125 protein-coding genes and 2 tRNA genes are annotated in these 161544 nt (G+C 38.2%); 61 read left to right on the top strand and 66 right to left on the bottom strand.

Annotated elements, in window-relative coordinates:
* Window positions 1-218 precede the first annotated feature (218 nt).
* The 19 genes from MWU84_RS12105 to MWU84_RS12015 all read right to left on the bottom strand — a co-directional run bounded on the left by MWU84_RS12105 (window position 219) and on the right by MWU84_RS12015 (window position 18856).
* Window positions 219-1136, bottom strand: a complete 918-nt coding sequence (locus MWU84_RS12105; RefSeq protein ID WP_246901743.1) for a helix-turn-helix transcriptional regulator — start codon at window positions 1134-1136, stop codon at window positions 219-221.
* Between the two features lie 15 nt (window positions 1137-1151).
* Window positions 1152-1637 (bottom strand): asparaginase domain-containing protein, encoded by a 486-nt coding sequence (locus tag MWU84_RS12100; RefSeq protein WP_246901742.1) that lies wholly within the window; start codon window positions 1635-1637, stop codon window positions 1152-1154.
* 29 nt (window positions 1638-1666) lie between these two features.
* On the bottom strand, window positions 1667-3439 hold the full coding sequence (locus MWU84_RS12095) for an efflux RND transporter periplasmic adaptor subunit (RefSeq protein WP_246901741.1): 1773 nt from the start codon (window positions 3437-3439) through the stop codon (window positions 1667-1669).
* On the bottom strand, window positions 3436-4152 hold the full coding sequence (locus tag MWU84_RS12090; RefSeq protein WP_246901740.1) for a PepSY domain-containing protein: 717 nt from the start codon (window positions 4150-4152) through the stop codon (window positions 3436-3438). The genes MWU84_RS12095 and MWU84_RS12090 overlap by 4 nt, the downstream gene beginning before the upstream one ends.
* Window positions 4153-4740 carry a DUF2911 domain-containing protein gene (locus tag MWU84_RS12085; protein WP_246901739.1) on the bottom strand — a complete coding sequence of 196 codons (588 nt, stop codon included), beginning with the start codon at window positions 4738-4740 and terminating at the stop codon, window positions 4153-4155.
* A complete protein-coding gene (locus MWU84_RS12080) occupies window positions 4740-6800 on the bottom strand; it encodes a copper-translocating P-type ATPase (RefSeq protein WP_246901738.1) in 2061 nt (686 codons plus the stop codon). The genes MWU84_RS12085 and MWU84_RS12080 overlap by 1 nt, the downstream gene beginning before the upstream one ends.
* Window position 6801: 1 nt before the next feature.
* On the bottom strand, window positions 6802-7353 hold the full coding sequence (locus tag MWU84_RS12075) for an ATP-binding protein (protein WP_246901737.1): 552 nt from the start codon (window positions 7351-7353) through the stop codon (window positions 6802-6804).
* Between the two features lie 6 nt (window positions 7354-7359).
* Complete coding sequence (locus tag MWU84_RS12070; RefSeq protein ID WP_246901736.1) at window positions 7360-8199, bottom strand: ATP cone domain-containing protein; 840 nt, start codon at window positions 8197-8199, stop codon at window positions 7360-7362.
* Between the two features lies 1 nt (window position 8200).
* Window positions 8201-9034 carry a universal stress protein gene (locus tag MWU84_RS12065; RefSeq protein WP_246901735.1) on the bottom strand — a complete coding sequence of 278 codons (834 nt, stop codon included), beginning with the start codon at window positions 9032-9034 and terminating at the stop codon, window positions 8201-8203.
* A 1-nt stretch (window position 9035) separates the two neighbouring features.
* The gene (locus tag MWU84_RS12060; protein ID WP_246901734.1) at window positions 9036-9308 is read right to left on the bottom strand and encodes a DUF5676 family membrane protein; all 273 of its coding nucleotides are present in this window, start codon (window positions 9306-9308) and stop codon (window positions 9036-9038) included.
* Window positions 9305-9499 (bottom strand): hypothetical protein, encoded by a 195-nt coding sequence (locus MWU84_RS12055; RefSeq protein WP_123897393.1) that lies wholly within the window; start codon window positions 9497-9499, stop codon window positions 9305-9307. Before MWU84_RS12055 ends, MWU84_RS12060 begins: the two co-directional genes overlap by 4 nt.
* A 3-nt stretch (window positions 9500-9502) precedes the next feature.
* A complete protein-coding gene (locus MWU84_RS12050) occupies window positions 9503-10237 on the bottom strand; it encodes a MauE/DoxX family redox-associated membrane protein (protein WP_246901733.1) in 735 nt (244 codons plus the stop codon).
* Window positions 10238-10314: 77 nt separating this feature from the next.
* Window positions 10315-10872, bottom strand: coding sequence for an AraC family transcriptional regulator (locus MWU84_RS12045; protein WP_246901732.1), 558 nt, complete (start codon window positions 10870-10872; stop codon window positions 10315-10317).
* 70 nt (window positions 10873-10942) lie between these two features.
* Complete coding sequence (locus MWU84_RS12040) at window positions 10943-11398, bottom strand: heme-binding domain-containing protein (RefSeq protein WP_246901731.1); 456 nt, start codon at window positions 11396-11398, stop codon at window positions 10943-10945.
* The gene (locus MWU84_RS12035; RefSeq protein WP_246901730.1) at window positions 11399-12013 is read right to left on the bottom strand and encodes a DUF3347 domain-containing protein; all 615 of its coding nucleotides are present in this window, start codon (window positions 12011-12013) and stop codon (window positions 11399-11401) included.
* Between the two features lie 28 nt (window positions 12014-12041).
* Window positions 12042-13259 (bottom strand): TolC family protein, encoded by a 1218-nt coding sequence (locus tag MWU84_RS12030; RefSeq protein WP_246901729.1) that lies wholly within the window; start codon window positions 13257-13259, stop codon window positions 12042-12044.
* Window positions 13256-16963, bottom strand: coding sequence for an efflux RND transporter permease subunit (locus tag MWU84_RS12025; protein ID WP_246901728.1), 3708 nt, complete (start codon window positions 16961-16963; stop codon window positions 13256-13258). Before MWU84_RS12025 ends, MWU84_RS12030 begins: the two co-directional genes overlap by 4 nt.
* A 107-nt stretch (window positions 16964-17070) precedes the next feature.
* On the bottom strand, window positions 17071-17448 hold the full coding sequence (locus tag MWU84_RS12020) for a hypothetical protein (RefSeq protein WP_246901745.1): 378 nt from the start codon (window positions 17446-17448) through the stop codon (window positions 17071-17073).
* A 193-nt stretch (window positions 17449-17641) separates the two neighbouring features.
* The gene (locus tag MWU84_RS12015) at window positions 17642-18856 is read right to left on the bottom strand and encodes a site-specific integrase (protein ID WP_246901727.1); all 1215 of its coding nucleotides are present in this window, start codon (window positions 18854-18856) and stop codon (window positions 17642-17644) included.
* A 745-nt stretch (window positions 18857-19601) separates the two neighbouring features.
* Between MWU84_RS12015 and MWU84_RS12010 the strand changes: the two genes are divergently transcribed.
* The 4 genes from MWU84_RS12010 (at window position 19602) to MWU84_RS11995 (ending at window position 25320) form a co-directional block, all read left to right on the top strand.
* Window positions 19602-19880: a hypothetical protein gene (locus MWU84_RS12010; protein WP_246901726.1), complete on the top strand. Its 279-nt coding sequence runs from the start codon at window positions 19602-19604 to the stop codon at window positions 19878-19880.
* A 219-nt stretch (window positions 19881-20099) separates the two neighbouring features.
* Window positions 20100-21440, top strand: coding sequence for a Gfo/Idh/MocA family oxidoreductase (locus MWU84_RS12005; protein ID WP_246901725.1), 1341 nt, complete (start codon window positions 20100-20102; stop codon window positions 21438-21440).
* A gap of 150 nt (window positions 21441-21590) precedes the next feature.
* Complete coding sequence (locus MWU84_RS12000; RefSeq protein ID WP_246901724.1) at window positions 21591-23900, top strand: GH92 family glycosyl hydrolase; 2310 nt, start codon at window positions 21591-21593, stop codon at window positions 23898-23900.
* A gap of 103 nt (window positions 23901-24003) precedes the next feature.
* Complete coding sequence (locus MWU84_RS11995; protein ID WP_246901723.1) at window positions 24004-25320, top strand: alpha-L-fucosidase; 1317 nt, start codon at window positions 24004-24006, stop codon at window positions 25318-25320.
* A 235-nt stretch (window positions 25321-25555) separates the two neighbouring features.
* Here the strand turns inward: MWU84_RS11995 and MWU84_RS11990 are convergent, their stop codons facing one another.
* Complete coding sequence (locus MWU84_RS11990) at window positions 25556-26146, bottom strand: RNA polymerase sigma-70 factor (protein WP_246901722.1); 591 nt, start codon at window positions 26144-26146, stop codon at window positions 25556-25558.
* A gap of 114 nt (window positions 26147-26260) precedes the next feature.
* On the opposite strand from MWU84_RS11990, the gene MWU84_RS11985 reads away from it, so the two are divergent.
* The 20 genes from MWU84_RS11985 (at window position 26261) to MWU84_RS11890 (ending at window position 59762) form a co-directional block, all read left to right on the top strand.
* Window positions 26261-27427, top strand: coding sequence for a FecR family protein (locus tag MWU84_RS11985; protein ID WP_246901721.1), 1167 nt, complete (start codon window positions 26261-26263; stop codon window positions 27425-27427).
* Between the two features lie 88 nt (window positions 27428-27515).
* Entirely contained in the window at window positions 27516-30827 is a 3312-nt protein-coding gene (locus MWU84_RS11980) for a TonB-dependent receptor (RefSeq protein ID WP_246901720.1), read from the top strand.
* A 284-nt stretch (window positions 30828-31111) separates the two neighbouring features.
* Window positions 31112-32503, top strand: a complete 1392-nt coding sequence (locus MWU84_RS11975; protein ID WP_246901719.1) for a RagB/SusD family nutrient uptake outer membrane protein — start codon at window positions 31112-31114, stop codon at window positions 32501-32503.
* Between the two features lie 268 nt (window positions 32504-32771).
* The gene (locus tag MWU84_RS11970) at window positions 32772-34250 is read left to right on the top strand and encodes a glycoside hydrolase family 28 protein (RefSeq protein WP_246901718.1); all 1479 of its coding nucleotides are present in this window, start codon (window positions 32772-32774) and stop codon (window positions 34248-34250) included.
* Between the two features lie 20 nt (window positions 34251-34270).
* A complete protein-coding gene (locus tag MWU84_RS11965; RefSeq protein WP_246901717.1) occupies window positions 34271-36196 on the top strand; it encodes a hypothetical protein in 1926 nt (641 codons plus the stop codon).
* A complete protein-coding gene (locus MWU84_RS11960; RefSeq protein WP_246901716.1) occupies window positions 36193-37518 on the top strand; it encodes an alpha-L-fucosidase in 1326 nt (441 codons plus the stop codon). The genes MWU84_RS11965 and MWU84_RS11960 overlap by 4 nt, the downstream gene beginning before the upstream one ends.
* Before the next feature lie 21 nt (window positions 37519-37539).
* Window positions 37540-39000, top strand: coding sequence for a hypothetical protein (locus MWU84_RS11955; protein ID WP_246901715.1), 1461 nt, complete (start codon window positions 37540-37542; stop codon window positions 38998-39000).
* Window positions 39000-39881, top strand: a complete 882-nt coding sequence (locus MWU84_RS11950; RefSeq protein ID WP_246901714.1) for a sialate O-acetylesterase — start codon at window positions 39000-39002, stop codon at window positions 39879-39881. The genes MWU84_RS11955 and MWU84_RS11950 overlap by 1 nt, the downstream gene beginning before the upstream one ends.
* Before the next feature lie 3 nt (window positions 39882-39884).
* Window positions 39885-41318, top strand: a complete 1434-nt coding sequence (locus MWU84_RS11945) for a sialate O-acetylesterase (protein WP_246901713.1) — start codon at window positions 39885-39887, stop codon at window positions 41316-41318.
* Window positions 41319-41429: 111 nt separating this feature from the next.
* Entirely contained in the window at window positions 41430-43832 is a 2403-nt protein-coding gene (locus MWU84_RS11940; protein ID WP_246901712.1) for a glycoside hydrolase family 95 protein, read from the top strand.
* Window positions 43833-43850: 18 nt separating this feature from the next.
* Window positions 43851-46517, top strand: a complete 2667-nt coding sequence (locus tag MWU84_RS11935) for a glycoside hydrolase family 95-like protein (RefSeq protein ID WP_246901711.1) — start codon at window positions 43851-43853, stop codon at window positions 46515-46517.
* A gap of 61 nt (window positions 46518-46578) precedes the next feature.
* A complete protein-coding gene (locus MWU84_RS11930) occupies window positions 46579-47259 on the top strand; it encodes an SGNH/GDSL hydrolase family protein (protein WP_246901710.1) in 681 nt (226 codons plus the stop codon).
* Window positions 47243-49183, top strand: coding sequence for a glycoside hydrolase family 97 protein (locus MWU84_RS11925; RefSeq protein ID WP_246901709.1), 1941 nt, complete (start codon window positions 47243-47245; stop codon window positions 49181-49183). The genes MWU84_RS11930 and MWU84_RS11925 overlap by 17 nt, the downstream gene beginning before the upstream one ends.
* Before the next feature lie 22 nt (window positions 49184-49205).
* Window positions 49206-51593 (top strand): glycoside hydrolase family 3 N-terminal domain-containing protein, encoded by a 2388-nt coding sequence (locus tag MWU84_RS11920; RefSeq protein WP_246901708.1) that lies wholly within the window; start codon window positions 49206-49208, stop codon window positions 51591-51593.
* A 167-nt stretch (window positions 51594-51760) separates the two neighbouring features.
* Entirely contained in the window at window positions 51761-52183 is a 423-nt protein-coding gene (locus MWU84_RS11915) for a hypothetical protein (protein WP_246901707.1), read from the top strand.
* Between the two features lie 124 nt (window positions 52184-52307).
* The gene (locus tag MWU84_RS11910) at window positions 52308-53711 is read left to right on the top strand and encodes an alkaline phosphatase D family protein (protein WP_246901706.1); all 1404 of its coding nucleotides are present in this window, start codon (window positions 52308-52310) and stop codon (window positions 53709-53711) included.
* Window positions 53712-53793: 82 nt separating this feature from the next.
* Complete coding sequence (locus MWU84_RS11905) at window positions 53794-54507, top strand: sialate O-acetylesterase (RefSeq protein WP_246901705.1); 714 nt, start codon at window positions 53794-53796, stop codon at window positions 54505-54507.
* Window positions 54508-54622: 115 nt separating this feature from the next.
* Window positions 54623-56128 carry an alkaline phosphatase D family protein gene (locus MWU84_RS11900; protein ID WP_246901704.1) on the top strand — a complete coding sequence of 502 codons (1506 nt, stop codon included), beginning with the start codon at window positions 54623-54625 and terminating at the stop codon, window positions 56126-56128.
* A gap of 941 nt (window positions 56129-57069) precedes the next feature.
* On the top strand, window positions 57070-57456 hold the full coding sequence (mobC, locus tag MWU84_RS11895) for a plasmid mobilization relaxosome protein MobC (RefSeq protein ID WP_246901703.1): 387 nt from the start codon (window positions 57070-57072) through the stop codon (window positions 57454-57456).
* Window positions 57453-59762 carry a relaxase/mobilization nuclease domain-containing protein gene (locus tag MWU84_RS11890; protein ID WP_246901702.1) on the top strand — a complete coding sequence of 770 codons (2310 nt, stop codon included), beginning with the start codon at window positions 57453-57455 and terminating at the stop codon, window positions 59760-59762. Before mobC ends, MWU84_RS11890 begins: the two co-directional genes overlap by 4 nt.
* Window positions 59763-59977: 215 nt before the next feature.
* Here MWU84_RS11890 and MWU84_RS11885 read toward each other — a convergent pair whose 3' ends face one another.
* From MWU84_RS11885 to MWU84_RS11865, 5 genes are all read right to left on the bottom strand, one after another.
* Window positions 59978-60835 (bottom strand): hypothetical protein, encoded by an 858-nt coding sequence (locus MWU84_RS11885; RefSeq protein ID WP_246901701.1) that lies wholly within the window; start codon window positions 60833-60835, stop codon window positions 59978-59980.
* A complete protein-coding gene (locus MWU84_RS11880; RefSeq protein ID WP_246901700.1) occupies window positions 60810-61811 on the bottom strand; it encodes a type IV toxin-antitoxin system AbiEi family antitoxin in 1002 nt (333 codons plus the stop codon). The genes MWU84_RS11885 and MWU84_RS11880 overlap by 26 nt, the downstream gene beginning before the upstream one ends.
* A gap of 136 nt (window positions 61812-61947) precedes the next feature.
* Entirely contained in the window at window positions 61948-63171 is a 1224-nt protein-coding gene (locus MWU84_RS11875) for a site-specific integrase (protein ID WP_246901699.1), read from the bottom strand.
* 281 nt (window positions 63172-63452) lie between these two features.
* Window positions 63453-65084, bottom strand: a complete 1632-nt coding sequence (locus tag MWU84_RS11870) for a GIY-YIG nuclease family protein (RefSeq protein WP_246901698.1) — start codon at window positions 65082-65084, stop codon at window positions 63453-63455.
* Window positions 65085-65443: 359 nt separating this feature from the next.
* The gene (locus tag MWU84_RS11865; RefSeq protein WP_246901697.1) at window positions 65444-65866 is read right to left on the bottom strand and encodes a hypothetical protein; all 423 of its coding nucleotides are present in this window, start codon (window positions 65864-65866) and stop codon (window positions 65444-65446) included.
* A 281-nt stretch (window positions 65867-66147) separates the two neighbouring features.
* Here MWU84_RS11865 and MWU84_RS11860 point away from each other — a divergent pair, with 281 nt between their 5' ends.
* From MWU84_RS11860 to MWU84_RS11850, 3 genes are all read left to right on the top strand, one after another.
* The gene (locus tag MWU84_RS11860) at window positions 66148-66558 is read left to right on the top strand and encodes a hypothetical protein (RefSeq protein ID WP_246901696.1); all 411 of its coding nucleotides are present in this window, start codon (window positions 66148-66150) and stop codon (window positions 66556-66558) included.
* A 76-nt stretch (window positions 66559-66634) separates the two neighbouring features.
* Window positions 66635-67132 carry a hypothetical protein gene (locus MWU84_RS11855; protein ID WP_246901695.1) on the top strand — a complete coding sequence of 166 codons (498 nt, stop codon included), beginning with the start codon at window positions 66635-66637 and terminating at the stop codon, window positions 67130-67132.
* A complete protein-coding gene (locus tag MWU84_RS11850) occupies window positions 67125-67661 on the top strand; it encodes a hypothetical protein (RefSeq protein WP_246901694.1) in 537 nt (178 codons plus the stop codon). Before MWU84_RS11855 ends, MWU84_RS11850 begins: the two co-directional genes overlap by 8 nt.
* Before the next feature lie 366 nt (window positions 67662-68027).
* Here the strand turns inward: MWU84_RS11850 and MWU84_RS11845 are convergent, their stop codons facing one another.
* From MWU84_RS11845 to MWU84_RS11785, 13 genes are all read right to left on the bottom strand, one after another.
* Window positions 68028-70880 (bottom strand): type I restriction endonuclease subunit R, encoded by a 2853-nt coding sequence (locus MWU84_RS11845; protein ID WP_246901693.1) that lies wholly within the window; start codon window positions 70878-70880, stop codon window positions 68028-68030.
* Window positions 70881-70885: 5 nt separating this feature from the next.
* Window positions 70886-71854, bottom strand: a complete 969-nt coding sequence (locus tag MWU84_RS11840; protein WP_246901692.1) for a hypothetical protein — start codon at window positions 71852-71854, stop codon at window positions 70886-70888.
* Window positions 71851-73989: an AAA family ATPase gene (locus MWU84_RS11835; RefSeq protein ID WP_246901691.1), complete on the bottom strand. Its 2139-nt coding sequence runs from the start codon at window positions 73987-73989 to the stop codon at window positions 71851-71853. The genes MWU84_RS11840 and MWU84_RS11835 overlap by 4 nt, the downstream gene beginning before the upstream one ends.
* Before the next feature lie 176 nt (window positions 73990-74165).
* Window positions 74166-74672: a hypothetical protein gene (locus MWU84_RS11830; protein ID WP_246901690.1), complete on the bottom strand. Its 507-nt coding sequence runs from the start codon at window positions 74670-74672 to the stop codon at window positions 74166-74168.
* Window positions 74673-74676: 4 nt separating this feature from the next.
* A complete protein-coding gene (locus MWU84_RS11825) occupies window positions 74677-75345 on the bottom strand; it encodes a DUF3800 domain-containing protein (RefSeq protein WP_246901689.1) in 669 nt (222 codons plus the stop codon).
* 10 nt (window positions 75346-75355) lie between these two features.
* Window positions 75356-76567: a restriction endonuclease subunit S gene (locus MWU84_RS11820; RefSeq protein ID WP_246901688.1), complete on the bottom strand. Its 1212-nt coding sequence runs from the start codon at window positions 76565-76567 to the stop codon at window positions 75356-75358.
* A gap of 1 nt (window position 76568) precedes the next feature.
* A complete protein-coding gene (locus MWU84_RS11815; protein ID WP_246901687.1) occupies window positions 76569-78194 on the bottom strand; it encodes a type I restriction-modification system subunit M in 1626 nt (541 codons plus the stop codon).
* 609 nt (window positions 78195-78803) lie between these two features.
* Window positions 78804-78953 (bottom strand): hypothetical protein, encoded by a 150-nt coding sequence (locus MWU84_RS11810; RefSeq protein ID WP_246901686.1) that lies wholly within the window; start codon window positions 78951-78953, stop codon window positions 78804-78806.
* A gap of 1 nt (window position 78954) precedes the next feature.
* Window positions 78955-79662 carry a hypothetical protein gene (locus MWU84_RS11805; RefSeq protein ID WP_246901685.1) on the bottom strand — a complete coding sequence of 236 codons (708 nt, stop codon included), beginning with the start codon at window positions 79660-79662 and terminating at the stop codon, window positions 78955-78957.
* A 350-nt stretch (window positions 79663-80012) separates the two neighbouring features.
* The gene (locus MWU84_RS11800; protein WP_246901684.1) at window positions 80013-81455 is read right to left on the bottom strand and encodes a hypothetical protein; all 1443 of its coding nucleotides are present in this window, start codon (window positions 81453-81455) and stop codon (window positions 80013-80015) included.
* A gap of 8 nt (window positions 81456-81463) precedes the next feature.
* Entirely contained in the window at window positions 81464-81748 is a 285-nt protein-coding gene (locus tag MWU84_RS11795) for a helix-turn-helix domain-containing protein (protein ID WP_246901683.1), read from the bottom strand.
* An 88-nt stretch (window positions 81749-81836) separates the two neighbouring features.
* Window positions 81837-82751, bottom strand: coding sequence for a hypothetical protein (locus MWU84_RS11790; RefSeq protein ID WP_246901682.1), 915 nt, complete (start codon window positions 82749-82751; stop codon window positions 81837-81839).
* A 9-nt stretch (window positions 82752-82760) separates the two neighbouring features.
* Complete coding sequence (locus MWU84_RS11785; protein ID WP_246901681.1) at window positions 82761-84071, bottom strand: phage integrase SAM-like domain-containing protein; 1311 nt, start codon at window positions 84069-84071, stop codon at window positions 82761-82763.
* Window positions 84072-84641: 570 nt separating this feature from the next.
* Here MWU84_RS11785 and MWU84_RS11780 point away from each other — a divergent pair.
* The 6 genes from MWU84_RS11780 (at window position 84642) to MWU84_RS11755 (ending at window position 96522) form a co-directional block, all read left to right on the top strand.
* The gene (locus tag MWU84_RS11780) at window positions 84642-87386 is read left to right on the top strand and encodes a substrate-binding domain-containing protein (protein ID WP_246901680.1); all 2745 of its coding nucleotides are present in this window, start codon (window positions 84642-84644) and stop codon (window positions 87384-87386) included.
* 231 nt (window positions 87387-87617) lie between these two features.
* Entirely contained in the window at window positions 87618-88979 is a 1362-nt protein-coding gene (locus MWU84_RS11775) for a sugar porter family MFS transporter (protein ID WP_246901679.1), read from the top strand.
* A gap of 29 nt (window positions 88980-89008) precedes the next feature.
* Window positions 89009-90634, top strand: a complete 1626-nt coding sequence (locus tag MWU84_RS11770; RefSeq protein WP_246901678.1) for a glycoside hydrolase family 32 protein — start codon at window positions 89009-89011, stop codon at window positions 90632-90634.
* A 13-nt stretch (window positions 90635-90647) separates the two neighbouring features.
* Window positions 90648-93800, top strand: a complete 3153-nt coding sequence (locus MWU84_RS11765) for a TonB-dependent receptor (RefSeq protein WP_246901677.1) — start codon at window positions 90648-90650, stop codon at window positions 93798-93800.
* 12 nt (window positions 93801-93812) lie between these two features.
* On the top strand, window positions 93813-95555 hold the full coding sequence (locus tag MWU84_RS11760) for a RagB/SusD family nutrient uptake outer membrane protein (RefSeq protein ID WP_246901676.1): 1743 nt from the start codon (window positions 93813-93815) through the stop codon (window positions 95553-95555).
* Between the two features lie 79 nt (window positions 95556-95634).
* A complete protein-coding gene (locus MWU84_RS11755) occupies window positions 95635-96522 on the top strand; it encodes a carbohydrate kinase (RefSeq protein ID WP_246901675.1) in 888 nt (295 codons plus the stop codon).
* 176 nt (window positions 96523-96698) lie between these two features.
* Here MWU84_RS11755 and MWU84_RS11750 read toward each other — a convergent pair whose 3' ends face one another.
* The 8 genes from MWU84_RS11750 to MWU84_RS24425 all read right to left on the bottom strand — a co-directional run bounded on the left by MWU84_RS11750 (window position 96699) and on the right by MWU84_RS24425 (window position 105595).
* Complete coding sequence (locus MWU84_RS11750; RefSeq protein WP_246901674.1) at window positions 96699-97295, bottom strand: DUF6134 family protein; 597 nt, start codon at window positions 97293-97295, stop codon at window positions 96699-96701.
* Between the two features lie 101 nt (window positions 97296-97396).
* Entirely contained in the window at window positions 97397-98017 is a 621-nt protein-coding gene (locus MWU84_RS11745) for a CatB-related O-acetyltransferase (protein ID WP_246901673.1), read from the bottom strand.
* Between the two features lie 305 nt (window positions 98018-98322).
* The gene (locus MWU84_RS11740; protein WP_246901672.1) at window positions 98323-99216 is read right to left on the bottom strand and encodes an SDR family oxidoreductase; all 894 of its coding nucleotides are present in this window, start codon (window positions 99214-99216) and stop codon (window positions 98323-98325) included.
* A 128-nt stretch (window positions 99217-99344) separates the two neighbouring features.
* Window positions 99345-100766, bottom strand: coding sequence for an amidohydrolase family protein (locus MWU84_RS11735; protein ID WP_246901671.1), 1422 nt, complete (start codon window positions 100764-100766; stop codon window positions 99345-99347).
* Between the two features lie 21 nt (window positions 100767-100787).
* Window positions 100788-102044: a serine hydrolase domain-containing protein gene (locus tag MWU84_RS11730; RefSeq protein WP_246901670.1), complete on the bottom strand. Its 1257-nt coding sequence runs from the start codon at window positions 102042-102044 to the stop codon at window positions 100788-100790.
* A gap of 93 nt (window positions 102045-102137) precedes the next feature.
* Window positions 102138-102830 (bottom strand): DUF4386 domain-containing protein, encoded by a 693-nt coding sequence (locus tag MWU84_RS11725; protein ID WP_246901669.1) that lies wholly within the window; start codon window positions 102828-102830, stop codon window positions 102138-102140.
* A 59-nt stretch (window positions 102831-102889) separates the two neighbouring features.
* Window positions 102890-103609 (bottom strand): porin family protein, encoded by a 720-nt coding sequence (locus tag MWU84_RS11720; RefSeq protein ID WP_246901668.1) that lies wholly within the window; start codon window positions 103607-103609, stop codon window positions 102890-102892.
* Between the two features lie 192 nt (window positions 103610-103801).
* On the bottom strand, window positions 103802-105595 hold the full coding sequence (locus tag MWU84_RS24425) for a helix-turn-helix domain-containing protein (protein ID WP_246901667.1): 1794 nt from the start codon (window positions 105593-105595) through the stop codon (window positions 103802-103804).
* 233 nt (window positions 105596-105828) lie between these two features.
* Here MWU84_RS24425 and MWU84_RS11710 point away from each other — a divergent pair, with 233 nt between their 5' ends.
* Window positions 105829-106575, top strand: a complete 747-nt coding sequence (locus MWU84_RS11710) for a hypothetical protein (RefSeq protein WP_246901666.1) — start codon at window positions 105829-105831, stop codon at window positions 106573-106575.
* 76 nt (window positions 106576-106651) lie between these two features.
* Here MWU84_RS11710 and MWU84_RS11705 read toward each other — a convergent pair whose 3' ends face one another.
* The gene (locus MWU84_RS11705; protein ID WP_246901665.1) at window positions 106652-107761 is read right to left on the bottom strand and encodes an adenylate/guanylate cyclase domain-containing protein; all 1110 of its coding nucleotides are present in this window, start codon (window positions 107759-107761) and stop codon (window positions 106652-106654) included.
* 136 nt (window positions 107762-107897) lie between these two features.
* On the opposite strand from MWU84_RS11705, the gene MWU84_RS11700 reads away from it, so the two are divergent.
* From MWU84_RS11700 to MWU84_RS11670, 7 genes are all read left to right on the top strand, one after another.
* The gene (locus MWU84_RS11700; protein WP_246901664.1) at window positions 107898-110231 is read left to right on the top strand and encodes a helix-turn-helix domain-containing protein; all 2334 of its coding nucleotides are present in this window, start codon (window positions 107898-107900) and stop codon (window positions 110229-110231) included.
* Between the two features lie 114 nt (window positions 110232-110345).
* The gene (locus tag MWU84_RS11695) at window positions 110346-111272 is read left to right on the top strand and encodes a hypothetical protein (protein WP_246901663.1); all 927 of its coding nucleotides are present in this window, start codon (window positions 110346-110348) and stop codon (window positions 111270-111272) included.
* A gap of 130 nt (window positions 111273-111402) precedes the next feature.
* Window positions 111403-111861, top strand: a complete 459-nt coding sequence (locus MWU84_RS11690) for a GNAT family N-acetyltransferase (RefSeq protein WP_246901662.1) — start codon at window positions 111403-111405, stop codon at window positions 111859-111861.
* 116 nt (window positions 111862-111977) lie between these two features.
* Window positions 111978-112949 carry an NAD(P)-dependent alcohol dehydrogenase gene (locus MWU84_RS11685; RefSeq protein WP_246901661.1) on the top strand — a complete coding sequence of 324 codons (972 nt, stop codon included), beginning with the start codon at window positions 111978-111980 and terminating at the stop codon, window positions 112947-112949.
* Between the two features lie 560 nt (window positions 112950-113509).
* A complete protein-coding gene (locus MWU84_RS11680; RefSeq protein ID WP_246901660.1) occupies window positions 113510-113794 on the top strand; it encodes a hypothetical protein in 285 nt (94 codons plus the stop codon).
* A gap of 270 nt (window positions 113795-114064) precedes the next feature.
* Window positions 114065-116908 carry a DUF1549 domain-containing protein gene (locus MWU84_RS11675; protein ID WP_246901659.1) on the top strand — a complete coding sequence of 948 codons (2844 nt, stop codon included), beginning with the start codon at window positions 114065-114067 and terminating at the stop codon, window positions 116906-116908.
* A 6-nt stretch (window positions 116909-116914) separates the two neighbouring features.
* Complete coding sequence (locus MWU84_RS11670) at window positions 116915-118366, top strand: DUF1501 domain-containing protein (RefSeq protein ID WP_246901658.1); 1452 nt, start codon at window positions 116915-116917, stop codon at window positions 118364-118366.
* A 420-nt stretch (window positions 118367-118786) separates the two neighbouring features.
* Here MWU84_RS11670 and MWU84_RS11665 read toward each other — a convergent pair whose 3' ends face one another.
* From MWU84_RS11665 to MWU84_RS11655, 3 genes are read right to left on the bottom strand one after another with little or no spacing between them, the layout of a single operon-like run.
* Window positions 118787-120136, bottom strand: coding sequence for a sugar porter family MFS transporter (locus MWU84_RS11665; RefSeq protein ID WP_281502549.1), 1350 nt, complete (start codon window positions 120134-120136; stop codon window positions 118787-118789).
* Window positions 120137-120163: 27 nt separating this feature from the next.
* Complete coding sequence (locus tag MWU84_RS11660) at window positions 120164-120424, bottom strand: hypothetical protein (RefSeq protein ID WP_246901656.1); 261 nt, start codon at window positions 120422-120424, stop codon at window positions 120164-120166.
* A gap of 17 nt (window positions 120425-120441) precedes the next feature.
* On the bottom strand, window positions 120442-121677 hold the full coding sequence (locus tag MWU84_RS11655; protein ID WP_246901655.1) for a glycosyltransferase N-terminal domain-containing protein: 1236 nt from the start codon (window positions 121675-121677) through the stop codon (window positions 120442-120444).
* A gap of 115 nt (window positions 121678-121792) precedes the next feature.
* Between MWU84_RS11655 and MWU84_RS11650 the strand changes: the two genes are divergently transcribed.
* The 4 genes from MWU84_RS11650 (at window position 121793) to MWU84_RS11635 (ending at window position 125132) form a co-directional block, all read left to right on the top strand.
* Entirely contained in the window at window positions 121793-122944 is a 1152-nt protein-coding gene (locus MWU84_RS11650; protein WP_246901654.1) for a DegT/DnrJ/EryC1/StrS family aminotransferase, read from the top strand.
* A 63-nt stretch (window positions 122945-123007) separates the two neighbouring features.
* Window positions 123008-124024: a UDP-glucose 4-epimerase GalE gene (gene galE, locus MWU84_RS11645; protein ID WP_246901653.1), complete on the top strand. Its 1017-nt coding sequence runs from the start codon at window positions 123008-123010 to the stop codon at window positions 124022-124024.
* Window positions 124025-124177: 153 nt separating this feature from the next.
* On the top strand, window positions 124178-124606 hold the full coding sequence (locus tag MWU84_RS11640) for a hypothetical protein (protein ID WP_246901652.1): 429 nt from the start codon (window positions 124178-124180) through the stop codon (window positions 124604-124606).
* A 169-nt stretch (window positions 124607-124775) separates the two neighbouring features.
* Window positions 124776-125132, top strand: coding sequence for a hypothetical protein (locus tag MWU84_RS11635; RefSeq protein ID WP_246901651.1), 357 nt, complete (start codon window positions 124776-124778; stop codon window positions 125130-125132).
* A 1-nt stretch (window position 125133) separates the two neighbouring features.
* Here MWU84_RS11635 and MWU84_RS11630 read toward each other — a convergent pair whose 3' ends face one another.
* Window positions 125134-125664 (bottom strand): alpha-ketoglutarate decarboxylase, encoded by a 531-nt coding sequence (locus MWU84_RS11630; RefSeq protein WP_246901650.1) that lies wholly within the window; start codon window positions 125662-125664, stop codon window positions 125134-125136.
* Window positions 125665-125768: 104 nt separating this feature from the next.
* Here MWU84_RS11630 and MWU84_RS11625 point away from each other — a divergent pair, with 104 nt between their 5' ends.
* Together MWU84_RS11625 and odhB are read left to right on the top strand one after the other, a co-directional pair.
* Complete coding sequence (locus MWU84_RS11625) at window positions 125769-128579, top strand: 2-oxoglutarate dehydrogenase E1 component (protein ID WP_246901649.1); 2811 nt, start codon at window positions 125769-125771, stop codon at window positions 128577-128579.
* 115 nt (window positions 128580-128694) lie between these two features.
* Window positions 128695-129918, top strand: coding sequence for a 2-oxoglutarate dehydrogenase complex dihydrolipoyllysine-residue succinyltransferase (gene odhB, locus MWU84_RS11620; RefSeq protein ID WP_246901648.1), 1224 nt, complete (start codon window positions 128695-128697; stop codon window positions 129916-129918).
* Between the two features lie 716 nt (window positions 129919-130634).
* On the opposite strand, the gene MWU84_RS11615 is transcribed toward odhB, so the two are convergent.
* On the bottom strand, window positions 130635-131075 hold the full coding sequence (locus tag MWU84_RS11615; RefSeq protein ID WP_246901647.1) for a retropepsin-like aspartic protease: 441 nt from the start codon (window positions 131073-131075) through the stop codon (window positions 130635-130637).
* 38 nt (window positions 131076-131113) lie between these two features.
* Here MWU84_RS11615 and MWU84_RS11610 point away from each other — a divergent pair, with 38 nt between their 5' ends.
* The 8 genes from MWU84_RS11610 (at window position 131114) to MWU84_RS11575 (ending at window position 136400) form a co-directional block, all read left to right on the top strand.
* Window positions 131114-131881: a TatD family hydrolase gene (locus MWU84_RS11610; protein WP_246901646.1), complete on the top strand. Its 768-nt coding sequence runs from the start codon at window positions 131114-131116 to the stop codon at window positions 131879-131881.
* Between the two features lie 95 nt (window positions 131882-131976).
* Window positions 131977-133023, top strand: coding sequence for an asparaginase (locus MWU84_RS11605; protein WP_281502548.1), 1047 nt, complete (start codon window positions 131977-131979; stop codon window positions 133021-133023).
* 66 nt (window positions 133024-133089) lie between these two features.
* A tRNA-Ser gene (locus tag MWU84_RS11600) sits at window positions 133090-133177 on the top strand.
* Window positions 133178-133256: 79 nt separating this feature from the next.
* On the top strand, window positions 133257-134006 hold the full coding sequence (locus tag MWU84_RS11595; RefSeq protein ID WP_031442360.1) for a MotA/TolQ/ExbB proton channel family protein: 750 nt from the start codon (window positions 133257-133259) through the stop codon (window positions 134004-134006).
* A 26-nt stretch (window positions 134007-134032) separates the two neighbouring features.
* Complete coding sequence (locus tag MWU84_RS11590; RefSeq protein WP_246901645.1) at window positions 134033-134476, top strand: hypothetical protein; 444 nt, start codon at window positions 134033-134035, stop codon at window positions 134474-134476.
* 14 nt (window positions 134477-134490) lie between these two features.
* Window positions 134491-135111 carry a biopolymer transporter ExbD gene (locus MWU84_RS11585; protein ID WP_246901644.1) on the top strand — a complete coding sequence of 207 codons (621 nt, stop codon included), beginning with the start codon at window positions 134491-134493 and terminating at the stop codon, window positions 135109-135111.
* A gap of 25 nt (window positions 135112-135136) precedes the next feature.
* Window positions 135137-135619, top strand: a complete 483-nt coding sequence (locus MWU84_RS11580; RefSeq protein ID WP_246901643.1) for a biopolymer transporter ExbD — start codon at window positions 135137-135139, stop codon at window positions 135617-135619.
* Between the two features lie 88 nt (window positions 135620-135707).
* Entirely contained in the window at window positions 135708-136400 is a 693-nt protein-coding gene (locus MWU84_RS11575; protein WP_246901642.1) for a porin family protein, read from the top strand.
* Here MWU84_RS11575 and MWU84_RS11570 read toward each other — a convergent pair.
* The 6 genes from MWU84_RS11570 to pyrH form a co-directional block, all read right to left on the bottom strand.
* Complete coding sequence (locus tag MWU84_RS11570) at window positions 136395-137000, bottom strand: hypothetical protein (RefSeq protein ID WP_246901641.1); 606 nt, start codon at window positions 136998-137000, stop codon at window positions 136395-136397. The genes MWU84_RS11575 and MWU84_RS11570 overlap by 6 nt on opposite strands.
* Window positions 137000-138457: an RNA polymerase factor sigma-54 gene (gene rpoN / locus MWU84_RS11565; RefSeq protein ID WP_246901640.1), complete on the bottom strand. Its 1458-nt coding sequence runs from the start codon at window positions 138455-138457 to the stop codon at window positions 137000-137002. The genes MWU84_RS11570 and rpoN overlap by 1 nt, the downstream gene beginning before the upstream one ends.
* Before the next feature lie 40 nt (window positions 138458-138497).
* Window positions 138498-139931: an asparagine--tRNA ligase gene (asnS, locus tag MWU84_RS11560; RefSeq protein WP_246901639.1), complete on the bottom strand. Its 1434-nt coding sequence runs from the start codon at window positions 139929-139931 to the stop codon at window positions 138498-138500.
* 105 nt (window positions 139932-140036) lie between these two features.
* On the bottom strand, window positions 140037-142436 hold the full coding sequence (locus MWU84_RS11555; RefSeq protein ID WP_246901638.1) for an MMPL family transporter: 2400 nt from the start codon (window positions 142434-142436) through the stop codon (window positions 140037-140039).
* Between the two features lie 303 nt (window positions 142437-142739).
* Entirely contained in the window at window positions 142740-143294 is a 555-nt protein-coding gene (frr, locus tag MWU84_RS11550) for a ribosome recycling factor (RefSeq protein ID WP_246901637.1), read from the bottom strand.
* Between the two features lie 41 nt (window positions 143295-143335).
* Window positions 143336-144043, bottom strand: a complete 708-nt coding sequence (pyrH, locus tag MWU84_RS11545) for a UMP kinase (RefSeq protein WP_246901636.1) — start codon at window positions 144041-144043, stop codon at window positions 143336-143338.
* Window positions 144044-144284: 241 nt separating this feature from the next.
* On the opposite strand from pyrH, the gene MWU84_RS11540 reads away from it, so the two are divergent.
* A complete protein-coding gene (locus MWU84_RS11540) occupies window positions 144285-146177 on the top strand; it encodes a peptidase M61 (protein WP_246901635.1) in 1893 nt (630 codons plus the stop codon).
* Between the two features lie 199 nt (window positions 146178-146376).
* On the opposite strand, the gene tsf is transcribed toward MWU84_RS11540, so the two are convergent.
* The 4 genes from tsf to rplM form a co-directional block, all read right to left on the bottom strand.
* Window positions 146377-147201, bottom strand: a complete 825-nt coding sequence (gene tsf / locus MWU84_RS11535; protein ID WP_246901634.1) for a translation elongation factor Ts — start codon at window positions 147199-147201, stop codon at window positions 146377-146379.
* 96 nt (window positions 147202-147297) lie between these two features.
* On the bottom strand, window positions 147298-148371 hold the full coding sequence (gene rpsB / locus MWU84_RS11530) for a 30S ribosomal protein S2 (protein ID WP_246901633.1): 1074 nt from the start codon (window positions 148369-148371) through the stop codon (window positions 147298-147300).
* 273 nt (window positions 148372-148644) lie between these two features.
* On the bottom strand, window positions 148645-149031 hold the full coding sequence (gene rpsI, locus MWU84_RS11525; protein WP_031442374.1) for a 30S ribosomal protein S9: 387 nt from the start codon (window positions 149029-149031) through the stop codon (window positions 148645-148647).
* Window positions 149031-149486, bottom strand: a complete 456-nt coding sequence (rplM, locus tag MWU84_RS11520) for a 50S ribosomal protein L13 (RefSeq protein ID WP_246901632.1) — start codon at window positions 149484-149486, stop codon at window positions 149031-149033. The genes rpsI and rplM overlap by 1 nt, the downstream gene beginning before the upstream one ends.
* A gap of 417 nt (window positions 149487-149903) precedes the next feature.
* Between rplM and MWU84_RS11515 the strand changes: the two genes are divergently transcribed.
* Window positions 149904-150383 carry a hypothetical protein gene (locus tag MWU84_RS11515; RefSeq protein WP_246901631.1) on the top strand — a complete coding sequence of 160 codons (480 nt, stop codon included), beginning with the start codon at window positions 149904-149906 and terminating at the stop codon, window positions 150381-150383.
* 82 nt (window positions 150384-150465) lie between these two features.
* On the opposite strand, the gene polA is transcribed toward MWU84_RS11515, so the two are convergent.
* Together polA and MWU84_RS11505 are read right to left on the bottom strand one after the other, a co-directional pair.
* Window positions 150466-153312: a DNA polymerase I gene (gene polA, locus MWU84_RS11510; RefSeq protein WP_246901630.1), complete on the bottom strand. Its 2847-nt coding sequence runs from the start codon at window positions 153310-153312 to the stop codon at window positions 150466-150468.
* A 41-nt stretch (window positions 153313-153353) separates the two neighbouring features.
* Complete coding sequence (locus MWU84_RS11505; RefSeq protein WP_246901629.1) at window positions 153354-154352, bottom strand: N(4)-(beta-N-acetylglucosaminyl)-L-asparaginase; 999 nt, start codon at window positions 154350-154352, stop codon at window positions 153354-153356.
* 42 nt (window positions 154353-154394) lie between these two features.
* Between MWU84_RS11505 and MWU84_RS11500 the strand changes: the two genes are divergently transcribed.
* The 3 genes from MWU84_RS11500 (at window position 154395) to MWU84_RS11490 (ending at window position 156792) form a co-directional block, all read left to right on the top strand.
* Complete coding sequence (locus MWU84_RS11500) at window positions 154395-155123, top strand: copper homeostasis protein CutC (RefSeq protein WP_246901628.1); 729 nt, start codon at window positions 154395-154397, stop codon at window positions 155121-155123.
* Between the two features lie 51 nt (window positions 155124-155174).
* Entirely contained in the window at window positions 155175-156404 is a 1230-nt protein-coding gene (locus MWU84_RS11495; RefSeq protein ID WP_246901627.1) for a metallophosphoesterase, read from the top strand.
* A 91-nt stretch (window positions 156405-156495) separates the two neighbouring features.
* Entirely contained in the window at window positions 156496-156792 is a 297-nt protein-coding gene (locus MWU84_RS11490; RefSeq protein WP_072862855.1) for a thioredoxin family protein, read from the top strand.
* Between the two features lie 56 nt (window positions 156793-156848).
* On the opposite strand, the gene MWU84_RS11485 is transcribed toward MWU84_RS11490, so the two are convergent.
* Window positions 156849-160181 carry a DUF2723 domain-containing protein gene (locus tag MWU84_RS11485; protein WP_246901626.1) on the bottom strand — a complete coding sequence of 1111 codons (3333 nt, stop codon included), beginning with the start codon at window positions 160179-160181 and terminating at the stop codon, window positions 156849-156851.
* 285 nt (window positions 160182-160466) lie between these two features.
* On the opposite strand from MWU84_RS11485, the gene MWU84_RS11480 reads away from it, so the two are divergent.
* Window positions 160467-160538: transfer RNA gene (locus tag MWU84_RS11480), tRNA-Gln, on the top strand.
* A 180-nt stretch (window positions 160539-160718) separates the two neighbouring features.
* Here the strand turns inward: MWU84_RS11480 and MWU84_RS11475 are convergent.
* Window positions 160719-160925, bottom strand: a complete 207-nt coding sequence (locus MWU84_RS11475; protein WP_246901625.1) for a transposase — start codon at window positions 160923-160925, stop codon at window positions 160719-160721.
* Window positions 160926-161544 lie beyond the last annotated feature (619 nt).

The following is a 161544-nucleotide window of genomic DNA, read 5'->3' as shown; positions in this document are numbered from 1 at the left end:
AAAACGCTTAACACATTTTTTTTGTATTATTGAAAGATCTTTCAAAGTGGCACTGTTTGACCGAAACAGGTGGCACCATCACTCCGAAATAGCCAGGGCGGCTAAAGAACTAATGAAATGTAATAACATAATTTTGAAAGAAAGACATTTTATTCCGTAGATATATACGGAATAAGCCGTATATTCCTACGCTAATTGTTGTCAAGCTAGGAATAACGCTATTTAGACTTTTTTCGGTAGCGAGAAATAAATTGTCTTCTATTCTTTGCACCCGTTTTTTTGTAGATGTTAGAGGCGTGTTTGGATACGGTACTTTCTGCAATAAATAAATCCTTGGCGATTTGTTTATAACTAAGGTTACCGAGAATTGACAAGGTAATCTCTATTTCTCTTCTTGTCAAATTTTCATAAATAATTTTCACATCGGCTGAATTGATTGCCTGTTCTTTGCTCATTGCAAATACTTCATACATTTTAGTTTTATTTTCTAAAAAATAAATATGCCTATCTATCTCAATAATAGTAATTGCGTAAAAAGATGCATTCATAACTGTAAAAGTCAACCATTGGTAATCTCCAATAAATGTCAATACAGGTAATAAAGCAATACTGGCCACACTAACCATTGATAATCTGTTACGTCGTAAAATATATTCATTTGGGTTACTCGGATTAGAAATCCTCTCGTAAAACATCCCTAAAAATAAAAAAGCGATTATCGAAATTGGTATGGTAAAAAGCAGTCTTGAAGACTTCAAGGAAGATGTGTAGAAGTATGGAATTAAAAAGAGGATGATAAAACTTACCGAGACTAAAATTGCTAAATTTCGGATAGAAGAATTATACTTTAAAACCACAATATCATATTCCTTGTACAAATAGTAAACGATATAAACACAGAGCGCTATGGCAACACCATATGTTATGACATATTGAAGAATAAAAGGTCCTGGAAAATTTTCAATAGGTAAGAATCCACCTGTTAGATTGTATGTTATAAACAGGATGCCTAGATAAAAAAATCTTTTATATCCGCTAGAATCCTTTCGAGTAGAATAATATAGCGTAAACAATACAATGACAGTATCTAATAAAAGATAGAAAAAAGTTGTCCAATGTATCGAGGTTCCAAACATAGTGCATACCGAACCTTATATGGTTTCAAATCGATTGTTCTGATTATTTTTTTTCACATTATCCCAATTAAAAATTGCTCCGTTCATAGCGATATATACTCCTGGTTCTAGAATCTGAAGCGCAGAAAGAGCAAACCCCAAATTGAAAGGAGCATCGGTATTCTTTTTTGTTCCCAAAATAAATGCGCCAGTGAGTACAATTGTTTTATTGAGGGCAAGCCTACCTAAAAACTGAGCGGTTTCAACCATTGTAATAGTACCGTGAGTCAATAATATTTTGTCTGAGTCATTAGATTTTATTTTTTCGGCTATTAGTTCTCTGTCATCATCATTAATAAACCGACTATCTTTGTTTAGAATTTTTTCAATAGTATATTTTAATGCAACTCGGGCGTTGGAAAGTATATCGTCAATTGCAACTGTAGTCGTTTGTTTTTGATTAAGGTTTTCATAATCAAGACCTTCAATCGTACCGCCTGTTGAAATAATATGAGTTCTCATAATACAATAGTTTTGTGCTAAATGGTTGATTAGTCTATTACTTGTTTTACCTCTCCGCAGGTCAGCATTGCATCACCGAAATATGGATTTAATACTTTTTCTTCTTTGCTCAGCCAATAAGCGCCTTTGTTGTTATCTGCCATTGGGCAAAATTGATTGTATACCTTTTCGTTGACACCAAATAACTGTATCGCACTGCCCAAATGTGATGATAGATGCTTAAAATGATTTCTCTGTTCTTTTATATCCGAGGCTTCTGCAATAGATTTAGTTGAAGATTTTAGTTCTTTTTCCAACTTCATCCAGTGATTATGAGCACTGTTGTCTTTCAATAATTTCATATCAATCTGATTCAATTTATTGAGTAGTTCCTTTGCATCGTCAGCTACTTTCTTTGAATCATCTTTTACCAATGCATCCTTTACACCTAAATAATTATTAAAAAACGTTTTCAATTGATTTTGAAAATCTACAGAGACTTTTATCCTCTCACTCATTTCTGAGTGATTACTATCTTCGCCTGAAGTTGTTTCTTGCATCCCTAAATGTCCTTCGTGTCCGGTCATTACTTTTCCGCCTTCCTTGTTCATCATTGATTTTTTACCCTGCAATTGAGCCGCTGCATCGATAGTAAAAGTTCCATTAGTGACTATCTCATCACCATTCTCCAAACCATTTAATACCTCATAACTATCTCCGATGCTATTACCCAACTTTACTTCTTGCATTTCAAAAATTGGTTCATCAGGACTGCTTTTTACATACACTACTGAACGTTCTCCAGTCCATAAAACTGCCGTTGATGGAATATTTAGTAGCTGCTCTTTGGTTGAAGAAACACCATCAATTTTACCCTCAACAAACATCCCAGGTTTAAATAGGTCATCTTTATTGTTTAATACCACCCTTAATTTTACCGTTCGTGTTCGCGTGTCTAATACTGGGTCAATAAATGATACTTTGCCTTTAAATTCTTTGTTGGGATAGGCATTGGAGGTAATAATTACATTTTGACCTTTTTTGAACAAATCAATCTGATTTTCATAGACATCGAAATTTGCCCAAACAGTGTTTAATTTCGCTATTTTTAATAGCGGCTGGCCTTGCTTTATATAATCACCTTGTTCTACTAATTTTTCTGATACTGTACCAGAAACCGTAGCATATACAGGAAAGTTTTCTAACACCTTACCAGAAGTTTCAATTTTATTTATTTGATTCTCGGATAATTTCCAGAGTTTCAATTTATTTCTGACCGCCTTGTATAGCGCTGGTTGTGATTCTTTTAATGAAGCTGCCGTAATCAACTCTTGTTGTGCTGCATATAATTCAGGCGAGTAAATAGTAGCTAACAATTGCCCTTTACGAATTTCTTCTCCAGTAAAGCTCACGTTCAAACGTTCTATTCTTCCGGAAAAATAGCTCACTTGTACAGCGTTGGATTCTTCATTTTCAACTATTTTTCCTGATAACTTTATGGCGTTATTTTCCACACTACCATTACCTACTATGGATGTCTGCACATTAGCCAAAGCCATAGCATTTTCCGTTAGTTTGAATTGGTCTGCCAACAAACCATCTGCACTACTTTCGGCGGGAATTAAATCCATCCCGCAGATAGGACAATCACCAGGTTCAGGTTGCATAATTTGTGGGTGCATTGAGCAGGTCCACATTTGATTGGCGTCTGCCACTTCATTGTGATTATGTTCTGCTTCTTTGTTTGATGAGTTACCAAAAAATAACCACCCCAACAGTAATCCTATGACTACTAATCCAATGTAAATTGCGTATTTCTTCATTTCTTTGTTTTTTTTCGTTTTAATAATTTTCTAATTGAAGGTGACGATGTGTACCATAATAAGAAGCCACTTAATACTGTAATCAACCCTAAGAGGGAGAAGGCCCTTAAGACCGTAGTATTGAAATTATCCCTACCATCGTAATCCATTGTGTGGGTCATCCATAAAAAGTCAAACCATCGCCAACTGCGATGTCTTACGGTCTGAAATTTTCCATCTTTAATTGATACGTAGGCTTTGAGAGCTTCGTCTGTTTTATATGAAATCACAAAAGCTGGCAAAAGCTTTTCTCTATATTCGTGATGTTTGTCAACCTCATTAATTTGCTCAATAGCATTTACCTCTAGACCGCCTTTCATATTGTTTTTAGCGATATAAAGTGCCTCGTCTTTTGTGATTTTATTTTTTAGACTTCCATCAATAGCATTATAAAGTTGCTTGCCATTTACCCAATAATATGGCACGTTATCAATGTCTCTTAAGGCAATGGTATTAACGCCTTCTGAAACATTAAGCAGTGATGGACTTATAAGATTGTTAAACGCTTTGGGCTGATACTCTAAATTTTTAAAGTGGTCACCGTGTATATCATCGATATTTGTCCAGCTGAAATACATTCCACTAATTGTCCAAAACAGGAATTGAATCCCTAAAAAGAGACCCAAATAGCGGTGTACTTTTCTAATTTTTTGTGCTGTGTGCCTATTTACCATCTATTGTTCTACTTTAAAATTGAAGTCAATTGAAACTTTTTCCCAAGACAAATTTATTTTCCCTTCGGCGTCATCAACTTTATCGACTTTGTATTCTAAATGTTCCTTTATTTCTTCAGAAAAAGTAGGTTTTACTTTAAACCTAATAACATCATCTTTTTCATCATATTCATCTTTACCGTGCTGCTCCCAATTAGAATTAAATATGATTGTCCACTCATCTTTTGAAGGAATTGTAAAGAATCCATACTTACCAGCAGGAAGTGTTTTACCTTTAATTCGTAAGTCCTTATTGGTCTCTATCCAAGTTGCCATATGTGCTCCTGCTTGCCATACTTGGTCGTATGCCAATAAACCGCCGAAAATTATTCTATCTCTAACTCCAGGTGATGAATAGTCTATGTGAATATGTGCATCACCAATCATTGCCATCGTTTCGGTATGAGGACTTAAAGGCTTCTTTTTTGATTGTTCAACTTTTTCAGTTGAAACATTATGATTGTGCTTTTGTTCTTCAGAAGTTGTCTTTTCGTTTTTGCAACTCACTATTAGAAGTGCTATTGCAATTAATAAGGTTAGTTTTTTCATTATGTCGTTTTTGTCTTAAGGTTTCCTTTTAATAATTGTGCATTTATAGCACAGATTATAGTACTGATACTCATTAGTGCAGCTCCAAATGCTGGGCTTATCATAAGTCCAGGAATGAACCCCGTTGCTAAGGGCAAAGCCACAATATTGTAACCTGTTGCCCAAACCAGATTCTGAACCATTTTGCGATAGGTGGCCTTACCAAATAATATCAAGTTGGCAATGTCTTTTGGGTTGCTGTCCACTAGTACTATATCCGCAGTTTCGGCCGCTACATCTGTTCCTGAACCAATGGCAATACCTACATCTGCCTGTGCTAAAGCAGGTGCATCGTTTACACCGTCACCTGTCATTGCCACAAATTCGTCCATTGCTTGCAATTCTATTATTTTGTCTTGTTTCTGGTCTGGTAATACTTCAGCCATATAATCATCAAGTCCTAATTTATCAGCTACATCTTTTGCTACTCTCTCATTATCGCCAGTAAGTAAAGACACTTTTATATTGTTTTTTTGGAGGATTTTGATAGCTTCATAAGAACTCTCCCTGATTTCATCTGCGAAGGTTACAAAGCCTATCACTTCATCATCTACTATGGTAAAGATTTTGGTTTCAATGCCCTCGTATTTATCTTCAGCAACACTCTTGTTCAATTGTTCCATTAGCACATAACCACCTGCCTGTACTTTCTTCCCATTGACCGTTCCACTAACACCAACGCCTGCGTTGTACTTGAAATCGGTTACAGAAGGAATCTTAATATTTTCTTCTTTTGCCTTTCTTCTTAAACCTTTGGAAATATGATGTTCGGAAGGGCTTTCAACAGCCGTCGCATACTTTAAGAGTTCTGTTTTATCGTAGTCTGATGATAATGGAACAATACGTACTACTTCGTGTGAACCCTTGGTAAGTGTTCCAGTTTTGTCGAATACTATGGTCGATATTTTGCGAGATGCTTCAAAAGCTGTTCTATTACGAATCAATAATCCATTTTTTGCCGAAATACTAGTAGATATAGCAGCTACTAGAGGTACAGCCAGACCTAAAGCGTGTGGACAACAGATAACCATAACAGTTACCATACGTTCTAAGGCAAATGATACTGTTTCTCCTAAAGCCAACCACGTAAAGAATGTACCAAAACCTAATACTAATGCAATTACAGTAAGCCATTTTGCAGCTACGTCTGCTAAACGTTGTGTTTTAGACTTTTGCTTTTGAGCCGTCTGAACCATATTTATCACTTTGGATAAATAGGTTTCCTCTCCAATACCTTTTACTTTTACTTTAATGACCCCATTGCCATTAATAGCACCACCAATTACTTCTTCATCAACACTTTTGCTTACAGGCTTACTTTCACCAGTAAGCATACTTTCATTAAGGTCACTTTTTCCGTCTACAATTATTCCATCAGCTGGTACTTTTTCTCCTGGTTTGATAAGGATGATATCTCCTTCGTTTAGTTCGCTTATTTTTACTTTTCGAGTTTGGCTACCATCTACCAAATTAGCTTCATTAGGCATTAATGCTGCCAATGCTTCTAAGGCTTTACTTGCACCCAAAATAGAACGCATTTCTAGCCAATGACCAATTAGCATTACGTCAATAAGTGTTGCTAATTCCCAAAAAAACGTTTTGCCCTCGAACCCAAAAATGACCGCAACACTATAAAAATATGCTGCCGAAATTGCTACGGCAATAAGTGTCATCATTCCTGCTGACTTCTTCTTTAACTCACTCACCAAACCTTTTAAAAATGGCCATCCACCGTAGAAGTAAACAATACTCGATAAAGCGAACAGTACATAATTACTGCCTGTGAAATTCCAGTCCACTCCTAACCAATTCTGTATCATTGGCGATAATAGAAGAATCGGTATCGTCAAAATTGTGGACACCCAAAATCTTCGCTTAAAATCTTCTATCATCATTTTGTGATGGTCGTGACCCATTTCTCCGTGAGCAGGATTATGACCAGAATGGTCCATTTTACTATGGTCCATTTCTACTTTCTCCTTGGAATGGTTTTCGTGGTTATGGTGTTCGTGATGTTCCATTTTAATTGTTTTTAATGCTGTTCAATATAAAATTCACTCGTTTCAATGGTGGTAATACAGGGACGTGTACTACTGGAAACGGTAATGATTCATACACTTCAGTTATAAGATTGTGTATTTGATTTTGGTCGTTTTCACTTTCCAATCGAGCATAGTCGTTGATTAAAGGCAGTTTGTCTAGAACAAAAACCTTTTTGTAATTCACTTTACGCATTGCTTCTTTTAAAATTTCGTCAACTTCTAATTTTAAAAACCGATAGTACGCCAATGCATCAGGGATTGCCCTGTCCAAAAAAACTAAATCTTTAGGGTTTATCGATGCTTCCTGCTCGATTTGCATATCTAAAACACCAAGTTGAAACTCTCGTTTATTGCTTCGCAATTCTTCAACAGTCTGTCCCTTTACACGCATTGTATCTATATAATGCCTTGCGTGTTCAATGGTGGTTTCATATCCTCGTTCGGCAAGCATATTGATAGTGGTAGTTTTGCCAGTACTTGGACCGCCAGTAATAACACACCAATTTGTTTTTATGATTTTATTGCTTTTCATTTTGTTTTAATGGTTACATAATTCATTAGCTTCTTTAAGAATGTTTTTCTTTTTGGATGATGCCATACCCAAATCATCCAATAGTTTTGGATTATCGCAAACCTCTCTACAAAGCACAATGCCTTTGTTTAGTATCTTTTGTTTTTCCTGCTTACTTAAGGAAGGTAAAGCCGTAATCGGGTACAATCTTGAACCATCAATTTTACTTTTAAGGCTGTTTTTTTCGGGATAATCCCAACTTACTAATCCAAGCCCTGAACATTCGCCAAATTGTATAGCATCGGTTGAGAACCTTGTATTGGTATAAACCCAGCCTTTATGAAATTTTAGTGAATGGTCATTTTGCTTTAACCATTGAGTTTCTAAATCCTTAAACCTGGACTGTATGTAAAGAGGTATTTTTACATTGCAATTTCTACCTTGGTCGCTATGGAACTTACATTCCACTAAATAATGTTCGTTAGCTTTCAAAGCAGCTACATCTACTTCGTGGGTTACACAATGACCTTGCATAACGACACCTACATCTGTATTGAAGCCTTCATATTCGAGGATTTTACCAATATATTTCTCAAAAGGATAGCCAGTTGGACCAAATTCCATAATGGCTTTTTTGAGTTTGTATCTAGCAGAACCTGATTTTGATTTGCGTTTCAACATCTTATAAGCTATTTCATAAATCCGTTTGGTTGTCATTCCTTCAGTTAATTGCTCCTGAACTTCTTGGGCGATTTCTTGCACAAGTTTTTCACTTGCTTTGGAATGCCTTAAAGAGCGTTTTAGCTTTTCGATATTGAATGCTTGAACCTCGCCTGAATACTTTATGATATTGATTGCTTTTTCCATTTTAAAGATGTACTGTCATTACAGGTTTTTTTGAATGATTAGTAACACTCTCAGCAATACTCTTTGAAAAGACACTTGCAAATCCTTTTCTACTATGGGTATACATTGCTATTAAATCCACATTATTTGAACCTTCAAATTTTTCAATACCACCTAATACGGTAGATTCATTATAGACGTGCATTGCATAGTTTTCCAATTTTGGGAAGTGCGTTAAAAACTCTTTGATGGGTTGCAATCCATTTTCAACACTATTAAAATCTGATGTGGTGTTAATGTTCAACAAATGGATTTTGGCATTACACTTTTTGGCTATGCTTTTTAACTCAATAAAGGCATTGGATATATCTTCCTTAAAATCAGACACAAATACGATATCCTTAAAAGGAAAGGCTACTGTATCTTCTTTTACAACCAAAATTGGTACTCTTGCTTTCCGAATGATTTTTTGGGCATTGCTTCCTAACAATTTCTTTAAAAACCCATTTTGTATGCCTTTACTTCCGGTAATAATGAAATCGTGATTAAAGTTGTGAGAATGGGCTACAATTGCATCTTCGTCAGTAATAAATTCTAAAAACGTCCTTGACTTTAAACCTTTACCTTCAGCTTCTTTGTCCAAAGCCCTCAATTTACTTTTAGCTATGCCAATTGCTGCAAGGGTATCAGGGTAGTTTTGCTCCTGGGTCTTGGTTAATTTTGTCCAGTTAACTACTGTACTTATTTGATGCAAAAAATGGATTTCTGCATTAAAAAGTGCCGCCATTTCTATAGCCAATTCTGCTGCTTTATTGCAGTTATCTGAAAAATCCGTGGGTACTAATATATTTTTCATCTTATTTCTTTATTTGCCAATTATAAAGCGATGCAATACAGGCACCGATTAACCAACCCAAAATGAACGTTTGAACAATTCCTAGACAAGCTTCCCAAAGTGGAATATCCATCCTAATTACAGTCGATACATCCAGTCCGTGCAGTAGGCTATTGAAGAATTTTACAGACCCTTCACGGCCAACCGTAAACATTACCACCATACAACCCAAATAGAGCAATGCTCCAGTTAGGCCTGTGGCCAATCCTAATTTTTTGATGTTGATTGTTTTCATAATTGTGGTTTATTGTTGTTTTCTTTATCGTGATTATGCTTGTGATGCGGCATTAACAGATGACATCCGAACATTAGAATTATAAAAATGAACAAGGAAACGTTTTCGCCCATTCCTATACTTGGTGCAATAAAAATGAGTAGCAACGGAAGTACACAACCTAATATCATCCAAAGTGTATGTGATTTCATCTTTTATATAATTTGGGTTAACATTACAATCGCCATCACAATCATAATGGCATTTTCTATAAATGTGGCTTCAGTCATTGGCAATTTTAGCGCCGTTCCGAGACAAGCACAACGAATTGATTTTTTATCCAGAAGCGTTTTAGTAACACCAATCGTTGTAATACTTAATATTATAAGTGTGGCTATAAGAGCAATTTCAATTTCAAAACGCATTAAGAACATCAGCCCGAGAACAGTTTCGATGAATGGATATATCCAGCCATATATTGAAACCCGTTTTGCCAATGGGTCATACATTCTGAAGGATTCTGGGAAATTCTTTAAATCGAGCATCTTGAAGAAACTGAACACTATGAAAAACAAACCCATAAAATCCAGCATTACGGCATTACCATCCCAATTCTTATAATGCAACAAAATACTCGCAGTTGCAATGTAAAAAAGGATGAGCAACAAGGGCTGTAATTGTTGCAGTTTTGATTTTTGCTCAGTGGCATCCAAGGATTGGGATGTCATCTGAAAAACGTTTTTGTTATCCTTTTCTGAAAGAGTATATTTTTCAGGTAACGCTTTTTTAAGGGCTTCCGTAGCAACGTGGCTACTCATTGTAACTTCAGCTTCGGCTTTTTCAAGGTTAACAGAAACGTTGGTAACGTTGTCCACATTACCCAAATATTTTTCTACGGATGCTTTACAGCCTCCGCAGGTCATTCCTGTTATGTTATATGTATGTGTCATTGTTCATTTTTTTTAATGATTATTACACAAAATTAATTTCTGCAACGCACCTTCATTTGTACAATTCTGGATAATCCTTACACAATTTGGTCTATGGATTTTCTGTTCCATTTTTGTAGATTTTTAAATGTCGTCATTGACATTCCTGTTACATTTTTAAACTGTCTTGCCAAATGGCTACTATTATTGTAATTCAAGCTGTAGGCTATTTCAGAAAAATTTAATTGCCTCAACTGTATCAGTTCTTTTACCTTTTCAATCTTTAAATTGATTTCATATTTTTCAATCGTTACACCTTCAGTTTTGCTGAACAGTTTGCTTAAAGCCGAATAAGAATTATTAAACCTTTTGGTCAAAAAAGATGAAAGGTTTGCATTGTCCTGATTTTCGATTTTTTTTATGAGCGCAATTTTTATTTCCTCTATCAATATTTCTGTTTCATCCTTTATGATTTCAAAACCGTGTTTGCTCAGCACTTTTTCTAATTCTAATGTTTGGATGCCTGTCTTTTTGTTTAGAACAATTTGTCCAAGCTCAACCGTTTTTATGTCACAACCCAATGCTTCCAACTCCCGTAATACAGTTGATTTGCATCTGTCACATACCATATTCTTTATGTTAAGGGTTTGTTTCATAATACTTTTTATAGTGCCTGAAATGGGAAGGGCTATTAACCAACCAGTATTTCCTTCCCATATCAGGGCTTTATTTTAATTTTTCTTTTAGGTTCTTCATATAATCAATAATCAAGGTCTTTTCAGAATTGGACAACTTAGCATCCTTGTGAATCAAGGTGTAAGATGCTAGTGGCATCTCATCATCTTTAACCTGACTAATTATTGACTTTAGTTTGCTGTTTTTTCTTCGGTTGGAATACGCATCCCATTCATTGAAATTCAATTCTTCCTTTCCTTCATTAATATGGTCTTCTAAAAACCAAGCAACAGGTTGTACCTTATTATACCAAGGGTATTCTGTGTTATTACTATGACAATCATAGCAGGACTCTTGTAATAGTGCGCTTATGCTTTCTTGGGTGTTGTTTACCAACAAGAAGTCAGTTTTTGGCACAGTATCACTTTGATTGAGGTCTGTGGGCACAAACTGAATACCCACAAATCCAGCCAATAAAATCAGTGCTATGATTTTTACAATTTTCATTTAGTTAATTTCTCGCTGTACTTTACCACATTTCAACATCTGGCTTCCATAATATGGGTTGCGTACTTCTTCCTTTGTACTCAACCAAGCTGTACCGCCATCATACATTGGGCAAAATTGTTCGTATATTTTCACTTGTGTTCCCGTGATAGCTATCATATCAGTAACATCCTTGCTCAAAACTTTAAAATGCTCGCGTTGGTGTTTAATATCACTTTCACTGATATGTTTCGCGTGCTCGATAGCATCTTCCATAATGTCCTTTAATTCTGATTGCTGGGCATCCGTATATTTTGAAATGTCAAGCTTTCCTAATGATGTTGCGAGGGTTGCACCCAATTCTTTAGCTTTGGCATTATCATCTGCCACCAAGGCATCCTTTAAGTTGAAATAGTCATTTAATATTGTTTGAGAATTTCCATCTCCGTTCATTGCCATTTCCTTTTTATCCACATCGTGGTGACCATCGGAATTATCGTGGTTCATTTTTGAATGGTCTTCCTCAGTACTCATTTCAGAATTGGTACTGTTTTCTGTTTTCGCATCTTTACAAGACATAGCCGATATGCTTATAAATGCCATTACCATAATTGTTGTTAATCTTACTTTTTTCATTGTTATTAATTTTAAATTATACTTGTTTTTAGTTACTTAAGTAATTGATTATTGTTGTTTGAACATAGAAGGTTTTCACCGATTCTATTTGGTTCATTTGGAACTTTAATTGTAGTTCCTGAATGTCCAGAACATCGTTAAAATCAATTGTTCCAGTTTCATAGCTTTTGATTAAAATTTCTTCAGCATCATTGGCTTGCTCCAAATTCTTCAATTGAGTCTCATTGCTTATTCTTGCTGAGATTCTATCGTTTACGGCTTTATCTAATACAGTTTCCAATTTGTTCAATCGTTCTTGTTTCTGTGCAGTTATTTCCTGCTGTTTAAACTCATTCTGCTTGGTTTGAGATTTGTATTTTTTGTTGAAAATTGGAATTGATACTGATACCATTGGCATTACAATGTCTTTTCCGTTATCACTAAAATTCATATTAGGTCGCTTGTCAACGTTGACATAATCCAAACCAAAACCAATCATAGGAAGGCTTTCTTTTTGATTCAATAATTCTGACTGCTCAACAGATTGGTAGAGTTTGTCATATTTTATCAATTCTGGATGCAGGGATAAGTTTTCTGTATTTATCAAAGTGGTTTCAGAAGGAATGGTTAATTCTTGAACTACATTCACAGCAATATCCTTATCACGGTTCAAAAGTTTATTGAGAGCCGTTTGTTCTGCCAAATATTGTTGAGCTAATACTTCCTTTAATTGTTCCAACTCATTTTGACGCATTTGTAATCGCAATACGTCCACAGCTGAAGCTTTGCCAACTTCTACAGAAGTCAATGCCAAAGTCTCATAGGTTTCGAGCAATTCAATATTTTGCACTAATACCTTTTGCTTTGCTTTGTTCGCATACAAATTGTAGTAGGATTGCGATACGGTAGCGATTAATTTTCTTTTGGCAATAACAATGTCCTCATATTTGGCATCGGCCAATGAGTTCACATAGTTTTCCCTAGCAGTTATCGAACCAAACCAGGGTAACATTTGTTTTGCTGATACTTTAAAGCGTTGAGCCCCTGTTCTTGTCTCCGGTTCACTAACAAAGTATCCAACTCCAAATTCAGTATTTGGAATCGTGTTTACTTCATTTACTTTTTCAGAAACAATACTATATTGCAATTCAAATTTTTGAATTTCGGGACTGTTTTTCAATGCCTCCTCAATGAGAGTTTCCAATTGTTGGGCATTTGAAAAACCAAATGTTAAAAGCCCAATCGCTATTAAAATTATTTTCTTCATTTCGCTATTTTTTTAAGTTGTACTTCTTGTTTCCAACTATATAGAACAGGAACAACAAATAATGTGATTAGAGCGATGACCATACCTCCAAAACTTGGTATTGCCATAGGAATCATAATATCACTTCCTCGACCAGTTGATGTTAAAATTGGCAATAATGCCAATATGGTGGTAGCTGTGGTCATCAGGCAAGGACGAATACGTTTTTCTCCAGCTTCAACAACAGATGCTCTTATTTCCTGTTTTGTTTCAGGTGTATTTCTATCAAAGGTTTGGGTTAAATAGGTTGCCATAACCACACCATCATCTGTTGCTATACCAAATAAGGCGATGAAACCAACCCAAACAGCAACACTTAAATTAATCGTATGCATTTGAAATAGGTCTCGTAAATTCTCTCCGAAAAAATTGAAGTTTAAAAACCAATCTTGTCCATACAACCAAATCATTACAAAACCTCCTGCAAACGCTACGGCAATTCCTGTAAAAACCATTAATGAAGTGGCTACCGAACGGAACTGGAAATATAAAATCAAGAAGATAATGAGTAAGGCTAAAGGTACTACCACGGATAATGTTGCCTCTGCCCGTAATTGATTTTCATACGTACCCGTGAATTGGTAATTAATACCTTTAGGTACAATTAATTCCCCAGAATCTATCTTTTCTTGAATTAGAGCTTGGGCATTTTCAACCACATTAACTTCTGCAAAACCATCTAATTTGTCGAACAGTACGTAGCCCACTAAAAAGGTGTCTTCACTTTTTATGACTTGCGGACCTTGTTCGTATCGAATGGATGCCAATTCGCTCAATGGAACGGGGCTTCCTTTTTCGACAGGTACGTAAATTTGTTTTAAATCGTTCGGGTTGGCTCGCAATTCTCTTGGGTAGCGTACACGAACTCCATATCGTTCACGACCTTCAACCGTTTGCGTTAACACCATTCCGCCTACAGCAACTTTCAGCACATTTTGAACATCATCTATAGATATACCATAACGAGCCAGTTTTTCCCTATGTATATCAATTAATAAATAAGGTTTTCCAACTATCCTGTCTGCAAAAACAGCTTCGACTTTAACGCCTTCAGCTTGCTTTAAAATATCTTCTAATTGAATTCCAAAAGCTTCAATTTGCTTTAAATCTTGCCCTTTTACTTTAATTCCCATAGGAGCACGCATTCCTGTTTGAAGCATTACCAATCGGGTTTCAATCGGTTGCAATTTAGGTGCTGAAGTTACACCTGGTAGCTTGGTTACTTTTACTATTTCTTTCCATATATCGTCAGGAGAATTTATTTCTGGTCGCCAGTTTCGGTAGAATTCGCCATTGCTATCTTCGATTAATTGTGAGCTGTCGAATGTACTGAAAGCAACGTTTTCAGAATTATTAGGATTTGCAATAAATCGTCCGTCCTTCAATTCAAATAATCCATCATCATTTACTTTATAGCGTTGACGATTTCCTTCTTCATTCAATGCATATTCTGGTTTGTACTGAATAACATTTTCATACATTGATAAAGGAGCAGGGTCTAAAGCTGATTCTGTTCTACCTGACTTACCAACAACGGTTTTGATTTCTGGAATACTGGCTACAGCCATATCCAACTGTTGTAAAATTCGTTTGTTTTCTTCAACTCCTGCGTGGGGCATAGAAGTTGGCATCAGTAGGAATGAACCCTCATTTAGTGATGGCATAAATTCTTTTCCTGTATTTTTCATAATGGAAAAACCAGCTACGACGATAAGGGTTGGAATAGATAGGAATAGTAATTTATTAGCTAAAGCCCATCTTAAGATTCGTGTGTAATAGTTTCTAAATACAGTGAATGCTCCTAATAACCCAAAACAAATAAGTCCAACAAAAATGAGATTCCAAAAAATGCTTCTATCTACACCTAGTGGTCGCCAATATTCTGCTAAAAGAAAAACTATTGCTAATGCAGAAACTCCAATATTTAAAAGATTGGCTCGTTTTTCTGTTATTTTATCCTGCATTTTTAGTAGGGTAGTAACTCCAAATGCAATTAGAATTAGTCCTAGCCAATAACCAAAGATTATTGCAACAATACCGAGAGCGACCAAAAGACCATTGATTATATAACCAGATGTCTTTTTTATACTCTTTTTTCTAAATAAGAACGCCGCAAATGGTGGAATTAGAAACAACGCCACAATGATGGATGCCGTTAAAGCAAATGTTTTTGTAAATGCCAACGGTCTAAATAATTTTCCTTCCGCACCAATCATTGTAAATACAGGAATAAAACTAATAATAGTGGTCATTACTGCTGTTACAATTGCTCCAGATACTTCGGCAGTAGCATTATAAACTACTGTGTTTATTGGTGCTTTTTCATTATTTTCATCCAAGTGCCTTATAATATTTTCGGAGAGTATAACACCAACATCTACCATTGTGCCAATTGCTATAGCAATACCTGATAATGCAACAATGTTCGCATCAACTCCAAAGAGTTTCATCGCAATAAATACCATTAGAACTGCTACAGGTAGAAGCCCGGATATTAGAACCGAAGCACGAAGATTAAATACCATAATAATGATTACCAAAATGGTAATTAGTATTTCTAAAGTCAGTGCTTCGTTAAGTGTTCCAAGTGTTTCTTGTATAAGTTCTGTTCTATCATAAAAAGGTACAATGGTTACTTGCGAGGTTCTTCCATCACTCAATACTTTCGACGGTAATCCAGGACTTAATTCATTTATTTTTTCTTTAACATTATTAATGACTTCCATCGGATTTGCACCATATCGAGCTACTACAACTGCTCCTACAACTTCCGCACCTTCTTTGTCTAATATTCCTCTACGAGTTGCTGGACCTAAAGACACTTTACCAATATCTTTTATTTTAATTGCTGTGTAATCTTCTGATGTGACGACGGCATTTTCTATATCAGCAATAGACTTGACATAACCCAAGCCACGTACCAAGTATTCGGCCTTATTTATTTCTAAGGTCTGAGCACCAATATCTTTATTACTTTCTTTTACGGCTTTTACAACGTGATGTAAGCCAATATTATATTGACGCATCAATTCTGGATTAACATCTACTTGGTATTCCTGAACATAACCACCGATAGATGCTACTTCTGACACGCCACTTGCGGACGACAAAGCATATTTTACGTAGTAGTCTTGAATGCTTCTTAATTCGTGTAAATCCCATCCACCAGTAACTTTTCCATTTTCGTCACGACCTTCTAGTGTGTACCAAAATATTTGTCCCAAGCCCGTTGCATCTGGCCCCAAAGCTGGGTTAACTCCCTCTGGAAGTAATCCACTCGGCAATGAATTTAGCTTTTCGAGAATACGGCTACGACTCCAATAGAACTCTATATCCTCTTCAAAGATGATATAGATGCTCGAAAACCCGAACATTGACGAGCTACGGATGGTTTTCACTCCTGGGATACCTAGAAGCGATGTTGTTAATGGGTACGTTATTTGGTCCTCTATATCCTGTGGAGAACGACCATCCCATTTAGTAAAAACGATTTGCTGATTTTCACCAATATCGGGTATGGCATCCACAGCTACAGGATTGGATGGTAAAAAACCAGTATCCCAATTAAAAGGTGCATTTACTATTCCCCATCCTATGAATAGAACGAGTAGTAATACTGCAACAAGTTTGTTTTCTATTAGAAATTTTATGCTTTTGTTTAGCATTAGCTTGATAATTAAACAATTAGACAATGGCGTTAAGAAAACACCGAATACAAAGGATTATCCTAATGGAAAACATCCACTGGATAAAAAAGTCTATTGCTTAAAAATCAAATTAAATATGTCTCGTCTAGCTTGTAGATTTGCCTGACAACGAGAGGAGGCCTATATTCTTCGTAGGAGACAACCTTTTTATCTAAACTTTCAAAAAGGTTGATATAAGTGTAAACAAATGAAGCAACAAATAATTGTTGGTCAAAAGATAGTGTGTCAAAAGATATGTTTAATTCATCTTGACCATCAACTATCAACTGTTCGTCAGAACAACAATCTTTTACCTTAACAGAACATCCTTCAGTTGAAGGGTTTTCCATTTCCATACCGCAACCTTTTGCTTTGTGGAATATGGCAGTTTCAACTAAATTATCTCCACAATAATGCATATCAACAGTAAATGACATTGTAGAAAAAAGCACTACAATAGCCATCAAAAAGGATGATATTTTATGAAAAATTTGCTTCATTGATAATGCAAAGGTATAAAATTTTAACAATTTTTATTGGGATTAACAATATTTTAATTTTGCAAATGAACTTTTGAACGAACCATTAATTATCATTAAACAGGCACTTTAGCTAGGGTTGTCAGCTCAAAAAATATAATTATATAATGGAGTGAAATTAAAAATTGACCACACTATCCAAAGCGTCATCGGCATCTTTGTGAATAAAGTTGGCTTGATAGTTAATGGTAGTTTTTAAATCTGTATGACGATACAACTTTTGAAGCATTAGGGGATGAATATTATCTGCGGCAATATTGCCAAACGAATGACGAGCAATATGCATCGTTACCTTTTTTTGAATGCCGGCTCTTTTCGTAATTTTCTTTAGATGGTCGTTGAACTTTTTATTTGCCACCTTCTTTTTTCTATAAATATCCTTTGCATCGGTTAAATCTGCTTTTTTCATTTCTGGGAACACAAAATCATCATTACTTTTTCTATCCGAAATGTATTCTAATAAGATTTTTTCAACCTTACTTGGTATTTTCAATGATAGCAACTTGGAGTTCTTTCCCATTCTATAATGTAATCTGCCATCATAAATTTGGGACCACCTTGTAAACAAAACGTCAGACACACGCATTCCGGCAAAATAGAAACTAAAAAGCCAAACATTTAGCGAATGTTCTTCCATTTCGGAGAGTTCAGATACATTTTCAAGGGCTTGTATTTCTTTGCCAGTTAGTCCTGTTTTGGTAGTTTCGGGAAACTTGATTTTAAATTTGCCTGTACCGAACGGATAAAGTTCCTTACTTATTACCTTGTCCTTTATTGCCCGATTAAAGAGTAATCGAATCAAAACCATAACATTCATAGCAGTAGTTTCAGTAATTAAACAAGAGCCCTTAAGGTAGATTTTAAACTTTTTGAGGAAGCGTTCATCTATTTCTTGAAAAGTAAGTTGCCTGGCTTTGCAATATTTTTCAATATAACTGAGCCAAGCAGAATCCGTTGAATGACGATTGATTTTATTTTCTGCCACAAGGGCTTCAAGATGTTCGTCTGCAAAATCAAAGAAAGTGAGTTTAGAAGTTGGCTTATAAATTTCTTTTTTAATTTGACGTACCGTAGCATCCTTATTGTTGGTCTGTAAAACGATTAAACCTTTTCTAGCTTCTGAAAGTTTTGAAGTCAATAGATTGTTTAAGCTTTCCGCGTTAGGATGTGATTTCTTTACTTTAAGATTTTTTGTGTCCCAGTCCTCTAATTCAATATAATGACCTATGTGTTTATATGTTGAACGACGGTCTTTAGTTATCCTAATAGCAAGCGGATATAGGCCTTTCGAATTAGGCTTTTTACGAAGAATAATTTTTGCACTTGTTGACATTGAATACCTGTTTTGAGTCCGAAAGTCAAATCAGGTACAACATTTGGTATGAAAACCGTCATAAAGTTACTAATTTATTAGGTAATCTGGGTACAACATAGGTACAACAAATATTGAAATCAACTGATATTAAATGACTTTAAATAAAATGATTGTTAACATAAATCATTGAAAATGAGATGATTTATGTTTTATTGGTGCAATATATACCAGACTTAGGATCTAGTGCCGCAAGGTGTGAGAGTTCGAGTCTCTCCGCCTGTACAAAGGGAAAGCCGACTTTTAGGAGTCGGCTTTTTTATTTTTGGTCAAACAATGGTCAAACAATGTTAAAACAATTGAAGGTTTTGCTCTATTCTGCACAAACCCCCTGATACTGGATACTTCACAACGAATTAATAGGTGGATAGTCGAAATTAAGTAGTCTTCCTGTAGAAAAAGGATAATTTATGCAGAACACTTTTTAAATTAAACTATGCAAGTTGTCTGTTTACAAGAAGAAGCATTCTACGCCTTGTTCGATAAGGTGGTCGGACATGTCGAGGCGAATAGAAAAGAAAGGCCGGACAGATGGATTGATGGCGAGGAAGCATGCGGGAGCTTAGGATAAAATCAACCACTACTTTGCAGAAACTGAGGGATGAAGGGAAAATCAGGTTTTCCCAACCGCAGAAGAAGATAATTTTATATGATCGAAATTCAATTGTGGAATATATAGAGCAGCATGTTCGTGAAACATTTTAAAATGGATGAAGATTTAAAAATTGACGAGAAATTTAAAAGGGCATTCAACTTAGGTTATGAAGTCGCCAAAGAACTGGATTTAAAAACTCCCATGTTTCAAAACGAAAGCTCCGATATTGCCTTTAAAAGTCCGATACAGGCGGGAATGTTTCAATTTGTTCAGGATAAACAAGCCGTTTTAGATAAAACAATAGGTAACTCCAATAAAGTCTTAAAAAAGAGGTCTATAAAAAATACATTTGGCAAAAATAGAAACAAGGGCAAGGGCCTAACACCTTAATTACCTGTGTCCAAAAAATGGTTCGTTTTAGAGTGGTTCGGCATGTAAGACTTTGTCAGGCGATTTATCGTCTTCTATCTGTTAAATGTAAATACTGTCTTTTTCAGACTTGTAAATCTGAGCGCTAGAATAAGTTTAGCACGCCAAGAGTGAGCACGCATAATTTTTTAATGTTCATTTTTAATTTGTTTTTTATGAATACAGAAGTTTTCCTAATTTATGGGAAGGCGAAGAGACTTTATCAAGAAAACAACGGTCGCTGCAATTGGTATGGGACTACCAGGTAGTATCAATGCCATGACAGCCAAGAGTTATAACAATATTATAGGGGCAAATGATAGGATCCATGTTGCCCTTCAAGGTTTGGGAAGGCGATATGGAGCCTATATTCCTTCCATAGCGGCCAAACAGCACAATGTGCGCTTGGAGTATCTATGTGATGTTCGGGGCAGCCAATTGGAAAAAGCGGTGGAGAACGTTTCCAAACAAATAGCCTATAATCCCAAACAAGAAAATGATATCAGAAAAATTCTTGAGGACAAGGACGTGGATGCTATTTTTATGGCCACGCCCGACCATTGGCACACACCGGGAGCTTGTATGGCCATGGAGGCCGGGAAACACGTTTATCTAGAAAAGCCCTGCAGCCATAATCCGCATGAGAATGAAATTGTGGTCGCGTTTCAAAAGAAATATGACAAGGTAGTCCAAATGGGCAATCAGCAACGATCGTCCCCTCAGAGTATCGAAATCATCAACGATATCCATAATGGCATTATTGGCAAGGCCTACAAGGCAATAGCCTTTTATACCAATGGGAGGGGAGAAGTTCCGATTCCCGTACAGACCACACCACCAGAGGACTTGGACTGGGAACTGTTTCAAGGCCCCGCCCCTAGAAAAGCATACGCTCACGATACATGGAATTATAACTGGCATTGGTACGGTTGGGATTATGGCACTGCCGAAATGGGCAATAATGCAACCCACGAACTGGATATAGCCCGATGGGCATTGGATGTAAAATATCCGGAATATGTGAATGTAATCGCTGGAAAAGAGCAATTCGTGGATGACGGATGGGAAATGTACGACACCATGGAGGCGACCTATGTATTTGCTGATGAAAAGGTTATTCAATGGGATGGAAGTAGTAGGAACGGCTATTCCAAATACGGTCGTGGGCGAGGTACCCTTATTTATGGTTCTGAGGGTTCTGTAATGGTAGACCGCGCTGGATATGAACTGTATGACCTTAAAGGAGAATTGATCAAGGAAAATAAATCCAACGGTAACGAAGGAGGAACCGCTCTTGGGGGTGGAGGAGACCTGTCAACTATACATGCAGTGAATTTCTTTAATGCCATCAGGGGGAAAGAGTATTTGACATCACCAATAACGATTGGGGCTATTTCACAAATGTTGACGCACTATGCCAATATATCCTATCGAATCAATAAAGGCTTCAATGTGGATGTAAACACAGGCAGAATATTCGATCGGGATGCTATGGCACTTTGGATGAGAACTTATGAACCAGGCTGGGAACCAAAATTTTAAATTAAAGAATGGACTTGCCGTAAGTTGATATGCATGTATGATACCAGAGTGACTGTTATACAAAGTCAAGCTTGAATTTTGGTTTAAGGAAAGGAAATCCCTTTTTTTGACACTAAAAAAGATAAAATTTTGAATACTAAAAACGATAAAGTGAAAACATTTCTCAATTGGAAATTCTATTCATTAGTGACATGCTGTTTTTTAATACTAAACGTAAGTTGTAAAAGTAGCGATGACAACAAGAAAGATGTAGCTTATGTGGATTATGTATATCCACAGCTGGATTCGGAAAATTCAAGATGGTTTTTCTTCTCTTCGGCTTGTCGTCCTTTTGGGATGGTAAACCTAAGTCCAGATACAGAAATGGATGGTGCCTGGGGTAGTGGTTATCGCCATAAGGTAGATACCATTAAAGGTCTTAGTCATATTCACGCGTGGCAGCTTTCTGGAGTTTCGATTATGCCTGTCGATTTGGAAAAGAATGATGAGAAAAGGGTGGGTGAAGATTATTATTCTTCCTTCGATCACTCTAAAGAAAAGGTTTCACCAGGTTACCACAAACTTTATCTTGACAGATATGATATTGATGTGGAACTGACCAGTACAAAACGAGTTGGATTCCATAGATATAATTATAATTCAGATAACAGTGCAATTCTAGTCAATCTAAGTGGTCCATTGGGGCCATCAAAAATAGTTGATGGATCGTTAACGCAAATTGAACCAAGGGTTTTAGAAGGGGAACTTACGAATGCACCCACCAGGAGAAGACCCAAGCCCACAAAGGTATTTTTTAGAATAGTGTTGGATAGGGATGTCAAGGAAATGTCAAGTTTAACTGAAGATGGAAAATTTTTGATAAAACTTGACAAAGGGGAAGGAGAAGTGAAGATGAAGGTGGCGCTCTCATACACTTCTTTAGAAAATGCAAAATTTAACCTGAATCAGGAGTTACCACATTGGGATTTTGACCAAATTGTTAAAGAATCCCGCTCAGAATGGAATCAACTATTAGGTAGGATAAAAGTGAAAGGAGGTTCACAAGAACAAGCTAAAAGATTTTATACAGACCTTTGGCATGCTTTACAAGGTCGCCGAACCATTAGTGATGCCAACGGCTATTACCCCGACAATACAACCGATACGTTTAAGATTAAACAACTCCCTCTGTCCAAGAATGGAAAGCCATTGTTCGATCATTACAATTCCGATTCTTATTGGGGAGCACAATGGACGATTAATACACTTTGGCAACTGGTTTATCCAGAAATAGCCGAGGACTTTACCAATTCCCTTCTACAATATTATAAGGATGGCGGAATGGTGCCTAGAGGTCCTGCGGGAGGAAATTATACGTATGTGATGACTGGGGCGAGCAGCACCCCATTTATAGTTGGTGCATATCAGAAAGGTATCCGTGGATTTGACTTTGAGATGGCCTATAAAGCAATCAAGAAAAACCATATGCCCGGAGGAATTATGGATAAGGCCGGTTATGAGCATAATACAAATTTGGGAGGTGGGTTGAAGTACTACATCGAGCAAGGTTATGTGCCCTATCCAATTCCAGAAGGTAACTTTGGTTTTCATCAAAATGGACCATCCCTTACTTTGGAGTATGCCTATCAAGACTGGTGCCTTGCACAATTTGCAAAAGCACTGGGGAAACAAGAAGATTATGATTACTTCATGTCTCGGTCTAAAAATTACAAAAATGTATACGACCCAAGTTCAGGTTGGATGCGTCCAAAAAACCAAAAGGGTGAATGGTTTGAGCCTTTCGATCCATACAAGCATGGAGGTGGTTTTACCGAAGCAAACGGTGCACAAAATACTTGGTTTGTGCCTCACGATTTAGAGGGGCTTGCTAAACTTATGGGTGGAAATGACAAAGCAATAGCCAAACTAAACCATCAATTTGAAGAGGCTAAAAAATTAGGGTTTACTATTGGTACTTCTCATGCCCAAGAGCAACATCCGGAGTACTCACGTATACCCATAAACTATGGAAATCAGCCTTCTATACAAACAGCCTTTATTTTTCAACATTTGGGAAGACCTGATTTGACGCAGTATTGGTCAAAGGAAGTTGTTAAGAGCGTATATGAAGGGGTATCAACTAGCCGTGGTTATAATGGAGATGAAGATCAAGGATTGATGGGGTCACTTGCTGTTTTAATGAAAATAGGGTTGTTTCAAATGACGGGAGCGGAATTGAACCCAGTTTATCAAATTACCGGTTCGAGTTTTAATCGCATAGAAATTGAATTGAACAAAGATTATTATGATGGAGAAAAAATTGTTGTTGAAGTTGAAAATAAGGGAGACGAAAACTGTTATATAAATTCAGCAGACTTCAATAATAATGAGATTAAGAGTTACACATTAAACCACGAACAATTGGTAGGAGGTGGTACTCTTAGATTGAAAATGTCGTCAAAACCCCCAATAAAAGAATGAGTACAAGATAAATAGAATACTGCATGGCCATGATAATGATTTAAGTTTAAAATATTTCAAAATCAATATTAATAACGGTAATTTAAAAAAATAATAGAGAACAATGAAAAACTTAAAAAAGCAATTATTACTAGTCCTGTTTGTTTTTGGATTTTTTCTTGTAGAAGCACAAGAAAAACCATTAAACCTCAATAAACCAGAACGTGAGGCGTGGTTTACAGATTTGGGATTTGGCATGTTTATACATTGGAGTTTTGATGTGCAGTTGGGTATGGTGATTAGCCATAGCATGGTCGGGGCTTCGGATGACTATCTAGACCGCTATGTCAATGAGCTTCCAAAAACTTTTGACCCTATTCGATTTGATGCAAAAGAGTGGGCGAAGGCAGCAAAACTTGCAGGAATGAAATATGTGGTATTCACAACCAAACATCATAATGGGTTTTGTATGTATGACACAGGAACAACTGATTTTGGTATCATGAATACACCCTACAGAAAAGATATTACAAAACAGATAGTAGATGCTTTTAGGGAAGAAGGATTGGCAATAGGACTGTATTATTCTCCTGATGATTTTTACTTTTTGTACAAACAGGACACTCTAATTTCAAGGGAAAGACCGGAGGCACTTGCTTCTGGCAATGAGGCATTGAATAGTTATGTTAAGGAGCAGGTAAAGGAGTTGATGTCAAATTATGGAAAGATTGACATCTTATTTTTTGACGGTATGGAACAATATGCAAAGACAGAACTGGCTAAATTGTCTTGGAAGATTGATCCAGATGTCGTAGTGACCAGAGGCGCCATTGAAACCCCCGAACAAGAAACGCCAAATACAGCAATTCCATCTCCGTGGGAGGCATGTTATACATTTGGAGACCAATGGCAATACAGGCCAACGAATGAAAATTACAAATCGGCCAATGATGTGATTCGAAAACTAATAGAGATTAGAGCTAAAGGAGGGAATTTCTTGTTGAATTTTGGACCTGACGAACTAGGAAGGTTTCCGCAGGAACAAAAAGGAAAACTGAATGAAATCTCATTGTGGATGTTTATAAATCAGGAAGCTTTCGAGGATACGGTTCCTTTCAAGGTTACAAATGAGTCAAATATTTGGTTCTTGAAGAAACGAAACGAGAATACCGTTTATGCCTTTCTTATAGAGGATAATTGGGATTTAGGGGAACGTAAGCAATTTAATATAAACGTATTAAAAGCAATCGAAAATATTAAGATTTCCGTTTTAGGACAAAACAGCAAAGTGCTCGAATACAATCCCGATGTAGACCCGAAACCCACAGTGAAGAATACAGGTGATGGGATTGAAATTTCAGTGATGCGGGCACAACGCATTTACAATGACCGCAAATGGCCCAATCCAATTGTAGTGAAGTTAGAAAACGTGGAATTTTAAATGGGACGAGACTTAAAATAGTTCTTAAACTATTCGATGCCAATCTACAAAAGTAGGAATCTTCTTTAATGGAGTTGTGTTATCGGACAGTAAGACATCTCCCTTTAAGTTCATTTAAAATTAGTGTCGACAGGTTGGTCGATTGAGAAATTTTTCGACTAATGGGTATAGATTATTAATCAGCTAACAAAGAAATTAACTGGAAATACTGGACACGGAAAGTAACGTCAATTTCTCATTCATGTAAAATAGCGTCAAACTTTTTTGTGACCAGCAGAAAAAACATTTCAATCTTCTGCTTCAGGTTACTCCTCAATATTTTAAGGGCTTTTACCATTTGTTTTTCAACTGTATTGATGGAAACATTCTGGAATTCTGAAATTTCGGTATAGGTCAACCCTTCAATCTTATTCAGGATAAAAGTTTCTTTGCATCTTGGTGGCAATTTTTCAATTTCTTTCTTCAAAATTTGATATAATCCTTCAACCTCAGGCTCATCCTTTGACTCATAAAATTTTTCAACCCCTTCAATATATTTCTTTTCTAAAACAGTTATTGCAGAATCCTTACGATATTGGTCCACAAACTCATTATATACAGATCGGTATAGGTAGTTTTTTATCGAGATATCGGATTTTAGATTTTTTTGTTTTCGCCACAATTTAATAAGAACATTCTGGACGATGTCCTCAGATTTAATTCTATCCCTACAAAGATTTGTTGCATAATTGCACAGCTCAACATAATACGTTTCAAAGAGATAATCGTAGGCCTTGCTGTTACCTTTTTTAAGTAAATCGACTACTTTTTTATCATTTAATGGCATAACTTTTAGGGGTATATTATTCTCAAATTCACAATAAAACTAAATTTTTTTTTTCAATTTATGGTGGTAACCCCTTTTTCATTTCGTTATATATAAAAATAAACACTAAAAATTTTGAATAACTCAACTCATAAATGGCTCACAAAGTTCCTTAACAAAGAGGCGAACATAGATGATTTAAGATCTTTGGAACTTTGGGTCAACAATCCGGACAATGAGTTTGAGTTCAATGAATTCATTAAAACCAATGCTATTGCAAACGATTTACTGGGGGATTATGATGTTGCGAGGGCCAAGAAAATTTTCCTTGAAAATGTCCGTAGAGAGCGGGTAAGAAACTTTCCGTTCCGCAAAGTTGCAGCTGCGGTAGTAATGGTTGGACTGTCTCTGTCCATGTATTTTGTATATGATAACTTGAATTCACCAACGAATGAAGTTGTGGGCATTGAAAAGTCAAGTTCTATAAAAGACATTGTTCCCGGCAATGATAAAGCTGTTTTGACCCTGGATGATGGATCTAATGTGGCCTTGGAGAACGATTCGGAACTTAACAGTGATAAGTTTACCAGTAATGGTAAAACATTGAAATATAAAAATGATTCTGCACTACGCGGAGCGCAAGAAATTGCATTCCATACCCTTACCGTACCGCGGGGCGGGCAGTTTAAAGTTGAATTGTCCGATGGTTCGATTGTTTGGCTAAATTCGGAAACCCAGATTGTATATCCTGCGGAATTTGTAGAAAATAAACCCCGATCCATTGAACTAAATTATGGAGAGATTTATATTGATGTCAGTTCTGCAGAAAATCATGATGGATTGTCCTTTATAGTTGAAAATCGGTATCAAACCATTGAGGTTTTGGGTACGGAGTTCAATGTGAAGGCCTATAGTGATGGAGAGAACATTAAAACTACCTTGGTTGAAGGAAAGGTAAAGTTGAAGGCTTCGGATAAGGATCATATCCTCTTGCCGAATCAGCAATTTAACATGGATAAGGACAAAGGAGCCTATACTATCACCACCGTGGATGTGTACGATGAAATAGCATGGAAGAATGGGATCTTTTCATTCAAGGATGAATCCTTGGAAGAAATCATTAAGGTCTTATCAAGATGGTACGATTTTGATGTAGAGTACCGTGGGAAAATTGACACCAATGAAATGTTTGTAGGTGTAATGAGAAAAAATCAGGATTTATCAACAATTCTAGAAAACTTTAAAAATCTGGGAATCATTAACTCTTATAAAATTGAAAAAAATGGACTCATCTTAGAATAAAAAAGGAGCGATCAAAACATGTGGCAGTGTCATTTCCGCTCCTTTGTAAGCGCATTAATTAATTAATAACTAATACCAACACAAATTTATGAAATTAAATCTGAAAAGGTTCGCTGGTGCATACTTAAAGCGGACCTTACTAAACGGCATGAAGGTTCTAATTTTTCTTATGAGTACCATGGCATTTTGCCTTTCAACGAACGACACATTTGCTCAAGAAACCATTTATTTGGAAAAAAATCAGGAATTATCAATAGATGAAGTATTTGACATTTTAAAAAAACAGACGGATTATAACTTTGTATATCCGAGAAAGCTGTTTTTAAATTCACCAAAGATCAAAGTAGAAAAAGGTGAAACCAAAGTATCTGACCTTTTGGACAAGATTTTGTCACCGAATGGTCTTGATTTTAAAATTACCAATGGCCATACTGTTTTACTTGTAAAGAACAAAGAGCCTTCCAATAGTGACAAGGCCCAACAAGACTATGAAGTGTCGGGTACGGTATCTGATGAGAATGGACAACTCCTACCGGGTGCTAACGTTTTGGAAAAAAACACCCAGAATGGTACGCAAACGGACTTCGATGGCAATTTCACATTGAGTGTTCAAGATCAAAGCGCAATTTTGGTAGTTTCCTACATCGGTTTTGAAACCCAAGAACTTCCATTGAACGGAAGGTCAGAGGTAACCATAGCCCTTAAGGAAGATGCGGCCAGTTTGGATGAAGTTGTTGTTGTGGGGTATGGTACGGCTACTAAAAAGGATGTTACAGGTGCCATAGCTTCTGTTGATATGGAAGACGCCAATATAGCCGCTAACACCAGTGTTATGCAAGCGGTTCAAGGTAGGGTTCCTGGAATTAACATTGGTGCGGTAAGTGCCGCAGGTCAGACACCCAATCTATCCATTCGTGGGCAAAATTCACTGTCTGCAAGCAATGCTCCCCTTGTGGTAGTTGATGGAATTATTTACCCGGGTTCTTTGAATGATTTCAGTGCAACAGATATTGAAAGTATCGATTTTCTGAAAGACGCTAGTGCAGCTGCTGTTTATGGATCTCGTGCGTCTAATGGGGTAGTACTCATTACTACAAAAACTGGAAAAGGCGAATCAAGTAAACCCAGCATCACTTTCAATACATATACTGGAATACAAGAGGCCGGAAAACTTCTCGACGTAATGAACGGCCAACAGTATATTCAAAAAATCATTGATTTTGGACAAGCTACTGGTCAGGACATCGATCAATCGAATGTAGCTGATTTTCTTCAAGATACCGAAATTGATAATTACAGAAATGGAACGGAGATAGATTGGGCCGATAAGCAATTAAGAGCTGGTGTAATCCAGAATTATGAGTTGGGAATATCAGGAAACACAGGAAAGACAAAATATTACATGTCTGGAACCTATACGGGTCAAAAAGGAATAAGAATAGGAGATGACTTCCAGAGAACAACCGTCAGAGTCAATCTTTCCAATGACATAACTGATTGGTTGACCATAGGAATTAATTCTGCATACACGAACAGTGATTTTTCTGGCCAAGCAGTGTCTTTCAATAATAGTGTGCTTCTAAGCCCATATGGCAGAATCTTTCAAGCAGATAATCCAGAGGAGTATGAGATTTTTCCTCAGACGGATCAATTAATATCAAATCCATTTTTGAATTTGTTGAACGATGACTTAGATAAAAGAGATAATTTGTTTGCCGTATTTAACCTAGATCTTGATCTTCCTGTTAAAGGGCTTACCTACCGATTTGACTACTCCAAAAATTTATTTTTTGATAGAAAAGCCAGATTTCAATCAAGAGATAGAGCTGGAATCGATGGTAACGGAATTGCTACCAAATCCAATAGATTTAGAAGTAACTGGCTTATGAATAATGTGTTAGATTATTCTACTACAATCAATAATGTCCACAGAATAGGGGCAACGGTGGTTTATACACGAGATTTTGAGAAGTTCGATCGAAGCGATATTGAATCAACTGGATTTGATGTCAAGTCCTTGGGTTATAATGCGGTAGAATTAGGGGAGGTTCAGACAGTAGCTTCAGAAGCGTACGATCAGACGAACGAAGGGTTTATGACCAGAATTAACTATGCGTATGATAATAGATATTTGTTTACGGGAACCTTTAGAAGGGATGGTTTTTCCGGTTTTGCGGAAAACAAAAAGTTTGCCAACTTTTTTTCGGCTTCATTGGGCTGGGTATTGTCAGAAGAGTCCTTTATGAGTGGTCTGGATTGGCTGTCATTCCTTAAACTGAGACTATCGTATGGTGAAAATGGTAATCAGGCATTAGGGCGTTACGGTAGCCTATCTCGAATTGAAACCACACAATATGTATTTGGTGACGGAAGCCAAACGTACAATGGTCAGCAGATATCGACCATAGCCAATCCTAATTTGGAATGGGAAACTACAAGGTCAACAAACCTAGGTGTCAATTTCGATCTTTTCAAGGGAAGACTTACGGGAGATCTGGACTTTTATGTTTCGAAAACGGATAACCTGATTGTGGAGAGATCATTATCGTCTTATACCGGATTCAATAATGTCATTACCAATCTAGGTGAAATCAACAATAAGGGTTTGGAAATTTATCTTAATTCTGTAAATATAGAAAAGGGTGATTTTACCTGGGAGACGGGATTTACATTTTCGCTTAACAGAAACGAGATCGTGTCCCTGTATGGAGAGGATTCCGATGGCGATGGGATAGAAGATGATGACATAAGTCAAGGATGGTTCATTGGGGAGTCCATTGATGCTATTTTTGATTACCCATTAGAGGGTGGTGTATATCAAATAGGGGATACTGATATTCCTAATCGCTATCGAGAAGGTGAATTTAGGGTAATTGATACCAATGAAGATGGTGAAATAAACCCGGACGATCGAGTGATCGTTGGAAATGAACTTCCAAATTATCGTTTTGGAATTACCAATACTTTGCGGTACAAAAAATTATCCCTTACTGCTTTTCTCAACTCTGTTCAAGGTGGCAATAATTGGTATCTGGGAGACAATCGGGCACTGAATCCAGATGCATTTTTTCCGGGAAGAATCAATATGGTAGATATTCCATACTGGACTCCCGATAACCCAACCAATGAGTTTCCAAGAATAGATTATAATCCTAGAAGAGATCATCTTTTTCTGCAGGACAGAAGTTTTGTTCGACTTCAGGATGTAACGTTATCGTATGACCTATCGAACAATTCATTCTTAAATAAATTGAATATTACTAAGCTCCGAATCTATGCGAGCGGAAAAAACCTTATTACATGGTCTAATTGGATTGGCTATGATCCCGAGTTGGCCAGTACATTGGGGGACAGCCCTATTATGAGGTCTTACATCATGGGTGTTGAGATTGGATTGTAATTATTGCGTTTAATTAAAAGAATAATAAAATGAACAGATATTATATAGAATTAGTGACGGCTTTGTTTGCCATAGTAATGGTAAGTTGCAGCGATGAGTTTCTGGAAGAAACACCGAGAGATTTTTTTACTGCTGATAATGCTTATTTAGAGCCCGTAGGGTTTGAGTTTGCAGTTGTAAACCTTCATAAAAATGCAAGAGATATATATACGGAGGCTGACGGGACTAACCACCATGTTCTTCTGGGTTTAGGTTCAGATTTTGCTGGATTCGGAGAAAATTTTGTGAGTGGGCCTCGAATGAACTATGAAGCCCTATCATCGAGTGACGGCCTTGCAACTGGTATTTGGAGGCAGATGTATGAGATCATTAAAAATGCCAATGTTATCATTGATCGATCTGAAAATCCTGATATCCAATGGGAAACGGACACTCAAAAAGATGAGTACGTGGCTGAAGCTAAGTTCTTTAGAGCTTATGCCTATCGGATTTTAGTACAACTCTATGGAGGTGTGCCAATTATCAGAAACGAGATAGGCGTAGCTACCAATGATCTTTCACGGGATTCCAAGGAAGAAGTCTATGCATTTATAGAGGAGGATTTGTTGGCTGCCATTGAAGATTTACCAGAGGTGACCGAGGTGTTACCAGGCAGGATAGCCCAAGCAGCAGCGTATCACTTGTTAGCAGAAATATATGTTGCTACAGAGCAATGGCAAAAAGCGATTAATGCCGCATCAGAGGTAATAAACAATCCGAATTACGAATTGATGAAATCCAGGTTTGGTTCCAGGGCAAGTGAAACAGGAGATGTTTACTGGGATCTTTTCCGTATCGGTAATCAAAATAGAACCAGCGGAAACATGGAGACGATATGGGCTATTCAAGCTGAATTCCAAACACCCGGTGGTGGAGACGAAACTGGGGCTAGAGGTTTTACACTTGAGAGAGCTTGGGGATCAAGATACCATTCGCTCAAAGATCCAAATGGGGCCAATGGTTTTGAAGTAGGTGATCAATATGGAAGACCCGTAGGATGGTGTACGCTTACCGATTATCTTGCATACGATATCTGGGATATCGACCAAGACGGTGTTTATGATACTGATATGCGAAACTCTTCGAACAATATTCATCGATACGAACGTGGCGATTTTGTGTATAATAATCCTAATTCTGAATTTTTTGGTCAGGTAGCTGAACTGGAAACGGTTGAGTCTCAAGCACCACGGTACTGGTTTCCTTATTTCATGAAGAATACTACTCCAAACAACCACCCAGGGGGGATAGTTAATACTGGTAGGATATGGAGAGATCAGTATTTAATGAGGTTAGCCGAGACTTATTTGTTAAGAGCAGAGGCTCACCTTGGAAATGGAGATCAGCCGAGTGCAGCAGCAGATATTAACGTGATTCGAGATAGAAGCAATGCTACACCTGTGGCATCCGGGGATGTCGACATCAATTTTATACTTGATGAGAGAGCCCGAGAACTAGCCATGGAAGAGTTCAGAACACTAACCCTACAGCGTCTGGAGCTACAATATGAGCGAACACGTGACCTGAATATATGGGCTGGTCCTACCATAGCACCTCATAATAACCTATGGCCAATTCCACAACGTGAAATCGACCTGAATACTGGAGCAGAATTGACACAGAATCCGGAATATTGAGTTTGTTAGTTGAGTTAGTTTCGAATAGTGCCATCACACAGTTGTTGGGGTGGCATTATTTTGATAATAACCCTTAACTAAGGAAAGAACGGCCTACTGGAATAGAAAACTCGCCAAGCCTTAGTCAATCGATAGACCTTATTCAAACGCTACAAGCTATCTCATATTGAATTTTCAATCAATTTACCCCTTTTTCAATTGTGTACTCAAAGAAAATCAAGGGAAAATCATGTAATTATTTAGTGAAATGAAAACCAAGATTACAACTATGAAACCTAAAAGGAAAATACGAATCAAACTAACACATAAATCCATAGTAATGGGCATTTTGTTCCTAATAATGATGCCTTTACAGGCAAAAGAAAGAGGCTTCACGGATGCTTCGGATTATGGTTTTTCACCAAAAGCTAGTGGGGTAGAAAACGTCAAAGCCTTACAAACAGCCCTGAATCAAGGGGGCAATATCATTGTAAGCGAGCCGGGCACCTACAAAGTGGCGGGCACGTCCTACATCGGCAGCAACACATCGATAGAGTTTGCCAAAGGGGTCATACTCCAGAAAGTGGACGAAGAGGGACCGTTCTCCCATGTGCTCTTGAACAAGGGGGCCCTGACCCGGACGTGGGACGAACACATATCTGTCAAAGGGCTTCACATAAGCGTGAACGGTGTGGTAAAGCGGTACAATGAAGTTTTCGGATTGAGGGGACAGCTTGCGTTCTTCTATGTAAAAGATCTGAAGATTGAAGGCTTCCGATGCTATGATATTGAAGGAGTTCAATTTAGCATTCACGTCTGTACGTTCGAAGATTTACTTATAGACGATACAATTCTGGAAGGTGATAAAGACGGGATCCATCTTGGCCGCGGTAACCGATTCAAAATATCCAACGCCACGTTCAAGACCCTCGACGATGCCTTGGCACTCAATGCCCATGATTATGCCAACTCCAATCCGGAAGTCGGCTGGATAGAAAATGGGGTGATAGAAAATTGTAATGACCTTTCTTTAGAAGGGCAACCTATAGTGGGTTACTTCTGCCGGATATTAGCCGGGGGTTGGATAGATTGGGAAGAGGGACTGGAGCTTCAAAATGCGGATGCAGTCGTTAGCGGAGGACGAATTTACCGTGTAGATGGACTGGGAGACGATGGGAAGCCGATTAAAGGTACCTGGAAAACCAAGACCAGACCTACACATAAAGAAGGTACAGTGGTTCTGGACGGAATCAAATGGGTGATGATGCAAGATGATGTGCAGTATACCGCAGGGGTACGAAACGTGGTTTACCGCGATATATTTCTTGAAAAGCCAAGAAGCAGTTTCTCCATCCATTTCGACAACAGCAGCTGGAGCAGATCTTATTATCCGGGAGCGGACATTCCTCAGCAAGAGCAATTGTTATTCGATAATGTAAAGGTGCTGCACGATGGCGAATTACCTTTTGTGAAAGTGAACACGCCAGTAGATGTATTTACCATTACGAACTGTAGTTTAAGAAATTCCGGAATTCTCTTCCACGGGAAGAAAGGCTACGTACCGGATTATGGTAAGACATTCGTCAATTTCTATGGCAACACTTTATATAGGAAAGGTGAGATGGTGTTGATCGAAAATAGAATTCCCGGGAAGGAAATCGAACTAAGGACCGCCAATAATATTGAAATATATGATGACTTCAAGGCCCTGATTATAGAAGGGGAGGGCAATATCAAAATAGAGTCGGATTTAACCGGGTTGAAATAATTACTGGAGATTTATTCGGAATGCGCCTGAGACTAAAATACATTCTGTTATTCCTATTGATACTGTTCGTATCGGTCGTTATAATCGACTTTATCAGGATATCCAACTATGAGACCATCACCAAACGCGGGGATGGTTTGAAATCTCAACAGGACGAGGTGTATTATGAGTTGGTGAACGGTGCGGATATTATGGACTGGAGCCGTCTGGACGGGGCCGTTGAATATGTAGAAAATGAATATGACTGCTCCGATTTCAGGCTGGTCAACCTGGTCAGGATCCTATATGAGTATGGAGACCGAATCCCTTCGGATTACCTATCGAAGATCGAGAAAGTACTTTTGAACTTTCGCTATTGGTGGGACGAGCCGGGAGAGAATTCGATGTGTTACTGGAGCGAGAACCACCAGATACTTTTTGCATCCGCGGAATACCTGATTGGTCAGAAATATGCTGATGCTTTGTTCCCAAATAGTGGCCTAACAGGAAAAGAGCATCAGGAGAAAGCCAGACAGCGGATCCTGGATTGGCTGGAGATGCGGTGGGACTATGGTTTTACGGAGTTTTATTCGGCGGCCTACTATCCCGAGGATATGGGTGCCCTTATGAACATCATCGACCTTTCAGAAGATAATGAAGTGGTTCGCAAGTCCCGGATCATCTTGGATTTGCTCATGTACGATGTGGCCTCGCAGACCAGTAGCAATACCATGTTCGTGTCGGTAACCGGGAGGGCCTATGAAAGGGGACGTAGGGGAGCACCCTGGGTGAATAGCTTTAGGGAGCTTACCAACTATTATTGGGGAGATGGTAAGGAGATTGAAGCTGACATGATCTATGCCGTCATGAAGTCAAAAAGATATCGACTCCCACCGGTATTCACGGAAATAGCCAAAGACACGTCCGATGTAATAATTCGCCAGTGCAATGGATTAGATATAGCCGACCTAAAAGAGGAGGGATACTATGGTCCGGATGATCGGAGCATGATGATGCAGTGGGGCATGGAGAGTTTTACGAATCCTGAGATCATCAGGAACACGATGGCCCACATAAGAAAGTGCAATATGTTCTCCAACAAGTTTTTGGCCGATGCCAAATATCTGGATTTTACGCTGATCAAAGCTTTACATCTGGAGCCCTTCCTATCCAGGTCATTAAAAATGCAGACCAATGGCGCAGCGATTCAGCAAGGCCACACCTACACCTACAGGACAAAGGATTACTCGTTATATACGGTACAGAAATATCATCCCGGCACATACGGCACCCAACAGCACGTGGCAGGGATGAATATTGGCGATTATTTTAGCATATACCATATGCATCCCGCCAGGATCGGAGGGAATAAAGATGCATCACCGGGATATTGGGTAGGTTATGGGCATTTGCCCCATTCCGTGCAGGATCAAAATGTGAACATCTCTATCTATAATACACCTGAAGAGAAGGCAATTATGGAGTTGGGTTTAATTGATTTTACGCATGCCTATTTCCCCCAGGCCTTATTTGATACCACGCTTGTAGAGAATAACTATGCTTTTGGGAAAAAAGGTGAAACCTACAGTGCTTTTATAGGAGCCAATACCTTTGAGGTAAAAGATGAAAAAGATATAATCCAGCCTGGTAACAAGGTTTTTTGGATCACAGAAGCCGGCTCTAAATCCGAAGATGGAAATTTTCAAAATTTCATTAAAAGGATAAAAAGCAATAAAATAGAGTGGGACAGTGTATCCCTTACACTCTCCTATAAATCTCAAGGAAAGAATTATTACACAAAGTTTGACGGAGATTTCAGGATTGATGATGAGCTGGTCGATTTGAATTATAAGAGGTATGATGCCCCATATGTCCAGTCCGAACTCAGGCCGGAAACCATTGAGATCGCCCACAATGGGAAATCACTTTTTCTGGATTATAAGAACATGAAAAGAGAAATACGATGAAGAAGATGCAACAAATGACAGTACTGCTATTGCTACTAATAGGCAGTCAGGTAATGAGCCAAGATAAAATTCTAAACCTTAACAAACCCGAGCGAGAAGCCTGGTTCAGCGAGCTGGGGTTCGGGATGTTCATCCATTGGAGTATGGACGTGCAGCTTGGCTTGGTCATAAGCCACAGTATGGTGGGGGCATCGGATGACTATTTGGACCGATATGTGAACGAGCTTCCCAAGACCTTCGATCCCGATGAGTTTAATGCAAATGAATGGGCAAGGGCCGCTAAGCTGGCAGGCATGAAATATGTGGTTTTCACCACCAAGCACCACAACGGCTTTTGCATGTTCGATACTAAGACCACGGATTTTGATATCATGAACACTCCTTACGGGAAGGATATTACCAAGCAGATCGTGGATGCTTTCCGAGCCGAAGGGCTGGCCATCGGTTTTTACTATTCACCGGACGACTTTTACTTCTTGTACGAACAGGGTGTGCCTATCTCACGGGATCGACCGGAAGCCCTTGCTTCGGGCAATGAGCCATTGAACAAGTACGTGAAGGAGCAGATGAGGGAACTAATGACCAACTATGGAAAGATCGATATCATTTTTCTGGATGGTAGGGAACAGTACGCCAAGACGGAGCTGGCCAAGGTTTGCTGGCAGATGGATCCAGACGTGGTAGTGACAAGAGGTGCGATGGAAACCCCCGAGCAGTTTACCCCAGACGAGCCGTTACCTGCACCGTGGGAAGCCAACTACACCTTTGGGGACCAGTGGCAGTTCAGACCATCCAATGAAAATTACAAAACAGCTAATGACTGTATCAAAAAGCTCATTGACATCAGGGCCAAAGGAGGAAATTTTCTACTCAACTTCGGTCCGGACGAGAAAGGACGATTTCCCTGGGAGCAGGAAGCAGGATTGAATAAAGTTTCCCTTTGGATGTTCATCAACCGGGAAGCCTTTGTCGATACCGAGCCTTTGGATATTGTCAGAGAAGATAATATCTGGTTCCTGAAAAAGAAAGGAGAACATACTGTCTATGCTTTTCTGGTGGAGGAATCATGGCCGTTCGGAGAGCGAAAAGTGCGTACTATAAAATCACTTGAGGCAGGAAAGAACGCAAAAATTTCGATTCTGGGACAAAATAGTCAGGTGCTCGAATATAATCCTGATGTAGATCCAGCTCCAACTATCAAAAACACCGGTGCGGGACTTGAAATATCCGTCATGCGTTCCCATAGGATCTATAATGACAGAAAGTGGCCCAATCCCATCGTGGTGAAGCTGGAGGATGTGGAATTCAATTCCGACAAGTAGTATATAAATATAATCGAAACAATGAAAATGAAAGTAATGCGAATAAGACCCTTATTAATACTAATGCTTACCGCAATCAAAGTGGGCCATGGCCAGCAATCAGCATTTACTAATGCTGTAGATTTTGGTTTCTCTCCAAAAGCTTCGGGCATTGCAAATGTGAAGGCCCTACAAAAAGCATTAGATCAAGGAGGTACAATTCTTGTAAGCGAGCCTAGTACATATAAGGTAGCTGGGACGAGTTATATAGGGAGTAATACCTCTATCGAATTCGGCAAAGGTGTCATACTCCAGAAAGTTAACGAAGAAGGGCTTTTTTCCCACGTGCTTTTGAATAAGGGTGCCCTTACTCGAACCTATGACGAACACATATCTGTCAAAGGGCTTCACATAAGCGTAAACGGTGTGGTAAAGCGGTACATTGAAGTTTTTGGACTCAGGGGACAGCTCGCATTCTTCTACGTAAAAGATCTGAAAATAGAAGGTTTTCGATGCTATGATATTGAGGGAGTTCAGTTCAGTATCCATGTTTGTACTTTTGAAGATCTACTCATAGATGACACCATTCTAGAAGGTGATAAAGACGGGATACATCTGGGAAGAGGTAATCGTTTCAAAATATCCAATGCTACCTTTAAAACACTTGACGATGCTCTGGCACTCAATGCTCACGATTATGCCAACTCCAATCCAGAAGTTGGTTGGATTGAAAATGGTGTAATAGAAAATTGTAATGACCTTTCTTTAGAAGGGCAACCTGTAGTTGGTTATTTCTGCCGCATTTTAGCCGGGGGATGGATAGACTGGGAAGAAGGATTAGAACTACAAAATGCAGATGCAGTAGTTTCTGACGGAAGAATCTACCGTGTAGATGGAATGGGAGACGATGGAAAGCCAATTAAAGGTACCTGGAAAACCAAAACAAGACCTACTCATACAGAAGGTATAGTGGTTCTGGATGGCATCAAATGGGTGATGATGCAAGACGATGTGGAGTACACCGCAGGAGTAAGAAACGTAGTTTATCGTGATATTTTTCTTGAAAAGCCAAGAAGTAGTTTTTCCATCCATTTTGACAACAGTAGCTGGAGTAGATCTTATTATCCAGGAGCAGACATTCCTCAGCAAGAGCAATTATTATTTGATAATGTAAAGGTGTTACACGATGGGGAATTACCTTTTGTAAAAGTCAACACACCAGTAGATTTATTTACCATTACGAACTGTAGTTTAAGAAATTCTGGAATTCTCTTCCATGGTAAAAAAGGCTACGTACCAGACTATGGAAAAACATTCGTCAATTTCTACGGCAACACGTTGAATAAGAAAGGAGAAATGACGCTTGTAGAAAATCGAGTAGAAGGAAAAGAGATCATTCTGAATATGGACAACAACATTGAGATTTCAGAAGATTTTAAAGCAGTCATCAAAAATGACGGAGGCATCATCTCTATTAACTCTGATCTTACAGGCTTGAAATAATGGCGATAAATAAACTTAGTATTTACGATTTCAGAGTTTGGAAGTGGTTTGAATCTAGCCTAAACCTGTTGCCATTGTATGTGCTCATCTTGATGTTAAGTTCGTGCAATGTTTCAAAAAACAACCTTCAAGGAAATAATGAGCCGCTAGAGAAAAATCCAGAACAAACAGTTTGGGTCTATTTAATGGCAGGCCAATCTAATATGGCGGGTCGTGGTGCTATTGAGGCTCAGGACACCATAAGTAACCCTCGAATTTTGAGTATAGACAGTCAGAACAATTGGGTTTTAGCTAAAGAACCGCTTCATTTTTATGAAAATAGCGGTCTGGACTGTGGGATGAGCTTTGCTCGGGAAATGTTGAAGCATGTTCCTGATTCAGTTACCATAGCTTTAGTTCCTTGTGCTGTTGGCGGAAGTTCTATCTATAAATGGCTAGATGAAGATTCAGAACATCGTGGGGTAAAATTGTTGAGGAACTTTAAACAGAAAGTTGACCTGGCTAAAGCACGAGGTGAGATTAAAGGTATTCTTTGGCACCAGGGCGAAAGCAATGCAAATGAAAAGGATATCCCTGTTTACAATAAAGCAGTCAATAGCTTATTTGAGATTTTTAGAGCTGAAGTAGGTGATGCCGACCTTCCCATCGTGATGGGAGAATTGGGTCGGTTTGCAAAGCCAGAAGAGAAAGCCTTCAAATTTCAGAGAATTAATCAAGTGATTAGATCCGTGGCAGAAAATGATAAGAATACCTATTGGGTCTCTTCAAAAGGATTGGATCACAAAGGTGATAATCTTCAATTCAATTCTGTAGCCCAGCGTAAATTGGGAAAGCGATATGCTGAGGAGATGCTTAAAACAATGACAAATAAAACCAAATAATTTATGACAAAACGATCAACAATAGGACTACATATAGGCTTCGTTTTATGCCTGTTGATATCCTTTCAGATTCAAGCACAAGTGCATTTGCCTTCAATCTTTGGAAGCAATATGGTACTTCAGCGTAATAGCGATGTTTCCATTTGGGGTAGAGGAAAAGCTACAGATGACATAGTTATTACTACTTCCTGGAATGGGAGTACGTATACGACCCAATCAGATAAGGAGGGTAACTGGAAACTCAAGGTTAAGACCCCCGAAGCCGGGGGGCCTTATCAGGTTGATATTTCAGATGGAAAAGAAATCGTAACCCTTGAAAATGTATTGATAGGGGAAGTTTGGGTGTGTTCCGGGCAGTCTAATATGGAGTGGGACCTGGTTAGGACAGGAAGTCCTACCTCTCCAAACCCAAACAATCTGTTGCTTCAAGCAAACCAGCCTACTATTCGATTATTCAATGTAGAACAAGCTAAGAGCTATGAGCCACAAGATGATTTTGTGGCAGACTGGAAGGAGTGTGGTCCTGAATCAGCCGGGGAATTTAGTGCCGTAGGATATTATTTTGGTAAGATGTTATATGAAACGCTTAATGTTCCCATTGGCTTGATTTCGTCTAATTGGGGAGGGACTCGGATTCAAGCATGGATCGATGAAGCTGGTTTAAAATCCTTCGATCCTTCAATCTTAGAAGATCATAGTGAAAAAATCAGTCAAAACAGGTCATCTGCATTATTTAACGCCATGATAAACCCTATGCTCGAGTTTAAAATACAAGGAGTTATTTGGTATCAGGGAGAAAGTAACAGAAAGGAACCTGAAATCTATGATAACCTAATGGAGCTTATGGTCAAGCGTTGGAGGGAGCGTTGGAGTATAGGTGAGTTCCCATTTTATTACTGCCAGGTAGCACCTTTTGATTATAAAGAACCCGAAATAAATTCCGCATTTTTAAGAGAAGCTCAATATAAGGCTTCCAAACAAATACCCAATTCGGGAATGGTATCATTGATGGATACTGGCGAAGAAAAAGACATCCATCCTGCCAACAAGGTTGAGGCCGGTCAACGCCTCGCTTATTATGCTTTAAAAGAGACATATGGTATAAAAGGAATAGTTAGTAGAGGACCGGAACTAGATGAAATGACCATTGACGGTTCTGTGGTACACCTAACTTTTATAAATGATGATGGAGGCATTACCAATTATGGCAAAGGTTTTAATCTTTTTGAAATAGCAGGAGCAAATAAGGAGTTTCATCCCGCCTCTGCCAGGTACGATTGGAAAACAAAAGTAATGTTGCTGTCAAGTCCAGAGGTAAAGAAGCCTGTTGCGGTGCGATATGCATTTAAGGATTTTGTTGTAGGGGATTTGTATAATAGATATGGTATACCCGCTTCTTCATTTAGAACTGATGACTGGGAGGATGATTCAAAATAATTCGCAGCATAATATCCCCTAACAGACATTCATTTTTAATGAGTACAGATTTAAACTAGGTCTGCAATGAGATAGCTTTTAAATTGAGTAATAATATTTTGAACATAAATTATGATGACAAAATACTTTAAACCCGCGATTATTGCATTTTGCTATTTTTTAGCATCATGCTCTAATCAAAAAGAAGACAGTGTAGTTCTTTCTCACTCTCTTTGGTATGATGAACCAGCCACGGAATGGCTTGAAGCGCTTCCTCTGGGTAATGGAAGATTGGGCGCTATGGTTTTTGGTGGAGTAAGGAATGAGAAACTATATCTTAATGAAGAAAGTCTTTGGGCAGGAATGCCTGAAGACCCATATCCTGAAAATGTGGGTTTACACTACCAGAAATTTCAGGAGTTAAACCTTGAGGGACGCTATGATGAAGCTTATGATTATGCTATGAGTAATCTTGCTGTTTCACCTACAGCCTTTAGATCATACGAGCCACTGGGTAAGTTATTTTTGACATTCGGCCATAACGGTACACCAGAATCCTACAAACGGGACCTCAACTTAGAAACCGGAATTTTGACTATCGAGTACGTAGTTGATGGAAAGCGTTTTAAACGGGAATCTTTCATTTCTGCTGATTACGATGTCTTGATTTACCGGTTTGAAAGTCTTGATGGGGAGCCGCTTTCTACACAGATTAATTTTCAGAGAGAAAAGGATGTAACTCTTAGCGTAATTAATAATCAAATCATTGAAGTTACTGGTCAAATATTTGATGACCCCAATGGTTATGAGGACAACAAAGGAGGATCGGGTCAAGGAGGACATCATATGAAATTTTCAAGTCACATCGGGGTGCTTAATCAGAATGGTGAAATCAAGGCTTCAGGTAATAAGCTAAATATTGAAAATAGTACTTCATTCACACTTATTACAAGCGCTGCAACAGACTATAATTTAGAAGAGATGAACTTTGATAGGAGTATTGATGCAAAGCAAAATTCTATCAACAAACTCAAGTCAGCACTAAAGGAACCTTATAATCGAATTAAATCAGACCAAATCACTGAGCACGCTGCTATTTTTAATCGGGTGAAATTGGAGATTGAAGCCAAATCACTAGATAGTCTTTCAACAAAAGATAGATTAGAAAGGCTATCGCAAGGAAAGGAAGATGTGGGGCTTGAGCAACTTTTCTTTCAATACGGTCGTTATTTGATGATGTCTAGCGGCATGCGCCGGGCTGTATTGCCTTCCAGCCTGCAGGGGATATGGAGTGAAAAGATGTGGGCACCCTGGGAGTCTGATTTTCATCTCAATATCAATTTACAAATGAATTATTGGCCAGTTGAGACGTGTAACCTTTCTGAAGCCACAATTCCACTTTCAAATTTTATGCAGGGTATTGCTGAAAGAGGTAAAGTTCCTGCTCAAAAATTTATTGGTTCAGAGGGGTGGATGGCACATCACGCAACAAACCCATTTGGTAGGGTAACACCAAAAGGTTCATTTCAAAAATCACAGGTGGCAAACGGATATTGCTTTCCGCTTGCAGGTGCCTGGATGTCACTTTCACTCTGGAGACATTATGAGTTTACTAAAGATGAAAAATACCTTAGAGAATCTGTTTATCCAATTATTTCAGGATCTTCAAGGTTTATCCTGGATTTTTTAAAGGAAAATGAAAAGGGAGAATTAGTTACAGCGCCTTCATACTCTCCGGAAAATTCCTATATAAATCCAGCTACAGGAGAACCACAGTTGAATACCGTAGCTGCAACGATGGATATGCAAATCATAAGAAGCATTTTTGAAGCATGCCTAGAGTCTGAGAAACAATTGGGAATAAGTGAACTATCTGAACAGGTTCGTGCTGCAATGAAACGATTGCCGCCTACTAAGATTGGGGCAAATGGAACGATACAGGAGTGGTATGAAGATTATGAAGAAGTAGATTCAGGACACCGGCATATTTCACACTTATTAGGGCTGTATCCTTCAGCAGAAATTTCTCCAGAAACACCAGATCTATTTGAAGCAGCCAAGAAAACCATAGAGCGCAGATTATCTGACGGAGGAGGGCAAACCGGCTGGAGTAGAGCCTGGATAGTTAATTTCTACGCACGTCTTGGAAATGGAGAACAGGCTCATGTGCATTTGAAGGATCTCATAGGCGAGCAGTTGGGCCCAAACTTCTTCGACCTACATCCACCGGGAATTTTTCAGATCGATGGGAATTTTGGGGGTACTGCCGGTATGGCTGAGATGCTCATCCAATCTCATGTACCTGGAAAGATATACCTCTTACCCGCCTTGCCCGAGGAATGGAAAAACGGTAAAGTAGAGGGACTGAAAGCCCGAGGTAATTTTGAAGTAGCTATGGAATGGGAAGATGGAATGGTCACCGATGCAAGAATCACTTCACTGGTTGGAGGGGAGGTTGAGGTATTTATGGGTGATAAAAGTGAAATGATAAATTTTCAGCCTGGAGAGACTAAGACCTTGTCTTTTAAAAACTAAATAAAGCAGTCAAACACCATGAATAAAATACTGATACCTTTCTTTATTATCCTATTCAGCTATTCCGAAGTCAATGCGCAAACGCGTTTATGGGATCAAGAGCCAACCTATTGGGAGGCCGCAAAAAATACATCAATCACATTGCCCATTTCAGAAACAGTGAGCAACAGTAGTGGAAATGTTATATGGACACCCGAGCAATTCTCAAATCGTCATGACAGAGGATTCCAGATGAATAACAAGCAATTGAAGGTGGCATTATGGAGAAAAAACAATAAACAAGTATTGTCTTTTATGAAAACGGATGTTTGGGACCGAAGATTTGCCAATACACCTATCCTCACACTAGATCAAGTAGAAGAAACGCTTTTTGACCCTGAAAACACCTATACTCAAGAAAAAACGAAAGCGTTAGATAATGGTGGGAACCCACGTGATGGTGGTTGGATTCGTACCTCAGATGGTAAACTTCACCAAAGCTATGGCTGGAAAGCTTATGATTTTCCAATCCAGAAACCGGTTGGTCAAGCTATATTTAACCTTGATGGTATTCAAATACCAGATGATCTTTTCGGAACCTTAAATTTTGAGGATGGAACTGTTAGCGTCAAAATAGGTGAAGAGTCACAGGCGAGTGCTACGTTGACTTATTTAACAATGATGCCTGAAAATATTGTGGCCGTAAACATTAAAGCTCAGGGTTTAAAAAATCCAGCTTCAGTTCGGCTTTTCAGACATCAGGATGTTACCAAACCAAATAGTAAAGCCACTGTAAAAAAAATAGATGGTAGCAATCAAATCATCTATGAACAAAATGAGGGATGGGACTATGAGGCACACCCTGAGCTTAGTGAGCCAATAACCCCACCTGCGGTGGAGCAAGACGGACGCTACTTCTGGATATCTCAAAAAATGCCGGCGGAACACACTTTCCCTGATGGGTTTGAGTATGTGTTGATGGGAGTTATCAATGGGGCATCTTATAGTATTGAAAAAAAGATGGATAAAACGTCTGAACTGGGTATGATGGATAATATCTATGATGACACACCAGGTTATGCTGTAGATGCCCTATTAGATTCTAAAGATGATACTGAATTTACAATTTTTCTTACTGTAGTAACATCAAATGATGGCGATGATTTAGTAAAAATTGCAAAACAGAATCTTAAAGATGCTCAAGCTAAAAATATGCGGGGTATTATCGCAGAGAATGCTGATTGGTATAAGGATTTTTATAATCAAAGGGAGCAGGGAAGAATATTTGATGGAACACCCGAGAGGGCTCAAAAGCGAATACCTAATCTATATTATAGTTGGGTAGGGATGCATTCCCGTGAGAGTGCCCCTGATCCTGAGAAGTTCGAGGCAGATGCCTGGTACGGAAATCTTGATGTTGATTTTAACAATCTGTGGCACACGCTTTCGTGTTATAACGAAACCTATTTTACGCACTATGCTGTAATGAACAGGCTGGATATGCTAGATTATCAGATTAAGCTTCCAAAGTTTTGGCTGGAAGCAACTAAACAGTATACTGAAGAGGTTTATGGGCTAAATGGAGCTTTCGGTCCGCCACATGGATATCAGGGACCAATTAAGCCTCAAGAAATTATGCGGACTAATACTATATTGGATTTTTGTACCGAGGTACCTGGGCAGTTACTTAAGTGTGCTTGGGATGCCTGGGACTATGGCGGAGATGAAAAGGTGCTTAAAGAGTACCTCTATCCTCCATTGAGAGAGCATGCCATTTTCGTCTCTGAATATATGACTTTGGGAGAAGATGGAAAATATCACGTAATTCCATCGCACAGCGGAGAACATTTTGGTTTTACCTACCAATACAAATACAATAGAGATAATGTAGCGGGTGTAGCCATGTTCAAATGGATCCTAATAAGAGCTGCAGAAGCAGCAGAATACTTGGGCAGGGATTTGGACCTAGCAAAAAAATGGCGTAAAAGGGCAAGTCAAATGGTCGATTTTCACCTGGAAAAAGGACCAAGTGGAGCTGTATTTTCAGATGCTGAAGGAATAAGCTCACTTAGAGTCCCTTATAATAATGCAACAGTTGCCTATCCCACTGCAGTAGCAGATTTTATCAATCTTGATTCTGAACCAAAGGATAAGGAAATAGCGCTTAACACTGCTCGGGATGTGTGGGGTCATCGGGTCAATCGGCAGGTTTTTCATTTACTGGGAGAAGATCCAGACGTTTTACATATTTGGTGGGCCGGAGTATTTACGTATCACATGTCTAAATTTGGACGTAAAGGATGGCCACCAACTATTGATGAAGATATAACGGTTCCTTTAGACAATCTAGATACTAGATGGGATGCTTTCTTTTTTGAGCCTGAAAGACTCATAAACTCAAGAAGCGGACGCATACATCTGTTCCCTACTGTTCCTAAAAATACAACTGTTGCCTTTAAACAAATGCTGGCCAGAGGTGGATTTGAAGTTTCTTCTGAAATGATCGATGGAGATATTACTTATCTAAAAGTACTTTCTAAAAGAGACAATATTTGCCAGCTGATGAATCCATGGCCGGGTCAAAAATTGAAAATTGTTTCTGATAAATCTGGAAAGCAGCTTGATTTTAAAATAGACAGTAGTAACGGAGAATGTATTGTTTTTGAAGCAAAAAAAGGTTTTTCCTATTCTCTAAGCAGAATATAAAATGATGGAAATAAATAAGTTCAAATTATTTTCTCGGACACTCGTACTAATCGTCTTTCTGATGTTGACCGAAAGATGCCCAGCCCAATCCAATAAGGTATCCGACAGTAATGGAGACAAAAAGGAAGGACTTCACACTGATGGAGGAGCGTGGGGTTTTAAGGTTTCAGATCAAACATCAAATGCGGACTCCACCTATATCCTGCTGATTGGTGATTCTATTTTGCATGGTTATGGAGATATGGTAAAGTATAGCCTTGCAAATGATGCTGTAGTGGATTTTTGGATGACGGGAAAGCATTTGAATAGTGAGGGATTGATTGAGGAATTACAGGATTATGTCAGCCGAAGAAACTATGCTGTAATTCACTTCAATATTGGCTTGCATGGTTGGCAACAAGGTAGAATCCCGGAGGGTAAATATGTGCCACTTCTGGAGAGATACGTGCAAACTATTAAGAATTATGCCCCTCAGGCCAAATTGATATGGGCAAGTATAACACCAGTTACAGCTCAGGGAGTAGCAGAGCTAAACAAAGAAATCAACCCGACAATAGTAAAGCGCAATGCACTGGCTGATGAGGTGATGAAGCGAAACAATGTTGTGGTCAATGATCTCTATTCAGTAGTAGTAAATCGTCTTGATCTGGCTCGTTTGGATAGATTCCATTGGAATGCATCAGGCTATCAACTTATGAAGAATCAAATTATAAAGTATATTAAAGATGAAATTAAATACTAATTTGGATAAATGGATTTGGACTATCCGCTCTATTGTGATGTTAATCGGGATCAATTTTTTGATCTCATGTAGTTCAGATTTGGATCATCCCCTTTCAAGTCCGGATAGTCGTCATCAGCTTGCTTTTAAAGAGTCTTCTGGTGGTATTTCATTCAGTTATCAATTAGAAGGGGAAACTGTTTTGACAATAGAGTCCCTTGGACTCATTTTAGGGAATGCAAAATCAATACAAGGAAATGAAAAACTTATAAGTGTTGACAAATCATCTTTCGATGAAACCTGGCACCCTGTCATTGGAAAAAATAAATCCATTCTCAATCGATATAACGAGTATGTCCTGCATTTCAAAAACTCAAAGTCAGATCAGCCTGATTATGATATAGTTTTTAGATGCTATAACGATGGTTTTGCATACCGATATATTCTTGACAATCAACCCGAAAACGAACTAAGGATCTCAGGAGAAAATACCAGATTGCATTTTAATGACAACATTACTTTTTGGTCTTATAATCGTGAAAATGCTAATCTTGGCCCATTGTTAAGTCGTGATACTTCCATTGCCGAAATAAAGATTCCTATGGTAGTAAGGACCAGTAAAGATCTATACCTGGGGATTCATGAAGCAGCCATAGAACGTTACGCCCCACTTACCATAAAGTCTCAGGAAAAAGATCTCTCATTTAATGTAAGCACGACTAGTGATCAGGGTCCAATTACTACTTCTTGGAGAACTTTTATAGTTGGTGATCAGCCAGGCGATTTAGTTTCTTCTAACCTCTTACAGAACCTGAATGAACCTTGCAAGATTGAAGATACTTCCTGGATCAAGCCAGGAAAAACCTTATGGGACTGGAGAGTTTGGGGGTATAAGGCAGAAGATGGTTTTGAATATTTACTTGATACCAAAACGCACAAACGTTTTATTGATTTTGCCTCTAAGAACAATATCCAGTATCTGTTAATTGATGCAGATTGGTATGGTCCCGAATTCAGTTCTGATTCTGACCCCACGGCAGCCACGAGAGAAGGTTTTGATATACAGGAATGTATGTCTTATGCAAAAAGTCATGGTGTAGGTGTCATTCTTTACCTAAACGATGTTGGGGCCAAGAAATTTGGGCTGGAGCGAGTGTTGAAACAATTTGCTGATTGGGGAGCCGTTGGAGTCAAATATGGTTTTATGAAAGGAACCTGGGAAGAAAAAGTTAGGCATACCAGAGAAGTGGTGGAGCTCTGTGCAAAATACAAGCTCATGGTTGACTTTCATGACAATCCTGTTCCTCCAAGTGGTAATGAACGTACATATCCAAATCTTATGGCTATCGAGTTTGGTCATGCGCAAGCAGATGCCAAGCGTTCCTATTTTCCGGAAACAGCTGTCTCATCAGCATTTATCAATATGATTGCGGGTCCTATAGACTATACAAACGGCTGGTTCGATCTTAACAATGCCCATTCAAGAGAGCGGGTTTTTGAAGAAATACCGGGTACGGTTACTGCCGAAGTTGCTAAACTTATCGTCGCTCATACAGGCTGGATGGTTCTGCCTGATGCACCAGAGGAGTATTTGAAAAAGGAAGGTCTGTTCGATTGCATTCGAAAAATGCCTGCCCAGTTTGATAGTTTCAAAGTACTTCAAGGAGATATTGATTCATACATAAGCGTTGTAAGAGGTGCGGGAGATGATTGGTTCATCGGCTCCTTGAATAATAGAGATGCTCGCGAGATTGAAATTGATCTGAGCTTTCTGCCTCAAGGTGAAAATTATCTGGCCACTATTTATAGTGACGATGTGGATACTCATTTCCTAAATCAAAAGGAAACTTATGTCATTACCAAAGAGGAGGTTGATAATACCTCAACCGTGAAGGTCAAGCTTGCCCCCGGAGGAGGAAATGCCATCTATTTAAAAAAGATATAGTTAGATAAATATGAAAAATATAATGATAAAAAAAAGAGTAGTTGTTTTTGGAATATGCTTGCTAGTAAGCTGCTCATCCTTTGCCCAAAAGAAAACAATTTACCAGAAGGGTTGGATCGATTTTAACAAGAACGGTCAAAAAGATATTTTCGAAGACCCTGAAGTTGAAATCGATGACAGAGTCGAGGACTTATTGGGTCAAATGAATGTGGACGAAAAAACAGCTCAATGTGCTACGCTTTATGGCTACAAGCGGGTCTTAAAGGACGAATTACCTACTCCCGGTTGGAAAAACGAGGTGTGGAAAGACGGGATTGCCAACATAGATGAGCAGTTAAATGGTCTCAAACCTACGCAGTATTCGTATCCCTATAGCAAACACGCAGAGGCCATCAATACCATTCAGAAATGGTTTATTGAAGAAACACGTTTGGGAATTCCTGTTGACTTTACCAACGAAGGCATCCACGGGCTCAACCATGAAAAAGCGACCCCGCTTCCATCACCCATAGCCATTGGCAGTACCTGGAATAAGAACCTGGTAAGACAGGCAGGCGAAATAGAGGGGAGAGAAGGAAAGGCGCTGGGTTATACCAACATTTATGCACCCATACTTGATTTGGCCAGAGACCCACGCTGGGGCAGGGTAGTGGAGTGTTATGGTGAAGATCCCTATCTGGTTTCCGAACTCGGCATCCAGATGGTCAAAGGGATTCAGTCGCAAGGGTTAGCTTCTACATTAAAGCACTATGCAGTTTACAGCGTACCGAAAGGTGGTAGAGACGGTAGAGTTAGAACTGATCCCCACGTAGCACCAAGAGAACTGCACCAGATGCATTTGTATCCTTACAAAAGAGTGATTGGCGAAGCCCACCCCAAAGGAGTGATGAGCAGCTACAATGATTACGATGGTATTCCGGTGAGCGGAAGCTATTATTTCCTTACGGAACTGCTCCGTAATGAGTACGGCTTCAACGGGTATGTGGTTTCTGATAGTGAGGCCGTGGAGTTTCTTCATAAAAAACACCGTGTTGCAGAAGATTATAAAGAAGGCGTAAGACAGGTTGCGGAAGCAGGACTGAATGTGCGAACGCATTTTACACCACCCGAGGATTACATTTTACCGTTAAGGGAACTGGTCAACGACGGTGAACTGTCCATGGCAACTCTTGACCGAAATGTGAGAGACGTTCTTCGTGTAAAATTTGAACTGGGACTTTTTGATGAGCCTTACGTAAAAGACACCAAAGCCGCAGATAAGATAGTGGCCAATGATACCGAAGACTTTGTGCTGCAAATGGCCAAAGAGTCGCTGGTACTTCTTAAGAACGAAAACAAAACGTTACCACTTGATATCAATAAGCTCGATAATATTCTGGTCACCGGTCCTCTGGCCGTTGATAAATCTGTCTATGTAAGTCGGTACGGTCCTCAAAATCTAGAAGTAAAAAGTGTACTGGAGGGCATCCAGAATTATGTTGGAGCCAAAACCAATGTTAACTTCTCGTTGGGGTGCGAAGTAGTGGACGAAGCCTGGCCGGAGAGCGAAATTATCCCCATCCCGCTTTCAGATCAGGAGCAGCGGATGATCGATGATGCCGTGGCCAAGGCCAAACAATCCGATGTCATCATTGCCGTAATGGGCGAGGACGAGAAGCGCTGTGGGGAAAGCCGGTCCAGAACAGATTTGGGACTACCGGGCAGACAGTTTCAATTGCTACAGGCCCTTGAAGCCACCGGTAAACCCATAGTACTCGTACTTATAAACGGAAGACCACTGACCATCAATTGGGAGAACCAATACTTACCGGCAATACTGGAAGCGTGGTTTCCAAATATAGAAGGCCCCAATGCGATTGCAGAGACATTATTTGGTGATTATAATCCGGGAGGAAAACTGCCCATTACTTTTCCCAGGTCTGTTGGTCAACTGGAGCTGAACTTTCCGTACAAACCAAGTTCACAGGTCGGTCAGCCCTCATCGGGTCCTAACGGCACCGGTAAAACATCTGTGGTAGGGGAGCTTTACCCATTTGGTTATGGATTAAGTTACACGCAGTTCGAATACAAGAACTTAAAGATCACCCCGGAGACAGGAAAGACACAGCAGCAGATAGAGGTATCCGTTGATGTGACGAACACCGGAAAAGTGAAGGGTGACGAAGTGGTCCAGCTTTACTTCAAGGATCTGGTGAGCAGTGTAATCGTTTATGAACTACAGTTAAGAGGTTTTGAGCGGATCACCTTAGAACCGGGAGAGACCAAAACGGTTCACTTCACTTTAAAACCAGAAGATTTACAACTGCTTGATAGGGATATGAATTGGACAGTAGAGCCGGGAGAGTTTGAAGTAATGGTTGGTTCCAGTTCGCAGGATATTCGAGTAAAGGGAAACTTTAAACTATTGTAATAAAGTATATCTATATCAATTATATATGAATCGAATGGAAACAAAAAGTCGGTAATTTTCCCTTCTATTACTATCAGATAGCACCCTATCAATATGATGATACGGTAAATACGGCCTTTTTAAGGGAAGCCCAATTAAAAGCCTCCAAAGAAATTTCCAATTCTGGAATGGTTTCATTATTGGATGTTGGGGACGAAAGGACTGTTCACCCGGCAAATAAAAGAGTGGCGGGGGAGCGACTTGCCTATTTTGCATTAAAGGAAACTTACGGTATCGAGGGAATTTCGGCAAGGGGTCCTGAATATTTGGATATGAAAATTAAAGGGCCAACCGTGGAGCTCACGTATAATGAAAGCCTGACCTCTTTTGGAAAGGAATTGAAATGGTTCGCATTGTGTAGAAAGGATCATAAATTTTATCCCGCCAAAGCAAGAATAAAAGGAAAAAGGATAATTCTGGTATCCGGGGAAGTAGCAGAACCGGTAGCAGCAAGGTACGGGTTCAAGAATTTTGTCGATGGGGATTTATATAATTTACACGGGTTACCGGCATCCTCATTTAGGACTGATGACTGGGGGGAGAAGCATTAGAAAGTAAAGAATGAACTTATTTACGGGTATTTCCTAATTACCATACTTTTACTCAGCGTACTTGTTGGTCAGGGAACACTTTTCACAAATATCCATTTATTGAGAATTTGAAAGCTAAACAATCATGAAAAAAATTAATTTGAAGTATGCAAGTCTGATAGTACTAGTTATCATAGTTGCATGTGAATCTAAGAAGAAAGATTTCTTTACATCAGGATTTAGAACAATGGAGGTGTCGGATTCGACGGCACTTATCTGGACCAGGCTTTATGGCCAAGCTGCACCTAACCTTGTCGTACATCAAAAAACAGATGAACATCCGAGTTACCCAATTGATTTTGACGAAGAAATGGCACTTGATTCAATGGATGGGGGAGTTCCAGGGGTGGAAGGAGCGGTTAGACTCATCCTAACCGACGGATTGGAAAGTATGGAATCACCATGGGTGAAGGTAACAAAGGAAAATGATTTTACAGCAAGCCACCTATTCAGCGCATTAAAACCGGATACACAATATGAAGTAACCATTGAATCGAAAGCGTCTGGGAACAAGGTCAGTGGAAATTTTAGAACGGCTCCCACAAAAACAGTTGAGAAACCTATTCACTTCACAACTTCTACTTGTCAATATTTCTGGAGCTATGATGATAGTCTGAGGGGGTTCAAAGTTTATGATGCCATGAACAGCATGAACCCCGATTTCTTTGTTCAGACAGGGGATTATGTGTACTACGATCGAAAGGGCCCCGTGGCAAAGGATATTCCAACAGCACGCCACAAGTGGCATGCCATGGACTCATGGTCTTCCTTAGTTGATTTCCATCTTAAAGTACCCATGTATATGATCAAAGATGACCATGACCTTTTACGAGATGACATCAGCGATAAGAATAGAACGTACGGTAAATTAAGTTGGAATGATGGTTTAAAAATATGGAAGGAAAATGTTCCGTTGAGAGGAGAACCTTACCGGACATTTCGATGGGGAAAAGATCTTCAAATCTGGCTGGTGGAAGGACGGGAATTCAGGTCTGAGAACAAAATGGAAGATGGTCCTGATAAAACAATTCTGGGAAGTGAGCAGAAATCGTGGTTGGAGCAGACACTAAAGGAATCGGATGCTACTTTCAAAATCTTATTTTCTGCTACACCCATCATAGGCCCAGATAGGGAAAATAAGAAAGACAACCATGCCAATAAGGGTTTTCAAACCGAAGGGGATTGGATGCGGGGAATGCTTTCACAAATAGACAATGTTTACATAATCAATGGCGATCGTCACTGGCAGTACCATTCGGTTGATTCTGTAACACAGGTCAATGAATTTGGCTCTGGTCCGGTGAGTGATTCGCATTCCCAAGGTTGGGATCAAGAAGATATGAGGCCCCAGCACCGTTTTTTAAGAGTGAATGGTGGTTTTTTGGGCGTGAAAATAACCAGGGAGTCCAGCCAGCCTGAAATTAAATTTATCCATTATGATGTAGATGGAAATGAGGTTTACTCAGCCAAGTTCCAAGCCGAAATGTGAGCGGTGGGTATCATCTTAAAATTGATAAGAGCGATGAATAAGGAATCTATTACAGCATAAATACATAGCAAAAATTAAGAAAATGAAAGCAAAGACAATTGTTTTAGTGAGTTTAATAGCGATTATAGCATCATCTTGTGAACCAAAACAAGAAGGAAAACATTTATTTATCCTTTCAGGACAATCTAATATGGAAGGATTAAGGCCAGAAGAGTCTTTTACTCCTGCAATCAAAGATGAATTTGGAGAAGAAAATGTGATTATTGAAGAATATGCAAAAGGAGGTCAACCCATACGACGTTGGTATCGGGATTGGAAACCACTAGTAGGAGAAGAACCTAAAGCTCAACCTGATCTGTATGATTCCTTGATGACCAAAGTTTATAAAGGTATCGAAAATAAAAAAATCGCAACAGTAACGTTTGTTTGGATGCAGGGAGAACGTGATGCAAAAGAAAAATTAGGAGAAGTATACGAAAGAAGTTTGATAGGTCTTTATAATCAGCTAAGCAATGACTTGAAGCGCAAGGACATAAACTTTATAATTGGGAGATTAAGTGATTTTGATATGTCAAATGAAAAATATCCCCATTGGACTATGGTTAGAGATGTTCAGGTAAAAGTGGCTGAGTCTAAACCTCGCTTTGATTGGATTAATACTGATGACCTTAATGATGGAGTTAATAGAAAAGGAAAAGAAATAAAAAATGATTTACATATGTCGTCAGAAGGGTATGTGATTATGGGTAAGCGCTTTGCCGACAAAGCAATTCAGTTAATTGAGAATACGAAATAAAAAAGCTTAATAATAAATGGATAACAATATAAAAGGCGCTTATTAATTCCGTTGTACTTCCTTTTGGAAAGAGTGCTGCATATAAAGTTTAAATAAATAGAAAATATCAAAAGCCATGAGATTTAAGAGAGCCATATATCTTTTAGTAGGTATTATGTTTACTATGTTAAGCAACAAATGCTTTTGTCAAATTTCTAAAAACGTCTCGCCTCGTTATACTATCACGTTGGACGAAGCTCATATTGGAAGTTTGAAAATAGACAGTATGCTACTTGATAGTTATGGGAAAGCACCATTAAATAGCATGAAATTCTATCTCGATGCACGAAAATTATTTAAGAATAATAAGGCGGATTTTACCGATAGGCAGATTGTTGAGGCTGCGTTAAATAATGATATGAGCTTAATGGGTGGGCCTATGCTGGGCGATATAACAGAAAATGGAGTAAGTATTTGGCTCAGGCCATCCAATAAATTGCCAATTCACATAAAAGTAAATGCTTTAAATAGCAAAGAAGAGAAGGATTACACCTTAAAACCTGGTGTTGCAGGTAAGGAAAAGCGGATTGTATTAAAAGATTTATCTCCTTCTACGAAGTACACCTATGTAGCAAAAACAAAAGGGATTGAAATAGCCGAGGGAACTTTTCGAACATCACCAAAATTAGACGAAAATAATCAGATAAGACTGGCTTTTGGTTCAGGTTTTCATAAAATAGGACTTCATAATCCTAACCTGATAAACACAATATTACAAAGAGAACCAAATGCAATGTTGCTTTTAGGGGACATTGCAGTTGATGATCGGGAAAATAATTTTAGCATGCACAGGTCTGATTATTTACTTCGTGATGTTTCCAATGCATGGAAAAAACTCGCTTCCAATATTCCTGTTTACGCAAGTTGGGATGACCACGATTATCTTAATAACGACCTAAGTGGGGTTCCCAAAAGATTTACGGAAAAAGACAGAGAAGAACTTAGAACATTATGGCGTCAAAACTGGAACAATCCTCAAAATGATGGGGAAGGAATTTATTTCAGTACTCGAATTGGTCAGGTTGAACTAATAATGCTTGATACAAGGTCGTGTCGTACAATTGAAAAACGGGGTCAATATGGTTCCTATTTGGGTACAGAACAATTAAAATGGTTCAAGGATATCTTAAAAAAATCCACGGCACATTTTAAGGTTGTCTCAAGTGGAACTATGTGGAGTGATTATGTTTCAAATGGTAAAGATTCATGGGGTACTTGGGATACAATGGTTCGCGAAGAAATCTTCAATTTTATGGAGACGGAAAATATACCGGGTGTGCTATTAATAAGCGGAGACCGGCATGGTGCACGGGGTTTTACAATTCCCAGAAAATCAGGATTTAAATTTTACGAATTTGAGGCAGCATCTTTAGGTGGAGTGCCCGGGCCGGATGCAATGGCAAAAGAAGCAACGAATCAAATATTCGGTTATGGTGGCAAAGGATTAAAGGCTTTTGGTGAATTTACTTTTAACATGGAAGAAAGTGACCCTCAAGTTGTGTTTAGATTAATTGATGAATTTGGGAATGTTATGGAACAACATACTTTGCTATATGATATGTTGACCCCAAGAAAACAATAAAGTAGTGTGATTAAAATTGTTGAACAATAAGAATTGGTTTCTAACAAAGGATTCTATAAAAGTCCTTTATCAAAAAATGGAAACCTAGTTAAGTCATTAAATCCATTGGAATTAAAAAATATGTGAAAAATAGAAGCTAATGATAATTAAAAAAGATGGGTGATTACAGGGAGAAGGTTTTGCAATTTTATATCTTTATAAAATCAGAAAGTAAAGCATTTTACTTTAAGTTCATTTATAGTGTCATCAACAAATCGGATAACAGTTTGTTTTTAGAATTCATAAATGATTGATATATAATACATTGTGTGGTACGGGTGTAACCCTGCCACGATTCGAACCGTTTAATTCTAATTTGAGACATCAAATTCTTATTACTCCTTACCAATCACTACTGCACTACAAAATCCTCCGACCATCAGTTTTGATACTATATGTCATTAAAGGATAAACACCAAAATGAGGTTTGTCTTAAAGCAAAACAGCAATATAAATCTTTCAACCAGGGCATCGGTTTATTTGACCATGTTCATGCGGAAGTTCAAAAATCTACCACTCCAAGACTTCCCGGGCGAACCGCTACGCTGGTCCGCGTTCGGGGCCTTTCCGTTCCAGATTTTCGAACCCCCTCGGTGCCGCGCAAAAGCACAAGCGGCGGAAAAGCCGCTTGCCCTTTCATCTCCCTACCCACAAAAAATTGAATATTTCCGTATTTCCTTCCATTTTTTCAACACCATATTAGACCGGATAAATTCTCCGTTTGGTCTTAAATGGTCTCTATTGGCCGTATATGGTTTTACGGGTTAAAATATTGATTATAAGTTAGTTATATTCAAAATTGATGTACTATATTTATCCGTGAAACGGATAGCAAGCTGTATTCTAAGTTACTTAGAATTGTCTACTTCTTGCGAAGTGTTCTGTCCTAAAATGCAACGAAAATGGAACAACGTAAAAGAGGCCGGAAACGATTGGGAAAAAAGAAGCGGTACCATAACATAATGCTGCGGTTCAACGAGACGGAATATGAAAGATTGGGGAAGATCTGCGAATCCTATGATCTGGATATCTCGGAAAGGGGTGTGATAAGTCCGCTTCTGAGAAGATTGGTCTTGCAACAAGAGGCCAAGGAAAAAGATAGACTTCCAGATGCCTCGAACCTTGCCTACCATATCAACAAGATAGGGAACAACATCAACCAACTCGTCAAGATCGCACACCACAAGAATTTGAGAAGTCCGAATTCGGACCTCGAACGGGAAATTGAAAGGACCAACGAACTGCTGTACGCACTTATCAAGATAACAATGGAAGAACGAACAGGATGATAGGACAGATCATTTATGGCGAAACCTGTAAAGGGACATTGAACTATGTCTTCGGCAAAGAAGGCATGCTGGTACTCGGTTACGGTAACACGTTTTCGCAAAACATATCGCCAAAGTTCTTCGGTAACGTACTTCATTTTCAGGGACAGCGCAACGCCACCAAGAATCGCTATGTCCATATCAGTCTGAACCTTCCACATGGGGAACACCTTGACGACAAAACTTTCTATAAAATCTCCAAAGAATATATGGATAACATGGGCTATGGGGAACAGCCCTATGTCGTGGTCAGGCACAACGATACCAAACATGAGCATGTCCATATCGTAACGACCAACGTAAAGGAAGATGGAAAAGTACTCGGAATTTTCAACAGCTACCGACGGAATATCGCAACCCATCAATACTTGGAAAGGAAGTACAATCTTTCGCCATCGCCAAAAACAAAACAAGAAAGAGAACTCCCGATATACAGATTGCCCGAACTACAGTTCGGAATGGATGCGGAAAAGGGAACGAAGAATTATCTACAGGATGTATTGAACGGGATTAACCAAAAATACAAGGTGCGGAGTTTCGACGAGCTGGCGAAACTCGTCAAGCCTTATCATATTAAAGTCAAGCAGACGAAAAGCGAACCGGGAAGGATAGGGGTGGCCTACGGACTGAACAACCAAAAAGGGTATCGGACCCGGTTCATAAATGGCTCCGCCGTACACCGAGGACTGAGCGGCCCGAAACTGCAAAAAGTATTCGATGCCCATTCCAAATCTAAACTGTTGCCGATCCATCGGAAACGCCTATTGAAACAGATAGAGACTACCTATGACCTTTTTCAAACTATCCATCCTCATGACCTGGAAGATGTTGTCAAGGAATATCAAGACCTCGACATCAAACTGGACATGAAAGAAGAAACAATCGAGGGATTTACCATCTATGACAATTCAAGATATGTTTTCAAGGCAAAGGAACTTGGTAAGAACATACGATTGGAAAACCGCAAGGAAATTTTCGGGAATGGCAAAGAGCCTACGCAAATCAATACCGAAAGCAAGCAGTTCAAATTGGAAATCCAAAAAGTGATAAAAGAGGCATTGACAACATCCTATCTGAAATCCCCAAGACCGAACGGGCTGTTCTCGGAGCATATCATGACCATGAAATTCGGCGATATCGTTCCGAATTTGATGGCCTCGAAAGAATATGATTTCCTGGAACGTTACATCCCAGGAAATCAAAGGACGGAATTCAGGAAAGCAATGGAAAACGCCTTTCCAATGGTCAGGGAAAGATTGTATGAAATACAAACCAAAAAAGAAAAGGAAATCTTAGAAAGCAAATTCAAACTCATTGGGAAGGTATTGAAAGAAGGTGTTTTCGATGTAGGCACGGAACAGGGCAGCGTCCGCCTTCTGTTCCAATCTCTGGGCGTAAAGTATCATAGCAGTAAATTGTCCTTTACCAATTCGAACAGGCATTCCGTTCCCGTTCCTTTGGGGCACCTGCCCATCCCTGAACATATGGAAAAATATGTATCCTCGGGATTCGTCCGTCAAAACCACTTGATGCTTGAAATGCTATCTGAACATTCTTCCGAAAATAGTCCTAAGCTGACTGCATCTGCCATTTTCCTGCCTATGATATTTCCCAAGCTTTATAAAAAAATGAATCCCATTTATAAACAGAAATATGAAAGTGTCTCATTGGCTTCATACATAGATAACGCGGAACGGATGCACGCCCCATTTGAAAAATCCCCGAAGGACTATATCGCCCTGTTCAATGCCAAGGGGTTCTATTTTGAAAAAGGGAAGGAGGGATTCGAGGTCAAATCCATTTATACGGACAACAAATCAAGTTGCACTTTGCCCAAAAGAACGAGCCAATATTTGAGTTCGATTCCCGATTTGACCGCAACGTTACAGGGACAACAACCCGTCATCAACAACTTTGTTGAAGAGGGCAGGAGCAAGCTGGAAAACCTATGGGCGGGACATCTCATGGAAAGGGGAATGTACGACAAGGCCACCTATATGATAACGGCAGAAAATGTACGGCCGAACCTACATCGGGACATCGTGCAGCACCATATGGGTAACGGGCTTCGCAAAAGTTTGAACGAAGTAGTGGCACGGACAACGAATGTCCAATACAACCGTAAGTTACGGAAAGGTGTTTATGCCATCAGTTCGTTATTGGAAAGTAGTAGTAGCTCGGAGGAGATGTTCAACGGTTTCAAGGACGAATTTACCGATTTCACAAAACTCAAAAGGAAAGGGAAGGATATGGGGCTGTCGTTCTAAAATTTAATAAGGTGCTTTTGGACAGGGAATTTTGCGCCCTGAAGGGCGCTTTTTTGTGGAGAGGGGGAGAAGAAGTATGGTGTGTCGAGCCATGGTCGGTTCGCGCCCTACGAAGTTTCTTCTTAACGCTTACCTGTCGGGACGCTAAAGAAACTCCGCAGGATCCAGGCGCGGGTAAGTCATGGTAAGATTTGGGCTGGACGGTAAATTAATTTTTATTCGCCTCGAAAACCAAGCTGAATTTCAACTAACGGTTTTAGACTTTCGGCAACCGTAGTATTGGCCCAAATTGCCATAATCTTCCCAATTTCGCTTGTATTGACATCCATCGTATTTTTTTCCAATAGATTGGTCAGCCTTTCATAGAGTTTTTCATTCCTGATCGCTATTTTCTTCATCTCCCGACCCATAACCCGCGCGGCAATGAGATTAAGTCCAAAATCATCGTCGCCAAATAAATCTGAATGATGCTCGTAAATTTGGTCGGTGTACATTTCAAAAAAATAAGTCAGTATAGTCAGAATGTCCTTTAGGTCATCCCTTCTGATTTCAGGACGGTCTTCCCAAGCGATGAGTTTTAGAATAACGATTCCGGGCAAAGTGCAGAACTTAAAGCGATGTTCCCCTTCCAATTCTACTTCGGGCAATCCGCTTTCATAAATTTCTTTGAAGCCAGGCATGTTCAAACTGGTAAGCCCAGTACCTTCCAAACTTACCTTGGCATTTTCATCTTCAATGTTTCCGAAAGGAAGAAGGTCAACCTGCATTCTTCCCTGCCAAAATAACACGAAGTTATTCTCTTTGGAAGGTTGAAAGTGTTCTATTTTAATAAGGTGTCGTTTTAGTTTTTCATAGATTCCCTTGTCTTCGATAAAAACGGCAAAATCAATATCCCTTGTAATTCTGCTTGGCGGGATTCCATTAATTGCCGTCATCCATACATCACGGGCGACGGCACCGACCAAATAAAAATCGAGTTGGAATGCTGCAAAACCTCGCTCTAAAGCTGCCAACATTTCTAAAAAGTCGGGTCTTTGGCGGAGTTGTTTAAAATTTATCTTGTAAGTACTCATTATATATTTTTTCTGCAGTTTCGGTACATCGTCTATCCCCTTTCATTATTAGGTCAGCGTAAGCGAGCAAAGGATGAACCGCATCTTTTTCCTCCGTATTGTCTTTCCAGAATTTTTTGTAGATCTTGACATTGCCGCCTTCATCGGGAACAAGTCTATAGTTCTTCATCAGTTCGTTTCTTGGTTCGGTGGTGTATAACGTCAACTCTTCCGGACGTAGGTAATTGGTATAGATATCCCCAGCGGGTTCACCTCCCCAGAACGTTTTCCCTTGTTCTAGTTTAATGTCCTTCCAATTAAAAAAAGTATCGTTATCAACAAAACGGTATGTTCCAATGGCCAGATTAGGTTTCAACTTTTTTTCATAGGCCATAATCCATTTTTCGAGTAACTTCTTATTGCCCTCTAAGATATAGGTATCCTTGGTAAGTGGAATGAGGAAACCATCATCCTTTAGGCCATTGAAGATGTTCGTGATATTGCCGATACCGGTATCCGTTTTATCGGCTATTTCACGGTAGGTCTTATTGACCCAAGTATCGTCCAATAGGAACTGGTAAACGACCTTTAGGCCGGTTTTGGTAAATGCCCTATTTGTGGTCTTTTGCTTTATTTCGATGGGTTCATTGGCATCTATCCAAAGGAAGGTCTCTTTTTCGTTGAGGTAAATATTGCCGTTTGCCTCAAGATAGGCGATATTCCTATTACGAAGCTCTTGTTTTATTTTGGGAAATATGCTTTGTGCAACGATCATAAATGGATGATACTCCTTGGCGAGTGCCTCCAATTTTGGAAGATGGATATTTCTCAGCTCTTTTTTAATTTCTATGCCAAGTTTGATAGTCCTGTCGTTCAGGGTAAGGACTATCGTACCATCCAAGACTTCATTGGGGGCATCATCAAGCCATTGGGCTTCGATTTTACCTGTTTTCTGAAGGTTGGCTAATGCGTATTGTACAATTCCTTGATCGTTCATTGTTCACTTTATATTACAGTTCACGAAAACGTGAACAAATAAATATTGTGAACAAAAGTACATAATTAATTCTAAATGGAACTATTTATCGGGTTGATAACACATTTAAAAAAATCAAGCATAATATGTGAATAAATCAAAAACCAATGACACTATCAAGAGCATCGTCCAAATCTTTGTTTACGAAGTTCTGCTGATAATCAATGGTTGTTTTAATGTCGGAATGATTATAAAGCTTTTGCAAAACTTGTAACGGAATCCGGTCACCAGATATATTCCCAAAGGAATGACGGGAAATATGCATTGTGATTTTTTTAGTTATTCCCGCTCGTTCAGCAATTTGTCTTAAAAATCTATTGAGCCTTTTGTTTCCAGTTTTGGTGTCCCTCAAAATATCTTTGGGATTATTGCTGGTATCTTTTAATTCTGGGAAGATATAATCACTGTTTGAAGTTTTAGTAGGAAAGTACTCATCCAATATTTTTTGAAGTTTACAATGAATTTTGAGCGATAGGTTTTTTTGATTCTTGTTCATGGTATAGTATATCCTGTCTCCCTGCACATTTGCCCACTTCATTTGAAGTACATCGGAAACTCGCATTCCAGCAAGATAGAAACTAAAAAGAAATACATTTCGCGTATGATGCTGCTTTGGATTGTCAGAAAGATCTATTTCTTCTATGATTTTGATTTCTTCTGAAGTAAGACCGATTTTAATAGATTTTGGAATTCTTATTTTAATCTTTCCATCCGTATTCCCAAAAGGATAACTGTCCCTAGAGACAATGCCTTGTTGGGAAGCTCTGTTGTGCAAGGTGCGTATGAAAATCAGCGTGTTTACAATACTTCTTTCCCCAACGGAATCTTTGCTGCTTCTTAAATAAGAGATGAAACCTCTTAGGAAAAGAGGGGTAATGGCCTCGAAGGTCAACGTCTTTGCCCTTGGATACCTTTTAATCCTATTCAATAAGGGTAGTTCACAGTTGATACGAGAGTACTTCTTGTTCTTTTCCAGTTCCTCAAAATAGGCTTCGGCAAATGTGTAAAACGAGTGGCTTTTATGCTTTCCGGAAATGGTTTTTTTTATTTCTGTAACACGAGTTAGTGGTTTGGTCTCAGCCTCAATATCTAGAAGTGATTTGTTTATCTCAGCCAACTTAAATGCAATCAAATTATTTAAGCGCGTGGAGTTTGGATGATTTTTCTTCACTTTTCTCTTGACAGTATCCCAAAATTTTGGATTAATTCGCTGTCCAGTTTGTATGTATGAAGATTTTCTATCTTTGGTAATACGAATGTTGATAGGGCATAGGCCAGCTTTGTTTTTTCTTTTTCGCATGTATGCCTCAATGGTTGCCATAATTAAAGGTACAAATTTTTGGTCAAACAATGGTCAAACAAATGGCGGTTTTATATGGTTTTTTATGGTATTATCTGATTTTATAAATTTCATAACTTACTGAAAATAAGGTATTATAGTGTTTTTTAATACAAATTAGGAAAAACTTAGGATCTAGTGCCGTGAGGTGTGAGAGTTCGAGTCTCTCCGCCTGTACAATTAAAAAGAGTTAAATAGCACATTATCAGCTACTTAGCTCTTTTTTTTATTTTCATAATGTACGGTATTTGTACGGCTACATTTTACTCTAACTCTTTATTAATACTTGTTGTGACTTCTTCCACTACTTTACTAGCCAGCTTCAATTCTATTTTGAAGAATTCTCTATTTGGGTTTACCCTATATTTTTTTAGTATTTCATGTATTTTCTTCTCAGCAATTACACAATCCTTTACATTCCATTCGTTAATAATGTTAAAATTATCAGGTACACTTGTGTTGGATAATTGAGAAGCTCTTTCCTTAGTTGTCTTTCTAGTTAAACCAATTTTAAAAATATTTTTTTCGAAACTCGCATTCCTTAAAATATAAATAGCTCCTGCATTTTTCCCTTTATAGGCTTTTTCCGACCCCTTCTCGATAATTAAATCAGCAGTAACGGGTTTGTAATATGAAATTGTTTGACTAATCCAATTCCTGCCCTTTACGGGTCTTCCTTTTTTGTCCATTCCAATTTTCTCAGGGTCTATAGATTGATAATATCCTTTGTTCTCTATTTTAAAATTATCATCCCTTATAATCATGGAATCTGGAAAGTTTAAGTTTACTGTATCAAGCTTCCATATATGGCGAGTTCGAATTTTGAATTTACTTTTTACATTATTGTATTTTCTACTGTCTAGCGGACTTTTAATTAAGCTATGAAGTTGGGTTTTACATTCCTCTTCAAAAATACTTTCCTCATTTTCATTGAAATACATTGGCAAATATAGTACTGCTTTAGCTAGTTCAAATATTGGATTATAACTTTCAATTTCTTTTACGGATGATATAAAGATTTCTTTGGTACTATCGCTTATCCAAGTCCCATTTCGCATGAAACCAGATACATCATCTGTTGTAATTAAATGCGAATCCCCTCTGTCCTTAGCAACATAGCGAATGTCAATTGTCTCTGTCTCTAAGTCAAATCTGCAAGCAATCAACACTTTCCATAAATTTGGGTCGTTATTTAATTTAACCGCTTCTGCTACTAAATCTTTATCTGGTTTAAGATTTTCCTTTCCTCTAAGTATTTGACCATCAGTAATTGGTGCTAATTTCTTAGTTATTTTTTTTGTATCTGTAATTTCACCAGTAAGAAAAAACATTGAAACCTCATCTCCCCGTCTAACTAGAGAAACACCAGCAATCACGAACTCTTTGTTTTCAGATGTTCTAAATGTGATCTTTTTTAAATCGTCTTCAACATGAAAGTGATATATTAAGTCCTCTTCAAAATTATCAATATGATATTTTAAATTGAATTTAAAATCTTTTGAAGTATAGTAATCAATAAAATCAAATAATGAAATTTCATAATGTTCTTCATCTAGTAAAATCCATGAATTGATTCTTTTTTCTAAATTAAAAAAAGCTTCCATAACATTGAACATCAATGGCATTGACCTATGACCATGATTCCAAGAACGTGAATTAAACTCCCTTAAATAATGTCTTAATTCATATTCTATTCCTTTACCTATTTTATTTGCATCTTGTACTTGTAATGTATTAACTGCCTCCTTGAAATTCAATTTGTTAATCTTTTTAGCATTGGGGTTTTGTAGATTAAACAAATCTATTTTTGCTTTGACCTTTTTGTACTCTTCTGTTCCTTTTTCAGGAATTAAGTCTTTATTGAATTCAATTAACCTTTTTAGATGTTCTTTCATTAGTCATTAACCCTTTTTATATCCCTAATTGTTATAATTATTCTGAATAAAATCTTTAATGCAATTGCCAAAAGTCCAGAAAGCTATAAAAATTAAGACATACCACTTATCAAATTCTTTCATTGTAAGTTATTTATAACAAAGTTTCCTATATACTAACCATGCCATGGAGAATATACAAAAGTGACTTTCCCAAATATTTTATTTCCAGTTTTTATATGCTCTACTCAAAAAAAGCATGCAGAGCATATAATGCCATCTTACCTTCTTTATCAATACAGTGGGCTATAAATTACCCATTTTCCATAGTTCATCCTAATGCTACTTCTCTGAAAGTATTTAATACTTAGATAATCCCATTAAAACTTGGGCTTTGTTATATGTCTTAAAGCTAGGTTAAAAAACTCTTCAGATTTCTCCTTATCCCCGTGTAAATAATCCAGTCTGATACTAAGTCCCACTAGAAAAGTATTTTTCATAATTGTACTATCTTCACTTGCCATATTGCCAGTAACAAAAATTTCTACGTAGTCGCCTACTATAAATTCTTCTCTCCAATCAATAGTACATAAGCCCTCTACTTCATCAAAAATGATGATATCATACTTATCAAATGATGATTGGAAGTAACCATGTTCATCAAAAATAGGTACTCGAATTGTAACTCTTTGATAATAATTTTTACGAATTCCCGAACACTTTATTGGACTTATATCACATAAATATCCTTTTAAAATATAAGGAGGCAACTCTTCCCTCATAGCTTTTAATATTTTATCCATACATAGCATTTTATATATCTAAGGTAAACTTTATCAATAAGCATCCATACTCCATCGCATACAAGCATTAGCTAACTAAATTTAAAAGAATTAACCGTATTAGTTATAATATAAGTTAAGGGCAACAATTAATATTTTCATTGAAAATTTAAAAGTGGTCAAATAAACTCCGATTTTTGATTAACAACTAAAATTTAAATGGCTATATATCATGTATTAGTTGCTTCTTACTTTTACGTACGAAATAGTGTATATTGTAAACTTAATTATAGCGTTTAACAATGTTAAAGAAGAAAAAGAAAAAGAAAATGGAGCTCAGGTTGCAATTATATGCACTTAGTTTTGAGCCTAAGAATGAATATAAAAATAAACACACAACTCGAACAATATTAAATGAAGTTTTTAATTACTTACGTGAACTCAGAAACGATGGAAAGGGTCATTTGATTGATAGGCACGAAAAACAAGATAAAACGGAGCCAAGGGAGCTTTTTATGACTTCGCATAGACCACTTCCAGCAGAACGTAGAATTAGATGTTCGATGGCTTTGCTTAGAAAAGGTAGGCAACCAAAACTTAAGCCCACAGATAAGTTTAAACTAATGTCACTTGACACCATTGATGGAGAAATTGCAGAAGACACGCACTTTTTCATAGATTTTAGTGGGGATAGCTGCATTGTAGCTAGCTGAATACAATTATAACGGACCTCGCGCATCTGATTTAGAATATTATTTGAGAAATATAGCAGGCCCTAACCATTTAAAAATGGTCAAATCAACAGAATTAAAGGCTCTATTTACAAATTCATTAGAAGAGACTTTAGCAAGTTTGGAGAATGTGCTAAAAATGGATATTAAAATGAAACCCTCCAATTTGGCTAGAATGGATTCTGATATTAGGCAAAATTATTATTCATCCATGGAGAACATAGGCAAAGCCTTTAAGCCTCAATTTTTCAGAATCCAGACTTATTTTCAAATCCCAGGCTCTAATTCTCCAGTTGAAATCAATACAGAAGCAAATTCTTGGTTTAGAGAAATGTTAAATGCCTTCAGAGGTAGAAGAAGAAACATTAAATTGTTCGACAAATTCGAAGTTAAGTATAAAGATATACACGGAGAGGAATCCGTATTTAATTTACTGAAAGGTCGTGAAGAAATTAGAGTGATTGTTGATTCTGAAAGGGACTTAAAAAACAAAGAGATGTATGACCTCATTAAAATTGCTTTTGATCAATTTTTAGTTGAATATTATAATGATTGATAAATATTTCACTTACGCTATTCTTGTAGATATTTTCATTGCTAGCTTAATAACTGGCATATGTTGTTGGTTGGTGGCAATTTGTTTATTACCAATCCCAAACAGTGATTTTTTATTTTCAACCACCTCAGATATTGCTAACGTGGCATTTACATCCGCAGGTTTTGTACTTACTTTTTTGACGTTATTTGTAAGCTTTAAAGCAAGTGCTAAACCGATTAAAAAGAAAAAGAAAGAAACTCGTGAATCAGCCTATAAAGTCGTTTCTTTATTTGAACTATTTTTACATTCAGAATTATACTTAGAAACTATCAGACATTTAAAGAATGGAGTTAAGGAATTAATTTTAATTGCTCTTTTGGGCTACTCTTTAAAACTCTTAATTGGAAGTGTATTTATTGATTTTCTATTTTACTATGACATCTTCGGCCTAATAATTATATCCATGACTCTTTGGAGGAGTTTACTGATACTTACTGGTGTTCTCAAAATAGAAAAAAGAGAGAAAGAACAAACAAAATCAATTTAATTAAATTCTAATTTTTTTTAATCTGGAATTAGTCTTAAAATAAGCAATTTGACCTTTAGCAAGGGTTAGAGGCTTTCAAGATTTTATTAGGTATTTTTAGGGAAGCCTATACTTTTATATTCCTAACTTCAAGAAATTTTAGAATAAAAATTTCGGATTTATTAAAATTAGCCCTAGTGAATGTCACACTGCCGTTATATTACCGAATTAACACCTTTTTATTTGCACTTTTAAATTTTATTGTAATAACCTTTGTTTTTATTACACTGATTATCATATCGTTGAAGTTTGTTAAAATTAATCTATCTCAATAAAAAGACTGGTTTAAAATGCGTTTTCTTTCAAGAAGTAAAAAAATGGATTCCTTTAATGATCCATTCCATTAATAAAAGTCTCAACAAAATTTACTACTTTATTTAAGATTCTATCTCCAATTGATTTACGTTTTAACACATTAGGTTTATCGCCTTCAATCAAATCTAATAATTCATCACGTAATGGCTCTCTTTCGGCATAAAGATAATCTTCTATGAGTTTTTGTGTTTTTTCTGATGATAGGTTTTCTTCTTTTACAAATACTTCAAATGCCCTTCGCTGTTCTTTTGACCAGAATTTTTCAAACTCTTGCGGTATATCATCTGAATCCTCTATTTCCGGTAAATTATCCTGTATAAACTTTTCTATTAATTCTCGTTTACTTCTTAAATTAGCTTCACCAGTTAATAAGTCAACTACCTCTTTACGTTTTGTTTCTTGTTCTGTTTTATTCCCTTCTTTTAACGTTGCTAATAATTTTAAAATGTAAGTAACATTGATTTCGTCTCTATGTATTAATTCTAATTCAAAATCTACATCATCAAGAATGGATACTTTTTCTTTAGCTGTATCATCTTTGGTTTTTTGCCATAAATCTAAATACTTACTTCGGAAATCATTGAATAATTGCTCTTGCATTGCTAAATCTTCCCAATCGAAATTAGCAAAGGTTGTCATTGTGTTTTTTAAACGCATTAACTCTCTAAATGCTTTAATGAACTCCAATTCATCTTCTTCACTTACTAAATCATTAACACTATTTACTGTTGGTGTTACTTTTAATAAATTGATAAATGCTTCATTGAATTTCTCTGTGTATTCTTCATAAGGCTTCATTATAATAACATCTATCGCTTCTTTATTGCTAAAGAGTGTGATTGCTTGATCTGTTACTTTTTTAAGATTACGAAACACCACAATATTACCTTGTGATTTCTGCTCGTTTAGAATTCTATTGGTACGAGAGTACGCTTGTATTAAACCGTGATACTTTAAATTTTTATCTACGTATAAGGTATTTAATGATGGGCTATCAAACCCTGTTAGAAACATATTTACTACTAACAGAATATCAATTTTTTGTTCTTTTACTTTCTTTGATATATCGTTGTTATAATTATAAAAAGACTGACTATCCTTAGTTGAAAAATTAGAACCAAACATTTCGTTGTAATGCCCAATATAACTTTCTAACTTATCTCTTTTATGTGGGTTTAAATCATACTCAGCATTAGGTTCAGCAGCGATTGCTACTTCTTCTGGAATATATCCGTTTGCATCCGCATCATCTTCATTAGCTACATAACTAAATATAGTGGCTATTTTTAAATTGTGTTCTCCAGCTTGTTTTTTACGATTTAGAATATCATAATAATCTACTAACATATCAGTACTACCCACACAAAACATTCCTGTAAATTCTTTGTTGTGTGTTTTACGGTTGTGATTTGCTATAATATAATCTGCTATTTTTTCTAAACGCTTTGGCGATTCCATTAACTCTTTACGGTCAATGTCTTCTACTTCAATATCTATTTCTGTAGCTGATTCTTTTTGTTTGTATTTACCAACATATTCTACCGCAAATTTTAATACATTTTCATCTTTAATTGCATCTGTAATTACGTATTTATGTAAGCAATCCCCAAACAATTCCTTGGTAGTACGTTTACCTAATTCGTTTTTAACTGCGTTGTCAGCAAATATTGGCGTTCCTGTAAAACCAAACATTTGAAAGTTATTGAAGAATGCTTTTATGCGGTTATGTGTTTCTCCGAACTGACTACGATGACATTCATCAAAAATAAAGACGATACGCTCATCTTTCATTTTCTCCAACCTCTCTAAATAGTTCTTTTTACTAATTGCTGTATTTAATTTCTGAATGGTGGTTACAATAATTTTTGTATCGTCGCTAAATTGTTTTACTAACGTTTTTGTATTGTCTGTGCCGTCTATACTGCCTTTGGAGAAACTATTAAACTCTTTGGTAGTTTGGTAATCTAAATCTTTTCTATCTACCACGAATACCACCTTTTTAACTTGTGGCATTTTCATAATTATTTGACTTGCTTTAAATGAAGTCAATGTTTTACCAGAACCTGTTGTATGCCATACATAACCGTTATGATTACTATTCTTAACCTTATCAATAATACTTTCTACTGCAAAGTACTGATACGGTCTAAGCACCATTAGTATTTTATGTGTCTCGTTAAGTACTATGTATTTACATATCATTTTAGAGATATGACATGGGTCTAAAAACTCACTTGTAAATCCATTTAAAATATTAGTTAAACGTTTGTTTTCATTATTCGTCCAATAGAATGTTTGCTTGAATGATTGATGCCTATTATTTGCATAGTATTTTGTATTTACCCCGTTACTAATTACAAATATCTGAACGTATTGAAATAAGGCAGATTTAGCACCAAACGAATGTCTTTGATAGCGATTTATTTGATTAAAGGCTTCTTTCATTTCTAAGCCTCTACGCTTTAATTCTATTTGCACTAATGGTAAACCATTAACTAATAAGGTAACGTCAAAACGATTCTTATAACTACCTTCTATTGTTACTTGATTGGTAACTTGATATTGATTTTGGCACCAATGCTCTGTATTTAAAAACTCGAAATATAGATTATCGCCATTATCTCGTACAATGTGCTGTTTTTCTCTTAAAGTTTTGGCTTTCTCGAATACACTACCTTTGCTTAAAATATTTAATACACGCTCAAACTCTTGGGCGGTAAATATAATATTGTTATGCTTTTCTAATTGTGTTCTTAAATTAGTTAATAATGAAGCTTCATCTGGAATACTGACCTTAGTATAGCCTTGATTTGATAGCTGTTCTATTAGCTGATTTTCTAATACTTGTTCTGGTTGTGTACTCATTGATGCTATAAACTAATCATTTCAATATGTTCTAGAATATCTCTTTTAAACTTGGACATCGGTTGTGATTCATCTCCGACTTCTGAGTAAATCGAACCGAATGCATAATAGTAGGCTTCTTCCTTTGTTAGTTTTAACTTTGGATATCTCGCTATTAAATCATCAATATATGTTTCTGTAAAAGCTTCCTTCAGTGCTAATAGTTGGTTTAATTCTTTTGTATGAGTCGAATACTGTTCCTTCAATCTAAAAACTCTAATATTTCCTTTTATTTTTTCAACTTTACGTTTATTATCACTGAAAATAAAGTCCATTTCAGGATTACCCTTGCCTATTAAATCTAGATATGTTTTAGGTTTATGTATCAGTTTGGCATCATTACCAAAACCCTCAATATAAGGATGTATATTTTTTTCTAAAGAGGTTTCTTTTCTACCTTTTGCATTTCTATTACATGTTACACAACTTGGTATTAAATTATAAAAGGAAAGTCTTAAGTAAGGGTATTTGTATTTCGGTAAAAAATGGTCGATGTCAGCTCTAACAAATTTAGCTCTATCATTCCCAATTGTTGTAATATAATTTCTATTACAATAAGGACAAGTATTTATGCCTAAAGCTTCTGTAAAACTATATGCTTCTTTTGCACTAAGACTCTCGTAATCGAAAATCTCATTGATTATAATTTTGAATTTTGAAAACTTTTTAGGCTTATCGTTGATATACTCTTTTTGAAACAGAACTTTAAATTCATATTCATGAGCTGACAAAATAGTGTTCAAATCTGAAGAAATAATTTCTTTTATATTAGCTCTGAGGTATTTAGCTAACTGATGATTTGATGCAGTTTCGAAAGTGTTTAAAAACTTAGAATGTTTATTAATTTTGCTTTTTATGTTCTTTTCAATTCCATAATAGAAATTAGCAGAAATTGCTTTTAAATCTCTGTTTTTATTTAGAGCTAAATTAATCATTGATTTAATTTTTTTAATTCTAATTGAATTTTCGCCATTTGCGATTCTAAAAAAGCTTTTCGAGAAGTAGTATCGTCCTCAAAGCATTGATAATAAATGTCTAAAAGTTTATTTCTTACTATTTTATCACCAATCATATTAATAATCGATAAATATTTATTTTCTGCAAATTTGTTTTTATATACTATAAGCTTTTCTTCATTTTCGCCAGATACTTTTAAGGAGTATATTGAATCCAATTCACTTAAAATTTTATCTATAACTTGTTCGGAGTAACTGCCAATATTAGATTTAAGATAGAATGTATCCTGTAGTAGTTCATAAATATTGGCAGCAAAAGTTTTATTAATAATTGGTATACTATTGCCTTCTTTTAAATGTAATTGATTAATATGGGGAATGTCTGATAGTATAAAAGGTGAATGTGTAATATACACTATGTGTATATTCTCAATGAGTTCCAATTTAATTTGGTCCAATTCTCTTAGAAAATAGCTTATTATATTTCTTTGATATTCGGGGTGAAAATACAACTCTATCTCATCAAAGATTATTAGTACATTTTTATATTTAATACTATTTTTTTCTGTGGAATTCTTATATGATTCTAAGTTGTTTAAATGATAAATACTTGACTGTACAGACTGTACTAATTGCAATTGCCCCGAACTCAAAACGTTTATATCATAAGAGTCCTCAACTTCTTTTTCAGAAACATTTATAGTTATATTAAATAAAGTTGGAGGTAATAACTCAATAATGTTTTCAGAAAAGTCTATAAGCCGATTAGCGAAATCATTAAAAGGTATTTTGTAAACTCTTCCGGTAACATTTGTTTCGAACCAACTAGCATAATTATTGCTGTTAATTTTGTATATCCTTAAAGGATTATATAAAATATAATTTAATGCTTGTTTTAATTTTAAAGTAATATGAGTATCGTCATTACTCAATGCTTTTAAAAAATCTAAAAATTTAGATTTTTTAAAATTTGTTTCAAAAATTGTAGGTTGGGCATTTGCCCCGTAATCTAAATATTTCCAATATTTATTATAGTTAAATGCAATCCTATATAATTTTTTTACCACATATAGTTCTACTTCTTCAAGATACTCTATGTTAGAACTGGGTATAAATTCTTTATTTAAAATATATTGAATTGCTAAGTTTACAATTTCTTTTTTGTTGTCAATAGTTTTAAAATCATCGATCAACTCTTGAATAGATCTTGTTTTTGGAGCCCCTACATTTCCATTCCAAGACTGCGTTTCAATTTCCAGGTAATCAATTTTAGCACTATCAAGTCTGAAAATTAATTCCTTTATTATTATTGAATCTGTTATTTCAATATCCTTTTTTGAAAATTTATATTTCAAAATTGAATTGGATAATAAACGGTACTTAAAAAGATAATTTTCTCTATTTATATTGAAATTACCTTTTTCACGCATTGGGTTTATAACCAATGGAGTTTGATATGAATCATTTTTATGGAATAAGTGATTAATCCAGTTTCCAACTTGCAAAGAATTTAATCCATAAATAGAATAGTTTACTGAAATCGCGTAAAATAGCTTGCTTAATTCTGTTATCCCGAAATCATCTGGCTTATTTTTATACTTAAAAATATTATTCTTTTTTTTGGATTTGAATAAAAGACAGCCTTGAGCACTGTCATCATAATTGAATTTTATTTTATATGATGTCTCCCTGTCAACTAAAAAATATAATTCACATTTCAAATAGTTTTGGGAATGTAAAACTAGATTTTTATCTGAATCATATAAAACCTTTAGTTGTACAGCTAAATTGTGAATTGCTAAATATAAAATTTCAATCAAAGAACTTTTTCCACTACCATTTTTACCAACAATAGCAGAGACTTCAACAGAAACATGTGAATTATTACTTAGCTTGTATAAGTTAGGAATACGATTGTTGACGTCATGAGTTAGAAATTTAGAATCATCGCTAAGTTGATAATCATTAAAAAATAGAAATGTTTTATTTGGTTCTAGATTTCTTAAATAGTCATAATTTTCTTTAGTTATCCAATCCTTCGTACTAACAATACTAGATTCTTCTTTTGTTAAAGCACCACCTGTTTTAATTGCAATTAATTTAAAATCACTCATACATTTTAATCTACTTTAAATTGATTAACTTTTATTTATTAATCCCATGAAATACTAAAAATGTTAAAAACTTGTTTATAAATAGATTAATATCATATATTTGCACCGAGTTCATTTCTCATTTGAGAAAAGGAAATCGAGAAACGCAAGCCATAGATGCTCTGCGTTTTTTGCTTTTATAAGAGTTCTGCCAATCTTCTTTTAAACTTTTTTTCAAATTTATTTCTTTTTGCATCTTTACCTCTTACATGGTAAGCAGACAGCAAATAATATTCATTTCCATTACGTAAAGGTTCTAAAACAATAACATACTTTTCGTCTTTATCATACACATATGTTCTGTTCCCATCTGGCTCTTTAACTGAATACACTAACATATTATTTTTCTTAGTTTCTCTTATATGATATTTTACCCAATGTAACCTTTGAGAACGATGTACATCATACTCTCTGGCTCTCGTTTTTTTATCAATCATAACCGTAGTTAAATGCCTGAATAAGGTATCCATAGTTATTCGACCGTCTAATGGAGTGGGTGTTATTTGTTTTGCTCTGAACTTGAAATTGATATTATTTGTAATATCCCTATCAAAAACACCTTTTAACGAAGTATTTCTATTATGTGGTGACATACCTGTAATATCTAATAAGTCGTTATATCTTTTAAGCTGATTAAATGGCATAAGCTTATCTTAATTCAATAAAAAATAGATTCATCTTTCTTGAGTAGTTTGTCTTACTCAAATCTTCATTACAGTGCTGTTGAATCTTTTTTATAATCTGAACTTTTGCCTTGTTTTGCTGATGCTCGTCATTATGTAAATAAGAGATTGCACCCATTAGAAAATCTGCCATTTGCATTATTATACTTTCGTGAGAGCGTATGTTTTGTACATTTCTAAACACCCCAAACTTAGTATTTAAAATCTCTTTTAACTTATTTACTTTGTATGCACTTAATGTATCTTTTATATCTAAATAAACGTTGTATTTATATAAACTACTAAGGTTGTGGTTCAATAAATAGTAGTACATCTTATAGTAAAAATCGTCATAATCTTGATTAAAGGCATCGTTATTAATCTTAAATTTCTCTACACCAACTGTTCTAAATTGCAAATCTGTAGCAAAAAAATAATCGACTAAATCTAAATAGAAACGTAATTTAGACTTTGATACTTTAGACCATTTGATTTCTGCATAAAAGTTATGCTTCTTTTTAAGGTCGCTAATATTTTCTGTATGCAATTTTACTTGATTGTATGCACTACTTACTGAGCCTAAAAACATAAATTTTTTATGGTCGTTTTCTATATGGCAACTCTCATCGCAGTATATATTAAATGTTTTGTTCATACTAATATTTTTACACAAACATTTGCTGTAAAAGTCCTTTTTTAAAGGATTTTGTCTGTTCTATTTTTTTATTAACTAATGCAATATTTTTGTCTATTGCAGCTAAGAATTTAGCAATTTTGATTTGTTCTTGATTTGAAGGTAAGGGAATTTTTATTTGAGAAAAATTTTCATAAAATAAATACTGCCGAACTCCACCTTCTTGGTATCTTAAAATATCTTTATTGAACCTATCAGTATCGAGATAGGCTAACAAGTAAAGGTCTTCTAACTTAGTATTGGTTTTAAAACACACATAAAGCGAACTAATAATTACTTCGTTCAGATCATAACTATAGCCAATGGAACCTACATTTATTCTTGCAGGATTGTAAGCAAATGTTTTTTCATAAACAATTTTATACATACCAATATCATAACCTCTATCGTTGCTGTCTAAACCTTCAAATTGTTCTGATTGTGGGCGAAATCCTTCCTGATTATTAATTGAATAAATAGGATACTGAATGTTTTCTTTATTCTTCTTGCCAACTTTATATGTTAGGTGACCTAATTTCTTTTTCTCCCACTTAGGAAACGCATTCCCATCATCATCTTTAAACATAATTTCTTGTTTAAAGATTTTTTGCATTGTCCCTTTTTTATATTGTTTTAAAAGTGTTTTCTTTTTTTCTAAGATTTGTATGCGATTATCTATGGCGGTAAGAAAATGGGCTATTTTTTGTTGTTCTGGTATAGTTGGATAAGCAAATTTTGCTGATTTAATATCTTTGGTTGTAAAACCTTTTATTGATGTTCCTTGGCTCAATCTTACAAATCTATATGAACGTGCTTTAAAATAATATGCAGTGAAAAATTCATTTTCATTAGTTATTAAATTAGTAAAATCTTGGCTTGTGCATAAGTCTTCATCTGAAACCGCAAACTTTCCAATACCAACCCTTGAAACCATTAAAACACTTCCTTTGGGAATTATTTTAGTTGCTGAATTTTCAATTGCATATTTAGTAATAAACCTAGTTTTAATAATTTGATGAATTGATTCATCAATGATATCTGAACTGGAAATCCAAGGTATATTGCCATTCCATAAATTTTCATTTGAGCTATCAGGTGTTCCGCCTCCAATATATTTGCCCAAGCTATCTAACTTTTTCGCTCTCCACTCCCCGTCAAACATAGGAAACCGTAACCTTGGCACTAACAATTTGTCTTTCTGCATCTTAAAACGGTGTTTTAATATTTAGCTCTCTACAGAAAGAAGTAATTAATTTTTCGTTTTCTTGTAAGTCATTATCCAACTTTTTTATTTCGGTAGCTACAGTATCAACATCAATTTGTTCTTCTTCTTCAAAAGTATCTACATAACGAGGTATGTTTAAGTTAAAATCGTTTTCTTCTATTTCGCTTAACGGGGCTATATAGCTGTACTTGACTTCAGTGTTACGCTCTCTGTAGATGCTTACTATTTTATCTATATGTGCTTCGCTTAACATATTTTGAGTTTTTACTTTCTCAAAATGTGCACTTGCATCAATAAATAAAATATCATCAGGGTTTTCTCTACATTTCTTAAATACTAAAATACAAGTAGGTATACTTGTTCCATAAAAGATATTGGATGGTAGCCCTATTACTGCATCTAAAAAGTTCTTTTCTTTAATTAAATATTTACGAATATGTGCTTCTGCACCTCCTCTGAATAATGCACCGTGAGGTAAGACCACAGCCATTTGTCCGTTCTCCGCTAAATGATGCACCATATGCTGTACAAAGGCAAAATCTGCTTTACTGCCTGGGGCTAATTTACCATATTGACTAAATCTGTCATCACTCATAAAGAGTTGATTAGCACTCCATTTTGCAGAAAATGGGGGATTGGCTACAATAGCTTCAAAACGATGTTCTATATGTTGTGGGTGTTCTAGGGTGTCTTCTTGCTTAATATCAAACTTACGATAATGCACACCGTGCAATATCATATTCATTCGTGCTAAGTTGTAAGTCGTACGGTTCAATTCTTGCCCGTAAAAATTGTTGACTTCCTCTACTTCTTTAGCCACACGTAATAACAACGAACCACTACCACACGTTGGATCGTAAACAGATTTTAGTTTCTTTTTACCTGTTGTCACCAACTTAGCCAATACCATACTAACCTCTTGCGGTGTATAAAATTCGCCTGCTTTTTTTCCTGCGCCACTTGCAAATTTCCCTATTAGATATTCGTAAGCATCACCCAATACGTCTAACTCGGTATTTTCTAATTTGAAGTCAATTTTATCTAAGTGTGCTAGTACTTTTGAAATAATCTCGTTACGAGCTTCTGGTGACTTCCCTAATTTGGTAGAGTTTAAATCCATATCCTCAAAGAGATCCTCAAAATCTTCTTCACTATCCGTACCCATTGTACTATTTTGGATATTATTTAAGATTTTTTGTAAATCTTCTAATATGAAATTATCTTTTGTATTGTAAGTCTTAGAAGTGTCTTCTGCTACTGCATTGCTTTCTTTTTCATCTTCATTATGATTACCACGTTTAGAAACTGCTGAAAATAATTCTGATGGCTTTAAGAAGTAACCTAATTTCTCTAAAGATTCTTCTTTTATAGCTTCTATATATTCTTTCCCTGTTGCTGTGTTTTCGTCTATTTCAGAAAATAAAAATGTATCGCCACCTTCTTTTAGAATTTTGTTAGCATATATTTCCATTTTCTCAGCTAAGTATTTGTAGAAAATAAAGCCTAATATATAGTCACGAAACTCATCTGCATTCATTTTACCTCTAAGGGTGTTCGCTATATTCCAAAGTTGTTGTTCTAATTGTTTTTTATGGTCTTCTGACATTAAAGGTATTTTTGATTTACAAGTTTGTTGTTGATTCAAATATAGGCTTATTCAGGAAATTGAATCGTTTAAATTATGCTATAAAATGGATTGTAAATGTGTAGGGACTTTATAGCCACTCAAAACCTCAGCAGTAAAGGTGCTTTCCCAGTCTCCAATTTTAGGATTGTTTTACCACTTCCTAAAAACTACCTAGGAGTTTAGGCTTCGGCATTATATTATTTCACTACAGTAAATACTTTTAGTTGCTCCTTTGGCAAGTTTCGTCTAATTTTTTTAGGGCCAACTCTTACAAACTTATTTCTTTTGCTATGTCGTAGCCCTTTTTTTATATGACTATAATTGCTAGAACCTTTTAGTTACTTTGCCACGATTCATTTTTCAGTGCAATATGTTGCGTACTCCGATTTAGGCCTACTGCACATGGATTTGGACCCTGTTACGCTTTTCGTTGCTGCATTTTGTGGATACGGCGCAACAATTACTATGTTTCCCCCATAAAGTCACTGGAAACGAGCTCTTCTGGCTTTTAGAAATAATCCGTAACACAGCTAAAAAGAAAAGGCAGCCCGATGACAACTGACTACCCTTTCAAGCACAAAAAATATATTAAAACTTCCTTTCCATCACTACCACAAAGGAATATGAACCCTTTATAAGATTCCCTCTGATTTTCCATCCTTCTTTTAGATAATGGTTGATTATTTTTTCGAGTTTTGGAGTGTTATCGCTGTCAATTATTTTTATTTCTTTTGTCATTTTATTGAATTGTTAGGATTTTATTGTAATCGAAGTTCACTTCATTCAAATCTTGGCTTAAACCCAACCTGTTAACTCCAGCCCAATTAGAAATTTTATGATCCAAGTACTTTTCAATAGGTTTCAAAACATCTTTGTATTCGATATTTAATTCCTTTGATAGCTGCACGTAGGACTTTACATTTTCCATTATTTTCAACTGCTTATCATTTGTAGAATAGAGGGTAAAAAGCTCCTTAGGAACGCTAATTTGGCAGTTATTGCCTTTTATGGTTAAGAAGTTGAAAACTTTGTAAGATTTTTTCTTTGGAGCATTATTCAAAAAGGATTTAAGGTTGCTATGGTAGCCATACATGGTTTCACAGTAATCATAAAATTGATGATTAAACGAATAAAAAAAGTATTCAGATTTAATTCTGCTTTTATAAGTATTTTCAAGTTTCGCAAGTAGCTCGGAATTATATCCATAAAGCTCCAAAAATTTATCAAATAGCATATTTTTGGTAACTGAACTCTTCAGTTGCTGCTTCTTATGGAAATTGTTGAATGTCTGTACAAATTCCCCATCCTTTAAATCTTCACAGGTATATCCAGCTACCCCTTGATTTTTCAATTCCGTTATAGAGTCTTTTAATAGGTTAAATGCAGACCTAATACCCTCTTCAAAGTTTGCCTGTTTTTGCCTGTCATAAAATAGTAATTGTTTCATAATATAATTTTTAGTGTTTTTGTTTTTTAGTTCTCATGATTAAGTAGAAGTAATTAGGATTTATTCCTTTATATAGAATTTTTTTCCATGCGTTTAAAATAGAATTACATCTACTCGTTCTACAAAGTGTCTTTGGTGTCAATTATGGCGGTAGCTGCCATGAGTAGATTAGTTTTGATGTCAATCTACAATTTGTAGTACAAGATTTTTCCGATTGCATGTAATGACGAAAATGTCTTTTTTTAGGTTCTTCCATAATTGTATGTAATTCGTTTAATTTTAATTTTTAGCGTTTTGATGTAACTTGTTAATTTTTCTATTCTACAATTTTTTTTATCATTTGAGTTGTATCAAACCCCCTTTAAAAAGCATATTTGAACCATTCCGCCACTTTGCCTTTTATCAACTTTATAACCCTTATAAGCGGCATAGGATTCTATCCACTTACCTACAATCTTTCCTTTTGACCTTGGTTCCTGTGTACCTACCTCCAAACATGCAGCTATTTTTTTAAGGCTGGAATACTCATTTAAAACATCATAATCGGATTCCATTAAATCCACAAATTCTTTAGAGGTAAGGTTTATTAATTTTTGTAATTTAAGCTCTGCGCTGTCATATGGCAGCAAACCTTTCTTTAGGAATAGCTGTGCGCATTCAACAATAAAATTGTCGAACCTATACCACTCCCTTGGCTTCCATTCAAACAATAACCTTTTGAAGTAATGTTCAGGCTTGTTGCTGGCACTAAAAAAGTTGTTTAAGGTTACTAAATGCTTCCTATCCTTATAGCTATCGGTATCTTGCGGAATAGTATAGTTCGTTGTTAATGCAACCTTGGGACTATCTTTAAACGGTATGCTTATTTTTGACCGATGTTTGCGCTCAATGCTCATATTGTCGGTTAAAGTGCTGAACAGGCTTTCAAATTGAAATCCCTTGTTTACATCTTGAAGTACAATTAGCGAGGTATTAAGGTTGACATTTTGAAATACAAACTTATCGTTGGTTAAATCCGTAACCTTCCCGTTATACTCGACCACGTTAATAATCTTAGACAAAGCTTTAATTATCAAACCTTTTCCCGAACGACCATAAGCTTCGTTTTTTACTTGGCTAAGGATGTCTGTTATGATTATGGCTTTGGCTACGGATGGGTTTTTGTAGCTAGAGATTAAATAGCCAATTGCCGAGCAGATGCTTTCAAGATGAGCCTTGTCGTTCGTAACGAAACCCAAGAAGCGTTGAAAATCACTTTTGTTGTCGACTGAGGATTTAAATTTTCTATCGATGATTTGTTCTGCAAGAATATATTTATTTAGCTTTTGGAAATCTTTATAGGTTAACTTCTTAGTTCCATCTGCTGCTACTGAAACAGCGACGTTTTCGTAGAACAGGCAAATATTTTCTTTGGTATCCCTATATGGTTCAATATTAATCTTTGGTAGCCCGCCTAAAATGGCTTTTTTTGATAAAAGCAGGGTTTCGCCTTGCTCGATAAAGCAACTTCTTAAATTATCGTCATCTTCCTTTTTAACTACTTCAAGGATGTCATTGTAGACGTCAAGATCTGATTTTAAATAAGCAATATTATCGACTAATTGGAATACTTGAATATCTCCAAAATTTGGTAATTTCCTATAGCCGGAATTTTCTAAATGGTCACTTAGTAAGGCTCTGTCGAATAAATATGTAGGTTGTCCGTTAGATTTAATATGCCTAAGCCAAAACTTTTTTTTCTTACCTTTATTCTTGCCAATAGTTTTAGAGCCATGCAGTTTTTTTTTACTCATGGCTTTATCTATTTTTTCAGCTGTTTTAGGGCTTTCATTATTTCAGAGCGCTTATAATAGCGCCGACTTCCAGAAATACCATAAGCCTTTATAACTCCCCTGTTGGTCCAGGCCCATAAAGTACTTGGGTTAATGGACAGAAGTTCACAGGTTTCTTCCCTAGTTAATAATTCGTCGTTTGCGTTTTCGTGGAGTAGCTCTTTTCGAAGTTGTTGTAATTCTAACCGTACTCCTTCGCTAATAAGATTAGCTAGCTTTTCGGGTGTTGTAGAAATAAATTGAAGTGATTCCATCTCTTTGGTTTAAGTAATTAATACCACAAACATATTTGAGATAGATTAGTACTGTCGTGAAGTACTGTACTGTTTCAGTACTTTGTTTCTAATAGTCTTGTTTTGCCTTTAAATCGTTGAGTTTTTCTTGAAAAAATGAAGTCATTGTGAGGTTGTTCATTGAGCAATGCGTTTCAATTTCCAACATAAGTTTGGTATTATTGAAAATGTTTTTTGCTCCATTTCCATCTTTGGCCATGTAGTTATTAAGGGTACCAGAAATATAAAGTCTATGTTTTGTCCTGTCTAGTCCGATTTTTTCGGCTATATCAGGCGCTTTAAAACCATCTTTTATGCCATTTTTTTTGTCATTTAAGTACATTTCAATATTCTGAGTAGCTAAATGTAATCCAGCTTTTTCTTTGTGATTGGACGGGAATTTATTAGAGGGTTTTTTCTCTATATTATCAATAAGTGCAATTTCCTTATTTATCTTTTCAATAATCTTAAGGTAGTTCGGAAGATATGCTCTGTGGACTTTTGGTTCTAGCTCAAAATCAAAACTTCTTTCGAACTCTGTTTCTTCTTGTGGGTTAATTGCTGAAGTAAGTTCAAAAAGTCTTCTTTCAATCCTATTTTGATAACTCAAGAGTATTTTTATCTCTCCAATAAGCTGATTCAAACGTTTATCTGACAATTGTGTGACTTTGGCAAATTCTTTAGCTTCAGAGATTTCATTCTTAATCGTCCGCCAACCAAATTTTAGTTTATCAATGTCTTCTTCGTGAATCTTAGAAGGGTCAGTCAAGTTATCTCTTTCTAGTTCTTCAGAAAGTATTCCTAAGGCTTTTACTTTGTCCGCTGTATTCCAAACCATGAAATAAGTTGCTGTTGGTTTAAAATTCTTTGTATAATCTGCAATAATTCCTTTTTCTTGCTCTGGAATCGAAATTAAACCCGCTGCTTTTTCATAAGGTATCTTCTCAATTTCTTTTCTGGACAAAGGTTTGTAATTCTCTTCCATACATATTATTTAATTGAAATAATCATAACTCTCTAAAGCTAAGTCTTTATTGCTTTTCTTGATATAATTGAGGAACATTTTTTCTGAAGAATGCCCAGTGATATTGATTAAAAATGTGGTTGGTACTTTGCCATAAAAATTGGTTGCAAAGCTTCGTCTCCCAATATGCGAGCTAATCAGTTCCCACTTCTCAAATTCCCCAACAACGTCCCTGTAATCGCTTTTTGTGGGCTTTGCTCCCTCGGGTGCTATACTTATTCGTTTCTTGCCCTCGCACATCTTATTGATTTTGGCAAGCCTGCAAACATCCTTGATGTAGTCGTTATATTTTTGGTCGGATATTGCTCTTGGAAATTCTCCTTTTCTTTTTGCTAAGACTTTGCGGACTTCCTTGGGGATTGGAATGGTCATTAATTTCTTAGTTTTTACTTGCCTAAATTCCAATAGCTCTTTTCCTTTTTCTGTTCTTATCATGCTGCTATCAAAACGCATAAAGTCGCTAACCCTTTGTCCAATATAGCAACTAATCAAAAGCCAATCCCTAGCATTGTCTAAGTAGTCATGTGCTAGGCTAATTTCTTCAATAGTATTTAGTTCTTCAAATGTCAAGTGAACGTGTTTGGTGTCCTGTCTTGGTAGCTTAACACTATCCAATTGATGATGTGTTTCAATGCCTAAATATCTAGCATAGCGGCAAATGGTTTTTATTAGAGTCAGTTCCCGTTGCTGGGTATTCTTTGCGTATTGATGTTCGTTGCAAAAGTTGGTAAACAAGTCTTTAAATTCCTCGTTTATTTCTCTAATGCCAAACTTACGGTTTAATGAGGATTCTAATTTTTCAAGCTTGTGTTTTGTTACCTTGATATTTTTGATTCGGGCGTTATTCAGTTCGTTCTTCCTTTTATCAATGTAGTAATCAAAGAAGGGAACCAATTTAGAAGGGATGTCTTTATTTGTCTTAGTGGGATTGTAATACTCTTGCAGGCTATTTTTAAGCCAATTTTTATCGCTGATTATATCCTCTACGTCAGCTTCATTGAACGCCTTTAGTATTTTGTTCTTTAAAGTGTTGACATTCAAATTGATTTCTGTCTGCTTATTTTCTAAATCAATATCCTTGACGTTTTTTTTATTGTGAAGCTTTGTCCAATAGTGTTTGGCACTTAGCTTGCCATTATCTATCAGTTCGTCATGCGAGTAGATGTAAAGCTGTGTTTTTGCTCCTTGGGTATAATCTATGTCTCCATGCCGAAAAAGCAGTCTAAGGTTAAGAGGTTCGTTTTCTTTTGTTGAGCGATAAAGGAAGTTTAGAGTTGCCATATTATTAATATATTACCGTACAAATGTATGAAAGTTTGTACGGCTATAAACAATTAACTACAACATTATACAATCTTAACAAATCTATATTACATTTGTGAAGGCTTGTTTTTATTGACTTTATGAGTTTTATAGCTAATTTATAGGGATTGGAAAAGAAGTGATATTGGCGATTAGTGTTGTCTCCGCCTGTACAACAAGGGAAAGCCGACTTTTAGGAGTCGGCTTTTTTTGTTTTAGGTACAACATTTGTTGAAGATCCATTTTAACATGTAATGTGATATTATTTGTGGTCAATTTACTGTTTAATTTGTTCAAATAGAATTGCGTAAGGAAAATTCAGAATTCTCTCTGTAAGGTTGGTTCCAAATTATTTAATCCTTTTTGCTAAACCAAGATTTCCTAATTACAATATTATTCGGATATTTTATATGTTATTTGGATCATAAGAGTTGATTAAATCCTAAATTATAACATTCTCTTTCCCCTGAGCTATTTACTTCAAATTAATCGGAGAATTTATATGATTGTTTCCAATTTCATTAAGTTTACATTTTAACCCAACATTTGATGAAGTTCCAAAGCGTTTTTTTTCTTTTTATCGTGGTTTTTATTTCTATATGCAACTCCTGTTCCTACCGGAATGATGAGGCGGAAATAAGGATTGGGTTTTCCCAAGCCATGATAGCCGACGAATGGAGGCAGTCCATGAACAATGCCATGGAGCTGCAGGCTTCTTTATATCCCAATGTAACTTTAAGTATTTCCAATGCAAACTACAACGTTGAGAATCAAATTAAACAGCTAAAGGAATTTATAGCGGCCGATGTAGATATTATAATAGTCTCCCCAATACAATCTAAGCCAATAACTCCTATTGTGGAAGAAGCAATGAAGGCCGGTATCCCAGTATTGGTAGTGGATAGAAAAACGGATAATCAAAAATATACCGCTTATGTGGGAGCAGATAACATTGAAGTGGGCAGAAATGCAGCAAAGATTATAGTTTCTAATTTACCTGATTCACTAAAAGTTGTTGAAATCAGGGGCTTGGCCGGATCTTCACCTGCAGAGGAAAGGAGTCTGGGATTCCATCAAATTTTGGATAAATTTCCGAGTATAGAATTTATGGGAACCATTCAGGGAGATTGGGAGAAAGAGTCCATTATCGGAGGGTTTAAGGAACTCTTGCAGGAAATTGGACCGGTGGACTATGTTTTTGTCCACAACGATAGAATGGCCATGGGTGCCTGGGAGGTAGCCCGGAATTTGGGTATTGAGGATCAAATTAAAATAATAGGTGTCGATGGTCTAAATGGGCCCAATGGAGGTATTCAGTTGGTGAAGGAGGGAGTGCTGAACGCTACCATTCTATATCCTACTGGAGGCGATGAGGCCATAAAGACAGCCTTGAAAATCTTGAATGAAGAGATCGTACCTGTAAATAATATCCTTAGTACTACAGTAATCGATAGGTTTAATGCAGAAATAATGCAAAACCAGTTGACTAAAATAAATGAGCAGCAAACCCTCTTGGAATCGCAGGTTACCGCAGTAAAAAGACAAAAGGAACTCTATTATTCCCAAAATAATATTTTAAAGATCATACTGGGGTTTTCCTTTATTATTCTTGGTCTTGCTGTTTATAGCATATATTCCAAAATTTCGATTGCCAAGAAAAATAGGCAATTGGAGCTCACCAATAGAAAAATTACGGTCCAAAGAAATCAAATAGAGAAAATCGCCAACGAGGTAAAGGAAAGTAATGAGGCCAGGATGAATTTTTTTACAGGGCTGTCCCATGAGTTTAAGACACCTATTACATTAATTATGAGTTCAATAGAATCCTTAAGGGATTGGCAAAGGCAAAAAGGTTTTAAAACTGGGTTTGAAGTTGAGCTGATTCAAAATAATTCCAACCGGCTGCTCAGGTTGATAAATAATTTATTGGATTTTAGAAAGGTGGAGGACCAAAAATTCAACATTAGGGCTTCAAAAACAAATATTTTTAAATTCTCCAACAATATATTCAGCGAGTTTAAAGTAGAGGCCAGAAAAAGAGGAATAAGATTCAATATTACTTCCAATAATGAAGATTTGGAGTTGTGTATAGACCGGAATTTAATGGATAAGGTCTACTTCAACCTTTTGTCCAACGCCTTTAAATTTACACCGGACAATGGACGGATCGATATTGAAATTCTTGACAATTTGGATGGAAGTTTGGTAACTATTCATTTTAAGGATAATGGCATAGGTATACCGGAAAACGAACTGGAGTTTGTGTTTACACCTTTTTTTAAAGGTTCCAATAATAGAAAAAATAGCTCAGGAGTGGGCTTGCATCTGAGCAAACAATTTGTAGAATTGCATCTTGGTAAAATCGAAGTCAAATCCCATCACGGGACGGAATTCATTATAACCCTCTTTAAAGGGGATACCCATTTTAATGAGGATCAAATTGTGGTAGATCCTGAATTAGTGGATACGACCCTTATCAATTTTTCGGATGGGATTGGCTTGGAGGAAGGCTCAGTTGGTTTGGAGGGCCAAAATAGGGAAGAACAACATTCCATTCTGTTGATTGAGGATAATCGTGATTTAACATTTTTTTTGAACAACAAATTAGGCAGTGAGTACGAAATGTTAATTTCAGATGGAACCGATGGACTTGCATTGGCATATGAACATGTTCCCGATGTTATCCTGTGCGATGTTAATTTACCCGATAAGAGTGGATTCGAAATTTGCCATATTCTTAAGAGCGATCTGCGAACCTCTCATATACCTATAATCCTCTTGACCGCTTTAAGCAATAAGGAATCATTTATAAGAGGGCTTGAATGTGGTGCCGATCTATATTTGACAAAGCCCTTCAATTACTCCATCTTAACCCAATCTATAAAGTCGTTGCTCTATAATAGGGAAAAATTAAGGTATTACTATACGAACAATATCCACAAAATTGACCAGGTACATTCCTTTGGTGATCCAGAGCAATTGTTTGTGCGACAATTAAATCAACAGATAAAGACCAATTTGGACAACACCAATTTTTCCGTGGAGAATCTGGCCGATGCCCTGAACATTTCTAGAGTTCAATTGTATAGAAAGGTTAAGGCCATGTTGGGAATAAGTGTGAGCGATTATATTTCCAATTACAGACTGGAAAAGGCAAAATCTATGCTTGAATCCACTAATTATTCCATTTCTGAAATTGGGTACGCCACAGGTTTTTCTTCACCAAATTACTTTTCTACAGCCTTTAAAGGAAAATTTGGGGTAACTCCCGGGGCCTATAAAAAATCTCTTTAAGACGTTTTGCGTTATTGCTGCAATTTTCATGTATCAATTTTAGAGACACGGGTAACATCAGTGTAATTGCCTAAATATAAAAATGTTAAATTAATCCGCTTAAGTATCTGATAATTAAAATGTTACTATTTTATTTTGAAATGTTAACTAAATCATAACATATTGTAACATTGATAAAATTACTCCCAATTTATTTGTAATAATATAGTCTTCATATTTAATAATTGTGATATGAAGAAAATATTGATATGGTCAATAACTGCGGCTCTGGCCGGATTCCTGTTTGGATTCGATACGGTAGTTATTTCTGGAGCGGACAAGAAATTACAGGTATTATGGGGTTCCTCAGATGTGTTTCACGGGACCGTGGTTATGGCAATGGCACTATGGGGAACTGTATTGGGTGCAATTCTGGGAGGTATACCTACCAATAGGTTGGGTAGAAAAAAGACTCTTTTCTGGATAGGTGTTTTTTATACCATTTCAGCGCTGGGCTCAGCATTTTCCAATGACCCTATTACCTTTGCATTCTTTAGATTTTTGGGCGGATTGGGTGTTGGAGCATCTACAATAGCAGCTCCTGCCTATATTTCTGAAATAGCCCCGGCCAAGGACAGGGGTAAATTAGTGGGGCTGTATCAATTTAATATTGTCTTCGGAATATTGGTAGCCTTTCTTTCCAATTACCTGTTAAGTGGGATAGGTGAAAATGCCTGGCGATGGATGCTAGGAGTAGAGGCTATACCTGCCATTATTTATACCCTATTTGTTTTAAGTGTTCCCCAGAGTCCCAGATGGTTATTGACCAAGCTAAGGAACGATGAAGCAAGAAATGTACTTCAATTGATAAATCCAGGTCAGGATGTTGAAAAATTAATGTTGGAAATAAATCAGGAAAACGAAAATAAGGTTACAGGGGAGAATATATTTATAAAGAAATACCGCTTTCCATTGATTCTTGCCTTTTGTATAGCCTTCTTTAACCAGGCTTCAGGAATAAATGCATTTCTATATTATGCCCCTAGAATTTTAGAGGAGGCCGGACTTGGGGAAAGCACCGCCTTATTGAGCAGTATTGGTATAGGGGTAACCAATTTACTATTTACACTCTTAGGAATTTTTCTTATTGATAGATTTGGAAGAAAGCAATTAATGTACCTGGGTTCTATTGGGTATATAGTATCTCTGACCTTGGTTTCCTGCGCTTTTTTCTTTGACTGGGAAGGTATGTCAGTCGCTATTTTTCTGTTTTTGTTCATAGCTGCGCATGCCATAGGCCAAGGTACCGTAATCTGGGTATTTATTTCGGAGATTTTCCCCAACCATTTAAGGGGTTCTGGACAATCTTTTGGAAGCTCGGTACATTGGATTTTGGCTGCAGTAATACCATCCTTGATACCTGTTCTGTTTACCTCTATAGGCGCTGGTACAGTGTTTGCCTTTTTTGCTTTTATGATGTTTTTGCAATTGCTCTTTGTGGCCTTTGTTATGCCGGAAACCAAAGGTATTTCATTGGAGACATTGTCCAAGTCCCTGACCAGATCCAATAGTAACGTGGATGAAACCAAATTGAATATTGAAAAGAATAAATAGGTCTAATTATTAAATCAATTTTTAAGAATATGGAAAATTATAGATTAAGATTATTTGTCGCCTTTTTGGGTCTTTGCGTTGTTTTGTCCTGTAAGGATCAAGGGCAAAAAGAGAATGTGGGAAATACTTCCCTAAGTGAAGTTTCTTTAGATACGGAAGAAGGATTGTACCGACCTAATTTTCATTTTACCCCAAAGGTGGGCTGGATGAACGATCCCAACGGGATGTTCCATTACAATGGATATTACCATTTGTATTATCAGCATTACCCCGATGGCAATAAATGGGGGCCAATGCATTGGGGCCATGCCATCAGTACGGATATGGTAAGTTGGAAGGAACAGCCAATTGCTTTATATCCGGATGATAAAGGATATATCTTCTCCGGAAGTGCCGTTGTGGATTTGGAAAATACCTCTGGCTTCGGTACAGGGGGGCAGGTGCCTATTATAGCCATATTTACCTATCATAATATGGACATTGAAAAAGCCAAGGGAATAGATGTAGAATCTCAGGCCATAGCCTATTCCTTAGATGAGGGGCTTACATGGACCAAATACTCGGGTAACCCTGTTATTCAGAATCCTGGAATAAGGGATTTTAGGGATCCCAAGGTTTCTTGGAACGAAGAACATGAAAAGTGGGTCATGGTCTTGGCGGCACAGGACAAAGTAATGTTCTATGGCTCCAAGAATCTTAAAAACTGGGAGCTATTATCGGATTTTGGTGCGGATTTAAATAAAGAGATCGGAACACACGGTGGCGTTTGGGAATGCCCTGACCTGTTCCCGATTCCAGTACAGGGTACCGATGAGGTTAAATGGGTGCTCTATGTAAGCGTAAATCCAGGTGGCCCAAATGGAGGAAGTGCCACACAATATTTTATTGGAGATTTTGACGGTTCAAAATTTACCATGGATAAGGATTTTGAAGCGGCCCTAAACAAAGGTCAAAATCATTGGATAGACTTTGGGAAGGACAATTACGCTGGCGTTACATTTTCCAATATCACCTCGAAGGATGGCGGTAAATTTTATATCGGTTGGATGTCCAATTGGGAATATGCCAATGAAGTCCCTACAGAAACTTGGCGTAGTGCCATGACTGTGGCCAGGGAAGTAAAATTGATCAAAGACTCCCAGTCCTATAGATTGGCTTTTGATCCCGTTGATGAGATTGATGCCTATAAAGGGGTTAAGTATAAGAAAGAAAATATTGCAGTGGAGGGGGAATTGGAACTCATAAATTCAGAAAAAGTAAATCTTTCACGGGCTGCCATTAACTTCAATATTGCCGACATCAAAAAGGGTGGATTCACCTTTAAACTTGGAAATAAAAAAGGGGACGAATTATCCTTTGGTTATGATGCCACCGATAACAAATTTTTTATTGATCGTAGTAAATCAGGTCAAATTGGTTTTTCAGATACATTTTCAAGTAAGCAGAGTATTGCGCCTCGAATTTCAATTAGTGAAAAGCTTTCAGGTACTATTCTTCTGGATAAGACATCCATTGAATTATTTTTTGATGAAGGGTCAACGGTAATGACAGAAATTTTCTTTCCAAATACGCCATTTGAGATGCTTTCGATAGAGACGGTCAATCAGGATTTTGTTCTTGATAGCATGGAAATAAATGAACTTAATATTAACTAAATACAACTAAATTATGAAACTGAAACTCTTATTATTGTTAATGACGTTTGTTCCCTTGGGGCTATTGGCCCAAGAGCAGATAAAAGGTGCCGTGACCTCCCAGGATGACGGGATGCCTTTGCCAGGTGCTTCGGTAGTAGTAGCCGGAACAACCAATGGTACCACAACGGATTTTGATGGTAACTTTACATTGGATGAGGTGCCTTCGGACGCTACGCTTTCAATAAGTTATGTTGGTTTTTTAACCATGGCGGTACAGGTTAATGGGCAGACAACTTTTAATATTGTATTGCAGCCAGATGCACAAATGTTGGACGAGGTTGTGCTTACGGGCTATACTACAGAACGAAAGGCCGACCTAACCGGGGCTATAACCGTAGTGGAACTTGGACCTGTGGAAGGTCAAAGTTTGAGCTCGGGTAATGCCATGCAGGCCTTACAGGGAAGGGTGCCTGGGCTTTTTGTTGAAAAGTCCGGTAACCCTAATGGTACCAGTAGCCGAATTCTAATTCGTGGGGTTACCACCTTGGGGAACAACGACCCCTTATATGTAATAGACGGGGTGCCAACGGTTAGGCAAGAGGTTTTCTCGGGACTTAATCCCAGTACTATTGAATCTGTTCAGGTTTTGAAAGATGCATCAGCTTCTTCCATTTATGGTTCCAGGGCAGGTAATGGCGTTATCATTGTAACCACCAAGAACAGTACAAAAGCTGGTGGGGAAGAGAAATATAGGGTAAGTGTAAATTCTAACATTTCCGTACAATCCGAAAAAAAGCAGCGTTATGATATGCTCAATTCCCTACAAAGAGGTGAAGCATTATGGAGGGCATCCGTCAATGATGGTGCAGATCCAGCTGGGGGTTATGGGGAGATCTATAATTTTGATTGGAATGGGGACTTTAATAATCCGGTGCTAAACAGTGTAACGCTACAGCCCTTTGTTGGGGGAGATGCCAATGTACCTGCAGGCGATACGGATTGGCAGAAAGAAGCTTATGAAACGGGTTATGTGTACAATAATGAAGTTTCCGTTTCAGGTGGAACGGACAAGTCCTTTCATCTTATCAATTTGGGACATCTTAAGAATACCGGGATTCTAAAACATACAGGATATGAAAGATTTTCGGGGAAATTGAATTCCAATTTCAAATTGTTCAATGATAAATTGAAGATTGGCCTTAATACGGCTTTTACCAGCTCGGATGAAACATTGGCCTCTACCGATATCGGTAGCGCCCCAACTCCGGCATTGGCTATTAGCTTGGCGCCAACTATACCTTTGTTTGACAGTAATGGTAATTATGGTGGGCCTTTGGGAGCTGGTTACTCGGATCGTAACAACCCGGTTCTAATGCAATACTTAAATAGATGGGACAATACGGAAAGGACCAATATTTTCGGAAACGTATTTGCCGAATTACAGATATTGGACAATTTAACTTTTAGAACGAGTATTGGTCTTGATTTTGGCGACTATAAGCGCAAGGACATTGAGCCTAGGGTAGCCAATGGTTTTGTAAACAGAAGTAATAATAGGTTAATATTGGACACCAACAAATTTACCAGTGTTGTCTTTACCAATACCTTAAATTATAATTTGGAATTGGGCGATCATCGTTTTGGCCTGTTGGTGGGAGCAGAATCCATTAAAAATGATTTTGATTCGGTTACGGCCATCGCCGATGGCTTTGCGGTAGAGACCGAGTCCTATTTTGTATTGGATGCGGCTACTGGTGCCAAGACCAATACTGGACGTTCCAGTGGAAGTAGTCTGTTGTCCCAATTTGGGAAATTAAATTACGCTTTTGCGGATAAATATTTGGCTTCAGTTACCGTTCGTAGGGATGGTTCCTCGCGATTTGGTGAAGAAAACAGGTATGGTGTTTTTCCGGCCGCAACTTTGGGTTGGAGAATTAGTAGGGAAGATTTTTTCAATGATGAAGGCGCGGTTTCGGATTTAAAATTTCGTGCCGGATACGGTGAAGTTGGTAACCAATCTATTGGTGATCTGGCCAGATTTGGTCTTTATGAATCAAGATATGGTCCCAACCAAGATCAATTTGTTCCTGATTTTTTCAACCAGTATTATAATGTAGGAACAGCATATGATTTAGGAGGTAATAATGGGGGGACATTGCCTTCAGGATTTGTTTCCATTCAAGCTGCGAACCCGGCGCTTAAATGGGAAACTACCAAGGAATTTAACTTTGGTGTAGACTTTGGGCTTTTTAACAATGCAGTAGTAGGTACTTTCGATTACTTTACCAGAGAAACCAGTGACATCTTGATTACACCTCCAATCGCCTCAGTAATTGGCGAAGGACAACAGCGTGTTCTTAATGGGGCTACCACAGAAACAAAAGGATGGGAGCTTTCGGTGGCCTATTCCAAAACCTGGGACAGTGGATTTTCAATGGCGGTATCTACTAATTTTGGGGCTTTCAAAGACGAGATTACCTTTTTGCCCGAAGAAGTTAGGGCAGGTTTTCCAGGAACGGCAGAGAATTCTATCCTAGGTCAGTCACAATTTTCCATCTTTGGTTATAAAACGGATGGATTGTTCCAAAGTCAGGCCGATATCGATGCCAGTCCTGCACAAGTTGGGGCAAGACCTGGAGGATTGAAATTTCAAGACCTTAACGGGGATAATGTAATAGATAGCGATGATAGGGACTTTATTGGGAATACCTTGCCAGATCTGGAGTATGGAATTAGACTTGATCTTGGGTATAAAAACTTTGATTTCTCCATTTTTGGATCAGGTGTAGCCGGAAGAATTGGTCAGGACCCTTATATTTTCTGGAATAATTTCACCCAAGGCCGCGAGAATGCAGGTCTAGGTGTTCTCAATGCATGGACTCCAACAAATACCGATACGGATATACCATCCCTTTCGTTGGCCTTCAACGATCAGAGGACTTCCGATTATTTATATAGAAAGAATTCCTATTTCAAAATAAGAAATTTACAAATTGGCTATTCTTTGCCTGAGGAGATGATTAGTAAATTTTGGGGGATGACCGGGTTGCGCGTTTATTTTCAGGGTGAGAACCTATTTTGGTTTACTCCTGAAGATTACATTGGATCCGATCCAGAGCGTACAAGTGTTGATAACATCCCTGTACCAACTGTGCTGTCATTGGGACTTAATTTGAACTTTTAAAAAATGAAAATCATGAAAAGAAATAAATTATATATAATAGGAATGTTGGTTTCATTCCTTTTTGTCTCTTGTGACAAGGACTTTTTGGAATACGAACCTGAAGGCGTATTGTCCAATGAAAATGTGGCCACGGCCGATAATGCAGAATCTTTGGTTGTTGCCGCTTACGCGGGAATTGCCAACGATGAAATGATAGGGCCCTTAACGCACCAATGGGTATATGGAAGTGTACGATCGGACGATGCCTATAAAGGTGGTGGAGGCCGAAGTGATGTTGATGTGGTAGACCGATATGAGCAGTACAATTTGACTATTCCCGATTTTGGGGATTGGATGGCGCCAAGAACTTGGACCAACTATTACAAGGCTATTTCAAGGGCTAATTTTGCGTTGACCGTTATCAATGATATACCCGATGCGGAATATCCAAATAAGACCTTAAGACAAGCCGAACTTAGATTTTTGAGAGCACATTCGCATTTTATGTTGAAGCTTTTGTTCAAAAAAATTCCATATATCATAGAAGGTTTGTCTCAGGAAGAGACGGCTGCCATTTCCAATGATGTGTCCAACGATGAATTGTGGAACACTATAGCCGAGGATTTTATTTTTGCATATAACAATCTTCCCCAATCCCAAGACGAAGTGGGAAGGGCAGACAGAAATGCTGCTGCAGCTTATATGGCGAAACTTAGATTATACCAGGCCTATGAACAAAATGACCAGCATCAGGTCACAGCCATTAATCCTGCCCGACTTCAGGAGGTAATAGATTATGCGGATGAGGTTACTGCTGGATTGGAAGCCGATTACGGTAATAACTTTTTGGACGGTTTTGATAATGGGCCAGAATCAATTTGGGCAGCTCAGTTTTCCATAAATGACGGTACCAAGGTGAGTAGGGTAAGTTTTGTTACTGGACTTAATTCCCCTCATGGATCTGCACTTTACGGTTGCTGTGGTTTTCATTTGGCCAGTCAAAATATGGTAAATGCCTTTAAGACGGATGCCGCCGGACTGCCCCTCTTGGATACTTTTAACGATTCCGATATTTTTACGACCCTTAATGAGGATGGAACCGTTACGCCAGCTATAGGATTAACGGTAGACCCCAGGTTGGATCATACCGTAGGAATACCTGGACGCCCTTTTAAATATAGAAATACGGTCAATACAACCGGTGATATGGTTTATAACTTTAGCTGGGCCAGAGATCCAGGGGTGTATGGCTATTTCGGCAATATGAAGGAGCAACAAGCTCCGGATTGCTCCTGTTATGTAAAGGAAGGTCCATTTGTAGGTACCTCAAAGAATGTTGATTTTATTAGGTACGCGGATGTATTGTTGTTCAAGGCAGAAGCCTTGATACAATTGGACCGTTGGGATGAAGCTTTGCCTTTGATAAATCAGGTAAGGGCCCGTGCCGCCGTAAGTACCCAACGCCAGATCGATGCCGGTGCAACGGATATCTATAACATTCAACAGTACACGACCTTCCCTGATAAGGACTATGCCTGGAAAGCTTTGAAATTCGAAAGGAGATTGGAATTTGGTATGGAAGGACCACGTTTCTTTGATTTGGTAAGATGGGGTGAGGCAGCAACAGTGTTGAACGCTTATTTGGCCGAGGAAAAAACAAAGAGGGATTTTTTATCCAGTGCCGTTTTTACCGCTGGAAGGGATGAATACTATCCAATTCCTCAACGTGAAATAGATTTTACGGGTGGACTCTATAAGCAAAATCCTGGATATTAACTTAATATAGAGTTAGTTTGAGTTAGTTTTATAAAGGCACGGAGAGCTGATCCTCCGTGTCTTTTTTTAAATTAAAAAAATGAAAAAATTAAAAGCGATTTGTTTCGGAGAAGTTTTATTTGACAATTTTCCTACGCATTCGAAGATTGGAGGAGCACCATTGAACGTTTCTTTGCGATTACAATCATATGGGGTAGAAGTATCCATGGTAAGTAGCGTAGGTGATGATAGGGAGGGGAATAAAATAATCAACTATTTAGGCAATTCTGGTGTCAATACGGATGGAATACAGATTAGTCCCAATTATGGGACTGGACAAGTAAATGTTGTCTTAAATGACAAAGGGGTGGCTTCTTATGATATTGCCTACCCGGTTGCTTGGGATAAAATTTTGCCAAGAAAATTTTATGAAAGCCAATTAGGGGTATCGGACATTTTTATTTACGGTAGTTTAGCTTGTAGGGATAATACTTCGCGAACAACCTTAAAGCAACTTTTGGAAGTTGCTCAATACAAGGTTTTTGACGTTAATTTGAGAGCTCCACATTATACCAAAGAACTGCTCTTGGAATTAATGCAACCCGCCAATTTTGTGAAATTTAATGATGATGAATTGTACGAAGTAGCCGGATATCTTGGTTCCAAGTACCATTCTATGGAGCAGACTATTGCATTTGTTGCCGAAAAAACCCAAACGGAAACCATTTGTGTTACGAAAGGCGCTTACGGTGCCGTCTTATATCACCAAAAAATTTTTTATTATAATAGTGGCTATAGGATTAAAGTTCTTGATACGGTAGGATCCGGGGATTCTTTTCTAGCCTCTGTAATTTACAAGTTGTTTAGCGGTGAAGATCCCCAAGCCGCTATCAATTTTGGTTGTGCTGTCGGTGCCATGGTGGCAAAAAGCGAAGGAGCCAATCCTATATTTACCATGCAGAAGATATCTAGGTTTATGAATCCTTAAAATTTTTGTTTCATAATGCTTATGGCATTTAAAAGGGTATTTTAGAAATATCCATGCATTTATAAAATTATATACTCATTAGCATAGTTCACAAAATAAAACTCCTCCAAGGGACTAAGCCTAGGTCGGCCAACAAACTAAAATTTAGCTTTTTGATGTTCTTAATATTGGATTCATTAGAATTCCCGAGCAATCATATTAAAACTTAAGATCCCCCCATCAATAACCGCGTTCGTTAGAACTCCATTTTTGTAATGATAGGTATTCTCTTTTCCTTTTGCGTTGATTTTTTTGTAGGTGTGATCACCTAAACTTATAATATGATTTAAACTGCCGTCTTGCTCAGAATAACAACGGTCTATGTCCACAGGCTCTTTAAAATATAATAAAATGGTAGTATAATCAATGGGCTCCATCAGGGTAATTTCCTCATTGCTATTTTTCAAGACCTGATAGTATCCCTCTTTCCATAGCGTAGTTGTTTCGGCATGTGGCTTATCATTCACCGTAATTTGGACATCGGCCTTTTTTAGCATCATATTATCGAAGACTACATCATACTTATAATCCACTTCAATATTTTTAATTAGCCTTGTTTTTATACTTGTTGTGCTGTTATAGTAGGTTGTGGAATCCTTGGTGCTCCGACTCACTTTTAATGAGCCGACTATTTTATCCTTGAGAACTATGTCAAAATATTTTGAGGTTTTGGGAACATTCGGATTGGTTATCGTGCAAATTATAAATCCAACCAATAAAAGATAACGTATCATGTTTACTAAAATCTAATCGACATTACAAAATTAGGTTTTAAAATATTAAACACACCTCAATACTGTTATTTTACAGCCTTCCCTAACTTGGACAGAAACATTTAAATCATTTTATCTAAATCAGTACCCGTTAGGTTTTGGACATTGGCCGTAATCCTTTCAATAGGCCAATCCCACCATTGCAGCTCCAATAACTTGGCAATATCCTTCTCAGAAAAACGCTTGCGGATCAACTGGGCCGGATTGCCCCCAACAATACTGTAGGGTGCTACATTTTTAACAACTGTTGAATTACTGCCAATGATGGCTCCGTGTCCAATTTTAACACCCGGCATTATGGTGGCATTATAACCGATCCATACATCATTGCCAATCACGGTATTTCCTTTGAAGGGATAGCTTTTGCCGTCCATGGCATGCTTCCAGTCCTTGCCAAAAATGGCGAAAGGGTAGGAGGAAATGGAACTGCTTAAATGATTGGCTCCATTCATTATAAAGGTAACATCTGATGCGATCATACAGAACTTTCCAATAATGAGCTTGTCTCCCACAAAGTCGAAATGGTATTTTACGTTTTTCTCAAAATTGGCCACGGCCTCAAAATCGTCGTAATAAGTGTAATCCCCAACCAAAATATTGGGGTCCTTTACAATATTCTTTAAAAAGCAGAGTCGATCGTAATTTTCCAAGGGAAACGGATCGTTTTTGTCAGGTGCGTTCATAAGATTAAATGGTTGACAGATAAGTGATTGAATGCCTGTTCCAAAACTGAATAAGGTAGAGTGCATAAAGAGTTTTTTCAATTTGAAAAATTTCCATACCCCCAAATTAAGCTACTGTTCGAAATGATTAAAAGTCCAGACACCACTGAATTAGGTAGCATTTAAAATCAAATATATTAAAAACTAAGGTCACTTGTGTAATGGGTTAAGAGGATAATTTTTTTGACATTTTTATCTGTTTGGAATATGTGTGTAGTACCCATAGCTCTAGTGGCTGCAATGGTCAAAAGCCCCTTAAAATTTAATTACTTCGCATCTGTTTTTCTATTTATGATATCCATTTCGTTCTGAAAAAAAAGAGACAACCTGTGACTGCCGTACCTAGGAGCTATGGCATCCTCGGCCATAAGGGTAAGGAAAAATTCGATAGGTCCATAGGTTTTGGAGGTGAAAAAGGTCCGCGTGGTCCATAGCACCGATTTTCTGACCCAGTGGGGTATATGAATAATCTTGATCGGTTTTCCGCACGCCCTTAGGGCCATCTCCGCAACCTCGTTATGGGTAAGAATATCTGGGCCGCCCACAGGAATCTGGTTCTTATCGGAATTAATGGCATCAACGCAAACCAGCGCCAGATCGGCACCATGTATGGGATTGAATTTCTTTTTACCATTGCCGAAAACATAGACTTTGCCTTTTTCGGCCATTTTTAGAAAGTCGCGCATATCGGAAAAGAATCCGTTGGGGCGTATTATGGTATATTCCAGTCCCGATGCTTTTAGTTCATCTACGAAGGCTTCCTTGGCAGCTATTAATTTCAGGTTTCTGTGTAAGTGGCCGTTGATAACTGACACGTAAATAAACTTCCTTACACCGGCCTTTTTTGCTTCTTCCAAAAGGTTCATATTGGCCCTATAATCCACATCCATGTAGGTAAGTCCGTCCTTTTGTCTTGTAATTCCTATTGAGGAAATCACGGTATCTACTCCTGTGAAATGCCCTTTAATGGTTTCTGGCCGGGTAACTTCGGCTGGGATGATCTCCACGAAATCGTAAGCTAAAGGGATTATCTTATCCGGATTCCTAACAATAATTTTGGTATTTATGTTTCTGGAAATCAATTCCTTGGCGATAAAATTTCCTAAATAACCCGTAGCGCCAGCCAAGAGTACCGTTTTATTTTTTTCGTTATTTTTCATTTTTTAAAGTTTTGATAATTGGATGGTCCATGACCATCACGTATAAAATAATTCACAGACTAAAAGTAATAGGTAATTTCAGTTACGTCGTTCGGGATTATGAATTGGAACCTTTTGCCTATGATCTGCTATTGAAATAAAAGTCCTTCCGCAAGCCGAATGGTCGTGGCCCAGTAGTTATTCCGTTTAAAGGCTTTTTCCTGCAATTTGGTCAGCCGATCTGAATCTAGTATTAGTCCCTTTATAAAAACCTTTTCCGGAGCTTGTAGGGTTTTCAGGTTTTCTAGGGGATTTTCCGAGGTCAAGACAAAATTGGCAAGTTTGCCCACTTCCAAGGTTCCAGTGTTGGACAGCTCCTCATAGATGCTTGACGGATTGACCGTAGCCGTCTTTAGGACTTCATAATTGGTTAAACCTGCTTCTTTATAAAATCCAAGTTCTTCGTGTATACCGAAGCCCGGAACGGCATAGGATATCCCAGAATCGGTACCTGCAAGCAGAATAACACCGGCATCGTTCATTTTTTTTACGATTTTTAAATGTTGTTGATGTTGCTTTAGGATTCGTTCCCCTACCAGGGAGTCATATAATTTTGTACTTGTCCATCTGTTATAATCATCATGGGAGCCCAATTCCAAGAACGCGGGATTTATGTAACCTATGGATTCTTCCGACAACAAGGCCGACTCTTTTTCAATAATTTCCGATATTTTGTGGAATACTGTCAGCGTTGGGGTGTGTCCAATTTCAGTCTGCGCATAGTGTTCCAGGGTCATTGCCAGCATAAGACTATCATCTTCATATTTTAGGGCCTGTTGCACAATGTCCTCTGTGTGTTCTATTGCTTTTATCGGTTTGGAAAAGTGATAATCATACGGAACTTCAAAACTAGGGTGCGAAGCAAGCGAAATATTTTGTGCTAAAGCTTCCGTTTTAATAGCATCAAAAATATCCTTTGGCAAGCCAGCATAGGTCTTGATGTAATCATAGCCTTGTTTCTTATATTTAGCCACCAAGCGGCTCCCGTCCTTGGCATTCTTAACCTGTTTTTTGTCTATCCCTTCATCTTTTGGTCCAGTAAGTTTTGGGCTGGCCGTAAAGAAAAGTGGAGCATAAATTTCTTTCCTTTTTATTTTTTCTTTCATCCTCAGATGAAATGGCATGCCCCACATATTTCTTAGGGTGGTTACCCCTTTGGCCAGATATAGTCCCAGTTCATAATCGTCCCAGACATGTACATGCATATCTGCAAGTCCAGGGGATAAAAATTTACCGGTACCGTCTACTTTTTTGGAAGTGCCTAAAGAAAGGTCAGGAGCTATCATGGAGATAAACCCCTGCTCTACCAGTACATCTTGTTGGTATAAAACAGTGTCGCCAGTCATTGGAACAATGTTCACATTTTTAATAACATAGGAATCACTAGTATCCTGAATTCTGAGATAAGAGGTCCTTTTCTTATCCAGCTTTAAGACTGCCACAATTGCTATTGCCGTTAGTAGTAAAAGTGATACCAATCCCCAACCTATTCTTTTTAGCCACTTTTTCATTATTATAACCTTTCACTTAAATTAATTGGCGGCCAAATACTCCTGTATAGCTTTGCTTACCTTTTCTTGGACCGCAAGATAGTTCTGGGTGTTTCCACTAAATGAGGCATCCATATTGGATATGAAGATAAATCCGGAGGCCCCGTTTTGCTCAATTTCCAAGTGAGTTGAAACTCCAAAACTATTGCCTCCGTGAATTGCTTTTCCATCCTTAAAATACCAGAATAATCCGTGGTTTTCGGCAAAATCCAGAGGAACCAAACCATCTGCCAGTTGCGGATCGAAGAGCATTTCATAAGCCTCTTCGGAAAATAACAGGGAGGATTCCCCTTTTATTCCATTGACCATGTCCAAAAGAAAATTACCCATGTCCTCATTGGTGGTGTGGATGCTGCCTTCCGGATAGGAATCGTTGGAATATAGGGGCAAAGGGGAGCCCTCATTAATATATCTTGTAGCCATTTCTGAAGTATTCACTTCCTCTATGGAATACGTAGAGGCATTCATTTGTAATGGCATCAGGATATTTTCTTTTACATATTCATCGAACGATTGCCCGGTTACCGTTTCAATAATGTATCCGGTCAGGCCTGTAGCCAAATTGGAATAGGCCCAAGTGCTACCTGGAGCAGTATCGGCAAAATTATCCAAACTGTATAGATCCCCATCCTCTAGGAAATAGGCGGCCAGAAAATCTTCCAAAGAATTAGCTTCCCGTTGTTCTATACCAATCTCGTTCATTAAGATGCCAGCACCAGCAGTATTAATATTTTCTCCAGGTAGAATGTGATAATTGTAGGCCAAATAAACCTCTGGTCTATCCAGTAGTCCTGAGGTATGGGTGACCAAGTGTTTTATCTTTATTACCCCTTCTGGCTGCTTTGGATTTGTTACGCTAATCGGCAGCAGGTCGTTAATGTCCGTTTCCAAGGTAAAATGTCCCTGTTCAATGGCCTTGGCTACCGCGGCCCCTACAAAGGTCTTGCTAATTGAGGCGATAGAATTTACGGTTGTATTTGTGTAGGCTACCTGGTTCTGGATATTTGCATAGCCAAAGGACTCTTGGTAAACAATGCTATTACCTTTTACCACACTGATGGCGAATCCGGGCACATCGGTAGATTTTGCCACCTCATCCAGATACGCATTTAATTCTGCCGCAGTTTTTATTGAAGAAGGTTCCGGAACTGTTGTTCCATCATCATCGCTTGAGCATGATATTAGTGTAAGGAATAGGGACAAGGTGGTTAGTATTATGATTCTTGATAAAGTTGTCATGATGTATTTTTTTAAATTGTTTATTTATTTGTTTTGGCAAAGATGTCGCATAGGGCAATGCCGTTCGTTCTGGATTATTATTCAGTACTTTTTTTATTGTGATAAATCGGCTCCTTTTACGCCCTTGATCAATAAATAAAGGCATAGGGAGAATTCACCCAAATCTGCTGGGGCGGTAATATATTCGGATAAGGCAATGCTGTTTTCTGGAAAGAGAAAATAGATTAGGAAATCCGTCAGATAGCCAAAACAGCCTACCATTAGGAAGATTCCGATAGTTTTTGGAAATCGCCCGGATTTAAAAACCAAATATCCCAAAGGCAACAGCCATAACCCAAAAAACAGTTGGGCAATATGATACCCTTTGTTGTGCATCTCCAAATAAAAGGAAACCGAATTGTTGATCTGTTCGGTACTGAATGCCGATGTATATATATTGTGATTCAATAAAAGTAATGGGGCATAATGGTTGAGCATATTGATGCACATTATAGCTACTGCCACCGTTACGCTCAGGACCATAAGTCCGGCCAATTCTTTACTGGTATTCTTTAGCAATTGGTACAATACCACGGGTAGTAGAAAGTATGCCAATTGCATTAATAAATCGGCTACGAACCCCATACGGAATAGGAATTCCTGGTTGCCAATGTTTTGGGCTGTTACTGCACTGTCGTTTAAATCTACCAAGGTAAATCGCACGTACTTTTCCGCGAAAATTCCGCAGATGATAACCATTAGGTAGAGCAATCCAGCGATGCGGGCCAAATATTTTTCACTTAACATTTTAGGAAGGATTTAAAGAATCTGTTTGTTATTAAGACTGAGAAAGGAAAACACGGTTTTTATCGCAGCGGGTTGGCCAAACTCTCGTCGTAGGCCTCCCAAAAGGCCAGGTCCCGACGCTTTTTCTTGCCCAATGGATTTGTTTTCCATTTTTTGGAGAGCAGGATGTTCATATTAAAATAGCGGTTATACATGTCGGCTCCATTGCCTATATCTACCATACCGTAATGATAGCGGAGGTCTAAGAGAAGTCTCGACTTTTTAAACTTAAATTCATAACCCATACCAAATTGTAAGCCGGCATCCCAACGACTATAGGTGCCTAATTCCGAGCCGAATTCCATTTTAGATTTCCCTCCCGGCATAAGGTCATTGCTCTTGGTCTTTAAGCGACCGTTGATGTTATAACTAATTACCGGTCCGGCGTTTACATATAGGTTGCACAAATGCAAGCGTGCCATTACGGGCAGGTCTAGGGTGTTTAACCTAATCTTGGTTTCTTGGCCAGTAAGTGGGTTGTTATTTTCCAACCGGCCTCCTTTCATTACAAAATACAGTTCCGGCACCAAGGAGAAGTACTCGGTAATTCCTGCTTGGAAGGAGGCTCCGGCCTGAAGGCCCCAATACCCCTTTTTAAAATCTTTTAGTTCTTTGTTGTTATCGCCATAATTAAGACTTGTGGGGGTGTAGTTGATGACTACATCCATGAATGTTTCTTGTGCGGTGGACTTTACTAGAAAAAAGCCTATTGTAAAAAGTAATATTAATTGCTTTTTCATCTTTGTGATTGTTTTTATGATTAATTGTGGGGCAAAGATGAAAATGAAGAAGGCTTAAAACGCCCGTACTTATGTTTCGGAACTCTTTATATGGGATATGGAACTTATTGATGGGGGTGTATAAAAGAGGGGGTATAGTTTTTGGATTGTTTGCCTGAAGCAGGGCAAGCTTTCCTAAACAATGCTAAAGTGCTATGGCGTATTGGCCTTTACCCATTGCTTTGGAGTCATCCCAGTTTCTTTTTTAAAGAAGGTATTGAAGACAGTCTTGGAATTAAAACCACTGTCGTAGGCCAGTCCTAAAAGTGTAATATTTTTATTTTCTTTCTTTATAGCAATCTGTTTAAAGTACTCAAGGCGATATGCGTTGATAAAGTCATTGAAATTTTTCCCAAAATGATTATTCAACAACCATGAAAGCTTGTTGGGGTGCAAGCTTATTTGTACCGCCAATTGTTTTAAGCTAAGTTCGGAATCTATAAATAATTTTTCTTCTTGCATTACTGATTCTAATGCCTTGGAAAAATTATCAATTTGGCTATCGTCAAAAGGAGATGGAGATACAGGATTTGTAGGTTCTTGAATTATTCTTGGCGAATCAAGGGTTAGAAATACGGAATCTTCTATTTCCCGATATTTTTTGTAGGCACGTAATGGCTCCAAAAAAGGGTCGTTTCTAAAATTAAAAAGTTGCCCGGACCTTTCTTTTATTTTACTATCAAGTATGTTCAAGGCCTTTTCATGATTGCCAATGTAGATTTCATAATATAGGTCCCAAGCACGAAGACTCAATTCAGAAGCTTCAATAAACTCTTTTTCGACTTCTTGTTTTGAAATATTAAAAATATTTGCGTTGTGCATGAGGTCGTAAATGGCCCGGCACGTTTTGGATCGTTCCAATTGAGGGGTGTTTTCTACAAAGGATGCCAACTCATCGGGTTGACGGTCCAATACAAGGGCTGCAGCCTTCATTTCCAATGCCAACGGCAAAAATGGATTTAATGATAAGGCCTTCTCAAAAAGAACAATTGCTTCTTTATAGTTCTTTTTAAAATAGATCATATTTCCCTTTGTGAAATACAGGTTGGCGGATAGGGGGTTGATACGCAATGCCATTTCGTTATTGGCCAAGGCTTTGTCTATCATTCCCAAAGCAGAAAACCCGTCTGCCATAGCATCACGTACTTCCGAGGAATTAGGGTTTATTTCAAGAGACAATTGTAAATGCTCAAAGGCATCCTTATAGTTCCAATATCCCCAAAAACTGATGGTTCCCTTGACATAATGTCCCACGGCAGAATCTGGATTTAATTGCAGCCCTTTATCAATATGTCGATTGGCTTCCAAGAGTCCCTCCTCCTTTTTCACATAGCCCCAACTGGCCAGCATACCTAAGCACCACCCTTTTTCAAAATGGGCATCGGCATAAGATGGATCTAGAGTTATACTTTGGTCAAAACAGTCCATTGCATCACTGACATCCTGGGCGTTCCAGCGCATGCGCAATTCACGACCCTTTAAGAGAAGCTGATACGCATCGATATTTTTGGTTGGGGCTTCGATCAAATGTTCCTGTACATCGAAGTGCCCAAAATTCTCCCGAATCTTATCGGCGATGAGCAGGCTTATCTCATCTTGCAGTTCAAAAATGTCAGAAAGGTCGCGGTCAAAATTTTCCGACCAAATATGAAAGCCGTTATCCGTGCGTATCAATTGTGCCGAAATCCTTACCCGATCATTTATGACCCTCGCACTACCTTCCAATAATGTCTCCACTCCAAGCTCATTGCCTATAAGACGTGCATCCAGATGTTTCCCTTTATAATAAAATGAAGATGTTCTCGCAGTTACCTTTAGGTCGCGGACTTTGGTAAGGGCATTGATGATCTCTTCGGTAATACCATCCGAAAAGTATTCGTTCTCTTCTCTCCCAATGTTTAAAAAAGGCAGTACAGCAATAGATTTGGGATTAAAAGAGGTATGCACTTGCTGGCAGTGGGTATTTGTTTTAACGAAAAATCAAATCTAAAATACAAATTTTAATCTAATAACACCCTGAAAGCCCTTTCTTGGTGGGAGTCTAGTTCGAGAATGTTTTATAAGATCCAGGGTCTACTTGATATTCGGAACCTTTTTAATGATAATCGGAACTTTTTAGGGGAATTCCCTATTTAACTTGCAACCCTGAAGTAGTTAGACAAATCAAAAAAATAAATATTATGAAGTATCCTTTTGTTAGACCTAAATTTTACATGAGATTGATAAAGGATTTAGCGCGGTTTATTGCTCAACCACAATATGCGACCTTACAGCATCTAACCGTCAGGAACAAAACATACGACACCTTGGGGTTATTTCTAATTAAGTTGGCCTTTTCTCTCTTGGTGGCTAATGTGCTTGCCATTTTTTATGAGCCTAAAAATATCACGGATGCCAATATGGCGGAGCGCTTTACACCTTTGGCCTATCTATTGGTGGGCGGTGTAATTCTTCCTTTCTATGAAGAAGTTTGTTTTAGGTTAAGTCTAAAGTTCAAGCCGCTATATTTTGCCCTTACTTTTGCGACCCTTTCGTATTACATACTTACAAAAGCCATATACAAAACCAATCTAAGCTTGGTGGATGAAACTTTTTATAAGAGATTTTTACTGTCGCTGTTTCTAGGTTTAATAGTATATGCTGTAATGTACAATAAGAAAATAACTGAATGTTTATCTGTTTTTTGGAAAAATAATATTAGATGGATATACTATGTATCCTGTGTATTGTTTGCTTGGCTGCATATATTCAATTTTGAATTAACGGCGACCAATGTTCTATTACTTCCAGTTTTAACGTTGCCTCAATTATTTAGTGCTACTATTGCTGGATATACAAGGCTCAGTTTCGGGTTTAGATATCCCTTAATCGTTCATATGGGTACTAACTTGCTTTTTATAAGCTTAACATTTCTCCCATTCGATTAGAGAAGGTGTTTATGCGAGAAGCAAACGTTTCAACTTTTAAATGCTGGGCTTTTTTTAGATTTTTTGGTTTTATGACCTAAAGCAGGGGAGATTGTACAATGGTAAACAATTCCATGCTTTCCTCCTTTCCTTTTAGTTCATTTTTTCCCAAGGATTGAATTGTGAATTCCGATTGATTTGGCAGGCTTTGGCTCAGATCCCCTGAAATGAGGAAGTCTAAATTAAATTGGTTGCAAAGTCCTTGAATTCTGGCGGTAGTATTAAGTACATCGCCCGTGAATATAATTTCCTTTTTAAGCTCACCTATTTCCCCAGTGGTTACCTTTCCGAAGTGTAATCCAGCTTTAAAGGTAGGTATAACACCATAAGTGGCATAGTACCAATCTGCTCTTTTGTGAAGATCTTCTTTCATGGCAAAAAAGCATTTAAGGCAATTGTTGTTGGCAATACCATCCTCGTATTTCCAGGAGATAATAATTTCATCCCCCACATATTGATATATTTCCCCAGAATGTTGAATTATAGCTTCCGAAAAATCTGAGTAGTACTCTTTCAGCAGTTCAAAATATTTTATATGGCCCAATTGCTCCGCTATGGCAGTGGAAGACTTCATATCCGAAAACATAAATATCCTTAATTCTTCTGTTGGGGAATGATATTTTCCGGTAAAGAAATTCATTAGGACCCCATGTCCAATATTTTCGCTGATCTCCGCGTAGAATAAGGAGACCAATAGTGATGAGGTCAACTGTATATCGGTACTAAGATGCGTAAAGCTGGTAAGGTAATCTCCCAATATATCCCAAACGCGCTGGTCAAAAATTGAAATATCCAATTCCAAACTCTTGGCAATGGGGTAGGTGATCACGGTAATGATCAACAGCAATAAAATATAAAATATGATTTTGTAGGCTATTTTTTGAGTGAAACTTTTTTTCGAAAAAACTTGGTTTAGATACAAGAGTTCTATGGTCCCAATGAGAAGTCCAACAGCCGTGAGGGCAATGCTGGAAAAGATAAATATCTCTAGGTTCATGACAACCCTGGAGTTGTGGTTCTGGACAGAACTACCAGCCGCTGCCTGCTCTACGACCCAAAATACCCAACCACTAATCAACCATATAAGTCCGAATGGGATTATACGGTAAAGGTTTCTTTTAGTTTTGGGAGGTAATTGTACTGCCATCTAAAATATAAACTCTTGGAAAACCATAGTAAAGTTAATGTCTTTTTTAAAACTGTTAGCTATAATCGTTTTTTGCAAATTATTGTACTTTTGGGATATGTTACTTTTTAAGTAAGTAATCTAAGCCTGAAAATTAATGTCCAGTAATAAAAATCGTCGTATTGCGGCCATAATGTTCACAGATATTGTGGGCTACAGCGCTCTAATGCAAAGGGATGAAAATGCGGCGGCCCAAATGCGGACCCGGCATAGACAAGAGTTTGAAAAAAGCCATAAGCTACATAATGGGGATATTCTACAGTATTATGGCGATGGAACGCTTAGCGTTTTTGCAAGTGGGTTGGAGGCAGTGGAATGCGCCGTAGACATACAAATGGCACTGCAGGAAGATAGCTCGGTGCCCCTTCGCATAGGGCTTCATCTAGGGGATATTGTCTTTGATGGTACGGAAGTTTATGGCGATGGGGTAAATTTGGCCTCCCGTATAGAGAATTTGGGGATTGCAGGTTCAATATTGTTGTCCGGCAAATTGAACGATGAATTAAAGAATCACCCACATATTCCTACAGTGTCCTTGGGCCAGTTTCGCTTAAAAAACATTGCGGAACCCCTTGGGATATTTGCTGTAAACAAGGAAGGCCTACAAGTACCCAGTCGGTCCAATCTGATTGAAATACCTAAAAATGAACCTAAATCAATTGCCGTTCTCCCTTTTGTTAATATGAGTTCTTGTGACGATAACGAATATTTTAGTGACGGGATGACAGAGGAAATTATTAACGCCCTGGCAAAAAATAAGGGGTTGAAAGTAACTTCAAGAACATCTTCTTTTCATTTTAAAAATGTAAATCTACCTATTGCCCAGATTGGTCAGGAACTTAATGTATCTACTATTTTGGAGGGAAGTGTACGTTTATCAGGTAATAAAATGCGCATTACTGCCCAGTTGATAGATGTTGAGGACGATTTTCATTTTTGGTCGGAAACATTTGATCGTTCCCTACATGATGTATTTGCCGTTCAAGATGAAATTAGCCTTCTCATTGCCGAAAGACTTAGGGAGCATATTGGGCATTTTGAAATTGGGGATCAATTGGTGCAAGACCCAGAAATCCCCATTGATATATACCAACGGTATTTAAAAAGTAGGTATCATATACTTAAGATGGGAAAGTCCGATATTGAAACAGGGATTTCAATTTTGGAAAAAATTATTGAGGATTGGCCTCATTTTGCATTGGCACACCTTGGGATGCATTTGGCCTACACCCTTCTGGGAACCATAGGATTATTTCCCTTACATGAGGCCTTTGCAAAAGGACAGCCCTATCTGGAAAAGGCTATGGAATTGGATGAAAATTTGCCGGAATGTCAATTGCACCTTTCTTACGCCTCCTTTATTCAGAAGTGGGATCTTCCCGGAGCATATCGGCATCTGAACAAAGTCTATGAAGCGGGCCCTCTCGTTGACTATTATCCTAGCATGGCATCGATGTTGGTTGCCGAAGGAAGATTTGGAGCAGCACGTACGTATATTGAAACTGCCCTTCAGCTAGATCCTTTTTCCTCCATAAATTATCATTTAAAAGGTTTTATAGATTATTGTGAGGAAAAATATGACACCGCCATTGAAAGCTTCGAAAAGGGTGTAGAACTCAAAACGGATTTTAAAACGTCAATATTATATTGGGGTCAAGCGCTCTTATTAATGGGAAAGGGCAATGAAGCATTGGCATTTTTTGAGAAACTTCCCCAAGACGAGACCGAAGATGTGATGAGGTTGGGAGGAATAACCATGGCATATGCAGTTTTGGGAAATAAAGAACAAGCCGAAAAGGGAATAGCCAAATTGGAAGCTACTTTGGAAACCGATCTAATGGGTAGGGCAATGAACCTGCTGATATTGTGTAATGCACTTTTGGGGAAGACCTCGGAAACTATACAATTAATAGAGCAAGGTGTCACCCAAAGATTACCAATGATGATATATATATTTGTGGAGCCAATACTTAAACCCTTTTATGGCATGCTTCGTATTCAAGAGCTTCGGAGAGAAATTTTGGGAGAGGGAAGTGAACTTGGGGACATCAAAAGAAAGTATCAAAAACCATTGTTCAGTAAAGTGCAGCTCACGAAATATAGGAAACAATTGGATGGGTTGATGTTGGAAAAAGAACCATATTTGGATCCCAACCTTACACTTAGCAATTTGGCAACAATGATGGGAATACCTTCCAATCAACTATCACAACTATTGAATGAAGGTTATGGGAAGAATTTTGCCGACTTTGTAAATACCTTCCGATTAGAAACTTTTAAGGGTAAAGTCGCTGATGACTCCCAAAGACACCTTACTATTTTGGCCTTGGCATACGATAGTGGATTTAACTCCAAGACCGTTTTCAATACCTATTTCAAAAAGACAATGGGTACAACTCCTAGAGCCTATTGGAAAAAAATAGTCGCATAAAAGGTTCCGATTTACAAACTAGAACGATTGATCTTGTCATTTTATGCACCTTTGCCTAAATATTACCGTTTAAATATTACCATTAATTTGGCTTTTGCAAGAAAAATATAACCAATGAAATTTTATTTAATAATGACTATTCGTTTTATCATTCGTATTTCAATTCAGATAGCAATATTGATTACGATCTTTTTGACCTCCTGCTCCAGGAACGATTCGGATTCCGACAAAGACCAATACCTGGACATTCCGGATGCCACATTTGAAGCTATATTAATAGATCAAGGCATAGATTCTGACGGCATCTTAAATCAAAGGATGCTGAGTAAGGATGCTGCACAAGTGAGCGTTTTGGATTTGAATTATTCAGGCAATGGTGCAATCAATGATTTAAGCGGAATTGAAGGGTTCGTGAATTTAAAGAGGTTATCTGCAATACAGCACAACCTAGAGAGTATAGACCTGAAGTCCAATTCCTTATTGGACACTTTGTATCTTGCTGGCAACTATATCTCTAACATTGATATCAGTAACAACCCCAATTTAGTTTTATTGGATGTGCAGTCTAACCAACTTAGTGCCATTAACGGACTTTCCAAAGCGACTCACTTAAAAGAATTAAATCTATCCTTTAACGAATTGGAAGAATTTAGCATTGTAAATGAAACTCTTGAAATATTAAAAATAAGCAACAACTTATTACATTCCTTTGATGTCAGGGGGTCTATAAATCTGAAAAATATATTACTGACGACGAATGAGCTGACTTCTGTAGATTTTAGTAAAAATACACTTTTGGAAACCCTGTTGATTTCTAACAATAAAATTCAGAATATTGATCTTGAACATAATGCCAGTTTAACGCATCTTTATATTTCAAGCAATTCACTTACAGATCTGGATGTGGGCAACAATCAGGAGCTAATTGACTTAAAGGTGGATAGAAATCCCAATTTAAGCTGTATCAAAATCCAAGGTGCTCAGAGCATACCTAATGTATCAATATCCGAATACCAAGAATTAAATACCAGCTGTAACTAATTATAGGCCTTTACGCTTTCTAATTCACTTATCTGTCCGGAGTTTTGCTAATAGGATAGGAGCGGATTTCACTTTGTAATGGTAGATTTTTCATAAGATTTTTATTTTTGGGATTTTATAGTTGTTGCAAATGGCACATTACATAGACAAGGTAGAAAAGGCCGAATTCCCTGAAGTGGTTGCGGTTTGGGAGGCTTCGGTCAGGGCCACACACCACTTTTTAAAGGAAGAGGACATACTATATTTTAAACCGCTAATATTAAACGAGTATTTAAGTGCCGTCCAATTAAGGTGTATAAGGGGTCATGGAAAGCAGATAATTGGTTTTTTGGGTACGGCAGAAAGGAATTTGGAAATGTTATTTATTCATCCAGAATACCGCGGGAGAGGATTAGGCAAGACTTTGTTGGCTTATTCTATTCATGAATTGAATGTGTATAAGGTAGATGTAAATGAACAGAACCATCAGGCCGTAGAATTTTATAGGCATTCTGGCTTCACAACAATTGGCCGTTCGGAATTGGATGCTTCAGGAAAACCCTATCCAATTTTGCACATGGAATTAAAAAAAGTAAGACTTGGCCAATAGTCTTTGACTTGAATGCATCCACAACCCGGAACCATTGGAAACTGCCTTTACTTTGTTCTGATTTTGAAATTGGAACGATTGGCTTATAGCCACAGTATACATTTGTCAAAAAAAACATGAAAGCAATTGTAATTACAAAGTATGGTTCCCCGGCGGTCCTAAAATATAAGGAAATAACCAAGCCCCAACCTAAGGAAGATGAGCTTTTAATAAAGGTAAAAGCGGCCAACGTGACCGCGGCAGATACCATGATGAGAAAGGGTAATCCGTGGTACGGCCGACTTTTTATTGGTTTAACAAAACCCAAATACCCTATAGCAGGGACTGGTTTTTCAGGGAAAATCGAAGCTGTAGGTGCCGATGTTCAACGTTTCCAAGTAGGTGATGAAGTCTTTGGGGAGTCGGTATTTGGTGCCGGTGCCAATGCGGAATACCTCTGTATTTCCGAAGAAGGTCCTATAGTTTTAAAACCTAGAAATGTAGCTCATGAAGAACTTGCATGTGTGTGTGACGGACCTTTGACCTCATGGAATTATTTAAAGGAGTTGGCCAATGTAAAAAGTGGACAAAAGGTGCTAATAAATGGTGCTTCAGGTAGTCTTGGTACTGCCGCTGTACAATTGGCCAAAAACCTTGGGGCAGAAGTAACAGCTGTTTGCAGTTCCGTCAATTGCGACATGGTAAGGTCTGTTGGAGCGGATAAGGTCATAGACTATACCATGGTAGATTATACTACAACAGGAAATAGTTATGATGTAATTTTTGATACTGTGGGCAAAAGCTCGTTCCATAAAAGCAAAAAAGCACTGGCAAAAAATGGCACCTACCTGTCGCCTGTACTAAGTATGCCACTACTATTTCAAATGCTGTGGACCTCTAAATTTGGTAGCCAAAGGGCAAAGTTTGCGGCTACCGGACTTTTGTCCGTTCATAAGCTTAGTACTATGTTGAGTGAGCTAACGGATTTATTGGTGGCCGGCCAACTGAAATTGGTCATTGATAAACGTTACGCTTTACATGAAGCTGCCGAAGCCCATTCCTATGTGGACACTGGTCGTAAAAAAGGTAATGTAGTTATAAATTTGTAGCCAAATCTATTTTTGAATGTGTGTTTTTTATTTTTCTGGAAATATTGGACTCTAGATTATACGGACCATATTCAAGGGTGTCAACATAAATTTTTGCTTAGCTAATATAAAAGTTGAACACTTAGTTTTTAATTCATAATTAAAGAAATTTACATTTTATCCAAGGTTTGTTGGCATTGAACGTTGATATTTTGAAACATGGACATTCCATGCTAACTTTAATGTTAGTAATGTGGCTCATAGGCATATTAGAAGTTTAAACCAAGGAATGACCCAACCAAAATTAAATACCTCTCCTCTGTTAAGGTGATGACTATGGAAAACAATAAAAAAAAGTGATGAAAAAGAAATTCAATTTTATAGACCTGGTACTGACATTTAGTGGTGCCTTTGCTGTTATTGTATTGCTATTGGTAGTTTCCAAGTTTGTATAGTAGCACACAGTAATAGGGTCCTAGGAAGATCTCTTGAAATTAACGGTCCAAAGACATCAAATATTACGTAAATATAATGTGGTGTCTAAATGGAACAATTTATTGTTTTAATCTAAATTCAGAATAATGTCTAAAACATCCGCCCGTTGGTTATTGATATTGGGTCTTGTTATTGTTGGCTTTGGGGTCGGGATATACTTGCAGGATCTAAAACATCAGGAAAGTACTAAGGCCGCTTGGAAGGCTAATCGGTTCAACGTGGCCAGATTTAACAAGATAATGCGGTACGCAGGCGATATGAATTCTCAGAATTGGGCCTCCATGAGGGATAGCATTGGTGGTCAATTGGATAGTTTAATGATATTGAGGTTCAGAAAAGAAGTGGAAAGTATACAAAAGACCAAAAAATAGAATTCCCGCATCAAAACAATTGACCCGGCTTGTCCATGTCGTGGAGAATGTAGTTCTTCCAGGAAAGTGATACAGTATTAACTTTATATATAAAAGCAACCCATGTAGGTTGCTTTTTTTTGTGAATTACTGTGGCTGTGAGTATTGTATTTTTGAACTGAATAGTTAACTTAGAGGAAATTATATATAATAGGTATAAAATTTTGAGCAAGATGAAGCTCCTCCTATTTTGTATAATATTAGCATACGAAAAAACATTAAATTGCAGCTATGGACGTTAATTCTTGGGATTGGATTTTTCAGTTGTTGGGGCGCTTTCACCCAATGGTAGTGCACTTTCCGATTGGATTATTGGTAGTTGCCATCTTTTTGGAATTTTTAACGCTGGGTGGAAAAAGACAGGGTCTAAGGGAAGGAATTAATTGGATGGTCTATTTGGGAGCGGGTTTTGCCATTCTGGCTGCGGCCTTAGGTTGGTTGCTCCGCACCCATGACGACTACGTTGGGGATTTGGTACAGTTTCATCAAAATGCTGGTATCGCTACGGCCATTTTGGCCGGCATCACATATATCTTGTTGCGAAATACTTTAAATGGGAGGTTTTCGAATTTTGTTTATTATCGATTTGGGTTGTTCTCAACGGTAGTTTTACTGGTTGTAGCAGGTCATTTGGGAGCAAACCTAACCCATGGGGAAGATTATTTGACTAGCGTGTTACCGAACAATCAAAATTCTTATGATGATGAAAAGACTAGGGTACTTTACGCCGAATTAAAGGGCTTGGATTCTTTAACGGAAGCGCAGCAGGAGAATTTAAATTTAGGGGTCAGGGCAATTGTGGCACATAACTGTTATCAATGTCATAGTGAGAACAAGCAAAAGGGCGATTTAGTACTGGACAATAAACGAGGAGTCTACCAGGGAGGCAAGTCGGGTCCTATTATTGTAGAAGGCAGGCCAGAGGAGAGTGAGATGTATCGTAGGGTAAGCCTTCCTCCCGATCATGATGATGTAATGCCCAAGAAAGGTAAGGTGTTGAAGGAGAGCGAAATAAAATTGATAGAGTTGTGGATCAAAAATGGCGCAAAATGGTCGGATGGGGCACTAAAGATTTTCCCGGAAGCAGAGCTGGCCCTTACACAACCTAATTTGCCAAAAGAGAGCATGGAGAACCATCCCGTAGATAAATTAATGGATTCCTATTTCAAGGAAAAGAAGTTGAAATGGCCTGAAGTGGTGGACGACAGGACATTTATAAGGCGTGTTTACCTGGATATTTTAGGTCTACTTCCGGAGCCCCAGAAAATAGACCAATTTGTGACCAATGGGGACAAGAAAAAGAGAGTTAAGCTCATTGATGAATTGTTGGGCGACAAGCACAATTATACCCAGCATTGGTTGAGTTTTTGGAATGATATACTCAGGAACGATTACAGTGGTCCCGGATTTATTACTGGAGGCCGTAAACAGATTACGGATTGGCTTTACAATTCCCTTTTGGAAAACAAGCCTTATGATGTAATGGTCAAAGAATTAATAAATCCAAATGAAGAATCGGAAGGTTTTATTAAAGGAATTAAATGGCGTGGCCTGGTCAATGCCAGTCAAAGAACGGAAATGCAGGCCGCCCAAAATATTGGGCAGTCATTAATGGGGGTAAACGTAAAATGCGCCTCCTGCCATAACAGTTTTGTAAGTAATCTTACTTTGGAGCAATCCTATGGATTTGCTTCGATTTTTGCAGATTCCATAATGGAACTGAATAGATGTGATATGCCGATAGGGAAAATGGCCGAAGTAAATTTTCTGTATCCGGAACTGGGTTCTGTTGAAGCCGAAGGTGTAAAGGAAAGATTGTTATTGCTTTCAGAAGTCATGGTAAAGCCGGAGAATGGTAGACTTTACCGAACCATTACCAACAGGTTTTGGAAACGTTTTATGGGAAGAGGTCTTGTGGAACCCGTAGATGAAATGGACAATAAACCTTGGAATGCCGATCTTCTGGATTGGTTAGCGGCAGATTTTGTAGATTCCGGCTATGATGTAAAAGGTCTCATGAAAATGATCATGACGTCGAAATCCTACCAACTGGAAACGACCCGATTGGAAAAGCAGGAAGATCTGAAAAATGGGTATGTGTTTAACGGACCAATATTGAGACGATTAAGTGCAGAGCAGTTTTCCGATGCGGTTAGCCAAGTAGTGGCCCCTATGTATTATGCGGCGGCTTATGACCCCAATAGTGAAGGTTTGCCGTATAAGAGGATCTGGCACAGGGAAGTCAAGTTTGATCGCGATGTGTTGCCTGAACCGGGGAAACGATATTTCCGTTATGGTTTCAATTTGAACAATAAAAAAATAGTGTCGGCAACAACTTTAATTTCCGTTGATCATTCCTATGCCCTATATCTCAATGGCAAAAAAATCTCTGAGGGTAAGGACTGGAGAAAAGTAGACCGTTTAGAGGTTTCTGACAAGCTTGTTCAAGCTGGGAATATATTGGCTGTTGAGGGTGAAAACGAAGGAAGCATTGCCAATCCCGCTGGAATCTTGTTCGCCATGAAAATTCTATATGAAGATGGGACGGATATTTTGATAACTTCCAATGATAAATGGAAAAGTACGGATAAACTGCCAGAAGAAGGATGGGTAAACACGAATTTTAATGATGGTAATTGGCAAGGAGTACGTAACTACGGTTCTAGTAACTGGGACAAATTGGTGAATTTTACCTTTGAAAATTCGGAAAGGGAATTTGCTCGGGCGAGCCTTGTAAAACAACATCCATTTATGAAGGTTATGGGCAGGCCTTCTAGGGAAAATGTGGCCACTACAAGAGATGAACAGGCAACTTTGTTACAAGCCCTAGAGTTGACCAATGGAGAGTATTTCAATGGCGTGCTCAAGGAGGGAGCGGAGGAATGGCTTAAGAAGTACGGTGATCGGAACGAGGAAATAGTACTCGATCTATATCAAAAAACCTTGGGCAGAAATCCAACGGATAAAGAAAGGGGAATAATGCTGAATGCCTTGCAAACGGATGCAAAAGATGAAGCTTTGCAGGACCTTTTTTGGTCCATGTTCAATTCTCCCGAATTTCAATTTATATACTAAGCAATAATGAATAAGGATTTACATACCAATGCACGTAGGGATTTTGTAAAAAAGATGGCGGCTGCCAGTCTGGCGGCAGCATCGACAAGTATTCCTGTTGCCAGTTTTTTAAGTTCCTGTAATTCAGTTCCGGCAATAACATCCAAAGCGGATACGGTTATATTACTATGGATGGCGGGGGGAATGGCCCATACGGAAACATTTGATCCTAAGGCATATGTACCTTATTCCAAGGGGGTGGAGAGCAAAAGGGTTTTAAGTACCTTTCCGAAGGTGCCCACTATTGTGGATGGACTCCATTTTTCTCAGGGTCTGGAATCAATAGGAGGTGTTATGGATAAAGGCGCCATAATCCGTTCCTATAAGTCGGCAGATCTAGGTCACATCCTGCATACACGGCATCAGTATCATTGGCATACCTGCTATGAACCGCCACAGTCTGTGCAAGCTCCCCATATAGGAGCGTGGATTGCCAAGGAGTTGGGTCCTGTAAACCCGGTAATCCCACCATTTATTGCCATGGGGCAACGTTTTACTGTTGGGGAAGCCGAAGAGTTAAAGGCGTTTCATTCTGCTGGATTTTTGGGGAGTGAATATGGTCCGTTTCTAATACCGGACCCTTCTACAGGTTTGGATAGTGTAAGGCCGCCACAAGGGATGTCGCTTAAGAGATTTGAAGCCCGCTATAAGCTTTATAAGGAGTTGGCCAATAAGAGCAAGATCATGGAGGGGGGGAGTGATTATCAAAGGGAATCCTTGATGCGATCCATGGAGCAATCCTATAGGTTGTTGAATTCTCCTGAAGCCAAGGTGTTCGATTTAGCCCAGGAACCCAAGGAGGTCTATGATACCTACAATACCGGTAGGTTTGGTCTGGGATGTCTTTTGGCTAAACGACTGGCCATGAACGGGGGCAGGTTTATAAGTGTATCTACGGAATATGAACCTTTTTTAGGGTGGGATACTCATGAAAATGGTCATACCCGGGCGGCGAAAATGAAGGAGCTTATAGATAGGCCCATAGCACAACTAATTAAAGATCTGGACGAATCAGGGCATTTGGACAGGACACTTATTATTCTGGCCAGTGAATTTAGTAGGGACGCCATTATGGAAGGTCGCCCGGGAGTACCGGTACAAGATCAAGTAGATCAGCCTGATATTATCGAGGATGAAAAATTCTATGGCATGCACAGACATTTTACGGATGGTAGTTCTATACTTATGTGGGGTGGTGGTGTCAAAAAAGGTTTGGTCTACGGTAAAACAGCGGATGAGCGACCTTGCTCCTCAATTGAAAACCCAGTAGTGATAGATCAGGTACATCAATCCATATATCACGCTTTGGGTATGGACCCGGAAACCAATTATACTATTGAAGGTAGGCCCTTTTACACCACGCCAGATGGGCAGGGTAAGCCTATTTTGGACTTGTTCGGTGAAAAAATAGTAACTTAAATGACATACAAACTTCAGCCCAATTTAGACGTAATCGCTAAATTGAACCAAACTCCAATGAAATAAAAATTATAATCCGTCATATTGGGGGTAGAATACGACCCGGAATTCTATAGGCCTTGGGGGATAGAATCAGATCCATTTAAAAGAAGCCAAAAGCAGCTAAAATCAAACAGACAATTACAGCCAATAGAATGGCGATCAAAACTACCACCATAAGACTAAGGAACCCATTGAGAACCCTAATTCCAAAAGTAACATCATCCATGATATTCAGATTTTAAAACAATTTAATGAATTATCCTCAAATTAACACGTGTTTTAGGGTCAAATCCGTTAAACGACTTCAAAATAGTATACTAATCCGTTATACTGTTGAAATTTTCGATAAAACACTGAAAACCAGTTAGTGGTATTTTCTTACTTACTCAGTTTTTTACTAAGTTCCTCCAGGGTAATTCCTTTTGTCTCCGGCATCAAGAAAATTACAAAGAGCAATTGCAATACCATCATAAAGGCGAAGAACCCAAAAACAGGTCCAGGACCTACCCAGGCAAAAAGTGCTGGGATGGAGGAGGGGATAATCCAGGCTAGGACCCAATGTACGGAACTGCCAAAGGCTTGGCCAGATCCTCTCAAATGATTCGGAAATACCTCGGAGATGAAAACCCAGATTACAGCCCCTTGCCCAATTGCGTGCGATGCAATAAACAAGAATAGAAAAATAGGGACAGCCATTCCTTCCCAGTTTAAAATAAACGCAGCAGCTACGAGCGACAAGGAAATGATATAGCCAAAAGATCCAAAATACATTAGTTGTTTACGTCCAAGGCGGTCTATCAGGAATATGCCCAAGAAGGTAAAGATAAGGTTCGTGATGCCGATCCCTATACTGCTGAGAAGCGCAGTACTTTCACCCAGTCCGGCCGCTTCAAATATTCTGGGAGCGTAGTATAGAAAGGCATTTATTCCTGAAAATTGATTGAAAAAGGCAATTAGAAAGGCCAAAGTCAAAGGAAAGCGATATTTCTTCATGAAAATACTCTCGGAGGCGACTGCAGCTTCTTTCCCATAGGCAATTTCAGCTTCCAATTCCTCCAATGATAGGTCTGGATTTATAGAGTTGAGTATTTTTTTGGCTTCCTCGCTCCTGTTTTTGGTCAATAACCATCTCGGGCTTTTTGGTACGGTAAGAACAAATAAGGTATATATTATAGCCGGGAAGGCTTCAACGCCAACCATCCATCTCCAATCGTTTTCGCCTACATTGCTGAGGAGATAATTGGACATGAAGGCCACGAGTATCCCGAAAACCAGCATAAATTGGTAAAGTCCAACCAACCTGCCCCGATCTTTTGCCGGAGCTATTTCCGAAATATAGGCCGGAGCTGCAACGGTTGATGCGCCAACACCCAAACCGCCAATAAATCTGAATATTCCAAAGGTAACAGGGTCATTGGCAAAGGCAGAACCTATGGCCGAGACAGAATACAGAATACCGATCCAAATAAGGGTGTTCTTTCTGCCAATTTTGTCGGTCGGTATGCCGCCCAATATGGCTCCGATAACGGTTCCGAACAAAGCCATGCCAATTACCACCGTTCCGTGAAAAGCTTCGGAGGAATTCCATAAAAGTTGTAATTTTTTCTCGGCGCCTGAAATAACTACGGTGTCGAAGCCAAATAAAAAACCCGCCAAGGCGGCAATAAGGGAAATGCGAAGTATTTTGGAATTCATAATTTGGTTTGTTGATTTTTGTAAAGCTAACAAAAAAAGCAAACCAAATGTATGGTATGTTTATGACAGGGCAATTTTTGGGGCAAGGGTGTCCCTTGCTGTGGGCTTTTGTCCATTTTTGGATTTGGTAGGGATGCTTTTATCAAGTTGAGGAACTACTTTTTCAGGTTGCGGCTTCTTTACATCGTCCTTTTTAGACGAAGGAACAGCGTTTTCAGGTGGAGTAGTGCCCTGTTGTTCGCCCAAAGGCCCCCGGCACGCGAGACAGCATAGGACAAAAGTGGTCAGGGCAACCAAGTGTATAATTCGGGAATTTTGCATAGTCGTAACATAGGTGTTCAAATTAATGTACGTACATATGCCATGATTTGGATGCTTGCCCCTTTATTTTCAGATACATAAGTGCTGTTGATATCCCCAGTTTTTTTAAGGTACTCCATGTCCCCTAGCAGTTGGTTGGCCAAGGTGTTGAATTCTTGCCTCGATTTAACAACCAATACTCCGCCTTTGTCAACAAGGTCCTCAGCTTCCTTAAAGCCCTTAAAGTTTGGACCAATAATTACGGGAATGCCGTATACCGCTGGTTCCAAAGTATTGTGCAATCCAGTGGCAAAACCACCACCTACGTAGGAAATGTCCGCGTAACTGTAGATTTTGGTCAAAATGCCAATAGTGTCTATAATAAGAACCTCGTATTTGGATAGGTCTTTATTCTCCAATTCTGAGTAAAGTATGGTTTTCTTGTTGATGGAGGATTTTAGTTTGTTGATATGTTCCGGTTTGATATTGTGCGGGGCAAGAACAAATTTTAAAGTGGATCTGCCAGCATTTATATAAGGTACCAATACTTCTTCATCTTCTGGCCAAGTGCTGCCAGCTACCAATGTCCGCTCACCATTTTTAAATTCCGCCATAAATGCCAGGTTGTTGTCCCTTTCGAGAATTTCAATTACCCTATCAAATCTGGTATCCCCGCTAATATCAGTGTTTTTTATGTTGATGGTGTTCAATAATTCGATGGACCTGGAATCCTGAACAAAAATATGTGAGAAATTACGGAGGGCCTTTATCATAAACCCGCCATAACTTTTAAAGTATATTTGATTTTCCTTAAATAAGGCGGAGATCAAGACAGTGGGTATGCCTCTTTGGGACAATGTTTTTAAATAATTGGGCCAAATTTCGTACTTGACAAAAATGACCAACTTGGGATTGACGATGTCAATAAATTTTTTAGCGTTTTTTGGGGTATCCATTGGCAGATAGGTAACCATATCTGCGGCGGCGGTATTTTTTTTAACCTCATAGCCCGAAGGTGAAAAGAAGCTGACCAATATACGATTTGCTGGATAGTTCTTTTTTAACAGTTCTATGATGGGAAGGCCCTGTTCAAATTCGCCCAAAGAGGCAGTGTGCACCCATATGATTTGATCGTCCTGAGAAATATTTTGAAGTAAATAGGGTATTACCTTCTTCCGGCCATTTACGAAAAGCTTAATTTTTGGATGGAACAAAGCAACTAATTCCAAGAAAAGGGCAGATAACTTTACGGCGAAATTATATATAACAAACACTGAATCTTCGTTTGGGGCTAAAATACGCTTCTTTAAATAAATTCCATTGGCTGCCAATCCTTATTTTTGTAATATTGTTCGCGCCAAACCAAGTTTGGAATCTAAGTTTTATTCAATGAGGAAAATTCAAATGGTCGACCTAAAGGGTCAATATGAAGTTATAAAGGATGAGGTAAATGCCTCTATATCCAATGTTCTGGAAACCTCCACATTTATCAATGGTCCCGAGGTACACGCCTTTCAAAAGGAATTGGAGGACTATTTGGGGGTAAAGCACGTTATTCCCTGTGCAAATGGTACCGATGCCCTTCAAATTGCTATGATGGGTCTGGGTTTAAAACCAGGGGACGAGGTAATAACCGCCGATTTTACCTTTGCAGCTACCGTAGAGGTAATTGCCCTGTTGCAGCTTACCCCAGTCCTGGTAGATGTAGAGCTGGATAGTTTTAATATAGATCCAGTGGCGCTTGAAAAAGCTATTACCCCTAAGACCAAGGCAATTGTACCAGTCCATTTATTTGGCCAATGTGCCAATATGGATGCGGTTCTTGAAATTGCTGAAAAGCATAATCTATTTGTCATAGAAGACAATGCACAGGCCATTGGGGCCGATTATACCTCTGAAAATGGTTCAAAACAGAAGGCTGGTACTATGGGGCACGTTGCGGCAACCTCCTTCTTTCCTTCCAAGAACTTGGGCTGCTATGGAGATGGAGGGGCTATTTTCACCAATGATGATGAATTGGCACATACCCTGAGGGGAATTGTGAACCATGGAATGTACGAACGCTATCATCATGATGTCGTTGGGGTCAATTCCCGATTGGATTCTATTCAAGCAGCGGTTTTAAGGTCAAAGTTGTCCCGATTGGATTCTTATAATGCCCGTAGGAGGGCAGCGGCAAAAAAGTATTCCAAAGCTTTTGAGGGAAATAAGAATATTACTGTGCCGCAAATGGCAAATGGCTGTGCGGAGATATGTGATTCTTGCGACTGTCATGTATTCCATCAATATACCTTGAGAATTTTAAATGGACAACGTGATGAATTGGTAAAGCATTTGGCCGAAAAACAAATTCCATGTGGGGTCTACTATCCCATACCTTTGCATAGGCAAAAGGCATATTTGGATGAGCGTTATCAGGAAAAGGATTTTCCGGTAACCAATCAACTGGTCAAGGAAGTTATTTCCTTACCGATGCACACCGAGTTGGATGATGAGCAAATTACTTTTATTACCCAGACCATTATTCAGTTTATAGGCTAATAATTAAAGCTTGCTTTGGATTGTTTTGTTGCATATTAAAATGAAAACCAAAATTTTAAATAGATGAAAATACTCGTAACGGGAGGCTTGGGATTTATAGGTTCCCATACCACCGTAGAATTGCAGAATAAAGGCTATGAAGTAATTATTATTGACGATCTCTCCAATTCAACCGAAAAGGTCTTGGAGGGTATTGTGGCCATTACGGAGAAGAGGCCGATTTTTGAGAAATTGGATCTAAAGGAAAAATCAAAGGTTGAGGATTTTTTTAAAAGACATCAGGACATTGCCGGGGTTATTCACTTCGCCGCATCCAAAGCCGTTGGTGAAAGCGTTGAAAAACCGTTGCTGTATTACGAGAACAATATTGGAACTTTGGTGTACTTGCTCAAAGAACTTTCCAAAAAGGATAAATCCAGTTTTATCTTTAGTTCGTCATGTACCGTTTACGGTCAAGCCGATAAAATGCCCATTACCGAAAGTGCGCCAGTAAAACCGGCAGAATCTCCTTACGGCAATACCAAGCAAATGGGGGAGGAAATAATCCGTGATACCTGTAAGGTGACGCCGGGCATAAATGCCATTGCGCTTAGGTACTTTAATCCCATGGGAGCACATCCGAGTGCAGAAATAGGGGAATTGCCAATAGGTGTTCCTCAAAATTTGGTGCCGTTTATTACCCAAACAGGTGCGGGCATCAGGGAACAGCTTTCCGTTTTTGGTGGGGACTATCCTACTGTGGATGGTACCTGTGTTAGGGATTATATTCATGTAGTTGATCTGGCCAAGGCCCACGTAGTGGCTTTGGAAAGATTGATGAACGGCAAGAACCAAGATAATTATGAGGTCTTTAATGTAGGGACCGGAACGGGAAGCACCGTTTTGGAAGTAATCAAAAGCTTCGAAAAGGTGTCCGGAAAAAAATTGAATTATAAAATTGTAGATAGGAGACCCGGTGATATCACTTCTGCCTATGCCGACACGACCAAGGCAAACGAGGTTTTGGGCTGGAAGGCGGAATCTACATTGGACGAAGCTATGAAGTCGGCCTGGCTTTGGGAGGAGAAAATCAGGAAATAAATTCGCAGAACCTATTTTTTTATTTTAATTGCTTAGGAGGGCTATATTTATAATCGTATGCTCTTCATGTAGATTTTGATTAATGGTTTGGATAAATTTGAATTGAAGAAAGCAACCCATCCGAAGACCGTGCATCCTTAAAAAAAAGGGTTTATGAAATTATATGTGGGTTTAATAACAGTTTTGCTATCGCTTAATTGCAGTAACAAGGAGGTGGATGGTACTCCTAATTGTGTAGATGTATTCTGTACCGAAGAGTTTAGGACCATTACAGTGAATGTCAAGGATAAGGACGGTGTTGCCGTGGCCTTAGATTACTTTAAGGTGGTTGTGCTGTCTAATGGAGACGAAATCACCCTTGGTGCCTCAAGTAGTGAATATGACTGGATGGCAGAAAATGGGACCTATCCTTTGTTCAGTGACAAATACGTTTCGAGATACCGGAATAAGAAACTTGAGATAAATTTTCGAGGATATATCGATAATAAGCTAATGGTGGATTCGGATTTCACCGTAGGGGCAGATTGCTGCCATGTAGTACTTATTGAAGGGGAAACGGATTTGGTGCTTGTTGAAAATTGATATGAAAACCCTATTAATGATCGGTCCTAAATAGAACTATTGGTTCTAATAAAGTTGTGATTTTAAAATTTTTCATCGAAAAAGTGCTCTAGTCTGCCGAGTTTTGGAAAAAGTTGGTTTTATTGCGTTGGCTTAAAAACCATTTCAACTATAATTTCGTAAATAGCATATGGTTGTAAATTTTCCTGATATTTCGGCACTGCTAAAACATGCCAACGATAGAAGTCTCTATCAAGCTCTAGTCTTACAATTGCAAAAAGATTTTGTGTTTGCCAATGTATTCGTAGACTGGCCCGAGCAGATTTCTCCTGAGGATTTGAAAACTCTGGTGCATGAGAAAGTATATTATTTGATCATGGAGAAGTTTACGGACTATTTAAACTTACTTTATATTATCGATGTTCCGGAGAAAGCGGTCAAAGCTATTGCAGCTACGGATGTGGTTGAAATATCGGAACAGGTTATCTTTGAGATTCTGAAAAGGGAATGGCAAAAAGTGTGGTTTAGAAATGAGTACGGGTCTTAGTTTAGAAATACACGCGTACAAAGGGCATTAGTGCATCGGCATAAATACTTTTTTCTTGATCGTGTAATATATTGTACCGAACTCCAATGGTTACATTCCTATTGCCGTAACCTATACCCAGAAACAGGGCCGGTGACCAATAATTTTCTTCCCGGTTGCCACCGTCAAGTTCAAGCTCCCGATATACCCTAAGCTGTTCCATTTCGGCAGAAAGTTGTAATGCAGGAATAGGATTGAACAAGGAAAGTACACTGCCTCCATAAGCCACTAATTTTGCATCCCGAAATTTGGCATAGTTAAAGTTAACACCCAGGCCTACCCCGAATTGCTCATTAGCTTGGTAAATAGCACTGGGAGAGATAGATGCATTGAAGGAATTATTGCCAAAACCGAGGCCTAAATTGCCTCCAAAATATACCTGGTTCCAAAAATCGGAATTCCCTGGGGTGGGTTGCGAGTAACCTAAGCCCCAAAATGCCGTGAAAAAAACACATAAAATCACGCTTTTTTTTAAGGAATGACGATTTAACATAATTATTGTAATAATTTTCCATTATTCAGGGCTAAGATAAGCTTAGATATGCTAAATGTTGTATTTTTGAATAAATTTTGTTCAAAAGACAGAGAGACTTTTTCATGGATAAATATTCCTTTTTAAACGCTGCGCATACTTCTTATTTCGCAGAATTATACGATAAGTATTTAATAAATCCCGATAGTGTAGAGCCTAGTTGGAGGGCCTTTTTTCAAGGATTCGATTTTGGCATGGAAACTTCCATGGATGGGATGGTCGATGAATTACAGACGGCACCATTGTCTGTGGCTGGTGGTCACGAGGTAGAGGTTCCGGAGAAACTTCAGAAGGAGTTTCAGGTGGTTCGATTGATTGATGGGTATAGGACAAGAGGGCATTTGTTTACCAAAACAAACCCGGTCAGGGAAAGAAGACAATATTTTCCGACTTTGGAAATTGGAAATTTTGGACTTGCTCCAAGTGATCTGGATACCACATTTACAGCTGGGGAAATCTTGGGCATTGGCCCCAGTACCTTACGCGAAATCATACAGCACCTTACAAGCATTTATTGTGATGCAATAGGTGTGGAATATATGTACATCAGAAACCCGGAGCGGGTGGAATGGATTCAAAATTGGTTGAACGTAGATGACAATCACCCGAGATACGATGCCGATAGAAAAAAGCATATTCTAAAAAAATTGAACGAGGCAGTTTCCTTTGAAGGTTTTTTGCATACCAAATATGTGGGTCAAAAGAGGTTTTCCTTAGAAGGAAATGAATCCTTGATTCCTGCGTTGGATGCCGTAGTGGAAAAGGCTGCCGAAATGGGGGTTGAGCAATTTGTAATGGGAATGGCCCATAGGGGCCGATTAAATGTTCTGACCAATATATTTGGCAAGAAGGCAAAGGATATCTTTAGTGAGTTTGATGGTAAAGATTATGAGCAGGAGATTTTTGATGGGGATGTAAAGTATCATTTGGGGTGGACTTCTGAACGGAAAGCCAACAATGGAAAAAAAATAATAATGAATATTGCGCCAAACCCTTCCCACTTGGAGACTGTTGGTGCGGTAGTTGAAGGTATCGCTAGAGCAAAGCAGGATGCTCGTTATAAAGATGATTTTTCCAAGGTATTGCCAATTGTAGTGCATGGCGACGCTGCCATTGCAGGTCAGGGACTCGTTTATGAAGTGGTGCAAATGGCAAATTTGGATGGTTATAAAACCAATGGTACCATTCATATTGTTGTAAATAATCAAATTGGGTTTACGACCAATTATTTGGATGCCCGTAGTTCTACCTATTGTACGGACGTGGCCAAAGTAACTTTGAGCCCTGTTCTGCACGTTAATTCCGACGATCCGGAGGCTGTAGTGCACGCCTCACTTTTCGCCCTGGAATTCCGCATGCGCTTTCAAAGGGATGTTTTTTTAGATCTTTTGGGATATAGGAAATACGGACATAATGAAGGTGACGAACCGCGTTTTACACAGCCAAAACTGTACAAAGCAATTGCCAAGCATAAAAACTCTAGGGATATTTATGCTGAAGCATTGATTAAGGAAGGTATTATAGGGGATAGCTATGTGCAAGAGTTGGAAGAACAATACAAAGCTTCTCTCGAGGAGGAATTGGAAGATTCCCGAAAAGAGGACAAGACCGTAATAACTCCGTTTATGGCCGATGAATGGAGCGGCTTTACCCATGTTCGTGAATGGGAGATGATGGATGCGGTAAATACAAAATACGATAAAAAGAAACTGACGGCAATAGCCAAGGTGTTAACAGAGTTGCCCAAGAATAAGAAGTTCTTGCGTAAAGTCGAAAAATTGGTAAACGACCGTAAGGCCATGTTTTTCGAAAATGATACCTTGGATTGGGCCATGGGGGAACTTTTGGCCTATGGCACTCTTCTAGAGGAGGGTTATGGTGTGCGCATGTCCGGTCAGGATGTTGAACGTGGTACTTTTTCACATCGCCATGCGGTCATGAAGGTGGAAGAAAGTGAGGAGGAAGTAATGCTTTTGAACCACATATCTGATAAACAAGGGACTTTTGAAATATATAATTCCCTGTTATCGGAATATGGAGTAGTTGGTTTTGACTATGGATACGCCATGGCGAGCCCTAATACTTTAACAATTTGGGAAGCTCAATTTGGGGATTTTAGTAATGGTGCCCAAATTATGATAGATCAATACATATCTGCAGCGGAGGATAAATGGAAGCTGCAAAATGGTCTGGTAATGCTGTTGCCGCACGGGTACGAAGGCCAGGGTGCGGAACACTCATCAGCACGTATGGAGCGCTATCTGCAATTGTGTGCACGGGATAATATGTATATCGCCGATGTGTCCACACCTGCAAATATGTTCCATTTGTTGAGAAGGCAAATGAAAGTGAATTTTAGGAAGCCATTAATTGTGTTTACCCCAAAAAGTTTATTGAGACATCCTCGCGCTGTATCAACGGTTGAGGAATTTTCCAACGGCAGCTTCCAGGAGGTAATTGATGATGCAACTGCAGAGGTATCCAAAATTAAGAGCATGGTATTCTGTACCGGAAAATTCTATTATGACCTTTTGGCCTACAGGGAAGAAAACAAAAGGGAGGATGTTGCCTTGGTTAGGGTAGAACAATTATTTCCTGTGCCTACCAAGCAAATGAAGGCAATAATGGAAAAGTATAAAAATGCCGAAGATAAGGTTTGGGCCCAAGAAGAACCTAGAAATATGGGTGCTTGGGGGCATTTGACCATGCACTTTAGCGAAGCCCATAAATTAAGGGTGGCCTCAAGAAGATTTTACGCTTCTCCGGCCGCTGGTAGTGCTGTTCGCTCAAAACGTCGCCATCAGCAGGTGATAGATTATGTTTTTGATATAAATAAGAACAATATGGGTAGAAACCCGGATGCCAGTAATAAGTAGTATTATTTCTTTTGGATATTTATAGCTAAAAGTATCAAAATGTTCAAAAAGGAAAATTTTTAGAGATTAAAATTAAAAACGAGTTTAGACAAAACACAAATTAAAATTATAAAACATGATTTTAGAAATGAAAGTCCCTTCTCCAGGGGAATCCATTACCGAGGTAGAGATAGCAGAATGGCTGGTGAGCGATGGTGATTACGTGGAGAAAGATCAAGCAATAGCGGAAGTGGATTCGGACAAGGCTACATTGGAATTGCCAGCAGAGGAAAGTGGCATTATAACCTTAAAGGCTGAGGTGGGGGATGCTGTTGCCGTAGGTGCGGTAGTGTGTCTGATAGATACTAGTGCTTCCAAACCGGAAGGGACTTCCAAGAGTGAAGATAAGCCAGTGGAGAAGAAACCTGAAGTTAAGGAAGTAGCGGAACAGAAAACCGAGGCCAAGCCAGAAAAAACTTCCTATGCCTCCGGGTCGGCATCTCCAGCCGCTAAGAAAATTCTTGCCGAGAAGGATTTGGATGCATCAAGCATAAAAGGCACTGGAAAAGACGGGCGGATTACCAAGGAAGATGCTGTTAAAGCGGTTCCTTCAATGGGTACTCCCACAGGGGGGTCCAGAGGGGAAAGTAGGACCAAATTGTCTATGTTGCGGCGTAAGGTGGCAGAGCGTTTGGTGGCTGCCAAGAATGAAACAGCAATGTTGACCACTTTCAACGAAGTGGATATGTCGGCTATTTTTGCCTTGAGAAGCCAATACAAGGAAGAATTTAAGGAAAAGCACAATGTTGGCTTAGGATTTATGTCCTTTTTTACAAAGTCCGTGATCAGGGCGTTGCAAATGTATCCTTCCGTTAATTCAATGATAGATGGCAAAGAAATGATTTCTTACGATTTCTGTGATATCAGTATAGCGGTTTCCGGACCAAAAGGTCTTATGGTGCCCGTGATACGTAATGCGGAAAATTTATCCTTCAGAGGTGTGGAATCTGAAGTAAAAAGGTTGGCTATAAGAGCTCGTGAAGGTGAGATTACTGTAGATGAGATGACCGGGGGAACCTTTACCATTACCAATGGAGGGGTTTTTGGCTCCATGTTGTCCACTCCAATAATCAATCCACCACAAAGTGCAATTTTGGGAATGCACAACATTGTAGAGAGACCCATTGCTCGTGATGGTGCCATAGCCATTGCACCTATAATGTATGTTGCCCTGTCCTATGATCACCGTATTATTGACGGTAAGGAGTCTGTAGGTTTCCTAGTGGCAGTTAAGGAGGCTTTGGAGAGTCCAGAAGAATTGTTGATGGACAACAACGTTAAAAAAGCGTTGGAGCTGTAATATAGCACCCAAGGGGCAGGGCCCCGCATGTATTGGAATACAAATAAAATTGACCTGTCAGGTTTTAAAAACGTGGCAGGTCTTATTTTTTGTTTTGTTGATGGTTTTCATTGTTTTTTATCTGTTGTCATGAACCTCTGATTTAGTTTATTGAGTTTTACTTGTTATTTCAAGGTATTCGCGAACCTAGCTCGCCGGCAGGCGGGAGAAAGGACCCTTCTTCACTATGTGTTCCCTAAAATCTCGGAATTTTAAGGATCGATGCCATGGCCTAAATTATTTCCAAGGCTTCAATAATTCTTAACGGCCATGACATCTGCACTACGGAAGAATACAGACCCAACAACAGGCTTTTCAGGTAATGTTCGATCATATTCTGGAAAGGACAATGATTTATCGACACCTTGTAAGTTGACGGAACAAAGGAACGGCCTATTTTTATTTTGGTAGTATATCAAGGGGTTTTTACACTGGGCACAGGAAGGCGTCCATAGAGCATTTCGCCCAAGACCTTAGCTGGCTCCTTAAAACCAAGGTACTCTGTGCCTTAGTTTTTCGACCCTGGTTGTTTTTTGCTCGTCGACTGGTCTATTGATTTTTAATTGTATTCATGAATGCTGCGCATTTGGGCGATGCAAAAAATGAACAGAACACGAATACTGGGTTAGCTTATGCTATCTTTTTCGGATTGACACACAACATTTGGAATTAGTCCCTTATTGTTTTAGGTAAAGCCTGGTTTTTTTATAATCGATGATGGCCCTTCCCTTTTTTAATATATCCGCCCCAATAATGCCATCAACGGGCATGGCTTGATGGGAGGTCAAAGCTTGATTTACATGAACAAGGTCGAACAGGACAATTTTTTGTTTCTTTTTAAACCATTTTCCTATTTCTATAAGGTTCTTGGTGGAAAGTTTGGTGAACATTTCCGTAGCTCCTGCCCCAGCCGCCTTAATTTTGGAATCTTTTGAATTCAATTTGAAGAATTCTATTTTGTCCAGACCAATGCAGGTGTTGGATGCCCCGGTATCCAATATAAACCTTCCTTTTACCCCATTTATGGTGGCAGAGACTTCAAAATGGTTCGTCGCCGTCAACACTAGGGGGATGGCTATATATTTTTTGTTATGAAGAAAAGCTTTAAGGCTGGGCATATGTATTTTTTTGTCAAAGATAATCCTATTTTTGTTCTATGATATTAACAGATACACATACCCATTTATATAGTGAAGCTTTTGATGAGGATCGTAATAAGGTCGTAGAGAGAGCGATGGCCTTGGGAGTAAAGCGCTTTTTTATTCCTGCAATAGATTCGTCATATACCAATGCTATGCTCGATTTGGAAAAAACCTACCCCGAGAATATATTTCTTATGACAGGGCTGCATCCAACACATGTAAAAGACAACTATAGGGATGAGTTGGCCCATGTGGAAGAGATGTTGGCTTCACGGAGATTTTACGCAGTAGGGGAGACCGGCATCGATTTGTATTGGGATAAAACCTTTTTAAAGGAGCAGCAGATTGCCTTTAAACAGCAAATACAATGGGCTAAAAAGTATGCTTATCCGGTAGTGATCCATTGTAGGGAAGGTTTTGATGAAATATTCCAAATTCTGGAGGAGGAAAAAAGCGATGGACTTTATGGTATTTTTCATTGTTTTACGGGAACTTTTGAGCAGGCACAGAAGGCAATTTCCTATAATATGAAGTTGGGTATTGGCGGAGTACTTACCTTTAAAAATGGTAAAATCGATACTTTTTTGGGAGAAATAGACCTGAAACACGTGGTGATGGAAACAGATTCTCCCTATTTGGCGCCTGTTCCTTTTCGGGGAAAGCGGAACGAAAGTGCTTATTTGGTAAACATTCTGGAAAAAATGTCCTACGTATATAATAGGGACAAGGAAGAAATTGCAGCAATTACAACCGCTAATTCCAAACAAGTTTTTGGAATTTAAAGCGGAATCCAAATTATTTTTTGCCTTTGGGTGAAACTGCGAAATTGAGTTGGGATTGAGCTCTCATTTTTTTTATACACCAATAAATATTGAAATTGAAAAACAGAACTTCTACGGTCAAAGAAAATAAAATTCTCCTTATTTACACAGGAGGGACCATAGGTATGGTCAAGGATTACAATACCGGGGCATTAAAGGCCTTTAATTTTAAAAAATTGATCAAAAATATCCCGGAGTTAAGTCAATTGGATTGCAGTATAGATAGTATTTCCTTTGATATTCCTATAGATTCATCCAATATGAATGTTGGAAATTGGGTAAATATAGCTTCTATAATTGAAGAACATTATGATTCCCATGACGGATTTGTGGTACTTCATGGAAGCGATACTATGAGCTATACGGCCTCGGCTTTGAGCTATATGCTGGAGAACTTGCGGAAGCCGGTCATATTTACCGGTTCCCAATTGCCTATTGGTGATTTACGGACCGATGCCAAGGAGAATTTAATTACCTCTATACAGATAGCTGCCCTTCGTGAAGATAACGAGCCTGTGATCCAAGAGGTAGGGCTGTATTTTGAATATAAATTGTATAGGGCAAATAGAACCACCAAGATCAATGCAGAGCATTTTGAGGCTTTTGCCTCCTTGAATTATCCTGCTTTAATAGAATCTGGGGTGCATTTAAAAATAAACAGGGAGTATTTGTTTAGGGCAAATTCAACTAAAAGGCTAAAAGTCCATAAGGTTATGGATCAAAATGTGGTCATTTTAAAATTATTTCCTGGTTTTAACCAAACAGTCTTGCATAGCATCTTAAATTCACCTAACTTAAAGGCAGTGGTTTTAGAAACTTATGGCTCTGGTAATGCTCCAACGGACGAATGGTTTACTTTGGAGTTGAAAAAAGCTATGGACAGGGAAATTTTTATTATAAATGTAACACAATGTTCAGGGGGAAGTGTTCTTATGGGGCACTATGAAACAAGTAAGCACCTAGAAAAACTACAAGTAATTAATGGTAAGGATATTACAACTGAAGCGGCAATTACCAAGTTAATGTATTTACTTGGAAATAATATTTCCCCTAAGTTGTTCAAAACCATATATGAAACATCTCTCAGGGGTGAAATGCAATAAAAATAACAGTCTAAATTTCTTTAACTAATATTTTTTTTGTTATTTGGCTGCCCAATAACTATAACTAGAGAGGTGGCCGAGTGGTCGAAGGCGCACGCCTGGAAAGTGTGTATACCCCACAAGGGTATCGAGGGTTCGAATCCCTTCCTCTCTGCTGTTAAGTTTTAATTTTTATATTGCGAAAATTTTTTATCTTTAACCCTATTAACTAACTAAATTTAAGTTTGAAAGAAATGAAAAGATTATTCTCTATCCTAGCAACAGCTGGGTTATTTGTGGCAGGTACAAATACAGTAAGTGCGAAAGTTGTTGCAGCAGCAGCTATTTTGCAAGATGCGGCTCCAGCAGCTGAAAAAGGTTTTACCCAAGTGCTTAAAGAGCAATTTATACAGGGTGGTGCCGGATTTATGGGTATTGTTCTTTTATGTTTGATTCTTGGTCTAGCCGTAGCAATTGAAAGAATTATTTATTTAAATCTTGCTACGACCAATACTACAAAATTAAAGCAACAAGTAGAGGATGCTTTGGCTTCAGGAGGTATTGAAGCCGCTAAAGAGGTTTGTAGAAATACAAAAGGGCCAGTTGCCTCCATCTACTATCAAGGTTTGGAAAGAGCTGGAGATAGCATTGAGTCTGCAGAGAAGGCAGTTGTAGCCTACGGAGGTGTGCAAATGGGTCAATTAGAGAAAAACGTTTCCTGGTTGTCCTTGTTTATCGCGGTAGCTCCGATGCTTGGATTTATGGGTACGGTAATCGGTATGATTCAGGCCTTCCAGAAAATTGCAGCGGTTGGTAACTTGAGTGCCTCCCTTATTGCAGGTGATATCCAGGTGGCATTATTGACAACGGTATTCGGTCTTATTACTGCGATTATCCTTCAAATTTTCTACAATTATATCATTGCAAAGATTGATAGTATTGTTAATGATATGGAAGATTCATCAATCACATTGATTGATATGTTGGCAGATCACAAAAAATAAGTTGGACACTAAATACTTAAAGTATCATGCATAAAATAGTTAAAATAATATTAGTTGTACTCGGAGTGATTGGGGCCATACTGTGGTTTCAGCTTCCAAGTGCAGACGTTCCCGCAACGGAAGCCATAAATAACGGGTCTATGAACTTTATGTTCATTATCACCTACTTATTGTTGGGGATTGCGATAGCGGCCTCGGTTCTTTTTGGATTGATTAATTTATTGACATCCAAAGGAGCCTTAAAGAAAACCCTAATTGGTGTGGGTGGTCTTTTAGTTGTCGTTGTTATCTCTTATGCCTTGGCAAATGGAACCGACGTTAATTTGGATGAAATGGCCAAAAAAGGAGTGCCTACAACAGAAAGTACGGTAAAAACGATAGGTATGGGATTAAATGTATTTTTCATCCTTACATTAATAGCTGTAGCTTCCATGTTGTGGTCTGGAGTTAAGAAAATGATTAGTAAATAATTAAATAAAATATTATGCCAAAAAGAGGAGCACCACCAGAGGTAAATGCAGGTTCTATGGCAGACATAGCGTTCTTATTGCTTATCTTTTTTCTAGTGACTACCACTATTGAGACAGATGCAGGTTTGGATCGTATGTTGCCACCAATTGAGCCGCCCGATACCGATGTAATTATTAAGCAAAAGAATATTTTTGAGGTCAGTATTAACCGTGATGGACAATTATTGGCTGACGAAGAATTAACAAACATCAAGGATTTAAGGGCTAAGGCCATTGCTTTTTTAGACAATGGTGGTGCTCCTTCAGGAAGCCCTGATTTTTGTAATTATTGTAAAGGGAAGAGGGATGCAAGCTCATCCGATAACCCTTCCAAGGCCATTATATCACTGAAGAACGATAGGGAAACCAAGTACGGTACCTATATTACGGTTCAGAACGAATTGGTTGGAGCTTATAACGATCTTAGAAATAGAGAAGCCCAGCGTTTGTTTAAGAAAGACTTTACGGATATGGAAGCCGAATATCTTAATCCAGAAACGCCGGACAATGTTCGTGATGAGTTAAAGGAAAAGGTGAAGAGGATTCAGGATTTGTTTCCGCAGAAGCTTTCAGAGGCTGAAACATCCTCAAACTAAATATAGAAGATAAAAACAAGATACTATGTCAAAATTTAATAAGAAAAAAGATGCTTCCTTACCAGCGGTGAATACAGCATCATTGCCAGATATCGTTTTTATGCTTTTGTTCTTCTTTATGACGGTTACGGTAATGAAAGATAGTTCCCTAAAGGTTGAGAACGTTCTTCCCAATGCTTCAGAAATTAAAAAGCTGGAGAAGAAGGATAGGGTAATCTACATTTATGTTGGAAAACCAACCCGTGAATATGAAAAAACTTTTGGTACCGAATCCAAAATTCAGTTGAACGATAAGTTTGCTGATGCCTCCGAAGTTGGAGATTATATTTTGATGGAAAGGGCCAAAAAGCCTCAAGAATTACAAAATGTGTTGACAACCGCACTTAAGGTGGACAAGGAAGCCAATATGGGTATTATTTCCGATATTAAACAAGAACTTAGAAAAGTAAATGCCCTGAAAGTAAATTATACCACCTATGAAGGTGATGCTTTCAGGAACTTGCAATAGTTAGTAAAAGGATAAGAGAATTTAAAGCGCTTCAAATGCATATTTTGAAGCGTTTTTTTTGTGTTTAATTAATTACCTTTAGTGGGCTATGAGGTGTTCTTTTATTTTGACAATACTTTTGTTATCCGTGACTTTTGTTAGTGGGCAAGTTTTGGATACCAAGAATGATGTGGATAGGAAATATTTGGAAGATCAGTTTTATTTTGGACTCACCTATAATTTTGCTACGCAACTTCCCCCTGATGTTTCCCAAAGAAACCTGTCATATGGTTTACAGGGTGGTTTTATAAAAGATATTCCGATAAGTTATGATAGGACCATGGGCATCGGTATTGGTCTAGGCTATGGTATAAACTCCTACTATACAAATTTGTTGGCTTCACAGCAAGGAACAGAATTGGAATATACGGTGTTGGATAGTGATGCCGATTTTAAGAGAAATAAAATTGCTACACATGTAGTTGAGCTGCCCTTTCAGTTTAGATGGCGTAATTCTACCCCAGAGGAGTATAAATTTTGGAGGATATATACAGGTGTAAAAATTGGTTATGTCTTTGATGGAAGGTCCAAATACGTTTCAAGTACAGAGAAAATAGTCTTTGTCAACAATGATATAAGGGACTTTCAATATGGTCTAACCTTAAACGTCGGCTACAATACCTTCAATATTCATATTTATTACGCGCTAAGTTCGCTATTTAATGACGGGGTAATGGGGCAATCCGGAGACCTTGTAGAGTTTAAGCCACTGAAGGTGGGGCTTATTTTCTATATTTTATAACCAGAATTTAATGGTAAATAATTGGGTGAATAGGCCAATGGCAAAACCAATAAGTACTTCAGCTTTATTATGGGCGTTCAAATAAAGCCTGGAGGTGGCTGCTAGGCCACAAAGTAATGTTACGATACTTATGGCAATGGTAACGTTGATCTCAAAGTGAATACTAAGGTTTATTAAGTACATCAGCAGGCTTCCCATGCCCAACATGTGCATACTGCATTTAAAGTTTAGAAACAGCAATACAAGAGCACTGAATAAGCCCGCTATCAGGCCTAGAAAATAGTAATGCAGCTCTATGGTAAAGTTATTGGGAATTACTTTGAACAAAACCATTATAAGCAGTCCTAAGCTTATATAAAGAGGATATTTCCGTTCTTGTAGATTGGGCATGAATATGGAGCTTACAATGCCCAAGTTCCGCAAGATCAGGTAAAATATAATAGGTATGATTATGGTGAGTATAAATATGGGCAATATATTGCCACTCTGCACCTCTAACGGACTGTATTTGGGCGTAATTAGGAAATAAGCTATAGTGCCTGCAAATGGGATAAAAAGCGGGTGTAGAAGGTAAGATGTGATCTTTAGGAATAGTCGCATTAAATCTGTTTTCTCAACCTGGCTACCGGGATATCCAATTGTTCCCTGTACTTTGCTACCGTACGCCTGGCAATAGGATACCCTTTTTCTTTAAGAATAGCCGCCAATTTATCGTCCGTTAACGGTTTTTTCTTGGTTTCCTCTCCAATAACAGTTTCCAATATTTTTTTTATTTCTTTGGTAGATACATCTTCTCCTTGATCATTTTTCATGGATTCGGAGAAGTAATCCTTTATCAATTTGGTGCCATAGGGGGTATCAACATATTTGCTGTTGGCCACCCTGGATACGGTAGAGACGTCCATACCGATACCATCGGCTATATCCTTTAGGATCATAGGTCTCAGTTTCCGTTCATCCCCGGTCAGAAAGTATTCTTTTTGATATTCCATGATTTCGTTCATGGTAATATAAAGGGTCTGCTGACGTTGTCTTATGGCGTCAATAAACCATTTTGCGGCATCCAATTTTTGCTTGATGAACATTACGGTGTCCTTTTGGGACTTTGACTTTTCCTTGGAGTTTTTGTACCCGGCCAACATGTTGTTGTACTCGCGTGAAACGTGAAGCTCTGGTGCATTTCTTCCATTTAGGGTAAGCTCCAATTCCCCGTCTACAATTCGAATGGAAAAATCGGGGACAACGTGTTCAACAATTCTATTATTACCGGAATATGAACCTCCCGGTTTGGGATTCAAGCGTTCAATTTCGGTAATGGCATCTTTTAACTGCTCTTCTGTTATATTGTGTTTTTGAATAAGCTTTTGATAGTGCTTTTTGGTAAACTGTTCGAAGGATTTCTCCAATAAGGTAATTGCCAGTTCTATACTTGGAGTAACTTCCTTCCTTTTTAATTGTATAAGAAGGCATTCTTCCAGTGTTCTGGCGGCCACACCGGCAGGATCGAGATCCTGAACTATATGCAATACTTTTTCAATGGTCTTTTCGTCCGTATAGATATTTTGGGTAAAGGCCAGATCGTCCATTATATCTGAAAGAGGTCTTCTTATATATCCACTCTCATCTACGCTCCCCACCAGGAATTCTGCAATGGACCATTCCTCGTCCGTTAAGTATACCGTATTTAATTGATTTATGAGGTATTGATTAAAGGAAATCCCTGCTGCATAGGGAACACTTTTTTCCTCATCATCGGCACTGTAATTATTGGCTTGTGTGCGATAATCCGGAATCTCGTCATCACTTAAATAATCATCTATATTGATGTCTTCCGCATTAATGTTTTCACTATCGGTTTCATTGTCATATAGATCATCAAATTCATCCTGTTGGGTCTCCCCTTCTTCCTTTCCAGTTTCCAGGGCAGGGTTTTCCTCCAATTCTTGTTTTAGTCGCTGTTCAAACGCTTGCGTAGGCAATTGAATCAACTTCATCAACTGTATTTGTTGTGGAGATAATTTCTGCGATAATTTAAACTGTAGGTGTTGTTTCAGCATAAATAATGGTAATCCGTCCTATAAAGTTAAAGAATAATGATTAGAATTCAGCATTTTGTGGCGTTCTTGGAAAAGGTATAACATCTCTGATATTACCCATTCCTGTTGCAAACAATACCAATCGCTCAAAACCGAGTCCAAAACCGCTGTGTACGGCAGTTCCAAATTTTCTAAGATCCAAATACCACCAAAGTTCCTCCTCATCAATACCCAAAGCCTTGATCTTCTCCATTAAGATGTCCAATCGCTCCTCACGTTGTGATCCACCTACAATTTCGCCGATTCCAGGGAATAGGATGTCCATGGCCCTTACTGTTTTGCCATCCTCATTCAAACGCATGTAAAATGCCTTTATTTTTGCTGGATAATCAAAAAGTATCACTGGGCATTTAAAATGTTTTTCCACCAAAAAGCGCTCGTGCTCACTTTGTAGGTCTGCTCCCCATTCATCTATAAGATATTTAAATTGCTTCTTTTTGTTGGGCTTGCTGTTTCTAAGAATGTCTATAGCTTCGGTATAGGTTACGCGTTTAAATGTATTGTCCGAAACAAACTTTAATTTTTCGATCAACGGCATCTCACTTCGCTCGGCCTGGGGCTTACTCTTTTCTTCATCCAATAATCGTTGTTCCAAGAATTGAAGATCCTCCAAACAGTTTTCCAAAGCATAATTGATTACATCCTTAATGAAGTCTTCGGCCAAATCCATATTGGCATCCAAATCATTAAAGGCTACCTCGGGCTCTATCATCCAAAATTCGGCCAAATGTCTTGATGTGTTGGAGTTCTCGGCCCTGAAAGTAGGTCCAAAGGTATAAACCTTGCCCAGTCCCATAGCGTAGGTTTCCGCTTCCAACTGTCCAGACACCGTTAAATTGGTTTCTTTTCCAAAAAAATCTTCCTTGTAGTCTATTTCCCCGTCGTCAGTTAATGGCGGTTTTTTATTGTCCAAGGTAGATACCCTAAACATTTCTCCAGCTCCTTCCGCATCCGATCCGGTAATTATCGGGGTATGGACGTAATAGAATCCGTTTTTTTGAAAATACTGATGAACGGCAAACGAAAGTGCGGATCGTACGCGCATGATAGCCGCAAAGGTATTTGTTCTTACACGGAGATGAGCCTTCTCCCTTAAAAACTCCAAGGAGTGCTTTTTGGGTTGAATAGGGTAGGCCTCTGGGTCTGCACCTCCATGAACTATAATATCCTTAACCTGTATCTCAACAGACTGACCCTTTCCTTGGCTTTCTACCAAGGTGCCACTTATTTTAAGTGCTGCCCCGGTATTAATTTGCCTTAGTAAATTTTTATCAAATTCCTCAAAATCTACTACGCATTGTATATTGTTTATAGTCGATCCATCGTTTAAAGCAATAAATCTATTGCTCCTATAGGTTTTTACCCAACCGTTAACAATGACTTCTTGGTGTAAATGTTCGGGAGATAGTAGCTCTTTTACGCTAAATGTATTCATTTGGATTCCTTGTAAATTAAGTGGCAAAGATAGCCTTTTTGCAAAAATATAAATTGGGTATATATCTGTATATACCAGGTGAAAAATATTTCAATAAATGGACTGTTATTCTTTGTCCGTGATGTTTAATTCTTCCTTTGGAAGGATGTCTATTTGCGGTTCTTTCAATACCTGTTTGTTGGCAATGCTTCTCTCCAGTGAAAGAAGTAATGACGGTAATAGGATAAGGTTGGCCAGCATTGCAAATAATAAGGTGGCCGAAACCAATGCGCCCAAAGCAACGGTTCCTCCAAAACTTGAAATTATAAAGACCGAAAAACCAAAAAACAGGACAATGGAGGTATAGAACATACTAACCCCTGTTTCCCTAAGGGCAGCGTAGACCGATTTTTTTATTCTCCAATGGTTACTTATCAACTCCTGTCGGTACTTGGCCAAAAAGTGTATGGTGTCGTCCACCGAAATTCCGAAAGCAATACTAAATACCAAAATAGTGGAAGGCTTTATAGGTACTCCTACAAACCCCATGACTCCGGCTGTAATTACAAGAGGTAATAAATTGGGAATCAGTGAGATAACTATCATTCTAAAAGATCGGAAAAGATAGGCCATAAAGAGGGCAATAAGGCCTATGGCCAAAGCAAGGGACATTATAAGGTTTTTTACCAGATATTTGGTCCCCTTTAAAAACAGTAGGGCGCTGCCGGTCATGATAACCTTATATCTGTCCGCAGGAAATATTTTATCAATATTTTCTTTTAGTTTAGCCTCAATGGTTTCCATTCGGGATGTTTTTACATCCTTCATGTAAGTGGTCATCCGGGCTACCTGCCCAGTGCTATCTACAAAACTGCTGAGTAGGTTGCCGTTGTCTGCAGATTTGCGGGCCACATCCATAATAAAAGTATTTTCTTGTGAGGTGGGCAGCTGATAATATTTGGGTATACCGCTATAAAAGGCTTGTTTGGAATATTTTACCAGGTCTACCACCGAAACTGATCTGGAAAGTTCGGGAATTTCATTTATTACCGTGCCTAATTCATCCATTTTCCTTAAGGTGGAAGGTTTTAAGACCCCTTTGGGCCTTTCCGTATCTACCACAATTTCTACGGGCATTATTCCGTCAAACTCCCGTTCAAAAAACCGTATGTCCTGAAAAAATTCGGCCTTTTTTGGCATGTCCTCTATAGGGCTTCCTGAAATGTCTATTTGATAAATGCCAATAATACTTGCTACCAAAAGAGCTATGGATACTACATAAACCGTAATCCTTCTGTCTCTTACAATTCTTTCCATCCAGCTTACAAAAGTTTCGATCCACTTGGTATTTAAGTGTTTCAAATGCTTGTGTTTTGGAAGGGACATAAAGCTATAGATAATCGGAATTATCAAAAGGGAAAGCACAAATATTCCTATAATATTTATTGAGGCAACAATACCGAACTCTTTAAGTAGTTTGCTATCGGTAATTATGAATGTGGCAAAACCAGAGGCGGTGGTAACGTTGGTCATTAAGGTGGCATTGCCAATTTTAGAGATGACCCGTTGCAGAGACAAAGCCTGATTTCCGTGCTTTTTTACTTCCTGTTGGTATTTGTTGATGAGGAAGATACAATTTGGGATACCAATAACAATTATTAATGGTGGAATGAGGGCCGTTAGTACCGTAATTTCATATTGTAATAGGCCCAAGATTCCGAAAGCCCACATAACCCCTACAATTACAACGAACATGGAAATAATGGTGGCCCTAAAACTTCTGAAAAAGAAAAAGAAGATCAAGGAAGTAACCCCTAGGGCCGCAAGTATAAATTTTCCAATTTCATCTATGATATTCTGGGAGTTCATAGTCCTTATGTAGGGCATGCCCGAAATATGGACATCGAGACCAGTTTCTTTTTCAAAATTTTTGACCAAAGTGGAGAGGTCTTCCAAAATAAAGTCCTTGCGTACAGAAGTATTAACAATATCCTTGTCCAAATAAATAACACTGCGTATGGTATGTGTTTTTTTATTGTAGATAAGGTTATCGTAAAAGGGAAGGTCGTTAAAAAGATGATTGGTTAGACTGTCTACCTCCTTTTTGGTTTTTGGGGTTTGTTTTATAAAAGGCTGCATAACAAATTCTTGTTTTACAGTATCTTTTACGAGTTCTTGTAAATTGTCCGTAGACAATACAAAGTCTACTTCAGGGAAGGCCCCAAGTTGCTTACTTAGCTTGTTCCAGCGATTGAATTTTTTAGGGGTAAATAAGGAACTGTCTTTTACAGCCAAGACAACGACATTGCCTTCTTCCCCAAATTGTTTTAGAAAGGAAAGATATTCCAGATTTACAGGATGGTGGTCAGGTAAGAGGTTGGCCTGTGAATTGGAAAACCTCATTTTGTCCCATTGCATGGACATAAAAACGGTCATAATGGCGATTAGGACTAGAATTATAATTCTGTTCCTAAGTATTATCCTTGCTATTTTTGCCCAAAATCCTCGCGTTAACTTTGCAACCATCTAGTGAAACGTCTTATTTCAGAATACCTTTTTTGGCATTTGACCATAAAAAAAACCAGTAAACCGATATGATTTAAAAAGGTTCTTTGGATTCTAAAATTATTCGAGCGCAAAGGTATAGAATGATTGTTATTGTTCCTAGGATGCAGGGGCTAAATAGTAGGGTTTATAGGAACGAATTTGATCTGTCGTACAAGTTGGGGCCGATAGGCTTATAATATGAAGTTTACTTAGCTAAATGGTAAGAGGAAATTAAAAGAGCGACCACTAGGTCGCTCTTTTAATTTCAGTACTGTAAGGATGTTATACCTTCATGATTTCTGCTTCCTTGGCTTCAAGGAAGGCGTCGATCTTTTTTATGTATTTATCTGTGAGTGTCTGTACATCGGCCTCTGCGTTTTTTTGCAAATCTTCGGATACTTCAAGACCCCTAATTTCTTTATTTGCTTCCTGGCGTGCATTACGGACGCCGATCTTGGCATCTTCAGCTTCAGCCTTGGCCTGTTTTACCAAATCCCTTCTTCTTTCTTCCGTTAGGGGAGGTACGTTGATAATTACAAAATCCCCGTTGTTCATAGGATTAAATCCAAGATTGGCGTTCATTATGGCTTTTTCTATTTCATGAAGCATGTTCTTTTCCCATGGTTGAACGGACAGGGTCCTTGCGTCAGGAGTGTTGACATTTGCAACTTGGGACAATGGGGTGGGGGAGCCGTAATATTCCACCATTACACTGGATAGCATTACCGGACTTGCCTTTCCGGCCCTTATTTTTAAGAACATTTTTTCAAGGTGCGCTATGGCGCTGTCCATCCCTTCTTTGGTAGTGTCCAGTATAAATTTAATTTCTTCGTTCATATGCTATTTTTTTATTTCATTTAACACAAATAGTGCCAAAACTATAGATTTACGACTGTTCCTATATTTTCTCCGGAAATCAACTTCATAAGGTTTCCCTTTTTGTTCATGTCAAAAACAACTATCGGCAATTCGTTTTCCTGGCTTAGGGTAAAGGCAGTGGTATCCATAACTTTAAGACCTTTTGTCAAGACATCTTTAAAGGTTATAGTGTCAAATTTGGTAGCTGTTTTGTCCTTTTCCGGATCGGAGGTATAAATACCGTCCACTCGGGTCCCTTTTAAAATTACATCGGCTTCAATTTCTATGGCCCTTAATACGGCAGCCGAATCTGTGGTGAAATATGGATTTCCAGTGCCTCCTCCAAATATAACTACCCTACCTTTTTCCAAATGGCGCATGGCGCGTCTTCTAATAAAAGGTTCGGCTACCTCATTTATTTTTATGGCAGATTGTAGCCTGGTCTGCACTCCTTGTAATTCCAAGGCACTTTGTAGTGCCAATCCGTTTATCACAGTGGCCAACATCCCCATATGGTCTGCTTGTACCCTATCCATTCCATTACTGGCTCCTGCCAATCCCCTGAAAATATTGCCGCCACCGATCACAATAGCAACTTCTATACCTTTGTCAACAACTTCTTTGATCTCCTCTGCGTACTCTGATAGACGCTGTGCGTCTATGCCGTACTGCTTAGTGCCCATAAGGGCTTCTCCACTGAGTTTTAAAAGTATTCTTTTGTATTGCATTGTGATGTTATTAATTTCAAGCAAAAATAATCAAAAATATTTATGAAGCGGCTTGGCTTGGACGATTCGTCTAACCTTAATTATTTCATAATGGATAATGGAAGGTAGATTTATTTTTATAATCTTGCGTCAATTATTGTAGTTCCCTTAATTTACAATGGAAAAATTTCCATTTCCTTTTTTTTACAGTTACTTGGAGTTTGACTGTTTGGGGGAAAACGATAAACAAAATCGATAGATAATGACAAATAGATTAGGGTTGTTCAAAAATTCATGGTTTTTAGGGGTGGCAATTTTGATACTCCAAGGGTGTGGTTCAACAAAGACGTTGGTGTCGGCGGATAAGGCTACCGTTATTGCAAAAATTGATTTAATCAATGTTGTAGAGGATAAAGTAAATGTAGTTTTGGATCCTGGTGCCTTTGCCAGGGATACAGTTTCCTTTTTTATACCCAAGACAGTACCTGGCACCTATAGCGATGATAATTATGGAAAGTATATAGAGCAATTCAAAGCCCTTGATTACAAGGGAGGGGAGTTAAAAGTAGAAAAGTTGGATGATAATACATGGAGGATTGTCAACGCCAAGGATTTGGATAAAATTGATTATTGGGTGAACGATACCTATGATACCGAAATGGAAATCGAAGAACAAGTGTTTTCCCCGGCCGGTACCAATATTCTGCAGGGCAAGAATTATATGCTGAACCTCCATGGTTTTGTGGGTTATTTTGAAGGAATGGAGGAAATTCCCTATTCCTTGGAAATTACAGCTCCAGATGGCTTGGAGCCAGTGACCTCTTTGGTGAAGGGAATTCAGGATATAAATGCTCCGGAAACGGATGTTTTCGTGGCACAACGTTACTTTGAGGTGATAGATAATCCTATAATGTATTCAAAACCCAGTACAGAAACATTTCAAGTTAGTGATATTAAGGTGACCTTAAGTGTCTATTCTCCCAATGGTCATTTTACTGCAGCCAGTTTAAAGGAGGGTATGGAGAAAATGATGCGGGGTCAGAAAGCATTTTTGGGAGATATCAATAGTACCAAGCATTACACTATTATCCTCTATCTTTCCAATATGGATGATAACGATGCTACAGGATTTGGGGCATTGGAGCATCATACTTCTACAGTAGTAGTAATGCCTGAACAAATATCGAAAGAGCGTTTGGAAGAAGCTATTTTTGACACGGTAGCCCATGAGTTTTTTCATATCGTTACTCCTTTGACCATTCATTCACGGGAAATACAATTTTTTGATTTTAATGACCCTAAAATGTCCATGCATCTGTGGATGTATGAAGGTACTACAGAATACTTTGCCAACCTATTTCAAATTCAACAGGGTATAATTACTGAGGAAGATTTTTATAAACGGCTAATGGAGAAAGTCGAGAGATCTACAACCTATGATGACGGAATGTCCTTTACTGTAATGAGCGCGAATATTTTGGAGGAACCTTACAAGGAAAATTATGCCAACGTTTATGAAAAGGGCGCCTTGATCAATATGGCTTTGGATATTAGACTCAGGGAATTAAGTGGAGGGGCAAAGGGTGTTTTATGGCTGATGAAGGAGCTTTCCAAAAAATACGGGGATTCCAAGCCTTTTGAAGATGATGGGTTGATTGCTGAAATCGTTGCTTTAACGTATCCGGAAATAAGGGAATTCTTTGAAACCCATGTAATTGGGGATACACCCATAAACTATGATAGGTATTGGCAAAAAGTGGGGCTGGTTACAACGAAGCAGGAGCAGTCTACCGGTTATTTTTTTGATGGTGAGATACCTTATATAGATGTTGATCCCTCAAATGACAATGCCATTTTTGTAAGGGAAGGAATTCAATTGAACAGCTTTTTCAATAGTTTAGGGGCTAAAGGGGGTGATATAATTAAGAGTGTTGATGGAAAAATGACCAACCTGGTAAATATACGATTGCTTATAGGGCAGAGCATAAATTGGGATGCCGACAAGGAAATTGTTATGGTAGTGCAAAGAGGGAATGAGGAGATTACCTTGACCGGGAAAGTTGGGATTCCTACTTTGGAGGTTGTTCAGCTGGTTCCTGAGGAAGGGGCTACCGAACATCAGATCAAACTACGTGAGGCCTGGTTGAAAGGATGATTAATTCTTAAGAGACCAAGTTGTACGGTATTATTTGGCGATTGGTTTACGGTATGCCCTAGGTGGGGTGGGGTTAAGGAATTAGGAAGGATTTCTTGTTCTGGATTCAGTCGTACAAATTTTAAGATCAAAACTATAGGGTATAAAAAAAGCGCCATTACAACATAATGGCGCTTTTTTTATGTTTAGTGCTTATGGATTATCCTAAAGCAACTCTTTTAAATCCGGTTACTTCCAATTTGGAATCAACAGATTTTACGTATTGTGCAACGCTTTGTTTGCTGTCCTTGATAAAATCTTGGTTCACCAAAGTATTGTCTTTGAAGAAACGTTTCAATTTACCTTTAGAAATGTTATCCAACATGGCTTCTGGCTTTCCTTCTTGACGTAATTGATCTTTGGCGATTTCGATTTCCTTATCGATAATCGACTGATCAACTCCTTCTTCGTTCAAAGCAACTGGGTTCATGGCGGCTGCCTGCATGGCAACATCCTTAGCGGCAACGTCTGCACCATCAACAGCGGCAGAAAGTCCTACTAAAGTAGCTATTTTGTTTCCAGCATGAATGTAAGAGCCAACAAATGGAGCAGAAAGTTTGCTGAATCCACCTATTTCAATTTTCTCACCAATAACACCTGTTTGTTCTGTAAGTTTATCCTGTACAGAGTTTCCTTTGTAATCGGCATTCAAGAAATCTTCTTTGGTGTCGAAATTTAAGGCTAGGTCTGCCAATTCGTTCGCCAAAGCAACAAAAGTGTCGTTTTTTGCAACGAAATCGGTTTCACAGTTCAAAGAGATGATAACTCCAGTAGTGTTGTCTGCATTTACCTTGGCAATAGCAGCCCCTTCGGAAGAATCCCTATCGGCTCTCTTAGCAGCAACTTTTTGTCCTTTTTTACGCAAGATTTCAATTGCCAAATCAAAATCCCCTTCAGCTTCCACTAGGGCATTTTTGCAATCCATCATGCCAGCACCAGTTGTTTGTCTTAATTTGTTTACCTCAGCGGCGGTAATTTTAGCCATTTTATTTTGTTTTAATTTTCACCTAAATATAAGATTGTAATGTAATCCTATTCTAGGTTAATGTTAAATTTATATTCTGTTTAAGTAAATGGGGGATTATTCTACTCCTCCCTTAACGCTATCTTGCCATTCTTGCAATTCATCCCAATTGCCATCGGCAGCCATTTTAGCTTGCTTAGGCCAGGATGCTGGGTTTTTGGAAGCGTAACTTGGGCCAGATTCAGTAAGGATGTCTTTAAGATCGTCCTCTGATTTGTCCGCTAGGTCAGCATAAGTGTTTATGCCTGCTTCTTGAAATATTTCAGCAATTTTGGGGCCAATTCCTTCTATCTTGGTAAGGTCGTCTCCGGCGGTGCTAGCTTTTTTAGGAGCTTTCTCTTCTGTTGCTGCCTTTGTTTTTTTCTCTTCTGTTGCTACCTTAGCTTTTTTCTCTTTTGGCTTGGCTTCTTCTCCGCCTTCCTTCTCACTTTGCTTTTCAGATTTACGTTCTGTTAATCCTTCTGCAATAGCCGCAGTTACAGATGCCATAATCACCTCGATAGATTTGGAGGCATCATCATTGGATGGAACGATATAATCAATTGGTCGTGGATCGGAATTGGTATCTACCATCGCAAAAATTGGAATGTTCAATTTTTGTGCTTCTTTTACAGCGATGTGCTCACGCATTGTATCAACAATAAATAAAGCAGCTGGTAGACGTGTCATTTCAGAAATAGAACCTAAGTTTTTATCCAACTTGGCGCGCAAACGATCAACTTGTAAACGCTCTTTTTTGGAAAGCGTATTAAAGGTGCCGTCTTTCTTCATTCTATCAATAGAAGCCATTTTCTTAACGGCTTTACGAATAGTGACAAAGTTTGTCAACATACCACCTGGCCATCTTTCAGTGATGTAGGGCATGTTTACATTGCCAGCTTTTTCAGCAACAATATCCTTTGCTTGTTTTTTGGTAGCTACGAAAAGTATTTTTCTACCCGAAGCTGCAATTTTTTTAAGAGCCTCGTTGGTCTCTTCTAGTTTTGCAACTGTTTTATAAAGATTGATAACGTGAATTCCGTTACGCTCCATGTAGATATAGGGAGCCATGTTCGGATTCCATTTTCTGGTAAGGTGACCAAAATGTACACCTGCCTCTAAAAGGTCTTTTACTTCAACTTTGTTTGCCATTTTTATTTTTTAGTTTACGTTCCTTTGAATTAGCAATATTAAAGTGGTACCAAAAGGCAGCCTTTAATATTTAGATGCTAAACTAATTTATCCAGAATTTGAATGCATTGGATTTTTCTTAAGGAGAAACCCAGTGATTAACTTTGGATTATTACTTACCCTATGACAAGGGTTTTCAATGAACAATTAAAAATTATACCGAATCTGTCAATTTCTTCTCGATAACCATCAAGAGCATTGTCGTATTTCAGTATGTAATTTGATAATACGGTATTAACGTTTGGAGAACTGGAATTTCTTACGAGCTTTCTTCTGACCGAATTTCTTACGTTCAACCATTCTTGGATCTCTTGTTAAAAGACCTTCTGGTTTAAGAACCAATCTGTTTTCGGCATCCAATTCGCATAATGCTCTGGACAATGCCAAACGAACTGCTTCCGCCTGTCCTGTAATACCGCCACCATAAACATTAACCTTTACGTCGAAGTTTTCTTCGTTGTTGGTTAAGGTAAACGGCTGCTTTACTTTGTACTGTAATGTTGCTGTAGGAAAATAGTTGCTCAAGTCTCTCTTGTTAATAGTGATGTTACCATTTCCTTCAGTAACATAAACTCTGGCAACCGCAGTTTTTCTTCTACCAATTTTATGAATCATTTCCATTACTTAAAATCGTTTAAGTTAATTGCTGTTGGTTTTTGTGCTTCTTGGTTGTGGGCTGCTCCGGCATATACCTTCAGATTACGGAAAAGTTCTGCACCCAATTTGTTTTTGGGCAACATACCTTTTATCGATTTCTCTACTATACGCGCTGGATCCTTGGCCAACATTTCTTTAGCCGTTGTAAACCTCTGGCCTCCTGGATAACCGGTGTGACGAACGTAAGTTTTTGAATCCCACTTCTTTCCGGTTAGGTTGATTTTTTCTGCATTGATAATAACAACATTATCCCCACAATCAACATGTGGTGTAAAACTAGGCTTGTACTTCCCTCTAAGTAACTGCGCTACTATAGAAGCAAGACGGCCCAATGTTTCTCCTTCAGCATCAACTAGTAACCATTGTTTATCAACGGTCGCCTTATTGGCCGAAATCGTCTTGTAGCTTAATGTATCCACACTAATATATTTATTGATTAAACACTTCAATCCCGTTTAACGGGCTGCAAATGTACAATTATTAAGTTGAATTCCAAATGGTTGTTTCTTATTATTTTATAGTTTTTTCCAATATTGGTATATCGAAGTTAATTTTGGCTGTACTTTGTTCTCCCAATAATTTCTTTTTGCGTGCAGCAATACTTTTTTATTCATATCAAATCCTACGGAATTATATGGTTATATGGCAAGAATATATAATATTGTCATGCTAGGGTTCAGGATTTTTTGAGTTGAGGATGCGGTAGGGATGTAATTTTCATTCCTTTTCTATGCTGGTGAAGTAGGTTTTGGATAGTCCCCTTAATTGTATGGCTTGGTGGATACTAATTTGTGCTATAATACGTTAGCTTTTAAAACAAACTAAATTTTAAAAAGATGAAATTTAAACTTTTGCTACTTTTTCTTGTTACGGGTCTTTTCTTTTCCTGTTCGGATAGTGATGATGATAATTCCAAGGAGGATTCTATAGTGGGTGTATGGCAGGCCTATGAACTTAAGGTTAATAATGATACTGCAAGTGATGATGAAAAAAATGCGAGGGATTTATTGGCATATTTAACAGCTAAAGAATGCTATGTGTTGAGTTTTGAATTTAAAGTGGACTTAACGGTTACTATTGAAAATTCCGTGGAATATTTGGAAAGGGATGGTTTTGATATTCCCTGTCCTACCGAAAAAGATACCGAAACTACGGTTTATGTATATGAGGATGGTAAACTCACCTATACCGATGAAGACCAGCAAGCTGTAGTCGTAGATGTTACCATAGATGGTGATGTTATGACTCTGGATGCCGCTGATCTTGACATCCCAAATCTGAGTGCAGGAGGGCAACTTATTTTTAAGAGAAAATAGAATCCCCAAAAGATCTGTTAATGGAAGCGGAGCGCTATTGTGTTAAATCAATAGCGCTCCGCTTTTTTTATAGTGTATGGACTTAATGGGCCTCCAGCCAATTATTTCCAACGCCTAATTCCACATCCAATGGCACAGATAATTCGTACGCATTTTCCATCTCCGATTTTATCATGGTTTTCAGTTCCTCCATTTCGGGCTTATAAACGTCGAACACCAATTCATCGTGCACTTGTAGGAGCATCTTACTTTTGTATTTTCCTTCTTCGAGTTTTTTGTGAATATTGATCATTGCAATTTTTATGATATCGGCGGCACTTCCCTGAATAGGGGCGTTTACTGCGTTGCGTTCAGCGGCTCCACGAACAATAGCGTTACTTCCATTGATATCCTTGAGATACCTTCGTCTGCCCAAAACCGTCTGGACATATCCATTCTCCCTGGCGAATTCTATTTGTTCGCTTATGTAGTTGCGTAATTTGGGATAGGTCTTATAATAGGTTTCAATAAGTTCTTTGGCTTCAGCCCTGGATAGGTCCGTCTGGTTGCTCAATCCAAATGCAGATACTCCATATATAATGCCAAAATTCACCGTTTTGGCATTGCTTCGCTGTTCCCTGGTCACCTCTTCCAATGGTATGTTAAATACTTTGGAGGCAGTGGAAGCGTGAATATCCTCTCCGTTTTTAAAGGCCTCGATCATGGTAGATTCATCACTTAGGGCTGCAATAATTCTCAATTCTATCTGAGAATAATCTGCTGCCAATAGGGTGTAATTTTCGTCTCTTGGAATAAATGCTTTCCTTACCTGTCTTCCCCGCTCCGTTCTAATGGGGATGTTCTGTAGGTTGGGATTGTTGCTGCTCAATCGACCGGTAGCGGCAACCGTTTGCATATAGTCCGTGTGTACCCTACCAGTACTTTCTTCTATCTGTTCCGGAAGGGCATCCACATAGGTGCTCTTTAGTTTGCTGAGTCCGCGATAGTCCAATACACATTGGACTATTTCATGGTCTTTGGCCAGATAGGAGAGTACGTCTTCGGCAGTGGAATATTGACCGGTTTTGGTTTTCTTGGGTTTGTCGACAAGTTTTAGTTTATTGAATAATATTTCACCCAATTGTTTGGGTGAGGCAATATTGAATTCTTCCCCCGCTTCCTTATAGATTTTTGTTTCCAGATTTTTGATGTCGTTATCCAAATCCTTGGCAAGCGAATTTAAAAAGGCCTTGTCCAGGTTGATTCCTTCCAGTTCCATATCCGCAAGGACACGTAATAGGGGGATCTCTATGTCGTTGAATAGTTCTTCGGTGTTTGCTTCTTTCAATTCAGGTCGAAAATGCTGTGCCAATTGAAAAGTGATATCGGCATCTTCCACGGCATATTCGGTTTGTTGTTCCAAAGGTACCTCCCTCATAGATAGTTGGTTTTTTCCTTTTTTGCCTATGAGTTCGATTATGGAAATTGGGGTGTAGTTTAAATAAGTTTCTGCCAGTACGTCCATGTTGTGGCGCATATCTGGATTAATAAGGTAATGTGCCAACATGGTATCGAAACACTTACCTTTTATAGATACATTGTATTTATGCAATACTTTAATATCATATTTTAGATTCTGCCCAATTTTTTCAATTCCTTCCGCTTCAAAAAACGGTCTTAATTGTTCAATAATTTCTTGGGCCTCTTTTTTGTCCTCTGGAAAAGGAACATAAAACCCCTTTCCAGCTTCCCAACTAAATGCAATACCTACCAGCTCGGCAGTAAGTGGGTTTAATCCCGTGGTTTCCGTGTCGAAACAAACCGAAACTTGTTTCATTAGATTCTGGACAAAAAGTTTCATTGCCATGCCTGGAAGAACACTTTGGTATACATGTGAAACTTCCTTGATGTTTTTTCTGCTGGATACTTCTTTGATAGTGCCACCTGCGACTTGTCCGTCACCACCAAATAAGGAAAACTGCCCGCCGCCGGCCTCAGTTTGTTTCTTTTTTGAAACAGGGTTTGTTTCTTGCTTGCTCTCCTCTGTGGTATCGGAATCGGAATCTGCAGAAAATAGCTTTAGGAATTGATCTTTTAGTCTTCGGAATTCCAACTCCTCGAAAATCTCCTGAACTTTTTCGCCATCGGGCATGGAAAGCTCATAATCTTTGGCATCAAAAGTTACGTCGCAATCCACAAATATAGTGGCCAGCTTTTTTGAAAGAATACCCAATTCAGCATTTTCTTGGACCTTTTCCTTCATTTTGCCCTTGAGTTTATCGGTATTGGCGAGCAAATTCTCCATAGAGCCAAATTCCTCTATGAATTTTTTTGCTGTTTTGTCTCCCACTCCGGGTAGTCCTGGAATGTTGTCACTGGCATCGCCCATCATGCCCAAATAATCTATTACCTGCTCCGGACGTTCAACGCCAAAACGTTTTTGGACCTCGGGGATGCCCCAAATTTCTATGCCGTTGCCCATTCTGGCAGGGCGGTACATAAAAATGTTCTCGGATACCAACTGTCCAAAATCTTTATCCGGGGTAACCATATATACCTTGTAGTCTTCTTTTTCCGCCTGCTTGGCCAAAGTGCCAATTATGTCATCGGCCTCCATACCTTCCAATTCCACCACCGGGATATGCATGGCTTTTAATATATTTTGTATATAGGGCACGGCTATTTTAATGGCGTCCGGAGTAGCGTCCCGGTTGGCTTTGTATTCCGCGAACATTTCGGTGCGGTCAGCACTACCTCCCTTGTCGAAACAAACGGCCAAATGATCTGGTTTTTCCCGTCTAATAACATCCAATAATGAATTCATGAACCCCATAATGGCTGAAGTGTCCATTCCCTTGGAGTTTATTCTTGGGTTTTTTATTAGTGCGTAATAACCCCGGAAAATGAGTGCATATGCATCAAGTAAGAAAAGTCTTTTTTGTTCAGCCATTACATTTGATTCTTATTAAGATTTGGATTCTGTCCAATTAATTATTTGGATTTCAAAAAAGTCTCTGTTGGATTGTTGCTCTGACCTGCTTCCGTAAATTTGCTATAGCTAAATCCAGGATGTATGCAGTAGCCGCCGGTTTCCCCTTTCTTGTTGATGGCAATAAACCCAATTTGGAAATCCCTTCTATCCTTGTTCTTTTCCATGATTCGTCTTACGCCTTCCTCGCATGCCTCTTGTGGTGATTTTCCCTGGCGCATAAGTTCCACGATCAGGAAGCTGCCAACAGTTCTTACTACTTCTTCCCCAACTCCTGTAGCTGTTGCTCCTCCAACTTCGTTGTCTACAAACAATCCGGCACCAATGATAGGGGAGTCGCCAACACGTCCGGCCATTTTGTAACCCATTCCGCTTGTGGTACAGGCCCCTGCAATATCGCCATTTTTGTCAATGGAAAGCATGCCTATGGTATCGTGGTTTTCTATATTGATAATAGTTTCGTATTTGGATTTTTTCTTCCATTCCAACCAATCTTTTTTGGCCTTTTCGGTAAGTAAATTTGTTTTTGGGAAGCCCTTTTCATAAGCAAATTGTTCTGCTCCTTTTCCGGCCAGCATTACATGGGGAGTATCTTCCATTACCTTTCTGGCAACTGAAATGGGATGCGCTATATTTTCCATGCATAGCACTGCACCACAGTTTCCATCCTTGTCCATTATACAGGCGTCCAAGGTAACATGGCCATCCCTGTCCGGTCTTCCGCCATTGCCAACCGTTTCATTGCTAAGATCAGCCTCCTCTACCATCACACCTTGTTCCACTGCATCCAGAGAAGAACCTCCCTTTTCCAAAACTTCCCAAGCCTTTGCCGTGGCATTCTTGAAATTCCATGTGCAGATGACAATAGGTTTAACTGTTTTCAGGTCATTTGCGGTAGGTGGTAGCCCATTATTAGTTTCTGGGATAGATGCAAAAAGGGGTGCTGATATTATTCCAGCAGTGCTCAAGGTAGAATTTTTAAGGAAATTTCTTCTTTTCATAAGATTGTGTTACTTAATTTTAAGGTTCTAAATATAAGAAATATGATCGTAGAAGTATGCGCCAATTCTTTAGAATCTGCGCTAAATGCCCAAAAAGCTAGTGCTGACCGAATTGAGTTGTGTTCAGAGCTTGCGGTAGGTGGGGTTACTCCTTCTTTTGGTCTGTTGCAGCTAATAAAGCAACATATTTCCATTCCAGTAAATGTTTTGATAAGACCCAGAAGTGGAGATTTTACTTATTCGGATCTGGAGTTCGAGATTATGAAAAGGGATATTGCATTGTGTGCAGAGCTTGGTTTTAATGGAATTGTTTCAGGGGTGTTGTTAAATGATTTTACCTTGGATTTTGAAAGGACAAAAGAATTGATAGGGTTGTCCAGACCCATGCAATTTACCTTCCATAGGGCTTTTGATTGGGTAAGGAGCCCAATGGCGACATTACGGCAATTGGAGGAATTGGAAGTGGATACCATATTGAGTTCTGGACAGCAGAATTCTTCGGTCCAAGGGATGGACTTGTTGTCCGAGTTGCACAAAAATGCGAAGGGTGCTGTGGTGATGCCCGGAGGTGGTATACGTGACACCAATGTACTTGGATTTAAGGAAAAGGGTTTTGGGGCTGTACATTTGTCCGGAATAGAATTTCACAAAACTCTTGAGGGTACACCTGTGGTTCCAATGAGCAGCCCAAGTTTTCTCAGGGACGATGAAATAGCTATCAGCAATTTGATAACATTACAGGAGGTGGTCCGCATAGTTAAAGAAAATTAAAAACGGAACTAATGGGTTTGAAACCAATATCTTTGCTAAAAAAAATAAGGGATGCTTCGTTGGATTGTTTTTATTGTCATTTATATAATACTTGGGATTTATACATTACAAGCGCTTAGGGCGGCAACCCGTTATCCCTGGGTTTATTACGCCTATATGGTATTATCCCTTTTTGTATTGGGGAATTTCATTTATCAGTTTACTATGGGCGATGCCCCTGGCAGGGTACTGAGTGTGCCTAAGAGTTATGCTTTTGGCCTCTTGTTGGCAATGCTCACTTTTAAGTTGATTACTATAGTATTTTTATTCTCTGAGGATATTTTCAGATTTCTCTCTGCAGGCTATCACAAAATATTTGGTGGGACCAAAGAATTTAGCCTGCCCCAACGGAGACGTTTTTTAAGTACCCTTGCTATGGGTATTGCCGCTTTGCCATTTTCAGCCTTGTTGTATGGTATGTTTAAGGGGAAGTATAATTTTAAAGTGCTCAAGTATAATCTGGAATTTGATGATTTGCCCAATAGTTTCGATGGATATCAAATAACTCAAATATCCGATGTGCATAGTGGCAGTTTTGATAGTAGGGAGAAAATTGAGTATGCAATAGATCTAATAAATAAGCAAAAAAGTGATGTGTTGCTTTTTACAGGGGATATGGTGAACAACATGGCAGAAGAAATGCTGCCATGGCAAGGACTTTTTACCAGCTTAAGTGCAAAAGATGGTAAATTTTCGGTGTTGGGGAACCACGATTATGGGGATTATGTGGACTGGGAAACCGAGGAAGCCAAAAGGAATAATTTGATAGACCTAAAAAATATTCAAAAGGAAATGGGCTTTGATCTCTTGCTTAATGATAGTCGGTATCTGCAAAAAGGAGACGACAAAATTGCTTTGATCGGGGTAGAAAATTGGGGTAGGGGTGGATTTAAAAAAGCTGGAGACCTTAAAAAGGCAGTTTCCAATATTAACAAAGAGGATTTTAAAATCCTAATGAGCCATGATCCGTCCCATTGGGAAGACCAAGTGTTAAAAGATGATTATCATTATCACCTCACCTTAAGTGGACATACACATGGTATGCAATTTGGCATAGAAATTCCAGGATGGATCAAATGGAGTCCTGCAAAATGGAGGTATAAGTATTGGGCGGGAGTGTATGAAGAAATGGGTCAGATGATCAACGTAAACCGTGGATTTGGGTTTTTGGGATATCCTGGACGAGTGGGAATCTGGCCAGAAATTACCGTAATTACCTTAAAAAAGAGGTCGTTAACCTGATTTTAACTACTACCTTGTCGACAAAAATGATAGCACTAGTTGTATTTTAACATTTTTTCTTATTTTTGATTTATAACCCAATGTATAGTATATGTCTAAATTTGGTGAATTAATTGATATCAATGTTCCTGTGTTGTTGGATTTTTACGCAGAGTGGAACGAACAGTCCACGGCCATGCATCCTGTACTGCGGGATGTTGCCGCTGCCTTGGGCGATAAGGGCAAGGTTATTAAGATTGATGTGGATAAGAACAAAGAGCTTTCCCAGGCATTGCGGGTGAAGGGCCTGCCAACCTTGATGATATACAAGAAAGGTGAAATGGTTTGGAGGCAAAGTGGGGAGCAGGATGCCAATACCCTGATAGGGATACTTAATGAGTATCTATAACTGATTAATACAATATAAAAAAACCGAGACCTGGTCTCGGTTTTTTTTTGTGTCCTTTATTCCGGAATTGCAATGCTGTCCAATTGTTCTTCTGGTATGGCATCAATAGCAGTGGAATCCAACAGATCTGGATCTGGAGTTGGTGCTTGTATTTCCTCCATTGGGTCATTGCGATAAAAGCGTTCAAATTTGGCTATGTATTCGTTGAAGACAAGGGTTTCCTTTTCGGCGATTTCCTTATCCTGATTAGTAATTAAAATATCGATATTTCTACTATAAGCCTCTAGATCTGGAATAATTTCGTCTAGGAACATTCGCTGTTCTTCAAAAGGCAAATTGGCGTAATAATCCAAGCGTTCCTGATAAATATTTTTCAGTTTTTGAAATAGATTTCTAGCTTTTTCGGTTTCCCCTACTTTAAAGTATCCATCTACAAAAGGTTCTACAAAAGCATAATAACCGAAATAATCAACGGGCATATTTTCCATAGCGATATTGATAACGTCTTTCGCCTTTTCTATCTTGTTCTCATCGATCAAAGTTTCGGTAAGTCGGGCCAAATTGCCCCTAAAAGAAAGTGCCTGCGTCCGCGTTTGGGGGTCGTGATAAATATCCGGGCTTCCCGCATTGCCCCAATCCCATTTTTTTACAATGTCGTACATAAGATCTGCATCTATCCTGCCCATCTCATAAGAGCTTCTGTTGGTAGTTTTTATGGGGACCAGTTTGTAAACCAGGCCATCCAATTGCAGGTAATCTTTCATCCAGATATATTCTGCCTGATCAAAACTTCCTCCTGAGAAATATATAGGGCGTTTCCAATCGTTATTAGCTATAATATCCAACATGAGGATGCGGTTTTTTGGCAGGGCGCTTTGTGGAAGGTCAATATCAATATAATCCACAATTAGGGCCGAATCTTTTTCTTTCACCAAACCACTTTCCAGTACATTTTGCTTATTAACCGGCACCCTAATTTTATTGGTGGGATAGTAGACTACGTCCAAATTGCTTTCGGAGTACTGACTTAGATCCGCACCTTTCTTTTGCAGGATACTACGGAATTTAGTTTGTTCCTTATCACTGCCTACCCAGTTCATGAAATCTTTAATGTCCCATCTGCTCTCGGTAAGCTCGTTAAAGTATATGGCGTCCCTGGATCCCCATTTGTATTCGTTATGGGTAAGCTGAGAGGGAATTGGTTCGCTTTCGTAGGCCTTCTTCTTCATCTGATCTATATACCAATCCGTGGCAAAAAGGCTGGTGTTAACCACGCGTACATCTGTCCTGAACCCTTCAATTTCCTGGGCATACCACAGGGGGAAAGTATCGTTGTCCCCAATAGTAAACAAAATGGAGCCAGCGTCTTTTTTTGTCGATTCCAGATAGGCTTTTGCGGTAGATTTAGCGGTAAACCTATTGGACCTGTCGTGATCGTCCCAATTTTGGAATGCCATAACTCCAGGTACGGCCAAAAGACAGAGAATAGTTATTCCGGGTGCCAATATTTTGGGACTCAATAGTTTTTGGAACTCATCAAAAAGCCCATATACGCCCAAGCCGATCCATAATGCAAAAACATAAAAGGAGCCTACAAGGGAATAATCCCTTTCCCTAGGCTGAAAAATTGCTGGATTGGTGTAAAACTGTATGGCAATACCCGTGAACATAAAGAAAACGAACAAGGCCCAAAATTGTTTGGGGTTTTTGCTTATTTGGAAGATAAGGCCAATAATGCCCAGAAGTAAGGGCAGGAAAAAATAGGTGTTCCGTCCTTTATTGTTCTTAATATCGCTGGGAAGGTTTTCCTGGCTGCCCAATCTGGCATTGTCTACAAAGTTTATACCACTTAGCCAATTGCCGTGATTGTCATATCTTCCTTGGATATCGTCCTGCTTGCCAACAAAATTCCACATAAAATAACGCCAGTACATATATCCGAATTGAAATTCGAGCATGTATTTGATGTTTTGCATTATTGTGGGCGGTTCTATTTCAATATACTCTCCAAACTCCCTCAGAAATCTCATGTACTGGGAAGTGTCTATTTCGCCCTTGGCGTAACCCTCCTTAAATTGGTTTACGGCTTCCCTCAGTTCATTGTTTCCTAGATAATCGGATTTGATCTTAAAGGTGAGCGGGTAAAAATACTTCATGTAGTTCTCGGCATTTTGCTCGCTCCACATCCGTGGCAAGAGTCCCACGTGTTTTTGATTTGGTCCTTGTAGGGCATCCTTATAGTTATTTACTATAATGTATTTTCCGGCCTTTAGGTCTTTTTCGTACTTGGGTTTTTCGTCTTTTTCATCTCCGGCAGGAGCAAAAGTATCCGAATAATATGCTCCATAAACCGGGCTGTCCACTCCTGGGTACTGTTCACGGTTGTAATAGGCTAACAAGGATCTGGCATCCGAAGGGTCGTTCTCGTTAATGACTACATCGGCATTTGCCCTAATAGGTAGCATTAGCCAAGAAGAAAATCCTAAAAATAAAAACATTAGGCAGAGCACGATAGTGTTTGCTACGGTATAGTTGTTCTTGCGGGTATAGCGCAATCCCCAATAGAAAACACCTACAAAAATGAGGCCCATGATAATGGTGCCCGAATTAAAAGGCAGACCAATGGTATTGATAAAAAAGACCTCGCTCCAACCAAAAACTTTAAGCACATAGGTCAGCGAAAATTTATAGACGAGCATCAATATGGCAACCACAATAATATTCGCCAATAGAAAATTCTTTATTGTAGTGGTTTTGTAGGTTTTAAAGTAGTACAACAAACCTATTGTCGGAATGGCCAGAAAGCCCATGAACTGAATTCCAAAGGTAAGTCCGACCACAAAAGAAATAAGTATTATCCATTTATTGCCTCTCGGATTCTCCAGATCATCTACCCATTTTAATCCCAGCCATAGTAGAAGGGACATGATTAAACTGGCCATTGCGTAGACTTCGGTTTCTGTTGCGTTGAACCAAAAACTATCGGAATAGGTAAAGGCCAGAGACCCCACAATGCCACTGCCCAAAATGGCCAATGCCTTGCTATTGGTTATAACTTCCTCCTTGGATATAAGTTTCCTGGTGAGGTTGGTGATGGTCCAGAACATAAATAGAACGGTAAAGGCGCTGGAAACCCCGGAAACGAGATTTACCATTTTTGCAACCTGGGTAGGTTCAAGGGCGAACATGGCCATAAAAGCCCCGATCATTTGTAGTAAAGGCGCTCCTGGTGGATGTCCTACCTGTAGTTTGGCCGCTGTTGAGATATATTCCCCAGCATCCCAAAAACTGCTGGTAGGTTCAACGGTGATTCCGTAGGTTATAAGGGCTATAAAAAAAACAAACCATCCTGTGATGGTATCCCATTTCTTGAAATTTTTTGAAAACATGCGGTTTGTCATTTATCAGAAGGGCGAATTTACTAATTTAAATATATAATGGGATATATATTTCATAAACCTTTAACATCATTTTTGCATCAAGATGGCCGTAAATTACATGTCAATAGTGGTTATCCCAGGGGTCTTTCTTTTTTGGCGGTTAATTTGTCGGTATTGTTGGAACCCAGTCTCTAATGCTTGATCTGGAATATTTTTTTATTTTTTTGGAATATGGCTCAAAAATATTTGCGCATATAAAACTTTGTTTTAAATTTGCACGCTCAAACGAGGTAGTGGCCTATGGTGTAATTGGCAACACAGCTGGTTTTGGTCCAGTCGTTCTAGGTTCGAGTCCTAGTAGGCCAACGTTACAATCCCCTGATTCTATTGGTTTCAGGGGATTTTTATTTTTCAGGTACAACATAGGTACAACAAATTGGGTTTTTCAATCACTAAAAGATTATTCATTCGAATCTATTTTATTCTTTATTAATCAATCAGCACTGAAAATAAGCAATCAAGAACCATTTCTGGGTATTTTGATATTTATGCAAATAGTTGAGTTAACCTAAATAGGAAGAATTCTGTATTTCTAACACCTCTAAACCGAGCTCTGAATGCTTTTATTTTAGTGTTGAAGGATTTTGCGGAAGCATTTGTGCTTATATTTATAAAATAATTCAGGATCTGCCAATAATTGAGGGAAATGGTATTGACAATCGTATTGAATGCCCTAAATCCAGCATTTTCCACATCTTTGTACCAATGGACCAGTTTTGTATACGCTACCTGTATGGTTGTTAGTCAAGCAGTAATTCCTTAATTCATTCAAATCAATAACAATGTCATTTACAGTTAAACCATGGGAAGTCAAACTACGTTTTATTTTTAGGTATGACTTATGCCACTCTTTCCATGTTTCGTCCATGTTTTCTGGGTCGTCGATTAACTTTAGGAATTTCCTCCAATCTTTTTTTCGATAATACGCTAAATTCACCTCCATGACTAATTTTATTTCGGGATGTCAAAGGTGTAAACTATGTGCCTTTAACTTTGTAAAGGATGTGCCTTTAACGTACCCCATTACCACCAACGGTTTAGCTATGAACAGTACGGGGGCAAACTGGCGTTTGCTTTCCGCCATGCACATAGCGAAATCTTATTGTTTTGTTTTATTTTTTTCTTGTCCAAAGCAAAATCCATAAGATTTTGTGGACTTCATAAAAATACACAACCCTTTCGTTTAAGAACCGAGCCCTCGTATTGTTTATAGGTTCTGTGCCTGTTGCACAAGTTATGAAAAATTAATATTGGCTTAATATTAAAAAGAGGTCGATTTCGTAACTTAATGTATGCAAGGAAAAAAAGTCTA

Origin of the sequence: Arenibacter sp. F20364 (genome assembly GCF_023015905.1) — a bacterium.
Classification (GTDB): domain Bacteria; phylum Bacteroidota; class Bacteroidia; order Flavobacteriales; family Flavobacteriaceae; genus Arenibacter.
This window is presented reverse-complemented; position numbering and strand designations above follow the sequence as displayed.

Excerpts from the sequence above, each read along its gene's own strand:
- MWU84_RS12105 (WP_246901743.1), bottom strand. The coding sequence starts at position 1,136 with ATGTTTGGAACCTCGATACATTGGACAACTTTTTTCTATCTTTTATTA.
- MWU84_RS12100 (WP_246901742.1), bottom strand. The coding sequence starts at position 1,637 with ATGAGAACTCATATTATTTCAACAGGCGGTACGATTGAAGGTCTTGAT.
- MWU84_RS12095 (WP_246901741.1), bottom strand. The coding sequence starts at position 3,439 with ATGAAGAAATACGCAATTTACATTGGATTAGTAGTCATAGGATTACTG.
- MWU84_RS12090 (WP_246901740.1), bottom strand. The coding sequence starts at position 4,152 with ATGGTAAATAGGCACACAGCACAAAAAATTAGAAAAGTACACCGCTAT.
- MWU84_RS12085 (WP_246901739.1), bottom strand. The coding sequence starts at position 4,740 with ATGAAAAAACTAACCTTATTAATTGCAATAGCACTTCTAATAGTGAGT.
- MWU84_RS12080 (WP_246901738.1), bottom strand. The coding sequence starts at position 6,800 with ATGGAACATCACGAACACCATAACCACGAAAACCATTCCAAGGAGAAA.
- MWU84_RS12075 (WP_246901737.1), bottom strand. The coding sequence starts at position 7,353 with ATGAAAAGCAATAAAATCATAAAAACAAATTGGTGTGTTATTACTGGC.
- MWU84_RS12070 (WP_246901736.1), bottom strand. The coding sequence starts at position 8,199 with ATGGAAAAAGCAATCAATATCATAAAGTATTCAGGCGAGGTTCAAGCA.
- MWU84_RS12065 (WP_246901735.1), bottom strand. The coding sequence starts at position 9,034 with ATGAAAAATATATTAGTACCCACGGATTTTTCAGATAACTGCAATAAA.
- MWU84_RS12060 (WP_246901734.1), bottom strand. The coding sequence starts at position 9,308 with ATGAAAACAATCAACATCAAAAAATTAGGATTGGCCACAGGCCTAACT.
- MWU84_RS12055 (WP_123897393.1), bottom strand. The coding sequence starts at position 9,499 with ATGAAATCACATACACTTTGGATGATATTAGGTTGTGTACTTCCGTTG.
- MWU84_RS12050 (WP_246901733.1), bottom strand. The coding sequence starts at position 10,237 with ATGACACATACATATAACATAACAGGAATGACCTGCGGAGGCTGTAAA.
- MWU84_RS12045 (WP_246901732.1), bottom strand. The coding sequence starts at position 10,872 with ATGAAACAAACCCTTAACATAAAGAATATGGTATGTGACAGATGCAAA.
- MWU84_RS12040 (WP_246901731.1), bottom strand. The coding sequence starts at position 11,398 with ATGAAAATTGTAAAAATCATAGCACTGATTTTATTGGCTGGATTTGTG.
- MWU84_RS12035 (WP_246901730.1), bottom strand. The coding sequence starts at position 12,013 with ATGAAAAAAGTAAGATTAACAACAATTATGGTAATGGCATTTATAAGC.
- MWU84_RS12030 (WP_246901729.1), bottom strand. The coding sequence starts at position 13,259 with ATGAAGAAAATAATTTTAATAGCGATTGGGCTTTTAACATTTGGTTTT.
- MWU84_RS12025 (WP_246901728.1), bottom strand. The coding sequence starts at position 16,963 with ATGCTAAACAAAAGCATAAAATTTCTAATAGAAAACAAACTTGTTGCA.
- MWU84_RS12020 (WP_246901745.1), bottom strand. The coding sequence starts at position 17,448 with ATGGCTATTGTAGTGCTTTTTTCTACAATGTCATTTACTGTTGATATG.
- MWU84_RS12015 (WP_246901727.1), bottom strand. The coding sequence starts at position 18,856 with ATGTCAACAAGTGCAAAAATTATTCTTCGTAAAAAGCCTAATTCGAAA.
- MWU84_RS12010 (WP_246901726.1), top strand. The coding sequence starts at position 19,602 with ATGGATGAAGATTTAAAAATTGACGAGAAATTTAAAAGGGCATTCAAC.
- MWU84_RS12005 (WP_246901725.1), top strand. The coding sequence starts at position 20,100 with ATGGGAAGGCGAAGAGACTTTATCAAGAAAACAACGGTCGCTGCAATT.
- MWU84_RS11995 (WP_246901723.1), top strand. The coding sequence starts at position 24,004 with ATGAAAAACTTAAAAAAGCAATTATTACTAGTCCTGTTTGTTTTTGGA.
- MWU84_RS11990 (WP_246901722.1), bottom strand. The coding sequence starts at position 26,146 with ATGCCATTAAATGATAAAAAAGTAGTCGATTTACTTAAAAAAGGTAAC.
- MWU84_RS11980 (WP_246901720.1), top strand. The coding sequence starts at position 27,516 with ATGAAATTAAATCTGAAAAGGTTCGCTGGTGCATACTTAAAGCGGACC.
- MWU84_RS11970 (WP_246901718.1), top strand. The coding sequence starts at position 32,772 with ATGAAACCTAAAAGGAAAATACGAATCAAACTAACACATAAATCCATA.
- MWU84_RS11965 (WP_246901717.1), top strand. The coding sequence starts at position 34,271 with ATGCGCCTGAGACTAAAATACATTCTGTTATTCCTATTGATACTGTTC.
- MWU84_RS11960 (WP_246901716.1), top strand. The coding sequence starts at position 36,193 with ATGAAGAAGATGCAACAAATGACAGTACTGCTATTGCTACTAATAGGC.
- MWU84_RS11955 (WP_246901715.1), top strand. The coding sequence starts at position 37,540 with ATGAAAATGAAAGTAATGCGAATAAGACCCTTATTAATACTAATGCTT.
- MWU84_RS11950 (WP_246901714.1), top strand. The coding sequence starts at position 39,000 with ATGGCGATAAATAAACTTAGTATTTACGATTTCAGAGTTTGGAAGTGG.
- MWU84_RS11945 (WP_246901713.1), top strand. The coding sequence starts at position 39,885 with ATGACAAAACGATCAACAATAGGACTACATATAGGCTTCGTTTTATGC.
- MWU84_RS11940 (WP_246901712.1), top strand. The coding sequence starts at position 41,430 with ATGATGACAAAATACTTTAAACCCGCGATTATTGCATTTTGCTATTTT.
- MWU84_RS11935 (WP_246901711.1), top strand. The coding sequence starts at position 43,851 with ATGAATAAAATACTGATACCTTTCTTTATTATCCTATTCAGCTATTCC.
- MWU84_RS11930 (WP_246901710.1), top strand. The coding sequence starts at position 46,579 with ATGTTGACCGAAAGATGCCCAGCCCAATCCAATAAGGTATCCGACAGT.
- MWU84_RS11925 (WP_246901709.1), top strand. The coding sequence starts at position 47,243 with ATGAAATTAAATACTAATTTGGATAAATGGATTTGGACTATCCGCTCT.
- MWU84_RS11920 (WP_246901708.1), top strand. The coding sequence starts at position 49,206 with ATGATAAAAAAAAGAGTAGTTGTTTTTGGAATATGCTTGCTAGTAAGC.
- MWU84_RS11915 (WP_246901707.1), top strand. The coding sequence starts at position 51,761 with ATGGTTTCATTATTGGATGTTGGGGACGAAAGGACTGTTCACCCGGCA.
- MWU84_RS11910 (WP_246901706.1), top strand. The coding sequence starts at position 52,308 with ATGAAAAAAATTAATTTGAAGTATGCAAGTCTGATAGTACTAGTTATC.
- MWU84_RS11905 (WP_246901705.1), top strand. The coding sequence starts at position 53,794 with ATGAAAGCAAAGACAATTGTTTTAGTGAGTTTAATAGCGATTATAGCA.
- MWU84_RS11900 (WP_246901704.1), top strand. The coding sequence starts at position 54,623 with ATGAGATTTAAGAGAGCCATATATCTTTTAGTAGGTATTATGTTTACT.
- mobC (WP_246901703.1), top strand. The coding sequence starts at position 57,070 with ATGGAACAACGTAAAAGAGGCCGGAAACGATTGGGAAAAAAGAAGCGG.
- MWU84_RS11890 (WP_246901702.1), top strand. The coding sequence starts at position 57,453 with ATGATAGGACAGATCATTTATGGCGAAACCTGTAAAGGGACATTGAAC.
- MWU84_RS11885 (WP_246901701.1), bottom strand. The coding sequence starts at position 60,835 with ATGAGTACTTACAAGATAAATTTTAAACAACTCCGCCAAAGACCCGAC.
- MWU84_RS11880 (WP_246901700.1), bottom strand. The coding sequence starts at position 61,811 with ATGAACGATCAAGGAATTGTACAATACGCATTAGCCAACCTTCAGAAA.
- MWU84_RS11875 (WP_246901699.1), bottom strand. The coding sequence starts at position 63,171 with ATGGCAACCATTGAGGCATACATGCGAAAAAGAAAAAACAAAGCTGGC.
- MWU84_RS11870 (WP_246901698.1), bottom strand. The coding sequence starts at position 65,084 with ATGAAAGAACATCTAAAAAGGTTAATTGAATTCAATAAAGACTTAATT.
- MWU84_RS11865 (WP_246901697.1), bottom strand. The coding sequence starts at position 65,866 with ATGGATAAAATATTAAAAGCTATGAGGGAAGAGTTGCCTCCTTATATT.
- MWU84_RS11860 (WP_246901696.1), top strand. The coding sequence starts at position 66,148 with ATGTTAAAGAAGAAAAAGAAAAAGAAAATGGAGCTCAGGTTGCAATTA.
- MWU84_RS11855 (WP_246901695.1), top strand. The coding sequence starts at position 66,635 with ATGGTCAAATCAACAGAATTAAAGGCTCTATTTACAAATTCATTAGAA.
- MWU84_RS11850 (WP_246901694.1), top strand. The coding sequence starts at position 67,125 with ATGATTGATAAATATTTCACTTACGCTATTCTTGTAGATATTTTCATT.
- MWU84_RS11845 (WP_246901693.1), bottom strand. The coding sequence starts at position 70,880 with ATGAGTACACAACCAGAACAAGTATTAGAAAATCAGCTAATAGAACAG.
- MWU84_RS11840 (WP_246901692.1), bottom strand. The coding sequence starts at position 71,854 with ATGATTAATTTAGCTCTAAATAAAAACAGAGATTTAAAAGCAATTTCT.
- MWU84_RS11835 (WP_246901691.1), bottom strand. The coding sequence starts at position 73,989 with ATGAGTGATTTTAAATTAATTGCAATTAAAACAGGTGGTGCTTTAACA.
- MWU84_RS11830 (WP_246901690.1), bottom strand. The coding sequence starts at position 74,672 with ATGCCATTTAATCAGCTTAAAAGATATAACGACTTATTAGATATTACA.
- MWU84_RS11825 (WP_246901689.1), bottom strand. The coding sequence starts at position 75,345 with ATGAACAAAACATTTAATATATACTGCGATGAGAGTTGCCATATAGAA.
- MWU84_RS11820 (WP_246901688.1), bottom strand. The coding sequence starts at position 76,567 with ATGCAGAAAGACAAATTGTTAGTGCCAAGGTTACGGTTTCCTATGTTT.
- MWU84_RS11815 (WP_246901687.1), bottom strand. The coding sequence starts at position 78,194 with ATGTCAGAAGACCATAAAAAACAATTAGAACAACAACTTTGGAATATA.
- MWU84_RS11810 (WP_246901686.1), bottom strand. The coding sequence starts at position 78,953 with ATGACAAAAGAAATAAAAATAATTGACAGCGATAACACTCCAAAACTC.
- MWU84_RS11805 (WP_246901685.1), bottom strand. The coding sequence starts at position 79,662 with ATGAAACAATTACTATTTTATGACAGGCAAAAACAGGCAAACTTTGAA.
- MWU84_RS11800 (WP_246901684.1), bottom strand. The coding sequence starts at position 81,455 with ATGAGTAAAAAAAAACTGCATGGCTCTAAAACTATTGGCAAGAATAAA.
- MWU84_RS11795 (WP_246901683.1), bottom strand. The coding sequence starts at position 81,748 with ATGGAATCACTTCAATTTATTTCTACAACACCCGAAAAGCTAGCTAAT.
- MWU84_RS11790 (WP_246901682.1), bottom strand. The coding sequence starts at position 82,751 with ATGGAAGAGAATTACAAACCTTTGTCCAGAAAAGAAATTGAGAAGATA.
- MWU84_RS11785 (WP_246901681.1), bottom strand. The coding sequence starts at position 84,071 with ATGGCAACTCTAAACTTCCTTTATCGCTCAACAAAAGAAAACGAACCT.
- MWU84_RS11780 (WP_246901680.1), top strand. The coding sequence starts at position 84,642 with ATGAAGTTCCAAAGCGTTTTTTTTCTTTTTATCGTGGTTTTTATTTCT.
- MWU84_RS11775 (WP_246901679.1), top strand. The coding sequence starts at position 87,618 with ATGAAGAAAATATTGATATGGTCAATAACTGCGGCTCTGGCCGGATTC.
- MWU84_RS11770 (WP_246901678.1), top strand. The coding sequence starts at position 89,009 with ATGGAAAATTATAGATTAAGATTATTTGTCGCCTTTTTGGGTCTTTGC.
- MWU84_RS11765 (WP_246901677.1), top strand. The coding sequence starts at position 90,648 with ATGAAACTGAAACTCTTATTATTGTTAATGACGTTTGTTCCCTTGGGG.
- MWU84_RS11760 (WP_246901676.1), top strand. The coding sequence starts at position 93,813 with ATGAAAAGAAATAAATTATATATAATAGGAATGTTGGTTTCATTCCTT.
- MWU84_RS11755 (WP_246901675.1), top strand. The coding sequence starts at position 95,635 with ATGAAAAAATTAAAAGCGATTTGTTTCGGAGAAGTTTTATTTGACAAT.
- MWU84_RS11750 (WP_246901674.1), bottom strand. The coding sequence starts at position 97,295 with ATGATACGTTATCTTTTATTGGTTGGATTTATAATTTGCACGATAACC.
- MWU84_RS11745 (WP_246901673.1), bottom strand. The coding sequence starts at position 98,017 with ATGAACGCACCTGACAAAAACGATCCGTTTCCCTTGGAAAATTACGAT.
- MWU84_RS11740 (WP_246901672.1), bottom strand. The coding sequence starts at position 99,216 with ATGAAAAATAACGAAAAAAATAAAACGGTACTCTTGGCTGGCGCTACG.
- MWU84_RS11735 (WP_246901671.1), bottom strand. The coding sequence starts at position 100,766 with ATGAAAAAGTGGCTAAAAAGAATAGGTTGGGGATTGGTATCACTTTTA.
- MWU84_RS11730 (WP_246901670.1), bottom strand. The coding sequence starts at position 102,044 with ATGACAACTTTATCAAGAATCATAATACTAACCACCTTGTCCCTATTC.
- MWU84_RS11725 (WP_246901669.1), bottom strand. The coding sequence starts at position 102,830 with ATGTTAAGTGAAAAATATTTGGCCCGCATCGCTGGATTGCTCTACCTA.
- MWU84_RS11720 (WP_246901668.1), bottom strand. The coding sequence starts at position 103,609 with ATGAAAAAGCAATTAATATTACTTTTTACAATAGGCTTTTTTCTAGTA.
- MWU84_RS11710 (WP_246901666.1), top strand. The coding sequence starts at position 105,829 with ATGAAGTATCCTTTTGTTAGACCTAAATTTTACATGAGATTGATAAAG.
- MWU84_RS11705 (WP_246901665.1), bottom strand. The coding sequence starts at position 107,761 with ATGGCAGTACAATTACCTCCCAAAACTAAAAGAAACCTTTACCGTATA.
- MWU84_RS11700 (WP_246901664.1), top strand. The coding sequence starts at position 107,898 with ATGTCCAGTAATAAAAATCGTCGTATTGCGGCCATAATGTTCACAGAT.
- MWU84_RS11695 (WP_246901663.1), top strand. The coding sequence starts at position 110,346 with ATGAAATTTTATTTAATAATGACTATTCGTTTTATCATTCGTATTTCA.
- MWU84_RS11690 (WP_246901662.1), top strand. The coding sequence starts at position 111,403 with ATGGCACATTACATAGACAAGGTAGAAAAGGCCGAATTCCCTGAAGTG.
- MWU84_RS11685 (WP_246901661.1), top strand. The coding sequence starts at position 111,978 with ATGAAAGCAATTGTAATTACAAAGTATGGTTCCCCGGCGGTCCTAAAA.
- MWU84_RS11680 (WP_246901660.1), top strand. The coding sequence starts at position 113,510 with ATGTCTAAAACATCCGCCCGTTGGTTATTGATATTGGGTCTTGTTATT.
- MWU84_RS11675 (WP_246901659.1), top strand. The coding sequence starts at position 114,065 with ATGGACGTTAATTCTTGGGATTGGATTTTTCAGTTGTTGGGGCGCTTT.
- MWU84_RS11670 (WP_246901658.1), top strand. The coding sequence starts at position 116,915 with ATGAATAAGGATTTACATACCAATGCACGTAGGGATTTTGTAAAAAAG.
- MWU84_RS11660 (WP_246901656.1), bottom strand. The coding sequence starts at position 120,424 with ATGCAAAATTCCCGAATTATACACTTGGTTGCCCTGACCACTTTTGTC.
- MWU84_RS11650 (WP_246901654.1), top strand. The coding sequence starts at position 121,793 with ATGAGGAAAATTCAAATGGTCGACCTAAAGGGTCAATATGAAGTTATA.
- galE (WP_246901653.1), top strand. The coding sequence starts at position 123,008 with ATGAAAATACTCGTAACGGGAGGCTTGGGATTTATAGGTTCCCATACC.
- MWU84_RS11640 (WP_246901652.1), top strand. The coding sequence starts at position 124,178 with ATGAAATTATATGTGGGTTTAATAACAGTTTTGCTATCGCTTAATTGC.
- MWU84_RS11635 (WP_246901651.1), top strand. The coding sequence starts at position 124,776 with ATGGTTGTAAATTTTCCTGATATTTCGGCACTGCTAAAACATGCCAAC.
- MWU84_RS11630 (WP_246901650.1), bottom strand. The coding sequence starts at position 125,664 with ATGTTAAATCGTCATTCCTTAAAAAAAAGCGTGATTTTATGTGTTTTT.
- MWU84_RS11625 (WP_246901649.1), top strand. The coding sequence starts at position 125,769 with ATGGATAAATATTCCTTTTTAAACGCTGCGCATACTTCTTATTTCGCA.
- odhB (WP_246901648.1), top strand. The coding sequence starts at position 128,695 with ATGATTTTAGAAATGAAAGTCCCTTCTCCAGGGGAATCCATTACCGAG.
- MWU84_RS11615 (WP_246901647.1), bottom strand. The coding sequence starts at position 131,075 with ATGCCCAGCCTTAAAGCTTTTCTTCATAACAAAAAATATATAGCCATC.
- MWU84_RS11610 (WP_246901646.1), top strand. The coding sequence starts at position 131,114 with ATGATATTAACAGATACACATACCCATTTATATAGTGAAGCTTTTGAT.
- MWU84_RS11595 (WP_031442360.1), top strand. The coding sequence starts at position 133,257 with ATGAAAAGATTATTCTCTATCCTAGCAACAGCTGGGTTATTTGTGGCA.
- MWU84_RS11590 (WP_246901645.1), top strand. The coding sequence starts at position 134,033 with ATGCATAAAATAGTTAAAATAATATTAGTTGTACTCGGAGTGATTGGG.
- MWU84_RS11585 (WP_246901644.1), top strand. The coding sequence starts at position 134,491 with ATGCCAAAAAGAGGAGCACCACCAGAGGTAAATGCAGGTTCTATGGCA.
- MWU84_RS11580 (WP_246901643.1), top strand. The coding sequence starts at position 135,137 with ATGTCAAAATTTAATAAGAAAAAAGATGCTTCCTTACCAGCGGTGAAT.
- MWU84_RS11575 (WP_246901642.1), top strand. The coding sequence starts at position 135,708 with ATGAGGTGTTCTTTTATTTTGACAATACTTTTGTTATCCGTGACTTTT.
- MWU84_RS11570 (WP_246901641.1), bottom strand. The coding sequence starts at position 137,000 with ATGCGACTATTCCTAAAGATCACATCTTACCTTCTACACCCGCTTTTT.
- rpoN (WP_246901640.1), bottom strand. The coding sequence starts at position 138,457 with ATGCTGAAACAACACCTACAGTTTAAATTATCGCAGAAATTATCTCCA.
- asnS (WP_246901639.1), bottom strand. The coding sequence starts at position 139,931 with ATGAATACATTTAGCGTAAAAGAGCTACTATCTCCCGAACATTTACAC.
- MWU84_RS11555 (WP_246901638.1), bottom strand. The coding sequence starts at position 142,436 with ATGGTTGCAAAGTTAACGCGAGGATTTTGGGCAAAAATAGCAAGGATA.
- frr (WP_246901637.1), bottom strand. The coding sequence starts at position 143,294 with ATGAACGAAGAAATTAAATTTATACTGGACACTACCAAAGAAGGGATG.
- pyrH (WP_246901636.1), bottom strand. The coding sequence starts at position 144,043 with ATGCAATACAAAAGAATACTTTTAAAACTCAGTGGAGAAGCCCTTATG.
- MWU84_RS11540 (WP_246901635.1), top strand. The coding sequence starts at position 144,285 with ATGACAAATAGATTAGGGTTGTTCAAAAATTCATGGTTTTTAGGGGTG.
- tsf (WP_246901634.1), bottom strand. The coding sequence starts at position 147,201 with ATGGCTAAAATTACCGCCGCTGAGGTAAACAAATTAAGACAAACAACT.
- rpsB (WP_246901633.1), bottom strand. The coding sequence starts at position 148,371 with ATGGCAAACAAAGTTGAAGTAAAAGACCTTTTAGAGGCAGGTGTACAT.
- rpsI (WP_031442374.1), bottom strand. The coding sequence starts at position 149,031 with ATGGAAATGATTCATAAAATTGGTAGAAGAAAAACTGCGGTTGCCAGA.
- MWU84_RS11515 (WP_246901631.1), top strand. The coding sequence starts at position 149,904 with ATGAAATTTAAACTTTTGCTACTTTTTCTTGTTACGGGTCTTTTCTTT.
- polA (WP_246901630.1), bottom strand. The coding sequence starts at position 153,312 with ATGGCTGAACAAAAAAGACTTTTCTTACTTGATGCATATGCACTCATT.
- MWU84_RS11505 (WP_246901629.1), bottom strand. The coding sequence starts at position 154,352 with ATGAAAAGAAGAAATTTCCTTAAAAATTCTACCTTGAGCACTGCTGGA.
- MWU84_RS11500 (WP_246901628.1), top strand. The coding sequence starts at position 154,395 with ATGATCGTAGAAGTATGCGCCAATTCTTTAGAATCTGCGCTAAATGCC.
- MWU84_RS11495 (WP_246901627.1), top strand. The coding sequence starts at position 155,175 with ATGCTTCGTTGGATTGTTTTTATTGTCATTTATATAATACTTGGGATT.
- MWU84_RS11490 (WP_072862855.1), top strand. The coding sequence starts at position 156,496 with ATGTCTAAATTTGGTGAATTAATTGATATCAATGTTCCTGTGTTGTTG.
- MWU84_RS11485 (WP_246901626.1), bottom strand. The coding sequence starts at position 160,181 with ATGTTTTCAAAAAATTTCAAGAAATGGGATACCATCACAGGATGGTTT.